Raw genomic sequence first — 204,105 nt, 5'->3', positions numbered from 1 at the left:
GAGGATCACGGGCATGGCCTTGGCGTGATGCGGTTTCACGACTGCATTCGGCTCCGTCGTCAAGAACCCGAAGACATCTGCCGTGACCTCGCCCTCTTTCACCTTCCGGACCGAGGTCCAGTTCGTCCAGATGCCGGCGAAGAACGCGATCGGCTGGTTGTCGTTGAGCGCGAACCACTTCAACGCCTTGCCGCCCTTCTCGTTCTTCTCGCTGTCGGAATATTCGGAGAAGGCGGTCATCGGCACCAGGCACCGGTTTTCTTGGCCCAGCCAGCGCCGCCAATGAGGCGAAGACACATTGCGGATATTGGTGACGCCGGCATCGCTCTTTTTTCCCTCGAGGAATTTCGGCGGCGTCGGCATTCCCCAGCGGGCCAACACGAGCTCACGGACGCCGTCCACTCCGTCTCGAATGATCGGTGACGGATAATCGGGATAGACGTCGACCGCGTCAGGCCAGTTGACCGTGTCTCGAATGACCGGCCCGAGGAGCCGTAGCTCCTCTTGCGTCATGCGTTGATTGAAGAGATTGCACACGACTGCCCCCTTAGCGATGCGGGAGCACGGTATCTCCTCGCATTTCACGGTTCTGCTCGCAGTCTGCTGCGAGCTTCTGGGCGCTGATGCCCAACGCGAAGCTTGCAAATTTGGCGGGCTCGCGCCAGCCCTCACAAATGGCCTTGGCGGCGATCTCTTGTGCCTCCTGCCAGACGTCAGCGATACGAACCTCGCGATCGGTCATCTCGACGTCAGGGTCGAATTCGATGCCTTCGAGCTTGAAGAACGCAGCGGCAGCCTGGGCGGGAAGACACATGTTCTCCTCGAAGAACGCCAGAGCTGCCTTGTGCCCTTTCTCCAACTCTTCCTCGGTCGCGCCAGGCACGTAAATGGCGAGCTTTTTGGTATCGCCAGGCCGTAAATTTCCTTTGAAATTCGCGTTCAGGTTCATTGGGCACTCCTGCTGATTGCCATCAATGGATGCGTGAGAAGGGGATACCATGCCGTGAACGAAATGAGAACAAAATTCTCGACTCGTCGAAAAAACGGGACTAGCCTTTACGCCATTCGACACGACAGACGGAGGCTCCAATGGAGGTCTGGGACTATCTTGAAAGGCCGAACCGAGCCGCGGCAACGCAGGATGAAGAGGATGCGTTGCAGAAGGTCATCGCAGAGTGCGCAAGCGCGAATACGGCGCTGCTCTGGCTCTATCGCGTGGCTCTGATCTCACATCAGGAGAACGAAGAATCTCTTGATCGGATAGAGCGGCTCGATCGCCTGCACCAGGCCGAGATTCGAGAATTGAAAGGTCTGCCGGCCAAAGAATGGCGCGACCCGCTTCGGGCGCCTCAATGACGCAGCCGGCCCCAGAGCCGGCTACCAATGATCTCGAAACCAGTGTGGACGGTGCAATCGCAGCCTGTGATGGCGACGCGAGAGAGGCCGTGCGCGTCCTGCTGGTGGCGCTGGATCATTGCCAGACCGAGCTTGAACAACGAAACGAAGAGATCGCGCGGCTCGCTAGGGACATCTCGCGAGGCTATTCGCGTGGACGTCATGGATGACTTTTCAAGGTGAGATCAAGGGGCTGAAGTTTCAGCAATACGGCCCTTTTCCTCAGACCGTCGCGGAAGCCATAGAGCATGGATGGACGGCCCTCATGGTGGGTGTCTGGAAGTGCGAATTCCGGTGTAAGCGAGAAGACAATCTTCTCTTCGCGGATCTGGCCAATCGGGGCGAGCGGGGCTGCCATCTGGCCTCGCTCTATGACAGCGCTCTCTGCAGGCGTTGCGGCAAGAAGCCGGAGTTTTCTCACCTCGGCCATAAGTTCCGCATGAACCAGATCGAAGTCTGGCATCGGCGGTCGGTCCATTTCATGGATGGGAAGGCTGTCAGTGTCGGCCGCGCCAAGGGAGCCGATATCCGCCGTGGCGCCGAAGCCTTGCCACCCGACAACAAGGTTCCAACGGTCGGCCAGCTGTTCGAGGAGCCTGGATGGCTCTGGATCGTTTGCGAGAAGTGCAACCACCGCAAACCCGTCCGGACCCAATCTCTCATTCAGCAATGGGGCCGAGACACCTCCAGCAACGCGATCCTTCGCTCCTTGCGCTGCAAAAGGTGCGAATGGAAGCGAGCCAAGTTTCAGAGCCCGAGTTGGGGCGGCTCACAAAACCAGTGGGCATCATTCCCAGGGAACGAATTCAGGGACGACGAGCTCTGAGTGCTTCAGCAATCTGGCGATCGGTCTCTTCGTTGGCTGCCTTTGCGAGCATGTGGTGATCGGCCAGGCTCTGCAGCGCGACGGCGATCTCGATCGTCTCCCACCCTGCCAGCTCCGCGCGCTCTACCAAATCTTGGAAGCTGCGCTCTAGCGCCTCCTCACAGTTCAGCAAGCGATCGGAAATGTCGCACCGCCGATCCGGTCCACGCAATGGAGCATGACGCCCTTTGGCCATTCGGCACTCCTAAACACATAGTTTAGTATTCCGACACGGGGAAAAACCATAACAGTTTCAAAGGTGCATTCTACCCCGATTTGTCGGAACGGGCGTTGAAACTTCTCAATAGACAAGCGACTTGTAAGCGGTAGGTCGCGAGTTCAAGTCCCGCAACCGGCACCATCTTATCACTTCCCTTGGGTTTCAATTGTTTGGGCCGTGCCGTCGCAGGCTGGTGGAGTGGTTTTGTTCTAAAGCTTGACGCTCTGGCATCGCTTTCATGGTGAGCGCCACGGGCCAGTCGCTCGTGACAGTTGCCTGGAAAGTCGCCAGGGTTTCAAAGCCAGCTATTGGGCACCGGCGATGACGGCGGATCGGGCCGCGTCACTCCTCGTCATTGTCGCCTTATTGTGCGGGGCCGAGTTCCTGGGCGAGTCCGATCAGAAGCCCCCCAGGCCCGCGGATGTAGCAGAGCCGATACGCGTCTTTATACTGGACGACCTCACCTACGAGTTGCGCGCCGCGATTGCGGAGCCGTTCGAGCGTCTCGTCGATGTCGTCGACGGTGAACATGGCGCGGAGGTAGCCTAGAGCGTTAACCGGCGCGTTGAGGTGATCGGCGATGACAGGCGGCGAGAGGAAGCGGGATAGCTCGATCCGGCTGTGACCGTCCGGCGTGCGCATCATGGCAATCTCGACGCGCTGATCGCCTAGCCCAGTGACACGTCCCGCCCATTCTCCTTCGATCGTGGCACGTCCTTCGAGCTCGAGGCCGAGCTCGCGAAAAAAATCGATCGTCCCTTCGAGGTCATCGACGACGATTCCTACGTTGTCCATCCGTTTGAGCGCCATGTCACAAATCTACAAGGTGTCGTCTGAGCCGTAAACTCCTAAAACTGCTTGCTAGGGCAGGGAAGCAAGTGGTGATTCAGGGCACTGGTTAGGAGCCTTATGATGCATCGCCGGCTTGATCTGAGGGATTTTGGCTGGTCGCTGGTCGAGCCAATGCCGCCGCAAAAGAGCCGAGGTGTTGCGCGGGTCGACGACTTGCCTCGATTGGCAGGCGAGGATCCTCGCCTGCTGTCCCCTGGTGCCGGTTCTTCCGCTATTTGCGGATGAGGCGGACAAGGCACTGCGGAACTTGGTTGCGAGCATAGCTGAAAAAGCGCTCTGCACCGCAGCGTATCGGATGCTCGGCAAGGTGTCCGTCTTTGGCGCGCAACCCATACGGAGTGGATTTTCATCGTCGCGAAGGCTGATGTAACACTGGCTCGACGGCGATACGGATGTCGCGAATGCCGAGCGTCTCTCCAATGAGATTTAGATCCGCGAGTCTCGTAACGGCGATCTCGACACGGGTCCATCCGGCCCCTCGGCTGCTCAAAGCAAGTCGAGATACAGCGGTTCAGGATCGCTCATACACCCCAGGATGCAACCAGCAACACCGGCATGGGCCTTCGGTTCGCCAGAATATGCCGTCCACGCGTCGGTGATTGCTCGGTCACGTGATGCATCCGGCCATATCGGTGGCGAGCGCCGCGGAGGCGTGCGTGGCATCCATCTCCTCTTAGGAAATAATAGTCCTGCTCGACCCCAGTATCATAGAAATGTGAACTCTAAGTACTTTGGCGATTTTTATGTAAGTGATCATCGGCGAGTTGAATTTCCCGGTCTCGATGTCGACAATTTCCTCGATAGATACATGTGCTTTGTGCGAAAGTTCCTCCTGGCTGAGATTATTTGCTTTTCGCCACGCTTCTACGATATTGATTTCATTGCCCTCAACGTGTCCATTGGGAAGCGCGCGCGAGGATTTCAGGTGTCGTTGTATATCAGCCCGCATGCGGTAGTAGGGACTGCAGGCGACGGTGATATCTCGGTGTTCAGGCGTGTCTGAGTGGCGTAATTTGGCCGGATGCCTTTGCATATGGACCTCCATATTTGAAAAGAATGGTGTTAATCGAATTTTTCCGATTTTTATTATATAGATAGATGTAATTACATTTTATTTTAGTTGAATATTATTCAAGTACGTGTAATTTTTATTTGCATTCTACAGTAGAGTTATCAATTTCTCTGTGAGGGGCGGCGCATTCTTTTGCTTTTGTGAGATTGTTGCTGGAAAGTCTCATTGTCGATGTGTCCGTAGGGTATTGAACTCTCTCCATCTTCAATCTGAGGCCATCTGCTGCAGCGTCTCGAAGAGAATTCGCTGCGTAACCACATCCAAAAATCGTCGCGACGATGGCTGTAACAGCGACGAAAGAGCGGGTGTTCATATTAACTCTCCGGTGATTGCCGCACGTCTGCCGTGGGAGATGGATTGAGAGAAACGACGGCATGCCATGACTGCGCGGAGGGACTAATTTATGCCTGCAACCACAAGATTTTCGTTTTGATGTCGCCAGAATATCGATCACTTAACGCATGAGTGCTGGATCAATTAAGCAGAGGGAATGATATCATCAAAAATTGCATCGACATCTTCGTCAATATTAGACAAGAAAAATGCAAATGCAGCGTCGAAACGCCAAAATATTCCCTGTTGACTTTTGTAGCACCCTTTTGGATTTGGACCTACCATTATATTTATTGGCGCGAATTCATTGAGTTTCGAAGGGCGCGCTCCGCGTCGTGCCGGCGGTCGCATTGCTGCCCGGGAATGGGTGGGCCCTTTGCGGGCTACCTTGTGATGTTCCGAAGCCCCGAATCTCGCCCTAAGTCCTTATGCGGCTAAATATGGCCCGGCGCGTTTTCTTTCAGGACAGGCGATGACGAGTTTTCAGGGGATGCGGCGGGGGCCGAAAGGGTGGCCGTACATAGTTACCGCCAGCGGCTCGATAATATTGTTCGTCATCACCGGGGCGATTGCCAGGTGACAAAAATAAAGCGCCGCACCTGTTGGGGAGGTGCGGCGCCCGAAAAGAAATCAAACTATGCAATATCGAAAAGCGCAAACACGCCTTCATCTACACTTACGTACTAACAATCGTTACTGAACTGACGATACGCTTGAACACTCAGTCTCAGAGGAGCCGCAATCCAGAAGAATGATTGCCATCCCTTCCATGGGGTTGTTTATAAGACGGATCGTCTCCTAATGCAAGAGATATAATACGGGGCGTATTGAAATTTTCGTGAGCGGTGAGCTGTCGCTTACCCCTCCTCAATGGGCGGCGGCTGGCGCTTAGTCTCGAGCTGCTGCTCTGGCGATTTCCGCCCGCCGCCACGGGAGATAGGGTGGCCATACAAGGTCTGGTTGATTGTAAACAAGCACAGAAGCGTATATATATGAGACATTACGTCTAGATTATATTCTTGACATTTGAAGGAGTTGTCGGTGGCCATTGCGCAGCAGGCGGCACGACCCGTCGGAAGACCGCGCTGCATGGAAACGCATCAGGCGATTTTGCATGCAGCGGCCGAATTGCTTGAACGCGCTCCCTATCGCGACATTTCGGTCGAACGCATCGCTGCCCTTGCCGGGGTAGGCAAGCAGACCATCTATCGCTGGTATGACAGCAAGGCCGATCTCCTGCTCGATGCCTATCTTGCCCGCTGCACCGAAGTGCTGCCACCCATGGTTGCAGGCGGCGAACCCATGGTGAATTTCCGCAACTATGTACGCCGTCTGGCTGAATATCTCAGCAACCCGATGATGGAGGGCGCCTCCAGGGCCCTCCTGGCCGAGGCGCAGTTCGAACGTCCGTTCCGAGAACGATTCAGCGAGATCGTCATGAAACGCCGCCAGGAGATTGCCAGGGCTTTCGTGATCTCAGCCATGCATAAGAAGCAGATCCGGGACGATGTCGATCCAGATATGGTACTGGATCTGATCATGTCTCCGATCTTCCAGCGGTTCCATACCACCGTGACACCGCCCGATGCGGCCTATGTCGACAAGATCTTCGATATGGTGCTGGCGGGGCTGGCTGTGCGGAACGAACCCGTGGCCAGGGTTGCCGCGGAGTAGGATAGAGGACTGACTGCAGAACGGCCTCCGCTGCCGTCCTTCAGACGTCAGGTGCCGAAAATCTGCTGACGCCCGGCCATCAGCGTGGCCACTTCCTCCGCTGCGAGGGGGGCGTAATCATGGCTGTCCACGCCGACATCGAGGCTGTAGCCGAAGGGCTCGTTGTCGAGGCGGCCATGCACATGCCCGAACAGATGCCAGGCTCCGCGCCAGGCTCCCGGCCATTCCCGCATCGGATAATGGCACATCACGATAGTTTGGCCCTTCCAGCGTAACTCCCTGATCTCGGCTATCGAACGCAAGCGCCCGGTCGATTCCAGCTTGGTCGGATCGTCGTGGTTGCCGAGGATGAGATGGATCTGGCCGTTGAGGCGTTCCAGATAGGTCTCGGCTGGTTTGCCCGCGCGAAAGCTGAAATCGCCGATGTGATAGATCACGTCGTTGGGCGCGACCTTGTCGTTCCAGCGTGCGATCAAGGCCTCATCCATCGCCTCGACGGTTTCAAAGGGGCGCTTGCACAGGCGGATGATCGATTCGTGGCCGAAATGAGTATCGGCGGTGAAGAAGAGCTTGCTCACGCCAGGGCCTGTTTCGAGGCGCCGGCCCGCAGGCCGACGCCCATTGCACAAGGGAGGGAGTGTCCCTCCGATTTAGCGCCGCAGATCCGGCGGGGTCGCTTCCTTGACCAGTTCAGTGATCGCTTCCTCGAGCGGCAGGACCGACTGGGCCTGAGAGCCGAGACGGCGGATCGAGACGGTGCGTTCAGCCCCTTCCTTCTTGCCGAGGGCGAAGATCACCGGGGTCTTGGCGAGGGAATGCTCGCGCACCTTGTAGTTGATCTTCTCGTTGCGCAGATCGATTTCCGCGCGTAGTCCCGCCGCCCGCAAGGCACCGACGACTTCCTGGGCATAGTCGTCGGCGTCCGAGGTGATGGTGCACACCATTACCTGTTCGGGAGCCAGCCAGAGCGGGAAATGCCCGGCATGGTTCTCGATCAGGATGCCGAGGAAGCGCTCCATCGAGCCGCAGATAGCGCGGTGGATCATCACCGGTGTCTTCTTCTCACCGTCCGAATCCACGAAGAAGGCGCCAAAGCGCTCCGGCAGGTTGAAATCGACCTGCGTGGTGCCGCACTGCCATTCGCGGCCGATGGCGTCCTTCAGGGTGTATTCGAATTTCGGCCCGTAGAAGGCGCCTTCGCCGGGATTGATGCCGGTCTTGATCTGGTTCGACTGCGCCTGGATGGTGTCGAGCACCTTCATCATCACGTCTTCGGCTCGGTCCCACAATTCGTCCGAACCGACGCGCTTCTCCGGCCGGGTGGAGAGCTTGATCGTAATCTCGCTGAAGCCGAAATCGGCATATGTCGACAGGATGAGATCATTGATCTTCAGGCATTCGGCAGCCATCTGCTCGTCGGTGCAGAAGATATGGGCATCGTCCTGGGTGAAGCCGCGCACGCGCATCAGGCCGTGCAGGGCACCCGAGGGCTCATAGCGGTGCACCGCGCCGAATTCGGCCAGGCGCATGGGCAGGTCGCGATAGGACTTCAGGCCGTGCTTGAAGATCAGCAGGTGCCCCGGGCAGTTCATCGGCTTGATGGCGAAGACGCGCTCGTCCTCGGTCTCGTCGCCGGCCGACTTCGCCATGAACATGTTTTCGCGATACCAGCCCCAATGGCCGGAGATTTCCCACAGATGCTTGTCGAGCAGCTGGGGGGCGTTGACTTCCTTGTAGTCGGCCTTCAGGCGCCGGCGCATATAGGCGATCAGCTCCTGGAATATTGTCCAGCCCTTGCCGTGCCAGAATACCACGCCAGGGCCTTCCTCCTGGAAATGGAACAGGTCCATCTCTCGGCCCAGGCGGCGATGGTCGCGCTTTTCGGCTTCCTCGATCTGCTTGAGATAGAGGTCGAGCTCCTCCTGGTTGCGCCAGGCGGTGGCATAGATGCGGGTCAGCATCGGATTGTTGCTGTCGCCGCGCCAATAGGCGCCGGCCACCTTCATCAGCTTGAAGGCGGTGCCGATCTGGCCGGTCGAGACCATATGCGGGCCGCGGCAAAGATCGAACCAGTTGTCCTGGTAGTAGATCTTCAAATCCTGGTCGGCGGGGATGGCCTCGACCAGCTCGACCTTGAACTTCTCGCCCTTGTCGGCGAAGACCTGCTTGGCCTTGTCACGGCTCCAGATTTCGCGGGTGAAGGGCGCGTTGCGCGCGATGATTTCGCGCATCTTCGCTTCGATCTTCGGGAAATCCTCCGAAGAGAAGGGCTCGGCGCGGTAGAAGTCGTAATAGAAGCCGTTCTCGATCACCGGGCCGATGGTGACCTGGGTGTCGGGCCAGAGCGACTGCACGGCCTCGGCCATGACATGCGCGGCATCGTGGCGGATCAGCTCCAGCGCTTCCGGGCTCTCGCGGGTGACGATCTCGATGCGGGCATCCGCGCCGATCTCCTCGGCGAGGTCGGTCAGTACCCCGTCGAGCTTCATGGCGATGGATTTCTTGGCCAGCGATTTGGAGATGCCCTCGGCAACGGCCTTGCCGGTCACGCCGGCATCGTAGGAACGCTGATTGCCATCGGGGAAAGTCAAAACAGGCATATGTGTCTCCGGGCTCACTCCTGCCAACCAAGCAGGTAAGCGATTTCAGGTGATAAAGAGGGCTTACTGGCCCTCGTCGCAGGTAAAAGGCCGCCGGCGGCCATAGCGCCACGGTCTATACCAGCTCGTGTCGGCGGGCAATCGTTCCGGCACGGGATCGAGGCCCGAGCTGCCCCAGGGATGGCAGCGGCAGATGCGGAACACCCCCATCCAGCCGCCCGCCCATACGCCGTGGCGCTCGATCGCCTCGTCCGCATATTCCGAGCAGCTCGGGAAATAGCGGCATTGCCGCCCGATCAGAGCCGACAGCGTGACCTGGTAGGTCCTGATGACGAGATGTGCGGCAGTGCGAGGCCAGGTCATGACGAGATGCGACAGGGGTGAGGGCCTCCAGCCGGAAGCGGAATCAAAGTTCGAGGGCGATATCGGTCTGGAAGGTCTCGACGATCTCGATCATGCGCCGGACCTGGTCGAAGGCCGATTGCAGCCTTTCCTCCAGTTCGATGAGCTCGTTGAGGGAAGTGACGGTAAACTTGGTCCCGCGCAGGAATTCGCTGCGCTTGAGCGACAGGCTGCGGTCGGCCCAGATCGACTTATAGGCGAGTACGAGTTCGTCGGGATAACCCTTGAACAAGGCGGTGAGATCCTTGTCCGTCTCGATGCGGCTATGAACCTCGAACTTCTTGCCGCCGATCAGCCCCGACTTGACGTTTCGCCGCAGGATTAGTTTCAACATGGGCGCCCCCGTCCTTACCTAAACGCGATGCTCATTTCCGGAAAAACCGGCAAGTTCAAGAGCAGAATGGGGCTTTTCTGTCACAATTCGCAAGGGGCAGGGTAAGCCCTGTGGCAGCGGGCATTCTCGCCTGCACCTTTCTTTTACGCAAACGCGGCGTTTCCAAGAGCAGGCCAGGACGCCTGCGATCCCGGGAAACTGCGCTATTCCGCCGCTTTGCTCTTGGCCTCGATACTGTCGAAGGCCGAGACGACGGCGTCGAAAGTGAGCAAGGTAGAGGCGTGGCGGGCCTTGAAATCACGCACCGGTTCCAGCACGGCGGCCTCGGCGAAACGGCCCTCCGGAGGCGGGCCATTCTCCTTGAGCATGCGGCGCATGGTCTCGCGCGCCTGCCGCAATTCATCGCCGCTCGCACCGATGATGTTGCGGGCCATGATGGAGGAGGAGGCCTGTCCGAGGGCGCAGGCCTTCACGATATGGGCGAAATCAGCGACCTTGCCGCCTTCTACCGCCAGCTCCACCGAGACGGTGGAACCGCATAATTTGGAATGGGCGGTGGCTGCGGCATCTGCGCGCGGCAGATGGCCGATACGCGGAATATTGGCTGCCAATTCGAGGATACGTTTATTATAGACATCGTCGAGCATGGGTGGACGCTTGATTGTATGCGCTTCGCTCTCACCTATATAGGCATGAATGGGTCGGTTGGGGAGGGGTGCTCTCCAGACCGGTATGATCTAAACCCGCAAGGCCGATTGTGAGCAATCTGCCTTGGCGGTGGGAGTAGCTGTTGATGGATGCACTGGTGGATAAGCCTGCGGCCAAACTGGAACGAGATGACGTCGCCCGCGCCCCTATGCCTCGCCCGTCACGCAAGGAGGCCGAAGCCGCCGTGCGGACGCTGATCCAGTGGGCCGGTGACGATCCGGACCGCGAAGGCCTGATCGACACGCCCAAGCGGGTGGTTAAGGCTTGGCGCGAGATGTTCAAGGGCTATGAGCACGATGCCGGCGAAGAACTCGACACCGTCTTCGAGGAAGTCGGCGGCTATGATGACATGGTGCTGGTACGGGACATCCCCTTCTATTCGCATTGCGAACACCATATCGTGCCGATCATGGGCCACGCCCATATCGCCTATTATCCCAGCGGCGGCGTGGTCGGCCTGTCCAAGCTCGCACGCGTGGTCGAGATTTATGCCCGCCGCCTGCAGACGCAGGAGCATCTGACCGCCAACGTCACCCAGGCCATCGAGGAACGCCTCAAGCCGCGGGGACTGGCCGTGATGCTGGAAGCCGAGCATATGTGCATGGCCATGCGCGGCATCCAGAAGCAGGGCGTTTCCACGGTGACAACTGGCTTCACCGGCGTCTTCAAGTCTGAGCCGCAGCAGCAGATGCACTTCCTGTCCCTGGTACAGCGCGCCTACAAGGCACGCTGAGCGACAACTGGCTGCCTGGGCTGCTCGTCACGGCGGCGCAGTTCTGCGGTCGAGCGTCTTATTCCCTTTATGAGTTGTGCTGCACGCTGGAACGCGTGTGGCATGGATCGTGCCGGGGATGGGGTAGCCATGTCTCGAAGGAGAAGCGATGATGCCGCAGTCGACTGAGCTCAAGACTCTGTTCCCGCAGGCCGGGGATATTACTGCCGAGTTCCGTCTTCCAGGCGAGATCCACCAGGATCGCGTGCTGGTGAACGGACAATTGCTGGCATGGACCGGCGAGAAGCAGAGCGTGATCTCGCCCATTCACCTGCGCGATGGGGAAGGACGGCTGCTGCCGGTCACCCTCGGCTCGATTCCGGTCGGCGGCGTCCCGGAAGCCGATGCCGCACTGGCCGCCGCGGTCGGCGCTTATGACAATGGCCGCGGCGCCTGGCCGACGATGCGGGTCGCCGATCGCATCACCTGCATGCTGGATTTCATCCGCCAGATGGTGGCGCGCCGCAGTGAGATCGTGCGCCTGATCATGTGGGAGATCGCCAAGTCACTGCCGGATGCCGAGAAGGAATTCGATCGCACCGTCGACTATATGCGCGCCACTGTCGATGCCGTGCGCAACCTCGATAATGAGAATTCACGTTTCCAGATCGTCGAAGGCACCATCGGCCAGATCCGCCGCACGCCCCTTGGCGTCGTCTTGTGCATGGGGCCCTACAATTACCCTCTGAACGAGACCTTTGCCACGCTGATCCCGGCCCTGATCATGGGCAACACGCTGGTGTTCAAGCCGCCGCGCTTCGGCGTCCTTCTGTTCGAGCCGTTGCTGGAGGCTTTCCGCAGTGCTTTCCCGCCCGGCGTGGTCAACTTCGTCTACGGCAAGGGCGCGGAAATCGTGCCGCATCTGCTGGAATCGGGGAAGGTGAATGCGCTTACCCTGATCGGCTCCAGCAAGGTTGCCGATCACCTCAAGAAGCTGCATCCCAAGGCCAACCGTTTGCGCGCAATTCTCGGCCTCGATGCCAAGAATGCCGCGATCGTCCTGGCCGATGCCGACCTGGAACTGGCAGTGAAGGAATGCCTTGCGGGTGCGCTGTCCTTCAACGGCCAGCGCTGCACGGCGCTGAAGATGCTGATCGTGCACCGTTCCATCGTCGATCGTTTCCTGGAACGCTTCACCGAGGAGCTTGCCAAGCTCAAGATCGGTATGCCCTGGGACAAGGGCGTCAGCATCACGCCACTGCCTGACAGGGCCAAAGCCGAGTACATGATGGCCTGCGTCGAGGACGCCGTGGCCAAGGGCGCCAGGGTGGTCAATGCCGGCGGCGGGGATGAGGTGGCAACGTTGTTCCGGCCGGCCGTGGTCTATCCTGTCGCCGAAGGCATGAAGCTCTATCGCGAGGAGCAGTTCGGGCCGATCGTGCCGGTGATGCCCTTTGACGACATCGAGACGGCGCTCGACTATGTCATCACCTCCGAGCATGGCCAGCAGGTCAGCATCTTTTCCACCAGCGCGGATGACATCGGCACCCTGGTGGATCCGCTGGTGAACCAGGTCTGCCGGGTCAACATCAACTGCCAGTGCCAGCGTGGGCCGGATGTCTTCCCGTTCACCGGCCGCAAGGATTCGGCCGAGGGGACGCTGTCGGTCACCGACGCGCTGCGTTCCTTTTCGATCCGCTCGATGATCGCCGCCAAGCAGACCGAGCCCAGCAAGAAATTGCTTGACGAGATCACGCGCAGCCACAAGTCGAAGTTCATCCATACGGACTTCATCTTTTAGGGCCCTGGATCGAGGGCCCAAGATCTTCCAGGATCCAAGCCTAGTCCACATCCGTCCCCAGAGTAGAACCATGAGCACCTCGTTTCCCCCGCCCCGCGACAAGGCCTCCCTTGAAGAGGGCCTCGTCTTCACGCCGAAATTCGACCGCGACGGCCTGATCACGGTGGTGACGCTCGGCGCCGAGCATGGCGAGGTGCTGATGGTCGCGCATATGAATGCGGAGTCTCTGGGCCGCACCCTGGAGACTGGCGAGGCCTGGTACTGGTCACGCTCGCGCCAGGCTCTCTGGCGCAAGGGCGAGACTTCCGGTCAGTTGCAGCGTGTGGTGGAGTTGCGTACCGATTGCGACCAGGACGCCCTGATCATGCGCGTGGAAGTCGGCGGTGATGGCGGCTGTTGCCACACCGGCCGCCATTCCTGCTTCTACCGCGTGGTGAAGAGCGAAGAGGGCGGGCCGGCGCGGCTGGTGATAGCGGAGTAGTGGCCATTGGCCGGGCAACCAGCGACCGTCACCTTTCCACCAGCGCCTTGAGGCGCCCGAGTGCGTCGTCCCACTGGACGGCAACTTCGTCGAGATAGGTTCGCACCGCCTGGATCGGTTCGGGCCGATAGGCGAACTGGGTCTCGCGCCCGATACGCAGGCTTGAAACAAGCCCGGCCGTTTCGAGCACATGCAGGTGCTTGGTGATGGCCTGGCGTGTCAGGCTGGTGTCTGTCGACAGCTTCGCGATCGACTGCGTCTGGCCGCTGCTCAATCTTCTGAGCAGCGACAGACGGGTCGGATCTCCCAATGCCGCGAAGATGGCGGCGGGGTTCGATGGGGTGGCAAGGTCAGCTGTCGACATGATCAGCCGCCGATATGGGCCTTGATGTTTTTCATCTGTTCGGCCCAGCCGCCGTCATTCATGCGGAAGGCTTCGGCACGGCGGTGGGCGGGAATGGCGCCGAAGCCGGATTCAGTCACGCTGAGATGGGTTCCCGTCCCCTCCGGGCGCAGATGAAATTCCACCAGTGTCGGCTTCTCGTTTGAATAGTCGACGTCCGGATCGACGGCATAGGGATGCCAGGTGAACGAGAACAGGCGGGGCTCATCCATGTTGACGACCTTGGCTTCCCAGACGACATGTTCATAGCCGGGATAGGTGATATGGCCGCGCGAGATCTGGCCGGGCACAAAAGGCCCGTCCAGCTTGACCCGGAACCATGTGCCGAATTCCTCGTGATTGGTCAGGGCCTGCCATACACGGTCGATGGGCGCGTTCAGCTCGATGGTCTTTTCAATACGATCTGACATAATTGCAACCTCCTGGTTGCGCATATATGTCAGATCGCGCCGTCTTGTGCAACCATTTGGTTGCTTATTCGCAAATTTTCAGCCGCCCCGCTTCATGCTGAACACGGCGAGGAAGCTGATGATCGCCGCAACGCTGACATAATAGCCGACCCAGGGCAGGCCGCCCTTCTGCAGCAGGATCTGAGCCAGATAGGGCGCGAGCGAGGCACCCAGGATGCCGCCGAGATTATAGGCACTGGAGGCGCCGGTGTAGCGCACCTTGGTGGGGAAGAGGTCGGGAAGCAGGGCTCCGAGCGGCGCAAAGGTCAGCCCCATCAGGGCGAGCGAAAGCGACAGGAAGGCGAGGACCTCGAAGCTATTGCCGCTGCCGAGCAGGACGGGCAGGCACAAGCCCGACAATGCCGCCAGGGCACTGGAGATCAACAGGACAGGACGTGCGCCGAAGCGGTCGGAAAGCGCGGCGGAGATCGGCGTGGCAATCGCCATGAAGATGACGGCGACGCAGAGCAGGCCGAGAAAGTCGCTGCGCGAAATATGCAGCGTGTTGACGCCATAGCCCAGGGCAAAGACGGTGGAGATGTAGAACAGGGCGTAGCACACCACGATGGCGAGAGAGCCCTGGATCAGCGGAACCCAATGGTCCCTGAGTACTTCGAGCAAGGGCACCTCGACGCGCTCGTTGCGGGCCATGGCTTCGCGGAATTCAGGCGTTTCGCTGATGGAGACGCGCAGATAGAGGCCGATGGCCACCAGCGCGGCGCTGATCAGGAAGGGGATGCGCCAGCCCCAGGATAGGAAGCTTGCTTCGTCGAGGAACATCAGCAGGACCAGGAACAGGCCATTGGCCATGAAGAAGCCGATCGGGGGCCCGAGCTGGGGGAACATGCCGAACCAGGAGCGTCGCCCCGGGGGAGCGTTCTCGGTCGCGAGCAGGGCCGCACCGCCCCATTCGCCGCCAAGACCGATGCCCTGGCCGAAACGCAGGATGCACAGCAGCAAGGGGGCCAGGAAGCCGGCCTGTTCATAGGTCGGCAGCGCGCCGATCAGCGTGGTCGACAGACCCATCACCAGCATGGACGCCACCAGCGTCGATTTGCGGCCGATGCGATCGCCGAAATGGCCGAACAGGATGGAGCCGATGGGGCGGGCCAGGAAGGCGATACCGAAGGTAAGGAAGGCGTTGAGTGCCTGCGAACCGGGCGCGGTCGACGGAAAGAAGGTCTGCCCGATCACCAGAGCGGCGGCCGTTCCGTAGATGTAGAAATCGTAGAACTCGATCGTGGTGCCCACCAGGCTCGCCAGAACGATGCGGCCGATTCCACCCGGCGCTGTCTGGGTGCTGGAGCCCCCAGCAGAGCTGGCTTCCGCGTTTCCTGCCATGTTATTTTCCGTCTATTAATTGTGAAATATCGCGAGGGACCTGATTCGGCAGAAGGGCCGAAGCATTCGCGTTATCGCGCCGGGCGCGAGGAAGTGAAACAGGAAACGTAGATGCCTGCCAAAGATGATGTGACGATCGCTTTCTATGCTGAACAGGCGAGTGCCTACACCACGCGGGGACAAGTGGCACAGAAACATCGCCTGGATCAGTTTCTGTCTCATGTCGCTCCGGGCGGATCCGTCTTGGAACTTGGCTGTGGCGCTGGACAGGACAGCGAATACATGCTGGCGCGCGGCTTCGACGTCACGCCGACTGATGGCACGCCGGAAATTGCGCATGCGGCAGCCGTGCGGCTTGGCCGGCTGGTCGATGTCCTGCTGTTCGAGGATATCGAGGCGCGTGAAGCCTATGACGGCGTCTGGGCCAATGCCTGCCTGCTCCATGTGCCGCGTGCGAACCTGTCCGCGATCATTGGCAGGATCCACCGGGCCTTGAAGCCCGGCGGGGTTTTCTACGCCAGCTTCAAGGCTGGCAAAGCGGAGGGCAGAGATCAGTTCGACCGCTATTACAATTATCCCTCGGCCGACTGGCTTGAGCAGACCTATCGGCCCGGCCCCTGGGAGAGCGTCGGGATCGAGGCCGCCAAGGGCGGCGGTTATGACAACAAGCCGACCGACTGGCTCTATGTCCTGGCGCGCAAGTCGATGCCCTGATCAGGCCGAAAAACCTTGCCGTTCGGGATGGTTCGGCAGCGGTCGCAGCAGCGATAGCCCAGGCTATACTATTTGCTCTGGCCTTACGGCAGCTCATCGGAGTAGGGAGCTGCCTTTAGCGGAGGCCTTTGCGAAGGCCGTGCGCATGAACCGGGAACCATCATGAACCGCGCCCAGAAAGCCGCCCTTGCCAGTGCCGGCGTCGGCCTTGTCGTCCTCGCGCTCAAATTCGGCGCCTATTGGCTGACGGGCTCGCTGGCGCTCTATTCGGATGCCCTGGAGAGCATCATCAACGTGGTTGCGGCTGGCGCAGCTTTCATCGCCCTGCGCGTGGCCTCCAAGCCTGCCGATGGCGGCCATCCCTATGGTCACCACAAGGCCGAATATTTCTCCGCCGTGATCGAGGGCGTGCTGATCGTGCTGGCGGCGATCCTGATCCTGGTCAAGGCCTATGACGGCATTCTCGCCCCCAAGCCGTTGGAAACACCGGTGCTGGGCCTGGCGGTGAATGCTGTGGCGACCGCGATCAATCTCGGCTGGGCGGTGACGCTGCTGCGCTGGGGCCGGGCGTGGCGCTCGCCCGCCCTCGTCGCCGATGGCCGGCATGTGATGACCGACGTCTGGTCGTCCGGCGGCGTCCTGATCGGCGTTGCCCTCGTCGCCGTGACGGGCTGGCTCATTCTCGACCCGATCCTGGCTGCGATCGTCGCCGTCAATATTCTGTGGTCGGGCTGGGTGATGATCCGCGATTCCGTATCCAGCCTGATGGATGCCTCCGCGCCCCCCGAGATCCTCGACCAGATCGCCAAGATCATCGCCACCCACAGCGAAGGCGCCCAGGAGGCGCATGATGTCAGGACCCGCCAGGTCGGCAGTGTCGTCTTCGTCGATTTCCACCTGGTTGTTCAGGGCTCGATGTCGGTGACGGAGTCGCACGCCATCTGCGATCGCATCGAACTCGCGCTCCGGCAGGAGATCGAAGGCGCTCGGGTGACCATCCATGTCGAGCCGGAGGAGAAGGCCAAGCATAAGGGCGTGCCCGTCCTGCTGGCTTCCTGAGGCAAGCGCCCCGCGATCAGGCCTCGCGTGCCTGCCGCAGCATGGCGCGCACGATCACCCAGTGGAAAGGCAGCACGGCGGCAAGATAGGCGCGCCCGAGACGATTATGGGTGAGGACGAGCGTGGTCAGTGTGACGCGCTGACGCTCCGAGATCCTGGATATGTCGACGACCACCCGAAAGTCGAGATGGCTGTCGTCGAAGCCGGCGACCAGTCGGTCCGGCGTCTGGCTGAGGACGGGAAAGATGCCGAGGACACCCAGGCCTGACGGTGAGGATGGCGGGCGGGTGTGCAGGCCGAAGGGAGCGACGACGAGGTTCCTGAGAGCCAGAAGCGTGGCGATCCAGCGCGGCGAGCGGGCCATGATACGCTCAGCGGCTCGCCTTGCGTCGAGTTTCGGCGGGGCCATGTCCAGCGCATAGGCGTCGGCGAATTGGGCACCGGGAAGAAGGCGGGCGAGGCCCGCATCGGGATCGACGGCGATGGTATCCATGGAAACGATGCTCCACGCGCTCCGGCAGGATCTCGGCAGAACGGAGCGATGAGGCGGAGTATAGAGCCGTTGAGGACTGCGGGCGCGTGCCGTGATGCCGCACGCACCCGCAAATCTCAGACCATGTCGGGCAGGGGGGCTTCTTCCGGAGCCGGCGCCGAAGGCAGCACGATAACCTTGGTGCCGGTAGGCACGCGGTTATAGAGGTCGATGATGTCCTGGTTCATCAGGCGGACGCAGCCCGAGGACACCTTGGTGCCGATGGTGGCCGGATTGGTGGTGCCGTGCAGGCGATAGAGCGTGTCGCGGCCGTCGCGGTAGAGATAGAGCGCGCGGGCACCGAGCGGGTTCTCGACCCCGCCGGGCATGCCGTTGCGATAGGGTTCGTTCAACTCGGGATCGCGGCGGATCATGTCGGGCGTCGGGGTCCAGCGTGGCCATTCGGCCTTGCGGGAGATGGTGGCCTCGCCCTGGAAATTGAACGCCTCGGTCTTGCCGACGCCGACGCCATAGCGGATCGCCCGGCCGTTTTCCTGGACGAGATAGAGGAAACGCTGGTTGGGATCGACGACGATGGTTCCGGGCTGCTCGGCGGTCTCATAGGGGACCTCACGGCGCCAATATTTCGGCGGCACCTTGGCTAGGTTCACAGGCTGGACGGGAAAACGATCATCCTCGATGCCTCCGTAGAGGGACACATAGTAAGGATCAGGTGTATAGGCGGCCTGCTGCAAATTGGCATTTCTCTGGCCGCTTCTCGTTGCGCAACTTGCAAGAAAAAGTGGTGCGCCCAGAAGAAGTATGCGTCGCGTCAGTATCATTTCAACCCCGAATATCCAGCGCCGTGTACCAATGGCAGCTATGAGCCAGCAAATCTGAGGAGCGGTTGCTCCAATGAATTGGGGCGATAGAGGCGCATTGCGGCAGGATTGCGCACCGAATTCGGGGTGAGGGCCGCGATTGGCAAAAGTGCACGCAACTGTGATCAAATGGCAACAGAATTGCTCGGCCAGGTTGCCGATCGGCCCTCCGGGCCACTATCGGTCCCAGTTTAGCGGGCGATCACCTCGACGTCGCCGTCATGGCCGGCCTTGACGTCGAACTCGCGCGTATAGACCCGGCCCTCATGGCGGGCGACGACGGTGTAGTTGCCTTCCGCCAGGATCAGGGAAGGAAAGGCGCCGATGGATTCGCGGATGACGTCGCCGCCTGGCGTCAGCACCGACCAGGCCGTGTTGGCGATCGCCTCGCCGCCGGCCTGGCTCACCAGCTTGAGCGTCAGCGTCGCCGCCATTTGGTGGAAGGTGGCCTGCGTCAGCTTGCCGGTACCGATCGATAGTTCGGCGGAGACGGTGGCGTTGGACTCGCCATAGGTGCATTCGACGAAATAGCGTCCCTCGGGCAGGCGCAGAATGCTGGTGGCCGGAACGCCCTCGGCGATGAGCCGGCGCTCGCCGGTCGGCTGGATCACCATGACGCGTGCGGTCAATTGCTCGGGCGGGATCGGCTTGTCGAGCACCGAGGCCTCGACCTGCAGGCCGCCCGCCTTGATCACCAGCCCCTGCCGCACGGACGCCTTGTCGACCTCGATCTCCTTGGTCGCGGCGGCAAGTCCATAGGCGGCATGAACGACATAGCGCCCGGGCGCCAACGAGAATTCGGGAGCCGGATCGTCGGATTCAGCCATCTTGGCCGCATCGGCCTCACCCTTGCCGAGGCGGTATACCCGCCATTTCAGGCCCGATGGAATCGGCGCCCCCTTCTCGGCGAAGCTGGCGGAGAGTTCGACCTTGCGCGTGACGGCGGGTTCCTCGGCCGCGGCCGGTGGCGCAGGCTGGGCAGGCGCCTGCGGCGCCGCCGCGGGAGCGGCTTCGGAACTCGGGGGCGTCTGCGCGGCCGCCGGCATGGCCACGAGCGCGCCTGCCAGCAGGAGGATCGAAGTCTTGAGGATTGAGGTCTTGGCAATCATGGCCGCCACGATTCACGGAAAGGCGGCGATTTCAAGCCCCATCTTCACGCCCGGCCTCCGGGGCTACTGCCTTGGCGGAGGATAAGGCACCGGACAAGCCTTCGGCCTGCCGCTGAAGGCGTTCAGCCCGTGCGGCAGCCAGGATTGGCGCGAGCAGGCCGGGGAAGCGCGATTCGATGTCGTCGGCGCGGAGCGTGATCAGGCGATACGTGCCCATCAAACGCGTGCGCGTCAGGCCCGCCTCGCGCAGGCGCACATAGTGATAGGTCAGATTGGTCTTGGAACTCAGGCCATTGAAGGCGGAGCAATTCTGCTCGCCCTCCTCGAAGAGGCCGAGAATGATGTCACGGCGAATGGGATCGCTGAGCGCTTCCAGAACCGTCGTCAACTCGATCTGATCGGTTTCCGGGTGAAAGATCGTCTTGGCCATGACTGGGACATATCGCCTGAGGTCCATTAGTTCAAGACTCATTGAATTCATTGACAGGCGTGGAGAAGAGTCCATAAGTTCAATAATTATTGAACTTATGGACTCGCCATGTATCGGACCCTGACCTGGCTTGCACTAGGTGCCTTCGCCATCGGCAGCGAAGGCTTGATGATTGCCGGCATCCTGCCGCGCATCGCCGAAGATCTCGGCATCCCCGTCGCCCATGCTGGTCACCTCGTCACCATTTTTGCGCTCGCCTATGCGATCGGCTCGCCGCTTATCGCAGTGATGACGGCGCGCTGGGAGCGTCGCACTCTCCTGATAACGGCCATGGCCGTGTTCAGCCTCGCCAATCTGGCGGCGGCCTTCGCCACCGGCTTTCTCACGCTGGCGGCGAGCCGTATCATCCTGGCGCTATCGGCCGGAACCTTCATGCCGGCCGCCTTTGCCTATGGGGCTGTGTCGGTCGAGCCGGCCAAACGCGGACGAGCCTTGTCCTTCATCTATACCGGCATGACCGTGGCGCTGGTGATCGGCGTGCCCCTGGGAACCGCCATTGCGGCGCATCTGGGCTGGCGGGCGACATTCGTCATGGTTGCCGCCATGAGCCTGCTGGTACTGGCCGGCATCGCCCTGAAGCTGCCGGCAGTGTCGGGGCCTCCGGCGCCCGGCCTCGCCGATCGTCTTGCCGTCGCGCGTCGTTCGGACGTGCTCGAGGTCATCGGCCTGACGGTCGTGGTCCTGGCCGGCGCATTCGGCGTCTACACCTTCATTGGGGCCTATCTCGAAGCCGTGTTGGGCGCCTCGCCGGAAGCGGTCGCCGGCTTCCTGATCCTGGCGGGCCTGGCGGGGGCTGCCGGCAATACAGTGGGTGGATATGCGGCCGATCGCTGGAACCATCGGCGCTTCCTCACCATCGTCCTGGCGGTGCTGGTCGTGAGTTTCGGTGCTCTTCCGCTGATCCCGGCGTTCCTGCCGGGACTGGCCGGCTGGATCGGGGCAGGGCTGGTGCTGGTGCTGTGGGGCGTTTTCGGCTGGGCTTTCCCGGCGGTGCAGCAGGTGCGCCTGCTTGCCATCGACCAGCGCCTGGCCTCGGTCCTGCTGGCCCTGAACGCATCGGCCATCTATCTCGGCACGGCGGCGGGCGCGGCCATCGGCGCCGTGGTGGTCGAGCGCTATTCGGTCCAGGCCGTCGGCTGGGTGGGAGCCGGCACCGAGGTACTGGCGCTCGCCATTCTGCTGGCGACAACCTATCGCCCGGCGCGGGTAACACCGGTGGAGGAGGCGGCCTGCGCCGTCGTCCACCAGGATGCGGCGGAATGACCTCACCGAGTCCGAGCCAAGGCGAATGAACGACAATCTCCTATTTATCAGAGAGATAGGCGAGTTTGTGTAACGGCATCCCGTGATCGCCCGGTCGCAAAGATGGGGAGGACTCAGGCTCATCGCGCCGGAAGTCCTACCCAAGACCTGCCGCAGGCCTTATGTGAGCGTTCGTCTCCTCGGGCAAAGCGCGTTTGAGCAAAACGCCGCCTTGCTCCAACGCCGCGCCCTGACGCGGCTTTGCGATTTTCGGCGAGTGCGCCAGATCGCAATGCATTGGGAATGTACGCCATGGATGCAATCGAGCTTCTGAAGACCCGCCGGTCGGTGCCCCCAGCCATGTTGTCGGCACCGGGGCCGGATGCCGCCCAGCTCGAGACGTTGCTGACCCTCGCAACGCGCGTGCCCGATCACGGCAAGCTCCATCCCTGGCGCTTCGTGATCTACCAGGGCGCCGCGCGCGAGAAGGCAGGGCAGGTCGTCTATGATGCCTTCATGGCTGCTTGTCCCGATGCGGACGAGGGGACCCGCAAGAAGGAATCGACGCGTTTCACCTTGGCGCCGCTGGTGATCGGCGTGGTATCGACGGCTGCCAACCATGTGAAGATCCCGCTCTGGGAGCAGGAGCTGTCGGCCGGGGCGGTCTGCGAGAATCTGGTCATCGCCGCCCATGCGCTGGGCTTCGGAGCGAGTTGGCTCACGGGCTGGATGGCTTATGACGAAAGAGTGCTGGCCAGGCTCGGTATCGGTTCGCACGAGAAGCTCGCCGGCTTCGTGCATATCGGTACACCCAGAGAAACCGTGCCGGATCGGCCGCGTCCCAAGCTCGAAGATCTCATAACTTACTATGGTCAAAATGCAGGTAATTAATTACCTCATATGTAAGTTATTGTTTTTAAAGATAAAAATTTGACACGTGCTTAAAATATCGCGTTGACGCCCATTCGGCTGTCGTGTAGAAGCACTCCAACTCGGCGGCCCCTCAGGCCGCCTTGTCGTTTTCAACCGTCGGATCGACAGCGCAACCATAGGCGACACCATGTCCACCTTTACGCTCAAGACCGCCGATATCGAGAAGAAGTGGGTCATCATCGACGCCAAGGGTCTGGTCGTCGGTCGTCTGGCTTCCGTGATTGCAATGCGCCTGCGCGGCAAGCACAAGCCGACCTACACGCCCCATCTCGATTGCGGCGACAACGTGATTGTCATCAATGCGGAGCAGGTGGTGTTCACCGGCCGCAAGTACAATCAGAAGGTCTATTACCACCACACCGGGCATCCCGGCGGCATCAAGGAGCGCAGCGCCAGGTTCATCCTGGAAGGCAAGTTCCCTGAGCGTATCGTCGAAAAGGCCGTGGAGCGCATGATTCCGCGTGGTCCGCTGGGCCGCAAGCAGATGCTCAACCTGCGCGTGTACAAGGGTACCGAACATCCGCACGAGGCTCAGCAGCCCGAAGCGCTCGATGTCGGCGCCATGAACGCCAAGAATGTGAAGGGCTGATCCGATGGCCGATACGCTCAATTCGCTGCAGGCTCTCGGCGAGGCTGCCGCCGCCGCCGAAGCGCCCAAGCATGTCCAGAAGCTGGACGCCCATGGCCGCGCCTATGCCACCGGCAAGCGCAAGAACGCCATTGCCCGCGTCTGGATCAAGCCGGGTGCCGGCAAGGTCACGGTCAACGGCCGTGAACTGGACGTCTACTTCGCCCGCCCGGTGCTGCGCCTGCTGATCCAGCAGCCGCTCACCGTCGCCAACCGCACCGGCCAGTATGACATCAACATCACCGTCGCCGGCGGCGGTCTGTCCGGCCAGGCCGGCGCCGTGCGCCACGGCGTCTCCAAGGCCCTGACCTATTTCGAGCCGGAACTGCGTCCGGCTCTGAAGAAGGAAGGCTTCCTCACCCGCGACAGCCGCGTGGTCGAGCGCAAGAAGTACGGCCGCGCCAAGGCTCGCCGTTCCTTCCAGTTCTCGAAGCGCTAAGCTTCCGGACAGGACTTACGAAAACCCCGCTTCGGCGGGGTTTTTTGTTGGCTGGCTTATGGCCGTGGCGAAGCGGTCGAGCCCCGGACCACAAGCTCGGTGGCAAACTGCCGTCGGCCTGTCTCGTCGGGCGTGTCGAGGATCATCTCGACGGCGAGCTGGCCCATCGCCGCGATCGGCTGGGCAATGGTGGTGAGCGGCGGTTCGGAAAAGGCGCTTTCCGGCACGCCGTCGAAGCCGATGACCGAGACATCCTCCGGCACCGACAGGCCCCGCTGGTGCAGCCATTCGAGGGCGGCGAAGGCGATCCTGTCTGACATCGCCAGCAGGGCTGTCGGTGGGGCAGGGGCTGCGAAGAGCTGAGCCATCGCGACGTTGACGTCCGTTTCCTCGTTCTGCGTTTCGAAAATCGGCACGATGCGGGTATCGATGCCATGCTCGGAGAGACCGGCGAAGTAGCCGAGTACACGGTCGCGCGAACTCGAATAGACCGCGGTCTCGACCTCCCGCATGGTGGCAGGCCCGGTCCGGTCGTCGCCGAAGGGCATGGACAGGATGGCGAAGCGCCGATGGCCGAGGCTTGCCATATGCGCCGCTGCTGCCTTGGCGCCGGCGAAATTGTCGACGCCGATAGCCGCGATGGCTTCGTCGCGCGTGCCCAGATGCAAAGCCACGAAAGGCAGGTGGCGTTCCCGCGTCAGCTCCACCAGCCGCGGGCCCTCGTCGATGCAGAACAGGATGAAGCCGTCCACCAGGGCGCTCTGCACATTCCAGGCCAGTTTCTGCTCGTTCATGGCCGAGACCAGGGCAATGCCGGCGCCGCGTTCGTCGCAGGCCTTGGAAATCGCCGCCATCATCAGGCGGGCGAAGGGATCTTCGAAGAAATAGGACAGGGGTTCGGCCGTAACGATGCCGAGGGCGTTGACCTTGCCGGCGCGCAGCAGGCGCCCCTTCGGATCGGGCCCGCGATAGCCGAGGGAGGCGGCGACCGCCTCGACGCGCTCGCGGACTTCCGGTCGCACCAGACGCGGGCGGTTGAAGACGTTCGAGGCGGTGCCCTGCGACACGCCCGCCGCCTTGGCCACATCCGCGAGCCGTATGACCTTATCCAAGGGCTTCTCCCATTGCGTTAGCGCCGTGTTCGGCATGGCAGGCGTGCCTAACCGACCTCGACGGACAGCGCGCCGCCGATAGTCGCGCCATCCCGCCTGCTCCCTTCGGCGGGAAGGCGATGCGACCGACTGTAGCATGTCGTTGGATCGATTCAATTTTGCTTGACCCAAAGCAGGTTTTCCGTTAATTTTTGAATCGATTCAATTGATCGTAAAAGAGTTCTTCGCCCGCAACTTGCGGGTTGTTTTTGCGCAAGATATTGAATCGATTCAATAAATTCGACCACGGAGCATCCGTCATGATTCCCTCGAGCTATTTCTTCAAGACGGCCTATCGGCGTCGCTGGGAGCAGCCGGTCTCGCCGGAAGCAACACCGGCCGTCCAGCCGAACCGGGCTTGGTACAGCACCCTGGCGACGGCGATCAGCCATTGGCGCGCACCCAAGCCTTCCGGGCGGGGCGGACGCAAGGGGCGGTGAAGGAGCCACGTTCCCCAGCCATCACCCGCCGTGATCCTGCCTGGGCCGGGTAGCGGCCGTCGATCTGTGATCGCTGATCGTCGAGTCGAACACCAGACTATCCGAAGAGAGCAAGGGACATCGCATCGAAACCTCCGAACCGCGTCTCTGGTCGGATTCCCCGCGCAATGGGTGCAGTGGAAGATGCCGCCCCGAACAACTTCTATGGCAAGCTCGGCCCCTGTCGATTCGGAACCGTGCCATGTCCTTCAGCGTCCGCGATATCTGGTTCAAGGGTTACCGTTCGCTGCGCTCCATCCATTTCGAGGTCGGCGACCTCAGTGTGTTCGTCGGTGCCAACGGCACCGGCAAGACCAACCTCTATCGCGGCTTGCAGTTGATACAGGCGGCGGCACAGGGCAGCTTCGCCCATGAGCTGGCTCGCGAAGGGGGATTGGCGGCCGCGCTGTGGGCTGGCATGCGCCCGAGAAACGAGCCGGCCCGCATCCATCTCGATGTCGGCTTGATCAGTGACGGTGCCCGCTATCGCTACCGGATAGAGGCCGGGCTGGTGCAGCAAGCCGGCGGCATCATTCTCGGCACGGGCTTTCTCGGCGAGCCGCAGGTCAAGGTCGAGACGCTCAAATTCAGCCATCGCGGCCGCGAACAGACGGTGCTGGAGCGCAAGGGGCCGGCCGTCAGCATCGCCGGCCCTGATGGTAAGCGGCGCCCGTTCGGCGTGCCGCTATTGGCGTCGGAAACCGCTTTGGCGACGTTGCACGACGCCGATCGCCTGGCCGACCTTGCCTCCGTGCGCCGCACTCTCTTGGAATGGCGTTTCTATCACGGGCTGCGCACGGACCGGGATTCGGCGCTGCGCCAGCCCTGCTATGCCGTCACCACGCCGACCCTGGCTTCCGACGGCCACGATCTGGCGGCTGTCTTCGCCACGCTCGTCCATATCCGCGCCGATGGCGAGGCGCTGTTCGACTCTGTCGACGAAGCCTTTCCCGGTGCCCGCCTGGTGGTGCCGATGCCCGATCGCATGGCCTCCTTCGGCATGATCTTTCCCGACAATCCCAGGCGCGTCTACGAGGCGAGCGAACTCTCCGACGGAACCTTGCGCTATCTCGCGCTGGCCGGGGCGCTGTTGTCCGCCCGCCTGCCGCCTTTCATTGCCTTGAACGAACCGGAAGCCAGCCTGCACCCCGATCTCCTGGCTCCGCTCGCCGGCATGATCGTGCGCGCCTCGCGCCGGACCCAAATCTGGCTGGTGACCCATTCGCAAGCCCTGGCCGACGCCATCGAAACCCTCTCCGGCGTGCCGGCGCACCGTGTGATCAAGCGCGGCGGCGAAACCTGGCTTGAAGGCCTGCGGCTATCGGGCGATTTCGCCGAGGATGACCAGGCAGATACCCCTTGATCGAGCCATGGGCGCGATCAAGGGGTATCTGCAAGATATCAAACAGCTGCAGAGTTCCCGGCGAAACCCATTCGCGGGCCTCGCCGGGAAACTCTGCTTGGAGAGGGAATTCGATATGGCGTGCTCAGCGAGCGCCATATTGCTCGTCGCTGACCTGTTCGAGCCAGTCGACGGCTTTGCCGTCCAACTGCTCCTGGATGGCGGTATGGGTCATTGCCGTGGTGGCAGCGGCGCCGTGCCAATGCTTCTCGCCGGGGGCGAACCAGATCACGTCGCCCGGCCTGATCTCCTCGATCGGGCCACCCTCGCGCTGAGCCAGGCCGCAGCCTGCAGTTACGATCAGGGTCTGACCGAGTGGATGGGTATGCCAGGCGGTGCGGGCACCAGGTTCGAAGGTGACGCTGGCGCCGATGACGCGGGCCGGTTGCGGTGCGCTGAACAGGGGATCGATCCGGACAGTGCCCGTGAACCAGTCCGCAGGTCCGCGCCCGGAAGGCTGCGAGCCGCTCCGCTTGATTTCCATGATGATCCTCGCCATCAATGGGAGAAGGCTGGATCTTAGCGGTGATGGCTGCGTCGTCATAGTCCATTCAGACCCGCCCCTCGCCGGAATGGCGAGAAGCGGGGCCAGCCGGGAACCGCGGTGGAATCAACCTGCAAGCCCGAGATCACGTCGAACCCGGCTAGCGTCGAAGGCGCGCCTATTGGGTGACGGCTTCCGAGGCGTATTTGAAGGCTGGCGCTGCTTCCAGCTGCTCCTTGGTCATCGCCAGCATGCCGCGGGCCGGATAGTCCCGTACCTGGTTGACGGGCTGGGTCTCAGGAGTCACGGGCGCTGCCGATGGCGTGCCTGCAGGTGCCGGAGCGCCAGCGGCGGGTTGGGCCGGGGCCGGAGCGGCGTCCGTCCAGGTTATGGCGGTGTAGGGCAGGGCGACATTCTTTTCCCCCATGCCCAGGAAGCCGCCGACGCCGATAACGACGCCGACGACCGTGCCTTTCTTGTCGACCAGCACGTCGTTGACATTGCCGACATTCTCATCCTTGGCATTGTAGATCTTGACGCCGACGAGCTGACTGGCCCGGTATTGGCCGGGCTCGGCCTTGGTGACGAAGGACACCGCGCCCACCGGGGCGGGGGTGGTCTGCTGCGCCAAAGCCGCGGTGGGCAAGCCCAGCAGGGTGACGAAGGCGACGGTGCAAGTGGCTTTTCTCAGGATCATGGAAACCTCCTTTGATGAGCCGTTCCACCCCATAAAACCAAGCTGGCGATGCGATGTTCCAACGAAACCGGCTCGACGGCTCCATGTGAGGCCGAAACCACGCCATCGGACATATTCCCTTTGTCACGCATTGCCCTTAAAGCCAGGGGCGATATTCGTAAGCAAAACGCTAAGCAGATTCCTCCTGATCGGGCCACGGGCGCAATCAGGAGGAATCTGCAAGATATCAACATTTGCAGAGTTTCCTGGTGAGGCCCATCCGTGGGCCTCACCAGGAAACTCTGCTTGGAGGAGAATCCCATGGCTGGTCCCACTGATGATCCCAAGCGCCCGCGCCCGACCGACAATGCCGTCTTTCGCAAGGAGGTGCTCGGTGGCGCCACCGAGCCGACCTATGGAGGCATCCTGTCCTTCATGCGCCGGCGTTATCAGCGTGACCTGACCGGTATCGACGTTGCCGTCTGGGGCATTCCCTTCGATGCGGCGGTGTCCAACCGGCCCGGCGCCCGCTTCGGACCCCAGGGGGTGAGGCGCGCTTCGGCGATCTTCGACGGCGACCCGCAATATCCCTTCCAGGCCGATCCGTTCGAGCAACTCGCCGTGGTCGACTATGGCGATTGCTCCTTCGACTATGCGCGCCACGGCGAGATCCCGGCCTGCATCGAGACGCAGGCGCGCGACATCATCGACACCGGCACCATGCTATGCTCGATCGGCGGCGATCACTACGTCACCTGGCCGTTGCTCAAGGCCCATGCCGCCAAGCATGGTCCGATGGCGCTGGTGCATTTCGACGCCCACCAGGACACCTGGTACGACGACGAAGGGCGCATCGACCACGGCTCCTTCGTGGCGCGCGCCGTGCGCGAGGGCATCATCCTGCCGGAGCGCTCCATCCAGATCGGCATCCGCACCCATGCGCCGGATGATTGCGGCATCGAGATCCTCTATGGCGAGGATCTGGAAACGCTCAGCGTCGCCCAGGTGGTCGAGCGTGTCCGCCAGCGGGTCGGCGATGCCAAAGCCTATATCACCTTCGACATCGACTGCCTCGATCCGGCCTATGCGCCCGGCACTGGCACGCCTGTCGCCGGCGGTCCCTCGTCGCGCCAGGCCCTGATGATCCTGCGCCGGCTCGGCTTTCTCGACATCGTCGGCTGCGACCTGGTGGAAGTCGCACCTGCCTATGACCATGCCGATATCACCTCGATTGCGGGCGCGACGGTGCTTCAGCATTATCTGGGCTTGATTGCCGAGCGGAAGCAGGGCAAAGCCGGGGCATGAGCAAGACGCCCAAGAACCCAACGGCCAAGAACCCGACGTCCATGAGCAACGAACGCAAGAACTCGCTGACCTACGCCGACGCCGGTGTCGATATCGATGCCGGCAATGCCATGGTCGATGCCATCAAGCCCCTGGTCCGCGCCACTCGCCGCGTCGGCGCCGATGCCGAGATCGGCGGCTTCGGCGGCCTGTTCGATCTCAAGGCCTGCGGCTTCAAGGATCCTGTCCTGGTCGCGGCCAATGACGGCGTCGGCACCAAGCTGAAAGTCGCGATCGAGACCGGCATCCACGACACTGTCGGCATCGACCTGGTGGCGATGTCGGTCAACGATCTGGTGGTGCAGGGCGCCGAGCCGCTGTTCTTCCTCGATTATTTCGCCACCGGCAAGCTGGCGCCGGGGCAGGGCGTTGCCATCGTCAAGGGCATCGCCGAAGGCTGCAAGGATGCCGGCTGCGCCCTGATCGGCGGCGAGACCGCCGAAATGCCGGGCATGTATGCCGATGGTGACTATGACCTCGCCGGTTTCGCGGTCGGCGCCGTGGAGCGCGATGCCATCCTGCCGCGCGGCAGCGTGGCCGAAGGTGATGTCATCCTCGGCCTGGCTTCCTCAGGCCCGCATTCCAACGGCTATTCGCTCATCCGCAAGATCGTCGAGCTCTCGGGTCTCGGCTGGGACGCTCTGGCGCCTTTCGCCGAGGGCAAGACTCTCGGCGAAGCGCTGCTGACGCCGACGCGCATCTATGTCAGGCCGTTGCTGGCGGCGCTGAAGGCGACGGGCTCTTCTGTCAAGGCGCTCGCCCACATCACCGGCGGCGGCTTCCCGGACAACATCCCGCGCGTGCTGCCGGATGGCATCGCCGCGTCCATCGACCTCTCGTCCTTCACCCCGCCGCCGGTATTCGGCTGGCTGTCGCGCACGGGTGGCGTCGAAGCGCATGAGATGCTGCGTACCTTCAATTGCGGCATCGGCATGATTGTCGTCACGGCCGCGGCCGATGCAGAGGCCGTCGAAGCTGCTCTCGCCGAAGCAGGCCTGCCGCCGGTCCGTCTCGGCACTGTGGTGACGCAGGACGGCGCCGAACGCGTCGGCTATCGCGGCACGCTGTCGCTATGAAGGGACGCAAGCGCGCCGCCATCCTGATCTCGGGGCGCGGTTCCAACATGGCCGCGCTCATCGAAGCTGCGAGGGATCCGGCATATCCAGTTGATATCGTTGCGGTTATTTCAAATCGCCCAGGAGCGCAAGGCCTGGCTCGGGCACGCGAGGCCGGCATCGCCGCCGAAGCTGTGGACCACAAGGCTTTTGCCAGCCGCTCCGATTTCGAGGCGGCGCTGGAAGCGCGGCTGGAAGCCCATGTCGTCGATCTTGTGGTGCTGGCAGGATTCATGCGGTTGATGACGGCGCCTTTCGTGCAAAGCTGGACCGGGCGCATGATCAACATCCATCCGGCCCTGCTGCCGGCCTTTCCGGGGCTTGCCACCCATGAGCGCGCGCTCGAGGCCGGGGTGCGCCTGCATGGCTGCACCGTCCACTATGTCACGCCCGGCATGGATGAGGGGCCGATCATTGCGCAGGCGGCAGTGCGCGTGCTGTCCGGCGACACGGCTTCGGATCTTGCTGCGCGCGTGCTGCTTGCCGAGCACAAACTGTATCCGGCAGCTCTCGCCCGTGTGGCGCGTGGTGAGGCACCGGTCATGGGCGAGCGCGTCGAGATCGCCCCCGGCGATCTGCTGTTCTGCGAGTGACATCGGCGACCGCGTCGCCACCCTATTGTCCGACCCGAACTGTCTTTGACCCAGTTTTTCTCATTTAGGATTTTCGAGGAGCCAGAATGTCGATCATGAACGGTGTCGCGCTTCGCATGAAGAGGGAAACGGCGCTGTCATCAGCCGCTGCGTGCTGCGCCGTCCTGTTGGCCCTCACCAGTGCTACATCTGCCTCGGCCGAACCGGCCACGGCGGAAGGCGCGCGCAAACTGACCGAGACCTTCCAGTCCTATATCGGCTCCGTGCCGTTCGAAAAGGGCTTCATCGCTATCGCGCCCAAAGACGACGGTTACGATGTGACCCTTTCCTTCGATGGCACCAAGCTCGACGCCGCCAAGGGCAAGGGCGTCGCCGAGGTCTTGCGCATCAATCCTTACGTGGTGCGCCTGACGCCGCAGGCTGACGGCAATTGGGCTGTGAAGAGCGGCCCGGCGCCCATTGCCGTGGCCTGGAGCCGGGTCTGGAAGGAAAGCCCGGAGACCGGCAGCCTGAATTTCACCGCCTGCGCCAGCCAGGGTGTGTTCGCTCCCAAGCTGATGAGCTTTGCGACCCTGACGGCCGGCTGCGACGGCAGCGCCGCGACGGTTCGCAATCATGATGCCGACATTGATCTGTCGACCGGCAAGTTCGGCTTTGCGACCAGCAGCAAGCCCGATGCGAACGACGGCGTCGACGTCAAGTTCGACAGCGAGTTGCAAGGGCTGAAGGGCAAGGTCCAGGACAAGAAGGATCAGCAATTCCCGGTATCGTTCGAACTGGCCGGCGGCCAGCAGACGTTTTCGGCCACCGGTATGCGCTTCGCGGCGATCTATGATCTCGTTGCCTTCCTGCGCGAGCACCCCTCCAAGGGGCAGATCGTCCTGGCGCAGGACGACCTCAAGACCAAGCTGCGAGCCGCCTTGCCGTTCTGGCAGGAGGTTTCGAGCACGTCCCACATCGAAGACCTCGTGGTCACCCTGCCGTTCGGCCAGGTCAAGCTGGGCAAGGCCCAGCAGGCCTACGGGCTCACCGGCCTGGTGAAGCAGGGCTACTATTCCGACGCACTGAACTATTCCGGCCTCGAGATTCCTGACGTCGTGGTGCCCGAATGGGCCCGCTCGCTGATCCCGGCCCAGGCGAACTACGCCACCAAGCTGTCCCTGAACGGCCTCGACGGCATGGCAGACGTGCTGATCCGGGGCCTCGATGCCACGCAGGATCCGCCCTTCAGCAAGATGATGGCGGTGGCGCTGATGACGCGGCTGCTCGACGGCGACCTCAATTACAAAGTCAATTTCGACATCACCGCTCCCGGCTACACCTTGAAGGGGGATGGCAGCGCGGCGGTCAATCCCGAGCCGACGGCCAGCCTTTCGGTATCCGCCACCGGCTTCGACGCGGTGATGGAGAATCTCGGCAAGGCCGATATCGAGGATGCGCGTAAAGTGGTGTTCTTCCTCTCCTTCGTGAAGGGACTCGCCAAGGAAGAGGCGAACGGGCAACTGGTCTGGAACGTCTCGTACGACATCGTCACGCATAGCGTGAAGGTCAACGACCAGGTCTTCCGCCTGCCACAGCCGGACTAAGTCAAGTCTTGTCGGCGGTGCGCCTGCGGCCGATGAAGGTCGTGAGGCCGCCCCCCAACAGAAAGGCCGTGCCGAGCAAGGCGGCAAGGCCTGTGAAGAACCAGCGCCCGAGCAGGCCGTCGAGCGTGGCGTCGGTCGGAATGGCCGGATTATAGGCGACGGTCACGCTGTCGCCTTCGCGCAGGAGGGAACTGCGCACGAGGTTGGTGAAGCGGATGACACTGCCTTGCGGTGTCGAAAAACTGACGACCGGATAGGGATTGACCGAGACGATGGTGCCGGCGGCCGAGGCCGTACGAGGGCTGCGCCATTCGCTCATGCCGAGCACCGGGGCGGCAAGCAGCCCGGCGAAGCCCAGGATGAGGAAGCTACGCCCCACGATCGACAGGGCTGCCGGGCCTCGGACACGTCGCACACTCACCATCATGTCATTCCAGTCACAATTCCGATGTCCGGGGTTTACGGCACTTGCCGCTCCGAGGGAACAGGCGGGTTGCGAGATCGGCCGGCAAGCGGCCCGGCGGGAATGCGTTTCGTTTTAGCAGTGCAGTCGCGCTTCCATGTTCACGCCGTGAAGCAGACGTCATTGCGAGCGCAGCGAAGCAATCCAGATTTGCCGCATACCCAAGACCGGATTGCTTCGCTGCGCTCGCAATGACGATATTCCGGGTTCGCAATCTGACGGCTGTCGCCCTAGAACAGGATCCGCCTCAAAGGACTGGGCAGCGAGGGCAGTTGCCGCAGCAACCGATCCAATGAAAAGCTGCCGGATCCTGCAATCGACAGGACGAACATGCCGCCGGCGATGGCGAGGTCCTTCTCGAAATGCAGCAATTCGTTCTGGCTTGAAAAGTCCATATGGAAAAGCGTCGCCGTGGCGAGGCAGAACAGGCCGAGCAGAATGGCGCCGATACGGGCAAGAATGCCGAGAGCGAGGGCCAGGCCCGCCCCCAATTGCAGTGCTATGACGCCGACGACCATAGGGGCGCTGATGCCGACCACGGCCATGGCCTGGACGGTGCCCGTGAAATGCATCGCCAGGGTTGTCCCTTCGTGAACGAAGATCAAGGCGAGCAGCAATCTGCCGGCGAGGAGCACGGCATTGGTGAGTCCTGCCTTGATCTTGCTGATTTGAGTCATCGCAGCCACCTCCGACCGAAAAAGGGCGGCAGGCGCGTCGACGCCTGCCGGCTCACACGTCATTTCGTCACCTTGGTGTCGATGGCTTTCTGCAGGTCCTCGAGTTCCTCGCAGCCCTGGGGACACAGCCTGCCGAGTTCCGACAATTGCATCTTGGCCTTGTCGACGTCGCCGGTCTCGACATAGAGCTCACCGAGATATTCTCGGGCGGCCTTATGACCAGGCTGCAGTTCCAGCGCCTTGGTATAATAGGTCAGCGCCGTTTTGTAGTCGCCGGTCTTGCGCAGTGTGAAGCCGAGCAGGTTGTAGACATCGGCCTGCTGGGTATCTTCGGCCAGGCCCCGCAGTTCCTCCAGGGCGCCGGTATAGTTCTTGGCTTCGATCTTGGCCTTGACGGATGTCAGGTCCGGCGCGTCGGTGGATTCGATATTGTCGACGGCATAGGCGGGTATCGAGAGCAGCGTGGTGGTGACCGCGGCCAGTGCCAGCGTGGCCACCGCTGTCGCGACTGCATATTTCAGCATGGTTTTTCTCCTGATGGCGGAATGTCGGTTTTCAGAGCTGTGCGGTCGGCGTGAAGCCGTAGGCATTGCCGTCCTTCACGAAGGTGCCGCTGCCGGGGAATGGGAAATGCGAGCCGCAGATCCTGATGTTGTCGGCGATCACCCGGTCGATGAGCTTGCGCCGTGTTCCGATGGCCATCGGACCATCCTGGTCATAGGCGCCTTGCCAGTCCGGGTGGGGGGCAAGCAGAGCGGGCACATACATGATGTCGGCCGAGACCATGAACTGCTCGTTGCCGGAACCCATGAGATAGACGGAGTGTCCTGGCGTGTGGCCGGGCGCCGACAGGATCTGGATGCCGGGCGCGACTTCGGCCCCGTCCTGCACCAGCTTCCAGTTCTTCCATTTCGGAAAGTTTTCGACGATGCGCTTGCCGGCGGGTCGCCGCCCTTCCGCCAGCTTCTCGACGCGCGACGGGTCCGTCCACCAATTGTATTCGGCGGCGCTGACGATCAGTTCCGCATTGGGGAAGACGGGCGCATTGGTGCCCTTTTCCATCAACCCCCACACATGATCGGGATGGAAATGCGAGATCATGATGGTGTCGATGGCCTTGTAGTCGATACCGGCTGCGGCCATGTTGGCCGGCAGATGCGTGGCATTGGCCTGCCATTGTCCGACACCCGAGCCGGCATCCATCATGATCAACTTGTCATTGACCTTGAGCACGACCACCGTGAGAGGGATCGGCATGAACTCGGTGGTCAGGCCGGCCTTGGACAAGGCCGCCTTGGTATCTTCCACCGATGCGTTCTTGATGAAGGTCGGGTCGTGGGGCTTGCGCCAAATGCCATCATAGATGGCCGTCACCTCGATGGATCCGACCTTGTATTTGTAGAAGCCCATGCTTGGCTCGACGGGCGTCTGGGCGAGGGCAGGGGCTATGAATTCAAGTTTTCCCGCCAGGCCGAACGCTGCGGCTGCCGCCGCAGAACCCAGCACCGAACGGCGCGTCATCTTCAGCATTCTGGTCACTCCTGTTCAACGGCTCATGCCGGACGGTTGCACTGCCTGTCAGTGCCTCCGCTGAGTGACCAGACCTGGGGACGCATGGAATTATTCCCGTCCGTCGCAAAGTTTTTTCGATCTCCGGGATTCGTGTTGTCGGCGCGCCAGGCCTTGGAGATCGAACTCGACCGTTTCATCCCTCGATGTAGGGCGCGGTCGCCGTGCCCTTCCGACGCCTCATGCGCTCCGTTCGCTGCCTGAAGCGGAAGAGCGGGCAAGATGGGCTTTCAGAAAGTCGATCCAACTGCGCACCTTGCGTGGCAGCTGTCCTGCGGCCGGGTAGAGCGCATAGACATTCTGGGCGGGAAAGCGATAGTCCGGCAATGCGTCGAGCAAACGCCCGGAAGCCAGATCGTCCTGGACGAGCCATTGCGGCAGCAGGGCAAAGCCAGCGCCCCGCAGGGCAAAGGCGCGCAGGATCGAAGCGTTGTCGGCGAGAAGGCATGGTTCGCCGGCCGGCCGATAGGCATGGCTGCCACCGGCACGATCCTTCAGGTCCCAGGCAGGCACCTGCTCCAAACGCCGATGCCCGAGCCGCGGATAGTCGTCGAGCGCCGCCAGCGTGTCGATGCGTTTTCGGCCCGATGCGGCAAGCAGGTCGGGTGCGATGACGGGACGCATCTCGAATGTGTCCAGGCGGACGGCCTTGTAGCCGAGATCGCGCAACCGGCTCAGCTCTCCCAGGCGGATGGCCACGTCGAAACGCTCGCGCACGAGATCGGTCTCGAGGGAATGCGTCTCGATCTGGACCCGGAGGGCCGGATGCAGGCGCATGAAGGCCTGCAATGCCGGCACGATCCGCGTCAAACCGTATTCCACCGTGGTGGTGAGGCGCAGGGTTCCGGTGAGATCCGCATGCTCGCCGCGCGCCTCCTCAATGGCGAGACGCGCGGTCTCCAGCATGTCGACGCAACGCGCGTAGAAACGCTCGCCTGCCGCCGTCGGCACTACGCGCCGCGTGGTGCGGCTGAACAGGGGAACGCCGAGATCCCCTTCAAGCTGCTTGACGTTGAAGCTTACCACCGCGCGGGCCTGGCCGATACGGGCGGCGGCAGCCGTAAAGGAACCAGTCTCCACCACGGCACGGAAGATTTCGAGACGGCCGAGGCTGATCAAACTCGTTCTCCATTGTCAAAAATAATACGCTAATATTGTCCAATTATTCGACTTATTTATCGTATTGGCAATCGCTAGGTCTGGGGCAGTTCATCAGCTCTCCATGTCGGTCATGTCGGTTCGTTCAAAAATTGCTATCGTCTACCTGCTGGGTTTCGGCCTCGACCTCGCCAACATGTTCGTCGTCAACGCGGCCTATCCGGCTCTCGGGCGGGAATTGCAGGCATCGCCGGCGCAATTGGCCTGGACCGGCAATGCCTATATGCTCGGCCTGACCGTGGTGATCCCGCTCGACGCCTGGATGGCTGCGCGCTGGGGCGAGCGTCGGGTCTTGCTGGTGTCCCTCGGTGTGTTTGCGCTCGGGGCAGGCGGTTCGGCTGTTGCAGGGTCCCTCGCTGCCTTGCTGGCCTGGCGCCTGGCGCAGGGACTGGGAGGCGGCGCGCTGATCCCGGTCGGGCAGGCGATGGCCTACCGCGCCTATCCGTCGAGTCAGCGCGCCGGGCTGACATCCCTGGTGATGATGGTTGCCCTGATCGTCCCCGCCCTGTCGCCGGCGATCGGAGGCGTCGCCGTCGATTTCCTGTCCTGGCGCTGGATCTTCATCGGCATGCTGCCCGTGGCCGGTCTCGCCATCTGCCTCGTGCAGCTCTGGCTGCCGAGAACGGAGCGCCAGGAGGATCCAGGTCCCCTCGACGTCTCCGGATTGGCGACCAGTATCACCGCCCTGGTCGCGCTTCTGCTCGGGCTGACCTGGCTCGGTGAAGGCGAGCAGGCCTGGCTCGCAAGCGTCGCCATCGGCATCGCCATTCTAGCCGGGACACTCCATGTCAGGCGCGCTTTGGGCAGGTCACGGCCCTTGCTGGAGCTCAGGCTGCTGTCGCGACCACTGCTGCGTGGCCCGGCCATCGTCTATCTGTGCGTACCCGGCGTTTTCGTTGGCGTGAACCTGGTCGCCTCCCTCCATCTCCAGGGCGAGCTCGGACTCACGGCTTCCCAGACGGGAGCCCTGATGATTCCCTGGTCGATCGCGGCTTTCGCAGCGATCTCCTGCACGCGTCTCGCGATTTCCCGATCAGGGCCGGTGCCCCTGCTCGTGGCCGGGATGCTGGTCCAAGCGGGGGGCATCCTGCTGCTCTGCGCCAGTGGTGACTGGCTGATCCCAGCCTATCTCGCGATGGGGTTCGGCGGCAGCCTGTGTTCGAGCGCGGCTCAGAGTGCGGCCTTTCTCGACGTGCCGCATCGGCAGATGGGCCAGGCCAGCGCGCTGTGGAACATCAATCGCCAGTTGAGCTTCTGCCTCGGCGTCGCGGTGATGAGCTGCCTCGTCGGCAGCTTCGCGGGGACACTGGGCCCGTCGGCGCCATCGCAGGCCTATCTCCATGCCTTTGTCGCGGCCGCGGCGCTTTCGCTCCTGCCCCTGCCGGCGATCCTCCGGCTACCGAACCTCCAGGCCCGGCGCCTGCTGGGCCATGTGGTCCGTTCCGAAACCGAATAAGGAGACCAAACATGCATACATGCTTTGCCCAGGAAGTCATCGACACCTGTGTCGAAATCCGTCTGTGGCTGTCGGGAGAGGGAAATGAAACGCACTTCTCCAGTTTGCTCGAGCGCTTCTCGCCTGCCTTCACCATGGTGACCCTCTCAGGAGCGCAGATCGACTATGAGGGCTTGCAAACCTTTTTCATTCAGGCTCGCGGCAGTCGGCCCGGATTGCGGATCGTGATCGACGAGCTGGAGACGCTGCTCGGCAACGAGGACGGGGCCGTCGTCTCCTATCGCGAGCGGCAGGAGAGCGCCTCGGGTGGGACCACCATGCGGCGATCGACCGCCGTCTTCACGCGTGACGCACGGGGCTCCGTGCAATGGCTGCGTCTGCAGGAAACGCCGTGCCTCTGAGGCGGTGGCGCGATCACGCTGGCCAAGCCTGTTCCGCCTGCAGGAGATCTTGCAGGGATTGGCGAATAGCCCGGGTACAGGCGAGGACCTTGTGGTCCTGCAGCAGGCCAGGTCCGCGCGGAAAATCGCTGGCCCAACCGCCAGATTCCTCGACCAGGAGCAGGCCGGCGAGCACGTCCCAGCTCTTGAGGGAGAGCTCGCAAAAGCCGTCGATACGGCCGCAGGCGACCTGGGCGAGCCCCATCGCCGCCGAGCCGTTCTGGACGAAGGCATAATCGTTTGCGAGGAGGCGGCCGATCAGCCCGAGATAGTAGGCGGTGGGGTGCCGAAGCGAATATCCCGCATCGACAACGGCATCGGAGGGACCACGTGTCGTGCGAACGCTGATGGGGCTCCCGTTGCAAAAGGCGCCCTGGCCGCGCCGGGCGCTGAAGATCTCGTCAGCGATCGGATCGTAAACGACGCCGCTCTCCGTCCTGCCGTCGACGCAAAAGGCGATCGACACGGCGAAGTGGGCGATGCCGCGGGCAAAGTTCAGCGTGCCGTCGATCGGATCGATGACCCACAGATGGCGTGCGGGCGAGCCGCCGGTTTCTTCGGTCAGTATGCCATCGGCCGGGAACGCACCGGCAAGTTGATCGATCAGGAAACGATCGATTTCCAAATCGGCCTGGGTCACCGGATCGTGCCGGCCTTTTTCGAAGCTGGACAGCGCCTCGTCGGAGCGGAAGTAGCGACGCGCGATCGCTCCGGCCTGCCGGGCGCAGTCCTGAGCGAAGCGATGCCGCCGGTCGATGTCGTCGCCGATCACGATTTCCGCTCGCGCCTTGCCACCAGGGAGCGTTTCACGTCCTCCTCCGCCTCGTCGAGCAAGGAGGTGATGGCCTTGGCGGTCGCGATCGGATCTCGCTTTGCAATGTTGTCGACGACCGCCTGGTGCAGGGCGAGCGAGTGGCTCTGGCCCTCGGGATTGTCGTCCGTCAGGCGAAAGCTGATGACCAAGGCGGTCTCGATCAGCGCGGCGAGGGAGCCGATCAGCTCATTGCCGGACATGCGCAGGATGGCTTGATGGAAGGCGAGATCGGGTATGGCGAAGCGTTCGCTGTCGTCGCCGGCCTGCTGCATTCGCGAGAGCAGGAGGCGCAACTGCGCGACCTGCTCATCGGTCGCCCTCTCGGCGGCCAAGGCGGCGGCCATCGGCTCGATGGCGCGCCGCAGCTCGAACAGGGAACGGGCCTCCTCGGCCGTGGTTCTCGGCCCGTAGCGCCAGACCAGCACGTCGGGGTCCAGGAAGTTCCAGTCCTCTCTGGCGCGCACGCGCGTGCCCACCTTGGGGCGCATCTCCACCATGCCTTTATTGGCGAGCACCTTGACGACCTCTCGCAGCACCGTGCGGCTCACGCCATGGGCGGCACTCCAGTCATCGGCATTCGGCAATTGATCGCCCGGGGCGAGGTCGCCCCGCACGATGCTCTGGCCGATGTCGTTGAGAAGGCGCGAATAGAGGCTGGTGCCGGTGGCGTTCCCTCCCAGAGAGCTCATGGGTGAAACCTTGGAAGGAAAGGCTGCATTCTTCATTCTATTCCCGTTAGCGGCGTATCACGCCGCGGATAAGCAGCTTGGGACGATGGCGGTGAGGTGGCATGGCAAACTAGCCTTGACCAAGCTGCCTCGTCCAATCCTCACCGCGCCGGTATCCTTCAGATCACAGCTTCATGTCGAGATTGACCTTGAAGGCATGGCCCTGGGTGTGGCTGGCAAGCTGGCCGGAATAGGAGGCTCCCAAAGTTGTGTTGGGCGCGAGCGCGATGTCGACGCCAGCCTCGACCGCCAGCGCATCCTTGGCGAGCGGCGCGCCCGCTATCGTGAAGGACGAACCATTGTTGAAGGCGAGCTTCGCATTCTGGGTCACGTCGTCGAAGGCGTGCTGCCAGCCGAGCGTGCCGCGCAGGGTCAGCGTGGTCCCGGCGACGTCGAAGCCGGTCGAGGCATGGAGCCCCAATGTGGTGTAAACGGTGTCCGCCGAACTCTTCTGGCTGGTCAGCGCCGCTGTGGTGCCGCCCTTCTCGGCAAAGCCTTGCGTGTCCAGATGGACATAAGCGAGATTGGCGAAAGGCTCAAAGGCGCTCCGACCGAGATCGAAGCGATAGCTGAGCTCACCGAAGGCCTGTGCCGTCGCAGCATTGTACTGCCCCGAAAGCCTTTCGCGGAAGGCCGGGAATACGACATCGCGCTTGGTGTCGACATTATGCCAGCCATAGATGGCGCCGGTACGAAAACCGAGCCGGCCCCATTGCGTGCCGCCATAGAGGCCGAGCTGATAGTTGTTGCTGGAGCCGTCGGAGGTCCGGGCGGAGACGTCGAAACTCGTATGGCTGTAGCCGGCGAGGACGCCCACGCGCCAGTCCCCGACCGGCGCGTCGATACCGCCGACGAAGCCGCCGCTGGTGCGGTCGAAGGAGGCGGCGTCGCCCGAACCCTTGGCCCGGCCGGTGGCGGCGAAGGGCGTGCCCCAGACGACGATGCCGTCGGTGTTGCCTATGGCCGCGCCGCCTGACGTTCCGGCGATACCGCCGAAGGCCGAGCGCAGGCGTCGGTTGGCGGCATCGCGTGGGTAGCGGCTATCCTCGAGGAAGGCGCCCTTGATATCGGCATGGATCTCGCCCGAGAGCGCATTTCCGTAGGGACGCACATAGCGGTAGAAGCCGATTGCGGTCTGGCCGGGATGGTTCGGATCTTCCTCGCGATTCAGGATGTGCATCGACCAGCCGTCGGGCGTGTTCTTGAAGACCAGGCCTTCGACTTCCTGCTCGCCATTGGTCTTGAGATTGCCGATGAGCTCGACCTGGCCGGTCACGAGATTGGCGCGATAGATCAGCTTCTGGTCATTATCGGTCGAAAAATACATCCAGCCGTTGAAGATCTTGCCACCCTGGGCCTGATCGATGGTCTGGGACAGGGGAATGTATTTCTGGAACGACCAGTCTGAAAGGTTGTAGACGGCGAGTTCCGTTGCATTTTCATAGGCCATGCCGTAGCCGACGCCGTTCTTGGCGTCGACGGCCACCCAACTGGCGATGTCATGCGTGCCATGCGGAGGATTGAGCGGAAAAGCCTGGCCGAGATAGGTCAGTGTTTTCGCGTCATAGATCGCGAAGACCGGCCTTTCATATTTGCCATTGGTGGTCGGCGAGCGGTTGCTCGTGTCCAAAGAGATGTAGAGCTTGCCGTCGGCATAGTCGATGTCGCCGATATGGTTGAGCCCGATATCGGAATATTGGGAGGGATTCTTCAGCGCATCTGGAATGGCTGAGGTAACCAGCAATTTCGGATCGAAGGAGCCGTTGGTCATTTCCAGGGCATTGGTGCCGGAAAAATACCAATTGGTGCCGTCGGTGGTGACGCCCTGGCCGCGTGAGGCATCGACGCCCGAGAACAGTGATTTCTCGACCATGATCCAGGGTTCCACCGCCAGCGCGGGCAGGCTGGTGGCACCGAGCATCGACAGACCGACGAGGCATGGCCAGGCGGTTCTGCTGAGCCAAGGGCGGAGTCCGGCACAGGCGATGGGAGCGAAGGTAGTCTTCTCAGGCGGTTTGCTCGACGTATCAAACGGTGTGGCAGGCATGGTTTCGATCTCTCGGGGCAGGTTTTTGTGAGTGCACAGCGGCGCCCGCCGGCCTTGCGGCCGGCGATGACGTGCGAAAATGCGACTATGACGAAACATCCCGGCCGGCGGCGGCACCAGCCCGGCCCTGGATATTGGCGAGGATTTGGAGGAGACGCGCCAGTACAGATGAAATCGGACCGGCGCGTGTCAGGTACAATCAAAGCATCGGCTTGAAGACATATACCGGCATCCGCTGTGCGGATGATGTGATCTCGGCGAAATAGCGGGCTGAGTAAGAATTCCTATCGGTGGTCACTAGGCGCGGTCACGAGCAGGCTGCCTCGATGCCATCCGTCCCGTCCGATGGGTAGGATGGCGGGGTGCTTGCTCGATGAGATGCTTCATAGGGACGGCGCGTGACAATAGTATGAATAATATGAAGAATGGAAAAGATGGTCGCGGTGACAAGCCAAGGCAGCCTTGTCGGCGAGTGGCGGCTTCAAAGCACCTGATTTGTAGTGCGAGGTTTTCTTATTCCGCAGCCGCGCGGTTGAGCGAGGCGATCAGATCGGTGAAACGTTCGCCCTGCACCGCGACGTGATCATAGAGGCGTGTGGAGGCGAGGGCACTATCGCCAGCCAGCAGGGCGTCGACGATGGCTTCGTGCTCGGCCAGCGAGGTGCGCATGCGGTTGCGTACACGGAGCTGTAGGCGGCGGAAGGGAGCGAGGCGTTTGTGCAGGGCGATGGCCTGCTCGGCGATGAAGTCATTGCCGCTGGCCACATAGATGGCGCGGTGGAAGCGTTCGTTCTCGTAGTAATAGACGTCCATGTCGCCGCTGTCGGCCGCCTTGCGGCAGGCTTCAAGCGTCTCTCCCAGCGCGGCCTCGTCGCTCGGTAGCAGGCGGCGGGCGGCCAGGCGCCCGCAGATCGCCTCAAATTCGGCCATCAGGCTGAACATGTCGATCAGGCGCTTGGGATCGGGGGCGCTGACGATGGCGCCACGGTGCGGGCGGATCTCGACCAGACCGGCAGCCGCCAATTGCTGGAGAGCCTCGCGGATCGGCGTCCGCGACACCCCGAATCTGGCCGCCAGCGAGACCTCGTCGAGCCTGTCGCCGGGCTTGGACACCCCTGTGGCGATTTCTTCTTCGATCTGGTTGCGCAGGCGGGTCGCGGGTTTTTCGCTCATGGCCGATATCCTCCGCAATTTCGTACGACTCCCAAGGTGATGGAGTCAATCTCGTAAAACTTGTATACAATTTTATTGTAACTGTTTCAAAACTGCAATAATGGTGAATGCAACCGCAGGCGGAACCAGCCAGCCTCGGATGGATGAGAGGAAATCGCCATGTCGCTTGCCTTGAGGCAGATGTCGCTTACCCGGAGGCAGATCCTGACTGCCGCACTTGCAACGCCATTGATCATCCGGTCGGCCGGGGAAGCCCGCGCCGCCACTACATTGAAGATGTCGCATCAGTTTCCCGGCGGCACCGTCGAGCAGGGGGATTTTCGCGATCGGCTTTGCCGCATCTTCGCCGCCGAGGTGGAAAAGCGCACCAGCGGCGCCTTGAAATTCGACGTCTACGCCAATGCCTCGCTGATGAAGACCAATGCGCAGTTCTCGGCCATGCGGCGCGGCGCCTTGGACATGTCGCTGTTTCCCGTCGCCTATGCCGGGGGCGAATTGCATGCCACCAATCTGGGCCTGATGCCCTGCCTGGTGACGAGCTATGAGCAGGGCGCCGCCTGGAAGAATGCCGAAATCGGCAAGGCGCTCTCCGGCATCCTGGAGGCCAAGGGCATCAAGATCATCGCCTGGGTCTGGCAGGGCGGCGGCGTGGCCTCGCGCGGCAAGCCGGTGCTGACGCCCGACAGCTCCAAGGGGCTGAAGATCCGTGGCGGCAGCCGGGAAATGGATCTGATGTTCACCGCCGCCGGGGCGCAGGTCTCTACCATGCCTTCGAACGAAATCTATATCGGCATGCAGACCAGTGCGCTCGACGCCGCCGTGACCTCGTCGACCAGCCTGATTTCGTTCCGCCTGGAGGAACTCGCCAAATCGCTGACCTCGGCGCGAAAAGGCTCCTTCTGGTTCATGCTCGAACCGCTGCTGATGTCCAAGACGATCTTCGACGCCCTGCCTGCCGATCAGCAGAAGACGCTCCTGGATGTCGGCGCCGAAATGGAAGGCTGGGCCACCAAGCAGGCGCAGCACGACGACGAGGAGGTCGCCAAGGTCTATGCCGCCAAAGGTGTCGAAGTCGCCGATTTCAGCGCGACCGACCTCGCCGAGTGGCGCAAGGTCGCCGAGGCCAGTTCCTGGAAGGATTATGCGGCGCGCTCGAGCGAGGCCGCGGAGTTGCTGAAGCTAGCACAGAAGGTGGCGTGAGATGGGCGGCTCGATCCAGCACGACGCCATTCTCGCCGCCGACGAAACCCGCCCGGCGGAACAGGCGGGAGCGGTGCGGCGGGTGTTCGGGGCTGTCAACGCCGTCGCCTTTCGGCTCTCGGCCGTGGCTCTGCTGGCGGCGGCTGTGGTCCTCACCTTCGGCGTCATCACCGGGCATGTGACGCGCCAGTCCGTGCTCTGGCAGGACGAAGTCACCATCTACCTGATCGCCGGTGCCATCTTCCTGTCGGCGGCCTCGGTGCAGGCGGTACGCGGCCATGTCGGGATCGACATCCTCGACCATTGGCTGCCGGCGACCGCCGGCACCAGGCGGCTGGTCGTCGATGCGCTGGTGCTGTTCTTCTGCGTGCTGTTCGCCTGGAAATCGGGCTCGCTCCTCCATGAAGCCTGGGTGGACGAGCAGACTTCGCACTCGGCCTGGGGCCCACCCTTGTGGATTCCCTATTCCCTGCTGACGGCAGGCATGGTGCTGCTGGCTGCGCAGGTCGCCCTGCAGGTGGCGGAACGATCGCTGCCGGTGTGCATCATCGTGCTGCTCGCCGTGCTCGCCTTCGCCCTGTGGTCGCGCCCACCCCTGCCGCTACTAACCGGCCTGCCGCAATGGGGCATCGGCGTTGCCTACTGTACTGCGACGCTGATCGTGCTGTTCTCGGGCATGCCGATCGCCTTCGCCCTCGGGGTGGTGGCGCTGACCTTCATGATCCTGTTCATGCCGGCCGCCTCGATCGACACGCTGGCGCAGAATTTCTACGAGGAACTGGCCAATGTTATCATCCTTGCCATCCCGCTCTTCATCCTGAAGGGGGCGGCGATCGGTCGTTCCAACGCCGGCAAGGATCTCTATTCGGCCTTGCATGCCTGGCTCCATCGCATTCCTGGTGGGCTCGGCGTGGCCAACACGGTCGCCTGCGGGCTGTTCGCTGCCATGGCCGGCTCCTCGCCCGCCACCTGTTCGGCCATCGGCGCCGCCGGCATCCCAGAGATGCGGGCCCGCGGCTATTCGGGCGGCTTTGCCGCCGGCATCATTGCGGCCGGTGGCACGCTCGGCATCCTCTTGCCGCCCTCGGTCACCATGCTGCTCTATGCGGTGGCGGCAGAGGTATCGCTCGGCAAGCTGTTTCTGGCCGGAATCGGCCCGGGCCTGCTCTTGATGACGATGTTTGCCATCTACGCGATGCTGCATTACCGCAAGGAGAAGCGGCAGGCCCTGGTCCAGGCCGAGCGCACCGGCGTTCGTTCGGCCATCCTGCACGAGGAGAGCTACACCTTCGCCCAAAAGCTTCGCATGGTCGGCTGGGTGGTGCCCTTCGTCTCCATCCTCGCCGGCGTGATGGTGGTTCTCTATGCCGGCTGGGCGACGCCCTCGGAGACCGCCGGCGTCGGCGCCGTGCTGGCCCTGGTCGTGATCTCGGCCATGTACGGCATCTGGCGGCCTTCCAAGGTGATGCCGATCCTTTCGGGCACGCTCAGGGAATCGACCATGCTCTTGATGATCATCGGCATGTCGCTGCTCTATTCCTATGTGATGAGCTATCTCCAGATCAGCCAGTCGGCGGCAGCCTGGATCATCAGCCTGAACCTGTCGAAATGGCTGCTGCTGACGGCGATCCTGCTCTTCGTGGTGGTCCTCGGCTTCTTCCTGCCGCCGGTCTCGATCATCCTGATGACGGCGCCGATCATCCTGCCGCCCTTGAAAGCGGCCGGCTTCGACCTGATCTGGTTCGGCGTGGTGATGACCATCGTCATGGAGATGGGCCTGATCCATCCACCGGTCGGGCTCAACATCTTCGTGATCAAGAATATCGCGCCGGATATCCCGCTCGGGGATATCATGCGCGGTACGCTGCCTTTCGTCGGATTGATGGCGGTGGCGGTGGTGCTGGCCTGTCTGATCCCCGGCCTCGCCACCTGGCTGCCCGATCTGATCATGGGGTGATCCATTGACAGGGTATGGTGAACAGCGATGAGCAGAAACTTCCTGCAGGAATTCCTGGAAGCGGTCGCAGAACGGGGGAGGGGCCTCATCGGCCTCGAACGCCCCTCATCCCAGGTGCGATCGGCCGATCTGCTGGCTCTCAGCAATGCGTTGCTGACCGGCCGGGGCGAGGTTTCCGGCGTCGCCTTGGCGCAGCAATGGCTCGATGCCTATGCTGCGGCCGATGACGAGCAGCGCCGCCGCCATCTGGCGGCGCTGGCCGAGAACTTCGGCGCCGACCAGCCGCGCCTGGATGCGGCGATAGAGGCCTATCTCGGTGACAAGTCTCCCCGGACCATGGCCGAACTCAGCGCCGCTGCCGAGCCGAGGCGCCAGGAGCTCTTCCGCCGGCTCAACCGCCCCGCCGGCGGCACGGCCGCCTTGGTGCGCCTGCGCGAGGACGTCCTCGCCGGCCTGCCTGACAATGAGGAGTTGGAGGCTCTCGATGCGGATCTCGCCCATCTGTTCTCGTCTTGGTTCAACCGGGGTTTCCTGATGCTGAAGCGGATCGACTGGACGACGCCGGCAAACATCCTGGCCAAGATCATCCAGTACGAAGCCGTGCACACCATCCATAGCTGGGAGGATTTGCGCAGCCGGCTGGAGCCTTCGGACCGGCGCTGCTTCGCCTTCTTCCATCCGCAGATGGCGGACGAGCCGCTGGTGTTCGTCGAGGTTGCCCTTATGCAGGACATACCGGCGACCATCGCGCCGCTGCTCGCCCTCGAGCGCAAGCCGATCCGGGCCGAGGATGCGACCACGGCGGTGTTCTACTCGATCTCCAACTGCCAGGTCGGCCTGCGTCGCGTTTCTTTCGGCAATCTCCTGATCAAGCAGGTAGTCGAGGAACTCCGGCGCGACCTGCCAAAGCTGAAGAGTTTCGTCACCCTGTCGCCGGTTCCCGGATTCATGGGCTGGCTGAAGCGGGAACTCGCCAAGGAGGAGCCGCATATTCCAGGCGTGGCCGACCTCACGGTGCTGGAGGGGCTGTTCCGTCCTGCGGAGCACGGGGGAACCGGGCCGGCAGAGGCCATGCGTGAAGCGCAACTCGCGGCTGCCGCCCATTATTTCCTGGTGGCCCGGACACCATCGGGTGCGCCGATCGATCCGGTGGCGCGGTTCCATCTGGGCAATGGCGCCCGCCTCGAACGCATCAACTGGCGGGGTGACGTCTCGTCGAACGGGTTGCGCCAGGCCGGCGGTCTCATGGTCAATTATCTCTATGATCTCGATGCCATCGAAGACAATCACGAGGCCTTCGCCAATCAGGGCGTGATCGCCGCGAGCCCGGCCGTGCGCAAGCTTCTGAAAGCCACGGAAACGAAGCCGATGCGTCGCAAGACAGCCGTACCGGCCCTGCCACCACCCACCCGCAGCGCCGATCCGGCCCCGCGGCCTCGTCCCAATCCCTGAGGAAATTTGCGTGTCGAACCATCTGTTCAGCCTGATCCGTTCCCGGATGCCCGAAGCGGGGAGACCCTTCCTGACCCTCTCCGACGGCAGCGGCTTCGACTATGGCGCCGTGCTTGCCTGGTCGGGACGCTATGCCAACGCCCTGCGCGGCTACGGGGTCGAGACCGGCGACCGCGTGGTCGTCCAGGTCGAGAAGAGCCCACAGGCGGTGTTTCTCTATCTTGCCTGCCTGCGCGCCGGCGCGGTGTTCGTGCCCCTCAATACCGCCTACACCAAGGCGGAGCTCGACTATTTCGTCGGCGATGCCGAACCGCGCCTGCTGGTTTGTGCGCCTGAGAAGGCGGATGAACTGGGCGAGATCGGCACCCGGCTCGGCGCTGCCGTTGCAACCCTGGGAAGCCGTGACGACGGCTCGCTCGCCGAGGCAGCCAGGAGCGCGCCGGAAGCCTTCGACGACGTTGCGCGCGGCGAGGACGATCTGGCGGCGCTGCTCTACACCTCTGGCACTACCGGGCGCTCCAAGGGTGCGATGTTGACGCATGGCAACTTGGCTTCCAACGCCGTTACCCTGGCCGCCTATTGGCGCTTCAGCCAGGCCGACGTGCTGCTGCATGCCCTGCCGATCTTCCACACGCATGGCCTGTTCGTGGCCATCAACACCACGTTGATGGCAGGCTCCTCGCTGATCTTCCTGACACGCTTCGATGCGGCGGAGGTGCTGCGCCACCTGCCCGAAGCAACCTGCATGATGGGGGTGCCGACCTTCTATGTCCGCCTCCTTCAGCAGGAGAGCCTCACGGCCGAGGCGACCGCCCATATGCGGCTGTTCGTGTCGGGATCGGCGCCCTTGCTGTCGGAGACCCATGAGCAATGGAGAGCGCGCACCGGCCATGCCATCCTCGAACGCTATGGCATGACCGAAACCAACATGATCACCTCCAACCCCTATGACGGGGCGCGCGTGGCCGGTGCCGTCGGCATGCCGCTGCCGGGCATCTCGCTGCGCATCGCCAGGCCCGAGACGGGCGAGGCCTTGCTGCAAGGCGAGATCGGCATGATCGAGGTGAAGGGCCCCAACGTGTTCAAGGGCTATTGGCGCATGCCGGAAAAGACCAAGTCGGAATTCCGGCCCGACGGCTTCTTCATCACCGGCGACCTCGGCAAGATCGATGCCCAGGGTTATGTCCACATCGTCGGACGTGGCAAGGACCTGGTGATCACCGGCGGCTACAACGTCTATCCCAAGGAAGTCGAGACGGAAATCGATGGCATTCCCGGCGTGTTCGAGAGCGCCGTCATCGGCGTGCCGCATGCCGATTTCGGCGAGGGCGTGACGGCCATCGTGGTGCGCAAGCCCGGCGCCACCGTGGAGGAACGAACGATCCTTCAGACCCTGGAAGGGCGCCTCGCCAAGTTCAAGCAGCCCAAGCGCGTGCTCTTCGTCGACGAATTGCCGCGCAACACCATGGGCAAGGTCCAGAAGAACGTGCTGCAGACGACCTATCGCGATCTTTACGCGCGGGGGTGATCGATATTGTCATCCCGGACGCGTTGCAGCACGAAGTGATGCAGCGCAGGTCCGGGATCGCAAGTCGGATGAGGCCATATCTCGATGCGGTCCCGCATCTGCGGCGCAGCATTGCATGCTGCACCGCGTGCGGGATGACACTCAGCCGAGCTTCGGCTCGAGCTGGGTCGACCAGAGCGAGGCATCGGCGGCGTCGCGCAAGGTGACGGTCATCACCCGCGTGTCGGCGGCGATGGCGACATGGCCGAAGAACTGCAGGCCGGCCGCGGGCGACAGGTTCTGCTGGCCGCCTTCCGGCGCCTTCACATATTTGAGCTCGGGCCCGAAGGTCATGTCGAGGTCGTTCGGGCCGAAGGTGCCCGAGTGGAGCGGGCCGGAGACGAACTCCCAGAAGGGATCGAAGTCCTGGAAAGCCGCCTTGTCCGGGTTGTAGTAATGGGCCGCGGTGTAGTGGACGTCGGCCGTCAGCCACACCGTGTTCTTCACGCCGGCCGCCTTGATGAAGCGCAGGAGATCGGCGAATTCGAGCTCGCGGCCGAGTGGCTTGCCATTGTCGTTGTTGGAGACGGCTTCGAAGCCCTTCTTCTGGTCGGCCTTGTCCCACACCACCAGAGCGAGCGGCATGTCGGCGGCGATCACCTTCCAGGTCGCCTTGGAGTTGGCGAGTTCGCGCTTGAGCCAGGCAAGCTGCTCGGCGCCGAGGAAGGCGGCTTCCCCACCTTCCGTGGTCTGCAGATTGTCGCCGTTGGGGCCGCGATAGGTGCGCATGTCGAGCATGAAGACGTCGAGCAGCGGGCCATAGGGGATCTTGCGATAGACCCGGCGCGGCTCGGCCAAAGTGGTGGCGATCGGCATATATTCGTGGAAGGCCTGTGCGGCGCGCGCCGCCAGGGCCGCAATCGACTTTTCCTTGTAGCGATCGTCGCTGAGCAGGTCCTTGGAGGACGACCAGTTGTTGGTCACCTCATGGTCGTCCCACTGGGTGATGACAGGAACCTGCTGATAGAGCGCGCGGAAATTCTTGTCCATGAGGTTGTATTTGTACTGTCCGCGATATTCGTCGAGGGTCTCGGCGACCTTGGACTTTTCCGGCGTGACGATGTTCTTCCAGATGGTGCCGTCAGGCAGCTTCACCTCGGGCTTGATCACGCCGTCGGCATAGATGTTGTCACCGGAATGGATGAAGAAATCCGGGTTGTGCTTGAGCATGGCCGAATAGATCTTCATGCCGCCACGGTCGGCATCGATGCCCCAGCCCTGGCCGGCGGTATCGCCGGACCAGACGAAGGAGACGTCACGCAGCCCGGCCGGAGCCGAGCGCAGATGTCCGGTGACGACCTCGCTCTCGACGCCGGTATGGGCGAGATCCTGGAAGCGCACGCGGTAGAAGATCTCCTGGTCCGCCGGCAGGCCTTCCGCCAGGATCTTCACGGTGTAGTCCGTCTCGGGGGAGGCCGTCACCATCGGCAGCCGGTTCACGGTCTTGAAACTCTCGGTGGTCGACCATTCGAAGATCGCATTGGCTGGGCGGTCGGTGCGCGACCACAGCACGGCTCTGTCGCCGGCTACGTCGCCCGACTGCAGGCCGGCCGTAACCTGGGGACGATCGGCGGCACGGGAGACCCCCGGCATCGCCAGCGAACCCGTTGCACCGAGAAGGCCGGTTGCGGCGGTTGCGGTCAGGAAGCGGCGGCGGGACAAAGGTCTTTCGATGAAGCGCATGGCGACTCTCCGGCTTGAATTGCGCTCCTTCTTGGCCACCGACATGACAGAGGCATGTCAAATAGTTGGAGGAATTGTAAACTGTGCTCGAGAGGGGCGATGAACGGGTCTCATGCGGGGGCCTGCAGCAAAAATTCACAGGCGGCGCGCATCGGGTTATGGCATAGGGAGACGGGGATCTTCCATGCAGCAGACCGGGTATTTTATGACTTTCTTGAAGAAATCTGAGCGTAAGCACCGTGTTGCGCGCAAGGCAATGCTGGTGAGCGTCGCACTGATCGGGTTGGTCTCGCCGCCGGCAATGGCAGAACCTGCCACCGAGCAGGGAGCCAAGGCGATCCGAGAAGAGATTGCTCGCTATCTTGGCCCGAAAGTGATCGAGAAGGGTATTGTCACGGTCAAGCCCAATGGCGACAGCTACGATCTCGTCTACGATCTCAGCAGCAGCAAGCTCGGCCTGCCTGCTGACGGTGCACAATTCAGCTTCGGTCCGCTTGCCACCCGCCTTACGCCGCAGGGAGGTGGCAAATACATCTTCGAGCAGACCACGCCTTCGCTCGATTTCACCTACAAATCAGGAAAGGCCGGCCCTCAGAGCGAACTGGTCCAGCGCCTGAAGAATTGCATCGGAAAGGGCGTTTTCGACCCCAAGGCCGTGCAATTCACCGATCAAACAATGAGCTGCGAGTCGGCCGTCTTCACCATGCGCTCGCCCATCGAGGACATCGACGCTAGCATCGGCAAGATCGATTTCACCATCACCGGAAAGGTGGGGGATGCCAGCAAGACGGACCTGAACATGACGGGCGACCTCCTGGACCTCGTCGAGACGGTCACCGTCAAAGATCCGGCCAACCCTGCCCCTCCCATGGTGCTGCGCGCCGATCGCGTGCACGAGACCTTCGCAGCCAGTGGCTTCAGCAGCCCGCAGTTCATGCAGGCCCTCGCCTATTTCGCGGCCCGCAAGGCTGGCGACAATGGCAAGGCGGCCCAGGAGCAGGCGCGGGCCAAGCTGAAGGCCGTATTGCCATTGTGGCAAACGCTGACGGCGCAGATCCGCTATGACAACATGACGGTGGGGACGCCCAAGGGCATCATCAAGATTGCCTCGGTGGATACCAATCTCGCCTCGAACGGCTTGGTGAAGACAAGCAATGTCGGCCTGAATCTGGCCATGAACGGTCTCGTCCTGCCGGACGGCATGATGCCAGACTGGGCCAAGTCCCTGGTGCCGGAAAAAGCTACCCTCGATTTCAACCTGACAGGGCTCGATCTCGAGACGATCGCCGGCAAGATGATCGAGGCTGGCACCGATGCAAAACCCGCCCAGGCCGACGCCTTAAAAGCGGTGCTGATGCCCTTGCTTCTGGCGAACCAGCCCAAGCTCACCTTCGGCCAGAGCCTGACGGCGCCCGCCTACGATGTGAAGGGGCAGGGGGAAACCTCACTGCTGCCCGCCCAGCAGGGCAAGGCGACGGTCTCTACCTCCAATCTGGATGGAATCGCCGCCGCTCTCGGAAAGGCCGGTGGCTCCGACCCCGGGCCGCAGCGCGCCGCCATGGGCATCGCCTTCCTGAAGGGCCTGGCGAAGACCGGGCCTGACGGCCGGCTGACCTGGGATATCGACTTCGACAGTCTCGCCCGCAAGGTCACTGTGAACGGTCAGTCCTTCGGGCCGGGTGCGCAGAAATAGGGCGCCTTCAACCTGCAAGCTGTGCTTTCGGCGGGCGGCCTTCCCTGAAAGGCCGCCTTCTTCGCGTCTAGAGCACCGAAGCGATCAGGCAAGCTCCTTGGACAGCAAATGGCGGACTTCCGTTACCAGGGCCGATTCGCCGGCCTGGGGCGGCAGGATGGAGAATTCGATGTCGGGCATGGCCGGAAGGCCGAAACCGGCGTCGAGAATGGCCATGCCGGCCGGTATGGCGGAACGGTTGAGGCAGGCCACGCCCAGGCCGGCGGCGAGCGCCAGATGCAGGCCGGCGACCCCGGCAGCCGAATGGGCGATCTCATAGTCGATATCGCCCTGGTTGAGCGTGCGGATGATCAGGCGCTGCAGCGCGCAGGCCTCGGGAAGCACCACCAGCGGCAGGCGCTGGCTGCCATCGAGCGCAAGGGTGGGAGAGGCCACCCACGACAGGGGTTCGCGGCCGAGCCGGATGCGGCCGTCCTCGCCCGGCGTGTCGTCGTCGAGAAGGCGCATGGACAGGCCGATGTCGAAGTCGCGGCGGCTCTCGATCATCAGGCTCTGGCGGGTGGCGACATGCAGCCTGAGTTGCGGATAGCGCTCGCGCAGGCGCTTGAGCAGGAGCGTGATCGTCGCCGGGCGGAAATAGTCGGTGATGGCCAGGCGCAGATCGCCGGCAAGTGGCATGCCCAGGACATCGCGAAAAGCTTCCTCGCTGAGCGCCAGCAGCCGGCGCGCATGCACGACCAGGCGCTCGCCCGCCGGCGTGAGGCTTGCACCGAATTTGCCGCGCACCAGCAAAGTCACGCCGCAATGCTGCTCGAGCTTGCGCATCTGTTCGCTGACGGCCGATTGCGAGCGGTGGACCCGTGGCGCCGCTGCCGACAGGCTGCCTGTTTCGGCGATGGCGACGAGCGTTTGCAGCAGGTCGAGGTCGAAGGGGCGCATTTATCCATCCTATTTTCCGATGGATAATATCATATCTTCCTGCTTTTCCGAATGAAAGCTTCGCTTCATACAGGCGCTGTCCCCCATGAAGGAGCTGACATGCCCGGTATCTTTCTCACCGTTTCCGCCCAGGCCGACGGCAGCCTCACCCGCCGCCTTGCCGACGAAGTCGCGCGTCTCACCTGCACCGTCCTGCGCAAGGAGCCCGATCGCACCCTGGTGACGGTCGACTATCTGCCGCATGAGCAATGGTTCATTGCGGGGCAGTCCCTGGCGGAGCTCGGCAAGAACTCGTTCCGCCTGGAAGTGACGGTCACCGACGAGACCAATACCCGGGAGGAGAAGGCCGCCTTCCTCGCCCAGGCCTTTGAGCTGCTGTCGGCGATAATTGGAAACGTTCATTCCCATTCCAATGTCCACATCGTGGATTGCCGGGCGACGACCTATGGCTATGGCGGCATCACCCAGGATCGCCACTATCATGAGAGCGCGAGAGGATGACCGCCTCGGCGGGCAGTCGGAGTTTCGAATGTCTAGTCTACGTTTGTATATGTTCCAGTCCGGCACCCAGCGCTGCAAGCCGCACCACATCAAGATGAACCAGGGCGAGGGGGAGGACTACGAGATCCCGGTTCCCTGGTTCCTGGTGATGCATCCGAAGGGAGCCGTGCTGATCGACGGAGGTCTGGCGACTGAAGGCCTTGCTGATCCCGGTGCCTATTGGGGTGGCAGCGTCGAAGTCTTCCGGCCGGTGATGACGCCCGAACAAGGCTGCCTCGCCCAGCTTCAGGCTCTCGGCGTCCAGCCCGGCAATATCCGCTTCGTGTTGCTCTCGCACCTGCATTCGGACCATAGCGGCGCCGTCGGTCGCTTTCCCAACGCCACGCACATCGTGCAGCGCCGGGAATATGAGTACGCCTTCACCCCCGACTGGTTCGCGGCGGCAGCCTATGTCCGCCGTGACTTCGACCGGCCGGGCCTCGCCTGGCATTTCCTCGAGGGGGAGGCGACCGACGATTTCGATCTCTATGGCGATGGCAGCATCCGGATCCTGTTCACCCCAGGGCATTCGCCCGGCCATCAATCCGTGCTGGTCAACCTTCCGAACAGCGGGCCGTTCCTGCTGGCGATCGATGCCGCCTATACCTGGGATCATTGGAGCGAGAAGGCGCTGCCGGGCCTGATGTGCTCGGCCAGCGACGTGGCGCGGTCGGTACGCAAGCTGCGTTTCCTCGCCGACCGGGTGGGGGCGATCGTGGTGCCGGGCCACGATCCCGAGGCCTGGACCGGTTTCAGGCAGGCCCCGCATTTCTACGACTGACGCGCCCGTTCCCCAGCATGTCTGCCCGCTCAGGCCTCCAGCGCCTGGGCGAGGTCGGCGATCAAGTCCTCGGCATTCTCGATGCCGACGCTGAGCCGGATGGTCGCGTCGGTCACGCCGAGCTGGGCCCTCAGTTCGGCCGGTACGCCCGAATGGGTGGTCGAGGCGGGATGGCTGGCGAGCGACTCGGTGCCGCCGAGGCTGACGGCGAGCTTGAACACCTTGAGTGCGTTGAGCAGCCGGAAGGCCTCGGCCTGGCCGCCCTTGATCTCGATCGAGAAGGTCGAGCCGGCGCCGGTGCATTGGCGCTCGAATACCCGTCGCGCCGGGCTGTCTTCCGGCAGTGCGTGCAAGGCATGCACGGCGGCGACGCCGGCATGAGCGGCCAGGAAGTCGGCAACGGCAATCGCATTGCGTGCGGCCGCCTGCATGCGCAGCGACAAGGTTTCGAGCGAACGGCCGAGCATCCAGCAGGTGTGGGGATCGAGCTGCGTGCCGATGGCACTGCGCAAGGTGCGCACGGGCTTCAGCACGGCCTTGCTGCCGATGGCCGCGCCGGCGATCAGGTCGCTGTGGCCGCCGATATATTTGGTAGCCGAATAGACCACGATGTCGACGCCATGGCCGAGGGGGCGCTGGAAGAGCGGACCCAGCAGTGTATTGTCGCAGACGATCACCGGCCGCGCACCCTGGAGCTCGGCGATGCGATCGGCCGCCTCGCTGATGAGGGAGAAATCGACCAGGGTGTTGACCGGATTGGACGGGGTCTCGATCAGGATGACGCTGACACGGCCCGCCGTCATCGCCTTGTCGGCCGCCTCACTGATTGTTGCGGCATGCAGACCGTCGATGAAACCCGTGTGCCCGATGCCGAAATCGGCAAGTGTACGGGCGAGCAACGTCTCGGTGCCGCCATAGAGGGGCTGGCTATGCAGCACGACATCGCCGGGACGGGCATAGGCCAGCACAGCCATGGAGATGGCCGCCATGCCCGAGGAGAACAGCAGGGCGGCTTCGCCGCCCTCATAGATGGCGAGGCGATCCTCGACGATCTCGGTGTTGGGATGGTTGAAGCGCGAATAGACCAGGCCCGCCGCACTGCCGGCGGGGGGCGAGCGTCGGCCGGAGGTATAGTCGAAGAAATCGCGACCATCCTCGGCCGATTGGAACACGAAGGTGGAGGTGAGGAATACCGGTGGCTTCACCGAGCCTTCCGACAGGGCCGGGTCATAGCCATAGCCCAGCATCAGGGTTTCGGGATGCAGGGGATGATTGCCCAATGTGCGCTTGTGGCTGCGATCGACGGCCATGACCGGCTCCTCTCACGGATTGCCTCGCTGGTGGTCCGTGGGATGGTGCTGCCGGCGAGGTCAGTTTGTCAAAAGGCGAGGCGATGGAGGGAAGGAAAAGGGGCGAGAAACGTGGCCGGGTGGATTGGCACACGTCGCTCTTCAGTCCCCTTGTGCGGCAAGCCTCGGCGTGCCGAGCTTGAACCAGGCCTTGGCGATCCTGCCGTCCTCGACCTCATAGATCGCCATCACGTCGACCTCGCCTCGGCCCTCTGGGAAATTGCGGGTGACGATTTCGCGGTCCACCACCAGGGTGCCGACCGAGAGCCGGCCGATCAGCTTGCCGTGCAAATCGGGTTCGCGAAAACGAACGAGGTGGCGGGCCCGGATTTCGGCGGCGCCCGCCGCCAGCAAGGTCGAAGGATGCTCGAAGACCAGCGCATCCTCATGCCAGAAGGTCATGAAGGCTTCGATGTCGCGGGCATTATAGGCGGCGAGCTGGCCGGCAATCACGGCTTCTGCTGCGGAGGCATCCATCTTGGTTGTCCCAAATAGGCAGGTGACACCGTTCGTCATTACGGGAGAAGGGGGCCACGTAAAGGTTAGCCCGGCAGGCCCAACGCGGCCCGCCTCTTCTTCGAGAGGCCCCGCGAGACGATCAGATGGGACTGGCGCAGATAATCGCGCAGATCCTCGTCGCTCAGGCCGGGTTCGGCGTAATGCTGGATCCATTTCATGCCGCGCGAGGCCAGATAGGGCGCCGGGCGCAGACCCGGCTGTTCTTTCAACACCTCATAGGAGATGTCGCTGACCTTGAAGGTGTAGCGCGGTTCGCCGTCCTGCTGGCCACCGATGGCGAAGACCTTGTCGCCGACCTTCCAGACATGGGCGCCGCCCCATTGCACCACATGGCTGGTGGCCGGGAGCGTGCCGCAGAAGGCGTTGTATTCGTCGCGGGTCATGACGCCAAAGCTGGAAGCTTGCGGATGGCGACCTTGTTGTCATGGAAAGCGCCGCCGCCGACGGGGGCGGGCGCGTCGGCCCCGGTCAAGGTGTTGATGCCCTTGCCGTCTTCATAGGCGCTGTTCGGCCAGATCGATTCCGCCACCAGCACGCCGCGGCGCAGGCCTTCGAAGAGCTTGGCATGCAGCCGCACCTTGCCGCGCGGGCTTTCCAGCTCGACCTTGTCACCATCCTCTATGCCGTGGGCGGCGGCATCGTCGGGATGGATCAGCACATCGGGCCGTTCTTCCTTGGCGAGCGAGGTCGGAGTTTCCGTGAAGCTCGAATTGAGGAAGTTCCGGGCCGGGCTGGTGGTCAGGCGGAAGGGGAAGATGTCGTCGGCCAGTTCGATCGCCGTCCAGTAATCGGGGAAGGCGGGCATGTCGTGCACGGGCCCGAACTTGGCGGGTGCCGCATAGGGGTTCTTCGGCCAGTCGGCCTTGAGGCGGAACTTGCCGTCCGGCCAGCCGAACCCCTTCAGGAAATGGGCGTCCTCGAAAGGCTGCTGCACGTCGAGCCAGCGCTTTTCCTCCAGCTCGGCCAGGGTGCCGCGCTTGGAGGCTTGAAGCGTGCGGTCGATCAGCTCACGCGGATCCATGGCAAAGGCAGGGTGCTCGGCGCCGACGCGGGCGGCGATGGCGCTGATCACCTCGTGATTGTTGCGGCATTCGCCCGGCGGCTCGATCAGCTTGGGACCGAGCAGGATGTGCTGCTGCCCGCCGCCCTGGTAGACGTCGTCATGTTCGACGAACATGGTAGCCGGCAGGATGAGGTCGGCCATGCGGGCGGTATCCGTCATCACCTGCTCATGCACCACGGTGAAGAGGTCCTCGCGGGCAAAGCCCTGCTTCACCAGGTCCTGGTCAGGCGCGACCGCCATCGGATTGGTGTTCTGGATCAGCAGCATCTTCACCGGGCCGCCGCCGCACAATGCCTCGGCATCGCCGGTGAGGATGGGGCCGATGCGGGATTGGTCGAGCTCGCGCACCTTGGGGTCGCGCACGTCCAGCCCCTCGATCAGGGTCTTGCGCCAGCCGAACATGCCCGAATTGGAATGCAGCGCGCCGCCGCCCTCATATTGCCAGGCGCCCATCACCACGGGAATGGCACTGACCGCATGCATCGAGGCCGCACCGTTGCGCGAACGGGCAAAGCCATAGCCAAGGCGGAAGAAGGTACGGGGGCGCTCGCCGAGCAGCCTGGCCAGCGCTTCGATCTCCGCTACCGGCACGCCGGTGATATCGGAAGCCCATTGCGGCGTGCGGCTGGCCAGATGGGCTTCGAACTCAGCCGGGTGATCGGCGAATTTGGCGAGATAGGCCCGGTCGGCATAGCCGTCACGGAACAGCACATGCATGAGGGCGCAGGCCAGCGCACCGTCCGTGCCCGGCTTGAGGATGATCTTGATGTCAGCCTGCTGCATGGTGGCGTTGTCATAGACGTCGACGGCCACGATCTTGGTGCCGCGCTTCTTGCGGGCAGAGGCGGCGTGGGTCATCACATTGATCTGCGTCACCACCGCATTGGTGCCCCACAGCACGATGCAGTCCGATTGAGCCATCTCGCGCGGATCGGTGCCGGTCATGCGGCCATGGCCGGCGAGATAGCCCGACCAGGACAGAGAGGTGCAGATGGTGGAATACTGGCCCGAATAGAGCTTGGCATTGCGCAGGCGGTTGATGCCGTCGCGCATGACCAGGCCCATGGTGCCGGCATAGTAATAGGGCCAGACGCTTTCGGCTCCGAAGTCGCGTTCTGCGGCCAGCATGGCCTCGGCGGTGCGGTCGAGCGCCTCGTCCCAGCCGATGCGCGTATATTGGCCCGATCCCTTTGGCCCGGTGCGCAACAGCGGATGGAGCAGGCGATCCTTGTGATGCACGCGCTCGGCATAGCGGGCGACCTTGGCGCAGATCACGCCCTTGGTGAAGCTGTTGTCGGCGGCGCCATAGACCCGGCCCATCGTGTTGCGATCGAGCACTTCGATCTCGAGGGCGCAGGTCGAGGGGCAATCATGCGGGCAGGCGGAGGCCCTGCGGATCGGGCCGAGCGGTTTGTTCATCGGGGTCTCGTCATGTCACGACGGCATCGTAAGGCGAGGGCGCTACAAGAACCAGCCCTGCCTGCGAGCATTGCGAGAATTCATCGATCCATTCACACGATGAATAGGCCGAGTGCGCCTTTGGCACCACGGCTGCGTTTGTTTTATGAAGGGGCGGGAGCCACGGAGTGTCAGCCTCTCAGCTCCATCAGGTGATGGAGTGGGGCTGACACTCCAAATCCCGCTTAAATGAAAACCAAGATTGCCATTACGCCAATGCGCGTGCTGCTTCGAGCACTTCGGCGACATGGTTGGCGACGCGCACCTTCGACCAGACGCGGGCGACGACGCCCTTGCCGTCGATCAGCAGCGTGGTGCGTTCGATGCCGAGATAGGTGCGACCATACATTTGCTTCTCACCCCACACACCGTAGGCATTGAGCATATCGAGGCTTTCGTCGGAGGCGATTGCCGTGGTCAATCCGTGCTTTGCCACGAATTTCTGCTGCTTGCGCACAGGGTCATGCGAGACGCCGAGCAGTTCCGTGCCGGCGGCGGCGAAATCCGCCTTGGCGGCTGAAAACTCCACGGCTTCACGGGTGCAGGCCTGTGTATCCGCTTTGGGATAGAAGAAGATCACCAGTTTGCGGCCTTGGAAATCCGCAAGCCGGATCGTGCCGCCATCGGCGAGTGGCAGAGAAAAGGCGGGAGCGGCCTCACCGGCCTGCAGGGGATGCATATGCCATCCTTTCGGCAAAATGGTACGTCAAGGCACAATCGTGTATGTTTCGGAGCAGGCACGGTCCAGGCCGTTTTGCATCCATGGCCCTCATCTATCGGGATGAGGAAGTCCGGTGTGTGTTTGCCCAGCGTATTCGTGAGAAAGACGATATTAAATTGTCGACTTATCTCAACAATTTGCATCTTCATCCTACTGCGTTTCCTTAACGGTGCGGCAACCTGGGTGAGGCCATGATCCCAGCGGCATGCCGTGGGGCATGAAGGATCGAGCGCAAGGGGCTGGCGAATCGTTGATGGCGAGGGACGCACACAACGCAGTGCATGAAACGACGGCTGCCGCCGATGAACCGGCGGCCCTGGAGAACGCTGCGGGCCAATTGCCATACGACCATCCCGTGGAGGCGTTGCCGGCAGATCCAGAAGCACCGCCCATGGCCTCCCCGGCCCGGCCGCGGCGCGGTAGCGGCCGGGTGCTGCTCCGAAGTGCCGTTTCCGTGGTCGTTACGGCTGCGGTGGTGGTCGGGGCTGCCATTGGCATCTTCTACTGGCGACTGGGCAATGGTCCTCTATCGCTGCCTTTCATCACCCAGACCGTGCATCAGGCCATCGCCGCCAAATTGCCGCCGGGCTATCGCCTCAGCCTGGACGATGTGGCGATCGAACGCCGCCCGGAGGGGCTGATTGCGATGATCCGCGGCGTGACCGTCAGGGAACATGACGTCGTGATCGCCTCGGCGCCGCGCGTTTATGCCGGTTTCGATCTGACGTCGCTGCTGCTTGGCGACGTCACGGCGCGCTCGATCGTGGTGGAGGGCGCGGCGGCTACCGTCAATGTCAGCATCGACGGCCGATTCACGCTCCAGGCCGGGGTCGATACCACGGCCCCACCCGCGGGCGGAGCCCTGTCGCTTGCGGCGGTTCTCAACGGCTTCGACACGATGATCGCCTCGATCGGCTCCATCGACAGGGTCGAGTTGCGCGATGCCGCGCTGGCCGTGCACGACCAGGCGATCGGTCATGACATCATTCATCGCGGCATCGATCTGACCGTTCGCCGGACCGCCGCTGCCGGTGGCCTGTCGGTGGCCCTGGCCGCCGCGGGCGGCTCCATCAATGCCACCACCGAAGGAGGAGACGGCGAACCGCGCTCGATCGATGTCAAGGCCAGCAATATTGGCGTCACCGAACTCGTGGCAGCGTTGGCGCCGGGTGTCGAACAGCCATCGGTCAAGGCCTCCTTCGATGTGCTGGCCCGTGCGACCATCAATCCCGACGGTTCGGTCGAGATGGCCGAGGTCAGCGTTACCAGCGCCGGGGGCAGTTGGAATGTCGAGCCGAAGGAACCGCCCTTCGTGTTCGATGGCGCTCAGATCAGCCTGAGCTGGAACAAGACGGCTGGCACCGTCCAGGTCGCCCAGGCCATGGTCAGATCGGGTGAGGGCATCCTGGATTTCAAGGGCAAGGTCGTTCCGCCTTCCGACGCGACGGGGCCGGTCTGGACCTACGATCTGCAGGCGCCGGACGTGTTGCTGGCAGGCCGCCGCGAGGAACGTCCGCCGCTGAAGCTCGACCGCATCGATCTTGCCGGACGCTATGATCCCGCCACCAATCGTCTCAGCCTGGACAAGGGCGAGGTGCTGGGGCCGACCGTCGCCATTGATTTCAGCGGCGCTGTCGGCTTCGGCGGCAAGACCCCCGCGATCGACCTGACGGCGAAGGCCAAGACCCTGTCGGCCGTGGCGCTGACCCGGATATGGCCCGTCTTCTCGATACCTGAGGCCAAGATCTGGCTGGAGGATCATATCAAGGGCGGTGTCGCCGATGGAGCGACGCTCAAGCTCGCTATTCCCCAGGGAGCGCTCGCTTCGGTCAATGGCAAGACTCCCCCCCTGCCGGACGAGGCGCTTTCCGGCTCGGTCCCGATGTCGAAAGGCATTGTTCAGATCGTCGATACGCTGCCGCCGATCAGCGATGCCGAGGGCAGGGTCGATTTCTCGGGCCGTCGTCTTACCGTCAGTATCGACAGCGCTTCGGTCGAGACCGGTGACACCGGTACGCTCGCCCTTGCCGACGGGACCTACAAGATCAACGATTTCGCCCAGAAGCCGCCGAGCCAGTCCGCGGTTTTCGGAGTGAAAGGTCCGGCACAGGCGGTAGCCAAGCTGATGACCATGCCGCCGTTGGCCGAGGCCGCCAAGGGCATGGATATCAAGCCCGATGAGGTCAATGGCATAGCCGATCTCAAGGTCAAGCTCGACCTGCCGCTGATCGACCATCCCCGTCCTGACGACATCAAATATGCCATCACGGGCGGCGTGCAGGAAATGCAGATCGATCACGTTGCCGGCAGTAGCTTGCAGAACGGCACGATGAAGCTCTCGCTAGAGCCGGGACTGATGCTGCTCACCGGCAAGGGCGTCTTCGATGGGCTGCCGGCCAATTTCGACCTGCGCAAGGCCGAAGGTCAGGAACCGCAGATGGCCCTCAGCGTCATCCTGGATGAGGCGACGAGAAAGCGTAAGGGCTTCGATTTCGGCGATGCGCTGACGGGGCCCGTTCAGGCCGACATTCACCCGGTCGCCGATCCGCGCGACCCGCGCTACGATGTGGACATCGATCTGGCCGCGGTGCGTATCAAGGACCTGTTGCCGGGCTGGCAGAAGCCGGCCGGCGCTCCGGGCAAGCTCAGCTTCAGTTGGGATCCCGCCGACAAGGGCGGCGGCACGCTCGACAAGCTGATGCTGGACAGCGGGCCGGTCTCGCTGCGCGGCACCGTGACGCTCGGCCCGGACAACAAGCTGCGCAAGGCGATGATGGATAGGATCAGCCTGTCGCCGGGCGATGATTTCCAGGGTGTTTTCGAGCCGCTCGGCAATGGTTGGAAGGTATTCGTGCGCGGCAACCGGCTCGATGCCCGCCCCTTGCTGTCGATGCTGCAGAAGCGGGCCAAGGGCGGCAGCGCCAGCACCAGCGTCAATGCCGACATCAGGCTGGGCCAGGTGGTCGGCTTCAACGACGAGACGCTCGCCGATCTCGGCCTGATGCTGGACAGCAAGGGCACGACGATCCGCAAGCTCGATCTCAGCAGCAGGCTGGTCAATGGCCAGCTCACCGCCTCGCTAGGCAATGAGGGGCGTGACGGCAATCTGGTCACGGTCCAGTCCACCAATGCCGGTGCCGTCATGCGTTTCCTGGATCTCTACACCCGTCTGCGCGGCGGTGCGCTCGGTGCCCGCTTCTCACCGGTGATCGACAATATGCGCGGCCGCCTGGTGATGCGCAGCTTCTCGGTGGAGAACGAGACGGCTCTGGGGCAATATCGCAGCACGTTGAAGAATGCGGGCAAACTCTCTTCATATGCGCCTGGCAGCGGCGACTCCGCCCAGTTCACCAGACTCGAACTCGCCTTCACCCGGACGGCCTCGCGTATCGGCATCCTGGATTCGGTCGTCTGGGGGCCGGATGTCGGCGTCAGCCTGTCGGGCGCCCTCGACTATGGCACGGATAGGGTCAACCTCACCGGCACCTTCGTGCCTGCCTATGCCCTGAACAACATCTTCTCCAAGATCCCGCTCATCGGCGGCCTGCTGAGCGGCGGCCAATATGGCGGCTTGTTCGCCATCAACTTCAAGGTATCGGGCCGGGTCAATGCACCGGTGCTCACGGTCAACCCGCTTTCGGCGATTGCGCCCGGCTTCCTGCGCAAGATCTTCGAGTTCCAGAAGCAGACCAATTGAGAGCTGTCCCGGTACCGCTCCGGCCCTGTACCCTCAGCCGCGCCGAAGGGCCAGCTGCACAAGCAGCGTCAGGAATGCGAAGACTAGGCTGACCACCACGCCGGAGGAAAGCATGGCCACCTCCGTCGCCGGCATGATGACCGCGGTGACCACGGCAAGGCCGCAGGCGCCGCCGACCTGCAGGGAACTGTTGAGAAGACCGGCGGCGAGGCCCTGTTCCTCGTCGGCGACGCCGCTGGTTCCGGCAACCATCAAGGCTGAGATGCTGAGGGCAAAGCCGAAACCCCAGAGCAGCGACACCGGCAGCAAGAGGGTCCACAGCTCCGGCTCCGGACCGAGGCGGAGCGCCAGCAGGTAGCAGGGCACGAAGGCGGCGAGGCCGAGGAGCAGAATGCGGGTAACCCCAAACCTGTCCATCAGCGCGCCGAGCTTGGGGCCGATCATCACCACCATCAACCCCGCGGGTAGCAGGACGAGCGCCATCTGCCAGGGCTGCCAGCCCAAGAGGTTCTGCAGATAGAGGCCGAGCAGGAACTGGAAGCCCATCGCGCCGCCATAGAGCAGGGCCGCGCTCGCATTCGCGGCCACCAGCCCGCGATTGCGGAACAGGCCGAGGCGGATCAGGGGTTCCTCGACACGGCTCTCGATGGCAGCAAAGCCGGCAAGCAGCAGGCCTGACAGAATGAGGCCACCGATGGTCCATGGCGACAGCCAGCCGGTTTCGGCGGCGGAGACGAGCGCGAGGACCAAGGTCAGCATGCCGCCGAGCAGGGTCAGCGCGCCGCCGAGGTCGAGCCGGATCCGCTTGGCGGTGGGCGGGTCTGCCGGCACGAAGCGCAGCGCCGCCCACAGGATCAGCAAGGCGACCGGTACCGGCAGGATGAACACGGCCCGCCAGTTCAGCGTGGCGAGCAGCCCGCCGATCAACAGGCCGGAAGAGTAGCCGGAGGCCTCGAAGACGTTGAAGATGCCGAACGCCTTGTTGCGCTGGGGGCCTTCGGGAAAGATGGTTGTCAGCAATGACATCGCCGCCGGTACGGTGAAGGCCGCCGCCATGCCCTTGACGAAACGCGAGGCGATCAGCAGCGAGGGATCGCTGGCGAAGGCACCGAACACCGAGACGAGGACGAATACGGCCATGGCCGAGACCAGCATGCGACGCCGGCCGAACAGATCGGCGCAGCGCCCGCCCAGGAGAAGGAAGCTGCCGAAGGCCAGGATATAAGCGCCGGCCAGCCATTGCGCGGTGGCGGCGCTCATGCCGAATTCCCGCTGGATCTGCGGTATCGCCACCACGATCATCGAGACGTCGAGGCCATCGAGCAGGATGACCCCGCTCGAGACGAGAAGGACGATCCACAGGCGGGCGGGCCAGCGAAAGGCCGTGCCTGGATCGGGCGGGGAGGGGTGGGCGAGATCGCCCGGATACGCCTCGCAAGGGGCGGTGCCGACAGACATGCAATCACTCCATATGGGGTGCCGAGAAGGCAGGTCGCCGCCTCCCGGCCCCTTGATTGTCAAGTCGTACTGTCATGGATGATTGATGAGGCCATGAAAAACGAGTAATTCTCGATGAAACATCAAAATTGGCTTGAAGATCGATGAAGCGCACCCTGCCGGGAACCCGGGCCCTGAAGACGTTCGAGGCGGCGGGCCGGCATCTGAATTTCACCCGCGCGGCCGAGGAGGTCGGCCTGACGCCGGCGGCGGTCAGCTATCAGGTCAAGGAGATCGAGGAACAACTCGGCCTGGTGTTGTTCGCGCGCACCAGCCGCAGAATCCAACTCACTCCGGCGGGTGTGGTTCTGTTCGAGGCGGTCGGCGAGGCACTTCACACTCTGCAGCGCGCTGTCAGCCGTGCCGGGCAACTGCAGCGCGGATCGGCGCAACTCAGCCTGTCTCTTGGCGCCCGCTTTGCCACCAATTGGTTTCTGCCGAGGCTCCCGGCCTTCCAGGCTGCCCATCCAGGCTTGAACCTGCGTTTCGACATCACCGATGAGGTCCGTGATTTCGAGGTCGACGATGTCGACCTCGCCATCCGTTTCGGCGACGGTCGGTATGACGGGCTTCGTTCAGTCCAGCTGTTCGACACCATCGTCGTCGCCGTCTGTAGTCCGAAACGGCTCGAAGCCGGCAGCAGCTTCCAGAGGCCGGCGGACCTCATGCGGCAGACGCTATGCTACCGGCAGTGGCGCCGGGGCGATCTGGTCTGGCCGAATTGGCGCATGTGGATGACCGCTGCCGGTGTCCGGGATTTCGACGATAGTGGCTGCGTCGCCTTTGCCGATACCAGCCATGTGGTGCAGGCCGTCATCGACAGCGGCGCCATCGGCCTCGCCGATCTCGCCATGATCGCCAACGACCTTGCCGAAGGGCGGCTGATCAGACTGTTCGATGTCGGTGTCAAAATGGCTGGCGACCACACCTATCACCTCGTCTACGCAGAAGGCCGCAGCGAGGACGCCGGGATCATGTCGTTCCGCGATTGGATGCTCGCCGAGGCTGACGATCAGCGTCAAAAGCTAAAGCGCGTTGCTCTGGAAGAAGACTGGAGCCAGCCTGCTCCCCGTCCGGACCGCATCTGAAAAGTGGCTCTGCGATCGCCAGTCGCTTCGTCGGTCAGAACCTGTAGCGCAGCAGCCGACCGACCCGGCCGAGGACGGGGATGGCCTTGAACAACCAGACGGCCAGGCGGGCAGGGCGGGACATTCGGGCGATCTGCGCGGGATCGTAACCCTGCCTGTCATAGGCGAGCAATTCCTGCATCAGCCTGAGACGCGGGATCTGGCGTTCAATGTCATGGGGATCGCCAAGGCTCCAATGCAGCTGTGCGCCGGTGGCGCGTATGGAGGGCTGCTTGCGGATCATGCGCAGGCCGAGGCTGTTATAGGCATCGAAGGCAATCTCGCCGCTGCGAAAATGCCCGGACAGCCTGTCGAGCAGGGGAACGGCCTGGTCGGCCTGCAGATAGGGAAACATGCCTTCGGCAAGGATCAGCGCCGGGCGACCTTCAGGCACAATGGTCTCGAGCCAGGCAGGATCGGTGACGGAGGATCCGATCAGGCTGTAGCCATCGCGCTCGGGATAGAGCCGGCGCCGGAGCGCGATCACATCGGGATAGTCGATGTCGAACCAGTGCACGCTGGTGGGTGGGTCGATACGGAAGACCCGGGAATCCAAGCCGCAGCCCAGATGCAGCACGATCGCGTCAGGGTGGAAGGCAAGGAAGGCGCGGGCCCAGTTGTCCAGGATGTAGGCGCGCATCGCCAGCCCGATCATCATGTCGCGGTTGATGCCGAGGCGCGAGAAATCGTAATCGATCCGGTCTATCGCCGATGCTGCGAAGCGGTCCTGCAAAAGCGAGTCGGGCAGGTGGCTTTCCTGGCCCTTGGCGTAGAGGGTGATGAGAAGGGTTTCCTTCTCCTGGCTCAGAGAAACCTTTTCCATGGCCCGGCTACGCTACAGGGGAACTGACAGGGCGCCCAGCGGGCTGTCTTGTCCATTGAATGGAACCAATCGCCGCGCTTGGCGCCGACGCCACACATCAATGGCGCGAGAGGCGTCGAGCATTGGCCCGCACCCGTTGCTCGGCTGGCTTGGCGGCAGCGACGGCAACGGAGATCAAGCCGGACGCCAGATCCTGTGCATCGGCCTTGCCGAAAGCGGCGCGCAGGCCGAGCGCGGCCATCTCGCCAGTCGCTGCAACCGCACCTTCGGCAAGAGCCTCGAACTTTTCAGTCACCATGAGGCTGGCTTCGATCAGATTGTCGGGGTGGGGCCAGAATGGCAGTGTCGCCAGGATGGGCATACGGTGACCAATGGTGACGGCGCTGGCTTGACTGGTTTCGAGAGCCGAAGACATGGCCCGAATGAACATTACCTGGAAAGAGAGCATGCAGCCTCCGATTCCCAGGCACTGTGGGCCGATATTTTGACAAGGGCAAGCTTGATGGTTGCAGGTCACCGTTGCGCGAGGTCATCGGCTTGCCTCGAGCGCCTTATGCTCGGGCTATCCCAGCCGGCGCCAGGGCTTGAGCTTGTCGGCCTTGGTTTCGTCGCTCCCGGTCGGCTGATAGCGCTTGTGCGAGATCGGCACCTTGCCGGCTTCCAGCGCGGCGATCGTCGGGCCATTGCTGATGTCCAGGGCATCGAAGCCACAGCGGATCATATAGGCGATACGATCGAACAGGATGTCGCCGACGGCGCGCAACTCACCGGCAAAGCCGTAGCGCTCGCGGGCGATACGCGCCAGGGAGAAGGCCCTGCCATCGCCGAATTTGGGGAAGGCGAGGGCCAGTAGCGGCAGGTTCGGCAGGGCCTCCGCCAGAAGGTCGATGTCGTCGGCCGGCTGCAGCACCACCCCGACCGGCGCGTTGCGGGAAGCGAGGCTGTCCTTTTCGACCAGGAAGCGCTTCAGCGAGACGATCACGGCCCCGTCCGGCAAGGCGTCCTCGTCGCCGGCGAGCGTATAGATGTCTGCCTCGAAACGGCCATTCTTCCAGAGGGGCACGCGCGTCTCCTAAATCCCCACGCAAAGCGCAGGCTTCTCAACAGTATGGAAGTCGTCTCTCATACCAAATTGCATGGAGCTCGACTCGTCGAGGGCCAGTGCGAGCGGAGCTAAACAGAAGCCCCAATTATGCGCCTTTCGGCGCCTGGACTGCTTCGCTCCGCTCGCAATGACGGTCAACTACAATGTCAATTGTTATCAGATACCACTTCCGGCCTTCTCAGGCGAAACATGAATGCCGCACTCGACCTTGGACTTGCCGCGCCAGCGTCCGGCACGGGTATCCTCGCCCTCGGCGACGCGGCTGGTGCAGGGCATGCAGCCGATCGAGGGATAGCCGTCGGCAACCAGGGGGTGGGGCGGCAGATCGTGGCGTTCGAGATAGTCCGACACGTCCTTGCCAGTCCAGTCCGCCAGCGGGTTGACCTTGATGCGCCCGGCATCCGCCTCGAAGGGCAGCAGGGCACTACGGGTCGAAGCCTGGTGGCGCTTGCGGCCGGTGATCCAGGCCGAGAAAGGCTCCAGGGCGGTGTCGAGCGGGTCGACCTTGCGGATCCAGCAGCACATGTCGGGATTGCTGTAGGCCAGCAGCCGATCGGGGTCTTCCTGTTGTACCAGCGCCTGGCGAGGCGAGGCCGTGCGCAGATCGGTGAGGCCGAGCCGGCGGGCGAGCTCGTTGCGGTAGAGCAGGGTCTGGCTGAACAGCCGGCCGGTGTCGAGGAAGATCACCGGCGTGGCGCGGTCGATCTCCGCCACCATGTGGAGGAGGGCGGCCGATTCGGCGCCGAAGCTCGAGACAAGCGCAATGCCGCCCTTGTAGAGCGACAGCGCCGCACGCAGCACGGTCTGCGCATCGGCGTCGTGATATTGCGCCGCCAGCGCGATGGCCTGCGCTTCCGGATCGATGGCGGGGCTGGCCAAACCGACGGTCACGGGAGCGACCGAAAGATCAAGCACGCTGTCCATAGAGTGCCTCCTTGAAGGGCGGCAGGCCGACACGGCGCACCGCCTCCAGGAATGTTTCCTGTGGGGAGAGACGCAGGCCAAGATAGGTGTCGACCACCTTCTCGACCGCGTCGACGATGGCCTCGCTGCCGAAGCCGGGGCCGACGAGTTCGCCGATCGAGCAGTCCTCGCGGGCCGAGCCGCCCAAGGTGATCTGATAGTTTTCCACGCCCTTGCGGTCGACGCCGAGAATGCCGATCGCCGCGACATGGTGATGGCCGCAGGCATTGATGCAGCCGGAAATCTTGATCGGCAGGCTGCCGATCTCCGCCTGGCGCTTGGCCGAACCGAAGCGCTCGGACAGTCCCTGCGCGATCGGAATGGCGCGGGCATTGGCAAGCGAGCAATAGTCCAGGCCTGGGCAGGCGATGATGTCGGTGATCAGCCCTTCATTGGCGGTGGCAAGGCCCGCGCCCTGCAGCACGGCAAACAGGGCCGGCAGGTCGTCGAGCTTCACATGCGGCAGCACGAGGTTCTGCAGATGGCTGATGCGGATCTCGCCCAGCGAATAACGATCGGCGAGATCGGCCACCAGATCCATCTGGTCGGAGGAGGCGTCGCCTGGGATGCCACCGATCGGCTTCAGCGAAATGGTGGCGATGCCATAACCCAACTGCTTGTGGGCGTGAACGTTCACCGACACCCAGTGGGCGAAGTCAGCGTCCGTGTCCCTGGCCTTGTCGAAGACCGGCGTCCCGGAGATCGTCTCGAACGGGCCGGCGACGAAATATTGCTGCATCGCCGCCACCGAATCCGGCGTCAGCTTGAGGGCGCCGTCGCGAATGCGGTCGAACTCGGCTTCGACTTCCTTGGCGATGGCGTCGAGGCCCTTTTCATGCACGAGGATCTTGATGCGTGCCTTGTACTTGTTGTCGCGGCGACCTTCGAGATTGTACACGCGCATGATCGCCTCGGTATAGGTGAGGAGATCCGCTTCGGGCAGGAAGTCGCGCAAGGCCTTGCCGACCATGGGGGTACGGCCCTGGCCGCCGCCGACGAAGACGCGGAAGCCGATTTCGCCGGCTTCGTTGCGCACGATCTGATAGCCGATGTCGTGGACCTTGACCGCGGCCCGGTCTTCCTCTGCGCCGGTGATGGCGACCTTGAACTTGCGCGGCAAATAGGACAGCTCCGGATGAGCCGTCGACCATTGACGCATGATTTCGGCATAGACGCGCGGATCGGCGACCTCATCGGCGGCGGCGCCGGCGAAATGATCGGCCGTGACGTTGCGCATGCAATTGCCCGAAGTCTGGATGGCGTGCATCTCGACATCGGCAAGCGCCTGCAGGACGTCGGGCACGTCCTTGAGGGCGATCCAGTTGAACTGCAGGTTCTGGCGGGTAGTGAAGTGGCCGTAGTGACGGTCCCAGCGGCGGCCGATGGTCGCGAGGGTACGCAGCTGCTTTGAGGACAGCGTGCCGTAGGGCACGGCAATCCGCAGCATATAGGCATGCAGCTGGAGATAGACGCCGTTCATCAGCCGAAGGGACTTGAACTCCTCCTCGGTGATGTCGCCCGCGATGCGGCGCTGCACCTGGTCGCGAAACTCGGTGACGCGCGCGTTCACAAAGGCGTGGTCGAACTCGTCATAACGGTAGAGGGCACCCATTTTATTCGGCAGCCTCGGCAAGTTCGGTCTTCGGCAGGTAAGCGATGGTCGGGCCGAGCGCCCGGATGGCCTCGCGCAGTTTGGCGGGACGGGGCTTCTCGCCGCTGACGTCCAGCTCGACGGCATAGATTTCGACGACATCCTGCTCATTGGCAGCGGCGGTAACGCCGGCGAGGATCACATCGGCGGTTGCCTGATCGGGCTCGATGGCGCTGTCCGCCACATCGAGCGACCAGTTTCCGCTGGGGGTGCGGAACACCACGCGCCCATCCTTGAGGCGGTTGGCTGTGATAGCGAGCGGCATGATGAAAAACCCCTGATTGGAATTCATCCACGATATCGGTTCTCGCGCGCAATTTGTCAAATAGATTTCAATACGTAAAAATAATGTTATTTATAGGTGTTTTAAAAATTCATTTTATTTATCAATGAGATGGCCCGAAAGTTATGCATCCTGAGCAACGCTGCTCGGCGACCATGCAACCTTGCGGCGATAAGAATAACGGCTGACTTCTGTAGAAAAGGCGAGCGAACGGTAGAGGGACCTGCCGATATCGTTGCCAGCCATCACCGGGAGACAGGCTCCTTTCGCGCCCTGTTCGTCTTGGGCCCAGGCAAGCAGGGCGTTGATGGCGCCGTAGGCATGACCCTGGCGCCGAAACTCGGGATCGGTCGCCACGGCGTTGAGGCAGACGATGCCGTCATACACCGCGCCGAAGGCGAGGGAGGCCGGGCGGCCGTCGCCGGCCAGCGAAACCGCATAACCGGTGGGCACGGCGACGGCGCCGAACAAGGCGCGAGCGTTGGCGGCGGCCGCTGCGGAGAATTTCTGGAGGCGGGCATGGGCCTCGAACCAGATGTCGTCGAGACCGGGCCGCACGAGCGCTGCGCTGCCGTTGCCTTGGGGCCGGGCGGTGGCAAAGTCGCGATAGAGTACGCAGGTTTCATCTTCGCCCGGGCCATATCCGGCCTCGTCCAAGGCGCCGCCGATATCCTGCGCCGAAACACTCGACAGGCGAAAGATGGTGGGCAAGCCGTGATGGGTATAGAATGCCTCGGCCGAGCGTATCTGCTCCCGTGGCTGGCGCGTGCCGGGCCAGAGCAGGCTGATGGAATTGGCCCGCTTGGTGTGCCCGTGCGAAAAGCGCAGCAGCCAGCCGTCGAGCCATATCGTCTTCAAGGCTGGCCAGCCGTTCAGGCATGCCTCTTCCACGCGCCGGGCGTCGGTTATGGATCGCAGCAAAGCCATAACCGACGACACGGCCCGACTGCACCTCGCGGTGCCCGAAGCGTCTTGCGATTGGACGGACTCGCCCGGAATTGCAAAGACGTGCGGAAACAACAGCTAGAGCAGGCAAGCGTTCAGCCATGAACGCGGCTTGCTCCAGCGCATCGACGTTTATCGGAGCTTGCCATGTTGCGTCTGGACCCCCGCCATACCGCCCTCGTGATGATCGATTTGCAGAATTGGATCGTCGGCCGGCCGGTGGCGCCGCATTCGGGCGAGAATGTCATCGAGCGGTCGCTGCGCATCGGCAAGGCGCTGCGCAAGGCGGGTGGCACGGTCATCCTGGTGCGCGTGGCTTTTTCCGACGGCTATGGGGATGTGGTGAAGGTTCCTGTGGATGCACCCCTGATCCTGCCCGAGGACAAAATGCCCCCCGAGGCTGTTGCCTTCGATGACAGGATCAACCCTTCGAAGGCCGATGTGGTGATCACCAAGCGCCAATGGAGCGCCTTTCACGGCACGGAACTGGATTTGCAATTGCGCCGGCGTGGCATCGACACGGTGATCTTCAGCGGCATTGCCACCAATTTCGGCGTCGAAGCCAGCGTCCGCGATGCTTTCGCCTACAACTATGCCGCCATCGTAGTCGAGGACGCCACCAGCAGCATGACGGCCGACATGCATCGCTTCTCGATCGATCATGTCCTGCCGCGCGTCGCCCGCATCCGCTCGAGTGCCGTGATCATCGATGCCATCAAGGAAGCCATGAAGGATTGAGCGGTCGTGTTGCCTCACCCCAGCGACGCTCCGGGCCGATTGATCGACCCGGAAGATGCCGACGGGGCAGCGATTCGTCCGCTCACGATTCTGATCGACCGGCAAGGCGGGAAATCAGATCCTTGGCCAGGCGATCGGCGCTGTTCGGATCGCTGACATTCATCAGGGGGATGTCGTGCCTGGTCGCGGCCTCGACGAAGGCTTCATTCTCGCGAACGGATCGTTCCGCGAACTTGTCGATGGCGATTTTCATCCGGTCGTCTTGCTGGGAATAACGGCTCCCTCTTTCGATGCGCTCCCGCAAGGCCCGAGGCTCGGCGTGGAGACAGATGACCAGTGCCGCGCCGATCGCCCAGTCGGGACAATATTCAGGCCGAAGGGCTGCCCCTTCCAAGACGAAGCCGTTGCCCTCTTGGCGTAGCGCCTGCAACTTGCTCTGGATGAGCGGGCGTATGTTCTCGTGATGGACTCGGAGAAACCAGTGAATGGCGTCGTCCGCCAGGCGGAGATAAAATTCCATGACGGGGTCTGGCACACCCGTCCAGGGACGCCCCGGATGGCGACCCAATTGATCGGTCGAAATCACGGGCCACCCGAGGGCGCTGCCGATGTGGTGGGCACAGGTCGATTTGCCGACATGCGAGGTGCCGAGCAGGAGCAGGGCGGACGGTTTTGTCATCATGGATCGACTATTGCTCTTGAGGGGAACCGATGTCCCATTCCGAGACATTCGCGATTCCGGCCCTAGATTTCGGGAAATGTCGAACGGGCAAACTGTTCGGCGGCAAAATCCAGGAACACCCGGACTTTCGGCACCAAGTGGCGTTTGGAAGGATAGATGGCGAAGATGGAGGTTTCCATGCTGTGCCAGTCCGTCAGGGCCGGCTGTAGCCGGCCGGTGCGCAGATCGTCCTCGACATAGATGCGCGGGATAAGGCTGAGGCCGAAGCCACCCAGCAAGGCCTGGCGGACGGCGAGGCTCGACGTCACCTTGAAGCGGCCTCTCACTGGCACGCCGACTGTTTCGCCATTCCTGTCGAAATGCCAGTGATCGGCATGGGAAGACAGGGTGAAGCGCACGCAATCGTGTTGCCTCAAATCTTCGGGCCGCGCCGGAAGGCCGGCGCGGGCGAAATAGGACGGAGCGCCGCAGACCACATGCGGCACGGCCATGAGCTTACGGGCCACCAGGCTTGAATCCTCCAGGAGATCGCTGCCGCGAATGGCAATGTCGTAGCCTTCCTGGATGATGTCGATGCGGCGGTCGTCCATGTTGAGGTCGAGGGATAGAGCGGGATTGGCGTGCAGGAAATCGGGCAAGGCCGGGGTCAGGCATTTGAGCGCCATGGTCATCGGCGAACAGACCCGCAGGAGCCCGTTGGGGGCTTGCCTCAATGCGCCGATCGAGGCACCGGCGTCGTCGATGTCGTCGAGAATCTGGCGAACGCGCTCGTAATAGAGGGCACCGGCTTCCGTCAGGCTCATGCGGCGGGTGGTGCGGTTGAACAGGCGCAGCGACAGAGTCGCCTCCAGTTCACCGATATTCTTGCTGATTGCCGCCGGCGACAGGCCGAGGGCGCGGGCAGCCTCGGCGAAGCTTCCGCGCTCGGCCGCCTGGCGAAAAGCCTTGAAGGCCGTGAGCTGATCCATTGATTGAACACCGCAGGTAATGAATATCGTAATCTTATCCCATATTATCGTTCTGTGGTGAATTCCTAGATTGATCTGCAGTGATCGCAATACGCGCTCCCCCGACATCAAGCAGGCAAGCCATGACCTATTTCGCCAAGATCCCCGTTGCCGACACCGCACTGGTCGAGGCCCAGTGGAAAGCCGCCATCGAAGGCCGGGTATCGGCCAATCATTTCGATCCTTCGCATCGGCTGTCCGACGCCGACATCGGCGAATTGGTGCGATTGGCGACATCGGCGCCCTCCGCCTACAATCTGCAGAACTGGCGTTTCATCGCGGTGCGCGAAGCGCAGGCCAAGGCGCGCCTGCGCCAGGCGGCGCATGGCCAGGCCAAGGTCGGCGATGCCGCCGTCACCTTCATCGTCTGCGGCATGCTGGCGGGCCGGGTCGACCTCGCCGCGCGGCTGCGTCCCGCGGTCGAGGCGGGCCTGATGCCGGAAGGCGTGGTGGATGGCTGGGTCGCGGCCGCCCGGCACCAATTCGAGGACAATGCCGAGGCGGAACGCGACGAGGCCATCCGTTCGGCGAGCCTGGCGGCGGCGACGCTGATCCTGGCCGCTTCCGCTTCGGGCCTGGCCTCAGGGCCGATGACGGGCTTCGATGCCGAGGCGGTCAGGGCCGTTTTTGGCCTCGGGCCGGACGAGATCCCGGTGATGCTGGTCGCGGTCGGCCGAGCGGCGGAGGGCAATGGCTCGCAAAAGCCGCGGCGGCCTCTGGAAGACGTGATGGTGCTGTCATGAGCAGTCTCAGTCAGGCTTCTTCAGGGAGCGCCATGGGGCACGGCCGGCCTCTCGACGTGTTGATCACCGCCATCGCCCCGGCGGTGTGGGGCAGCACCTATATCGTCACCACGCAGTTCCTGCCGCCCGGCTATCCGCTGACCGTGGCGATGCTGCGCGCTTTGCCGGCGGGATTGCTCCTCCTCCTGCTGGTGCGGCAATTGCCGAAGGGGCATTGGTGGTGGCGCATCGTGGTGCTTGGCACGCTCAACATCGCCTTCTTCCTGGCCATGCTGTTCATCGCCGCTTACCGGCTGCCGGGCGGTGTGGCGGCCACCATCGGCGCCATCCAGCCGCTGATCGTGATCTTCCTGACCCGGGCCGTGCTGGGCACGCCGGTGCGGCTGGCGGCGATTGCGGCCGCCCTGGTGGGTTTGGGCGGCGTGATGCTGCTCTTGATCGCACCGCGCAGTGTCGTGCTCGATCCGGTCGGCATTGCCGCTGGCTTTGCCGGGGCGCTGTCGCTGGCGTTGGGAACGGTGATGAGCCGGCGCTGGCAGCCTCCGGTGTCGACGCTCACCTTCACGGCCTGGCAGTTGACGGCCGGTGGCCTTCTCCTGGTGCCTGTCGCATTATGGGTGGAGCCGCCTTTGCCGGCGCTCAGCCTCGGAAATGTGGCTGGCCTCGCCTATCTCACCCTGATCGGTGCGGCGCTGACCTATATGCTCTGGTTCCGCGGCATTGCCCGTCTCGGCCCCTCTGCGGTGGCCTCGCTGCTCTTCCTGTCACCCCTGACCGCCGTGGTGCTGGGGTGGGGCCTGCTCGGCCAGTCGCTCACGGTTGTACAACTCATCGGCATGGTTCTGGTGATCGGCAGTGTCTGGGCGAGCCAGAAGCTGCAGGCTGGAGTGCGGGGACACTGACGGCTGTAGTGTCTGCGTATGTATACAAATAAAAATGGCGGCCAATGGCCGCCATTTTTGTCGTAGGTCGTGCGCGCCCTGGTCAGGCCGGTACTGGCGCATCCTCGCGCAGCAGGCCTTCGGCCTTGAGGTCGTCCCAGAGTGCCGCCGGGATCTTGGCGCCCATGATCTCGGCATTGCGCGTGACTTCCTGGGGCGATTGGCCGCCGGGAATGACGGAAACCACCTGGGGATGGCCGAGTGGAAATTTCAGCGCGGCCTCGACCAGCTTGACGTGGTGGGAGGCGCAGACCCGCTCGATCCGGGCAACCCGGTCAAGGATCGCAGGCGGCGCCGGATCGTAATTGTAGAAGGCGCCCGGGCGCGGCCCGGTCGCCAGGATGCCGGAATTGTAAGGGCCACCCAGCACGATGCCGATCTTCTTTTCCGCGCAATAGGGCAGGAAGCTGGTGAGGGCATCCTGTTCGAGCAAGGTGTAACGGCCGGCAAGCAGGAAGACGTCGAAATCACCGGCACGTGCCAGGGTTTCCGCCACCTGCCACTCGTTGATGCCGGCGCCGATCGCCTTGACCGTGCCCTCGCTGCGCAACTGTTCGAGCGCACGGTAGCCGCCCTCCATCAGTTCCTTGATGCGCTGGTCGGAGGCCTCTTTCGAGCCATGGGTGAAGATGTCGACGTCGTGGGCGAGCAGCAAGTCGATGGTATCGATGCCAAGGCGTTCGAGCGAGAACTCCACCGAGCGCATCACCCCGTCATAGGAATAGTCGTAGACCTGCTGGCGGGAGGGCGTGTCGAAGAACTTGCCGATGCCGGTGCGCTCTTCCGGCGGCACCGCCTTGAGCAGGCGTCCGATCTTGGTGGAGAGAACGTAGTCCTCGCGCTTGCGTCGGCGCAGCAGGGGATTGAGGCGCGTCTCGGCGAGGCCCAGGCCATAGAGCGGGGCGGTGTCGAAATAGCGGATGCCAGCATCCCAGGCCGCGTTGACGGTGAGGGCGGCGACATCCTCGTCGAGTGCCCGGTAGAGATTGCCGAGCGGAGCTGTACCAAAGCCGAGTTCGGTAAAGGGGATCACAGCGCCGGAACGGCTGGTGTGTTTGCGGATGGCGAATTTGCTGTCGGGCAATTTGTTGGTCATGGCCTCTCTCTTCACAGGTCTTCGAACAGTGTGGGATTTTCGGCGGCGAAGGCCACCAACTCCGTGATGACGGTATCGAGATGCGCTTCCATTGCCCTGGCGGCGGCATCGGCATCGCCGCCTCGCAGGGCTGAAACGATGGCCTGGTGGTCGACCAAAGTGAGGGCAATGTGCCGGGGCGAAGAAAGCAGGCGGCGCACGCGATCGAGATTGGCGCGGGCCGCCTCCACAGCCGCTTTGACGCGGGCAAAGCCGAGGGCATCGAGCAGAATGAGATGGAATTCGAGGTCGAGCAGGTGGAAGCCGCGCCGGTCGCCGGCCTCGGCAGCCGCCTGCTGGTAGCGCAGATTGCGCTCGAGTGCCGGCAGCAGCCTGTCGTCGTGATCGCGGGCCAGGCTGCGCACCGCCTGGGCCTCCAGGGCGCGGCGGATGAACATGCTCTGGCGCACTTCAGCCAGCCGGATTCGCGAGACGCGAGTGCCGCGCTGCGGCAGGATTTCCACCAGCCCCTCGGCCTGCAGGCGGGCCAGGGCCTCCGAGACCGGAAAACGCGACACGCCCAGCCTTTCGCAGATGGCAAGTTTGTCGATGTCCTCGCCCGGCGCGAGTTCGAAACCGATGATGGCTTCGCGCAAGACCGCCAGCACGCGCTCCGTCGTGCCGCCGCGGCCCGTCATGCCAAGCGGCTCGAGGAAGGCATAAGAGGCTTTGACGGTGACATCTGACATGCTAACATGTTAGCAATGGCTTTTGCCCTTGCCTAGAGCAAAGTGCGATTTGTCCAAAATCGCACTTTCTCTCCAACTCATTGTTCTGACGCGTTTTCTCAATCGGAAAGTCTATCAACTTTTCTGGAAAACGCTTTGGCACTTTTCACCTGGATTTCGTCATGCAGATCGTTGCCAAAACCGCCCGCACCTTGCGTCTCAATGCCAAGGACAATGTGCTTGTCGCCATCGACGTGATCGAGCCCGGGGCCGATGTCGAGGGCGTGGCGGCGCTGCAGCGCGTGCCCAAGGGCCACAAGATTGCCGTCGTGCCGATTGGCGAGGGCGAGCCGATCGTCAAGTTCGGCCAGATCATCGGGTTCGCCTCACAGGTGATCGTGCCGGGTTCCCACGTCCATTCGCACAATTGCGAGTTCCATGCCTTCGAGCGCGATTACGCCTTTGCACAGGACGCGCGTGAGGAATCGATCCTGCCGCTCGACCAGCAGGCAACCTTCCAGGGCTATCGCCGTCCCAACGGCAAGGCCGGCACGCGCAATTATGTCGCCATCCTGACCAGCGTGAACTGCTCGGCCTCGGTGGCCCGTTTCATGGCGGATGCCTTCAACCAGTCCGGCATCCTGGCCGATTATCCCAACATCGATGGCGTGGTGCCCTTCGTGCATGGCACCGGCTGCGGCATGGCCGACAGGGGCGAAGGCTTCGAGATCATGAAGCGCACGCAATGGGGCTACGCTTCCAATCCCAACATATCAGCCGTGCTGCTGGTGGGCCTGGGCTGCGAGGTGTTCCAGATCGGCCGTATGAAGACCGAGTATGGCATCGTCGAGGGCGACCATTTCCAGACGATGACGATCCAGGACACTGGCGGTACGCGCAAGACCATCGAGCAGGGCATGGAGCGCATCAAGGCGATGCTGCCGCTGGCCAACCAGGCCAAGCGCGAGACGATCCCAGCCTCCGAGCTGATCCTGGCGCTGCAATGCGGCGGCTCGGATGGCTATTCCGGCATCTCCGCCAATCCTGCCCTCGGTGCCGCCGCCGATATGCTGGTGCATCATGGCGGCACGGCCATCCTCTCCGAAACGCCGGAAATCTATGGCGCCGAGCACCTGCTCACCCGCCGCGCCGCGAGCCGCGAGGTCGGCGAGAAGCTGGTCGAGCGCATCAAGTGGTGGGAAGAGTATACAGCCAAGAACAACGGCTCGATGGACAACAACCCATCCCCCGGCAACAAGGCCGGCGGGTTGACCACCATTCTGGAAAAGTCTCTCGGCGCTGCGGCCAAGGGTGGTACGACCACGCTCACCGCCGTCTATGAATATGCCGAACCGGTGAAGGAGAAGGGCTTCGTCTTCATGGACACTCCCGGCTATGATCCCGTCTCGGCCACCGGGCAGGTCGCAGGCGGCGCCAACGTCCTTTGCTTCACCACCGGCCGCGGCTCGGCCTATGGCTGCAAGCCGACGCCCTCGATCAAGCTCGCCACCAATTCCGACATCTATCGCCGCATGCAGGACGACATGGACATCAATTGCGGCGATGTGCTGGAGGGCGTCTCGATCGAGGAGAAGGGCAAGGAGATCTTCGACAAGATCCTGGCTGTCGCCTCGGGCGAGAAGTCGAAGTCGGAAGAACTCGGCTACGGTTCCAACGAGTTCGTGCCCTGGCAGGTCGGCGCGACGATGTAACTTTCCGGATCGGGTCGGATTGTACATTGCTTGTCATTGCCGGGCTTGACCCGGCAATCCAGTGCCTCAGGCCGGCATCTGGCGGCCCCTGGATACCTGGGGCAAGCCCGGGTATGACAAATTCTGTGCCGTTCTCTCCTTAAAGACCATCTGCCATGCCCTTTATCTCCCATAACGGTCATCGTACCCACTATCAGACAGTCGGCGCGGGACCGCCCGTCATTCTGTTGCATGGGCATTTGCTGAGCTCGCAATGCTGGCTCGAAGGCGGCTTCGCTGAAGCGTTCCTGACTGATCACACGGTGGTGCTGGTGGATGCGCTCGGCCATGGCCAGAGCGACGGGCCGGCGGATCCGGCCGTTTATCGCCTGGAGGATCAGGCCGACAGGGTCGCGACCGTGATGGATGCCCTCGAAATCGAGAGCGCGGACGTCATCGGTCACTCGATGGGGGCGTGGACCGCGGCCGGCATGGCCAGGCACTGGCCCGATCGCCTGCAATCCCTGACGCTCGGCGGCTGGGACCCGGTGAAGGGCGTGTCGGCCGCCTTTCCTCCGGGCTTCGACGGACCATTGCATTTCGAACAGGCCCTCGAACTGGCGCGGGCCTTCGTGCCGCATCTGGTCTCGTGGGTGACGCCTGCGGATGAGCCGGGCCTGCGCGCGAGCTGGAATGCGCTCGCCGAAATGGACGGCCTAGCGGAGGCCTTGCTGTCCGGCCGAGCGCCGGTGCTGATGTGGTGCGGCCGCGACGATATTCGAGGGCGCCATATGAAGGTCTTCGCCGAGCGCCACGGCCTCGAGATGATCTGGACCGCGGGAAACCACAACAGCGTCGTCTACGAACACGCGCCGGAAGGGGCGCGAGCCATCAGGGCCTGGCTCAGGCCAGGTGGCTAGAACGCTTTGCTCTAGGACGCCCGCCGCTTCTCCGGCACGGCGAGAAAGGCCAGCAACGCGAGCGCCGCGATGATGGCGGCAGCAAAAAAGGGCGCGCCGGGCAATTCGATCACCGCCTGCTTGCCGGCAAACAGGCCGAAGAGCTGGGTCGCCATGGCCGGGCTCAGAATGGCGGTGATGCCCATCAGGCCGGAGATCGCGCCCTGCAATTCGCCCTGTGCATCGTCGTCGACCTGATGGGACATCATGGCGTTGATGGCGGGCATGGCGATGCCGGCAAGGCTCGAGAAGCCCAGCAGCGCGTAGATCATCCAGCCCTTGCTGGCCAGGCCGTAGGCGACCAGCACGACCGCCTCGAGCGCCAGACAGATCGCGGCGGTGCGCCATTCACCGAGGCGCCGGATGATGACGCCGACCAGACCACCCTGCACGATGCCGGTGATCACGCCGAAGGCCGCCAGCGACAGGCCGACATCGAACTCGCTCCAGCCATAGCGATAGATCGTGTAATAGGCCCAGATGGCCGGGTAGACGTTGTTGGCCAGGAAATGCAGGAACAGCACCAGGCCGGCGCCGAGCAGGAAGGGGTGGTGGCGAAAGGCGATCAGGGTGCCGAGCGGGTTGGCGCGGGAAAGCGCGAAGGGGCGGCGCTTTTCGGGTGCCAACGTCTCCGGCAGCACGAAATAGCCATAGACGAGGTTGGCGAGCGACAGGGCCGCCGCCGCGAAGAAGGGCGCGCGCGAGCCGAAACCGGCGAGCAGGCCGCCCAGTGCCGGGCCCAGCGCGAAGCCGACGCCGAAGGCGGCACCGACCATGCCGAAGGCCTTGGCGCGCTCCTCCGGCCTGGTGATGTCGGCGATGAAGGCATTCGCTGCGCTGTAGGAGGCGCCACAGATGCCGGCGATCAGCCGCCCGAGGAAGAGCCAGGCGATGGTCGGAGCGAAGGCGGTCAGCAGATAGTCGATGCCGAGGCCCCCGATGGAAAGCAGCAGCACCGGCCGCCGCCCATGCGCATCGGAGAGATTGCCGAGGATCGGGCCGAACAGGAACTGCATGGCCGAATAGGCCACGAACAACCAGCCGCCAATCACCGAAGCCTCCGCGATGTCGACATGCGCGACCCCCTCGATCAGGCGTGGCAGCACGGGAATGATGATGCCAAGGCCGATCATGTCGATCAGCACGGTGATAAGCACGAAGGTGAGGGCGTGGGGGCTGGTCTTCGATTCCGTCATGGGGCACCCTATCTGAAAAACCAGATCCTCCGCAGGTTGCTCTTCCAAGCAAATTCCTGCTGATCGAGCCACGGGAACTATCAGCAGGAATTCTGCTTAGCTGGCCGCAGCCGCGGCGTGCAATCCACGAGGCCGGAGACGGCGGGATTGGTTCTCACTTGGCGCAACCGCGCAACAATCGTAGAGAGGGCGCGATTGCGTCATTCTGCCCGCTGCGGCGGGGCCAGAGCGTTTTGTGATTTGGCGGAATCGCCAAGAATCGCAAAGACGCGTTGAAACAAAGATTTAGAGCAAAAAGACGTTTCCGTTTAAACGCGCTTTGCTCTTGGAATGAAGGAATAGAGGATGTCGACGGAATGGAGCGGAGATCTGACCACGGTGATCCCGCCGGATCACCCGCTGCGCGGACGCGTGGTGCCGCCGGGCTCCAAGTCGATCACCAACCGGGCCTTGCTGGTGGCGGCGCTGGCCAAGGGAACCAGCCGCCTGACCGGCGCGCTCAAGAGCGACGACACCCGTTACATGGCGCTGGCGCTACAGGCCATGGGCGTCACCGTCGAGGAGCCTGATGCGACCAGCTTCACCGTCACCAGTTCGGGCCGGCTGATGAAGCCGGCTGCGCCCCTCTTCCTCGGCAATGCCGGCACGGCCACCCGCTTCCTGGCCGCCGCGGCGGCCCTGGTCGAGGGCGATGTCGTGGTCGACGGCGATGCCCATATGCGCAAGCGCCCAATCGCGCCGTTGGTTGCTGCACTCGGCACCCTCGGTATCGCGGCCGAGGCGCCGACCGGCTGCCCGCCCGTCACCGTGCACGGCAAGGGCAGCTTCGGGGCAGGGCGGGTCGAGATCGATGCGGGGCTATCAAGCCAATATGTCTCCGCTTTGCTGATGGCGGCCGCCTGCGGCCAGGACCCTGTCGATATCGTGTTGGCAGGTGGGCGGGAAGGCGAGGAGATCGGTGCGCGCGGCTATATCGACCTGACCCTCGCCACCATGCGTGCTTTTGGTGCCGAGATCGATCGGCCCGACGCCCGGACCTGGCGGGTGTCGCCGACGGGCTATCGGGCTACCGACTATCTGATCGAGCCGGATGCCTCCGCCGCGACCTATCTATGGGCCGCCGAGGTGCTGACATCGGGCGCCATCGATCTTGGCGTGCCGGCTGAAGCCTTCACCCAGCCGGACGCCAAGGCCCATGCGCTGATCGCGGCCTTTCCGCATCTGCCGCCGGTGATCGATGGCTCTCAGATGCAGGACGCGGTGCCGACGCTTGCCGTGCTCGCCGCCTTCAACCAGACGCCCGTGCGCTTCACCGGCATCGCCAATCTGCGCGTCAAGGAATGCGACCGGGTGGCCGCGCTCGCCGACGGCCTGACCCGCATTCGTCCCGATCTCGCCAGAGAGGAGGGCGATGACCTCCTCGTTGCTTCCGATCCCGGGCTTATTGGCCAGACCCTGCCGGCTTCAATTGACAGCTACGCCGATCATCGCATCGCCATGAGTTTCGCGCTGGCAGGGCTGAAGATCCACGGCATCTCCATCCAGGATCCAGGTTGCGTCGCCAAGACCTATCCCGGCTACTGGCAGGCGTTGGCCTCGCTCGGGGTAAAGCTGGAGGAAAGCCACGCGTGAAGGCGCGCTGACCGGGGGCAGAGGCATGGCGACAACGGTTTCCCCCCCGGCCAAGCCCGGTATCGTCTGGTTTCGCGATGATTTGCGCCTGCGCGACAATCCCGCCTTGCATGCCGCCTGCCAGAGCGGGGCGCCGATCCTCTGCCTCTATATCCACGAACCCGCAGGGACGGGCCAGCGCCGGCCGGAGGGCGCGGCGCTCTGGTGGCTGCACGGGTCGCTCGTGGCGCTCGATGCGGCCCTGCGCGAAAAAGGCGGGCGATTGCATGTCCTCGCCGGCGCAGCCGAGGAGATCCTGAATACAATTGTAGACAAGGTCTCTGCCGGCGCCGTCTACTGGAACAGGCGCTATGATCCGGCTGGCCGGGATATCGATACGGGCATCAAGGCGGGGCTGCGGTCTCGCAGTGTCGAAGCCCACAGCTTCAACGGCTCCCTCTTGCGGGAGCCCTGGACGATCTCCTCCCAATCGGGTGGACCCTATCGCGTCTTCGGGGCCTTCTGGCGGGCCTTCCAACAGGGCACCGTCGAGCCGCCCTTGCCGGCACCGGCCGAGCCCACCTTTGCGCCGCTTGCCGAAGAAGTGGTTCAACGCTTCGGCTATCCAACCGCCCTCGAGCCCGATCCCCAGCGTCCCGATTGGGCCGTAGCGATGCGTGCGGACTGGACGCGCGGGGAAGCGGCAGGGCTCACCTGCCTGCAGGACTTTCTCGACGAGGATCTCGCCGGTTATGCCAACGATCGTGATCGTCTCGACGACAGGACGACGTCGCGGCTTTCGCCCTTTCTGCGCTTCGGCAATGTATCCGCGCGGCAACTTTGGCATGCGCTCTCGGCGCGCCAGCATGGCGGCATGACGGCCGGCGATCGCGACGTCGACAAGTTCAGGTCGGAACTCGGCTGGCGCGAGTTTTCCTATTCTCTGCTCTATCATTGCCCGTCCTTGCATGAGCGCAATCTTCAGCCGGATTTCGATGCGATGCCCTGGCGCCAGGACAGCGGAGATCTCGCCGCCTGGAAGCACGGCATGACCGGCTATCCCGTCGTTGACGCGGCCATGCGCCAGCTGTGGGCGACCGGGTGGATGCACAATCGCGCCCGCATGATCGTCGCCTCCTTCCTGGTCAAGCATCTGCTGATCGATTGGCGGGAAGGGGAGCGCTGGTTCTGGGAGACCTTGGTCGACGCCGATCCGGCCAATAATCCGGCGAGCTGGCAATGGGTGGCCGGATCGGGCGCTGACGCCGCACCCTATTTCCGTATCTTCAATCCGGTGACCCAGGGCGAGAAGTTCGATCCGGATGGAGTTTTCGTGAAGAGGTGGTTGCCGGAACTCGAGCGCCTGCCCGCTCCCTTCGTTCATCGGCCCTGGACCGCCTCGTCCGCGCAACTCGATGCGGCTGGCATCCGCCTCGGTAGGACCTATCCTCTTCCGATCGTCGATCACAAGGTTGCTCGCGAAAGGGCATTGGCGGCTTGGCGCTCGCTACGTGGATGATGTGCTGCGACGAAGAATAGGTGTTTTGTTTGATAGGCGGCACTGCCCCTCACCCTTACCCTCTTCCCGTAAAAACGGGGCGAGGGGGACTTCGATGGCACGTTTGAATGGAGATGGTCTTATCTCGCCCAGCCGAAGAGCCAGATGAGATCCTTGGTGATAAAATCGCAACGCTTGTGCCCCCCCTCGCCCCGTTTTTACGGGAAGAGGGTAAGGGTGAGGGGCTGCGCTGTGATATCGAAGGAATCATTCAATCCGCGGCCATCTTTGAGATGTCATGGCGAAGGCCGGAACCGCGGCCTGCAGTGACGTCGCAGCCCCTACCGCGATAGCGTTCTTGCCGCTAGGTTGAGGCCCGCTGAGTCTGAAGGGGGGATCCATGGCGGAGTTCAACAGCGCGGTCGCACTGGCCGAAGCGATCAGGAACGGCCGGGCATCCGCCCTCGAAGCGACCGAGGCCAGCCTTGCCCGATCGACTCTGGCGCAGCCAAGGATCAATTGCTTCACCGAGATCTATGCCGAAGAAGCACGCGAGCAGGCCGCCCGCATCGATGCCTTGCCTCTTGCCGAGCGCGCAGGCCAGGCCCTGTGCGGCGTGCCTGTTGGCATCAAGGATTTCACGCCTATCGCAGGCAAGCTGACGACCTTCGGCTCCAAGGTCTTCCGCGATCATGTCGCCGAGCATGATCCGGTGATCGTGCGTCGCCTGAAGGCGGCTGGTGCCGTCATCGTCGGTCACACCACCACACCCGAATTCGCCTATTCCGGCAACACCCAGAGCCACCTCTGGGGCATCACCCGCAATCCCTGGAATACCGAGCTCAGCGCGGGCGGCTCTTCCGGCGGCTCGGGGGCAGCGGTCGCGGCAGGCTGCGTGATGCTGGCCGAAGGCACCGACATGGGTGGTTCGGTGCGCATTCCCGCTTCGCTCTGCGGGGTAGTCGGATTGAAGCCGAGTTTCGGCCGCATCCCGATGGACATCCTGCGCACGCAATATGACACGCTCGCCCATTTCGGGCCGCTGGCGCGCTGCGTCGACGACGCGGCCCTGTTCCTGGCTGTCAGTGAGGGGCCTGACGATGCGGATGCCCTGTCGCTGCCGGCCTTGCCGCCGGCTTTTCCCGTCGCATCGTCGCCGACCCGGCCGCGCCTCGCCGTCTCGCTCGATCTCGACACCCATGCGATCTCGGACGAAGTCGCCGAGTTGTTCCATCGCCTGATCGACGATCTCGCTCGGTCCGGTGCCGAGATCACCTGGGTGAAGACACCGTTCAGCGTGCAGTCGGTGCTCGATTGGGAGGATCTGTGGGCCTACTGCTTTGCGGGCGATGTCGGCCATCTCCTGGAAGGGCATCGCGGCGATCTCGATCCGAACGTGGTCGCGCTGATCGAGGCGGGCCGCAAGCTCGATGCCGTCAAGCTGCGCGCCATCGAGCATCGGCGCACCGCTCTGTGGCGAGCCTTTGCCGAAGTGCTCAAGGGCTACGATGCCCTTCTGTGCCCGACGACCTGCACGACTGCGCCCTTCGCCGATCCTGCCCGGCGCGAGCGCGACGAGATCCTGCCCGACGGTCGCTTCAAATCGGTCGACATGACCGGCCATTTCAACCTGACCAGTTCCTGCCCCGTCATTTCCGTGCCGATGGGCCTCGGCGCCAGCGGCATGCCGGCCGGCGTGCAGATCGTTGGCCATCGGCATGATGATCGCGGCGTGCTGGCCTTGGCCAAATGGATCGAAGGCCTGCGGGCTCCCGCCTTCCCGCCGGCCGCCGTCTGACGCATCTCCGAAACGTTTTTCCCAAGAAAGCCCTTGAAGCCATCATGTGGACACCTCTGCCGGACCTTCCCACCCACAATCCGCCCAAGCCGCTGCATGGCGTGCGCGTGCTCGAACTCGCCCGCATCCTGGCGGGGCCCTGGGCCGGGCAGTTGCTTGCCGATCTTGGCGCCGAGGTCATCAAGGTGGAGCGGCCGGGGCAGGGCGACGACACCCGCACCTGGGGACCGCCCTTCATCACCACGGAGGATGGCGAGAATCTCGGTGCGGCCTATTTCCACTCCTGCAATCGTGGCAAGCGCTCGGTCGCCCTCAATTTCGAGACCGCCGAGGGGGCAGAGCAGGTCCGCGCCCTCGTGCGCGAGGCCGATGTCGTGCTCGAGAATTTCAAGGTCGGCGGGCTGAAGAAATATGGCCTCGACCATGAAAGCCTGAAGGCGATCAACCCACGCGTGATCACTTGCTCGGTCACGGGATTTGGACAAGATGGTCCATATGCCTCCAGGGCAGGTTACGACTTCATGATCCAGGGCATGGGTGGCATCATGGACCTGACCGGCGATCCAAACGGCGAGCCGCAGAAGATCGGCGTCGCCTTCGCGGATGTCTTCACCGGGGTCTATGCCGTGGTCGGTGTGCAGGCTGCCCTGCGCCGGCGCGAGATGACGGGTCTCGGAGGGCATGTCGACATGTCGCTGTTCGACGTCCAGCTCTCGGTACTCGCCAACCAGGCGATGAATTATCTGGCCTCCGGCAAGAGCCCCACCCGCATGGGTAATGCCCATCCCAACATCGTGCCCTATCAGGTGTTTCCGGCCAGCGACGGCCACCTCATCATCGCCTGTGGCAATGACAGCCAGTTCGTCAAGCTCTGCGGCGTGCTCAACATCCAGGATATCGCGGCCCATCCCGATTATCTCACCAACAAGGACCGGGTGCGTAACCGCGATACGCTGGCGGCCCTGATCGCCGGATTGACCGGGCGGCGGACGAGGGCGGACCTGTTGGCGTCTCTGGAAAAGGTCGGCGTGCCCGCCGGGCCGATCAATTCGGTTGCCGACGCTCTGCACGATGTGCAGGCCACCCATCGCGGCATGATCGTCGACCTGCCGCATGCCGGGGTGAAGGGGGGCTCCATTCCCTCCGTGCGCACGCCCATCCTGATCGACGGCGAGCCGATGGTGGCGCGGACCGCGAGCCCGGACCTACCGAAGGTGTAAGGGGCGCTTGCGGGGGGCAAAACACGGAGGGTCGATCTCCAGATCGACCCTCCGATTTCGCGCCTACCCCGTCACGATAGTACTCGCGAACGAGATGGCGGCTATCCCGAAAAAAGGCCGCCATGCGGCGGCCTCGTATGTCATCAACCGGAATTACCTCCGATACGCGCCGATGTCTTCAGGCGTAGACCTTGAAGCGGTCATTGTCGTTCATGAAGCTCTTCTCGGGCAGGGGCTGCTCGTTGGAGCCGAACGGCATCTGGGCGCGCAGCTTCCAGGACGTCGGCACATGCCATTCCTTCTGCACGGTCTCGTCGACCAGCGGTGCATAGTGCTGCAGGCTGGCGCCGATGCCATGCTCGGCCAGAGCCGTCCATACGGCGAACTGGGCCATGCCGCCCGACTGTTCGGACCAGACCGGGAAGTTGTCGGCGTAAAGCGGGAACTTCTCCTGCAGGCTCTTCACGACATCCTGGTCTTCGAAGAACAGCACGGTGCCGGCGCCGGCGCCGAAGGCATCCATCTTGCCCTCGGTCGAGGCGAAGCTGTCGGCGGGCACGATCTTGCGCAGGATCTCCTTGGTCAGGTGCCAGAACTTGTCGCTCTGCTTGCCGAACAGGATCACGGCGCGTGAGCTCTGCGAATTGAACGAGGAGGGCACATGCTTGATCACGTCCTGGATCAGCAGTGAAATCTCTTCCTGGCTCTTGGGCAATGTCTTGCCCAGGGCATATTGCGTGCGGCGGGTCTTGATATGGTCGATGAAGGTCTTGGACATGGGGAGTCTTCTCTATCTTCTCGACGGCGAGGAGGAGCCGTCATTTGCGGCAGGTTCTATCGCAGCTTTCCATGTCTCGAAAGAGACGCCGTGGAAATCACGATAATCTCGATGGTTAGATCCGAAAAAGTTGAGATGTCGTAGCGCTTGCATCGGAGAGCTGGTCGATTTTGCCAAAAGGCCAGACGGATCGCTTCGATCCGTCTGGCAGTTGGCGACGCAAGGCCGGGCTGGCCCGGCCTTCCTCCTCAGGCGGTCGCAACGGTTTTCCGGTTGTTGAGGACGGCGTCGACGCTGAGACTGCCGGCACCGAAGGCGACGACCTGCAGCAGGCCGCCAGCCATGGCGATGTTCTTGAAGAAGTGGATGAACTGGTTCATGTCGCCCAGATTGTTGTGGAAGAATGCGGCGGCGGCGACCGAGAACGCCGCCATGATGAGGGCGACAAGGCGGGTCTGGTAGCCGACGATCAGCAGCAGGCCGCCGATGAGCTCGACCACGATGGCGATAGCCACGCCGAGATAGGGCAGCGGCAGGCCGACGGTGGCGATGTAGCCGGCGGTGGCAGCAGGGGCCGTGAGTTTGCCGAAGCCGCTGAGAAGGAAGATGGCGGCGATCAGCACGCGGCCAAGGAGCGGGGTGTAACGAACGTCTGAGGACATGGGGGTTTCTCTTTTTTTAAGGAGGGGAGCGGAGGGGCCGCTCAGGCTTTGGTGTCGGTGAAGTGCGCGGTTTCCAGCGCCCTGGCCAGCGCATCCGTGGCACCCGAGGGGGCAAGGGACACGATATGGATCTTCGGCGGTGGCAGGACCTGCTCCTTGACTGGAGCGGAGAGACCGGCTTTGCGTCCGAACAGGCAATCCAACAGGCTGGTGATGAACATGGCGAGCACCTCATCTGAACTTGGCGCTGTTATCTCAGAGATTGATGTTCAAGAAAATCTGGATAATATAGACAATTAGGTTCGAGAAAATTGATATGTCTGATCCGCGCCCCACGCTTGACCAGCTTCAGGTCTTCCTTGCCATCGTCGAGGCCGGTAGCTTCGCCGGCGCGGCCCGCCAGCTCGGGCGTGCAACCTCGGTGGTCAGCTACACCATCGCCAATCTGGAAGCCCAGCTCGGTCTGGAGCTTTTCGATCGCGATTCCACCCGCAAGCCCCAATTGACCGAGGCGGGCAAGGCCATGCTGGCCGAAGCGCGCGTGGTGGCGCGGGGCGTGGGCAGCCTGATCGCCAAGGCCAAGGGCCTGACCTCGGGGTTGGAGGCGGAAGTCACGCTGACGGTCGACGTCATGCTGCCGCCCTGCGCCCTGGTGCGGGTACTGAACGCCTTCCAGGCGGAATTTCCCACCGTGTCACTGCGCCTGCATGTCGAGGCGCTCGGCGCCGTCACCCAGCATGTGCTCGACGGCATCGCCGATCTCGGCGTGGGCGGGCCCCTGTCGCGCGACATCATCGGCATCGAGAGGCGGGGCATCGGCTCGATCCGCCTGATCCCCGTGGCTGCTCCTTCCCATCCTCTGGCCAGCCTCGGTAGCGAGGAGGCCGATGTCCGGGCGCAGGAGCATGTACAACTCGTGCTGACGGACCGCTCCAAATTCACCGAAGGGCAGGAATTCGGCGTACTCAGCTCGAAGACGTGGCGCATCGCCGATCTCGGCGCCAAATTCATGCTGCTCCGCTCCGGCATCGGCTGGGGCAGCATGCCCGAGGACATGGTGAATGACGACATCGCCGCGGGTCGGCTCGTTCGTCTCGCCATGACGGGTTGGGATCGCAATCTCTATCCCCTGCAGAGCATCCGGCGCACGGATACGGCCCTCGGTCCTGCGGCGAGCTGGCTGCTTGCCAAGCTCAAGGCGGCGCTGGACGAGACCGGCCAGGCGCTTGCAGCTGCGCGTAGCGCGGCGTAGGCGCAAGGCACCGGACAGGCTTATGATGAGGCACCAGGTGCGCTGACGAAGCCAGCCTATCGCTGTGCCGTTCCCTTCATCGGCACCACGGTGACCTTGGTGCCGTAGCTATGAAGCGCTTCCAGATGTTCGGGCCTGATGCCGTCATCGGTGATCAATTCGTCGATGGCGGATAGCTCGCAGAAGGTCGAGAATGAAGGCGCCGAGAATTTCGAACTGTCGACCACCACGATGGTGCGCCGGGAGGACTGGATCATCTTGCGCTTGAGCGAAGCGACCTCGAGGGCGGCATCGGTGAGGACATTGCCGCTTACGGCATAGGCGCCGGTGACGCAGACATCGGCATGCACGGTGTTGAAAAAGCTCTCGCCCGGCTCGCCCCAGAGCGAGCGCCAGCCGCCCGGCCGGATGGTGCCGCCGGGCATGATCACGCGCCAGCTCGGCACGTCGGAACTCACCTGGGCAATCTCCAGGCTATTGGTGACGACGGTGAGGGAAAGGTCGCGCAGGGCGGCGGCCCGCACTACCTCCATCACGGTGGAACTGGCTTCGAAGATCACGCTCTCGCGGTTGTTGATGCGCAAGGCCGCTTCGACGCCGATGGCGATCTTCTGGGCGCGCTGCATATGCGCATTGATCTGCGATTCACGTTCGAAGGTCGCCTGCAGCGGCGGCACGAGCAGGGCGCCGCCGTGGGTGCGTTCGAGATAGCCGCCTTCCATCAGATGTTCGAGGTCGCGGCGAATGGTCGACTGCGAACCGCCGATCGAGTCGGCCAGTTCCTGGATGGAGGCGGCCCCATTGATGCGCAGATGCTCCAAGATGAGCGCCCGCCTTTTGGCGGGGATGATCTCGACGCGTTTGGTGGGGGCTTCCATATAAAGCGGACTCCTTGGGGCGGACTGACCATCGAAAGGACCGCGACAGGTACGGGCCGCCTCGACGCAGTCAGACGATAGTGCCCAGACTTACGCACAATCTTGCAGATTCTGCCATTAAAGTGCGCTCTTTCCCAGATGGACAAAAGGCGGATCACAGCGACCCGCCTTGCCTGGAGCAAGGTCTGTTCATGACTGAACGCCTGTTTGCCCGAGCTCCATGTTTTCAGCCAGTCCAATGGATTGGCTAGAGCAGCCTTGCTCCAGCCAAAGGGCTGGGACCGTTTCGGTCAGGCGACCTTCTTCAGGGCCGCCGGCTTGAGCACATCCTCGGTGATCGCCAGATCATCGTCCAGGCTGCGCTTGGCCTTGAGGCCATTCTTGGCAAGTTCGCCATGATAGGCCTTGACCGCCTCGTCCGGAGCGACGGTGCCGTCGGCGACCTGACGCATCAGCCCCAGTAGCGCGAGCGGATCCTCAGCTAGGTTGATCTTGCGGCCGAATAGAGCGACACGACCGCCATATTTTTCGGCTTGGTGCAGCAGCTCGAAGGTGTCGCGGGTGGTGCCGGCGCCGCCGCCGAGCACGCCGACCACCAGATCGGGATCGAAGCTCGCCAATTCCTCCAGCGCCTTGGGACCGTTATAGACGATCTTGAGGAATTGCGGCCGGTCCGCCTTGGTCACGCCGGCCAGGCAGCGCAGGATGCTGTCATTGATGTATTCGCCGATCTGGGCCCGATCGAGGCCGCAATCGACATTCGGATTGAAGACTTCGAAGAAGTACTTGAAATTGTTGTCGGCGGCCTCTTCGCGGAAAGCAGCGAAGGCATCGAGCGCCTCGTAATCGTGATCGATGTCGTTGAGGAAGGTCACCGAATAAAGGCCGAGATCGGTGCCGATCACGGGTGCACCGATCGCAGGCTCGTTGGTGCCGTACATGACGCGCGAAAGGTTGGCGGTCCGGAAATGGCGGGAGGGATGCTTGGTATAGGCCTGGTGACGCACGCCACCCCAGCAATCGGTGGTGTCATTGGCGCGAATGGAGGGTTTCACCGCCGAATTGCGGAAGACGCCGCGCTCGTGCAGCAGTTCGAGATTGGAGGCCGACACCAGCATGATGTCGACGATATCCTGTTCGACGATGGTCTGGATCTGATCGAGAAATTCGGCGCGCGTGCGTACACGGCCCTGGCCGCCATCATCGCTGCGGGCAAAGCCGGTCGCGGCAAGGCCAGAGCCCATGTCGCCATCCTTGGCATCGGCGATGATGAAATCGGATCGCTTGTAATTGCCCGCTCGGATATTGCGCAGTTTCTGGTCGAGACGGGTTTGGGGATAGGCCATCGCATAGGCTCCTTGGACTGGCGATGAATGCCGCCGCTTCCTCGCTGCGGCGAGTCGCATTCATTTCAATGACACTCATATACGATCAAAATCTTTCAAACCAGTGCAAAGTTTTCCTTTTGCTGGAATTGTCGCCACACCCGGCATGGACTGGAAACCTTGCGGATCGCGATGCAAATTTGCATGGATGAGATGTGTTGTTCGCTCCCGCATTGCGGGGCTAAGGCACCTGCCGATCGCGCCGGGTTGAAGGAGGGATGCCGTGCTGCCGAGTTTCGAAACGCAGCGCCTGCTGGTCCGGCCGCGTACCATGGTCGACTTCGAGGCCTGTCTCGTCATGGATCGCGATGTGGAAGTCACGAAGCATATTCCTGGCCCGTGGCACGATCCGGAGCAGCACGAAGCCTTCGTCAGGCGGCGCATGCAGGCCGATTACGGGCCGGGACTGGGCTATGGGACTGTTGTCGAAAAGCATCAGCCCAATCGCTTCCTGGGCTGGATCCTGCTCATTCCGGCGGACGGCATCGGGCCCGAGATCGAGATCGGCTGGCGGCTGGTGCGGGAGGCCTGGGGCAGGGGATATGCGACCGAGGCGGCGATGCCGGTGATTCGACACGCCTTTACCACGCTGAAGGCTGACAGGATCATGGCAGAGATCGCTCCCCGCAATACCGCTTCGCTGCGCGTCGCGCAGAAGCTGGGCCTGAGCGACGCCGGCGTGCGCGATGATCAAGGTGCGATCTGGAGACGCTACCAGATGACGCAAAGCGATTTCGCCTCGCTCGAAGAGACCGGGCGTTGAGGCATTCCGCTTCCGGACGCAGAACCCAGGCGAGGACATGCAGCGGCGTGCCGCTGGGTTGGCCGCTGCATGTGAGCAAAGGACTTAGCCGTTGGTCGTAGCGGGCGCTGCCGACAGGGCCTCCTGCAGCTTCTGCTCCTGTTCCGGCGACAGCGAGGTCTTGATCACCCGCCCCTTGAGGCCGCTGAATTCGGCAAGAACCTTCTCGGGCTGGACCTTGCGGACCAACACGAACAGGGCCGATGAATTGTTGGGAATGGTCTGGCCGAGCGACTTGATGAAGTCGTCGTCGATGCCGTAATCAGCCAAGGAGCCGGAGAGGGCGCCGACGCCCGCGCCGACGGCGCCGCCGATGGCGAAGCCGGCCAGCGGATTGAGGAAGAGCAGGCCGACAAGCCCGCCCCACAGCGCCCCGGAGAGCAGGCCCGAACTTGCGCCGATGCCGGTCAGGTTGATGCTCTGCTTGAGATGAACCTTGCCCTCGGCATTGCGGGTGACCACCACCGCATCTTCGAGATCGACCAGATATTCCTTCTTGAGCGCGTCCAGCTTGAGCAGAACCTTGTCTGCCTCATCGATGGAATCAAAGCCGACGACAATAAGATCGGACATCAAGAGCTCCTGTGTTCACCTGTCATGGCGCGCATTGCGCCATGAAGGAGGTTTATCCCGCAAGCCTATTGAATCCATGTGACCATTGTCGGGCACGGATCGGGCATTCTCCTCGGCGCACGAGGACACCCATTTGAATGTCCTTCCGAGTTGGGTTTCACGGCGATGCCGCGTCGATGGCATAATTGCCGGCGAATTCCTGCGTAGGAGGGATGGGCTTGATCACGTCGATCAGTACGCCATTGGGATCGGCCGTGATGAAATGGCGCTGCCCGAATGCCTCGTCGCGCAATTCGAGCAGGATCGGTAAACCTGCCTGCTTGAGCCTTGCATATTCGGCATCGACGTCGGTGACTTCGAAATTGAGCAGAAGGCCGCCGACCTGCCCGCCGCGCCCCTGTTCGGGAATGGTATGGTGATCGCTGTCGAGCACGGCGAGATTGATGGTCTCGTCGGCCGCCGATTGCAAATGCACATACCAGTCGGTCTCGAACAGGATCCGGAAGCCCAGATGCTCGACATAGAAGGCCGCGGTGGCGGCCACCTGCCTTGTCATGATCACGGGATAATAGCTGGTGATCTTCATGGACATTCCTGCGTCTCCCTTTTAAACATACAGTCTGAATGTTTTTCAGTAACATACAGGCTGTATGTATGCAAGAAGATAGCCGACGCTCCAATCAAGATCGGACGCTGAGAACCCGGGCGGCCTTGATCGCGGCTGCACGGCGCCTGTTCGTGTCCAAGGGCTATGCCGATACGGGAACGCCCGAATTGGTAGCGGAAGCGGGGGTGACCCGTGGTGCGCTCTATCATCATTTCGCCGACAAGCAGGCGCTGTTCCGGGCTGTCGTCGAGGCAGAGAATGCCGCGCTGGCCGACGAGATCGAGCGGGCGGCACCGGAAGAACCCGGCGCGATGGAGGCACTGATCGCCGGCGGCGAGGCTTTTCTGGTCGCCATGTCCGAACCCGGACGTACCCGGCTCTTGCTGATCGAGGCGCCGGCCGTGCTGGGCCGTGAGACGGTGGATGCCATCGATGCCGCCCATGGCGGACGCACGTTGCGCGAAGGCGTCGCCGCCGCTATCGCAAGGGGGCGGTTGCGGCCTGTGCCCGTCGAAGAGGCGGCGCTGCTCCTGTCGGCTGTCTATGACAGGGCGGCGCTGTCCATTGCAGCGGGGGCGAATGGGGAAGAATGGCGGACGCTCATCCGGGCCGTGCTCGACGGCCTTCGTCCTGCGGCCAGATGAGGATCCGATGGCGCAATCCGATCACCAATCCGATGATGCCTCGCTGACGCTCCCCGCCGCGTTGCGCCGGATGGGGCTGCTCGGGCAGAAAGAGACGGCGCGCTTTACAGCGTTGACGGGCGGGGTTTCCTCCGACATCCACCTGGTCGAAACCTCGAACCGGCGCTTTTGCGTCAAGCGGGCGCTGGCTCGCCTCAAGGTGGCAGCCGTCTGGGAGGCGCCGACGAACCGCAATGCGGCGGAGGCGGCCTGGATCCGCCAGGTCGGCCGTTGGTTGCCCGACGGCGTACCCACTTTGCTTGGCGAGGACGAGCAACTTGGCCTGTTTGCCATGGCCTTTTTGTCCCCCGAGCTTAATCCGGTCTGGAAGGCGCAGTTGCTGGACCAGCAGATCGATACGGCATTTGTGGGCCGCGTCGGCGCCGATCTCGGCCTCATTCATGCCGCCAGCGCGCAGGAAGCCGGGCTTGCGGTGCGCTTTGCCAATGACGCGACCTTCGGGCCGATCCGCATCGAGCCCTATCTCATCGCCACAGCCCGCGCCCATCCCGATCTGTCGGCCAAGATTAAGGCCGTCGCCGCCCGCACGCTCGCCACCAGGAAGGCTCTGATCCATGGCGATGTCAGCCCGAAGAACATCCTGTGCGGGCAGACGGGCCCCGTTTTCCTCGATGCCGAATGTGCTTGCTTTGGCGATCCGGCTTTCGATCTCGCCTTCTGCCTCAATCATCTCATGTTGAAGGGGGCTCGGCAGGGCGTGCCCCGCGCGGCCTATCGTGATGCCTTCGAGGCTTTGGTCAACGCTTATTTCGCCAGGATCGACTGGGAGGACCGCGCCGCTTTCGAGGCCAGGGCCGCCGCCCTACTGCCTGTGCTGTTTCTGGCGCGCGTGGATGGCAAGTCGCCCGTCGAATATCTGACGTTGGAGGAGGAACGGAAAGCCGTGCGCCGCTTCGCCAGGCCTCTGATCGCCGATCCCGTTGAAGACCTGATCGCCATCGCCAATGCCTGGACCCGCCAATGATCGATATAGCCATCCGTAGACTTGCTGCCCGCCGTATCTGGGACTCCCGTGGTCGCCCCACCGTCGAAGCCGAAGTCGAGCTCAGCGACGGCACGATCGCGCGGGGGATCGCGCCGGCCGGTGCGTCCCGCGGCAGCCGCGAGGCGCTCGAGCGCCGCGATGGCGGCGAAAAGCTGGGGGGCCTCGATGTCCAAGGGGCAATTGCCAGCGTGCGCGGAGAGATCGCGCCGCTACTGATCGGCCGCGACCCGTTCGACCAGGCGGGGTTGGACGAGGCGCTGATCGCGCTGGACGGCACGCCGACCAAGCAAAGACTCGGCGGCAATGCCACCGTCGCCGTCTCGCTCGCTGTGCTGCACGCCGCCGCCGCCAGCCGAGGCTTGCCGCTATGGCGATATCTGGCAGGGGAGGAGGCGGTCACGCTTCCCCTGCCGGAAATCCAGATCTTCGGCGGAGGGGCCCATGCCGGCCGCCGCACCGACATCCAGGATTTCATGGTGATGGCGCCGAAGGCGGCGAGCTTCGCCGAGGCGCTCGAAACCACGGCCGAGGTCTATCTTGCGGCCGGCAGGATCATGGCCGAGCGCGGCCTGCTGCAGGGCGTCGCGGATGAAGGAGGCTGGTGGCCGGCCTTCAGCTCCAATGAAGAGGCGCTTGATACCCTGGTCCTGGCCATCGAGCGCGCCGGTTTCACGCCGGGCGACGAGGTGGTGATCTCGCTCGATGTCGCCGCCTCCGAATTTGGCCGCGGCGGGCGCTATCGGCTCGGCCTGGAAGGGCGCGAGCTCGATCGGGACGGCATGGCGGATTATCTCCTCGGCTGGTGTGAGCGCTATCCCATTCTTTCGATCGAAGATCCCTTTGCCGAGGATGATGCCGAGGGGCTCGCACGCTTTACCGCGGCCGTGGGTCATCGCATTCAGGTGATCGGCGATGATTTCCTGGTTACCAATGCCGGGTTGGTCGAAGAGGCGGTGAGGAACCAAACCGTCAATGCCGTGCTGGTGAAGGTCAACCAGGCCGGCACGGTCAGCGAGGCGAGGGCTGCCTGCGAGGCGGGACGGCGTGCCGGTTTTGGCACGATCGTATCGGCACGCTCCGGCGAGACCGAGGATGTCGCCATCGTACACCTCGCCATTGGCTGGCACGCCGGCCAGCTCAAGGTCGGATCCTTCGCTCGCTCCGAACGCATGGCGAAATGGAACGAAGCCCTGCGCATCGAGGAGGCCCTGGGACCCAAGGCACGCTTTGCGGGTATCGAAGCCTTACCCTTCAACCGCCGGCAGGGCGCCGCCTGAGAGACTGCGCCAAGGTGTCTTGTCGGTCCGGTTTGACAGGGAGCTGAAAAGGCTGCTTGCCCGCTGGGGTGATGGGGCGCCGGGGCCGCAAGCAAAAAAAGCCGGAGGAGGGAGCGCCTGTCTTCCTCCTCCGGCTGGCATTTACTTGCATGACGTTAAGTTTTCGCAATCGAAATCTGCGCTTGAATGCTAAAGTTAAGCATCTCCTGGCAAATAAGGCGTCTGCAGCTCCATAACTTCATCACAAGCTTGCGCCATCCCGTAACAAAGCTGGCTACACTCGGCAATACAAAAAAGTGCCATGCACGGGGCCGTCATCGGATAAATCGATTAATTGCTTGAATGGTCGAAAATTGTCTGACATGAACTCCGGCGATATGTGGAAATCCTAAGACAATTCGTGATATTTGAGGCCTGGTCACATCCTCGAATCCCGTCATTGGCTTCTGAGAATAGAACCAGAGTATGACTGGACTGATACCAGAGAGGTACCAAAGCGGTGCCGTTTGGCTGCAGCAATACTCGGTAGCCCCTGTTTGCAGGCCGTGTCATTCGGACATCCTGAGGGCCGGGGAACGTGAACGATCTGAGAGCCCGCAGCCGGATCGAACGCGAGCTCAAGGTTGTGGCGGCGTGTGCATGGCCCTATCACAGCGCCGATACGCAGGAACGATGCGGAGTGGCGATGACGGCCAAGATCCTGGTGAGCGCCTGTCTCCTAGGGCGACCGGTACGCTATGACGGGGCGGCGAAGACGCTGGATCATCCGGCCCTCGCGCGCTGGCGCGACGAAGGACGCCTCGTCGTCGTCTGCCCCGAGCTTGCTGGAGGGTTCAGCGTGCCCCGGCCGCCGGCCGAGATCGCCGAGGGGCTGTCGGGCCGCGATGTCCTGGCGGGCACCGCGCGCGTGGTCGACCGTAACGGCGCCGATGTGACCGCGCTCTATCTCGATGGGGCGCGGAGCGCTCTGGCCTTGGCGCGGGCGGAGGGCTGTCGCTTCGCGCTCTTGATCGACGGTAGCCCGTCCTGCGGCAGTGCCTATATTTACGACGGCGCGTTCGCCGGGCGAAAACATGCCGGTGCCGGCGTCACGGCCGCACTCCTGCGGGCGGAAGGCCTGGAAGTTTTCACCCCGTCGGAAATCGCTGCTCTCGAGGCCAAGCTGGAAAGCGTCGACGCAGGCTGAAGGAGGGGCCGCCCGCATCAGGCCAGATCTTTCTCCATATAGACCCTGCGCAAGCCCTTTTCCTCGACGCGATGGGTTTCGACATAGCCGCTACGGGCGTAGAGCGCGATATTCTCCGTCATCGCCTCATTGGTGTAGAGCCTGATCCGCCGATAGGCCGCTTCGCGGGCGAGGTTTTCGGCAGCCTGGAGCAGGCGGCGGCCCAATCCTCGGCCCTGCGCTGCGGGAGCGACGGCGATATTGTCCAGAAGCATCACATCCTCTTGGGGGATCAGGACGAGGATGCCCAGGACATTGCCGTCGAGAGGGCTCACGCGCACACGCCCTGCGCGCACCAGCGCGGCATAATCATCGAGCATCGGTCCGGGCTTGCGACCGATGCGTGCGATATAGGGCGCGTATGCCGCCTCGACGATATGTTCGATGGCCGGAAGGTCGGCGGTGGTGGCCAGGCGCAGGGCTTGGACCATGATGTCCTCCTGAAGAACGGCGGGCGACATCCCCGCTCTCTCCGGTCGCCGGCCGGAGAGAGCGGCCGTCGTCAGGTTTGCACACGCTCCAAGAGGGCGCGCCGGATGGCAATCTCCACGGGTGAATAGTCGCCGTCCTCGCGCTGCAGCCGGAAAGGCTCCTTCGGCATCAGGGGAGGTTGGGCCAGAAAGCGCGGCGCCGAGCCCCGATGTTTCTGGGCAGCGTGTACCAGGAACGGATGGCAGAGATAGACCGTGCCGGCCTCACCCGTGGCCAGCGTCTGCTGCCGCCGGGCGCCCATCTGTTCCAGATCCATGTGCGAGCGGCCGGCCTCGCCTGCCGGTGCGAGATAACGAGCCATGTCCAGATGCGAGCCGACACGGATGCGGGTCGGTGCATCCTCGGGCCCGATATCGGAGAACAGGAACAGCATGAGCAGAGCCCGCCCGCGCGAGGTGATGTTCACGCGCCAGGCCGAGAAGTCGGTGCGCTCATTGGGATCGCAGTCCTCGCCTGGAAAGGAGAGGTCGACATGCCAGCCAGCGTCACCCGGATCGTCCGGATGGGGAAAGCGCACCGGGAAACTGCCGAGCCCGTCGCGCGGATACCAGCGCCCGCTGCCGACGAGCTGGTCGAAGGCGGATCTGAGGACGGGCGTATTGGCTGCCTCCTGGAACGGGCCGCCGCCATAGCCGCCGAGCCGGATCACGGGGCTCGTCCAGGTGGCGGGATCGTCGGGATCGCAGGGGATGTCCCGCCATAGGATGGCGCGGACCTGGTCTGCCAGTTCGCGGGAAAAGGCCCCGTCGATCCGGACGAAGCCGTCTTCGATGAATCGTTCGATCTGCGCAGCATCGAGCGCGCATCCTTCCGGGTGTTTGGGCATGACAATCTCAATCATCGCGCCGTTCTGCCGACAGGGGCGAACGACGACAGCCGTGTGGTTCACGGCGACAGGTCCAGCGGAGCGGACCGGCGTCCAGTCTTCGGTCAGCCGCTAGCCGACGAGGAAGAAGACGGTGGCGACGTTGAATGTTTGCGTCATCATGGCCGCTCCAGCATAGGCATGCACGTGCGTGGGTCAACCACATCGCCGCTGTTTCTTCATACCAATCAGTGGCGCGGGCGTCCGAGCTGTTCTAAGCAGGGGCGGGCTCGACGCCCCAATCCATGCCGTATCGAGGAGACTTCAGATGACGTCCGCCGCTTCCGCTTCTGCCACGCCGAAATGGGTGACGTTATCAAGCCACCGAGCCTGGCTCTTGCAGCAGGCGGATACGCTGTTCTCCGTATTCGAACAGAACAGTCTCAATCCCCTCGGTGGCTTTTACGACCTCGACATGGCCTGCAAGCCGTTCGCGCCGGGACAGCCGCCCGGCAGCCGGCCGACTCGCCAGATCCATGCGACCACGCGCATGGTGCATTGCTTTGCCATCGCCCATCTGATGGGGCGCCCCGGCGCTGACGTGATGATCGATCACGGCATGGACTTCATCTGGAACGGCCATCGCGACAAGGACAAGGGCGGCTATTTCTGGGGCGTCGGCTATGAAGGGCCGACCGATGATACCAAGCAGGCCTATGGCCATGCCTTCGTGCTGCTCGCAGCCTCCAGCGCCAAGGTCGCCGGACACCCCGACGCCGACCGGCTGCTGGCAGACATCTCCACCATACTGGATGAGCATTTCTGGGAGGCAGGCCCCGGCGCCACCGCGGAGGAGTTCACGCGGGACTGGCAGCCCTTCGACAATTATCGCGGCCAGAACTCGAACATGCACCTGACCGAAGCCCTGATGGCAGCCTTCGAGGCAACCGGCGACAACACCTATCTCAACAAGGCCGAGCGCATCGCCGACCTGATCGTGCGGCGCCACGCCGCCGAGAATGGCTGGCATCTGCCCGAGCATTTCAGCCAGGATTGGCAACTCAACAAGGACTATTCCGGCAGCCCGGTCTTCCGTCCCTACGGCACCACGCCAGGGCACTGGCTGGAATGGGCCCGCCTTTTGCTGCAGCTCTGGGAACTGGGCGGGCGCAAGCTGACCTGGCTGCCCGATGCCGCCACCAACCTGTTCCGGCAGGCCGTCAAGGACGGCTGGGATCACGAGAAGGGCGGCTTCTACTATACGCTCGACTGGACCGGCGCGGCGCGCATTCGCGATCGCTATTGGTGGCCCTGCTGCGAGGGTATCGGCGCGGCGGCTTTCCTCAACGCCACTGATGGCGACGGTTTCTACGAAGAATGGTACCGTACTATCTGGAACTTCAGCGCCGCCCGCTTCATCGATAAGGTAAATGGTGGCTGGTTCCCCCAGCTCGGCGACGACCTCAAGCCCAACACCGGACCATTCTACGGCAAGGTCGACATCTACCACGCTCTCCAGGCCTGCCTCATTCCGCTGCTGCCTACCACAGGCAGCATCACGCGCGGGCTGATCACCGAGGGGGTGAAGATCTAGGGCGCCGCGCCGCTCGTTTCCTCACCTCACTCGCTGTCGGACTGGTTCGCCGGATGTGCCTTGACGAAGGCGGGATGTCCTTCGGCCTCGGCCTCGACGCGGCGGATGCGAGGATAGGCGTCGAGCGGCACGCCGAAGCGGCGGGCGGCGTAGAGCTGCGGGATGAGATAGACGTCGGCCAGCCCCGGTGTTTCGCCGAAGCAATAGGGGCCGTCGCCGATCAACGCCTCGACTGCCTTCAGCCCCGAGCCGGCCCAGGTCGCGATCCAGGCGTCGACCTCCGGCTCGGCCTGGCCGAGCGTCCGGCGCAGATAGGTCAGCGGGCCGAGATTGTGCAAAGGCTGGATGTCGCAGCCAATGATGGCGGCGACGGCGCGCACCTTGGCTCTCCGCGTGGGGTCGGAAGGCAGCAGTGGCGGTACCGGATAGGTTTCTTCGAGATATTCGATGATGGCAGGGGATTGGGTCAAAGCATTGCCGTCATCGAGCACCAGCGTGGGCACGCGCTCCTGCGGATTGAGAGCCCGATAGGCCTCGCCATGCTGTTCGCCGCCATTGCGCACGAGATGAATGAAGGCCTGTTCCGTTTCCAGGCCCTTGAGGGCAAGGGCGATCCGGACCCGATAGGACGAGGTGGAACGCCAATAGGTGTAGAGTTTCATGGTCGCGTTGCCTTCCTGTCATGGCGATGCGCAGAGCCAATACGCAAGAAATCCGGTGTGCCAATCTCCTCAGTTCCATCACGTGATGAAGCGAGATCGGCACACCAAACCCGCGCCAGCCTCCATCCTTATGGCGAGACTATAGCGCTGGCCGGACCATCGCACGGCATTCCCCGAAGCCGATGGAGGCAAAGCCTTCGCGCCGGCAGCGGCCCTTGAGGATCACCTCGTCGCCATCCTCGATGAAGCGCCGCTCCTCGCCCGTTTCGAGGCGGATGGGGTTCTTGCCGCCCTGGCTGGCCTCGAGCAGGCTGCCGCAGGCGTCCTGTCCAGGCCCCGAAATGGTGCCCGTACCGATGAGATCGCCCGGGCGCAGATTGCAGCCATTGGAGGTGTGATGGGCTAGCATCTGCGCCACGGTCCAATACATGTGCCTCGCATTGGAGCGAGCCAGGCAATGGGCTGCGAGCCCCCGGCTGCGCAATTCGGCAGTCGTCAGCAGGACCTCCAATTCGATGTCGAAAGCGCCCAGGGCCTGGTCGCCTGCATCGTTGAGATAGTCAAGCGGCGCCGGATCGCCTGCCGGGCGGGGCGCCTGCGCGATGCGGAAGGGGGCGAGCGCTTCGGCCGTGACGATCCAGGGCGAGATGGTGGTGGCGAAACTTTTGGCGAGGAAGGGGCCGAGAGGCTGATATTCCCAGGCCTGGATGTCGCGGGCCGACCAGTCGTTGAGCAGGCAGAGGCCTGCGATCTGGTCGCCTGCGGCCGATATCTCGATCGGGGCGCCGAGGTCGTTGCCGAGTCCGACCCACACGCCGAGTTCGAGCTCATAGTCGAGCCGTGCACTCGGGCCGAAGACGGGAATCTCGGCCTCCGGCCGTTTCGACTGGCCGAGCGGGCGCTGGATCGCGATTCCCGAGGGAAGGACGGAAGAGGCGCGGCCATGATAGCCGATCGGCACATATTTGTAGTTGGGCAGGAGCGGATTGTCGGGGCGGAACAGCTTGCCCACGGCGGTGGCGTGGTGGATGCCGACATAGAAGTCGGTGTAGTCGCCGATCCGGGCCGGCAGCTGGAGCAAGCAGTCGGATGCCTTGTACAGCAAAGGCTCTACCCTGGGACGCAGCGAGCTGGCTTCGGCCAGGAGGCTGGAGAGCGCCTGCCGCAGGGCACGCCGTGGGCCAGGGCCTAGGGCCAGCAAGCCGTTGAGTTCGTTGCCCCGGCTCGCCTCGGCGGCCCGTTCGGCGGCGCCGCTGAGCAGGCCGCCATCGAGGACGGCGCGCAGGTCGAGGATGGCATCGCCGATGGCGACGCCAGCGCGCGGCGTCGCGCCTCCGGGGCTGAAGATGCCGAGCGGCAGGTTCTGGATCGGGAAATCGGCATGGCCGTTCGCGGAGGCGACCCAACTGGTCAAAGCGGGGTCATGGGTCTGATCGAGTTGTGACATCAGGGCCTGTTGGGGTCGAAATGCTTGGTCATCTTGTGGCCGTAGCCGCCATAGTCCTTCTGCAGGGAGTCGGAGCCGGCGGCATAGGCGGACACGCGCTGCGGAAAGCGGCATTCGAACATGAAGGCCAGCGTATTTTCCAGCCGGTGCGGCTTGAGTTCGACACGGCTCGCTTTCTCGAAGGCGTCCAGATCAGGGCCATGGGGTAGCATCATGTTGTGCAACGAGGCGCCGCCCGGCACGAAGCCGCCGCCAGTCTTGGCATCGTACTGGCCATAGACCAGGCCCATGAATTCGCTCATCACGTTCATATGATACCAGGGCGGCCGGAAGGTGTTCTCGGCCACCAGCCAGCGATCCGGGAAGATCACGAAATCGATATTGGCGGTGCCGGGCGTTTCCGAGGGCGAGGTCAGCACGGTGAAGATGGACGGGTCGGCGTGGTCGTAGAGCACCGGCCCGACCGGTGAATAGCGCCTGAGATCATATTTGTAGGGCGCATAATTGCCGTGCCAGGCCACCACGTCGAGCGGCGACTGGTTGATCGCGGCGGACCAGAGAATGCCGCCCCATTTGACATAGAGGCGAGAGGGCACCTCCCGGTCCTCATAGGCGGCGACAGGGGTGAGGAAGTCGCGCGGGTTGGCGAGGCAATTTGCCCCGATCGGGCCGCGTTCGGGCAGCGTGAGGGCGCCCCCGTAATTCTCGCACAGATAGCCGCGGGCCGGGCCATCCCGGAGCTCGACCCGGATCTTCACGCCACGCGGGATGACGGCGATCTCGCCCGGCTCGATATCGATGATGCCGAACTCCGTCGCGAGGCGCAGCGAACCCTGCTGCGGCACGAAGAGCAACTCGCCATCGGCATTGTAGAAATACTCGTCCACCATCGAGCGGGTGATCAGATAGACGTGAGCACCCATGCCGGCATGGGTGGCGGCGTCGCCGGCCGTGGTCAAGGTGTGCACGCCGTTGAGGAAGGAAACCGGTTCGGCCGGGATGGGGAGCGGATCCCAGCGTAGCGGCGCGATCGGAACCTCGACCTCGGGGGCGGGCGCGGTGCGCCAGAAACCGATATCGGCCTTGGTGAACGCGCCCCAATGGCTCACCGTTGGCCGGATGCGGTAGAGCCAGGAGCGCTCATTGGTGGTGCGCGGTGCCGTGAAAGGCGAGCCGCTGAGCTGCTCGGCATAAAGCCCATAGGCGCAGCGCTGGGGGGAGTTGCGGCCGAGGGGCAGGGCGCCCGGGAGTGCCTCGGTTTCGAAGCCGTTGCCGAAGCCCGACATGTAGCCGGCCTGGATAGCGCTGACGGCCTCGCCTTTTCGATCGCTGTCTGGTCGGGGAGACTGGAGATCCATGATCGCCTCCTGAATTCGAACGTTCCTGATATAATCGTTGCGTTTGTAACCATCAAAGGTGCGTCCGGTGCTGCAGATCCTCCTGCCCGAAGGGACTGGCGCTGGGCTGGTTGGAGGCGTCGCCATCTGCGGCTCTACCACGGGTCTCCGGCGTCAATATGAGCACCAGCAGGGCCGGCACGACCATCAAAGCCGCATAGATGGCGACTGACATCGGCGTACCCGTGCGCTCGATCAGGAGAGCACCAATCAGCGGCGCGACCGAACCGCCGAGCACGGATGCGGCCTGATAGGAGGCGGAGAGGGCCGTGTAGCGCACGCGCGTCGGGAACATCTCGGTGACATAGGGGGCAAGGCCGCCCAGCAGGAACCCGTGGGCGCACAGGGCCGGGATGGCGCGAAGGTAGAGAGCCGATGGCGCCTCACCCTTCGCGAGGGTGAACAGGGCAAAGGCGGCGGCCGTGGCCCCGATGAAGCCTGCGATCATCACGGGCCGGCGCCCGATGCGGTCGCTGAGCCAGCCCGAACCGAGGATGACGGGCAGGGAGGCGAGCGAAGCGACGAGGACGACATCGATGGCCTGGGCACGGCTGAGCCCGAGCCGGGTGGTCGCCAGCAGCAGGACGAAGGTCGAGAACAGATAGAGCAGGGTGTTCTCGGCTGCCTTGACGAAGAAGACCTTGGCCATCGACAGTTTCTGGGTGGCAAAGGCTTCGGCCAGCGGCGCATGGGCGATTTCGGTTTCCGACTTGATCTCGAGGAAGGCCGGCGATTCATCCACCTGCCGGCGGGCCCAGAACCCGAGGGCGATCAGCACGATCGAAAGCAGGAAGGGAATGCGCCAGCCCCAGGCCAGGAAGGTCTCCTCGCCGAGCCAGAGCTGCACGAGGCCGAGGATGCCGAGGGCGAGGACATTGGCGGCCGGGCCGCTCGCCATCGGAAAGCTGGTCCAGAAACCGCGATGCCGGGCCGGCATCGATTCGGCCACGATCGTCAGTGCGCCGGTTGCCTCGCCGCCGACCGCAACGCCCTGGAAGATGCGGATGAGCAGGAGCAGGAGGGGAGCGGCGACGCCGATGGTGTCATAGGTCGGCAGGAGGCCGATGGCGACGGTGGCGATACCCATCATCAACAGGCTGACGATCAGCATGTTCTTGCGGCCGAGCCGGTCACCGATCACGCCGAAGACGATGCCGCCGAAGGGGCGGGCGAGGAAGCCGGCCGCAAAGGTGCCGAGGCCGAGTAGGGTACCCACGAAAGGATCGTCGGCAGGAAAGAACACCTTGTTGAAGACGAGCACGGTGCTCGCGGCGAAGATGAAGAAATCATACCATTCCAGTGTCGAGCCCAATGTGGCGGCAAGCATCACCTTCAGGCGGGACGCCATCGAAGCCATCTTCATCCTCCCGGTCGCGGATCTTTGGTTATGCGACCTCCCGAAGAGAAGCGGCCGCTCGTTTATGAAGTTGCAGTTGTAACTGTCGATAATGTAACTATCAAAGCATGGCCAAGCTCACCCTCGAGAACTTTCTGCCCTATCGGCTCAACCGTATCGGAGCGGCGGTATCGCGCGACTTTCGGGCGGTCTATGGCCCGGAGCACGACCTGACGGTGCCCGAATGGCGGGTGCTGGCGACATTGGGCGAATTCGACGAGATGGGCGCGAAGGCGATCGGTGCCCATTCCTCCATGCACAAGACCAAGGTCAGCCGCGCCGTGCGAGCGCTGGAGGAACGCCGCTGGCTCAAACGCCGCGAGAGCATGGAAGACAGGCGCGAGGAGATCCTCAGCCTCACGCCGCTGGGGCGGCGGGTCTATGCCGAGATCGTGCCGCGGGCGCTGGCTTTCGAAGCCGCCTTGCTGGCGGCCCTTGGCCCGGAGGCCAAGGCGCTGTTGCGGGGCCTCGACAAGCTCGAAGCCAGCATGGACCTGCGCTGAGCCTGCCGGGTTTGGAGCGGATGGAATCTCATGCAGGCCGATGTTGGGCTGTCCGGGCTGGCATCCCTCCATCCGCCTCCTGCTGCCGATCGGCGGGAAGGCGCCATCCCTTGACGATGCCATAGATGGCGGGAATTACCACCAGGGTCAGCAGGGTCGAGGAAACCATGCCGCCGATCATGGGAACCGCGATGCGCTGCATCACCTCCGATCCGGCGCCCGTACTCCACAGGATGGGGATGAGCCCGGCCATGATGGCGATGACCGTCATCATCTTGGGGCGAACCCGTTCCACGGCACCCAGCATGATCGCCTCGCGAAGATCCGCCCTGGTAAAGGGCTGCTCCTTGCCGGATCGCTCCGCCTTCACCTCGGCCAGGGCCTGCTGCAGGTAGATCAGCATGACGACGCCGGTCTCCGCCGCGACGCCGGCCAGCGCGATGAAGCCGACGGCAACCGCAACGGACATGTTGAAGCCAAGCCACCACATCAGCCAGATGCCGCCGACCAGGGCAAAGGGCAGCGACAGCATGACGATCAGCGTCTCCGTCAGGCGGCGGAAGTTGAGATAGAGCAGCAGGAAGATGATGAGCAGCGTGACAGGCACGACGATCTTCATCCGGGCCTCGGCGCGCCGGAGATATTCATATTGGCCGCTCCAGCCGATTGAATAGCCCGGAGGCAGCACGATTTTCGCGGCCACGGCCTTCTGCGCCTCGGCGACATAGCCGCCGAGATCGCGCCCGTCGATATCCACGAAGATATAGGTTGCGAGCTGGCCGTTCTCCGTGCGGATGGAGGTCGCACCCCGCGTGAGTTCAACCTTCGCCACCTCGCCCAACGGGATCGTGCCGCCGCCTGGGAGGGGAACTTGCACGTCGGCGGCAATGGCCTGGCGGTTGGAGCGCAGATCGCGTGGATAGCGGATGTTCACGCCATAGCGTTCCCGCCCTTCCACCGTTGTCGTCACGGTCTCGCCGCCGAGGGCCGTGGCGATGACGTCCTGGACGTCGCCTACGGCGAGCCCGTAGCGGCCGAGTGCGTCCCGGTCGGGCACGATGTCGAGATAATAGCCGCCGATGACCCGCTCGGCATAGGCGCTGGAGGTGCCCGGCACGGTTTTGAGAATGGCCTCGATCTGGCGGGCGATCTTTTCCATCTCGGCAAGATCAGTGCCGAAGACCTTGACGCCGACGGGTGTTCGAATGCCGGTCGAGAGCATGTCGATACGGGCGCGAATCGGCATGGTCCAGGCGTTCGATACGCCCGGAAATTGCAGGGCCTTGTCCATCTCGGACTTGAGGCTGTCGAGGGTGATGCCCGGCCGCCATTGCTCCTTGGGCTTGAGATTGATGATGGTCTCGAACATTTCGGTGGGGGCGGGGTCGGTCGCCGTCGCGGCGCGTCCCGCCTTGCCGTAGACCGAAGCAACCTCGGGGAAAGACTTGATGATGCGGTCCTGCATCTGCAGCAATTCGCCGGCCTTGGTGATCGAGATGCCGGGCAGGGTGGTCGGCATATACATCAGGGTGCCCTCGTCCAGCGACGGCATGAATTCGGAGCCGAGCTGACGCGCGGGCCAGATGCTGAGGGCCAGCGCCGCCACGGCGAGAATGATGGTGAGGGTCTTGGCTTTAAGGACTCCGCGAATGACCGGCCGGTAGAGCCAGATCAGGAGGCGGTTGATCGGATTCCTGTGCTCGGGAATGATCCTGCCGCGCACGAAGATCACCATCAGTGCCGGTACCAGCGTGATCGACAGGAGGGCGGCGGCGGCCATCGCGAAGGTCTTGGTGAAGGCGAGCGGCCCGAACAGGCGTCCCTCCTGCGATTCCAGCGTGAAGATGGGCAGGAAGGAGACGGTGATGATCAGCAGGCTGAAGAACAGGGCCGGGCCGACTTCACTTGCCGCATTGACGAGGATCTGAATACGGGACTGGCCAGGCGCAGCGCGTTCGAGATGCTTATGCGCGTTCTCGATCATGACGATGGCGGCATCGATCATTGCGCCGACGGCAATGGCGATCCCGCCGAGACTCATGATGTTGGAGCCAAGGCCGATCAGCTTCATGGCACCGAACGCCATGAGGATGCCGACGGGGAGCATGAGGATGGCGACCAGGGCGCTACGCAGATGAAGAAGGAACACGACACAGACGAGGGCGACGATCACGCTCTCCTCGAACAGTGTTCTCTTGAGCGTTTCAATCGCCGCTTCGATCAGGTGGGAGCGATCATAGACCGGGACGATCTCGGTTCCCTTGGGCAGGCTTGCGGCGATGTCGGCGAGGCGTTGCTTGGCATTGTCGATGACGGTCAGGGCATTGGCGCCGAAGCGCTGCAAGACGATGCCGCCAGCCACTTCTCCCTCGCCGTTGAGTTCGGTGATGCCGCGGCGCTCGTCCGGCCCGATTTCGACGCGGGCGACGTCCTTGAGACGCAGCGGTACGCCGGCGCTGGTCCTGAGCACGATGTTCTCGAGGTCGGCCGGTGATTTGACGTAGCCGCGGCCGCGCACCATGAATTCGAATTCGGAAAGTTCCAGCGTGCGACCGCCCACGTCGCGATTGCTGGCCCGCACGGCGTCGCGCACCATCGACAGGGAGATGCCCTGGGCCTGCAGCCGCAGCGGATCCACCACGATGCTGTATTGCTTGACGAAGCCGCCGACGCTCGCGACCTCGGCCACGCCTTCCGCCTTCGAGGCGGCATAGCGCAGCTTCCAATCCTGCAGCGAGCGCAGTTCGGCGAGCGACATGACCTTGGAGGTGACGGCATATTGATAGACCCAGCCGACCCCGGTGGCATCAGGGCCGAGGCGCGGGGTGACACCGGCTGGCAGGCGCTGCGCCGCAGCGTTGAGATATTCGAGAACCCGGCTGCGAGCCCAGTAGGGATCGGTGCCATCTTCGAAGATCACATAGACGAAGGAGACGCCGAAGAAGGAGAAGCCGCGCACCACCTTCGACTTCGGGACCGTCAGCATCGCTGTCGTCAGCGGATAGGTGACCTGGTCTTCGACGACCTGTGGCGCCTGGCCGGCATAGTCGGTGTAGACGATGACCTGGACGTCGGAGAGATCGGGAATGGCATCGAGGGGCAGCGTCTTCAAAGCATAGAGCCCGGATGCGACGGCAAAGGCGGTGCCGACGAGGATCAGCACGAGGTTGCGTGCGGACCAGGCGATCAGCCGGGCGATCATGGCGTGGCCTCCGGACTGGTCATGCCGTTCAGCGCGGCCTTGAGGTTGCTTTCGGCGTCGATGAGGAAGGTTGCGGCCGTCACCACGCGGTCACCCGCCGCAACGCCGTCGCGGATTTCGACGAAGCCGCCGCCCTGGGCGCCGACTTTGACTACTCGCGGCTCGAAACGCCCGTCTCCCTTGGCAAGGATGACCGTTTGGCGCGTGCCGGTGTCGATCACGGCGCTGTCGGAGACGGTCACCGCCTCCTTCGCGTTACCGGTCGCGATCTCCACATCGGCATACATGTCGGGCAGCAGAAGGCCTCCCGGGTTCGCGAGCTCGATCCGCACCTTGGCGGTGCGGGTTTCCTTGGCCACTTCCGGATAGATCAACGCGATCCGTCCGTCGAAGACGCGGCTCGGCAGGCTGCGGATCCGAACGGTCACGAGGGCTCCGGGCCTGATGGCGCCGAGCTGATATTCGGGCACATCGGCCAGCACCCATACGGTCGAGATGTCGGCGAGGCGGAAGAGAATGTCGCCGGGCGCCGCTTTCATGCCTTCGGTGACGTTGCGCTGGAGCACGATGCCGTCTCGCTGGGCGCGCCATGTCATTGCTGGCGGCACCTTCCGGTTTCGTTCGAGTTCGGCGATGGCTTCGGGAGGGACACCGAGATTTTCCAGCCGCTGCCGTGCGCCGCCGCCCGTTCCTCCACGCCCGCCATTGCCAAGCTCGGTGAGGAACTGGGCGCCGGCAGCGGCGATTTCGGGCGAGTAGAGCTGAAGGAGCGGTTCGCCCCTGGCGATCCGATCGCCCGTCGTCACATCCGAGACCTTGGTGATGAAGGCATCCGAACGCGTGGCGACCACGCTGATGCGACGCTCGTCGAGCTGCACGCTACCCGGGACGCGCACGGGCCGGACGAGCGCGCGCATTGCCGCAATCTCCGTGCGGACGCCCGTCTGCTGCTGCCTGCCTGCTGCGACCCGGACGGTTCCCGTTTCCGGTTCTTCCCCGGCACGGACGGGGATGTAGTCCATGCCCATGGAATCCTTCTTCGGAACCGGCGACGTGTACGCGAGGCCCATGGGGTTGCGGTAATAAAGGATGGGACGGGGGGCTACGATGGCGGGTGCCGGGCGCGCGTCGGTAGGCTTCTCGTCGAAGCTTACCTCCTCGCTGGCGTGGACGGCAACGAAGTCGCGGCCATCCGCTGTCCTGGCCGGCGTTGCCGAATAGGCGGGAGATCCATCGGGCGCGCGATAATAGATTACCGGCCCGGTAGGCCCTGCTGCCGCACTCGCCATGGGCGACGAAGGCCCGCCGGTCAGTGCGAGCATTTGCTGCCAGGCCGTCGCGGAAAGGGCCGGGCCATGCCGGCCTGCCCAATAGCCGCCGGCTCCTGCCGCGATGATCGCGATGAGGACTAGGCTTGTTCGACCGACGCGGCTCATGGCACGGCCTTGAAGACGAGCTTGCTTTCGAGTGTTCCGGTTTCGCCCTGGAGCTTGGCGGCGAGCGACAGCCGCCATCCGCCCTCCATGCTCAGCCTTGCCTTGAATCGATAGATGCCGGGTTCATCGGATGTGATGGCTTCGATCGGGGCCTTCATCGCCGCCATGCCGTCCGGCGCCATGTCGACGCGCTGGGTGAAAATCACCGCGTTGGGGGCAGGCTTGCCAGAGCGCCTGTCGACGAGGCGTACGGCGATTTCCGATGTCTCGTTCAGCTTGACCTCGGGCTGGACGAGTTGAAATTCGTAGTCTGCGATATCGGCTCGCGCGGGGGAGGCGGTTGCGCAGGCAAGGCCGATCACTGCCGCAAGGGCGATGCGGTTGGTGCCAAATGACATCATGTCTGAAATATTCCGGGTTCACTCCTGGCCGACGAACGTCTCCCAAGCCTTTGCGATCCGCCGTAATCGACGAAAAACGCAAGAATGCGTCGGAGCGAAAGCCGGGATCGACAGGCGTTTACGCCAGGACCCGCTTTGCTCTGGAGGAGGTTCGATGGCCGCTACTGCTGTCCGGCCCCGAAGGCGCCGGACAGACTGCCCCAGTACGGGGCGCGGATGAATTCAGGCGCGGGGAGGACGGTCCGGCGGCGCCGTGATGAAGGGCGTCCTGTCCAGGTCGTTGCCGGGCGGGGCGAGGCGGCGGGTCTCGAAGAGAGGTGCCTGGGCCATTACCGCGATCGGATCACCGGGGGCGCATTTGGCCATGCAGACGATCGCCACCGGGCAGGACTTCTGCCCTCCGGGCAGCGAGGGGTTCTGTTCGGGGCAGCACGGCATGTCGGCAGCCATGGCAGCCTGGCTCGCCGCGTGCGACGGCACGGCCGCTATGGCAGCCGAGAAGGGCGCCATCGGAGCGCTCAGCAGGCTTGCGATCATGACGATCGAGAGCATGCGGGAAAGGAGATGCCAGCAGGTCACGGCAGAGTGATGTCACGTACTGGGGGAAATGAGAAGTCCTGCCGTATTCACATTCTCGTCGGTGCCCCAAGGCGGGAGAGCGGGCAGGGCGCCCGCTCTGCGCTTCTCAGCCGCCCACCATCAGCTTGACGATCTCGTCATGATTGGTCTCGGCGATCAGGCGCTCGCCCGCCAGGGTGCCGCGGCGTAGCACCACGATCCTGTCGGAGACCGCGAAGATGTCCTGCAGATTGTGCGAGATGAAGATGATGCCGCGCCCCTGGGCCTTGAGGGTCTTGATCAGGGAGACGACCTTGCGCTGCTCGGGCACGCCGAGAGCGGCGGTCGGTTCGTCCATGATCAGCACCTGCGCGTTCCAGTAGACGGCACGACCGATGGCGACCGCCTGCCGCTGGCCGCCGGAGAAATTGCCGACGGGGGCATCGAGGCGAGTCACGTGGAAATCAAGCTGCGCCATGGTCTCCTGCGCCGCCTTGGCCATCTTCTTGCGGTCGAGCACGGGCAGGAAGCCGAAGGCCTTCGTCATCGGCTCGCGTCCCAGGAAGATGTTGGCGCCGATGGAGAGATTGTCGGCGAGTGCGAGGTCCTGGTAGATCGTCTCGATGCCATGGCCACGCGCGGCCTCGGGGGTCGCGAATTTCACGACTTCGCCCTTCAGCCGGATCTCGCCACCATCGGCCTGGTAGACGCCGGAGATGGTCTTGATCAGGGTCGACTTGCCGGCGCCGTTGTCGCCAGCGAGAGCCACGACCTCGCCGGCATTGAGCTGGAGCGAGACGCCGTTGAGCGCGGTGACGCCGCCGAAATGCTTGGAGACGTCGCGTATGTCGAGGAGAGGCTGGGTGCTCATGAGCGGCGGCCTCCGGCAATGCTGCGCTGGGCCTGGTCGACCAGCACGGAAACGATGATGACGACGCCCACCGAGACGAATTGCCAGAAGGGCTCGACATTGATGTAGACGAGGCCGAACTGGATGACGGCGATGACGAGCGCTCCGGCCAGCGTGCCGGAGATCGAGCCCGAGCCGCCGAACAGGCTAGCGCCGCCGATCACCACGGCGGCGATCGAGTCGAGCAGGAGCGGTTCGCCGGCTTGGGCCGCACCAGCGGTGAAGCGGGCGGCATAGAGCACGCCGCCGATGCCGGCGCAGACAGCCGACAGCACGTAGAGCTTGCGGGTATGCCTGGAGACATTGATACCGGCCCGCAGCGCGGCCTGCTCGCTGGCGCCGATGGCATAGGTGTGCTGGCCGAAGCGCGTCTGCGAAAGCAGATAGTGCATCAGGATGAGGAAGAGGGCGGCCACGATCACCACGACGGGCACCCCGTAGAGGCGGCCATTGCCAAGCGCTGCGAACCAGGCATTCGAAACCGGGACGGTGGTGCCGCCGGCGAGCAGATAGGCGATGCCGCGAGCCACGCCATACATGCCGAGCGTGCCGATGAAGGGAGGGACCCTGAGTTTCGAAATCAGCAGGCCGTTGATATAGCCGGGGACGGTGGCCACGGCGACGCCGGCCACAATGCCGATCAGCATGGCCGGGAAGGGCGGCATGGAGGCGCCCGCGAGATTGGCGGTATGGGCCGCCACCACGGCCGACAGCCCCATGATGAAGCCGATCGAGAGGTCGATGCCGCCCGAAATGATCACGAAGGTCGAGCCGAGCGCCAGCAGAAGCGGGGCGACGGCATAGATCGAGATCGATTGCAGCGTGGGAACCGAGAATACGAAGGTCGAGCCATAGGCGATCCGGGCCCAGCACTCGAAGAAGACCAGGAGCAGGACCAGGAAAAGCCAGGCCCTGAGCTCCGCGATGCGCAGAAGGATGGGATGAGGTCCTGCCGCGGGCTGCGCCCGACTGAGGGAGGATTGGGCTGCCGACATCAGGCGCTCCGTTGAGAGGTCATGAAGAGGCCGCCGGGCCAGAGCGTTTTCCAGAAAAGTTGACAGACTTTTCGATTAAGAAAACGCGTCAAAACAAAAAGTTAGAGAAAAATGGCAATTCGGAGAAAAGTCATTTTCCTCTAGAGCGTCCTGCTCCAAAGGCTCCGGCGGCGCAGATGCGAGGAAGGCCTCATTCCTTGTAGATGAAGGCGGCAACTTCCGGCTTGTCGACGTTGGACTTGTCCATCACGGTGAAGCCCGTGCCGATCGAGGCAGGGATCGATTGGCCAGTCAGATGGGCATAGGCGGAAAGCACGCCGAAATAGCCGATCTCCGCCGGATGCTGGGCGATGGCGATGTCGACCAGGCCGGACTTGATGTTGTCGACGATCGTGGCCGGAGCGTCGAAGGCGGCGACACGGATCTTGCCACTCTGGCCAGCCTGCTGCACGCCATTGGCGGCACCCAGAGCGGAGAACAGATTGGCGCCGAACACACCGGCAAGATCGGGATTGCGGGCGAAGACCGACTGCATCTGCGAAGCGGCCTTGTTGGCATCATTGTCGTTGAATTGCGTTTCAAGAACAGAGATATTGGGATAATTCTTCATCTCGTCTTTGAAGCCTTCCTCGCGCTGATCCGTGGTCGAGATGCCCGGCTTCACATTGGATACATAGACCTTGCCCTTCTCGCCGATAGCCTTGGCGAGGGCACGGGCCGCGATGCGCCCGCCCAGAATATTGTCCGAGGCGACATAGGAGAGCGGGAAGTCGGCGTCACCCGCGCCGGTCTGATATTTGCCGGTGCCGATGAAGGTATCGACGGTGATCACCGGAATGCCGGCATCGATGGCCTTCTTCAGCGGCTGGACGAGCTGAACCTTGTCGGTCGGCGCAATCAGGATGGCGTCGGGCTTGCGCGCGATGACGGCATCGAGCACGGGCGTCTGCGTCACCGGGTTGAAGTCGGGCGCGCCCTGGAACACCAGTTCGGCTCCCACCACCTTGGCGGCGGCCTCTGCGCCCTTGCGCATGGAGATGTAGAAGGCGTCGGTGGTCAGGCCCGGGATGAGGGCGATGGTGTATTTCTTATCCTGGGCCTGCGCCGGAGCGGCGAGCACGCTGGCCCCGATGGCAAGAGCCGCGAGGGCCGTAAGCAGTTTCCTCATGTCGTTTCCTCGGTTTGACGTAAGTCGGATCGATCCCTCCGGCACGGATCCTCTTCTGACGGGAGGTAGCCGGCCGGTCATGGCGGGAAAGGCCGCCGATCAAGGTGAGGAAAGAGATTTTGATTGCGGCCAACGCGAGTAAATTCGCGTCGCGCGCTCTCGTCTTCTCCTTCCCTGAATTTGTTTTTGTCTTTTATTAATTGTCAGACTATGGTTTTGCGTGATGAGCGTCAATTAAAGATATTGCTCATGGAAAAATTGACAAAATGTGCCTTGTTCGGAGGAAGGGTTTTGGCATTATCGCATTGAACTAAAACATTATATTTTTTGAGAGCAATGATCGGATCAAATTTCCGGGTGGCCAATTTTATGGCATGTAAAAAATAAAATTGTTTGCCTGTGTAAAAATTCAAGGCGAGCTGAACACGACAGGGAGCGGCGGTTGGTGCGAAAGATCAGGAACATGGCCGAGTTCGCCGAGCTCAGTGGCATTTCGCGGCCAACCGTGTCGAAATATTTCAACGACCCTGGCAGTGTGCGCAAATCGATCCGCACTCGCATCGAGCGGGCCCTGGCCAAGTATGACTATCGGCCGAACCTGTTTGCAGTGAACCTCAACCGAAAGCGGCCCAAGATCATCGGCGTGATCGTGCCCGATACCTCGGACATGTTCTATTCGGAGATGGTGCGTCACATCGAGCGACGCTGCGCGCAGGATGGTTACTTCGTGCTGGTGCTCTCCTCGCGAGGAGATGCCCTGCATGAGGCGCGTTCGGTGGAGACGCTGCTGTCGCTCAAGATTGCCGGAGCGATCATCGCCCCCCTCGGCGCCTATACCGATGCGACACGGATGGAGACCCTGCGTGCCCATATTCCCGTGGTCTATCTTGATTCCTCCCTGCAGGACGGCTCGCCCTTCGTCGGCACCGACAATGAGCAGAGCATCGGTCTGATCACCGATTATCTCTGCCGCACGGGGACGCCTCCCTGCTTCTTTGAAATGCCTGCGGTCAATCACAATGCCGCCGAGCGCAGCAATGCCTATGTCCAGGCAATGGAGCGGCTCGGCTTCCGGCCGGAGATCATCACTGTTGCAGGCAAGCCGGACTGGCGTTTCGAGGAAATCGCCTATGCCGAGGCCCTGCAGGTGATCGACGGCGCGGGGTTTCCGACCTCGACGGTGCTGTGCGCCAATGACCGTATCGCCGTAGGGGTGATGGCCGCCGCCTTCCAGCGCGGCCTGAAGGTCGGACGTGAAGCCGATTGCCGATTGCGCGTCGCCGGCCATGACGACCAGCCCTATAGCCGTTTCGGCTGTCCGCCCTTGACCACGGTGGCGCAGGACTTTTTCCGCCTCGGCAATCTCGGCGTCGAGTTGCTGCTCGCCCAGGTCGAGGGCGAGGAACCTGCACAAGGACAGCAGCAATTGCGGCTCGAGGCACAATTGATGATGCGGGCTTCGGCCTGATTGCGATCCACATTTTACGGAGACCCTACATGACCAAGCTTCTCGACCTGGCCCTTGCGCGCCGTGCCGGAAGGCCGCGGGGCATCGCCTCGATCTGCTCGGCTCATCCGGACGTGATCGAGACGACGCTGGCACATGGCCGCGAGCGCGGGCGTGAGGTGCTGATCGAGGCGACCTGCAACCAGGTGAACCAGGAGGGAGGCTATACCGGCATGACGCCGGCCGATTTCAGGCGTTTCGTGCTCGGGAAGGCGAAGGCAGTCGGCTATGACACTGCCGGTCTGGTCCTTGGCGGCGATCATCTCGGTCCCAATCCCTGGCGCCATCTCGAGGCGGAAGAGGCGATGGCCAAGGCCGAGGCGATGATGGCGGCCTATGTCGCGGCGGGGTTCGGCAAGATCCATCTCGATGCCAGCATGGGCTGCAAGGGCGAACCCGAGGCGCTCGACGACGAAACCACGGCCAGGCGTGCCGCCCGCCTGACCTGGGTGGCGGAGCAGACAGCCCGCGACAATGGGTTGCCTCTGCCGGTCTACATCATCGGCACAGAGGTGCCGGTGCCGGGGGGCGCCTGGCATGCGCTCGACAGCCTGCAGCCGACCGCGGCGGGAGCGGCACGCCAGACCATCGAGACCCATCGGACCATCTTTCGCCAGCAAGGCGTCGAGGCGGCGCTGGAGCGCGTGATTGGTCTCGTGGTGCAGCCCGGCGTCGAATTTGGCCATGAGGATGTGGTGGTCTACCGACCCGAGAAGGCCCGGGATCTCATCGGCGTGCTGGGCAACGAGCCCTCCCTCGTGTTCGAGGCCCATTCCACCGACTACCAACCACGGGAAAAGCTGGCGCAACTGGTGGCCGATGGCTTTGCCATCCTGAAAGTCGGGCCCGGCCTGACCTTTGCCTGGCGCGAGGCGCTCTACGGCCTCGATCTCATCGCCGGGGAACTCGATGCCTCCTATGGCGAACGCTCGCTGGCCAGGGCGATGGAGGCCCTGATGCTGGCCGAACCCGGCTACTGGCAGCGCTATTATCAAGGCGATGCCGCCGGCCGGCACGTGCTGCGCCATTATAGCTACAGTGACCGCATCCGCTATTACTGGCCGCATCCGGTCGCAGCGCGCGCCGTGGCGCGCTTGTCGAAGGCGCTGGCGGGGCGCACCTTGCCACCCACTTTGGTGCATCAGTTCGTGCCTGCAGCGGCGGGGTATGACGGACCGCTGGATATGGCCGCCTGCCTCTCTCTGGCCATACGCGCGGTGCTGGACGATTATGCCGGGGCGACGGCGGTGCAGTGAGTCGGCGCCGGCATTTGGTAACAAAGCCGTGAGACCGGCCGTAGAGAGGAAGGCTCGTGCATAATCCCATGCGCGAAGAGGAGTGGGCGGCATGGTTGCGGCAGTCGATCGCTGGAGATGCGCCGGCTTATCGGCGGTTCCTGCAGTCGGTGACGCCCTATCTGCGCGGCACGGCGCGCCGCTATTGCGAGCGTTTCGGTGCCCCATCGGCGGAGGTCGAGGACGTCGTGCAGGAAGTGCTGCTCGCCATTCATCTCAAGCGTGGAACCTGGGACCAGTCGCGCCCGCTCGGTCCCTGGCTTTCGACGATCGTGCGCAACAAGATGATCGATACCATGCGCCGTCGGGGACGGCAGGTTATGGTGCCGATCGAGGACGTGATCGAGATTCTCGAAGCGCAGGAGCCGGCAACCGTGCTGTCCCAGCATGAGGCCGAGAAAATGCTGGCGCATCTCAAACCGCCGCAACGGCACATCGTGGAAGCCATCTCCTTAGGCGGCGTCAGCATCCGGGAGACGGCTGCAAAGTTGAAGATGACGGAAGTGGCCGTGCGCGTTGCTTTGCATCGGGGCCTCAAGAAGCTCGCAGCGCTCTATCGGAGTGACCAGTCGTGAAGACCGACGATCTCATCAATGCCATTTCGGAAGATGCGCCGGTCAGATGGTCCCTCGGCAGGGCTTTCGGACTGGCGGTGATCGTCGGGACGGCTTTTTCGGCCATGCTTTTCTTCGTCGGCTTCCGTCCTCGTCCCGATATCTCCGCGGCTGCCGAGACATGGCGCTTCCTGTTCAAGTTCGTGGTGACGGCATCACTGGCCGTTTCGGCCTGTGGCCTGATCCTGCGTCTGGTCAGGCCGGGTGCACAATCGGGGGGATGGCGCCTTGCTTTGGTCGTTGCACCCTTGCTCTTGATTGGCGCAGTCGCCGTGGAAATGATGGTCATGCCGCCCGCCAGTTGGGGAATACGCTGGATGGGTGTCAATGCCCGCTATTGCCTGATGCTGATACCCTTGCTGGCGCTCGGGCCGTTGGCCTGCATTCTCTATGCCCTGCGCCAGGGCGCTCCCGAGAACCCCGGCAGGGCCGGGGCGGTGGCAGGCTTGGCCGCCAGCGGCATCGCGGCAACCCTTTATGCCAGCCACTGTGTGGACGACAGCCCGCTTTTCGTCGCCACCTGGTATAGCCTGGCGACAGGTATCGTCACCGTCTTGGGATATATCGCCGGCCGTCGTTTGCTGCGCTGGTGAGCACGGCATGGCCTCGTGGCCATCGACATGCTCTGCAATGAAGCGGGTATTTTGAATATCCCTGCAATATGTTGTTATTGTTATTTGTTCTTTGAATTTAACTTCCAGGGCGGTGGCTATTCTCCGATAGCCATCACCAAGCCGCTTTGCTTTTTACGCGGAAACGAATGATTTGGTTTGGGTCTTATGGTTATCATTCTGTAAAGACTGGTTTTTTTGAGAGAGTCTAGCCGTTCGGTCGATGCCTCTGCAGCGCCTGGATATAGGTGAGGAAGAGTTCGCGCTCCGACGTGATGTCCAGCTTTTCATAGATGCGAAGCCGGTGGTTCTTCACCGTCCCACGCTGGAGCTTGAGGCGCTGGGCAATGGTGGCGGTAGGGTGGCCTTCGAGCACCAGCTTGACGATGTCGATCTCCCGGGGCGTGAGGGTCGGATTGAGCTTGGAGATGATCGTCTGGTCGTAATCCGTTGAAGAGGATGCCGATTTCTCCACCGTGAAAAGCCAGCCTTCCGACGCGGAGCCATGGGTTGGCGAGATACGGGTCCTGTGCAGAACGGTGGCTTCGTCCAGTATGGCTTCGCCGGCATTCTCGACCGTCAGCCGTTCGACGGCACGCGGCAGGCCGGCATCCCTGCTTTCAAATTCCCGCCAGGCCTCCGATGCGTGGATGACGCAGCCTTCGAGGTCGCGCAGCATGATGGCCAGCGGCAGGGAGACGCCGCCTGCGCCGCGCCCGATCGCCGCCGCCAGGACCGCATTGACATGCGCGCTCTCCAGCCCGGCAAACAGGGGATAGAAATCTTCCATGGCCGTGCGTTCACTGTCGAGGAAGCGGCCGATGCGACGTTCCAGGAACAAGGCAACGCTGGCCCGTCCCATGGCGGGAAGGAAGTAACCAAGTTCGTCGGTGATGCTGGATTCCTGCAGGAATTCGCGGACATAGCGGCTCTGCCGGGTGGCCGTGGCCGGAAACATGTCGAGGCTGACGACGCCGGGCCGTTCCGTCTGCGCCCAATAGCGATGGAACGGGTCGAAGACATGGAAGGTCGTCTCATATTGGCGGGCCAGGGCATCCGAGAAACCGTGATGCATGAGGAAGCTCGGCCGGCCGACCGCCGAATAGCGCACCATGGTGGCGATGTCGTGCGAGACCAGGGAACGGAAGGCCGCGAGCAGGGCGACATAGAAGTCGGATGTTCCTACCAGCCGGGCGGCCTCTCCGATGGCAGCATTGACGGTGGCGAGCGGAAGGCCGGAAGCGATCAGGGAAGATTTCATCCGTACATTCCACGCCGAAGTCGCATTCGGCCACAGGTGCTGTCTGACATAAGTGAGACGCTGCCTTTGTCATGCCCGGACCCTGGCCCAGGCATCCAGCGGCCCCGATAACCGGAAGGGAGCTGGATTTCCGGGTCAAGCCCGGCAATGACAAAGGTCGAGCTAATTTAATCCGTCTATTGACCCGCAAACCCTTGGCATAGAGGCAGGGTAGCGTTCCCTGAAGCTTTCTACCAGAGCGCCCCCCCGGTGATCTGGATGTTTTCGGCCGTGATGCCTTTGGCGGCCTGGCTGCAGAGAAAGACAGCGAGACCAGCCACTTCGTCGGGTTGGATGATGCGCTGCTGCGGATTCTGAGACGCAATCCGGGCCATGGCGCTTTCCAGGCTTTCCCCCTTGCCGTCGCGCTCGGCGACCTGGGCGACGTTGCGGCGCATCAACTCGGTCTCCACCCAGGTCGGTGAGATCATCACGGCCGTGACGCCATGCGGCGCTCCTTCCAACGCTACGCAGCGCGTCAAGCCCAGCAAGCCGGATTTGGAAGCGCAATAGGCCGGGTTGTCCTTCCAGCCGACACTGGCGGCCGTCGAGCCGATATTGATGACGCGGCCCCAGCCCCGCGCGATCATGCCGGGCAGGAGGCTGCGCGTGGTGCGAAAAGCCCCGGTGAGATTGGTGTCGAGGATCTTGTCCCAGAGTGCATCGGAATGGCCGCTGACCGGCTGTTCGGCCGTGGTACCGGCGGCGTTCACCAGGATGTCGATGGGGCCGCAGGCTGTTTCGGCCGCCTCGATGAAGGCCTCGATGATCTCGCTGGAGCGCACGTCGAGATGGCCGGCATGCACCTTGACGCCCTCAGCCTCGAGCATGGCGCGCACGCGCTGCAGTTCAGCCCGCTCGGGATAGGCGGCGGCATCGCCCAGGCGCGCGCCTTCGCCGATATAGGAGCCGACCGCGACATTGGCGCCGACGCTCGCCAGAGCCTGTGCGATGGCGAGGCCCTGGCCGGTGAGGCCGCCGGTGATGAGCGCGGTACGGCCTTTCAAGCTGGTCATGGTCTTCCCTTATGGCCGGATGAATTCACGGGCCTCGGCCTCGTGATACGACTTCGTCCCGCGATAATATTGCAACGAAGCATCGCTCCAGGGCTGATAATCCCAGGGCGTGATCTTGCCGGTGCTCAGCGCCTTGTAGACGAGGCGGCGCCGACGTTGGCTGGCGATGATTTCCCGCTTGAGCCTGGACATGTCCCACCGGCGCTCGACCTCGCCGAGCATGTCCCGCACCACGCCCGCATGGCCCCGATCTCCTGCGAGGTCATGCACCTCGTCCGGATCGGCTTCCATGTCGAAGAGCTGCGGCGGGTCGTGCTCGACATAGGTGAATTTGTAGCGGCCCTTGCGCAGCATCACATAAGGGGCCGCCACGCCCTCCGACATCAACTCGCTGACCGCGATACGATCGTCGGCGTCCTGTCTCAGGAGGGAGAGCAGGCTGCGCCCGTCGGGACCTTCGGGGTAATCGTTCCATTCCGGGCCAGCGGCGATCTCGACCAGGGTCGGCAGGATATCGACGAGGGAAGCATTCGCCTTGATGCGGGCGCCTGCCGGCACGTTGGGGCCGGCCATGAGCAGGGGCACGCGCGACGACCAGTCATAGAAGCTCATCTTGTACCAGAGGCCGCGCTCGCCAAGCATGTCGCCATGATCGGCGAGGAAGATCACGATGGTGTCCTTGCCATGCCCGGAGCGCTCAAGCGCATCGAAAACCTCTCCAACTCGCTCGTCGAGATAGGACACGCTGCCGTAATAGGCGTGGCGGGCAGCGCGCACATGCTCATCGCCGACCCCGAACTCTCCGCGATCATATTGTTCCCACAGTCGCCGTGAATGCGCGTCCCGTTCGGCTGGAGGAATGAAAGGCACGCGGGGCATGTCGATCTTGTCGTGATCGTAGAGATCCCAGAACCGTTGCGGCGTCACATAGGGATCGTGCGGATGGGTGAAGGAGGCAACGAGCAGGAAGGGGCGATCGTCGCTGTCGCGCGCCTGGTCGAACAGCCAGCGCCGGGCGTTGTGCGCGACCTCCTCATCATAGTCCTGCTGCAGGGCCCGTTCGGCTATGCCGGCGTCGCTGACGTTCTTCATGTTGTGGAACCAGTCCATGGTCCGCCACGGATCGTCCCAGTCGGCCGTCCAGTTGAAATCGGATGGACAGATGTCGGTCGTTACCCGTTCTTCGAAACCATGCAACTGATCGGGCCCGATGAAGTGCATCTTGCCCGACAGGCAGGTCCGGTAGCCGAGCACGCGCAGATAATGGGCGAAGGTGGGAACATCAGACGGGATCTGCGCGGCATTGTCCCAGGCCTGGATGTTCGAACACAGCCGCCCAGTCATCAACGCCAGCCGCGCGGGAGCGCAGAGGGGAAAGTTGGAGTAGAAATTGTCGAAGACCGCACCGGTTTTGGCGATGCGGTCGAGGTTGGGGGTCTTCACAACAGGATGGCCGTAGACGCCGAGCGCCGGGGCACCCAACTGATCGGCCATCAGAATGAGGATGTTGGGGGGACTCATCGAGCATCTCCCTCGGGTTCAAGAGGCCGCTTGAGCCATTCGCGATAGAAGCCCTCCAGATCCGGCTCGAAATCATGCACGATCGGATAACCGGGAGCGGCTGCCTCGACCTCATGAAGGGTGCCGCAAGACTGGCAGAGGAATTCCCGGATTTCCATCCATTCCGGATCGGGGATATCGGAATTGGGATAGATCTCGCGCAGGGCCTCCTTGGTCCGGCGCACGCGGATATGGGCACCGAGTTTCCAGTTCTTCCTGTAATGCCCGAACTCCTGGCCGCATTCGCATTTGGTAACGCGGCCATTCGGCGTGTCGGCGATGAAGAGATGATCGCCGACCGGCAGCAGGATCGGGTCCTTCCAGGCCATCCGCTCCTGCAGGACCTGGATATAGGTCTGGAAACGGTCGTCGTCCTTATAGGCGCTCATGATCTGCCGGGTCTGGTGCCAGGGCAGGCTGCCGGCAACGAGTTCGCGAATGGTTTCCTTGGGATAGCTGGACATGCTGACCTCAGTAGTGAACCGTGAAGGAGGCGTCGAGGCCCCAGAACTTGCGGAAGTCGGCGGCAAAGCGCGGCGAGAGCTTCATCGCATTGGCGTGCATCTTGGCGACCTCGGGCGCGAAGTCGCTGGCGGCGACGCGCTTGGCCTCCTCGGCGATCCAGGCCGAGACAGGCACGGACGTCGCGATGCGTTCAGCCCGCATCTTCTCGCGCAAGGCGGCGGTGGCTGCGAGATCGGCCTCCAGCCGATCCGTCTGCGGGACTTCTCGGATGACGATGCCGAACACCTGCTCGGATGCTTCCGGGGTGAGGTAGCCGTTTTCCACATCCTGCGCGGTCTTGATCGGATCGCGCTCCAGCACGTCGCCGTAACCGCCGCCGCCATTATAGGAATGGGTGAAGATGTCGCCGGACTTGTGCGGCGCGGTGATATAGGGGCCTTCCTCGGTGATGTGCCGGCCTTCGACCAGTTTCTCCAAGTCCGAATGAGCCGGGTCAGTGCCGATGGTGTGGGGGAGAGGCCGCCTGTCGGCGATGATCTCGGCAAGATTGGTATCGCGCACGGCCCGGTGCATCTGGCAGGTCGGCGCAGGATAGCCGCCGCACATCCCGCCATTGTCGAAGACTCGCGAGGAATGCTCCGAGGTCATCAGGCGTAGATGCCGCGTCTTGTTGATCAGCCAGGTCGAGATGAAGGCACAGCCGCCGCGATACTTGCCCGACCCGCCGGAGTTGGGCAGGATCGAGCGGCCGATATAGAGCATCGGCATGTTCTGTTCCCATATCTCGATATTGCCCATGTCGGATTCCGGGTTCCAGCCGACATAGGCGGTGTCGAGCCCGTCCTTGATGGCGAGGGCACCGGAGCCGGCAGCCGCGCATTCGAAATGGGCCATGCCGAACAGGGTGCCGTATTGGCTCTCGCCGCCCATCTCGATCATCGGCGAGTTGACTTGGCCGACGAAGACCTCCTCGACGAAGCCGCGGGCGAGAAAACCGCGGGAGAGCAGGCGCTGGAACACGCCATAGGCCGGCAGCAGCAGGGCCCAGGAGGTCGCCGTCGCGACCATCTCGTTGTCGGGGTTGGTCCAGGTGCCCTTGGGCAGTTTCAGTTCAGTGGCGAGCCAGGCGCCATCATTCACCAGGCCTTCGAAGTTCATGTGTTGGGTCAGGGTGACGAACATCCCGCCATCCATGCCGGCCGGTGTGCAGTTCATCGAATGATAGCCCCAGGGCTGGGTGCCCTCGAAGTCGAGTGTGATCTTGCCGTCGGTGGTGATCTCCATCTCGACGGGTATGTTGTAGAGCCAGTTCGGATCGCCCAGGGGCTGGAAGCCCGGCTTGCCCTCGGTGACATGGCCATAGAAGGTGTGGCCGCGATAAAGGCCGGGCACGGTAAGCTGGCGCGTGCGGGCGAGTTGGCTGATGCGGCCTTCCTCGATGAATTCCTTGGAGATCTGCTTCCAGTAATCCAGGCCGATCTCGTCGACGAGGGCGATCAGGTTTTCCCGGATGTCGATGCACGAGGCGACCTTGGCCTTTTCGTCGAGCACCCAGTAGATCGGCATGCGCAGATTGCGCTCGCAACGGATGACGTAATCGCGGCGGATCTCGTCATTCGTGCCGATCTTCTCGGCACAGACGAACAGGCCTTCGGTAAAGCGCTCCTGGGCCAGGCAGACGTCGCCACCTGGCGTGATGCCGCCGGCCTCGAGTTCGTGGCACACGGCGCCGGCCCAGCCGATCAGTTCACCCGAATGGAAGATCGGCACCACGTCCATCACGTCGGGCACCTGTACGGTGCCGATGAAGGCGTCGTTGTTGGCGAAGATGTCGCCGGGATTGATGCCCGGATCGGCTTCATAGCCTTCGCGGATCATCCATTTGATGAAGCGGCTCATGGTGTGGACATGCACCATGATGCCGTTGGAGAGCGCGATGGCGTCGCCCTCCGGGGTGTAGAGGGCGACCACCATCTCGCCGACCTCGCGCACGCCGGGTGAGGCGGAGATGCGGCGGGCCATTTCGCGCGCCGAGACGCAATAGGCGCGCAGCTTGGTATGTAGTGTCTCGAATTTCAGAGGATCCTGCTTGCGCAGCTTCAGCGAGGTGATGCCGTCATAGCAGCCGGTTTCTTCCATCAGCCGCTCGGATTCCAACATCCGTTCGCGAAGCGGCATGCGTGCTTTCACGTGGTCCAGCATGGGTTTAATCCTCTTCGCTCAAGCGTGGCGGTAATGCAGCAGCGTCCACTCGTCGATGAAGACGCTGTCGCCGGGATGGACCACCAGCGTGGTGGCGGGATGTTCGATGATGGCGGGACCCTTGACCTCGTGGCCGGGCTGAAGATCGTCCATCTCGTAGAGGTCGGCCTTGTGCCAGCGCCCGCCCATATATGCTTCACGCGTACCCTTATGGGCCGGGGCCGGATTGGTCGCGCCCAGCGGACGCCTGAGCAGGGTCGGCTTCACCTTGTCGGCCGTGGCGATCAGGCCGAGTTCCATCACCGAATAGCCGGCCGAACCGTAGCGTGAGACGCGGTGGTTGATCTTGCCATAGACCTCTTCGAAAGCAGTGATGATGGTGCGCATGTCATCCGCCGTTGCCGCCTGATGGAGCGGCGCGAGCACCTCCACGTCTTCGAGCTGGCCGGTGTAGCGCATCATCAGGAAGGGCTCGGTCCGGATCTTGTCGAGGGCGTGCCCGTCGGCGGCCATTTCCTTGATTGCGGCGTCGCGCAATTCTTCCCACACGCCCGAGATCCGGGCCGCTGTCGCTGCCAGGCTGTCATCGCCGGCCGAACTCGAAATGTCGATCTGCGTCGAGATCGAGTGGCGGCGCATATAGTCGGCCGTGGTACAGCCGAAGGCCGAGAAGGCTGCGGCGAACTGGAAGGTGATGATGTCGCGGAAGCCGATGCCGCGGCTACAGCCGGCCAGATGCAGTGGCCCGGAACCGCCATAGGAGAGCAAGGTGAATTCGGAAGGATGAATGCCCTGGCCCGAGATCACGCGTCGCAGAGCATTGTTGGCGTCGGCCTCCAGCATCTCGATCATGCCTTCGGCCGCCTCGTGCAGAGGCACGCCGAGGATGTCGGCGCATTGCTCCTTGAAGGCCCGTGTCGCCTTCTCCACGTCGAGCTTCACCTTGCCGCCGAGGAAATAGTTGGGGTTAAGACGTCCGAGAATGGCGTCGCAATCGGCGATGGTCGGCCGGGTGCCACCCCGGTTGAAGCAGATCGGTCCGGGATCGGAGCCGGCGCTCTCCGGGCCGAGGCTGATCTTCCGGGTCAACGGGTCGACCTTGAGGATCATGCCGGCGCCGGCACCGATGGTGTCGAGATGCAGCGTCGGCACGTTGAGTTTGAACCGGTCCATGATCGGTTCGTTCTCGATGCGGGTCTGGCCGCGGGTGATCACGCCCATGTCGAAGGAGGTGCCGCCCATGTCCGAGCAGATCAGCGAGTCGTTGCCGATCAGCTTGCCGACATAGGCTGCGCCGAGAATGCCGCCAATCGGACCGGAGATCATGGTTTCGTGCAGGCGGGGATGGTCGATCGAGGTGAGGCCGCCGAAGGAGAGCAGCGTCTGCACGCGATAGCGGTAACCGTGTTTTTTCGAAATGTCCTCGATGCCCTTGAGCTGCCTGCGACCGCGCGAGGTGGCATAGGCTTCGATCAGCACCGAGTTGAGGCGGGACTGCTCGCGGATGACGGGGCGGACCTCATGGCTGGTATAGACCAGGATCTCGGTGCCCGCCGCGGCGATCTCCTCCCGGGCGATCTCGGCGATCCGCTTCTCGTGCGCCGGATTGACATGGGAGAACACCGTCATGATGCAGATGGCGTCGACCTTGTCGGCAATCAGCTTGCGTACCGCCGCGACGACTTCATGCTCATAAAGCGGGATGATCACATCGCCGAACTGGTCGACGCGCTCGGTGACCCCATGCGTGCGGCGCCGCGGCACCAGGGGATCCGGATGGTGATGGGTGATGGCGTGCAGGCGATCGGCATAGGAATAGTCGGCCCAGGCCTGCAGGCCACGGCCCATCAGGATCATATCCTCCAGGCCCTTGGTGGTGATCAAGCCAAGCTTGCGTCCCGTACGCGAGAGCAGGGTGTTGAGCATGCCGGTGCCGGAGTAGAGCACCACGTCGATGCCGGAGAACAGATCGTCCAGCGAGATGCCCCAGGCATCGGCTGCATCGGCGGCCGAGATGATGAAGCCTTCCGATTCATCGCGCGGCGTGGTCGCTGCCTTGCCGATCTTGAAGTGGCCGTTGCCGTCGACCAGGATCGTGTCGGTCATGGTGCCGCCGGCATCGATGCCGATGACGATGGGGTTGCCGATTGTCTCTGCGCCTGCCGTTGTCATCGCGGTTCCCGTCCCAGATGAGGTTGTGACATGCAAGCATGTCGCGATGTCCACGCTCCAGATCATCTTGCCTGATAGATCGCCAGATTTGTGTAAGCCGCTGACAGCAGGGGTGTTTCCATTCCTGCCTCCTGAGCTCGCACCAGCAGGTCCCCGATGATCTGATCCGCCTCGATCGGCGCGCGTTTCTGCAGGTCCCGATACATCGAGGACGCCATGGCCGAATCCTTCTGGGTCAGCATCGAGAGCGCCATGTTCAGGATGGGCTCGCCCGGCAGCTTGCCCACGGCTTTCACCACGCCGACCACCTCGTCGAAGAAGCGTTGCACGAAGGCGCGGCCGCCTGGTGCCGCTTCGATCTCGCCAACCGAGCCGCGCATCAGGCAGCAGATGCCGCCAAGGCTGGCAAGCGTGATCCATTTGCCCCACATGTCGCGCTCGATGTCATCGGAAAGCTTGGCGTTGAAGCCAGCCCCCTGCATGGTCGCATCGACTGCCTCGACGCGCTCGGACCGCTCGCCACTCATCTCGCCATAGATGAGGTTATGCATGGGCGTGAGCTGCACGATGCGATCCTCGTCGTCGATGGTGGCGGCGATCAGGCAGACGCCGCCGAGCAGGGCCTTCTCGCCGAAGCGGGCCTTGATGAGATCGACATGGTGCATGCCGTTAAGCACAGGCAGGATCATCGTCTCGGAAGCGACGGCGGGTGCGATGTCATCAAGGGCAGCTTCGAGCCCATAGGCCTTCACGGTGAGCAGCACAAGGTCGTAGGGGGCGGAGATGCTGCCGGTGGTGACCAGCTTCGGAGCAAGGTCGGCATTGCCGAACGGGCTGACGATCCTGAGGCCTTCCGTCCGCAGCTTTTCCGCTCGCGCGGGCCGAACCAGGAAGGTGACGTCACGGCCCGCCTGCATCAGGCGGCCGCCAAAATAGCCGCCTGTCGCTCCAGCACCGACAACCAGGATGCGCATGGTCCCTCCGCCATTGGTTGGCTGTATTCGAGCCTGAGGTATAGGTCTCCGTGAATTCGCGGACAAGCAAGCCAGGCCTGCACTATCCGAATTGCGGCTTCATCAGCATCAGCCAGAGAATGGCGAGCACGGCGAAGAAAGCCGGAAAACCGCAGGCAAACCAGATGCGGAAAAGCCTGTAATAGTCTGAGGGAAGAGCCGAATTTTCTTGTACGGCCTTCCTGGCGAGATCACGCATTTTGACCTGGATGACGACGACGGGCAGCCAGAACAGGCCGGTGAAGACGTAGAGTCCCAGGGACAGCGCGATCCAGGGCGAGCTCAGCGGCCAGCCTATCTCCAGGGCCAGGAGGGCGCCGGTGAGAGGCTGCAGCACCACGGCGGTGGCGGTGAACAGAAGGTCCGCCGTAACCACGGTGCCGGCGACATGCGCGATCAGCCTGGCATCGTCGGTGCGGTGGGCGACGAGCATGAAGAAGGCGATGCCCGCCCCGGTGCCCAACAGCACGGTCGCCCCGATCACATGGAGCCAGAGCAGCAGGTCGGCATAGGTCATCGCGCATCCTTGATGGCGAGCGCCACCAAGGCGAGTACGGCCGCCGGTAGCGTCTTGAGGAAGGGACCGAGCGGATCGAGCCAGAGATCGGGCGTGAACGCGCTGCCGGCAAGCAAATAGACAAGGGTGATGCCGATCATGCCGATCGCCGCGGCCGGCATCGTCCGTCGCCAAAGCATGGCTGCGCCGAGCAGGATGTCGACGATCGCACCGCCATGGACGAAGAGGGCCGCGGTAATCGGCGCAAAGCCTCGCGCTGTCAGCACGGCCTCGGCTTGGTCCGCCGCGATGAGACCAATCAGTCCCGAGAGCAGCCAGAACAGGCCCAATGTCGTGACGATAATCGGCTTGAGCAGGAAGAGGCGCGCGAACCAGCGTTCGCGCACTGTGCCGCCAATGGCTTCGAGGATCTCCGGCAGGGCTTTGAGCGAGCGGCCGTTTGCGGCCCCGAGCGGCGCCGGATCGCCATCAATGCCGGCCAGTATCTGGTCGAGCGAGGTCGTGCGCATCGGCGGGCGCCAGCCGAGCAGGCCCGCCACATCGCCGAAGCGAAAGCCAAGCCGGAAGATCCACAGGGGCCAGCGGACGAAACGGGCGGGCGGCAGGCCGAGCCTTGCCCGCAGCGCGGCGACGATCTCCTGGAGGCTATGCGCTTTGTCCTCGACGAGATCATAGATGCGCCGATGCGGCAGCCGTCCTTCCACTACGGCCAGGGCGGTTGCGGCGACGTCGTCGAGTGCCACGCTGCGGATCGATGGCGCAGGCGGCAGCGGAATGAAGCCCGGCAGGCTGGCGAGGGCGTGCAGCAGGGCACTGCCGCCATAGGCCGAGGAGCCCAGCACCAGGCCGGGACGCAAGATGGTCCAGTCGAGCGACGAGCCCTCCAGCGCCTCGTCGGCATTGCCCTTGCTGCGCATGAACACGGTGGCGGCGTCAGCCGAGGCGCCGACGGCGGAGATCTGGACGACATGCCTGACTCCGGCCTGCTCGCAGGCCTCGAAAAGGGCGACGATGGCGAGGGACTGGGTCACCATCACATCGTCGCCAGGGCCGCTCTGCAGCACGCCGGCGGCATTGATCACGGCATCGATATCGTTCAGGAGCGGGCGCCACGCCTCGGCGCTTATGAGATCCTTGAGGTCGTGCTGAAGCCAGCGCGCACGGGGTTCGAGCAACCGCGCCTGGCCGACGGAACGACCGAGACCCGTGACCTCGTGGCCGGCCGCGAGCAAAGCCGTAACGATGGCCGAGCCGATCAAGCCGTAACCGCCGGGAACGAGAATATGCATGGAGGCCGTTTGCCCGGTTTACCATGGCGAGGCAAGCAAGAAGAAGAGCTGGTGCGCAGTAGGGGGCTAGCGCTTGGCGATTTCGTCCATCACGGCACGCCAGGTCTTCACCAGTTGGCTGCGCCGTCCGGGATAGCGCTCGCCGATCTCGCTGGCGGCCGCGATGCGATCGGTGCGGAAATGGCGGAAGTCTTCACGCAACTCGCACCAGGCGGCGAGCATGCGCGCCTCGTTCATGAAGCCGATGGCAATCGGCCAGATCACGCGGGTGGTCGCCTGGCCATTGAGGTCGCCATAGTCGATGCGCAATTTGGTTTGGGCACGGATGGCGCTGCGAAACACCTCGATCGCGACCCTGTTGTCAGGGAATCTCTTGTGGCTGGGTCCGGGCAGGGCGATCGGATTGCGGGCGATTTCCTGCGCTGCAGGCGGCAGCACCGCCTCGATCTTGGCGAGAGCCTCCCGGGCCGCGCCGCCCAGCGTGTCGTCGCCGCGCTGCTCGACATAGCGCAGGCCAAGCACGATGGCCTCGGTCTCGTCCTCCGAGAGCATCAGAGGGGGCAGGAACAAGCCGGGCCGCAGGATATAGCCGATGCCGGCTTCGCCCTGGATGGGAGCGCCCTGGGCGACCAGTTCGGCGATGTCGCGATAGAGCGTGCGTTCGGAGACGGCGAGTTCCTCAGCCAGGGCAGCCGCCGTCACCGGCCGGCGCTTGCCGCGCAGGATCTGCAGGAGCGAGAGGAGGCGGCTCGTTCGGGCCATGGCGTCTCATCCGACGTGGAACCATCATTCTATACGCCCGACTGACAGATGATGTCAGGAGGCTTTCTCTCGTTCGGCGCTATCGGGTGCAATAAATAATTTGCATGCTTTTAATTAGAATGCTAATTATTAGGCATGGAAAAGATTGACGCCTTGCGCTTTGCATTGACCGGGAAAACCCAGCAGATCGGCCGCCATTGGCGCCGTCTGGTGCATGACATCGTCGCGGCCCACGGCGTCTCCGACGCCGCCGCGGTGCCGCTCATCCAGATCGAGCGCATGGGCGGCGGCGTCAATCAGACCGAAGTCGCCGATGCGATCGGCATCGAAGGAGCCTCCCTGGTGCGGCTGCTCGACCAGCTTTGCGTCAGCGGCCTGATCGAGAGGCGCGAGGGCGCAGATCGCCGGGCCAAGACGCTCTGGCTGACGGCCGAGGGCGAAAGGGTGACAAGCGTGATCGAGCAGGAGCTCGTCGCCTTGCGCGCCCGCATTCTTGGCCATGTGTCGCAGGAGGACATCGAGGCAACGCTGCGGGTGTTCCGCGCCATCGAGGAGGCGTCGGCCCGCCAGCAGGCGGAGGCGGCGACATGACCGCCGGCTTTCCCCTGCCGACCGTTCGGGACTGGGTCTTCTCGCTCAAAGCTTTCTCGGCCTCGATGGTGGCGCTCTATATCGCGCTGGCTGCCGGGCTGGAGCGGCCCTATTGGGCGATGGCGGCTGTTTATGTCGTCGCCAATCCCCTGGCTGGGGCCACGACGTCGAAAGCGCTCTATCGGGCACTCGGCACCTTCATCGGCGCGGCCGGGTCGATCCTGCTACTGCCCATTTTCTCGTCCGCGCCCGAATTGTTCATCATCGTCGTCGGCCTGTGGACCGGCGTCTTCCTGTTCGTCTCCCTGCTGGACCGCACGCCGCGCAGCTATGTCTTCATGCTGGCGGGCTACACGCTCCCCCTTATTGCATTGCCCACCGTCAATGCGCCGGACACGATCTTTGACGTCGCCATTTCCCGCGCCGAAGAGATCACGCTCGGCATCGTCTGTGCCGCCTTGGTGAACTCCCTGTTCTTTCCGGCCCGGATCGGGCCCGTGCTTGCGCAGCAGATCAAGGGCTGGCTGCGTGATGCGGGAGCCTGGGCGAGCGCCGTACTCACGGATGGTGCCGGAACAGGCGCCACACCCGAACGCCAGCGCCTGGCCAGCGACATCCGGGCGATGGACATGTTGATCAGCCAGCTCAGCTATGACACGGCGAACCAGGCGACCGTGCGCGTCGCCAACGAGCTGCGAGGGCGCATGGCCTTGCTCCTGCCGCTGTTGTCGTCCCTGGACGACCGTCTGGCCGCCTTGCATGAGACGAGCGGGGAGGTCGCCGGAATCGAAGCCCTGCGTGCACGCCTGCTTGATTGGATGCGCTCGGGAGAGGGCAATGAGCGCGGCGCGGCCGACCGGCTGCTTGCCGATATTTCCGCGTTGGAGCCAAAAAGCGATCCAGGCAGCGACCAGCAGGCGCAATGGCCTGCCTTGGTGCTTTCGAGCACCTTGGAACGCATGAAGGAACTGGTCGATCTGTGGGAGGATTGCCGCCAACTGCAGCGGCAGATCGAACTCGGCGACCGCATCAGCCGCTGGCGTCCGACCTTCCGCATGCGCCGGACCGTCGGCAAGGTTAGCCACTACGACTATGCGCTTCTGACCTTCCAGGTCGGCTCGGTAGTGCTCGCCACCATCCTGTCCGGCCTGATGTGGATATGGACCGGCTGGAGCGAGGGATCGGGCTGTGTGATCATGACGGCGGTCGGCTGCTCCTTCTTTGCCGCCATCGACAACCCGGTCAACCAGATCCGCAGCTTCACGGTGTGGATGACCATCAGTGTCGGCTTGTCGGCGGTGTATCTCTTCGCCCTTCTGCCGCTTGCCCATGACTATGTCGGGCTGGTGGTGATGTTCGCCGTACCGTTCATTCTCGTCGGGACGCTGGTGTCGCGCCCGCAGTTCAACATGATCGCCATGCTGCTGGCGGTGAATACGGCATCCTTTGTAGGGCTGCAGGCCAATTACAGCGCCGAGTTCTCTGCTTTCATGAACTCCTCCGTTGCCTCGATCCTCGGCGGTGGCTTTGCCCTGGTCTGGACCCTGGCCACCAGGCCCTTCGGTGCAGCGCTGGTCGCCAAGCGCCTGGTCAGGGCCGGCTGGGCGGACATTGCCGCAACCTCTCGCGGCGGGCGCAACGCCGACGCCAATGCTTTCGCCGGTCGTGTCTTCGATCGGCTTGGCCAGTTGGTGCCGCGGCCGGCCCAGGGTGTCAGCGAGGATGTGGCGGCGGCCGATCTCCTGGTGGAACTGCGGGTCGGCATCAACGTGCTCGATCTGCAGAGGCTCCGGGGCAAGCTGTCGTCCACACAGGGCCGGCGCCTACAGCAATTGCTTGACACCATCGCCCGATTCTACGGCACGCGGGCGGCGACGGGCAGGGCGGTCGATCCTCCGGCTTCGCTGCTGGGCGCCATCGACGAGGCTCTGTCGGATTTTGCGCAAGGCGTGGAGCCGAGCGTGCGCCGGAATGCCGTACAGGCGCTCGTCGGCTTGCGGCGCGCCCTCTTTCCCGCTTCGCCGGCACCCGTGAACCTGGCCGCACCCGCAGCCATGCCCGCCCTTGCCGAACTGGGGCTCGCCAAAATGGAGTTGGCATCGTGAACGCCGACATCGATATCTTTGGCGTCTATGTGCCGAGCCTGATGATCCTCGCGCTCGTCGCCATCATCGCCAGTCTCCTGATCCGCTCTGCATTGGCCAGGGCTGGCGTCTATCGCCTGGTCTGGCACCGCTCCCTGTTCGATCTCGCATTGTTCGTCATCGTGCTGAGCGGCTTGTTTTCCATCTTTCAACGGTTCGTATCGTGAAACGCTTTTTTGCCTCGCTGGGGCGAGTCCTCATTACCCTCATCGTCGTCGTCATCGCTGCCGGTTTCGGCTGGCGGCTGTGGGACTATTATATGAACGACCCATGGACCCGGGATGGCCATGTCCGGGCCGATATCGTCGGCATCACGCCGGACGTGTCCGGGCTGGTCAGCGAGGTGCTGGTCCGCGACAACCAGGAAGTCCATCGCGGCGACGTTCTCATCCGCATCGATCCCAAGCGCTTCGAGCTCGCCTTGCAGCAGTCCGATGCGGCCGTCTCCGGCACCAAGGCCACGCTCGAGCAGGCGCGGCGCGACTATGTGCGCTACAGCGAACTGGGCAAGGACGTGGCATCCGCCCAGAAGATCGAGCAATCCTTGGCAAGCCAGGACGTTGCGAGCGCCAATTACCAGCAGGCTCTCGCCAACCAGGCGGTGGCCAGGCTCAATCTCGAACGCTCCGAGATCAAGGCGCCGGTCAATGGGGTGATCACCAACTTCCACCTCAATCCCGGCGACTATGTCGCGGCGGGCAAGGCGGTGACCGCGCTCATCGATACCGACTCCCTGCGCGTCGAGGGCTATTTCGAGGAAACCAAGCTGCCTCGGATCGCGGTGGGAGACCCCGTCGACATCCATCTGATGGGTCAGCCGGCCGTCATCAGCGGCCATGTCGAGAGCATCGCCGGTGGCATCGAGGATCGCGAGCGCAGCGACGGCTCGAATCTTCTGGCCAACATCAACCCGACCTTCTCCTGGGTGCGTCTGGCCCAGCGCGTGCCGATCCGCGTGGCGCTCGACAAGCTGCCGGAGGGCTTCCGCCTGGTGGCGGGCCAGACGGCGACCGTCACCGTCAAGTCGAAGCCGCCACAGGTCGGCACCGGTGGTTCGGGGGGGACGAGTAAATCCTGAGAAGAATATCGAGGCGCGTCTGCGGGCGTGCGGTGTCGCCTCGATTTTTCGAGCTCCCAAAGTTGGAGCAGATAAGCGTTCAATCGTGAACGCGCTTGGCTCCCGGTCTATAGAGTAGCGTTCCTTTGCCGCTGAGGACTCTTCATGACCGCGCTGATGACCGCCGAACTTGCCTGGTACGCCACCGGACGCTTCTACCGTGCCAATGACGGCTCGTTGGCGGATTACGGCTACTTCCTGCATTTGCCGTTCCCGGACGCGCTGCTGTTCGACGGCACTCCTGCCGAAACCAACGCTCACTTCACCTTTGCCGCCACGCCGTTCAAGGCGGATGGGATCGACAATGGCGCATTGTCGCTTGGGCTCGACCCGGTTGGTGAATTCTCCCTGTATCTGCAGCGGCGGCCAGGGGCGACCTTTGCCGATCCGGCCTCCTTCGCACAGGGCGAATGTATCGCCACCTTTCGCCGCACCAGCCTGGTGGTCGGCACCACGGTTGCAGCTTCGCTCACTGCGGCGAGCGTGGCCATCGTGGGTACCAATGTGTTTTCGGCCCGTCTGACCGCGAGTAATCCGTTCGACTTCGGTGGAAGGCGCTACGATCTCGCACAGGCCGTCGGGGCGGGTATCACTCAATTTGGTACCGCGGCAACCACGCCGATCGCGCCGCCGCCGACAGGTTACGATCTCGTCTTGCCTTTCACCGGATCGGCCATTGCCCTGGGCAGAGCCGGCTAGGGCGATTATTGCGCCGGAGACTCTCTACCTGAGGTGGGCGTGAGGCGCCGATCCGAGGCAGTCTTCAGCGCCTCAAGGCCGCCGCGAGATCATGAATGTGCCGGGCACCGATGCCGCAGCATCCGCCGATCAGGGTGGCGCCCGCATCGGCCCATTCGCAGGCAAAGCGCGAATAGGTGGTAGCCGTCAGGTCCTCGCGCGTGCCATGCAGGGTCTCGTTGGCGGCGCCATCTCCTTCCTGTTCTTCGAAGGCATTGGCATAGACACCGATTTCGAGGTCGGATCGCCGTTCGTCCAGCAAATGGCGGGCCACGCGTACGGCCTTGCCCATCACCTCGGGGCGGCTGCAATTGAAGAGCAGCGCTCCAGCCCCCGACCCGGCCGCCCAGGCAGCGGCATCGGCCACGCTTTCGCTGGAGCGCAGCCGTGGCTCATCGTCCTTGGCTCCCATCTCGTCGGCCAGGGTGAAGGAGACCCAGAAGGGTTTGCCGGTAGCGGCAACGGCCTGACGGACGGCTTCGCCCTCGGCGATCAGGCTGAGAGTTTCGCCAAGCCAGACATCGACATGAGGCGCGAGGCCAGCGACCAGAACGCTGAGATATTCCTGGGCACGGGAGGGATCGAAGCGCTGCGGTTCATAGGAGCCGAAGATCGGCGGCAGCGATCCCGCGACTAATACCTTGCGGCCGGAACTGTTCTCGGCGGCCTGCCTTGCGAGCCGGCCGGCGAGGTCGATCAGGGCAGGCCCTTGCTCGCGGAAGCGCTGCTCACCGATGTGGAAGGGGACCAGGGCATAGCTGTTGGTGGTGATCACCTCGGCGCCGGCTTCGATAAACTCGGCATGAACTCGGCGGACGGTATCGGGGGTTTCCATCAATGCGAGGGCCGACCATTCGGGCTGGCGCAATTCTGCTCCGAGGCGAAGCAGTTCCCGGCTCATGCCGCCATCGAGAATCCGGATCGTTCCAGGCATGTAGCGCACTCCATCCATGATGCAAAAGCCACTAGCTGTCCTCACGTCGGAGAACAAGGTGTTGCTGGAGGAGGCAAGGGCAGAAGAGGTGCGCTCGCGATGCCGGGTGGCGGGCATGACCGCGAACCGGCCTCCGCCATATAGTCCATTGCACATCGTCGATGAGGGCGCGCGCCTCAGTCGTTCGAGGTTTCGCTGGGAAGCAGCAGCTCATTGGTCAGGAACGCAACCTCGGTGCGGTTCTTGGCCTTGATCTTGCGCATGATATTGCGAATGTGAACCTTGACCGTGCTTTCGGTCATATTGAGCTTATGGGCGATGATCTTGTTCGGTTCGCCCTTGCGGACGCAGGCAATGATCGCCAATTGGCGCTCGGTGAAATGGGGGCGCCCTTCGATGGCCGGCAACTGGCCGTTGGTCGGTGCCGCGAAGCCCTGGCGTGCGGACAACAGGCCGCTGGCCGGAACGAAGGTACCACCGACATTCACGATACGGATTGCTTCGATGGCCACTTCCAGGCTCAGGCTCATGGTCACGAAGCCGCGTGCTCCACGCTCCAAGGAGGAGACCATCGTAGACGGATTGTCGATATCGGATAGGATGACCACGCGTGCGCCCGGTACGCTGGAGAGGATACGATCCAGCCCGGACTGAATGGCGCGGGCCGTACCTTCCTCACCGGTGGCACATAGCAGGATGATCGATGAAGGGGCGTGCGTGGAGGCTGTCAGCCAATCGTCGATGGTGTCATAGCCGACGGCAGCAAGATTTGCAGAAGAGGCCGTCAAGCACATCGTCAGACAATCGCGCCAGAAGGCACGCTTGTCGATTACACAAACGGGGATCTTCAAGTAACGCTCTCCCTCGTGTGTGAGGCCACTCTCACCGATCGATCTCACCTGCTTCCCCTCCCTCAGTTGCGAAATAGGCAAGGACTTTCAGCGAAATGTCAAACTTCCATGTTATCGCAACCCAGGAAGAAAATAGTTTCTTTTTTGGAGAAATATTGAACATGCCGTGACCGTGGGCCGAGAACTTGGCCCAGCGTAGCCTGGATTCGACGTCTTCCTTGATAACGCCTGTGGATGCCACCCTTGAGGTGAGAAACACCATGGCGCGGGACTGCGATGTGCGATTTTGCACAACGCGGTCTGGCCGTGCCGGCCAAGTGACGATCGGCAAGACGGCACCAGTCATGGAGGGAAGCGGCGGGCATCTCCGAGAGCCAGGCCATTTCTTAGACAGTGCGGGCATGCTGCTGCCATATCGCAATGGGGATGCCATGAGGCTTTATCACCTCTGATCACAGAATCGTACCTCGCGCAAATATGTGACAATGGCCGGGTGGGCACGATCGGAGAGGCGCGGCGCGGATCTGGACTCAGTGCCCAGTTCCAAGATGGGATAGGACACAGCGCAAAGGCGATATGATCGGATAGCGGCCATTGATATGTCGCCGCGGGGTGGTGGCAGCTTTCACGCGCCCGCGCAGGTGATCTTGCCATATGATCTGGCCATGTGATGTGGCTTGGGGCTGAAGAAGATGGAGCGCACGGAGCGTGCGTCATCGCGGCGGCTGGAAAATGGCCATGCAAATGAGGCCCGTGGCGGCATAACCACCCGGGCTTCATGTCATTCAGCGGATCTGGATCCGCCCGAGAACCAAGTGTCCGGCAACGATCGTCCAGTCCAACGATCGTCAGCTCCCTTGAATGTCAGGCTCGCTTCTGTGTCAGGCCCGCTTGGGGAACTCGTTGCCGAAACTCGTCCAGTGAGCCGTATTCAAGATACTACGACCCTCGACTTCGATATCGCCATCGGCCGTCATCACGATTCGCACCGGTCCATAAGCCACCAGATCGATGGTGATCGTGCCGGTGTCGTCATCGATGGTGACCATCGATTGACCTTGTTGAACTTCAGGCATTACGTCGTGACCCTTATTAATCATCGGTTCGACCCCACCGTTCGTGAGAATGGCGAAACATCGTCATATCGGAGGTTCAATCGATTGCTGTTTCTTGACGAATATTCAACCGATCAACCTTTGTTGGTTAGCTACTAATTGGCATCAGACTGGAATGAACTCAGATTTCTGCCATTTTTCTTTCGAGGTCTAAAGAGACATTGAAGTATATAATTCAAGTCTTCATCCCATCCCAGCAAGCGTCTGCGAAGTAATCTAGGAACTAGCATCCCGCTAGGTTTTGCATTATCATACCGCCCCGTGGTTTAGGGGGCGGCATATGAGAGCGCTCGACAAGATATATTATGATATTGTCGATGAAATTGGCAGTGTACCGACGTCCCGAGACGTAAAAGGGATGTTGAATCGAGTTGTTCAGAGTTACGGGCTGCGTACGGCTGCCTATTTTGCTGTAAATATTCCAAGCTCTACCAGCGACGATCCCTATCTAGCCGTTACCTACTCCGATGACTGGGTTGAGCACTATAAGAGCGAAAACTACGTTAGAATAGATCCCGTTCTAAGGGAGGGGTTCTCGGCTGTCCTGCCCATTGACTGGCGCAAATTCGACCTGAAAGGGTCAAAACTCCGTGCCTTTTTCGGCGAAGCTGCCGAATTTGGGCTGGGGCGCCAAGGCCTGACTTTTCCTATCCGCGGTCGCCATGGCGAGCGCGCTCTCTTCACCATCACCAGCGACGTCCCCGATCAGGAATGGGATCAGACGTTGGGGGCTTTCCAGCGCGACTTCCAGGTTTTGGCCTACCACATCCACAATGCCATCCTGCGAACAGAGGCGGTTGAAGAAGAGGAAGTCCATCTTTCTCCGCGTGAGATCGAATGCCTGAAGTGGGTTGCCCGCGGCAAGACGGTCTCGGAAACTGCGACGATACTCTCCCTTTCGGATCGAACGGTGCGGTTTTACCTCGACCTGGCTCGAGCAAAACTGAATGCAACCAATGTTACTCATGCCGTCGCCAAGGCAATGAATATGAGCATTTTTTTCGGAACGAGGTAACCCGTCAAATACGCCGTATTTCTAAGGGAATAAGTGACTAATAAATTCGAGCAGATTCCGACGGAGGGTCTGTTCGATGATTGAAGTCATTCAAAGTTACGAGCGTCATTTACATACTGAAACCCTTGATGCACTTTACGAGATGCGTGCGAGGGTCTTTAAAGACAGGCTGGATTGGGACGTTAATGTTTCCAACGGCCGCGAAATTGATTATTTCGACGATTGCGACCCTGTTTACTTGATATCGCGAAATCAATACACGGGGCGTGTGGAAGGTGGTCTGCGCTTGTTGCCGACGACTGGCCCGAATATGCTGCGCGATGTGTTCTCTGTACTGTTGCCGGACGGCGAAATTGTAGAAAGCCCGCTCATCTGGGAAAGCTCCCGGTTTGCGATCGATCCCGATCTTGCCACTGACGGCAACCGTCGCCTGCATTCGGTGACGACGGAGCTGCTGTGCGGCATTGTCGAGGTCGGCATGCTGGCCGGTATCGATTTCGTGGTGTCAGTCTACGATGCACGCATGGCCCGCATCTTCAAACTCGCCAATTGTCCGGCAGACGTGATCGGCGTGCCCACCAGAATCGGCCGCGTGATGACCTATGCTGGTCTTTTCGAGATCAGTGAGGAGATGCGTGCCGGGATTGCCGCTGCTGGCCAGATCACCGGTTCGGTTCTGCGTTCCGAGACGCAAGTCCACGCCGTTGCGGCTTAAGCCGCAACCGCGGTTGGACATTCGTTCAATCAGCTACTGCGCGGAAGGCTGTGGTGGCATCAATCCATGAGCCCGAGACCGGTTGAAGGTCCCGGGTTCATCTTGATCGTCTCCGTAGGTGCGGGCCGGAAGCCGTCGCCAGGATCCGGTATCGCCCTCTGAGGCGTTACATAGACGCCAGGGTTCGAAGAACTCTGTGCGTTGTCTGTTGCGCGTATCGGCAGCGCGGCCGATGCTGTCCGTCAGTTCATTTCGACGATCGACCAATCGAGGCGCCGTGCCGCCACCGAGCCGGCGCGGTTCAATTCGGATCGCAGAGCGCGAATGCGCCAACATTTCGCTTCTTCGGAGTCGCCGCCGACGAAGCGAGGTGCCGTGTCGCCTCCGATGGCAAGATCGAATTCGAAATGAGTTGGCGGATGAGCAAAGCCGGTGCCGAGCGCCTTCAGGCAGGCCTCTTTACGGGCCCAACTCTCGAAGAAAGCGCTTTGCTGCGCCCCGGACGGCAATGCGTTGAATTGCGCGCGTTCGCCAGGTGAGAACACCTGCAGTGCGACGCCGTCTTCGATCGGGCGGATATGCTCGATGTCGATGCCGATTTCGAAACCGTTTGCGACGGCAAGTGCGGCCGCGTTCTCGCTATGGCTCAGATTGAAGCAGATCCGCCATCCCACAGGCTGGGTCGTGCAGAAGGGTTTGCCTTCGGCGCCATAGCCGAATCCGACCTCCTGCGGCGGTGTCGCGAGATAATTGCCGAGAATCCGCCTGAGTTCTCCCCGCGCTGCCACGAAGCGGCGCCGATGCCGTTCGAAGCGGAATTTGTCAGCGCGACCGCGCTCCTCCCCCGATAGGACTTTCCAGTTCCGATCGAAGCCGCTCTCGCTGGCGTCGAGATCCCATTGCCAGACATGAACGTCCTGAGGGGCGGGCGGTGTGGGCGGAGGAAGCGGCATCGAAAGCTTGGATTCAACTGGCGTGGTGATTGACTGATTCTACAGGATCAGCATCGAGGCCGGCGCGCAAGCTCTCCCGGGGCGATCCGCGGCGGCGGGGCTTTGACCGGTACCTCCACTTTTAATCTCGCGCCGTAAGGCTATCGGAGTATGGGCGCTAGGCTCCGGGGGTGATGAAACCTACTCCTTTTGGTCCGACTTTGCCTATCGGGTGGGGGGAGGGCATTCAATTTCCCGAATTGAGACTGTGATCTTCGAACTCTACAATAATCGCAGTGTTTCGTTGGATGGGTTCTTTGAGTCTGCATCGAGCTTCGCCGGTTTTCTTGATTGCCGCAAAGGTCATTTTGTTTTGCTGGGGTCATGAAAGCGAAAGAAGCCTACCACTCTAATAATTCCTTCGTCGAATGTAATGTACCTCGTAAGTTTTTAGGTTTTCTTGCGAAGATTTTGCCATTTCACGGTAAATTCACGCATGGTTTCGAAACATAAGATCGCGTCGATATTAAAGTATTGCTCACGCATATCTGGAGTGAGGAAGGCAAAAGCTGGTCTAGGAATGTTCGACACGATTGTGGGGTTTGTTTGCTGGGGAGTGTGTGAAAGCACACACGAGGCATCCGAGAGCCGGGGTATTCCGGCTTGCGGTCAGCCGTGAGTTCAGCACCTCTCGCCGCCCCGATGGGTCGAAGGAAAGCAATGGGTATTACATCGGTGCTGGAGGGCGTCGGCAACGACGGCTCGGCGGCACGGCCTGCGGCAGAACGATCTTCCGGGGCGACTATCACACGATTTTGCATGGGGGCTGCGTGAGCACGTTTCAAACCAACTTGTCTGTCCATCAACTGATCAGCGAGCAGGCCGCGCTTCGCCCCGACAGCCTTGCCGTAACCTGCGACGGCGTTTCGATCACCTTCGGCGAATTGAACGCCCGCGCCAACCAGCTCGCCCATCGCCTGCTCAAGATGGGCGTGAAGCCCAATACATTGGTCGCCATCGGCCTGGAGCGATCGATCGATATGGTCGTGGGCATGCTGGGCATCATGAAATCGGGCGCCGCCTATCTGCCGCTCGATCCGAGCTATCCGCGCGAGCGACTGACCTTCACGCTGGAGGATGCCCGGCCTCTGGCATTCGTGACCACGACCAGTGGCCGCCCGACGCTGCCGCCGAGCGATCTGCCGATGATTTTGCTGGATCAGGACGCCAATAGCCTTAGCGCCGAACCGGTCACGAATCCGGATATTGCCATCGATCCGCAGTCGCTCATTTATGTCATCTATACCTCTGGTTCCACTGGCCGGCCGAAGGGATGCAAGCTGTCGCACCACAATGTCGTGCGGCTGTTCCACGCAACCGATCACTGGTTCGGTTTCGGGCCTGAGGATGTTTGGACCTTCTTCCATTCGCACGCCTTCGACTTCTCCGTGTGGGAGATCTGGGGAGCACTGGTCTATGGGGGCCGTGTGGTGGTGGTGCCTCATCGCATCAGCCGTTCGCCCGAGGATTTCCTGGACCTGCTCGTCCATGAAAAAGTGACCGTGCTCAACCAGACACCGTCCGCTTTCCGCACCTTGATCGAGGTCGACAGGCGCCGTGCGGAGGCTTCTGCCCTGGCCCTGCGCTACGTGATCCTAGGTGGCGAAGCCCTCGAGTTCCAGATGCTGCGGCCCTGGTTCAATCGTTATGGCGATGCCAAGCCACGCATCATCAATATGTACGGCATCACCGAAACCACCGTCTTCGTGACCTATCGCCCCGTGTCTGCGGCCGAACTCGACGGCAACCGGGCAAGCCTGATCGGCGTGCCCATCCCCGATCTGACCATCCATGTGCTCGACGAGAACCGCAAGCCTGTCCCGGTGGGCGAGGAAGGTGAAATCTATGTCGGCGGGCAGGGGGTCTGCCTCGGCTATCTGAACCGTCCCGAGCTGACGGCGGAGCGTTTCATCGACTGGCAGCCCTCGGAAGATCAGGTTGCCGAGAAGCTGTACAAGACCGGCGACCTCGTCCGGCGTACGGCGGATGGCGATCTCGAATATCTTGGGCGCAGCGATCACCAGGTGAAGATCCGCGGCTTCCGCATCGAGACGGGAGAAATCGAAAACCAGCTTATGCGCCATCCGGCTGTCACGGCTTGCGCCGTGATTGCTCGCACGGACGGGCCCGGTGAAGCGAAGCTGGTCGCCTACATCGTGCCTTCGGCAACTCCGGCCGATGCCGGCAACCTGAAGGCGCATCTGTCGCAGACCCTGCCGGACTACATGCTTCCCTTCGCCTTCGTCGATCTGAGCGAATTGCCGATGACGGAGAACGGCAAGCTCGACCGCAAGGCGCTGCCGATCCCGACTTTCACCGCCAGCCCGATCGTGCCGGAGGCGCGCGATGAGCTCGAACAGAAGATCGCGGCCATCTGGGCGCGTGTTCTGTCCGTGCCCGACGTCAGTACCAAGATCAATTTCTTCGATCAGGGCGGGAGTTCGCTGCAGATTCTCACCGTTCTCGGTGAAATCCAGGAAAGCATCCATCCTCAGCTTCGCCTGAGCGACGTGTTCGAGCGCCCCACCATCACGGCGCTGGCCAATTTCATCCGTTCGAGCGCCGCACCTGCTACGGCGCCCGCCGCTCGGCCCGAGAATCTCCGGGCCCGCCAGCAGGCCGAGGCGCTCCAGCGCCTGCGCCAGCGCCAGATGGGAGCGGGCAGGTGAGCTCCATCTCCGACCTTCCGCTCAACGCCATCGCGGTGATCGGCATGGCGGGCCGCTTTCCCGGCGCCCGCTCTGTCGGCGAGTTCTGGCAGAACCTGCGCAATGGCGTTGAATCGATCACGCGTTTCGAGGACAGCGAGCTCGAAGATACGTTTGGCCCCGAAGTCCGGCGCGCGCCCAATTTCGTACGGGCCCGGCCGATCCTGCCCGATGTCGAGTTTTTCGATGCTGAGTTCTTCGGCATGTATCCGCGCGAGGCGGAACTGACCGACCCGCAGCATCGCATCTTTCTCGAGTGTGCCTGGGAAGCCCTGGAAGACGGTGGCTATGATCCGGCCACGTTCCCAGGCAGCATCGGCGTCATCGCCGGCTGTAGCATGAACACCTATTTCCTCCACCACGTCGTCGGCAATCGTAACGTGTCGGAGGATTTCACCAATGCCTTCCAGGTCGCACAATACCCGATGCTGCTCGGCGCCAGCCGGGAATTCCTGGCGACGCGGGTGTCCTACAAGTTCAACCTGACCGGGCCGAGCTTCAGCGTGAACACGGCCTGCTCGACCTCGTTGATGGCGATCGCGCAGGCCTGCCAGCAATTGCTGCTGTTCCAATGCGACATGGTCGTTGCTGGCGGCGTTTCCATCACTTTCCCGCAGAAGCGAGGCTATCTGACCCAGGAAGGCGGCATGGTATCGGAGGATGGGCACTGCCGCAGCTTCGACGCCGATGCCAAGGGCACCGTGTTCGGTAGCGGCGCTGGTGCCGTGCTGCTGAAGCGACTGGAAGACGCGCTCGCCGACGGCGATCATATCTATGCCGTGGTTCGGGGTAGCGGCGTCAACAATGACGGTGCGGCCAAGGTCGGCTATACCGCGCCGAGCTCCGATGGCCAGGCGGCCGCCATCATGATGGCGCATGCCAATGCCGGCATCGATCCTACGTCGATCAGCTATGTCGAATGCCACGGCACCGCGACGCCGCTCGGCGACCCGATCGAGCTCGCGGGCCTGACCAAGGCATTCCGGGCGACCGGAGATGAGGGCCGCCAATATTGCGCCATCGGCTCGGTAAAGAGCAATGTCGGCCATCTCGATGCGGCGGCCGGCGTGGTCGGCTTCATCAAGACGGCGCTCAGCCTCGAGAACCGCCAACTGCCGGCGACGCTGCACTTCAAGAAACCCAATCCGCGTCTCGACATCGAGAACAGCCCGTTCTTCGTCAATGCGGCGCTGACGGAATGGCAGGAGGGGCCTGAGCCGCGCCGTGCGGGCGTCAGCGCCTTCGGCGTCGGTGGCACCAACGTGCACGTCGTGCTCGAAGAGGCCCCCTCGCTGGAGCCGCGTGCGGCCGGCAGGACTGTCGAAATCCTCACGCTGTCGGCGCGGAGCGAGACAGCTCTGGCCAAGGCTCGTGCCGCCCTGGCCGGCCGGTTGAGTGCCAATCCGACGCTGGAGCTTGCGGATGTCGCCCATACGCTGCAGGTGGGGCGCAAGGCATTCGACCATCGCTGGTCGGCGGCCTGCAATGATATCCCCGCCGCTGTCGCAGCCCTGAACGATCCGGCAGCACGCGCCTTCAAGGCCGCCGGTGATCCGGGCGTCGTGTTCATGTTCCCGGGGCAGGGGTCGCAATATCCCGACATGGGGCGCGGCCTCTATGAAGCCGAGGCAGGTTTCCGGGCCGACATCGACCGTTGCGCGGCGATCCTGCGCCCTCATCTGGAGCGCGATCTCAAGGAACTGCTTTATCCGGCCAAGCGCGAGGCCGATGATCACAAGCGCTTGGCCGCCACCTGCTATGCCCAGCCCGCGATCTTTGCGGTCGAATATGCATTGGCCCGATTGTGGATCAGCCGGGGAATCGTGCCACGCGCGATGATCGGGCATAGCGTTGGCGAATTCGTCGCAGCCTGCCTTGCCGGGGTCTTTACGCTCGAAGAGGTGTTGCCGCTCGTAGCCGCCCGCGGCCGCCTGATGCAGAACCTTCCGTCGGGGGGCATGCTGGCGGTAAGGCTTCCCGAGGCGGAGCTTGCGCCTTTGCTCGGCGCTAATCTTGCCATCGCAGCGATCAATGGTCCTGCACTGTGTGTCGCGTCCGGGCCGGACGCCGCCATCGATGCGCTGGAAGCGCAGTTGAAGGCGCGTGGCGTCGTCAGCCGCCGGCTTCACACCTCGCACGCCTTCCACTCTCCCATGATGGATCCAATCATCGCGCCCTTTACCGAGGAAGTGCGTAGGATCGGCCTGAAGCCGCCGACCATTCCCTACGTCTCCGGCGTCACGGGTCAATGGATCACGGGTGAAGCTGCGACATCGCCCGACTACTGGGCCCGCCATTTCCGTGAGCCGGTTCGCTTTGCCGACGGCTTGGGCCTCCTGCTCGGCGATGCGGCGACGGTCCTGCTCGAAGTCGGCGCCGGCAACACACTGACCACGCTGTCACTGCAAGGCGCAGCGAGGGGCAGGACCGTGGTTTCCTGCCTGCCCGACGCCGCGCGCGAGCGGCCTGACCAGTACACCATGGCCGAGGCCATGGGTCGCTTGTGGACTGCCGGCGTGGCCGTCGACTGGGCGTTGCAGCCGACCGAGGCGACGCGTCGCAGGGTGCCTTTGCCGACCTATCCTTTCGAACGCACGCGCCACTGGGTCGAGTCACCCATGCGGCAGAGCACTCCCGTGGCTGCGGCCAACCCGCACGCCGCCCCACGATCCGAACCGGCATCTGCGGAAATTGCACCGCCTGCCGAAATCCTCGCAATGCCGCTCCTCGAGCAAACCGTGATGTCCGACATGACCGCCCGCACAGATACCATCAAGGCCGCCATCATCTCGATCTTCGCCGACCTTTCCGGCGAGGACGTGGCTTCCGCCGAACCCGGCACGACCTTCCTGGAGATGGGCTTCGACTCCCTGTTCCTGACCCAGGCTGCTCAGGAGCTCCTGAACAAGTTCGGCCTCAAGATCACCTTCCGTGCGCTCCTGGGAGATCTCGGCAGCATCGAGGCCCTGACGGAGCATGTCGCAGCGGCGTTGCCGCCCGAAAAATTCGCACCTGCTCCAGCCGAACCAACGCCGGTCCCGATGGCCGCGGTATCTGCCGTCGCGACGGCTCCGGGGGGCGTTTCGACGATCAGCCAGCCCGCGCCGCTTCTTTCGGCGGTGTTGCCGCTTGCCGGCACAGGGGCCGGCGTCGAGGGCTTGATGCGTGACCAGTTGCAGGTCATGGGCCAGTTGATGCAGCAGCAGCTCGAGGTGCTGCGCGGCGGGGCGGTATTGCAGGCTCCTGCCGTCCAGGCCGTGATGGCTGCCCCTCCCGCCGTGCCGGCTACATCGCAGGGCCAGGCTCCCGTCGCCTCACAGCCTGCCGCGGCTGCCCCGGCCGATGGCGCGCCGGTGAGGGAATTGCCGTCGCGCTTCGCCGTCTCCAAGAACACCCAGAAGTCGCAGGATCAGGGGCTCGATGCCCGCCAGCGTGGTCATATCGAAGCGCTCGTGGCGCGTTGGAATGCCCATAGCCCCGGCTCCAAGCAGTTGACGCAGGATTATCGCAACGTCCTGGCCGATCCGCGCGCTGCCTCGGGCTTCAATCCCGATTGGAAGGAGATGGTCTATCCCGTGATCGCGGCCCGCTCGAAGGGCTCGCGGATCTGGGACGTCGACGGCAATGAATATATCGACCTAGTCAACGGCTACGGTCAGACCATGTTCGGCCATGCGCCTGATTTCGTGGTCGAGGCGGTCGACAGGCAGTTGCACGAAGGTTTCGCCATCGGCCCGCAATCTGCCAGGGCGGGCAAGGTTGCGGCTCTCTTCTGCGAGATGACCGGTAATGAGCGCGCCACCTTCTGCAACACCGGCTCGGAAGCCGTGATGGCGGCCATGCGAGTGGCGCGTACGGTCACCGGGCGCAAGCGCGTCGTCACCTTCGCCGGTGACTATCACGGCCAGTTCGACGAGGTGTTGGTCAAGGGGCAGGTCCGGCAGGGCGAGCATCGCACACTGCCGGTGGCGCCGGGAATTCCGCCGCAGTCGGTCGAGAACGTCACGGTGCTTGAATATGGCTCGGACGACGCGCTCGCTTGGATCCGCGAGCATGCCGGTGAGCTTGCCGCTGTCGTGGTCGAGCCTGTACAGAGCCGGCGCCCGGACCTGCGTCCCGTCGAGTTTCTCAAGCAGGTTCGCGCTGTTACCGAAACCTCCGGCACCGCGCTGGTGTTCGACGAAGTGGTGACCGGCTTCCGCATGCATCCAGGGGGCATGCAGCATCTGTTCGACATCAAGGCGGATCTGGCCTGCTACGGCAAGGTGGTTGGCGGTGGGCTGCCGGTGGGAGTTCTTGCCGGCAAGGCCAGCTTCATGGATGCGCTTGACGGCGGCGACTGGCGCTATGGCGACGATTCCTACCCGGAGGTCGGTGTCACCTTTTTTGCCGGCACCTTCGTTCGCCATCCGCTGGTCCTGGCCGCGCTCGAGGCTGTACTCGAGCATCTGAAATCCAGGGGGCCGGCCTTGCAGGAGGAGGTCTCGGCCCGCATGGCGCGCCTGGTCGAGCAGTTGTCGGCCTGTTTCGCCGAATGTGGCTTGTCACTGCCGGTCCCGACCTATGGCAGCCTGTTCTATATCAATCCGAGCCATGACTACCGCTTTGGCAGCCTGCTTTACTATCATCTGCGTGCCCGCGGCATCTATGTGCATGAGGGCTTCCCCTGCTTCCTGACCACGGAGCATACGGACGAGGACGTCACCCGCATCGTTCAGGCTTTCCGCGACAGCATCGAGGCGATGCAGGCCGACGGCATGCTGCCCGGTGGTCCTCCGGTTGCGGGCGGTGACAGCAAGACCGGGGCGGCGCCGAAAGCGGCCACTCCGACGGGGCCGATTGCGCCGACTGCCTCCCAGACCGAAGTTTGGCTCTCCGCGCAGCTTGGCGACGAGGCTTCCTGTGCCTTCAACGAGTCCATCAGCCTGAGTTTTGATGGCGCTCTCAATGCGGCGGCCCTGCGCGATTCCCTCAACGACGTGATCGCGCGTCACGATGCGCTGCGCATCCACTTCGACACGACCGGGACCCGCATGAGCTTCGCACCCGAGCTCCGCCTGGACCTGCCACTCGTGGATGTTTCAGGAGAAGCCTCGCCGCAACAGGCTCTGAAGGCGCGGATCGAGCTGGATGCCAGGACTGCCTTCGATCTCGTGGGTGGCCCGTTGGTGCGCGGCGAACTAGTCCGGCTGGCGCCGGATCGGCACGTCCTCGTCTTTACCGCTCATCACATCGTCTGCGACGGCTGGTCGGTCAATGTGCTGATTGGCGAACTCTCGGAGTTCTATCGGGCCAGGGTCGAGAACAGCAAGCCCGTGCTGGCCGATCCGCTCCCCTTCAGCCGCTATGCGCAGACCTTGCGGGAAGTGGCTGATGACGAAACCTATTGGGTCGGCCAGTTCCGTACAGCGCCACCGCCTCTCGAGCTGCCCTGCGACCGCGCGCGGCCGCCGATCAAGACTTTCAACGGCGGTTCGACCCAGTTTGCCATCGAAAGGCCGCTCTATGAAGCGGTCCGCAAGGCCGGGGCCAAACGCGGCAGCACCTTGTTCGCCACGCTGCTCGCTGCCTTCGAGATCCTGATGGGCCGCCTTGCTGGCCAGAACGAAGTGGTGGTCGGTATTCCAGCCGCCGGTCAATCCCTGGTCGAGGACGACAGGGCTCTGGTCGGCCATTGCGTCAACCTGCTGCCGCTGCATGCGTCCTGGCAGGACGGCATGAGCTTTGCTGATTTTCTGGCCGCCACCAAGCAGAGCGTGCTGGAGGCCTATGACCATCGCAGTTGCACGCTCGGCACCATCCTGCGCAAGCTGACTCTCCCGCGCGATGCCAGCCGGCTGCCGCTTGCCGAAGTCCAGTTCAATCTGGAGCGCCTGGGTGGGGATCTGGCCTTTCCCGGGCTGACGACCGAAGTCGTCCCCAACCCGAAGAGCTTCTCGACCTTCGATCTCTTTGCGAATGTGACGGAATCCGCCAACGGCTTGCGCATCGATTGCGACTATAATGCCGATCTCTTCGACGCGGAGACGATCCGCCGTTGGCTGGGGCATTACCGCACCTTGCTGCAGGCGATCGCCGACGACATCACGACGCCGATCGAGCGTTTGCCGTTACTGGCTGCCGGTGATTTGACTGCCACTCTGGCCGGACCGTCCATGCCCGCGCCTTCCGACCCGAGCCTGCTCACCATTCACGGACTGATCGAGGCCCAGGCCTCTGCCAATCCGCAGGCCGTGGCTGCACTCTTCGAGGATCAACAGCTCACCTACGGCGAGCTCGACCGTCGAGCTGGCCAGCTTGCAGCGCATTTGCGCGATCGGGGCCTCGGCAAGGGCGCGCGTGTTGCCGTGCTGGTCGATCGTTCGCTCGACATGCTCGTTTCCCTGCTGGCCGTGCTGAAGGCGGGCTGTGCCTATGTTCCTCTTGCCACCAATCACCCGGCATCCCGGCTCAATGGCATTCTGGCGGAGGCCGAGGTCGCGGCCGTGTTGAGCCAGGCGGCCTATGACGACATTGCTTCGGCTGCCGCCGTGACGATCCTGGTCGATCGCGACCGCGACGCAATCGCCGCATGTCAGCCCTTGCCGACGCCGGGCATCAAGGCGAGCAGCGAGGATCTTGCTTATGTCATCTTCACCTCTGGCTCGACGGGCAAGCCCAAAGGGGTCGAAGTGACCCATGGCTGCGTCGCCAATTTCCTCGCATCGATGCGTCAGGTACCGGGCTTCACCGCCGAGGACCGGCTGCTGGCTGTCACCACGATCTCCTTCGACATTGCGGCGCTCGAACTCTATCTGCCGCTGGCTTGTGGGGGCAGCGTGGTCATCGCGCCCCAAAGCGAGACGGCGGATGGCCATGCCTTGCTCAAGCGTCTGGAGAACTGCGGTGCCACCGTCATGCAGGCGACCCCGATCACCTGGGTGATCCTGCTCGAATCCGGTTTCAAGCCATCGCCGAAGCTGAAGATGCTCTGCGGCGGGGAAGCACTGCCGCGCAGCCTTGCGGATCAATTGGTCCAGAATGGCGGGCAGCTTTGGAACATGTATGGCCCGACCGAGACCACGATCTGGTCGTCGGTCGCCCATATCCGTCCAGGGCCGGAGCCGATCACGGTCGGCCACCCCATCGCCAATACCCAGTTCCACGTGCTCGACAAGTTCGATCGCGTGCAGCCGCTCGGCGTGGTGGGCGAGCTCCATATCGGTGGCGATGGCGTCGCCCGCGGTTATTTCCGCGGCCCGGATCTGACGGCCGAGAAGTTCATTGCGGACAGTGTTTCCGGCACGCCCGGTGCGCGGCTCTATCGTACGGGTGATCTTGCCCGCCTCATGCCGGGTGGCCGTCTCCAGCTCCTTGGGCGCAATGATCACCAGGTGAAGCTGCGTGGCTTCCGCATCGAGCTCGGCGAGATCGAGGCCGCGATCGCCAAGGCGGGCCTCGACGTCAATGCAGTGATCCTGCGCGAGGACATTCCGGGTGATCCCAGGCTCGTGGCCTATTACGAAGCTGCCGCTTCCACCGCGCCGAGCATAGAGGCTCTTCGCAATGCCCTCGGCCGGGACCTGCCCGACTATATGATACCCGGCCAGTGGGTCCGCTTGGACGCCATGCCGCGCGGTTCGAGCGGCAAGCTCGACCGCCGCTCCCTGCCCAAGCCGAGCGAGTCGGCCGCCAACGAGCTGTCGGCCACCTATGTCGCGCCGGGAAACCAGGCCGAGACGGTCCTGGCTGAAATCTGCGCCGAGGTTCTCGGCCAGCCGAGGATCAGCGTGGTGGACGACCTGCTCACGCTCGGTGCGGACTCGATCCATATCTTCCAGATCGTGGCACGGGCAAACCAGGCGGGGCTGAGCCTGTCGGCCAAAACCCTGCTGCAGCAACGCAGCATCACCAAGGCGGCGGCCACGCTTGCTGGGGTAGCACCCGTCACGGAACCTTCCGAGCTCCCGCAACTCGTTCGCGTTGCCAGGAGCAGCCGTCGAGTCGCCGCCAGCGCCCTGCAATCTCCGGAACGGTGAAAGTCGATGGCTGGCTCTGAAACAGACAACGATGTCGGCATCGGCTCGCAAGAAGCCGATACGGACCTTTATGCCTTTCCCTGTTCATTGGCCCAGGCCCGCTTCTGGATCCTGGACCGGATCACGCCGGAAGACCCCGCGCTGAACGTTGCGGTGCGGTGGCGCCTGCGCGGTCGGCTCGATGCCGGTGTGCTCCAGCAAGCGCTGAACGCGGTGATCGACCGTCACGAGATCCTGCGCACCAGCTATCGCGACGTCGATGGCGAGCCCGAGCAACTCGTTCATCCCGCGGCGCCGATCCAGCTCCCGGTCATCGACCTGACATTGCTGCCGGAAGCGGGGCGCCATGAGGAAAGGGACCGCATCAGCCAGATCGAGGCTCGCAAGCCTTTCGACCTGACGCAGGTGCCCAATCTCCGCGCGACCCTGCTCAAAGTCGAGGCCGAAGAGCACATCGTCCTGGTCACTGTTCACCACATCGCCAGCGACGGTTGGTCGATGGGGATCATCGCGCGTGACATGATGGAATTCTACCAGGCCCGGCTGCGCGCCCGGACGCCGAAACTGGCCGACCTTCCTTTGCAATATGCCGACTTTGCGGTGTGGCAGAGCGAATGGATGAAGGCGGACGCGCTGAAGAACGAACGGGTTTACTGGACTTCGCAATTGGCCGGGTTCAAGCGCTTCGATCTTCCTGCAGACAAGGTGCTTGAGGGGACTGGCACCGCGCCGGCCTTCATCCTGGGGCGTCAGTTGCCCCGTACGTTGACTGATACTGTGTCGGCGCTGGCCACGGCGGAAGGCTGCACCTTCTTCATGGTCGGAGCCGCGGCGCTGATGTGTCTCCTGCATCGCCGCAGCGGATGTGAGGATATTACGGTCGGTACGCAGATCGCCGGGCGGGATCGCGTCGAACTCAACGACATCGTCGGTCCCTTCATCAATACCGTGCCGTTGCGCGCCAGGATCACAGGCAATCCGAGCTTCCGGCAATTGCTTGCCCAAATGCATGACGTCATCGAGGGGGCGTTGCTCAATCAGCGTATGCCGATCGAGGACATTATCGCTATCGCCAAGCCCGTGCGCGAGCCCGGCCGCAATCCGCTGTTCTCCGTCAATCTGATCTGCCAGCGCTCGTTCATCTCCACCGATGAACGCCCGGAGCTCAGCCTGATCGACATGCCGTCCGTCTCGCCGGGGGCGCTCTACGACCTGAACTTTTTCTTCGTCGAGCGTCCCGACGGCTGGCGCATATCCTGCGAATACGACACCTCGCTCTACAACAAGGCGACGGTGGAAGGATATCTGGCGCAGCTGCAGGACTTGCTTGGCGGCTTCGTTGCCGATCTGGATCGACCGGTCGGTGAGGTCGGCAGCCACGCACCGCTTCCCGCACCTGCGCAGCAGTCCCCATCCGTGCGTGCATCCGAGGCCCTCGACAGTCGTGTTCGGGTGGAGGCCGAGCTTGCGGAGATCTGGGTCAATATCCTCAAGGTGCCGATCCTGAGCGTGAAGGACAATTTCTTCGCGCTCGGTGGGCATTCTCTCTCGGCGTTCCGGATGCTCTCACGCCTTGAGAAAGTCTTCGGCAAGCGCATTTCCTTTGACGATCTGCAGAGCCATCCTACTATCGGCGAGTTGGCAAAACTCCTGGGCGGACCGGTGGCCCCCGAGGCGAAGGCCGCGGTGGTCATGCAGCCGCACGGCGCGAGCACACCCATCTTCGCCTTGCACGACACCTTCATCTTTCAGGAGTTGGTCAATCATTTAGGGCAGGAACAGCCCTTCATTTCGGTCCCGTTGCCGACCTTCGTCGAGGGAGAGGCGGAAATCAGCCAGGCGGAGATGGTGGAGCACTGCGTGCGCATCATCGAGGAAGAGCGCCCGAACGGGCCCTACATCCTGCTCGGCTTTTGTGCTGCGGCCCGGCTCAATGTCGCGATCGCACGCCGTCTTATCGAGAGGGGACACGCAATCGAGCTGTTCGTGACGCTCGATGCCTGGGCTCCCGGTTACTCGAAGCGTCAGTCACGGCTGAAGGGGAGGCTGGGACGATTCTCCTATCAAATCCAATCGGGGCTCTATTATGCCCGCTGTCTTCTCGGCGGCGCGGAACAGCGCCGACATGCCCTCAGGCGCATCCGCCTCTTCCTGCAGGCTGTATTCGGCCGCACGTCGTTCGGAGGGGGACCGGACGAGGATGCGCGGATAGGTCATTGGGTGTCCGAAGCTGGTCGGAATGAAGACGGCAGGCCCTTGCCCATGCCAATCCTCACCTTCCACAACGAGAACATGCCGCTCGGCTACTTTCTCGACAGAACCATGGGCTGGAGCGCCCTTACCTCGAAGGGCGTCACTATGGTTTCAGTGGCCGCGACCCATGAGGAACTCATCCGCCGTAATGCCTCCAGGATGATCGGTGACGTCATCAGGGCAACACTTAAACAGCAATCCGGCCATTGAGGATCTTCATGTCAGCCTCTCAGATCCGATCGCCGATGTGGTCGAGCAAAAAAAAGGGGCTCGTGGGGGTGCTTTGCCTGGGAGCGGCATTGCTGGGGGCGGGTCTCGGTGTCGCCGGCCTGGCGCGGGCTGGAGATCCCGAGGTTGCAGTTACGGCTGTGCCGCTATCAGGGCTGTGCGGTGACAATTCGGCCACGCTGCCTCGCGATGTCGCTGGGCGCCTTGCGGTCAAGGCCTGGTATACCAAGCAGGCGGATGGCATCGGCGCCTTGGCTCGGTCGCCCGTCATATTCTTCAATGCCGGATGGGGCGGCAGCGTCGAAGGCCATATGAACCAGATCGATGCCCTGGTTCAGCGCGGCTATGTGGTGATCGGAATCGATCAGAAAGGTCCCGATGCCTACAGGGAGTTCGTCGACTTCTCGGGCGAGGCGGCGTTCGCGCGTACCCGGGCGGCCGTCGACCTCAAGGCAGGCGAGTTTGCCAAGGACAATATCGCTGTCTTCGATCTCCTACGGGCAGCCGTTCCCTGCGCTGACGATCGCGATGTTGCCTCAGTGCTGAAGAGGCTCGATTTCGAGCGGGTCGGAATCGTGGGTTATTCATTTGGTGGTGCGGTTGCCGCCGAAACCAGCAGGCAGGACCCGCGTTTCAAGGCTGCCGTCAACCTCGATGGCTGGTTGTTCGGAGATGTCGGCAGGCTTGGCTTGAAACGCCCATTTCTTGAGATCAGCGACGATAGCGAGCTGCCGACGACGGCCGACCTCAATTCGAACGACACAGTACATCGCCTGACGTCCAGATTGACGGAAGGAGATTACAAGCAGGTTCTGGTCAATATGGACCGATATGGCGGATATTTCCTAGTCATGGTCGGGAGCCGGCATCAGAGCTTCGTTGATATCTCCCAACGATCGCTCCTGGCGCGGATGGCCTCCCTGTTGCCAAGCAGCAGACGCACGATCGAGGCGGTGAACATCTATGCCGGCGCTTTTCTCGACCGATATGTTGCTGGCGGAAGTTCCGATCTCAGTAAGCTCATCGCTTCGCCCGATGATGGCGTCAGGGTGGTATTCGCCAAGTCGCCTTCGATGGAGGCGACTCAATGAGAGAGAGCTTCGCCGCGGGTTGCAGGGTTCACGATCGACGCGCGAACGTGATTCGCCATCAGTGTTCGGAAGTCACGAAATCGCCACGAAGCGACATGTTCCGATCCGAGAGCATCTTCTTTGTCGATGTCAAGCTCGCCGACGGCTGGGATGGAAGGCAAGCTTCTTCCAAAGATCTCCGGCCAATGTGTGCAATTAAACGAGCAAAGAAGGGAAGCTGTCGCAGCGCTTTCATGCGATGTTCTTTCTAAACTGTTGAAATGAAAGGGTGTTTCTCGAGAATTGGTGAGACTGGCCTGTAACTTCAGGTTGTTCCGGTACGAGTTCATATGCCTCGGATAAGTAAGAATCTTTTGTGACCGATGCGTGCAGCTTCATCCGTTCGATAGGTAACACAGTGCTTCCCCAACGGCATAAAGCGAGCTAATACGTCGGCGCCGTACTTTGGACCGATTGACCGCCTAAAAGTATCACGTCGGTGTCACGGGGGCTGGGGTCTAACGTAACGCATCATACAAAACTCCATGTGCTACTTCATATTCTTATGGAGTTTACAAAGAGGCTGATACGTAGTAATAAAGTAGCTTGATAAATTATGCTTGGCTGTTGCTGCATTTAGATGCGGTATATGGTTATTATAACCCAAGCATAGAATAAAAATGCTCGGAATTGAGCGTGTTGGTTGCCAGAATTTTGACTGCCACGGAGCTGCTGTCCCAAGCACGCGTGTGGTATTTGTCGGACGACTTGTTTGGAGATTGAGACTGTGACTGATTATTCCGCGAGTAGCCAAGCTTTGATGCCATTTGCGGTAGGTTCAGTGCTGCCGCTGAAGTCATCTTCCTCTGTCGTTGAGCTTAAGCGGGAGCGCCGCATGGATGACAGTCCTCAAGATGACTCCACTTCTGGCAAGCTCGACCAGGATTTGCAGACACGGATCGTTATCGTCGATGAGAATGCTCTTTCGCGTAGCTGCCTGATGCGTTGTCTTGCTGCGAGTGAAGGAAATTTCGTTGCGGAGGGCTATTCGCGTATCGCCGATTGGGAGGCCGCTGGGCCGACTACGACGATGCCTATCGTGCTTTTGTGTGCGACAGGGCGGAAGGCGACGGAAACCGCGATACGACGCGATTTGGATCTTGTTATCCAGGCGGCGCCGGACGCGAGGGTTATCCTCGTCTCCGATAATGAGGAGCCGGCGGAGATCGTTGCAGCTTTGGAACGGGGGGCAAGAGGCTACATCGCCATGAGCTCCAATCTCGACGTCGCGATTGCCGCTATTCGCCTAGTGCGTGCCGGCGGCACTTTTGTGCCGGCCAGTGGCCTGCTTTCGTCGCGTTCTCAAGGCGCCCAGGCGATCGAGGAAGGTGAAACCAACGGCAGGTCCCGGCAGACTGTCTTTACGCAGAGGCAGCTCGAGGTGATCGACCGCTTGCGCCAGGGCGAGTCGAACAAGCTCATCGCCTACAAGCTCAATATGGGCGAATGCACCGTCAAGGTGCATGTCCGTAACATTATGCGCAAGATCAAGGCGCGGAACCGCACCGAGATCGCTTTCCTGACCAATGAGCTGTTCTGAGACGCTACACCTAACCGCAAACGCCGATCCACCGCTCCGATACCACCTGGTATTGGGGCGGTTTTGTTTTAGCGGGCAGGTTGCCGGTTGTAATGGAACTATGAGCACGGGGCCCTACGGCGCCAAGCCCGATTCCAACATCGGGTCCGGTGCTCTGGAGCAAAACGCTTTCATGGCGGAACGCTTGTTTGCTCTAAGTCCTTGTTTCGACGCGTCTTTGCGCTTCTAAGTGACTTCGTCAAATCGCAAAACGCTCTCGCGATGATTGGGGGCGGAAGTTGCACATGACCGGGGGGCGGCGATCCTATCTGGATGCCTGAGTGCGCTGCTGGCTTTTCGTCGACTTGAAATTCCACCTCCCGGAGCGGAGATGGGTCAGGCAGTCAAAATCTCTGCCTTCATCTTTCGAGAAGCAGGCGAGCGGTTACCATCTTGCCTCTCCCGTAGCCAAAGTTCGAGATCGGCTGCATTCAAGGGGCGGCTCAGCAGATATCCCTGCACGATCTCGCAGCCCAGTTCCCGCAGCATTTGTTGCTGCGTTTCGGTTTCAACGCCTTCCGCGACGACCGCGATGTTGAGGCTCTGACCGATGCTGTTGATTGCCGTCACCACGGCAAGCGCGCTGGGGTCGGTTACCATCCCCTCGATGAAGCTGCGATCGATCTTCAGCTCCGAGAAAGGAACATGAGTCAGGCGGCTCAAGCTCGAATAACCGGTGCCGAAATCATCCATGGACAGTCCGACGCCGAGAGCCTGGATGGCGGCGATGGTGGCTAAGGTGGTCGGATGATCGTCCATCATCACGCCTTCGGTGATCTCCAGCATCAAGGTGTGCTTGGGAATGTCGTATTGGCGCAGCAGATGAGCCACGACATCGGGCAGATTGCGGTTACGGAAATGCAGGGGTGAAAGATTCACTGAAATCGCCGGAATGTGCTTGCCAGCCGCTCGCCAGACGGCCATCTGGCGGCAGGCCTCGCTGAGCGCCCAGATGCCGATTTCATCGATCAGGCCGATCTGCTCGGCGATCATGATGAAGCGGCTGGTGGAAATATCGCCCAAAACGGGATGAGCCCAACGGATGAGGGCCTCGACACCGTGCAGGGTACCATCCGCGAGGTTGACTTGCGGCTGATAGAGCAATCGCAACTGCCCCTGCGAGACGGCTTCACGCAGGGCTGCGCCCAAGATCACCCGCTCCTGCGCGCCGTCGACAACCTCATGTTCATACAGGCAAACGGCTTCCTGTCCGGCTGCCTTGGCTTTACAGGCGGCGGAATCGGCCCGTTTCAACAGGGTTTCGACATCGGTGCCATTATCTGGATAAAGGCTGATGCCGATGCTGATCGAGATCGGCAGCAACAGATCCGCGATCGCAAAAGGTTTGGCGACGGCGTCCACCAGCTTTCTGGCAACCATGCTGGCATAGGCACTGTCGGCCTCCGGCAGCATGATCACGAAGACATCGCCGCCGAAGCGCCCGACAATGTCGATGGGTCGAAGCTGGTTCTGCAAGCGGGTGGCGACCTGGCCGAGGATCTGATCGGCTGTGGAATGGCCGAATGTATCGTTGATGTCCTTGAAGCGTTTGACGTCGAGGCGCAGCAGCGCCATCGTGCCTTGCTTCTCACTGGCTTCCACGATCGCCTGGCCGGCCTTTTGATAAATCTGGCGGCGATTGGGCAGGCCGGTCAGCATATCGAAATAGGCAAGCCGGTTAATATGCTCCTTGGCCTCGTGCTGCTCGATCGCCAGAGCGCACAGATGAACGCAGGCTGTGACGATTTCCTCATGCAGATAGCTGGGGCCGCGTTTTTCGCGGAAATAGAAGGCGAAGGTGCCGGCAACCCGGCCATCCCGCAGCTTGATGGGGACGGACCAGCAGGCCCGCAGACCCAGCGGCAAGGCCAGCCCCTTGTAAGGTGTCCAAAGCGGATTGGTCTCGATATCGTCGACGAGCACAGGCTCACCGAAATAGGCTGCCGTCCCGCAGGAGCCGACGCTGGGACCGATCGCGATCCCATCCAGAGCGTCCGAATAATATTGCGGCAGGCTTGGGGCGGCGAGGGGGTGGAGGAGGCCGTTGTGGTCTACCCTCAGAATCGTCGAGATGACGTCTCGCGTGATGAACTCGGCCTTCTTGCAGATGAATTCCGATACGCTCTCCAGCGAGGCGCCGGATACCAACTCCTCCAGCACATTGTTCTGGAGCGTCTGAATCATTCGCGCAGGGGTATTGCTATGGATGGTGACAATCGTCTCAGTGACGTTCTCGTCAATGTCACGAATATGATCGGTATAGATCAGCAGCGTGATTTCATTGCCGAATTTGTCGCGGCCATTGATCTCTTCCAGGCCGCCGCGCTTGGCGTTGACGAGACGCTCGAGGCTGAGGCGGGCCGCCGAAGGGGTGGCCTTGCTGATGAGCACCGAAACGAGCGGGCGACCGATCACGTCCTCGGACTGATATCCGAGCATCTTGGTGAAGCTGGGGTTGATCCAGACTATTTCGCGCCGGGCGTTGAGGACCGCAACTGCCTTGTCGCTCTCCTGAACCGAACGGCCGAGGAGCTGAATGCCTCTGTCACGCGTAAGTGGCATGCTTCTTTCCAATGTATCCTTGTCGTGCCTGACGATCATTGGCGCGCCTCGGCGAAGCAGACATCGCAATTGAGATCGCCAACGATGCTACAGCACTCCAGTGGTCTTGTTAAGATTTCATCGGGGGCGACATTGGACGCATCAGAATCCGAGGTCGGAGCAACGTTTGTCAGGCTATTCGATACTTCTCGCACCGGTGGTCATTTGGTTTCAACAGCCTTTTGGTGCGCTATTGTGACTGAAAAAGCTCGCTGGTCATGCAGACGAGTTCGGTTCTGTTGCGAGCCTGAATCTTCTTCATCATGTTCCGCACGTGGACCTTCACGGTGCATTCGCTCATGTTGAGCTTGTGAGCGATGACCTTGTTCGGATCACCCTTGCGAAGATTTTCAAGCACGGTCAACTGCCGTTCAGTCAGCAAGGCGGAAGCGCGCCTCTGCGGCTTGACTTCGGCAGCAGGCGAACTGGCGCCGCGCACGGAAAGCAGGCTGCTGGCAGGAATGAACGTGCCGCCGACATTCACCAGATTGACGGCACCGATGGTCACGTCGAGATCCAGGCTCATCGGCACATAACCCTTGGCGCCGCGCTCCAGCGCGGCGACCATGCCGGCAGGGTCCTCGACGTCGGAGATTACGATGACCCTCGCGTCGGCCGTCGTCTGCAGAATGGCATCCAAACCCTGGTGGAGGGCGGTTTCGGTCGCTTGGCGCCCGGTTGCGCACAGGAGAATGATTGGCATGGCGGACTTCGTTGCCGCATCCTGCCATTCCCGGATGCTTTCATAAGCGCGGATTTCGAACTCGCTGACAGCGTCACCAAGGCAACGGCTCAGGCAGTCACGCGTGAAGGTGTTGTCGTTGATGATGCTGATCGTGGCTTTTTCTGCCACGCTGTCCTTGTCCTTGCGGATGGGCGAGGCCTCATCGCTGGCCTCGTCGAAGGCCCGTCTGTCGCGCTGGTACTGCAAGGGCCGCCGCCTGTCGAGGATGGTGGAAGCGTCTGGGAAGGCGATGTTCATGATCAATCCGCAACGTGTTGGTACTATGCTGACTAAGGGGCAAGTTATGCGAGATCGATGATTTGGTCGTTAGCTTGGAGTCCGCAGACATAGCAATGAGTACAAATTCCGAGGCAATCTGGTCCGGACGTGGTAGCAAAATGTCTCCAAGGGCGTATGGCCTCATACGCCTTGCCCTCGCGGGAGCTGTGCCAGGGGCGGGGATTTGAGCTCTTTTGCCGTATATATTGTTACTGCCTGAGTACGCACGCGTGAGGGGACGGCGGCGAAGGGCGGAATTTGCGACGGAGATATGCCTCTGTATAATTGGTAATAACCTCTACGATATATCCGTTGAACGGTATGATTTTATGAAATATCCCCTTGGGCATGGCGCAACCTTACCGTGCGATACGTTGGTTTGCGCAACAGGCAGGAATCGGCAATCCACTTGTGCATAAGGTAAAGGAGGAGGGGCTGGACGCGTTGAAAAGTCTCTTTTGAAGATTTCCTTTGTTGTTCATAATAACAGGTGCGGTCGCCACCTCGAGGTGCCGTCGGCAAGATATATGAGCTCCCGATTTGCGTGAGCCTGCCGCGAAAGCGAGGAAAACAGAATGGACGATGGCGCGTCCCGCAACGATCAGAAGCCGGTCTCCGGTGCCCCGGCCCAGCGCCCTGGCAAGGAGCGCCGCCGTTGGTCGCGACAATCCGGTTCTCAGCAAAACGACAATCCACCTCCACCTCCAGCTCTGGCGCCTCTGGTTTTTTCGACAGAAACATTCCCGCCGCGCGAGCAGTTCGAAGCCTGGCAAGCGCTCAATGCGCCGCTTGCCGATCTGACGCTTCCCGATGGCGTGACGGCGGAGCAAGGATTTGCAGCGCGTCAGATCGCGTGGAATCTCGGCGGCATGCTGGTCGTGCAGCAGAAGGCGTCTGCCCACAGTTATCATCGTTCCGCCGCTAAGCTTCGCTCCAGTCTCATCGATCATTGGGTGGTCATTCTCAGGCGCGAGGGAAAGGCATGGACAGAGGTTGGCGGACGTGTCGTCGAGAGCCAGCCGGGAACGGTCGAGATCCGCTCTCTCGGCCACGCTTTCCGCGGCAGAATGCTCGAATCGCAGAGCCTGACGCTTTATTTGCCGCGCGATCTCTTTGCCGATTCGACTGCGATTCTCGATGCCGACAACAATCGGATTCTGTCGCGTAACCTTGCCGGCCTGCTGGTCAGCCACGTCGACACCGTGGAGGCACGGCTGAGCGAGTTCAGCAAGGATGATCTACCCGGTGTGGTCAATGCCACCAGGGATATGGTCCTGGCCTGTGTGGCGTCCACCGAAGAGCGGGTGGTGGCGGCCAGCAAGCACGGAACGGTGGCGCCCATGGAACGTGCCCGGCGCTTCATCCGCAATAATCTACAAACAACCGCCATTACGCCCGACCTGTTATGCCGGGAACTCGGCATATCGCGGACTCATCTCTACCAGTTGTTCGAGCCGAGCGGCGGTGTGGTTCACTACATCCAGAAACAACGGCTGCTCGCCGCTCACGCCGCGCTCAGCGATCCGTCGGACCGCCGCTTGATCGCCGATATTGCCGAGAGTTTCGGCTTCGCATCGGCGGCCGATTTCAGCCGCGCTTTCAGCCGGGAGTTCGGCTACAGTCCACGGCAGGCGCGCAGCGCCCCCGCGCCGAGCCGTCTGGTGAAAGACAGCGCTCAGGATGCGGATGGCCTGCCCTCGTTCGAGCGCTGGCTCAGAGCTTTGGGAAGCTAAAGTGTTTTTGCGATTTGAAGGAGTGGCCTAGAATCGCAAGGGCCCTTTCCAGACAAGAAGCTAGAGCAAAGCGCGTTCAGGCTTGAACGCGCTTTGCTCTAGGTGACGATGGCACGGTGTCATGATCGCTTGGCAATGATACCGTTCCCGCATGATGGGCAGCTTTCTCTACGCCGTGCGTTTCAGAGGGAAGCAGGCATGTCTTCGAATGTGCGAAGTGGCGGTCAGCAAGAGGATGGCGCGGGCAACATCAAGCCCGTCATTCCCGCCGCTGTGCTCGATGGATGGGCCGCTGCGGCCGATACCTTGGCAGGGCTTTTGGAGAATGCAGTCGCACTTGTCACGCGAGGAGCCGGCCAAGACGGTGAGATCGTCGTCGTCAGCCAAGGGGCGGTCAATGCCTATCGTCCCGGCCCAATGCCAGGCCAGACCACCCTGCAGCACTTCAGCGAGGCGGTTATACGCGATGCCGGCAAACAAGCGCTCAGCATCTCCGGCGAGGGAGATCGGCAAGCAGGCATCACTATCGACACCGCGGCGGGGCAGGTCCTCCTCGGGACGCCGATCTATGGATCGAAGGGTGAAATCTTCGGCGTGCTGATGGTTCAAAAGGAGGGTGGGGCCGAGTTCTCGCCTGCCTACCAGAGCTTGGTCATCCGTTTTCGGAACGAGATCGAGCATGATGTGAGGCTGCTGTTCCTGAGTGGCAGCGACGTGCAGCGCGACGGCAAACGGATCGAAACCGAAAAGCGACTTGGAGACAATCGTTTCAGCTTGCTCCTGGAACATGTGGCCGACGATTTCTTCGTCCATGACGATCAGGGCAGATTCCTGGACGTCAACCATCACGTGACCCTCAGCACCGGTTTCACAAGGGAAGAACTCCTGCAGATGTCGGTGCCCGACATCGTCGAGGATTTTGACCTGGAATGGGCCAAGCAGGTGTGGGCGGCGGCCGAACCCGGCGTTACGAAGACGCTCTACGCCAAGCATCGCCGCAAGGATGGCTCGATCTTTCCGGTCGAGGTCCGCCTCTCCTGTCATCTCTATCAGGCCAGGAAGACGTTCTTTGCGACCGTGCGCAACATCAGCGAGCGCGTGGAGGCCGAGAATGCCATTCGCCGGCTCAACGCCGGGCTCGAGATCAGGGTCGCCGAGCGCACGGCCGAACTGCGCAAGACCACCAATTTGCTGCAGACGGTTTTCGATGGCACCACGGATGCCATTTTTCTGAAGGACCTCGACGGCCGCTTCGTAATGCTCAATCAGGCGACGGCCCGGTTCCTGGGCCGGCCCGCGCCCGAGATTCTGGATCGGGATCTAACGGCAGTGGTCGATCCGGAAAATGCGGCCCGAATCCTGCGGGCGGATCGGGAGATCATGGCGGGCGGCAAAGCCGTGACCATGGAGGAGACCTTCATCGTCAATGGCACCAGGCGCTATTTCTTCGTCACCAAGGTTCCAAGGCGCGATGAAAATGGCGACGTGATCGGCCTGATCGGCGTTTCACGCGACGTGACGGAGATCCGCGCCACGGAGGCAGCCTTGCGTCACAGCGAGGCGCGTTGGGAATTTGCGCTCAATGGCGCGGGCGATGGATTGTGGGACTGGGACCTGCGCACCGGGCATGTCTTCTACTCCCGGCAGTGGAAGGCGATGCTGGGGCATGCCGAGAACGAGATTGGGCCGACACTCCAAGAGTTCGTCGATCGCATCCATCCGGACGACCTGCAGGCGGGTTGGGAGGCGGTGGAACGGCATATACGCGGCGAGGCTCCGGATTTCGTCATTGAGCTGCGCATGCGGGCCAAGGACGGATCCTGGCGCATGATTCTCGATCGCGGTAAAGCCATCGAGCGCGATGAGGATGGTTCGCCCCTGCGCGTCATCGGAACCCATACTGACATCACCGCGCGCAAGCAGATCGAAATGGAATTGTCGGCGCGCGTTCGGTGGTTGTCCGAAATGATGGAAAACCTGCCGATTGGTGCGGTTTTCGTGACGGACGATGGCATCCTGGTCAACCGGGCAGCCGAGGAACTCACCGGCTACGGGCGGGAGGAGTTGTCGAAGCCCGATGCATGGTCCAGGCATTTTGGCGGCGATCTGTTTGACGCTCTCACCTCGGGTTCGTCCGGCGCTCAGGTGGATAGGACCTATCGCACTGGACAGCATAGTTTCTTTCGCAGGGACGGGGCGTTACGCCTCACCGAAGTGGCTGCAGCCCAAGTCGGAGATCACGCAATCTGGCTCATGCGTGACATCACCGAGAACAAGGAACTGGAAGCCCAACTCAGCTCGCTTGTCGACAACCTGCCCCATGGCGCTGTCTATCGCCTGGTGCAGACGCCGGACGGCAAATTGTCGTTGCCCTATGTGAGTGCCGGCATCCTGGCTCTGACCGGCGTACCAGCCAGCGAGATCATGGAACGGCGAGAGGCCTTCATTCAGACGATCCATGAAGACGATTTGCCCGGCTACAACGCGATGCTCGAAGATTCGCTCTCGCGTGGCAGCGTATTCGATTGCCAGTTCAGATCCCGCATGCGCGATGGCCGCATTCTCTGGCTCCATTGCCGCTCCGCTCCCCGCTATCAGGGCGATGGGACGGTGATCTGGGATGGTGTCATGCAGGACATCACCGCCCGCAAACAGGCGGAGGATCTCATCGTCGCCCTCAAGGAGCGCATGGAGCTTGCGATCAAAGTCGGTGGCGTCGGCATATGGGACATGAATGCTCGGGAGCAGAAATATATCTGGGACGAGCAGATGTATGCCCTCTACGGGTTGGAGCACGATGCTTTCGACGGCAGCCTCGAGCGCTGGCTTTCCTTGCTTCATCCCGACGACGTCGACCGCGTGCTGAAGCAATGGCAGGAAGCCATCGGCAAGACGGGGACATTCGAAAGCGAATTCAGAATTGTGCATCCTGATGGCGCTATCCGGCACATTCGAGGTCAGGCCGAAGTTTTTCGTGCCGAGAATGGGTCGGTCTTGCGCGCCCTGGGCATCAACCAGGACGTCACCGAGGAAAGGCGTACGGCCCAGGCCCTGATCCAGGCGCGCAAGGCCGCGGAAGCCGCGCAAGCAGCCAAGGGCGAATTCCTGGCCGTGATGAGTCATGAGATCCGCACGCCGATGAACACGGTACTCGGCATGACCCGGCTGGCGCTTCAGGCGGAGCGAAATCCCAGGCAGCGCAATTATCTCGACAAGATCAGTGCATCGGCACAGACGCTGACCTCCATCCTCAATGACATTCTCGACTATTCCAAGATCGAGGCCGGCAAGCTGGAAATGGAGGAAAGCGAATTCAGGCTGGAGGCGGTCCTGGAATCGGTCTCCGCCGTGACGGCCATGAAGGCCGAGGAGAAGGGTATCGAGATCATCTATGCCGTGGCGCCGCATGTGCCCTCGCGCCTTGTCGGCGACTCGCTCCGCCTCGGACAGGTGCTGATCAATCTGGTGAATAATGCCGTCAAGTTCACCCATAAGGGCGAGATCGTGGTGTCGGTCGACGCCAAGCAGGTCGGAGTTTCCAATGCCGTCCGGCTGCAGTTCGCCGTGCAGGATACGGGGATCGGCCTCGATGCCGATCAGGTCGCCGGCCTGTTCCAAGCCTTCGCCCAGGCCGAGAAGCATGTCTCGCGCAAATATGGCGGCACAGGCCTCGGTCTGGCCATCTGCAAACGACTCGTCGAGGGCATGAATGGGCAGATCTGGGTTTCGAGCACGCTGGGCAAGGGCAGCACCTTCTATTTCACCGTCGAACTCAGGTCACCCCAGCGCTCCGCTTCGCATGATGGAGCTCTGCGCAGCGGGGAGTTGAAGGGAAAAAGGGTCCTGATCGTCGATGACAATGCCAGCGCGCGTGAGACATTGGCGGGGATGGTGCGGGATTTCGGTATGGAGAGCCATGCCGTCGGTTCCGGCAAGGCTGCGCTGGTGGCACTGAATCAGGCCTGCGAGCAGGAGCGGCCCTTCGAAGTCGTTCTGATGGACTGGCGCATGCCCGGAATGGACGGCCTGGAAACCGCTGGGCGGATCAGAACGGATGCGAAGCTGAAGAGCACGCCGGCCGTGCTGATGGTGACGGCCTACGGCCGCGAGGAAGTGCTCCGGCGTGCGGAGCAGCTCGGTCTGCATGGCGTGCTCATCAAGCCAGTCACCGTGTCGGTGATGTTCAACACCATCGTCGGGGTCTTTCATGACGCGGCAAGCACGGCCTCTGCCGCAACGAGCGGGGGAACGCCCGAGATCGCGCTCCCCCAGGCCCAGGACGAGATCTTGGCAACACTCTCCGGCCGGCACATTCTGGTGGTTGATGACAATGCTTTAAATCGGGAAGTCGTTGGCGATTTCCTGCAGTTGGCAGGTATGCAGGTGGACACGGCAGTGAATGGCAGCGATGCCCTGGCCAAGCTGGAAACAGCCACCTACGACGCCGTCTTGATGGATGTCCACATGCCGGAGATGGACGGCCTGACCGCGACGCGCAGGATACGCGCGCAAGAGCGCTGGGCGTCGCTGCCCCTGATTGCGCTGACGGCACAGGCCCTTACCAAGGATCGCGAGGCCAGCCTTGCGGCGGGCATGAACGCGCATTTGACCAAGCCGATCGATGAGATCGCCCTGTATCAGACGTTGATGGAATTGCTCTCACCCGCATCCATAGCGCAAGGGGTTGACGAGGGGACGCCGACCAGGATTGCGGAGGGGGGCGATATAGAGGACGTTTTCGCTGGGTTGAGTGGTGTGGATCTATCCGCAGCCCAGAAACGTCTCGGTGGTAGCCGTGAGCGGTTGCAACGCCTCCTTCAGGGTTTCGTTCGCGACTTCAGACAAGCACCCGCACAGCTTGATCAATACATGTCGCGGCGGGACGCCGGAGCCATCGCGGCGCTCGCCCACGCCGTCAGAGGCGCGGCCTCTTATCTGGACGCTCATGATTTATGTGCGGCCGCAGCCGACATCGAGGAGATTTCCCGTCGCGGTGACCTCGACGAACTCCAGGTTCTCTTACCCCCGTTTCGTGACGGCTTGGCAATGCTGCTTAGTCAGCTCGACCGTCCTGCCGTAATATCCGTGGAGCAGAGGGGAGAGACGGGACGCGACGATCTGCATAAGGTTCTGGAACTCATCGCGGCAACCGAACCCCTGTTGCAAAGCGGCGACTATGCCGCTTATGCCATATTGGATCAGATCATCGCCGAGCTCTCCGGAACTGTCGAAGTCGAAAGAGCAAGAGCGATCCTGAGCCATTTCGAGGAACTTGAGCTGGCCGAAGCAACAACCCTATTGCAGCAGTTGAACGCCGATTTGGATCAACGGGTGTTTGAAAGATCTCCAGAGTGAGTGATGCTCTTCTGCAGACGGTGCTGATCGTCGACGATGACCGGATCAATCGGAGCGTGCTGGCTGAGCTGCTGCAACGAGAATGCAGGATTCTCCTGGCGAAGGATGGGGAAACTGCCCTCCAGCGTGCACGGGATGAAAGAAGCATCGACTTAATTCTGCTCGATGTCTCGATGCCGGGCATGGACGGCTACGAAGTGCTGCGTCGGCTGCGCTCCGACCCCCAGACTGCCAATATCGCCGTGATCTTCATCACCTCTCTCACGGATGAACAGGACGAGGAGCGTGGGCTGTCGCTGGGTGCTGCCGACTATGTCTTCAAGCCGATCAGCCCCGCGATCGTGAGGGCGCGCGTGCGCAACCATCTCAAATTGGTGGCGCAACGCAATGAGCTGGAGCGCCTGTCCGAAAGGGATGGCCTGACAGGAATCGCGAACCGGCGCTATTTCGACAAGGCATTCGAGCTGGCCTGGCGGCATGCCATTCGCTCCGGCGATCCGCTTAGCGTCGCCATGATCGATGTCGACCACTTCAAGGAATACAACGACCATTACGGTCATGGCGCTGGCGACGAGGCCCTGCGGCAAGTCGCCCAGGCCCTCACACTTGGGGCCGGGCGCCCCTACGATGTTTCAGCTCGTTATGGCGGCGAGGAATTCGTCCTGCTGTTGCCGGGCCTGTACGAGCTGGAGCCGCTGCTGGAGAGATTGAGGTTGGCCGTGCTCGACCTTAATCTACCGCACGCCCGTTCACGCACCGCCGAGGCGGTGACCATCAGCTGCGGCGGGGTGGTGGCTTTCATATCGCAGACGGATAAGCCTTCTGCCTTGCTGGGCTGGGCCGATAAATTGCTGTACCGGGCCAAGCAGCAGGGACGAAACCGGGTGCTGGTTTGGCAGGGGCAAAAGGAGGGACTGTTCCTTCCTGTCGGGCAGAACGGAGCCGGCAAGCCGCCGGTAAAGCCGGCGTGATCGCCGGGCTCGGCGAACGAAGCCACCTGTAAGACAGCCGGGAATGAAAGGGGGCAAGTACCTTCTTGTCAGGAGGTCCTGGCGATATCCAATGTGAGGCGCTGCATATCCGAGGCGCTATGAAGCTCATAGCCCTCGGCGCGCAGGATGTCGCGGGACTTATGGGCAATTGCCGTCCGGCTTTTCACCTTCAGTTTCTTCATGATGTTGCGAATATGGACCTTCACCGTGCTCTCGCGCAGGTTGAGTTCCGTCGCAATGGCGGCATTGGACTTGCCGCGGCTGACGGCCGCGATGATCGACAATTGTCGGGGAGAAATGCGCGGATAGTGTCGGTCAGTCTGCTCCTGGCGGCCAAGGGAAGGCTCGGCCGTGGCCCGGATCAAACTGGCAGCAGGCACAAAGACACCCCCGGCAATGACGAGCCGCGTCGCCTCGATTGCCACCTCGGCGCCGAGTGTGCTGGGAATATAGCCTTTCACGCCGAGGTCGAGAGCTCTGAAAATGCTGGCTGGATCCTCGGAGTCCGACAGGATGATGACCGCTGCGGAGGGGGTATGTGCGGCCGCCGCGGCCAGAGAGGTCAAATCACTCGGATCCTCGCCTTCACAGATGATGACGAGCGAAACATCCTCATGCACATCGGCAGCAGCATTCCATTCCTCCAGTCGAGCGAATGGCAAGATTTTTCGATCAGGAAACTCTACTTCCAGGACACGGCCGATGCAGTCTCTCTGTAATGTCCTGGGATTGACGAGGGCGATTTGTCCTGATGGACTGTTTACTACCATGGTGGTGCCATATGATTGACCAAGCTGCCTCAAGGGCATCGAGGAGGATATATCTGCAGGATTCAATTCAAACACTTCACATAACGTTAAACGGACAAGGTAAGACTGAATTCTGGTCAAGAGACAAACAGCTACTCTTGCGCGTGACAGAATGAACAATCTGTCCCCTGGATCATGAATTCGACCGATGTCCGTTGGTCATGCCTGGCAAGAGTAGGATGTTCCGCGAAGGAAAGACTTGTGAATTGCCGCCACCTCGACGATTCAGTCTGGTATTTCCTTGGTCTAGAGCACTGCAATGCCATCATGAGCCCCTGCAGAATGTTGCAAGGCCTGCTCTAATTCAATCTAGCAATGTTGATAGGAAGCAAGCGGAAGCCGGAACCGATTTAGGTACTATCTAACTCAAAGGCGGTACCCTAAATTGGACGAGAGAGAACGTTGGGTAGACAGAATGCCAATTGGCCTCGTTACGTGGCCAAACGGCACTACCGACGGCATCCGCGGGCTTTGCCCGGAGGTCGGCTACAGTCTTCACCGACCTCGTCGGACCGGGCACAGATTCCCTCCAAGGGGGTATTCGGCCCGAATCGAGGGAGGCACCGAGGCACGCGGCCATGCTCTGCGGAAGGTGCTATATTGAAGGGGGCGGCGCCGATAAGCGATGCGTGCCGGCTTAGTGGCGAGGGCGGCGCAGAAGTACCGGCCAGTCACGCCGGGGTACTTTGTTGAGCACGGCACCCAAGACCTTGCCATTGGCTTGCTGCAAGGTATCGAGCGCCTCGGTCACATCGTCACTGGTGGTTCGGCCTGCTTCGATGACAAAGATCATCGTATCGAGGAGTGGTGCCACCGCCTTGACATCGGAGGACAGGCTCATCGCTGGCAGATCGACGATGACGCAATCATAGGCGTTCAGCGCGTTGAATTGTTCTTGCATGGTGGACGAGCCGATGAAGAGATCGATATCGGCCGAACTCCCAGCCCTGTTCGCAGGAATGAAATCGAGACGAGGAGCCAGATTGATCGCGGAAGCGGTGATCTGCTTGCCGCGCTGTTGCAGGACCTCGCTCAGGCCGTAACGGGCGTCCGGGGCGTAGTGACGGCTTAGCGCGTCGTCGCGCAGGTCGCAGTCGATCAACATGGTGTGGTGGCCGCTCGCGGCAAACAGATGGGCCAGATTGGCGGCGATGGTGGACTTGCCTTCATGGGGCAGGCACGATGCGATGCCGATGACGCGCGCGCCGGAATTCTGTTCCTTGCCCATGATTGCCGTACGCACGGCCCTCAGGCTTTCGGCGAAGGGCGAGAGCATGCCCGCTTGAGAGGTGCTGTAGGCGAAGTAGCTCTCGCCCGACTTGGCTTGGCGCCGCTTGAACAGCCGTAGCGATTTGATCGCTTCCATCAGCGTTTTCGGCAGCTTGACCAGATCCCGGCGGAGATCGGCGAGGTTGTGTGGCAGGCCGGAGCCGCGCTCGTCGGTCGCAAAGGGGATGATGCCGATGCAATTGAGACCGAGCTCACGCTGCACATGCCGCTTGGCGCGCAGCGTGCGGTTGAGCGTGTGAAAAATACTGACCGCACCAAGGCCAGTCAGCAGGGAGAAGGAAGCAGCCAGCAGCAGAATCAGTTTCGTTTGCGGATAGCTTTTCGAAAGCGGCTCCGTCGCGGAACTGATGATGCGGGCGTCGGAGGCGGAGAACTGGCGGTCAGGCAGGACACCCCTGCGTACCGCGTCCTCAATGGCCAACTGCTGCCCCTTGATTTCGTCGATACGCCCTTGCAGCCATTCGTTGTTGCGCTGCATGGACAGCGATCTGGCATCGATCTGGTCGCGGATGAAGGCGGCGGTGACCGAGTTGGCAATCGAGGCGGCCTTGGTAGCGGATTTCGAGCGATAGCCGATCTCCAGCACCAGGGATTGCCCGATTCGGCGTACCGAGACGCGGTCGCTGAAGGTGGTGAAAGCGGCTGCGTCATGGCGTTTGACCAGGTCCGGCGTCACATTCTGCGAGGGCAGCGGGCCAACGAATTCGGGATCGTTCTGCAGATTCAGCGTCTGGAACACCAAACGCAGAACCCGCTCCGACTTCACGATCTGAATCTGACTCTCGATCTGCGAATTATCGAGATTGGTCTGCAGAAGGCCAGGGTCTACCCCCTGGGAACTCGAGAACGAACTTCTGGGCTCCAGAATTACGAAGGAGGCCGCATAATATTCCGGCGGTGTGCTGACGATATAGATGATCGCGGCGACGACGCAGAGGATGAACCACAGCACCAGGCCGCGGGCATAGCGCATGATCTCGACAAGAATGTCGCGCAAGCCGAAACTCGTGGGCTGATCATTCAGCGGCCTGAGATAAAGCATGTCAGCGGCCTCGAACCTTCAACAAAATCCATGAACAGGGCGACATTGGAAAGCCAGGAGACAAGGCGCTGCCACGCGGCCTGTTCCGCCCAGGCAATGCAGAATTCAGATCGAATATCGGGCTTATAGAGTTAGGGAAGGCAAGTCGCAATGCTTGGCTCGCAATACTATTGGCAATAATGGCGGAAGGTTTGGCTCATGTCGGTTCGCGACGCGCCAAGCTCAAATCAGGGGCTGAAAACAGGTTACGATGAAGGCATGACTTCCAAGAACGCGTCATGCATTTCCGGCGTGCCTCTCGCGAATGATGTCGAGATAGCCTTGGGCCGATTTCCGCCATGAATAGGCTCCGACGCGCTTGCGCCCTCGTTCGGCGAAGGTGGCGCGCAATGTGTCCGATGCAGCCAGGCTCTCGATATGGCGGAGCCAGAGGGTAGGCTGGTCGGGTGGGGCCAGCATCGCCGCATCGCCGCATACTTCCGGCATGCTGGCCTGATCGGACGAGATCACGGGACAGCCAAGTGCCATCGCCTCGATGATCGGCAGGCCGAAGCCTTCGGTGAGGGAAGGAAACAGCAGGCACAACGCGCCTTGCAGCAGGGCTGCCAGGTCGTCATCGTCGACAAAGCCCATGAAGCGCACGTTCGGGGCGGGCGTCCCGTGTTCTTCCGCGGCAAAAATGCTGGATTGGCCCCCGGTGACGACAATGTCGATGCCGCGTTCATCCAGGGCCTTGGCGAGACCGAGCACCATGGCGACGTTCTTATGGCGGGCGCGGCTGCCGATAATGAAGACGTAAGGCCGTTCCAAGCGATGCTTGGCGCGAATCGAGGAGCGGGACGCATTCCAGCGAAAGACGTGTTCATGGCCGTTGGGCAGAACGACGATGTCTTCGCGGGCGATCGGCAAATGGCGGGCAAGCTCTCCCGCCGAGAAATGCGAGACGGTGGTGATCGCGGCGGCGCGTCGGACCAGCAGGGGAATGAGCGTTCCGTAAACGGCGCGAAAGGCGAGGCTGTAGCTCGCCGGCATATTGGCGACATTGGCATCATGGATGCAGACGATCTGCCTGCTTCGAGCAACCGGTCCCAGATTACACAGATTCAAGAGGAAGCGCCGATCGAGGGTGGGCAGCGTCATCTGCTCCCAAAGATGCCCGCGCAGGCGTTGGGACCGCCTGGTCTGAATGGCGCGATATGCCGGAACGTCGCTGCTATCAGGCAAATAGAGGCTGGCCTGGCCTCCTTGCTCGTGCAGAAGCTCATCGAGATGGGCGGTGATCTCCCGTGCGTAGCGCTGCACGCCGGTGACTGGTTGAGTGAAGAAGCGCCCATTGATCGCAAAGGAAAGCGGCTCGGTCATCGTAGACGAAGGGGCTTGTGGGGCAGGAGCCAGGGCAATCGCGCTCGATTGCGGCAATGTGTCGACGTTCATCGCAGGCATTCCCTTTCGATGCAAGCGACCTGAGGGCCGGCGCGCGCGGTTCGCTGAGACAAGCCACCGCGGTCAAAAAAGAGCGCCCGAAGTCGGTGGTACTTCGGGCGCAAGGCTGACATTTGCTCGATCGCTTGAACTGCGACCGACTCTTGAACCGAACTCAATAAGACCCAGAGGGACGCAGCACAGCGGGGATCGTCTTCAGGATGATGACGATATCGCTCCACAGGCTCCATTCACGCACATAGCGGACATCGAGACTGACACGGTGCTGATAGGATACGTCGCTGCGGCCGCTGACCTGCCACAACCCGGTGAGACCGGGCCGCACCTTGAGATAGTCATCGATATGGGCGCCGTAGCGCACCATTTCGTCGCGGACGATCGGCCGGGGCCCGACGAGGCTCATGTCGCCGCGGATCACGTTGAGGAGCTGGGGCAGTTCATCGACGCTGGACTTGCGCAGGAATTGGCCGAGCGGCGTGATGCGCGGGTCGTTCTTGAGCTTGTGAGTTTCTTCCCATTCCTCACGAGCGACATTGTTGCTGGCCAGGTGCTCACGCAGCACCTCGTCCGAGTTCGTCACCATCGAGCGGAACTTCAGGCAGGGGAAGAGCGCGCCGCCACGTCCGACGCGGTTGTGCCGGATGAAGATCGGTCGGCCCTGAAGGACGAGCAGCGCGCCCAGCAGCAGCAGGAAAAGTGGGAGCAGGAAAACGAGTGCGGCCGAAGCCGTGACGATATCCAGCACGCGCTTGCTCCCCCTTGCCAATTCTAGGGACAAGCCGCTTCTTTGCTTATTCGATTTGAACAAGGAAGCATCGTCCTTGCCGGATATACGGCTAAGACTGTTCGAGCTAGCCAAGTTTTCCATCTCTCGCCTCGGTCAGAGTGCTATATTACGTTATGTCATTCATCTCGGGTGGAGCTGCCGTCCAGCATGTTGCGCTGCAGCAGCCAAAACAAACTCGGACTTGGTGCGGCGTTTAGAAGTTTTTGCCGACGTTCGTAAACACAAGCCGATACGTGTTTTGATTTGGATGAACTTATTGACCCTGAATTGCTGAATTTTGTGTTGGAAATCAAGGATTAGAGCTATTGGAATTTGGGGGGGTTGGTACCTACCGTTGCGTCGAGTTGGAGGCATACCCCTATCCAAAAAGGATAGAATTTGAATGGTTGCATACCGTTTAGGAGGTAGGGATGGGGTGCGCTGCATCATAGAAAGGCGTTGGATCTATCTCTTTGGAAGGCTGGATGAGGTAATGCTCTGCATCTTCGCCATATTTTCCCCTATCCCGGAGGGGGGCATCGATACTCTAACCTAGACTCTCGAATAGGAACGCCATGCTTTCGGCATCGCCGGGAGGCTGCCAATTAGCCCGTGGTGCGTCTTCAAAGGGAGGGAAGGGATAGTACCGAAAGCGGAATCCTGGCGGGACTCACTAGGAATTTGGCGGGTTTCAGGCCAAAAATGGCCGAATACCCCACCCTGGGGGGATGTGTGCTAGAACGCACATCGTGGCCAGCCGGCACCTGCTAATCTGCGAGGCTTGCGGTCATCCCGTCGCAGTTTGCCGGCGTTTCGTGCATTGGTGGGATGGGGCGAATTACCCCCTTCGTCGTACGCCCGAATGCTTCGGCGCGGGTGGCGAAAACTGTATGTGTGCTTTGAATTGGGCGATCGACTTGGGGCCCGCAGGAAGAATTGGTGCAATGCGAGTTGCAATCGTACATTACTGGTTCGTCGGCATGCGTGGCGGCGAAAAGGTTATCGAGGCGCTCTGCGAGCTTTTTCCGCAGGCCGACATCTTTACCCATGTCTATCGAGCCGACGCCGTGTCCCCGGTGATCCGCCGGCATAAGGTGTCGACCTCCTTTATCGACCGGCTGCCCGCCGCCCATCGTTTCTACAAGTCCTATTTGCCCTTGATGCCGATGGCCCTCGAGAACCTCGACCTTCGCGGTTACGACTTGGTGATCAGCAGCGAGTCCGGACCGGCCAAGGGAATCGTGCCACCCGCGGATGCGACCCATATCTGCTATTGCCACTCGCCGATGCGCTACATCTGGAACATGTTCCATGATTATCGGGAGCGTAGCGGCTTCGTGACTCGCATGATGATGCCCCCGATTGCGCATTATATTCGCAATTGGGATGCGGCCTCTGCGTCACGCGTCGATCATTTCGTGTCGAACTCAAAGACGGTGGCCCGACGCGTCCAGTCTTATTATCGACGCGATTCAGATGTCATATTCCCGCCCGTCGATACAACAGCATTTCGTCCTGTAGAGGCGTCCGAACTCGAGGATTACTATCTGATGGTGGGAGAGCTGGTCCGCTACAAGCGGCCAGATCTGGCGGTGGAGGCCTTCAACCGAACCGGCAAGAAACTCGTCATCATTGGCGGCGGAGAGATGTTCGCCAAAGTCAAAGCCATGGCTGGGCCGACCGTTTCGGTCCTGGGACCGCAACCTTTCAGCGTGTTGCAGCACAATTATGCCCGCTGCCGCGCTTTGGTGTTCCCTGGAGAGGAGGATTTCGGCATCGTACCGGTGGAAGCGATGGCCAGCGGACGTCCCGTGATCGCCTATGGGCGGGGAGGGGCAACGGAAACCGTGGTCGCTGACAGGACCGGGGTGTTCTTCCAGACCCAGAGCGTGGAAGCCATCATCGATGCTATCGAGCGTCTGGAGAAGATGGAGATCGACCCGTCGGCCATCTCGGCCCATGCGGCGGGCTTCGGCAAGGAAGTCTTCACCGAGAAAATGCGTGCCTATGTCGAACGGCGCGTGCATGAAAAGAGCGCTCAGGCATAGTCGATGAAGCGGCAGCGCTACGTTATTTCAAGCAGACCGGATCCGGCCTTCACGCAAGGCCCGTTCATTGAAGGACGGTATTGAGCCTCATGAGTTTCGAAGCATTTCACAGGGCCCCATTTTCCCGCAAACCACGGCGCGCAGGCCTTCGTCGCTTGATGACAGGCTTGCTGACCGCGGTTGTTGCCACGATGGGTGTTGCGACGACGGCGCTGGCCGAGCCCTACCTGCTCGGTCCGGAGGACAAGCTCAAGATCAGGGTCTATGACTGGCGTGCTTCCTCGAGCGAGGTGCATGAATGGGGTGCGCTGACCGGCGAATTCGTGGTGGGTGCATCCGGCAACGTATCCCTGCCGCTCATTGGCGAGGTGCCGGCGGCAGGCAGGAGCACGGGCGACCTGTCGGTCCTGATCGGCGAGAAGCTGCAGGCCAGCATCGGCCTTTCCAATCGGCCCGATGCCTCGGTGGAAGTGTCGACCTACCGGCCTTTCTATATATTGGGCATGGTGACCACGCCCGGCCAGTATCCCTACAAGCCCGGCCTTACCGTGCTCCAGGCCGTCAGTACAGCGGGCGGCGTGCTGAGGGTGTCCGATTTCGGGCTTCTCAGCTTCCAGCGCGAGAGCCTGGTCAATCGCGGCGATCTGCGGACCCTGGGGGTGGAACGGCTGGGGCTGTTGGCGCGCGAGGCACGCCTCGACGCCGAGTTGCAGGGCAACGACACCATTACCTTCCCCAAGGAGCTGATGAGCCAGGCTGACACGCCGCAGATCGCTCAGATGATGAAGGAGGAGCAACTCCTGTTCGAAGCGCGCAAGCAGGCATTGCGCTCGCAGGAGGATGCGATCAACCAGACCAAGAAGCTGCTTGGCTCGGAAATCGAATCCCTCAAGGCCAAGAGCCAATCCCTGCAGCGCCAGCTCGAATTGGCCAAGCAGGAATTGGACAATGTCAACAGCCTGGTATCCAAGGGGCTAGCCGTCGCCTCGCGCAAGTTGGCGCTTGACCAGAACGTCTCGCAGTTCGAAAGCAACCGCCTGGATATCGATCTGCTGAGCTTGCGTGCCCAACAGGATGTCTCCAAGGCGGAACGCGATATCGTTGACCTGCACAACAAGCGCCGCAACGACATTCTGACCGAGATCTCGGATGTCCGGGGCAAGATCTCCATGAATGCCGAGAAGACGACCACGACGCAGGGCCTCATCTACAACGCCGAAGTGCAGGCGCCGCAGGCGGTCGTCTCCCAGATCGGCAATATCAACAGCAAGCTCACCTTTGCCATTATCCGGCGGGTCGGTGACAAGACGCAGACCATCGAGGCGGCGGAAGCCGACCCGGTCTATCCCGGCGATGTCGTGAGAGTGGATCGAGTCGGGGCATCACCCAACGGCCAGGAAATCGTGCCGCGCTCTTCTGCTTCGGCACAGCCCTGACGGCGGTCTGCCGGAAGGCGTAGCAGTCCGCCTTTCCTTTGGTGCCCTATCGGGCGTCGTGGAAGATGAGACCCAATGTGTGCCTCTGTCCCGAGCGGACCCGGCTGACGCCGTGGCGCAGATTGACGCGATAGGATCCTCTGCTGCCCTGGACCGGCCGGTTGTGCACGGCGAAGGCGACGGCATCGCCCTGGCGCAGGGGCACGACCTCCACGCGGCTCTGCATGCGGGGCCGCTGTTCGGTAAGGACGAACTCGCCGCCGGCGAAATCGCGGCCAGGCTGCGAGAGGAGAATGGCCACCTGGATCGGAAAGGCCAGGTCGCCATAGAGATCCTGGTGGAGACAGTTGAAATCTCCCGGCCCATATTGCAGCAGCAACGGGGTTGGCCGGTTCTGGCCGGCTGCGTGGCATGCCTTTAGAAAATCGACATGGTTGGCCGGATAAGCCGCCTCGATTCCCATGCGCTGGTTCCAGGCATTGGCAGTGGCGGCAAGGCGGGGATAGAGCGCCGTTCTGAGATCGCCGATCAGCGCTGGCAGGGGATAGGCGAAGTAGCGATATTCACCGCGGCCGAAGCCGTGTCTCGCCATATGGATATGACTGCGGAAATGCCGTTCCTGGCCGTAGAGATCGGCAATGCCCCGGCATTCGTCCGGCGAGAGCAGGCCCTCCAATACGGCACAGCCATGTTCATCGAGTTCCTGCGTCAGCCCTTGCCAGGGATAGGCAGCGATCCGGTCCGCGCCGGAAGAGGCAGGAACAGGCAAGGAAACAGGTTGGGGGCGCGGCTGGCCGGGCATGGCTCGTCCTTTCGTCATCATGATTGGCTCACGATAAGTCTAGGCCCGCTCGGCCCTCCCGGCATTCCGATCTCTGCTGCCTGTCCTGCAGCACAGTCACGGATCATCAAACATGACAACACCGCGGGCGAGGCGCACGCGGTGCGTTCAGAGACGGATCTGCAACACTGCGATCAGTGCTTCGTCTGGGTCTTGGCGAAGCGGCACTCGGCGGCCATGGCGGCTGCATCCAGCCGCACCATGGCATCGGTGATGATCCGGCGAGCCTCGATCGGAATCTTGCCGCGCATGGCCAGGAAATCGCCGGCGCGGCGATGATCGGAATCGGGCAGGGCTTCAAGTTGCAGCAGGGCGTCGGCCCAGCGAAGGCAGGCCTGGACCTTCGCCGGGGATCTGCGGTCCCTGAGATTGGCTATCGCGTCATGCGTCGCGAACTCATATTCGAGTGCCGCTGCGATGGCCGGGTCTTTCGGCTCTTTCATGGATGCCTGACTCACTGGGGTCGTTCGAATGGAAGACAGTTTGTTCCCAGACAACTTAATGAAATCGATCTCAAAATGCAGACCGGCAAATTTGCGGGGTATTTTTGGGGTGGTGCGGCAAAAACGGTTTCCGCCTCGGCCGAAAGTAGCAATGCATTCCGCCATGCGGATAAAGGCGGCGCCTGTCATGCCGCTCATACACTCTCGGATGACGTAAGGAGAGGCATTGAGCGGCCTGGATGCTGCCGGCACCCGTCGGCTCCGGTTGCCGACATGGCCTTTCCTTAGACCTTTTTTCCTCCTCATCTACCGCAAAGAGGTAGGGGGAAAACAAGGCGAGAGCCGGAATTTGTCGCGTATTGCAGGGTAACCACCACGTTTCGCCTCGATTTCCTGTCTCCAGGTCGTTGGCAGCCTGTGATCTGCGGGCAAGGGTCGAACTTGGGCGAGACGGGCGATAGGATTGTTACAGCGTGCGGGCTTTGCTTTCCCTAACGCCGATTCGAGGGGTAGGCCATGACGACGATTTCCACCACCACGCTGCCTGACGGCTCGTCCATGCCCGTATTCGGGCTCGGCACCTGGGGCATGGGGGAGGCGAGGCAGGAGGCCGGAGCAGAGGTCGCCGCCTTGCGTACCGGACTCGATCTTGGCATCCGCTTGATCGATACGGCCGAGATGTATGGTAGCGGCGGTGCCGAACAGGTGGTCGAGCAGGCGATCTCGGGGCGGCGCGATCAGGTCTATCTCGTATCCAAGGTGCTGCCTTCGAATGCCGGCCGCCGTCAGGCAATGCGCTCCTGCGAAGAAAGCCTCAAGCGGTTGGGCACCAATCGCCTCGATCTCTATCTCCTGCATTGGCGAAGCTCGGTACCGCTCGAAGAGACGATTGCGGCCTTCGACGAATTAAAACGGGCCGGCAAGATCCTGCGCTGGGGCGTTTCCAATTTCGACGTGGACGACATGGAGGAGGTCGAGGCGATCAGTCCCGACTGCCAGACCAACCAGGTGCTCTATAATCTGACGCGCCGCGGGATCGAATACGATCTGGTCGGCCATTGTCGCGAACATTCCATGCCGATCATGGCCTATTCCCCCATCGAACAGGGGGCGCTGGCCAGGAACCGGGTGCTGGACGCGATGGCGCGGGACCATCGGGCGACGCCGGCGCAGATTGCGCTCGCCTGGGTCCTCGACAAGCCCGGCATCGTCGCCATTCCCAAGAGCCGCCATCCCGAACGCGTGAAGGAGAATCTGGGCTCGCTGGCGATCAGGCTCACCGATGCCGATCGTGCCGGCCTCGACGCCGCCTTCCAGCCGCCACGTCGCAAACAGGCTCTCGAGATGCTCTGAACGAGGGCGGGGAGCGCGGCTCTTGGAGCGTGCCGTGCCTGCTGCCCGGCGGATGCCAGCCTCGACCGTCGGCCGCGGTCAGGACCAGTCGCGCTTGCGCATCGGAACCAGCGGACCAAGGCTGTCGAGATAGGCCGAGCCGCCATTATCGGCATAGGTAGACAGCACGACATTCTTGTCGCGGAACGATTTCAGGACCTGTCCGAGGCCGTTTGCTCCTTCGGTACGGACCTGCCTGACCAGGCCGAGATCGATGTTGATCGGGAAGATCTCGGTGGCCTGGCCGCATTGATGCAGCACCACGCCGGTCGGATCGACGACGAGCGAACGGCCGACGCCGCCGCCGTCCAGGCCGTTCACGTCGAAAACATAGCAGGAGAACATCACCGCAGTGGCCTGGACGATGGCAAGCTCGGCCTGGCGATCGGTGGTGCCTGTGAGCACCGGGTGGATCAGCACCTCGACGCCCGCCGAGGTCAGGGTGCGGGTGGTTTCCGGGAACCAGATGTCGTAGCAGATCGACAGGCCGAAACGACCGACCTCCGGCACGTCGAAGATCAGGAACTCGCTGCCCCCCGTGACGCCCGCCTCGAACGGCATGAAGGGGAACATCTTGTCGTAGCGTCCGACGATTTCGCCGGCGGGATTGATCACCACGGCGTGGTTGTAGGTCTTGCCGTCGCGCTCGACGAAGACGCTGCCCGGAATGATCCAGATGCGATGCTTGGCCGCCAAGGCCTGGAAGACGGCCTCGTCGGCCGAGGGATCGGGGGAAGCGCAGGCGTGCAGCGGGCCGTGCGCGGCCAGTTCGCTGAACACCACCATGTCGACGCCGGGATAGAGCGCGACCGCTTTTTCCAACTGCGCCGCCATCGCCGCGATGTTCTGGCCGGTGACCGGCACGGGCATCTGGATACCGGCAATCAGGAAGCGGGAATTGTCCCGCCGTGGAGGCGGGGCCGATGTGTCGTTCACCTCGGGGTGAATGCCTGACATGTTTTTCCAGTTCTCACGGACTCACTCCACTTGCCGGGTAGCGGTTTTCGCGGTGGAATCCAAGCGGAGCATGGAGCGAGGTTGTGGAGCGACGAGATCGTCGAGGGCCACGCCTTTGAAAGGCTTGGTCGATTTCAACACGATATAGCTCGACAGATTGCCGATCTTGGGGCCGAGCTTCAGCAACTCGTCGGACAGCATCTGGTAGGAACCGATATCGGGGCAGACGAAGCGCACCAGATAGTCGATCGGGCCGCTCACCTTGGTGCACTCCACCACATAGCGCATGCCCATCACCATCTTCTCGAAAGTGAGGAAATCGTCGAGACCGTGGCTGTTCAAGGTCACCGCGGCGATGACGTCGACATGTCGGCAGACCTTGGCGATGTCGATACTGGCATGATAGCTCGAAATCACGCCGGCCTTCTCGAGACGTTTGACGCGCTGCAGGCAGGGGCTGGGCGACAGGCCCACGGCGTCGGCAAGTTCCTGGTTGGTGGCCCGGGCATCGGACTGCAGGCGTGCCAGGATACGCAGATCGACCTGATCGAGCCGGATCGAGCCATCATCGTCTTTCATTCGCTTCGCTCCCTGCCGCTCGACCTCCCGCTGCGACTCCAGTGGGGCCAGCCTTTTCAGGGCGGCATGAGGATACCTTGCGCGTGTTCTCGTCAAGACGGAGCCGCAATGGCCCGCGGCACAAACTTGCGTGCAGCCATGTTCCGGCAGCAGCAAGTGTTGGAATGTGACGGAAATTTGGCAGCACTTTTGCTAGGCCCGACGCTACACTGGCGCACAATAAGAAGGCACCCGAAAGGGCAATCCAGGGGAAGTGAAACCATGGCGTCATCCCTCATCGAGCGGCTCACCCGCAAGAAGCCGGTCAATCGACTGGTTGCCGATACCGCCGATAGTGGTGATGGCCACGGCCATCTTGGTCGCTCCATCACCTTGTTCCAGCTCACCATGTTCGGCGTTGGCGCCACCATCGGTACCGGTATCTTCTTCGTGCTCAGCGAGCAGGTGCCCGTGGCCGGCCCGGCCGTGGTGATCTCCTTCATCATCGCCGCCGTTGCGGCGGGGCTGGCGGCGCTATGCTACGCCGAGATGAGCTCGATGATCCCGGTCTCCGGCTCCTCCTATTCCTACGCCTACGCCACCCTGGGCGAGGGCGTCGCCTTCTTCGTGGCGGCCTGCCTGGTGCTTGAATATGGCATCTCCGCCGCCGCGGTGGCGGTCGGCTGGGCCGAATATGTCGAGAAACTCCTGAGCAACATGACGGGCATCGTGCTGCCCAGCTGGATGATCAAGGGACCGATTACGCTTCCCGATAGCGACAACCCTTTTGCCATGGCCTTCTTCGCGGAGGGCTCCGGCCTGATCAACCTGCCGGCCGTGATCCTGGTGGCGCTGTGCTGCATGCTGCTGCTGCGCGGTTCTAAGGAATCGGCACGCACCAATGCCATCATGGTGCTGATCAAGCTGGCGGTGCTGACGCTGTTCATCGTGATTGCCGGCAGTGCCTTCAACGCCACTAATTTCACGCCCTTCTTCGGCGAGAAGGGATTCAACGGCGTGCAGGCGGCGGCCGCCTCGATCTTCTTCACCTTCGTCGGCCTGGATGCGGTGTCGACGGCGGGTGAGGAAGTGGTCAATCCCAAGCGCAATCTGCCGCTCGCCATCATTTCAGCCCTGATCATCGTTACCACCTTCTATGTGCTGGTGGCCATCGCCGCCCTCGGCGTCCAGCCTGCCAACCAGTTCAACGGGCAGGAAGCGGGCCTCGCCACCATCCTGCAGAACATCACCGGTGCCGCCTGGCCCGCCAATCTCCTGGCCGCCGGCGCGGTGATTTCGATCTTCTCGGTGACGCTGATCGTGCTCTACGGCCAGTCGCGCATCCTGTTCGCGGTTTCCCGTGACGGCATGCTGCCGGCTATCTTCCACGACGTGAACCCGCGTACGATGACCCCGGTCGCCTGCACCATCATCGTTTCGGTCTTCGTGGCTGTCATCGCTGCCTTCGTGCCATCAGGCCTGCTGTGGGATCTCACCAGCATGGGCACGCTGGTGGCCTTTACCGTGGTCTCGGCCGGCGTGCTCATTCTGCGCTACACCCAGCCCGACATGGTGCGTGGCTATCGCGTCCCGTTCGGCCCGGTTCTGCCGGTGCTCTCCATTATCGCCTGCATCTATCTCATCCTGCGGCTGAGCGGCATCGTTTTCGCCATCACCGGCGTGTGGATCGCCATCGCGGCTCTGCTCTACTTCAGCTATTCTGCTCGCCATTCGCGGCTGGAAACCCCCGACAACGCTGTTGGCGAGGCGGCCCAATGAAATATCTCGTTGGTCTTTCCGCCGATCAAGGCGGGCGCGAGGCTCTCGCCCTTGGCGCGGTGCTGTCGCGCTCATGCAACGCCTCGCTCGTGGTCTGTACCGTCACGCCCGATACCTGGGGGCCGCCGTCGCCGGCCCGTGTCGACGGTGAATATGGTGATTTCCTGCGCCAGCATGCCATGAAGGCGCAGGAGAAAGCCAAGGCGAGCCTGCCTCCCGACGTCCAGGCCGAGTTCGTCATCGTCTCCGCCTCGTCCGCGCGTGAAGGGCTGTTGCAGGTCGCTTCCGATATCGGCGCCGATTGCCTGGTGCTGGGGTCGACCCGTGCCGCCCCGCTCGGGCGCTTCGGGGAGGGGCACGTCACCACGGATGTGCTGCGCTCGGCCCATCTGCCTGTCGCCGTGGCGCCGAGGGGCTATTCGGCCGATGCGAGGACGCAGGTGCGGCGGCTGAGCTGCGCCTTTGCCGGCAGCGCCACTTCGCCGGGGCTGGCCCGGCGCAGTTCTGATCTTGCCCAGTTGCTCGGTGTGCCGCTTCGGCTGGTGACATTGGTGGTGCGCGACAAGCAGATGTATCCGACCGGGGCGGGCTACGATGCCGAGAACATCGTCTCCAACACTTTGCGCGAACAGGCGAGCGCCGCACAGGCCGCCGTCCTCGATCATTGGGACGGGCCGGTCGCGATCTCGGCGGAGATCGGCGACGGCAAGAACTGGAAGGCCGCCTTCGATTCGCTGCTGTGGGCGAATGCCGAATTGCTGGTGGTGGGATCGAGCAATCTTGGACCGCTGATGCGGGTGTTCCTCGGCTCCAATTCCAGCAAGATCGCGCATAATTCGCCGGTACCCTGCCTCATCCTGCCGCGCGTGGACGAGTAGGGCATTACCGGCTACCAGAAACTGGGGCCTCGGGCTCCAGTTACTCGAAGTTCAGGAAGCGGGCGATCGCAGGAGTGGCGGCCGCCGGCTCCATCGGAGGAAGTCATGACAGCCAGATTCTTCAACCAGCCGCTCGGTGGAAACGAGATGCCGCGTTTCGGCGGCCCCGCCACCATGATGCGGCTGCCGACGCAGCCGACCACGGATGGGCTGGACGCCTGTTTCGTCGGCATTCCCATGGATATCGGCACCTCGAATCGGCCGGGCACGCGTTTCGGGCCGCGGCAGATCCGCACCGAATCCTGCATGATCCGCCCCTATAACATGGCGACCCGTGCCGCCCCGTTCGACAGCCTGCAGGTCGCCGATATCGGCGACGTCGCCATCGACACCTTCAACCTGCCCAAATGCGTCGACATCATCACCAACGCCTATCGCGAGATCATCAAGAATGGCTGCCGTCCGCTGACGCTGGGCGGTGACCATACGCTGAGCTACCCGATCCTGCGAGCCATGGCCGAGAAATACGGCCCCGTCGGCCTGATCCATATCGATGCCCATGCCGACATCAACGAGCACATGTTCGGCGAGCCGATCGCCCACGGCACGCCCTTCCGCCGCGCTGTGGAAGCAGGTGTGCTCGATACCAAGCGCTGTGTGCAGATTGGCGTGCGCGGAACCGGCTATGCTGCCGACGACTTCGACTGGCCGCGCGAACAGGGTTTCCGTGTGGTGCAGGCCGAGGAGTGCTGGCACAAGTCGCTGACGCCGTTGATGGAGGAAGTCCGCGCCCAGGTCGGAAACGGGCCTGTTTATCTGACCTACGATATCGACAGCCTCGATCCCAGCATCGCCCCCGGCACCGGCACGCCGGAAATCGGCGGGCTCACCACCATCCAGGCGCTCGAAATCATCCGTGGCTGCTGGGGACTGAACCTGGTCGGCTGCGATCTCGTCGAAGTGTCGCCGCCCTATGATCCGGCCGGCAATACCGCGATCACGGCGGCCAATCTCCTGTTCGAAATGCTCTGCGTGCTTCCCGGCGTGCAGAGGCGATAATCCCAACAATCGGTGCATCACATGTCAGGCCCGTCCCTCACCACCGGCGAATATCTTGTTAGGCTGCTGGAGTCCTATGGCGTCGATCTGATCTTCGGCATACCCGGCGTGCACACGGTGGAGCTCTATCGCGGCCTGCCGGCCACGAAGATCCGCCATGTCACCCCGCGCCACGAACAGGGCGCCGGCTTCATGGCGGATGGTTATGCCCGGGTGACGGGCAAGCCTGGCGTGTGTTTCATCGTGACAGGTCCTGGCATGACCAATATCGCCACCGCCATGGGCCAGGCCTATGCGGATTCGGTGCCGATGCTGGTCATCTCCGCGGTGAACGCCCGGGATCAGTTGGCAATGGGGCAGGGGCGGCTGCATGAGCTGCCCTCCCAACGCAATCTGGTAGCCGGCGTAAGCGCCTTCAGCCATACGCTACTCGATCCCAACCAGCTTCCTGAGGTGATGGCGCGCGCCTTCACCGTGTTCAACTCGCAGCGTCCCCGGCCCGTGCATATCGAGATCCCTCTCGACATCATCGTCGCGCCGGCCGACCATCTGTCGACGCAGGCTTGGCCCTTGCCGGCCAAGGCCTCCGCCGGTGTGGCTGATATCGAGAAGGCCGCAGCAATTCTCAAGGGCGCCAGGCGTCCGCTCATCGTGGCAGGCGGCGGCGCCGCCGATGCGGCGGCTGAGATCACCGCCATAGCCGGCAAGCTCGATGCGCCTGTTTTTACCACCATCAATGGCCGGGGTATTCTTGAGCCCGGTCATCCGCTCGCCCTCAACGGCAATCTCGGCATGGCACCCCTGCTGGCGGAACTGGCGGCGAGCGATGCGATCCTCGCTATCGGTACCGAGTTCGGCGAGACGGAAATGTATCCCGAACCCCAGACGCTCAAATTCGGCGGGCCGCTGATCCGGATCGACATCGATCCGCTCCAGCTAGCGGCCGGCCTGCGCTGCGACCTGCCGATCGCCGCCGATGCCAAATTGGCCGCCGCAGCGCTTTTGGCAGCTCTTGGCGAAGGACGCCCGATAGGCGATGGCGAGGCGCGCGCCAAAGCGGTGCGCGCCAAGGTCGAGGAAGGACTGTGGCCGGCCTGTCGTACGCATGCCAGGCTGATGGAGATCGTAACCAAGGCGCTGCCGGAGGCGGTGGTCGCCGGCGATCAGACTGAACCGGTCTATGCCGTCAACCAGTTCTACCAGGCGCCCCAGCCCCGGTCCTATTTCAATTCCTCCACCGGATACGGCACGCTTGGCTATGGCCTTCCGGCGGCCTTCGGGGCCAAGCTGGGTGCACCCAACCGGCCCTCCGTCTGCCTGATCGGCGATGGCGGCCTGCAATTCTCCCTGCAGGAACTGGCCAGCGCGGTCGAAGCCAAGATCGCGGCGGTGGTGATCATCTGGAACAATACCTCCTATGGTGAGATCAAGGCCTTCATGGCCGAACGCGACATTCCGCAGATCGGCGTCGACATCTTCACACCGGATTTCGTTGGCCTGTCGCGCGCGCTGGGATGCGCGGCGGCGTTGCCCGCCTCCATCGAGGAGCTGACGCAGGAACTTGCTGCCTCCACGACACGCGACGTGCCCACCGTGATCGAGATCCGGGCGGGCTCGGCGCTGGCTTCGGCACTGGCGCAGTGAGGCTGGGCATGCAGCACCAGCTCTTCATCGACGGTCGCTGGCAGGATCCGGTCGAGCCCGGGCAGATCCCGGTCTTCGATCCCTATCGGGGCATTGCCTATCATCAGGTCGCGGCGGCCGGTCCGGCCGACGTCGCCAAGGCCGTCGAGGCGGCCAAGGCGGCTTTCCCGGCCTGGCGCGCCGCCGGCGGGCGCGAGCGCGGGCGCCATCTCAAGGCCATCGCCGACAGACTGACCGAGCGGGCGGAAGAACTGGCCCGCATCTCCTCGCGCAATAATGGCAAGCCGCTCGGTGAGGCGCGCATCGATATGGCGGATGCGGCCGCGTCCTTTGCCTATTATGCCGAGCTGGCCGCCGACCTCGAAGCCAATCAGAACCGCAACGTCCCCGTGCCGGATGCGACCTTCGGCGCGCGCCTGCGCCGCGAGCCTGCTGGGATCGCCAGCCTGATCGTGCCCTGGAATTTCCCGCTGGTGACGACCTCCTGGAAGGTGGCGCCCGCGCTGGCCGCCGGCTGTACCGTAGTGCTGAAGCCGTCCGAGATCACGCCGGTGGTCGAGCTTGAGCTGGGCCTGATCGCCGGCGAAATCGGCCTGCCGCCCGGCGTGCTCAACATCGTCACCGGCACCGGCGAGCGGGTGGGCGCGCCGATGACGGTGCATCCCGATGTTGCGAAGATTTCTTTCACCGGTTCCAACGCCGTGGGTGCCCGGGTGATGGCAGCCGGGGCGCCCGGTACCAAATCGGTCAGCCTGGAACTCGGCGGCAAGTCGCCGATCGTCGTCTTCGACGATGCCGATTTCGACCAGGCGGTGGAATGCGTGCTGGGCGGTATCTTCTTCAATGCCGGCCAGATGTGCTCGGCGACCTCGCGCCTTCTGGTCGAACGCTCGATCGCCCCCAGGCTGATCGAAGCAGTCGTGGCGGCCGCGCGTGCTCTCAAGCCCGGCGATCCGCTCGACGAGGGAACTGAGATAGGCCCGATCACCATGAAGGCCCAGCACGACAAGGTGCTGTCCTATATCGAGCGCGGCAGGGCGGACGGATTGAAGCTGTTGACCGGCGGCGGCAAGCCGGCAGGATTGGATCAGGGCTGGTTCGTCGAGCCGACCATCTTTGGCGACGTTCCCGTCGACAGCCCGCTCTGGCGGGAGGAGATCTTCGGCCCGGTCTTGTGCATGCGCAGCTTCGACAGCGAGGTCGAAGCCGTGCAACTCGCCAATGACAGCGATTTTGGCTTGGTGGCCACCGTCGTCAGCTCCGATGAGGACAAGGCCAATCGCGTCGCCGATGCGCTGGAATCAGGCCATGTCTGGATCAACAGCCCGCAGGCGATCTTCGTCCAGACGTCATGGGGCGGCTTCAAGGCCAGCGGCATCGGGCGCGAGCTCGGTCCCTGGGGGATGTCGTCCTATCTGGACGTGAAGCACGTCACGACGCGCTTGACACGCTAGAGCATCGTGCCGAAAAGTGGATGCCGGTTTTCGGGAAAAAACGATGCAACAACAAAGACCTACGGCACCATACCCGATTTCGGAATCGGATATGGTGTTGTAGCGAGCGAGTTTGCTAGGTTCTGACCGTATGCCAAAGAAAAAGCATAAGAAAAAGCACAAGATAAGATCAGGAAAGCATAAGGGGTTCGCAATGAAGACCATTCGTAATGTTGCCGATCTGCGCGTTGTCATGCATCGCAACGAGCAGCCGATCTATTTCATATCGGCGACGAATTTCAACCTGATCGGTATTGATGAATGGGTCAGGAATTTCAAGTTCATCAGCTATATCGATTGCTTTGATGGGCGCCACCCCAACGTCTTCGTTCCCAGCGAGATCCCTCATGCTGAATTCGAGAGCATCGAGGACATCAACAACTATCTTCTCCAGCACAAGGAAGTGATCGACTACATCAAGCGCCGCGGCGGCCGCGCCGTTGCGACCTTCCTGATGTTCGACGAGACGACCGAGGAGATCTGCAACGATCTCGGCATCGAGGTCTGGTTCCCCAAGGCGTCGCTGCGCCAGCGCTGCGACAACAAGATGGAAACGGTGCGCATCGGCAACAAGGCCAATGTGCCTTCCGTGCCGAACACGCTGGCCGGCGCCAAGAGCTATGAAGAATTGCTGGCTGCCGCCAAGAAGGCCGGCATCGGCACCGACCTGGTGATCCAGACCGCCTTCGGCGACAGCGGCCACACCACCTTCTTCATTTCCAATGAGGAAGAATACAACAAGCATGCCAAGGAGATCTCGGCCGAGGACGAGGTCAAGATCATGAAGCGGATCAAGTGCCGTGGCGCGACCATGGAGGCTTGCGCCACCAAGTCTGGCACGCTGGTCGGCCCGCTGCTCACGGAAGTCGTCGGCCAGCCCGAGCTGACGCCCTATAAGGGCGGCTGGTGCGGCAACGAGATCTTCCCCGGCGCCTTCTCCGAGACCATCCGCGCCAAGGCGCGCGACATGGCCTATCGCTTCGGCAACCAGCTGGTGAAGGAAGGCTATCGCGGTTATTTCGACCTCGACTTCCTGATCGACGTCAAGGACAACGAGGTCTATCTGGGCGAGCTCAATCCGCGCATCTGCGGCGCCAGTTCGATGACCAACCACGCCGCCTTCGCCTATGCCGACGCGCCGCTGTTCATGTTCCATCTGATGGAGTTCTCCGGCATCAAATACAAGATCGATGTCGAAGAGCTGAACAATCGCTGGGCGCAAAAGGAGTTCATCGATAGCTGGTCGCAGGTGGTGATCAAGGCGACCGACAATATCGTCGACATCGTCACCCATGCGCCCTCGTCGGGCATTTATCGCATGGCGCCCGATGGGAGCGTGTCCTACGACCGCTTCGACTATCACCGCCAGGCCATCGAGAACGAGCAGGAGGCCTTCTTCCTGCGTATCACGGGTCCCGGTGACTATCGCTATGAAGGCGCTGATCTCGGCATCCTGATCACGCGAGGCCGGGTGATGAACGATGAGTTCGACCTGAACGAGCGGGCGCTGAACTGGATCAAGGGCATCAAGCGGCTCTACGCCACCAAGCCTCTGACGGAGGTCCAGCGTGACGACACGCCGTCGGCCGGCTCCTTCAAGATCCTGTAAGTGCCATCATGGATCTCCTGTTCGAAGCCGTGGAAGAGGACCAGCCCGGCGCCAAGTGGCGCCAGCTGTTCGACCGGCACTGGCATGCCTATAGCCGCTGGTTCATGCGCGACGGCATCAGGGCTCGCCCGACCTACCTGGCAAGCCTGAAGGCGCTGCGCGCCCATATGCCGGAACTGCTTCCGGCCTATGAGGCGATCGTCTCAGCGGCGGGCGACGGCGACCTGGAGGCGCGCTTCCTGTCGATGTGGTGCCCGCCGGTCTATGTCGGCGGCTGCTCCCAGGCGATCATTACCGATCCCGAGCCGGCGCTCATCCGCAATTACGACTATAGCCCGCGCCTCCTGGAGGGCTCGTGGCTCGCCACCCGCCTCAACGGCAAGCGGGTGGTGGCAGTGGTCGATTGCCTGTGGGGCGTGCTCGACGGCATCAACGAGGATGGCCTTGCCGTCTCGCTCTCGTTCGGCGGGCGGACCGCGGCGGGGGCCGGCTTCGGCATTCCGATCGTGCTGCGCTATGTGCTGGAATTCGCCTCCAACACGGCCGAGGCGATCGAGATGCTGCGGCGCATCCCCGTGCACATGTCCTATTCGGTGGCGCTGATCGATCGCGAGGGCCACCACGCCACCGTCTATGTCAATCCCGACCGTCCAGCCGAGGTGGTGGCAAAGCTCGTCAGCACCAACCACCAGCATGGCGTGGAATGGGCTCGCCATGCCCAGACCACCAAATCGGTGGAACGGGAGGCGGCGCTCGAGAAGGCGCTGGCGGTACGTCAGAGCACCGAGAACGTTCTGGCGGGCTTCCTGCGCCCGCCCGTCTACCAGACCTCGTATGGCAGGGGGTATGGAACGCTCTATACGGCGCTCTATCGGCCGCAGGATGCCTCGGTCGAACTGGTCTGGCCCGGCGTGATCTGGCACCAATCCTGCGCGGAGTTCCGGGAGGAGGCGCGCTTCATCCGGTTCAACGACGGCGATTCCGGTGGGTTTGCACCGACCTTCAAGCAGGGGACGGTAAGCTGACCGGCCCGCGTCGCTACAGATAAGAAGAAAGACGAACCTGGCGCGATAATAGATTGATAATACGGAATAAAGCTCCGTTGGGAGGGCGCGATGAGGGTTGTCGTTCTGGGAGGGGGTGTCGTGGGCACCGCTGCGGCCTGGTATCTGGCCAGGGATGGCCATGAGGTCACGCTGATCGAGCGGCATGACGACGTCGCCTGCGGTACCAGCCAGAGCAATGCCGGGCTGGTCTCGCCCGGCGATTCCACCGCCTGGGCGTCGCCGGCGGCGCTGGCGACCTTCATCAAGTCCCTCTACAAGCCCGACATGGGCATCAAGGTTCGCTTCAGCCTCGATCCGAATTTCCTGGCCTGGACCTGGCGCTTCCTGCTGCAATGCACGCAGGCTCGCGCCAATGCCAATACCGAGGTGAAGCTCAGGCTGGCCTTCTATGCGCGCGAATGCATCAATGCGCTGCAGGAAGAGACGGGCCTCAGCTACGACGACAAGCGCAAGGGCATCCTCTATTTCTACCGCTCCCAGCAGAGCCTGGAGGCCGGCGCCAAGCATATGGGCTATATCGCCGAGCGTGGACTGAAGATCGAGGTGGTCGACCGCGAGCGCCTGGTCGCGCTGGAGCCGGGGCTCGCCGCCGTCAAGCATCAGATCGCCGGCGGTGTCTATTCGCCGATGGACCAGACAGGCGATTCCTGCCTGTTCACCCGCCGCCTTGCCGAGCTCGCCCGCGAGCGCCACGGCGCGCAATTCCGCTTCAAGACCACTGTGACTGGCCTCGATGTCGAAGGCGACAGGGTGAAGGCCGTGCTGACCGATCAGGGACCGGTCGCCTGCGATGCCGTGGTGGTGTCGCTCGGGCCCGAGAGCTCGCTGCTCGCCCGCAAGATCGGCATCGACGTGCCCGTCTATCCGGTGAAGGGCTATACCGCCACCATCCCGGTCGACGACGACAAGGGCCCGACCATGGGTGGAGTCGACGAGGACAGGCTGATCGCCTATTCGCGCCTCGGCAGCCGGCTGCGCATCGCCTCCACGGCCGAATTCGCCGGCTATGACCGCACCTATAAGCCGGCTGATTTCGCCACCATGTTCAGGACGGCGCATGACCTCTTCCCCGGCGCGGTCGACGAGAGCAAGGCCGTACTCTGGGCCGGGCTGCGTCCGATGATGCCGGGCTCGGTGCCGGTGCATGGCCGGGCACGCTACGCCAATCTCTATCTCGACACCGGCCATGGCCATGTCGGCTGGACCATGGCCTGCGGCTCGGGAAAACTCACCGCCGACCTCGTCGCCGGGCGCCGCCCGGAGATCGACACGACAGGCCTGCTTTACCGGAACTGACACCATGCCGGATCCTCAGATTTCGATCGATCTCGCCCGGATCGAACATAATGCCCGTACCATCGTGGAGACTTGCGCCGGATCGGGCATCACGCCTTTCGGCGTGACCAAGGGCACCTGCGGCATGCCCCAGGTGGCGCGGGCGATGCTGCGTGGCGGCGTTGCCGGTATCGCCGAGTCGCGTTTCGAGAACATCCGCCGGCTGCGCGATGCCGGCATCGATTGCCCGATCATGCTGCTGCGCAGCCCGCCATCCTCGCGGGTCGAGGAACTGGTGCGGACGGTCGACATCAGCCTGCAGTCCGAGCTTCAGTTGATGCGCGAGATTTCGCGCGTGGCCGAGCGGCTGGGGCGCGTGCATGACGTCATCCTGATGGTGGACCTCGGCGATCTCCGGGAAGGGATCTGGCCGAGCGACCTGATTCCGACCGTGGAGGCGGTGATGGAACTGCCCGGCGTGCGGATTGCCGGCGTCGGCACCAATCTCACCTGTTTCGGCGCCATCATTCCCACCAAGGAGAATCTCGATCAACTGGTTGCCCATGCCTACAAGGTGGAAAGCGTCACCGGCCGCCATCTCGACTGGGTCTCGGGCGGCAATTCCTCCTCGCTGCCTTTGCTGCTGGCGGGCGGCATGCCGGCGGGCGTCAACAATCTCAGGATCGGCGAGGCCATTCTGCAAGGTGGCCGTGACACCTTCCTGGAGCAGCCTTGGGAGGCACTGGACCGCGACGCCTTCCAACTCACCGGCGAACTGCTCGAGGTGAAGGTGAAGCCCTCCATGCCGATCGGCAAATCCGGCATCGACGCCTTCGGCAATGTGCCTATCTTCATCGACGAGGGCGACCGCCTCCGGGGTATCGCCAATATCGGGCGGGAGGATGTCATCGCCGAGGGCCTGATGCCGACCCGTCCGGGCGTGCGCGTGCTGGGTGCTTCCAGCGACCATCTGGTGCTCGACCTCACCGACGCCGATCCACCGCTTGCGGTAGGGGAGGATGTCAGTTTCCGGCTGAACTATGGGGCGCTGCTGACGGTGATGACGTCGGAATATGTGGAGAAGGTTCCGATGCGGGACGTGATGGAAAAGGGCCTGAGCCGGAGCTATGCGATCGAGACGGATGAGGTCGGGCGTGCGCTGCTGGCCAGCCATCATGTCGCAGAACGCATCGAACGTCTGGGCTTCGAGCCGGCGGGGGCGGAGGCGTCGGTTGTGCTGTCTACCGGCGCCCGGCGCGCCGATATCATGTCCTTCATCGAGACGGCGGGGCGACGCCACGATGCGCTGGGACTGATCTGGATCGACTCCGAAGCAGCGATGATGCCCGATGACGGCGAGGGAGCACCCGCGGAGAATGCCGTGCTCGGCTGCCTGCTCGCTCGCCTGCCACCCCATATCGCAGCGGAGAATGTTGTTCTGCTCGGCTTGCGCGATGCCGATCCAGTTGAGGTCGAAGCCCTGAAGGCCTCGCGCATGCGTGTTTATACCATGGCCGAGATCGACGCGGTGGGACTGCGCCATGCCATGCGCGAGGCAATCGCCATCGCCTGCGCCGGCACGCGCGGCTTCCATCTTTGCTATTCGCCGACCGCCACCGACATGTCGGATTGGAGCGGCGGCATCGGCGGCATCACCGTGCGCGAGACCCATTCGGCCATGGAGATGGCGGCGCTGAGCGGCAGGCTGCGCTCCCTCAGCGTTGCCGGCATCGATGCGCAATTGCCGGCCACTATCGGCACCGAATGCGCCAATTTCATCCTCTCCGCCTTCGGCAAGACCATCTTGTGAGATCGGCGGAGGAGATTCGCACCTATCCTTCATCCCAACAGGAGTGTTCCATGATCAAGCGTCTGCATCCCGGCAAGCGGTTCTGCGAAGCCGTCATCGTCAATGGCATCATCACCACTGCCGGCATCACCGGCCGCGACGAGGCGGCCGATACCGTCGGACAGACCCGCGACATCCTCGCCCAGATCGACGCGTTGCTGGCCGAGGCCGGCACCTCCAAGTCCAAGCTGATCAGCGCCAGCATCTGGCTGCGTGACATCGCCCATTTCGACCAGATGAACGAGGTCTGGGACCAGTGGGTCGACAAGGACAATCTGCCGGTGCGCGCCACGGTGGAGGCGCGCCTGGCCGCTCCGGAACTGCTGGTCGAGATCCAGGTCAGCGCTGTGGTTTGAGACGAATTCGATGCTTGGGTGAGGGAGGCTTTCTCCCCTCACCATAGCGGCCTTGTCGGTATGCGATCGGTCACAGCCCGACCGGCAGGGAACGGAACGCCTTGATTTCCTTGAGCACGAAGGTCGTCTGCATTTCCTTGATGCGGGGCAGGCGGCGCACGGTGGCCATGGCGAATTGGGCATAGGCGTCGAGGTCCGCTGCTACGACCTGCAGCAGGAAGTCGGCATCGCCGGCGATCGAATAGCAGGCTACGACCTCCTCAAGCCGCAGGACCTCGTCGGAGAACGCTTCGGCTTCCGCCTCGCTGTGACTGTCGATCTTCACGCGGATGAAGGCGAGCACGCCGAGCCCTAGCCTGCGGCGGTCCAGTACGGCCTTGTAGCCCTGGATGATGCCATCCTCCTCCAGTTTTCGCACGCGCCGCCAGCAGGGCGAGGTCGAAAGCCCGACCTTGTCGGCCAGGTCCTGATTGGTGAGACGCCCGTCCTCCTGCAAGGCGGTCAGGATTCGCGTATCGGCGGGTTCGAAGCCAGGACGAGGCATGTTCTACCTTCTGAAGTGATAAATTGGGTATGACCTACCAAATTTATCGCAAATAGAGAATAAAAAGGCAAAATTGACCGGTGAGACTGCGCTATCCCTGCCTCTTCGACATCAGCGAGGAGACATCCGTGAGCGACGACATCCGCCTGGCCATCATCGTCAACCCCGCTCTGCCGATTGGCTTGGTTGCCAATACGGTCGGCGCCGTCTGCGTCGGGCTCGGTGCCCGGATGCCGGCGCTGGGGGCGACCCAGCTTGCCGATCGACAGGCACGGCGCATCGACGTCAGCGCCAACCGGCCCGTTCCGGTGCTGCAGGCAGACGGCGAAACCATCCGTGCGATCATGCTCAAGGCTCTGCCGGCGATCGAAGAACGGGCGGTGGTACCGTTTCCGGCCTTTGCCCGCAGCCTCCATGTTTTTGCCGATTATGGTACGTCCATGCCGGAGCGCGATCTCGCCGAGGAGGAGGTCGACGGCCTCGGGCTTGCCGGCCCTTCGAAATGGATCCGCTCGCTTACCGGATCGTTGAAACTCCTGCGCTGAACCGGAATATCGTCCTATGCCGTCCGATCGATGGCGGGAACCGGGGGTGACTCCGCGCGTTTTCCCTGTAACCTGCCTGCCTGCGACACCACATCTGGGATGTGAGCATTCGAATCCTTGACTCTTTGCGTCATAGTTTGAAAAGAAAGAGGCGTAAATAGACTAGGCGCCATGTCGTTGGGCAGGAGGCGCCGTTCGGATGCCTCGAAAATCGGCATTCGGCTCGGGAGGCGGGCGCCGGACCGAAACCGGCCATCATCCACAAAAGCGTTTTGCGATTTGGCTGAAGTGCCAAGGCGTCGAAACAAAGGGCGAGAGCAAGGCGGCGTTTCCGCTTAGACGTACTTTGCTCCAGGGGTCATGATTGCCTTTCGGCTGAACCGGATGGCGCCATGATCGGCAAGGTGAAAGGGCTTTTCCGATGGAATGGGCTGGGAGAGAAAGCAACACGGCTGCGGAGCCGTCATACGCGCGCACCTATTATCGCTGGGCTCGGTTCTACGATCTGTTTTTTGATTGGCCGTTCCATCCCGGGCGGCTGGCCGCGGCGCGGGCAGTCGCCCAAGCTGCAGGCAACAATGGTGAGGTGCTGGTAGCGGGGGTCGGAACCGGGCTCGAGCTTGTCCTGATGCCAAGCAATCTACGTATCGTGGGCATCGATCTCGCCCGGCCGATGCTCGACATTGCCCGCGAACGGGTCAAGCGCAAGAGCCTCGACCAGGTCAAGGCTCTGCGGGTGATGGATGCGCAAGCCCTGGAATTCCAGGAAGGGCGCTTCGACGTGGTGCTGGCCCCCTATCTTCTCAGCGTCGCTCCTTCACCTCACGCGGTACTTGACGAGATGTGGCGCGTGACCAGGCCGGGTGGCGAAATGATCATCCTCAACCATTTCTCCGCCGAGGATGGCTGGCGTGTGCGGGGAGAGAAGGCGCTTATCGGTGCAGGCGGCTGGCTCGGCTGGCGGCCCTATTTTCCCTATGCCGTGATGGCGGAGTGGCTGGCGGGAAAACCCCAGGCCGAACTGATCGAGCGGCGTGAGGTGGCGCCTGCGCGCTTGTTCACGGTGCTGCGCATCCGCAAGCCGGGCTGAGTAAAGTCGGGCTGGCCAAGCCAGCCTGATATTGCGATCGTGGCGGCCGGGCGCGTAGACTGGCCGTCCTGCTGCGGAGTGTTGCCATGACCGTCGCCGTTTCGATCCAGAACACGCAATTGGAGCGCCCCTGCGAACCGATCCTGCTGCGTGAAGACAAAGCGGGGGTGACGACGCTCACTCTCAACCGGCCGCAGCAATTCAACGCCCTCTCCGATGGCATGCTGGAGGCGTTGCAGCAGGCTCTCGACGCGATTGCCGGGGACAGGACAGTGCGCTGCGTGGTGCTGGCGGCGAATGGCAAGGCCTTCTGTGCCGGACACGATCTGCGTCAGATGCACGCCAATCGCCGGCTCGATTATTATCAGGCGTTGTTCGCCCAATGCAGCCGGGTGATGCAGGCGATCCAGGCGCTGCCCGTGCCGGTGATCGCGCGGGTGCATGGCATCGCCACAGCGGCAGGGTGTCAATTGGTGGCGAGTTGCGACCTCGCTATCGCCTCGCAGGCAGCGCGATTTGCAGTTTCGGGCATCAATGTAGGGCTGTTCTGTTCCACGCCGGCGGTGGCATTGTCGCGCAACATCTCGACCAAGCGCGCCTTCGACATGCTGGTCACAGGCCGCTTCATCGATGCCGAGACGGCAGCGGATTGGGGCCTGATTAACCAGGCGGTGCCGGACGCCGAGCTCGATGCCGCTATAGCAGCCAAGACGGTCGAGATCCTGGCCAAGAGCCCGGTGGCGGTGCGCTACGGCAAGCAGATGTTCTACCGCCAGCGTCAGATGGCGCTCGGTGAGGCCTACGCCTTTGCTGGCGAGGTGATGGCACAAAACATGATGGAAGAGGATGCCGGCGAGGGTGTCGAGGCCTTCCTGGAGAAGCGCCCTGCGCGTTGGGGTGTCTAAGCTGGCTGGGTCGGCTCAGTGGCTGACCGACTTCGACATCAGGTTGATGATCAACACGCCGGCGAGGATCAGGCCGATGCCGACGATGGCCGGCAGGTCGAGCGATTGGTGGAAGACGACGAGGCCGACAAGCGAGATCAGGACGATGCCGATTCCGCTCCACAGCGCATACGCGATGCCGACCGGCATGGTGCGCAGCGTGTAGGAGAGAAAATAGAAGGCCGCCATGTAGCACAGCCCCATCATCACCGTCGGCCACAGCCGGGTGAACTGCTCCGAGGCCTTGAGGAACGAGGTGGCGATGATCTCGAAGACCACGGCGATCACCAGGGCGGCATAGGTCGTGACGGCTGGGCTCAACGGAAGGTCCTCGGAAAGGCGCTTTGCCGCCGCTGCGTTGGAGAGCGCGGGGCAGGGCGCGCGAACCTGCGATAGCCAAGACCTCATCTTGTGTAAAGGATATGCCTCGTCGGCGAGGCGCACTGCGACCATGCGCCCGAGGGCGATGCGCGTCTTCCGTTCCAACGCGCCCGATCCTCGGGCAGCGGAGCAGGAAACCTTTAAAACAGCAACGGCGCGCGAATTGCTTCGCGCGCCGGCCGGTTCTTGGCGGATGCCGGGAGCACCGAAGCGCTCACCTCTCATCCGGGGATGATCCAGGCTTTAGCAGCCGGAACGTCAAGCGGCGGACGCCGCCTTGGCTGAACCAGTGCAAATTCCCAGGACCTTCGTAAAGTTAGACACTGGATCACCTCCTTTCGTTGGTTGCGAACATCTCCAAGATGGCGGTGGAGGGGGCAGTTGTAAAGTCCTTGGGAGCAAAGTCAGAAAAATCGGCCTGAAATGCCCCTAATCGGGCTCAAAACGCAAAATATCGCCTGGTTGGCAGTCGAGATACTCGCAAATCCTCTCCAGCGTATCGAATCGGATGCCCTTGACCTTGCCCTGTTTGAGCAAGGAGAGATTCGCTTCCGTGATACCGACATGTTCGGCGAGATCCTTCGATTTCACGTTGCGCTCTGCCAGCATGACATTGAGACGGACGCGGATGGGCATGGGTGGGTACTCAGACGAACTGGACGTTTTCATCCGCAATCGCGGCCGCCTCCGACAAGATCCAGGCGATCACCATCACCAGCGCAGCGAAGACGATCTCGATCAGCATGCTCGAATCGAGGCTGATCGCCAGAGTGCGTGTGCCCGGCAAACCGTTCCAGCTCAAGATGACCGACAAGGCCGCACCACAAAAGGGTCTTGCAGCCGCAGAAACCAGGAGTGCGAGCGCCAGGCCGCGCAGGCCCCGGATCGCATCGGCTTCGAAGAGGGAACCGGTCGAAAAGGACCTGAAGGTGCGGCGTGCCTGCATCAGGCCCCAGACCAGTGCGCCGAGCGGCGCCATCGAAACCATGCAGGCGAGGATACGCGTAGCAAGGCTGAGATCGCCGTATCCCGGCGCGGCGAGGCGCGCATCGGCGAGCAGCCGTTCCGAGGGCATGACCGCCCAATAGAGCAGCATGAGGCCGACGAGGACGATCGCAAGGATCGCGCAGAATGGAGCCATGTAGCGGCCGGTCACCCGAATGCGCCTGGTTCGCTCCATCCTTGAAATGGCATGGGTGGTAGACATCTTGATCTCCTAAAACATACTGCATAATAGAAATAAATTATCGTTTTACAATAATATTTTTTTATGAAATGAAATCCCTGACTTCACTGTTCATGGGAAATCGGATCATGTCCACCATTCGAATTCGCGGCGTCGGCCTGACTATCGCTTGCCTCTGCTCGCATCTGTCCTCGCCTGCCCAGGCGGCTCCCTCGACCACGCGAGGGCAAATTTCGGTCGCGCAGGTGGTGCAGATGCTCGAGGAGGCTCCGCGCAATGCCATCGCCCATCAAGTGCTGACCGCCTATCTTGCCGGCGTGGGCGAGAGCGCCGGCGTCCTTGTCGGTCTTGCGGCTGGGAAGGCGGCCTGCAAGACAGGCCTGAAGCTTGATGACCGAACTGTCAGGCAGGCGCTTGCCCCGGTTGCGGCCGATGCGGCAAATGCGGCGCAGATACCCGCGACGCCGGTGATCTTGCGCGACATGCTGACCCGGGCGGGTTGCCGGCTGGAATGATCCCGTCACGCCTGAAGTGACCACATCAGGAAAATCGCCGGTTTTGGGTGACCTGGCCTTAAAAGGGCTCACACTTCCAAGCGTGTTCGATAGATGAATTACTACTTGCAGAATCCTGAAATTGCGTCGTTTTTTGAAAGATAGTGGAGATATTCCGGTGCCGCCTGATGCCAAGTTCGAAGAAGGATGGGGCGGGTTGGATCGCTAGCCTTGGCCGCGTGTTACGGAGGAGAGAAGGGGTGACCGGGACATTTGTTGTCTATGGAGCGGCAGGCTCAGGATCGGTTCCGATCGAGGCGGCCCTTAGCCTTCTTGAATTGCCTTATCGCGTGGAGGAATGCGCTCCATGGGAGGGGGGACAGGAAGCGAGCAAGCTCGTTGGCATCAATCCCATGTTGCAGGTTCCGGCATTGGCACTGCCTACGGGTGACGTGATCAGCGAGAGCGCTGCGATCCTGATCTGGTTGGCCGATACCTATCCTCACGGACGGCTCGCGCCGGCGTTGACCGAGGCTGCGCGCCCGGCATTCCTGCGCTGGATGACCTATGTATCTTCGGCCATTTACGCCCTTTATTGGATTACCGATAATCCTTCTCGTATCATCGAAGGAGCGGAGCATCACGCGGCCGTCAAAACCCGCTTGTTCGATCGTATCGCTCGCTGCTGGGAATTGATGGAGATGCAATTGCGGCCGGGGCGCTATCTCCTCGGCGAGGATTTGTCGGTTCTCGATCTCTATGTGGCCACGGCCTCGCGGTGGTCGCCCGGGCGACGGCGCTTCTATGAGGTTGCGCCCGGTCTGGCGGAGACGATACGCCGGGTGGATGCCGATCCTCGGCTGACGGCCATCTGGGCCGAACGCTTCCCATTTACGCAAGGCTGGGAGCGTTAGGGCGCAAAGCGAGTTCAAGATGACCAGATCGGCTTTGCCGGTTTCGCGATTGCGACTGCCTATAGCTCGTCCTATGGCAAAACGCGGGCATCAAGGACGATCTTCTCGATGAAGGGCCATTTGCCGTCACGGGCTTCGAGCCGATCGTCCAGTTCAGGGGGCCTGCCGGAATGTAACTTCACTCCCTATATCTGAAGCGCGCCGGCACGGTTTCCCGCTGCGGGGCGCATTTGGGAATTCAGCAGGCAGACATTTCGCATGAAGAAGATCGGTTTTCTTTCGTTCGGGCACTGGACACCATCAACTCAATCGCAAACGCGATCTGCCGGCGATACGCTGCTGCAGTCGATCGATCTGGCCGTTGCGGCGGAGGAGCTGGGTGCGGATGGCGCCTATTTTCGCGTCCATCACTTCGCGCGTCAGCTTGCCTCGCCTTTTCCCTTGCTGGCGGCCGTGGGAGCCAGGACCAGTCGCATCGAGATCGGCACCGCCGTGATCGATATGCGGTACGAGAATCCGCTCTACATGGTCGAGGATGCGGGTTCCGCCGATCTCATCTCGAAGGGCCGCCTGCAGCTCGGCATCAGCCGTGGCTCGCCCGAGCAGGTGATCGATGGCTGGCGCCACTTCGGCTATCAGCCGGCGGAAGGCAAGAGCGATGCCGATATGGGGCGCCAGCACGCGGAGGTTTTCCTGAACCTGCTGCGCGGCGAAGGGTTCGCCCAGCCCAATCCGCGGCCGATGTTTCCCAATCCGCCGGGCTTGCTGCGCCTCGAGCCGCATGCCGAGGGCTTGCGAGAACGGATCTGGTGGGGGGCCTCATCGGATGCAACCGCGATCTGGGCCGCCAGGCTCGGCATGAACCTGCAAAGTTCGACCCTGAAGAACGACGAGACCGGCGAGGCCTTCCATATTCAGCAGGCCAAGCAGATCCGCGCCTATCGTGCGGCGTGGAAGGATGCCGGCCATGCGCGTGAGCCCCGGGTCTCCGTCAGCCGCAGCATCTTCGCGCTGATGAATGATGAGGACCGCATGTATTTCGGGCGGGGAGGCGATGGGGAGGACCAGATCGGCTTCATCGACGAGCGCACGCGCGCGATCTTCGGACGCAGCTATGCCGCCGAGCCCGAAGCGCTCATCGAGCAGCTCAGGCAGGATGAGGCGATCTCCGAGGCCGATACCTTGCTCCTCACCGTCCCCAATCAGCTCGGCGTCGCCTACAACGCCCATGTCATCGAGACGATCTTGACCGAGATCGCGCCCGCGCTCGGTTGGCGGTGAGCAGGGCAATCTGCAGCTACAGGCACCGCAATCGGGGCGATGGCCTCAAAAAAGATGCACCCGCCAAACATGTTTGGCGGGTGCATCATTCGAATTTTCCAAGGCTTTGAAATCACGCCATTTTCGTCAACGGCGGTGGATGTTCAATGGCATCCATCGCACCTTGGAGTACTCTCCATCCACCGTTAGCTGCAGCCGGTGGTGCCGCCGCATGTGTCGCATTTCAGGCACGTGCCGTTGCGCACCAGCGTGAAGTTGGCGCATTCGGGGCAAGCTTCGCCTTCATAGCCGCGCAGCCTGGCTTCCTTGCGGCGCTCGGAGGCCGGCTTGACCGCGGGAGCGGCCGGGGCTTCCCAGGCGAGAGCGTCGAGGGCGGGCTCCTCCTTCAGCGCCGTGGCGCCGACGGTGTGCGCACCAAGACCGTGCGCACCCGGGCCGGCGACCACGCCGCGGCTGAGGCCGGTATTCACGGCACTGGACAGGGCCGTGATGGCGCCGCGAGCATCGTTTGATACCGGGGCGAGCGTGTTCGACGCCGCGGTGGCACCGCCGGGCATCACCACGAAGCGCTCGGTCTTGGAGCGCACCAGGCCGCGCGA

Annotated in this window: 184 protein-coding genes and 1 pseudogene (1 of these 185 only partly in view); 84 read left to right on the top strand and 101 right to left on the bottom strand. The window is 62.6% G+C overall.

Annotation, left to right across the window (positions count from 1 at the left end):
- Positions 1-537 (bottom strand): SOS response-associated peptidase (locus tag AB4037_RS19550; RefSeq protein WP_441772641.1); only part of this gene is annotated, 537 nt, incomplete at its 3' end.
- A 10-nt stretch (positions 538-547) separates the two neighbouring features.
- A complete protein-coding gene (locus AB4037_RS19545) occupies positions 548-949 on the bottom strand; it encodes a hypothetical protein (protein WP_441772640.1) in 402 nt (133 codons plus the stop codon).
- Positions 950-1,089: 140 nt separating this feature from the next.
- On the opposite strand from AB4037_RS19545, the gene AB4037_RS19540 reads away from it, so the two are divergent.
- Complete coding sequence (locus tag AB4037_RS19540) at positions 1,090-1,356, top strand: hypothetical protein (RefSeq protein ID WP_441772639.1); 267 nt, start codon at positions 1,090-1,092, stop codon at positions 1,354-1,356.
- A gap of 199 nt (positions 1,357-1,555) precedes the next feature.
- Here AB4037_RS19540 and AB4037_RS19535 read toward each other — a convergent pair whose 3' ends face one another.
- From AB4037_RS19535 to AB4037_RS19520, 4 genes are all read right to left on the bottom strand, one after another.
- Positions 1,556-2,029 carry a hypothetical protein gene (locus AB4037_RS19535; RefSeq protein ID WP_441772638.1) on the bottom strand — a complete coding sequence of 158 codons (474 nt, stop codon included), beginning with the start codon at positions 2,027-2,029 and terminating at the stop codon, positions 1,556-1,558.
- A 172-nt stretch (positions 2,030-2,201) separates the two neighbouring features.
- Entirely contained in the window at positions 2,202-2,456 is a 255-nt protein-coding gene (locus AB4037_RS19530; RefSeq protein WP_441772637.1) for a hypothetical protein, read from the bottom strand.
- Between the two features lie 387 nt (positions 2,457-2,843).
- Entirely contained in the window at positions 2,844-3,290 is a 447-nt protein-coding gene (locus AB4037_RS19525; protein WP_434955853.1) for a VOC family protein, read from the bottom strand.
- A gap of 715 nt (positions 3,291-4,005) precedes the next feature.
- Positions 4,006-4,365 (bottom strand): helix-turn-helix transcriptional regulator, encoded by a 360-nt coding sequence (locus tag AB4037_RS19520; protein WP_441772636.1) that lies wholly within the window; start codon positions 4,363-4,365, stop codon positions 4,006-4,008.
- Positions 4,366-5,826: 1,461 nt separating this feature from the next.
- Between AB4037_RS19520 and AB4037_RS19515 the strand changes: the two genes are divergently transcribed.
- Complete coding sequence (locus AB4037_RS19515) at positions 5,827-6,411, top strand: TetR/AcrR family transcriptional regulator (protein WP_434955855.1); 585 nt, start codon at positions 5,827-5,829, stop codon at positions 6,409-6,411.
- A 47-nt stretch (positions 6,412-6,458) separates the two neighbouring features.
- On the opposite strand, the gene AB4037_RS19510 is transcribed toward AB4037_RS19515, so the two are convergent.
- The 5 genes from AB4037_RS19510 to AB4037_RS19490 form a co-directional block, all read right to left on the bottom strand.
- Positions 6,459-6,989, bottom strand: a complete 531-nt coding sequence (locus AB4037_RS19510; protein WP_441772635.1) for a metallophosphoesterase — start codon at positions 6,987-6,989, stop codon at positions 6,459-6,461.
- A 72-nt stretch (positions 6,990-7,061) separates the two neighbouring features.
- A complete protein-coding gene (thrS, locus tag AB4037_RS19505; RefSeq protein WP_441772634.1) occupies positions 7,062-9,011 on the bottom strand; it encodes a threonine--tRNA ligase in 1,950 nt (649 codons plus the stop codon).
- A gap of 63 nt (positions 9,012-9,074) precedes the next feature.
- The gene (gene yidD / locus AB4037_RS19500; protein ID WP_441772633.1) at positions 9,075-9,374 is read right to left on the bottom strand and encodes a membrane protein insertion efficiency factor YidD; all 300 of its coding nucleotides are present in this window, start codon (positions 9,372-9,374) and stop codon (positions 9,075-9,077) included.
- Between the two features lie 43 nt (positions 9,375-9,417).
- Positions 9,418-9,747: a hypothetical protein gene (locus tag AB4037_RS19495; protein ID WP_441772632.1), complete on the bottom strand. Its 330-nt coding sequence runs from the start codon at positions 9,745-9,747 to the stop codon at positions 9,418-9,420.
- Between the two features lie 203 nt (positions 9,748-9,950).
- Positions 9,951-10,394 (bottom strand): iron-sulfur cluster assembly scaffold protein, encoded by a 444-nt coding sequence (locus AB4037_RS19490; protein WP_441772631.1) that lies wholly within the window; start codon positions 10,392-10,394, stop codon positions 9,951-9,953.
- Between the two features lie 146 nt (positions 10,395-10,540).
- On the opposite strand from AB4037_RS19490, the gene folE reads away from it, so the two are divergent.
- From folE to hisI, 3 genes are all read left to right on the top strand, one after another.
- A complete protein-coding gene (gene folE / locus AB4037_RS19485; protein ID WP_434955860.1) occupies positions 10,541-11,188 on the top strand; it encodes a GTP cyclohydrolase I FolE in 648 nt (215 codons plus the stop codon).
- A gap of 151 nt (positions 11,189-11,339) precedes the next feature.
- Positions 11,340-12,968 carry an NADP-dependent glyceraldehyde-3-phosphate dehydrogenase gene (locus AB4037_RS19480; RefSeq protein WP_441772630.1) on the top strand — a complete coding sequence of 543 codons (1,629 nt, stop codon included), beginning with the start codon at positions 11,340-11,342 and terminating at the stop codon, positions 12,966-12,968.
- Positions 12,969-13,038: 70 nt separating this feature from the next.
- On the top strand, positions 13,039-13,449 hold the full coding sequence (gene hisI, locus AB4037_RS19475; RefSeq protein ID WP_441772629.1) for a phosphoribosyl-AMP cyclohydrolase: 411 nt from the start codon (positions 13,039-13,041) through the stop codon (positions 13,447-13,449).
- Between the two features lie 28 nt (positions 13,450-13,477).
- Here hisI and AB4037_RS19470 read toward each other — a convergent pair whose 3' ends face one another.
- The 3 genes from AB4037_RS19470 to AB4037_RS19460 all read right to left on the bottom strand — a co-directional run bounded on the left by AB4037_RS19470 (position 13,478) and on the right by AB4037_RS19460 (position 15,642).
- The gene (locus tag AB4037_RS19470; RefSeq protein WP_441772628.1) at positions 13,478-13,813 is read right to left on the bottom strand and encodes an ArsR/SmtB family transcription factor; all 336 of its coding nucleotides are present in this window, start codon (positions 13,811-13,813) and stop codon (positions 13,478-13,480) included.
- A gap of 2 nt (positions 13,814-13,815) precedes the next feature.
- Positions 13,816-14,262: an SRPBCC family protein gene (locus AB4037_RS19465; protein WP_441772627.1), complete on the bottom strand. Its 447-nt coding sequence runs from the start codon at positions 14,260-14,262 to the stop codon at positions 13,816-13,818.
- A 78-nt stretch (positions 14,263-14,340) separates the two neighbouring features.
- Positions 14,341-15,642 carry an MFS transporter gene (locus AB4037_RS19460; RefSeq protein WP_434955865.1) on the bottom strand — a complete coding sequence of 434 codons (1,302 nt, stop codon included), beginning with the start codon at positions 15,640-15,642 and terminating at the stop codon, positions 14,341-14,343.
- 111 nt (positions 15,643-15,753) lie between these two features.
- Between AB4037_RS19460 and AB4037_RS19455 the strand changes: the two genes are divergently transcribed.
- Positions 15,754-16,356, top strand: coding sequence for a class I SAM-dependent methyltransferase (locus AB4037_RS19455; protein WP_434955866.1), 603 nt, complete (start codon positions 15,754-15,756; stop codon positions 16,354-16,356).
- A 162-nt stretch (positions 16,357-16,518) separates the two neighbouring features.
- A complete protein-coding gene (locus AB4037_RS19450) occupies positions 16,519-17,415 on the top strand; it encodes a cation diffusion facilitator family transporter (RefSeq protein WP_434955867.1) in 897 nt (298 codons plus the stop codon).
- 16 nt (positions 17,416-17,431) lie between these two features.
- On the opposite strand, the gene AB4037_RS19445 is transcribed toward AB4037_RS19450, so the two are convergent.
- The 4 genes from AB4037_RS19445 to AB4037_RS19430 form a co-directional block, all read right to left on the bottom strand.
- Positions 17,432-17,908 carry a DUF2867 domain-containing protein gene (locus AB4037_RS19445; RefSeq protein ID WP_441772626.1) on the bottom strand — a complete coding sequence of 159 codons (477 nt, stop codon included), beginning with the start codon at positions 17,906-17,908 and terminating at the stop codon, positions 17,432-17,434.
- 116 nt (positions 17,909-18,024) lie between these two features.
- On the bottom strand, positions 18,025-18,729 hold the full coding sequence (locus AB4037_RS19440) for a L,D-transpeptidase (RefSeq protein ID WP_441772625.1): 705 nt from the start codon (positions 18,727-18,729) through the stop codon (positions 18,025-18,027).
- Positions 18,730-18,959: 230 nt separating this feature from the next.
- The gene (locus tag AB4037_RS19435; RefSeq protein WP_441772624.1) at positions 18,960-19,877 is read right to left on the bottom strand and encodes a hypothetical protein; all 918 of its coding nucleotides are present in this window, start codon (positions 19,875-19,877) and stop codon (positions 18,960-18,962) included.
- Between the two features lie 31 nt (positions 19,878-19,908).
- A complete protein-coding gene (locus AB4037_RS19430) occupies positions 19,909-20,307 on the bottom strand; it encodes a transcriptional regulator (RefSeq protein ID WP_434955871.1) in 399 nt (132 codons plus the stop codon).
- 108 nt (positions 20,308-20,415) lie between these two features.
- Between AB4037_RS19430 and AB4037_RS19425 the strand changes: the two genes are divergently transcribed.
- The 4 genes from AB4037_RS19425 to rpsI all read left to right on the top strand — a co-directional run bounded on the left by AB4037_RS19425 (position 20,416) and on the right by rpsI (position 23,609).
- Positions 20,416-21,630: an MFS transporter gene (locus AB4037_RS19425; protein ID WP_434955872.1), complete on the top strand. Its 1,215-nt coding sequence runs from the start codon at positions 20,416-20,418 to the stop codon at positions 21,628-21,630.
- Between the two features lie 291 nt (positions 21,631-21,921).
- Positions 21,922-22,500 (top strand): nitroreductase family protein, encoded by a 579-nt coding sequence (locus AB4037_RS19420; protein WP_434955873.1) that lies wholly within the window; start codon positions 21,922-21,924, stop codon positions 22,498-22,500.
- A 169-nt stretch (positions 22,501-22,669) separates the two neighbouring features.
- On the top strand, positions 22,670-23,131 hold the full coding sequence (rplM, locus tag AB4037_RS19415; protein WP_068289828.1) for a 50S ribosomal protein L13: 462 nt from the start codon (positions 22,670-22,672) through the stop codon (positions 23,129-23,131).
- Positions 23,132-23,135: 4 nt separating this feature from the next.
- A complete protein-coding gene (rpsI, locus tag AB4037_RS19410; protein ID WP_434955874.1) occupies positions 23,136-23,609 on the top strand; it encodes a 30S ribosomal protein S9 in 474 nt (157 codons plus the stop codon).
- A 56-nt stretch (positions 23,610-23,665) separates the two neighbouring features.
- Here rpsI and AB4037_RS19405 read toward each other — a convergent pair whose 3' ends face one another.
- Positions 23,666-24,721 (bottom strand): LacI family DNA-binding transcriptional regulator, encoded by a 1,056-nt coding sequence (locus AB4037_RS19405; protein ID WP_441772623.1) that lies wholly within the window; start codon positions 24,719-24,721, stop codon positions 23,666-23,668.
- Between the two features lie 299 nt (positions 24,722-25,020).
- On the opposite strand from AB4037_RS19405, the gene AB4037_RS19400 reads away from it, so the two are divergent.
- Both AB4037_RS19400 and AB4037_RS19395 read left to right on the top strand, forming a co-directional pair.
- Positions 25,021-25,200, top strand: a complete 180-nt coding sequence (locus AB4037_RS19400; protein WP_434955876.1) for a hypothetical protein — start codon at positions 25,021-25,023, stop codon at positions 25,198-25,200.
- 241 nt (positions 25,201-25,441) lie between these two features.
- Positions 25,442-26,602 carry an AAA family ATPase gene (locus AB4037_RS19395; RefSeq protein ID WP_441772622.1) on the top strand — a complete coding sequence of 387 codons (1,161 nt, stop codon included), beginning with the start codon at positions 25,442-25,444 and terminating at the stop codon, positions 26,600-26,602.
- 124 nt (positions 26,603-26,726) lie between these two features.
- Here AB4037_RS19395 and AB4037_RS19390 read toward each other — a convergent pair whose 3' ends face one another.
- Positions 26,727-27,125: a (R)-mandelonitrile lyase gene (locus AB4037_RS19390; RefSeq protein WP_441772621.1), complete on the bottom strand. Its 399-nt coding sequence runs from the start codon at positions 27,123-27,125 to the stop codon at positions 26,727-26,729.
- A gap of 178 nt (positions 27,126-27,303) precedes the next feature.
- Positions 27,304-27,822, bottom strand: coding sequence for a PRC-barrel domain-containing protein (locus tag AB4037_RS19385; RefSeq protein WP_441772620.1), 519 nt, complete (start codon positions 27,820-27,822; stop codon positions 27,304-27,306).
- A 300-nt stretch (positions 27,823-28,122) separates the two neighbouring features.
- Here AB4037_RS19385 and speB (AB4037_RS19380) point away from each other — a divergent pair, with 300 nt between their 5' ends.
- From speB (AB4037_RS19380) to AB4037_RS19365, 4 genes are all read left to right on the top strand, one after another.
- Complete coding sequence (gene speB, locus AB4037_RS19380; RefSeq protein ID WP_441772619.1) at positions 28,123-29,106, top strand: agmatinase; 984 nt, start codon at positions 28,123-28,125, stop codon at positions 29,104-29,106.
- A 41-nt stretch (positions 29,107-29,147) separates the two neighbouring features.
- The gene (purM, locus tag AB4037_RS19375) at positions 29,148-30,221 is read left to right on the top strand and encodes a phosphoribosylformylglycinamidine cyclo-ligase (protein WP_441772651.1); all 1,074 of its coding nucleotides are present in this window, start codon (positions 29,148-29,150) and stop codon (positions 30,219-30,221) included.
- Positions 30,218-30,853: a phosphoribosylglycinamide formyltransferase gene (purN, locus tag AB4037_RS19370; protein WP_441772618.1), complete on the top strand. Its 636-nt coding sequence runs from the start codon at positions 30,218-30,220 to the stop codon at positions 30,851-30,853. Before purM ends, purN begins: the two co-directional genes overlap by 4 nt.
- A gap of 86 nt (positions 30,854-30,939) precedes the next feature.
- A complete protein-coding gene (locus AB4037_RS19365; protein ID WP_441772617.1) occupies positions 30,940-32,439 on the top strand; it encodes a hypothetical protein in 1,500 nt (499 codons plus the stop codon).
- 1 nt (position 32,440) lies between these two features.
- Here the strand turns inward: AB4037_RS19365 and AB4037_RS19360 are convergent, their stop codons facing one another.
- The 5 genes from AB4037_RS19360 to AB4037_RS19340 form a co-directional block, all read right to left on the bottom strand.
- Positions 32,441-32,866 carry a DUF3592 domain-containing protein gene (locus AB4037_RS19360; protein WP_441772616.1) on the bottom strand — a complete coding sequence of 142 codons (426 nt, stop codon included), beginning with the start codon at positions 32,864-32,866 and terminating at the stop codon, positions 32,441-32,443.
- Between the two features lie 266 nt (positions 32,867-33,132).
- Positions 33,133-33,579: a DoxX family protein gene (locus AB4037_RS19355; protein ID WP_434955884.1), complete on the bottom strand. Its 447-nt coding sequence runs from the start codon at positions 33,577-33,579 to the stop codon at positions 33,133-33,135.
- A 59-nt stretch (positions 33,580-33,638) separates the two neighbouring features.
- Positions 33,639-34,103: a tetratricopeptide repeat protein gene (locus AB4037_RS19350; RefSeq protein ID WP_441772615.1), complete on the bottom strand. Its 465-nt coding sequence runs from the start codon at positions 34,101-34,103 to the stop codon at positions 33,639-33,641.
- Between the two features lie 31 nt (positions 34,104-34,134).
- Positions 34,135-35,109, bottom strand: coding sequence for an MBL fold metallo-hydrolase (locus AB4037_RS19345; protein WP_441772614.1), 975 nt, complete (start codon positions 35,107-35,109; stop codon positions 34,135-34,137).
- Positions 35,110-35,328: 219 nt separating this feature from the next.
- The gene (locus AB4037_RS19340) at positions 35,329-36,267 is read right to left on the bottom strand and encodes a LysR family transcriptional regulator (RefSeq protein ID WP_441772613.1); all 939 of its coding nucleotides are present in this window, start codon (positions 36,265-36,267) and stop codon (positions 35,329-35,331) included.
- 112 nt (positions 36,268-36,379) lie between these two features.
- Between AB4037_RS19340 and AB4037_RS19335 the strand changes: the two genes are divergently transcribed.
- On the top strand, positions 36,380-37,762 hold the full coding sequence (locus AB4037_RS19335) for an MFS transporter (RefSeq protein WP_441772612.1): 1,383 nt from the start codon (positions 36,380-36,382) through the stop codon (positions 37,760-37,762).
- A gap of 11 nt (positions 37,763-37,773) precedes the next feature.
- Positions 37,774-38,163, top strand: a complete 390-nt coding sequence (locus tag AB4037_RS19330) for a hypothetical protein (RefSeq protein ID WP_441772611.1) — start codon at positions 37,774-37,776, stop codon at positions 38,161-38,163.
- 13 nt (positions 38,164-38,176) lie between these two features.
- Here the strand turns inward: AB4037_RS19330 and AB4037_RS19325 are convergent, their stop codons facing one another.
- From AB4037_RS19325 to AB4037_RS19310, 4 genes are all read right to left on the bottom strand, one after another.
- Positions 38,177-38,974 (bottom strand): inositol monophosphatase family protein, encoded by a 798-nt coding sequence (locus AB4037_RS19325; protein ID WP_441772610.1) that lies wholly within the window; start codon positions 38,972-38,974, stop codon positions 38,177-38,179.
- On the bottom strand, positions 38,971-39,705 hold the full coding sequence (locus AB4037_RS19320) for a FadR/GntR family transcriptional regulator (protein WP_441772609.1): 735 nt from the start codon (positions 39,703-39,705) through the stop codon (positions 38,971-38,973). The genes AB4037_RS19325 and AB4037_RS19320 overlap by 4 nt, the downstream gene beginning before the upstream one ends.
- 163 nt (positions 39,706-39,868) lie before the next feature.
- Positions 39,869-41,665, bottom strand: a complete 1,797-nt coding sequence (locus AB4037_RS19315; RefSeq protein WP_441772608.1) for an autotransporter outer membrane beta-barrel domain-containing protein — start codon at positions 41,663-41,665, stop codon at positions 39,869-39,871.
- 639 nt (positions 41,666-42,304) lie between these two features.
- Positions 42,305-42,964: a GntR family transcriptional regulator gene (locus AB4037_RS19310; RefSeq protein ID WP_434955893.1), complete on the bottom strand. Its 660-nt coding sequence runs from the start codon at positions 42,962-42,964 to the stop codon at positions 42,305-42,307.
- Between the two features lie 159 nt (positions 42,965-43,123).
- Between AB4037_RS19310 and dctP the strand changes: the two genes are divergently transcribed.
- From dctP to AB4037_RS19285, 5 genes and pseudogenes are all read left to right on the top strand, one after another.
- A complete protein-coding gene (gene dctP / locus AB4037_RS19305) occupies positions 43,124-44,164 on the top strand; it encodes a TRAP transporter substrate-binding protein DctP (protein ID WP_441772607.1) in 1,041 nt (346 codons plus the stop codon).
- Between the two features lies 1 nt (position 44,165).
- Positions 44,166-44,681 (top strand): annotated as a pseudogene (locus tag AB4037_RS19300) (TRAP transporter small permease); the annotation flags it as partial.
- Positions 44,682-44,777: 96 nt separating this feature from the next.
- Positions 44,778-46,121, top strand: a complete 1,344-nt coding sequence (locus AB4037_RS19295; protein WP_441772650.1) for a TRAP transporter large permease — start codon at positions 44,778-44,780, stop codon at positions 46,119-46,121.
- A gap of 27 nt (positions 46,122-46,148) precedes the next feature.
- Positions 46,149-47,573: a malonyl-CoA decarboxylase gene (locus tag AB4037_RS19290; protein ID WP_441772606.1), complete on the top strand. Its 1,425-nt coding sequence runs from the start codon at positions 46,149-46,151 to the stop codon at positions 47,571-47,573.
- Between the two features lie 10 nt (positions 47,574-47,583).
- Complete coding sequence (locus tag AB4037_RS19285) at positions 47,584-49,101, top strand: malonate--CoA ligase (RefSeq protein WP_441772605.1); 1,518 nt, start codon at positions 47,584-47,586, stop codon at positions 49,099-49,101.
- Between the two features lie 141 nt (positions 49,102-49,242).
- On the opposite strand, the gene AB4037_RS19280 is transcribed toward AB4037_RS19285, so the two are convergent.
- Positions 49,243-50,823, bottom strand: a complete 1,581-nt coding sequence (locus tag AB4037_RS19280; RefSeq protein WP_441772604.1) for an alkaline phosphatase D family protein — start codon at positions 50,821-50,823, stop codon at positions 49,243-49,245.
- Positions 50,824-51,085: 262 nt separating this feature from the next.
- Between AB4037_RS19280 and AB4037_RS19275 the strand changes: the two genes are divergently transcribed.
- Positions 51,086-52,516: a hypothetical protein gene (locus tag AB4037_RS19275; protein ID WP_441772603.1), complete on the top strand. Its 1,431-nt coding sequence runs from the start codon at positions 51,086-51,088 to the stop codon at positions 52,514-52,516.
- An 84-nt stretch (positions 52,517-52,600) separates the two neighbouring features.
- Here AB4037_RS19275 and AB4037_RS19270 read toward each other — a convergent pair whose 3' ends face one another.
- Positions 52,601-53,455 (bottom strand): LysR family transcriptional regulator, encoded by an 855-nt coding sequence (locus AB4037_RS19270; RefSeq protein WP_441772602.1) that lies wholly within the window; start codon positions 53,453-53,455, stop codon positions 52,601-52,603.
- A 99-nt stretch (positions 53,456-53,554) separates the two neighbouring features.
- On the opposite strand from AB4037_RS19270, the gene AB4037_RS19265 reads away from it, so the two are divergent.
- Together AB4037_RS19265 and attM are read left to right on the top strand one after the other, a co-directional pair.
- The gene (locus AB4037_RS19265; protein WP_441772601.1) at positions 53,555-53,956 is read left to right on the top strand and encodes a tautomerase family protein; all 402 of its coding nucleotides are present in this window, start codon (positions 53,555-53,557) and stop codon (positions 53,954-53,956) included.
- 28 nt (positions 53,957-53,984) lie between these two features.
- Positions 53,985-54,776, top strand: coding sequence for an AttM family quorum-quenching N-acyl homoserine lactonase (gene attM, locus AB4037_RS19260; RefSeq protein ID WP_441772600.1), 792 nt, complete (start codon positions 53,985-53,987; stop codon positions 54,774-54,776).
- A gap of 29 nt (positions 54,777-54,805) precedes the next feature.
- Here the strand turns inward: attM and AB4037_RS19255 are convergent, their stop codons facing one another.
- From AB4037_RS19255 to AB4037_RS19235, 5 genes are all read right to left on the bottom strand, one after another.
- The gene (locus AB4037_RS19255; RefSeq protein ID WP_441772599.1) at positions 54,806-56,086 is read right to left on the bottom strand and encodes a cystathionine gamma-synthase family protein; all 1,281 of its coding nucleotides are present in this window, start codon (positions 56,084-56,086) and stop codon (positions 54,806-54,808) included.
- Positions 56,087-56,227: 141 nt separating this feature from the next.
- Entirely contained in the window at positions 56,228-56,602 is a 375-nt protein-coding gene (locus AB4037_RS19250) for a nuclear transport factor 2 family protein (protein WP_441772598.1), read from the bottom strand.
- A gap of 65 nt (positions 56,603-56,667) precedes the next feature.
- On the bottom strand, positions 56,668-57,027 hold the full coding sequence (locus AB4037_RS19245; RefSeq protein ID WP_434955904.1) for an MmcQ/YjbR family DNA-binding protein: 360 nt from the start codon (positions 57,025-57,027) through the stop codon (positions 56,668-56,670).
- Positions 57,024-59,126: a molybdopterin-containing oxidoreductase family protein gene (locus tag AB4037_RS19240; protein WP_434955905.1), complete on the bottom strand. Its 2,103-nt coding sequence runs from the start codon at positions 59,124-59,126 to the stop codon at positions 57,024-57,026. The genes AB4037_RS19245 and AB4037_RS19240 overlap by 4 nt, the downstream gene beginning before the upstream one ends.
- A gap of 247 nt (positions 59,127-59,373) precedes the next feature.
- A complete protein-coding gene (locus AB4037_RS19235) occupies positions 59,374-59,844 on the bottom strand; it encodes a peroxiredoxin (RefSeq protein WP_441772597.1) in 471 nt (156 codons plus the stop codon).
- Positions 59,845-60,139: 295 nt separating this feature from the next.
- Between AB4037_RS19235 and AB4037_RS19230 the strand changes: the two genes are divergently transcribed.
- Complete coding sequence (locus AB4037_RS19230) at positions 60,140-63,583, top strand: YhdP family protein (RefSeq protein WP_441772596.1); 3,444 nt, start codon at positions 60,140-60,142, stop codon at positions 63,581-63,583.
- A gap of 33 nt (positions 63,584-63,616) precedes the next feature.
- Here AB4037_RS19230 and AB4037_RS19225 read toward each other — a convergent pair whose 3' ends face one another.
- Entirely contained in the window at positions 63,617-65,041 is a 1,425-nt protein-coding gene (locus AB4037_RS19225; RefSeq protein ID WP_441772595.1) for an MFS transporter, read from the bottom strand.
- A 143-nt stretch (positions 65,042-65,184) separates the two neighbouring features.
- Between AB4037_RS19225 and AB4037_RS19220 the strand changes: the two genes are divergently transcribed.
- Entirely contained in the window at positions 65,185-66,168 is a 984-nt protein-coding gene (locus AB4037_RS19220) for a LysR substrate-binding domain-containing protein (protein ID WP_441772594.1), read from the top strand.
- A gap of 34 nt (positions 66,169-66,202) precedes the next feature.
- Here the strand turns inward: AB4037_RS19220 and AB4037_RS19215 are convergent, their stop codons facing one another.
- The 7 genes from AB4037_RS19215 to AB4037_RS19185 form a co-directional block, all read right to left on the bottom strand.
- Positions 66,203-67,030, bottom strand: a complete 828-nt coding sequence (locus tag AB4037_RS19215) for a class I SAM-dependent methyltransferase (protein WP_441772593.1) — start codon at positions 67,028-67,030, stop codon at positions 66,203-66,205.
- A gap of 97 nt (positions 67,031-67,127) precedes the next feature.
- Positions 67,128-67,478, bottom strand: a complete 351-nt coding sequence (locus tag AB4037_RS19210) for a hypothetical protein (protein WP_434955911.1) — start codon at positions 67,476-67,478, stop codon at positions 67,128-67,130.
- A 114-nt stretch (positions 67,479-67,592) separates the two neighbouring features.
- On the bottom strand, positions 67,593-68,093 hold the full coding sequence (locus AB4037_RS19205; RefSeq protein WP_441772592.1) for a DUF934 domain-containing protein: 501 nt from the start codon (positions 68,091-68,093) through the stop codon (positions 67,593-67,595).
- A 198-nt stretch (positions 68,094-68,291) separates the two neighbouring features.
- Complete coding sequence (locus AB4037_RS19200) at positions 68,292-69,059, bottom strand: phosphoadenylyl-sulfate reductase (protein WP_441772591.1); 768 nt, start codon at positions 69,057-69,059, stop codon at positions 68,292-68,294.
- A complete protein-coding gene (locus tag AB4037_RS19195) occupies positions 69,043-70,710 on the bottom strand; it encodes a nitrite/sulfite reductase (protein ID WP_434955914.1) in 1,668 nt (555 codons plus the stop codon). Before AB4037_RS19195 ends, AB4037_RS19200 begins: the two co-directional genes overlap by 17 nt.
- Before the next feature lies 1 nt (position 70,711).
- Positions 70,712-71,014 (bottom strand): DUF2849 domain-containing protein, encoded by a 303-nt coding sequence (locus AB4037_RS19190; protein ID WP_434955915.1) that lies wholly within the window; start codon positions 71,012-71,014, stop codon positions 70,712-70,714.
- A 141-nt stretch (positions 71,015-71,155) separates the two neighbouring features.
- Entirely contained in the window at positions 71,156-71,971 is an 816-nt protein-coding gene (locus AB4037_RS19185; RefSeq protein ID WP_441772590.1) for a GNAT family N-acetyltransferase, read from the bottom strand.
- 153 nt (positions 71,972-72,124) lie between these two features.
- On the opposite strand from AB4037_RS19185, the gene AB4037_RS19180 reads away from it, so the two are divergent.
- Positions 72,125-72,715 (top strand): isochorismatase family protein, encoded by a 591-nt coding sequence (locus AB4037_RS19180; RefSeq protein WP_441772589.1) that lies wholly within the window; start codon positions 72,125-72,127, stop codon positions 72,713-72,715.
- 82 nt (positions 72,716-72,797) lie between these two features.
- On the opposite strand, the gene AB4037_RS19175 is transcribed toward AB4037_RS19180, so the two are convergent.
- Together AB4037_RS19175 and AB4037_RS19170 are read right to left on the bottom strand one after the other, a co-directional pair.
- Entirely contained in the window at positions 72,798-73,397 is a 600-nt protein-coding gene (locus AB4037_RS19175; RefSeq protein ID WP_434955918.1) for a hypothetical protein, read from the bottom strand.
- A gap of 62 nt (positions 73,398-73,459) precedes the next feature.
- Positions 73,460-74,365 (bottom strand): LysR family transcriptional regulator, encoded by a 906-nt coding sequence (locus AB4037_RS19170; protein WP_441772588.1) that lies wholly within the window; start codon positions 74,363-74,365, stop codon positions 73,460-73,462.
- Positions 74,366-74,487: 122 nt separating this feature from the next.
- On the opposite strand from AB4037_RS19170, the gene AB4037_RS19165 reads away from it, so the two are divergent.
- Positions 74,488-75,147 carry a nitroreductase family protein gene (locus AB4037_RS19165; protein WP_441772587.1) on the top strand — a complete coding sequence of 220 codons (660 nt, stop codon included), beginning with the start codon at positions 74,488-74,490 and terminating at the stop codon, positions 75,145-75,147.
- Positions 75,144-76,049 carry an EamA family transporter gene (locus AB4037_RS19160; protein ID WP_441772586.1) on the top strand — a complete coding sequence of 302 codons (906 nt, stop codon included), beginning with the start codon at positions 75,144-75,146 and terminating at the stop codon, positions 76,047-76,049. The genes AB4037_RS19165 and AB4037_RS19160 overlap by 4 nt, the downstream gene beginning before the upstream one ends.
- A gap of 82 nt (positions 76,050-76,131) precedes the next feature.
- Here the strand turns inward: AB4037_RS19160 and AB4037_RS19155 are convergent, their stop codons facing one another.
- Together AB4037_RS19155 and AB4037_RS19150 are read right to left on the bottom strand one after the other, a co-directional pair.
- Positions 76,132-77,184 (bottom strand): aldo/keto reductase, encoded by a 1,053-nt coding sequence (locus AB4037_RS19155; RefSeq protein ID WP_441772585.1) that lies wholly within the window; start codon positions 77,182-77,184, stop codon positions 76,132-76,134.
- A gap of 11 nt (positions 77,185-77,195) precedes the next feature.
- Positions 77,196-77,912 carry a GntR family transcriptional regulator gene (locus AB4037_RS19150; RefSeq protein WP_441772584.1) on the bottom strand — a complete coding sequence of 239 codons (717 nt, stop codon included), beginning with the start codon at positions 77,910-77,912 and terminating at the stop codon, positions 77,196-77,198.
- A gap of 161 nt (positions 77,913-78,073) precedes the next feature.
- On the opposite strand from AB4037_RS19150, the gene AB4037_RS19145 reads away from it, so the two are divergent.
- Positions 78,074-79,603 (top strand): UxaA family hydrolase, encoded by a 1,530-nt coding sequence (locus AB4037_RS19145; RefSeq protein ID WP_441772583.1) that lies wholly within the window; start codon positions 78,074-78,076, stop codon positions 79,601-79,603.
- Between the two features lie 155 nt (positions 79,604-79,758).
- Positions 79,759-80,502: an alpha/beta fold hydrolase gene (locus AB4037_RS19140; protein ID WP_441772582.1), complete on the top strand. Its 744-nt coding sequence runs from the start codon at positions 79,759-79,761 to the stop codon at positions 80,500-80,502.
- 11 nt (positions 80,503-80,513) lie between these two features.
- Here the strand turns inward: AB4037_RS19140 and AB4037_RS19135 are convergent, their stop codons facing one another.
- On the bottom strand, positions 80,514-81,737 hold the full coding sequence (locus AB4037_RS19135; protein WP_441772581.1) for a TCR/Tet family MFS transporter: 1,224 nt from the start codon (positions 81,735-81,737) through the stop codon (positions 80,514-80,516).
- A gap of 345 nt (positions 81,738-82,082) precedes the next feature.
- On the opposite strand from AB4037_RS19135, the gene AB4037_RS19130 reads away from it, so the two are divergent.
- The 4 genes from AB4037_RS19130 to AB4037_RS19115 all read left to right on the top strand — a co-directional run bounded on the left by AB4037_RS19130 (position 82,083) and on the right by AB4037_RS19115 (position 87,864).
- Positions 82,083-83,369, top strand: a complete 1,287-nt coding sequence (locus AB4037_RS19130) for a 3-phosphoshikimate 1-carboxyvinyltransferase (RefSeq protein WP_441772580.1) — start codon at positions 82,083-82,085, stop codon at positions 83,367-83,369.
- 25 nt (positions 83,370-83,394) lie between these two features.
- Positions 83,395-84,867, top strand: coding sequence for a cryptochrome/photolyase family protein (locus AB4037_RS19125; protein WP_441772579.1), 1,473 nt, complete (start codon positions 83,395-83,397; stop codon positions 84,865-84,867).
- Positions 84,868-85,246: 379 nt separating this feature from the next.
- The gene (locus AB4037_RS19120; RefSeq protein WP_441772578.1) at positions 85,247-86,644 is read left to right on the top strand and encodes an amidase; all 1,398 of its coding nucleotides are present in this window, start codon (positions 85,247-85,249) and stop codon (positions 86,642-86,644) included.
- A gap of 44 nt (positions 86,645-86,688) precedes the next feature.
- Complete coding sequence (locus tag AB4037_RS19115) at positions 86,689-87,864, top strand: CaiB/BaiF CoA transferase family protein (RefSeq protein ID WP_441772577.1); 1,176 nt, start codon at positions 86,689-86,691, stop codon at positions 87,862-87,864.
- 178 nt (positions 87,865-88,042) lie between these two features.
- On the opposite strand, the gene AB4037_RS19110 is transcribed toward AB4037_RS19115, so the two are convergent.
- The 3 genes from AB4037_RS19110 to AB4037_RS19100 form a co-directional block, all read right to left on the bottom strand.
- Positions 88,043-88,642, bottom strand: a complete 600-nt coding sequence (locus AB4037_RS19110; RefSeq protein WP_441772576.1) for a nitroreductase family protein — start codon at positions 88,640-88,642, stop codon at positions 88,043-88,045.
- A gap of 248 nt (positions 88,643-88,890) precedes the next feature.
- Positions 88,891-89,304 (bottom strand): DoxX family protein, encoded by a 414-nt coding sequence (locus AB4037_RS19105; RefSeq protein ID WP_441772575.1) that lies wholly within the window; start codon positions 89,302-89,304, stop codon positions 88,891-88,893.
- Positions 89,305-89,345: 41 nt separating this feature from the next.
- Positions 89,346-89,525 carry a hypothetical protein gene (locus AB4037_RS19100; RefSeq protein ID WP_434955933.1) on the bottom strand — a complete coding sequence of 60 codons (180 nt, stop codon included), beginning with the start codon at positions 89,523-89,525 and terminating at the stop codon, positions 89,346-89,348.
- 95 nt (positions 89,526-89,620) lie between these two features.
- On the opposite strand from AB4037_RS19100, the gene AB4037_RS19095 reads away from it, so the two are divergent.
- Positions 89,621-90,556 (top strand): LysR family transcriptional regulator, encoded by a 936-nt coding sequence (locus AB4037_RS19095; protein ID WP_441772574.1) that lies wholly within the window; start codon positions 89,621-89,623, stop codon positions 90,554-90,556.
- Between the two features lie 56 nt (positions 90,557-90,612).
- Here the strand turns inward: AB4037_RS19095 and AB4037_RS19090 are convergent, their stop codons facing one another.
- A complete protein-coding gene (locus AB4037_RS19090; RefSeq protein ID WP_434955935.1) occupies positions 90,613-91,434 on the bottom strand; it encodes a DeoR/GlpR family DNA-binding transcription regulator in 822 nt (273 codons plus the stop codon).
- 290 nt (positions 91,435-91,724) lie between these two features.
- The gene (locus AB4037_RS19085) at positions 91,725-92,780 is read right to left on the bottom strand and encodes a hypothetical protein (RefSeq protein ID WP_434955936.1); all 1,056 of its coding nucleotides are present in this window, start codon (positions 92,778-92,780) and stop codon (positions 91,725-91,727) included.
- Between the two features lie 262 nt (positions 92,781-93,042).
- Between AB4037_RS19085 and AB4037_RS19080 the strand changes: the two genes are divergently transcribed.
- A complete protein-coding gene (locus AB4037_RS19080) occupies positions 93,043-93,582 on the top strand; it encodes a GNAT family N-acetyltransferase (protein ID WP_441772573.1) in 540 nt (179 codons plus the stop codon).
- Positions 93,583-93,666: 84 nt separating this feature from the next.
- Here the strand turns inward: AB4037_RS19080 and AB4037_RS19075 are convergent, their stop codons facing one another.
- Together AB4037_RS19075 and AB4037_RS19070 are read right to left on the bottom strand one after the other, a co-directional pair.
- A complete protein-coding gene (locus tag AB4037_RS19075) occupies positions 93,667-94,194 on the bottom strand; it encodes a DUF1269 domain-containing protein (protein ID WP_434955938.1) in 528 nt (175 codons plus the stop codon).
- A 157-nt stretch (positions 94,195-94,351) separates the two neighbouring features.
- Positions 94,352-94,780, bottom strand: a complete 429-nt coding sequence (locus AB4037_RS19070) for a VOC family protein (RefSeq protein WP_434959620.1) — start codon at positions 94,778-94,780, stop codon at positions 94,352-94,354.
- Positions 94,781-94,848: 68 nt separating this feature from the next.
- On the opposite strand from AB4037_RS19070, the gene AB4037_RS19065 reads away from it, so the two are divergent.
- From AB4037_RS19065 to AB4037_RS19050, 4 genes are all read left to right on the top strand, one after another.
- A complete protein-coding gene (locus AB4037_RS19065) occupies positions 94,849-95,445 on the top strand; it encodes a TetR/AcrR family transcriptional regulator (protein ID WP_434955939.1) in 597 nt (198 codons plus the stop codon).
- Positions 95,446-95,452: 7 nt separating this feature from the next.
- Complete coding sequence (locus AB4037_RS19060) at positions 95,453-96,469, top strand: phosphotransferase family protein (RefSeq protein ID WP_434955940.1); 1,017 nt, start codon at positions 95,453-95,455, stop codon at positions 96,467-96,469.
- Positions 96,466-97,767, top strand: a complete 1,302-nt coding sequence (gene eno, locus AB4037_RS19055; RefSeq protein ID WP_441772572.1) for a phosphopyruvate hydratase — start codon at positions 96,466-96,468, stop codon at positions 97,765-97,767. The genes AB4037_RS19060 and eno overlap by 4 nt, the downstream gene beginning before the upstream one ends.
- 685 nt (positions 97,768-98,452) lie before the next feature.
- Positions 98,453-98,953, top strand: coding sequence for a DUF523 domain-containing protein (locus AB4037_RS19050; protein WP_441772649.1), 501 nt, complete (start codon positions 98,453-98,455; stop codon positions 98,951-98,953).
- Positions 98,954-98,970: 17 nt separating this feature from the next.
- Here the strand turns inward: AB4037_RS19050 and AB4037_RS19045 are convergent, their stop codons facing one another.
- Both AB4037_RS19045 and AB4037_RS19040 read right to left on the bottom strand, forming a co-directional pair.
- A complete protein-coding gene (locus tag AB4037_RS19045) occupies positions 98,971-99,423 on the bottom strand; it encodes a GNAT family N-acetyltransferase (protein WP_441772571.1) in 453 nt (150 codons plus the stop codon).
- A gap of 71 nt (positions 99,424-99,494) precedes the next feature.
- Complete coding sequence (locus tag AB4037_RS19040; protein ID WP_441772570.1) at positions 99,495-100,310, bottom strand: phytanoyl-CoA dioxygenase family protein; 816 nt, start codon at positions 100,308-100,310, stop codon at positions 99,495-99,497.
- A gap of 307 nt (positions 100,311-100,617) precedes the next feature.
- Here AB4037_RS19040 and AB4037_RS19035 point away from each other — a divergent pair, with 307 nt between their 5' ends.
- Positions 100,618-101,883: an AGE family epimerase/isomerase gene (locus tag AB4037_RS19035; RefSeq protein ID WP_441772569.1), complete on the top strand. Its 1,266-nt coding sequence runs from the start codon at positions 100,618-100,620 to the stop codon at positions 101,881-101,883.
- A 26-nt stretch (positions 101,884-101,909) separates the two neighbouring features.
- On the opposite strand, the gene maiA is transcribed toward AB4037_RS19035, so the two are convergent.
- The 4 genes from maiA to AB4037_RS19015 all read right to left on the bottom strand — a co-directional run bounded on the left by maiA (position 101,910) and on the right by AB4037_RS19015 (position 106,746).
- Entirely contained in the window at positions 101,910-102,545 is a 636-nt protein-coding gene (gene maiA / locus AB4037_RS19030; RefSeq protein ID WP_441772568.1) for a maleylacetoacetate isomerase, read from the bottom strand.
- Positions 102,546-102,684: 139 nt separating this feature from the next.
- Positions 102,685-103,992 carry a fumarylacetoacetase gene (fahA, locus tag AB4037_RS19025; protein ID WP_441772567.1) on the bottom strand — a complete coding sequence of 436 codons (1,308 nt, stop codon included), beginning with the start codon at positions 103,990-103,992 and terminating at the stop codon, positions 102,685-102,687.
- Positions 103,992-105,350, bottom strand: coding sequence for a homogentisate 1,2-dioxygenase (hmgA, locus tag AB4037_RS19020; RefSeq protein ID WP_441772566.1), 1,359 nt, complete (start codon positions 105,348-105,350; stop codon positions 103,992-103,994). The genes fahA and hmgA overlap by 1 nt, the downstream gene beginning before the upstream one ends.
- A gap of 52 nt (positions 105,351-105,402) precedes the next feature.
- Positions 105,403-106,746: an MFS transporter gene (locus tag AB4037_RS19015; protein WP_441772565.1), complete on the bottom strand. Its 1,344-nt coding sequence runs from the start codon at positions 106,744-106,746 to the stop codon at positions 105,403-105,405.
- Between the two features lie 107 nt (positions 106,747-106,853).
- Between AB4037_RS19015 and AB4037_RS19010 the strand changes: the two genes are divergently transcribed.
- The gene (locus AB4037_RS19010) at positions 106,854-107,288 is read left to right on the top strand and encodes a MarR family winged helix-turn-helix transcriptional regulator (RefSeq protein WP_434955950.1); all 435 of its coding nucleotides are present in this window, start codon (positions 106,854-106,856) and stop codon (positions 107,286-107,288) included.
- A 28-nt stretch (positions 107,289-107,316) separates the two neighbouring features.
- Here the strand turns inward: AB4037_RS19010 and AB4037_RS19005 are convergent, their stop codons facing one another.
- From AB4037_RS19005 to AB4037_RS18975, 7 genes are all read right to left on the bottom strand, one after another.
- Positions 107,317-110,490, bottom strand: a complete 3,174-nt coding sequence (locus AB4037_RS19005; protein WP_441772564.1) for an efflux RND transporter permease subunit — start codon at positions 110,488-110,490, stop codon at positions 107,317-107,319.
- Positions 110,487-111,926, bottom strand: coding sequence for an efflux RND transporter periplasmic adaptor subunit (locus AB4037_RS19000; RefSeq protein ID WP_441772563.1), 1,440 nt, complete (start codon positions 111,924-111,926; stop codon positions 110,487-110,489). Before AB4037_RS19000 ends, AB4037_RS19005 begins: the two co-directional genes overlap by 4 nt.
- The gene (locus AB4037_RS18995; RefSeq protein WP_434955953.1) at positions 111,923-112,327 is read right to left on the bottom strand and encodes a FixH family protein; all 405 of its coding nucleotides are present in this window, start codon (positions 112,325-112,327) and stop codon (positions 111,923-111,925) included. The genes AB4037_RS19000 and AB4037_RS18995 overlap by 4 nt, the downstream gene beginning before the upstream one ends.
- A 222-nt stretch (positions 112,328-112,549) precedes the next feature.
- The gene (locus tag AB4037_RS18990) at positions 112,550-112,879 is read right to left on the bottom strand and encodes a hypothetical protein (protein WP_434955954.1); all 330 of its coding nucleotides are present in this window, start codon (positions 112,877-112,879) and stop codon (positions 112,550-112,552) included.
- Positions 112,880-113,012: 133 nt separating this feature from the next.
- Entirely contained in the window at positions 113,013-113,756 is a 744-nt protein-coding gene (locus tag AB4037_RS18985) for an ATP-binding cassette domain-containing protein (RefSeq protein ID WP_434955955.1), read from the bottom strand.
- A complete protein-coding gene (locus tag AB4037_RS18980) occupies positions 113,753-114,790 on the bottom strand; it encodes an ABC transporter permease subunit (protein ID WP_434955956.1) in 1,038 nt (345 codons plus the stop codon). The genes AB4037_RS18985 and AB4037_RS18980 overlap by 4 nt, the downstream gene beginning before the upstream one ends.
- Positions 114,791-114,980: 190 nt before the next feature.
- Complete coding sequence (locus AB4037_RS18975; protein WP_434955957.1) at positions 114,981-115,958, bottom strand: ABC transporter substrate-binding protein; 978 nt, start codon at positions 115,956-115,958, stop codon at positions 114,981-114,983.
- Positions 115,959-116,421: 463 nt separating this feature from the next.
- Between AB4037_RS18975 and AB4037_RS18970 the strand changes: the two genes are divergently transcribed.
- From AB4037_RS18970 to AB4037_RS18955, 4 genes are all read left to right on the top strand, one after another.
- Positions 116,422-117,426 (top strand): LacI family DNA-binding transcriptional regulator, encoded by a 1,005-nt coding sequence (locus AB4037_RS18970; protein ID WP_441772648.1) that lies wholly within the window; start codon positions 116,422-116,424, stop codon positions 117,424-117,426.
- 29 nt (positions 117,427-117,455) lie between these two features.
- A complete protein-coding gene (locus AB4037_RS18965; protein WP_441772562.1) occupies positions 117,456-118,721 on the top strand; it encodes a D-tagatose-bisphosphate aldolase, class II, non-catalytic subunit in 1,266 nt (421 codons plus the stop codon).
- A gap of 68 nt (positions 118,722-118,789) precedes the next feature.
- Positions 118,790-119,335 (top strand): sigma-70 family RNA polymerase sigma factor, encoded by a 546-nt coding sequence (locus tag AB4037_RS18960; RefSeq protein ID WP_441772647.1) that lies wholly within the window; start codon positions 118,790-118,792, stop codon positions 119,333-119,335.
- Positions 119,332-119,967, top strand: a complete 636-nt coding sequence (locus tag AB4037_RS18955) for an NrsF family protein (RefSeq protein WP_441772561.1) — start codon at positions 119,332-119,334, stop codon at positions 119,965-119,967. Before AB4037_RS18960 ends, AB4037_RS18955 begins: the two co-directional genes overlap by 4 nt.
- Before the next feature lie 226 nt (positions 119,968-120,193).
- On the opposite strand, the gene AB4037_RS18950 is transcribed toward AB4037_RS18955, so the two are convergent.
- From AB4037_RS18950 to AB4037_RS18905, 10 genes are all read right to left on the bottom strand, one after another.
- On the bottom strand, positions 120,194-121,246 hold the full coding sequence (locus AB4037_RS18950) for a response regulator transcription factor (RefSeq protein WP_441772560.1): 1,053 nt from the start codon (positions 121,244-121,246) through the stop codon (positions 120,194-120,196).
- Positions 121,247-121,476: 230 nt separating this feature from the next.
- Positions 121,477-122,301, bottom strand: a complete 825-nt coding sequence (locus tag AB4037_RS18945) for an SDR family NAD(P)-dependent oxidoreductase (RefSeq protein ID WP_434955961.1) — start codon at positions 122,299-122,301, stop codon at positions 121,477-121,479.
- A gap of 9 nt (positions 122,302-122,310) precedes the next feature.
- On the bottom strand, positions 122,311-123,822 hold the full coding sequence (gene betC / locus AB4037_RS18940) for a choline-sulfatase (RefSeq protein ID WP_441772559.1): 1,512 nt from the start codon (positions 123,820-123,822) through the stop codon (positions 122,311-122,313).
- Positions 123,819-124,325, bottom strand: a complete 507-nt coding sequence (locus tag AB4037_RS18935; RefSeq protein ID WP_441772558.1) for an acetone carboxylase subunit gamma — start codon at positions 124,323-124,325, stop codon at positions 123,819-123,821. Before AB4037_RS18935 ends, betC begins: the two co-directional genes overlap by 4 nt.
- Before the next feature lie 7 nt (positions 124,326-124,332).
- The gene (locus AB4037_RS18930) at positions 124,333-126,528 is read right to left on the bottom strand and encodes a hydantoinase B/oxoprolinase family protein (protein WP_441772557.1); all 2,196 of its coding nucleotides are present in this window, start codon (positions 126,526-126,528) and stop codon (positions 124,333-124,335) included.
- 18 nt (positions 126,529-126,546) lie between these two features.
- Positions 126,547-128,700, bottom strand: coding sequence for a hydantoinase/oxoprolinase family protein (locus AB4037_RS18925; protein ID WP_441772556.1), 2,154 nt, complete (start codon positions 128,698-128,700; stop codon positions 126,547-126,549).
- Between the two features lie 62 nt (positions 128,701-128,762).
- Positions 128,763-129,674, bottom strand: coding sequence for a 2-dehydropantoate 2-reductase (panE, locus tag AB4037_RS18920; protein WP_441772555.1), 912 nt, complete (start codon positions 129,672-129,674; stop codon positions 128,763-128,765).
- A gap of 82 nt (positions 129,675-129,756) precedes the next feature.
- Positions 129,757-130,230 carry a DUF2269 family protein gene (locus AB4037_RS18915; protein WP_434955967.1) on the bottom strand — a complete coding sequence of 158 codons (474 nt, stop codon included), beginning with the start codon at positions 130,228-130,230 and terminating at the stop codon, positions 129,757-129,759.
- The gene (locus AB4037_RS18910; RefSeq protein ID WP_441772554.1) at positions 130,227-131,519 is read right to left on the bottom strand and encodes an SDR family oxidoreductase; all 1,293 of its coding nucleotides are present in this window, start codon (positions 131,517-131,519) and stop codon (positions 130,227-130,229) included. The genes AB4037_RS18915 and AB4037_RS18910 overlap by 4 nt, the downstream gene beginning before the upstream one ends.
- A gap of 66 nt (positions 131,520-131,585) precedes the next feature.
- Complete coding sequence (locus AB4037_RS18905) at positions 131,586-132,281, bottom strand: helix-turn-helix transcriptional regulator (RefSeq protein WP_441772553.1); 696 nt, start codon at positions 132,279-132,281, stop codon at positions 131,586-131,588.
- A 135-nt stretch (positions 132,282-132,416) separates the two neighbouring features.
- Here AB4037_RS18905 and AB4037_RS18900 point away from each other — a divergent pair, with 135 nt between their 5' ends.
- From AB4037_RS18900 to AB4037_RS18880, 5 genes are all read left to right on the top strand, one after another.
- Entirely contained in the window at positions 132,417-132,872 is a 456-nt protein-coding gene (locus AB4037_RS18900; protein WP_434955970.1) for a MarR family winged helix-turn-helix transcriptional regulator, read from the top strand.
- Positions 132,869-134,977, top strand: a complete 2,109-nt coding sequence (locus AB4037_RS18895; protein ID WP_441772552.1) for an FUSC family protein — start codon at positions 132,869-132,871, stop codon at positions 134,975-134,977. The genes AB4037_RS18900 and AB4037_RS18895 overlap by 4 nt, the downstream gene beginning before the upstream one ends.
- Positions 134,974-135,183 (top strand): DUF1656 domain-containing protein, encoded by a 210-nt coding sequence (locus AB4037_RS18890; RefSeq protein ID WP_441772551.1) that lies wholly within the window; start codon positions 134,974-134,976, stop codon positions 135,181-135,183. Before AB4037_RS18895 ends, AB4037_RS18890 begins: the two co-directional genes overlap by 4 nt.
- Entirely contained in the window at positions 135,180-136,094 is a 915-nt protein-coding gene (locus tag AB4037_RS18885; RefSeq protein WP_434955972.1) for an efflux RND transporter periplasmic adaptor subunit, read from the top strand. The genes AB4037_RS18890 and AB4037_RS18885 overlap by 4 nt, the downstream gene beginning before the upstream one ends.
- A gap of 144 nt (positions 136,095-136,238) precedes the next feature.
- A complete protein-coding gene (locus AB4037_RS18880) occupies positions 136,239-136,832 on the top strand; it encodes a hypothetical protein (RefSeq protein ID WP_441772550.1) in 594 nt (197 codons plus the stop codon).
- A 64-nt stretch (positions 136,833-136,896) separates the two neighbouring features.
- Here the strand turns inward: AB4037_RS18880 and AB4037_RS18875 are convergent, their stop codons facing one another.
- The 4 genes from AB4037_RS18875 to AB4037_RS18860 all read right to left on the bottom strand — a co-directional run bounded on the left by AB4037_RS18875 (position 136,897) and on the right by AB4037_RS18860 (position 139,732).
- Positions 136,897-137,805: a homocysteine S-methyltransferase family protein gene (locus AB4037_RS18875; RefSeq protein ID WP_441772549.1), complete on the bottom strand. Its 909-nt coding sequence runs from the start codon at positions 137,803-137,805 to the stop codon at positions 136,897-136,899.
- Between the two features lie 176 nt (positions 137,806-137,981).
- Complete coding sequence (locus AB4037_RS18870; RefSeq protein ID WP_434955974.1) at positions 137,982-138,656, bottom strand: LuxR C-terminal-related transcriptional regulator; 675 nt, start codon at positions 138,654-138,656, stop codon at positions 137,982-137,984.
- 31 nt (positions 138,657-138,687) lie between these two features.
- Entirely contained in the window at positions 138,688-139,002 is a 315-nt protein-coding gene (locus tag AB4037_RS18865; protein ID WP_441772548.1) for a hypothetical protein, read from the bottom strand.
- Positions 139,003-139,537: 535 nt separating this feature from the next.
- Positions 139,538-139,732, bottom strand: a complete 195-nt coding sequence (locus AB4037_RS18860; protein WP_441772547.1) for a hypothetical protein — start codon at positions 139,730-139,732, stop codon at positions 139,538-139,540.
- Positions 139,733-140,051: 319 nt separating this feature from the next.
- Here AB4037_RS18860 and AB4037_RS18855 point away from each other — a divergent pair, with 319 nt between their 5' ends.
- The gene (locus tag AB4037_RS18855; protein WP_434955976.1) at positions 140,052-140,786 is read left to right on the top strand and encodes a LuxR family transcriptional regulator; all 735 of its coding nucleotides are present in this window, start codon (positions 140,052-140,054) and stop codon (positions 140,784-140,786) included.
- Between the two features lie 76 nt (positions 140,787-140,862).
- Positions 140,863-141,501, top strand: coding sequence for an acyl-homoserine-lactone synthase (locus AB4037_RS18850; RefSeq protein WP_434955977.1), 639 nt, complete (start codon positions 140,863-140,865; stop codon positions 141,499-141,501).
- A 242-nt stretch (positions 141,502-141,743) separates the two neighbouring features.
- On the opposite strand, the gene AB4037_RS18845 is transcribed toward AB4037_RS18850, so the two are convergent.
- A complete protein-coding gene (locus AB4037_RS18845) occupies positions 141,744-142,454 on the bottom strand; it encodes a 4'-phosphopantetheinyl transferase family protein (RefSeq protein WP_441772546.1) in 711 nt (236 codons plus the stop codon).
- Between the two features lie 809 nt (positions 142,455-143,263).
- On the opposite strand from AB4037_RS18845, the gene AB4037_RS18840 reads away from it, so the two are divergent.
- From AB4037_RS18840 to AB4037_RS18820, 5 genes are all read left to right on the top strand, one after another.
- The gene (locus AB4037_RS18840) at positions 143,264-145,162 is read left to right on the top strand and encodes an amino acid adenylation domain-containing protein (protein ID WP_441772545.1); all 1,899 of its coding nucleotides are present in this window, start codon (positions 143,264-143,266) and stop codon (positions 145,160-145,162) included.
- Entirely contained in the window at positions 145,159-153,219 is an 8,061-nt protein-coding gene (locus AB4037_RS18835) for an amino acid adenylation domain-containing protein (RefSeq protein WP_441772544.1), read from the top strand. Before AB4037_RS18840 ends, AB4037_RS18835 begins: the two co-directional genes overlap by 4 nt.
- A 6-nt stretch (positions 153,220-153,225) precedes the next feature.
- A complete protein-coding gene (locus AB4037_RS18830) occupies positions 153,226-155,682 on the top strand; it encodes a condensation domain-containing protein (protein WP_441772543.1) in 2,457 nt (818 codons plus the stop codon).
- 8 nt (positions 155,683-155,690) lie between these two features.
- Positions 155,691-156,791 (top strand): alpha/beta hydrolase, encoded by a 1,101-nt coding sequence (locus AB4037_RS18825; protein WP_441772542.1) that lies wholly within the window; start codon positions 155,691-155,693, stop codon positions 156,789-156,791.
- A gap of 766 nt (positions 156,792-157,557) precedes the next feature.
- Positions 157,558-158,370, top strand: a complete 813-nt coding sequence (locus AB4037_RS18820; RefSeq protein WP_441772541.1) for a LuxR C-terminal-related transcriptional regulator — start codon at positions 157,558-157,560, stop codon at positions 158,368-158,370.
- A gap of 375 nt (positions 158,371-158,745) precedes the next feature.
- Here the strand turns inward: AB4037_RS18820 and AB4037_RS18815 are convergent, their stop codons facing one another.
- Together AB4037_RS18815 and AB4037_RS18810 are read right to left on the bottom strand one after the other, a co-directional pair.
- Positions 158,746-160,971, bottom strand: coding sequence for an EAL domain-containing protein (locus tag AB4037_RS18815; RefSeq protein WP_441772540.1), 2,226 nt, complete (start codon positions 160,969-160,971; stop codon positions 158,746-158,748).
- A gap of 229 nt (positions 160,972-161,200) precedes the next feature.
- Positions 161,201-161,992 carry a LuxR C-terminal-related transcriptional regulator gene (locus AB4037_RS18810; RefSeq protein WP_434955985.1) on the bottom strand — a complete coding sequence of 264 codons (792 nt, stop codon included), beginning with the start codon at positions 161,990-161,992 and terminating at the stop codon, positions 161,201-161,203.
- 596 nt (positions 161,993-162,588) lie between these two features.
- Between AB4037_RS18810 and AB4037_RS18805 the strand changes: the two genes are divergently transcribed.
- Positions 162,589-163,746 carry a helix-turn-helix domain-containing protein gene (locus AB4037_RS18805; protein WP_441772539.1) on the top strand — a complete coding sequence of 386 codons (1,158 nt, stop codon included), beginning with the start codon at positions 162,589-162,591 and terminating at the stop codon, positions 163,744-163,746.
- Positions 163,747-163,914: 168 nt separating this feature from the next.
- On the opposite strand, the gene AB4037_RS18800 is transcribed toward AB4037_RS18805, so the two are convergent.
- Positions 163,915-164,592 carry a hypothetical protein gene (locus tag AB4037_RS18800; RefSeq protein WP_441772538.1) on the bottom strand — a complete coding sequence of 226 codons (678 nt, stop codon included), beginning with the start codon at positions 164,590-164,592 and terminating at the stop codon, positions 163,915-163,917.
- Between AB4037_RS18800 and AB4037_RS18795 the strand changes: the two genes are divergently transcribed.
- Positions 164,536-169,101, top strand: a complete 4,566-nt coding sequence (locus AB4037_RS18795; RefSeq protein WP_441772537.1) for a PAS domain S-box protein — start codon at positions 164,536-164,538, stop codon at positions 169,099-169,101. The genes AB4037_RS18800 and AB4037_RS18795 overlap by 57 nt on opposite strands.
- 20 nt (positions 169,102-169,121) lie before the next feature.
- Positions 169,122-170,072: a diguanylate cyclase domain-containing protein gene (locus AB4037_RS18790; RefSeq protein WP_441772536.1), complete on the top strand. Its 951-nt coding sequence runs from the start codon at positions 169,122-169,124 to the stop codon at positions 170,070-170,072.
- Positions 170,073-170,140: 68 nt separating this feature from the next.
- On the opposite strand, the gene AB4037_RS18785 is transcribed toward AB4037_RS18790, so the two are convergent.
- From AB4037_RS18785 to AB4037_RS18770, 4 genes are all read right to left on the bottom strand, one after another.
- On the bottom strand, positions 170,141-170,929 hold the full coding sequence (locus AB4037_RS18785) for a LuxR C-terminal-related transcriptional regulator (RefSeq protein WP_441772535.1): 789 nt from the start codon (positions 170,927-170,929) through the stop codon (positions 170,141-170,143).
- A 610-nt stretch (positions 170,930-171,539) separates the two neighbouring features.
- Positions 171,540-173,234, bottom strand: coding sequence for a nucleotide-binding protein (locus tag AB4037_RS18780; protein WP_441772534.1), 1,695 nt, complete (start codon positions 173,232-173,234; stop codon positions 171,540-171,542).
- Between the two features lie 276 nt (positions 173,235-173,510).
- Positions 173,511-174,668, bottom strand: a complete 1,158-nt coding sequence (locus AB4037_RS18775) for a glycosyltransferase family 4 protein (protein WP_441772533.1) — start codon at positions 174,666-174,668, stop codon at positions 173,511-173,513.
- Between the two features lie 163 nt (positions 174,669-174,831).
- Positions 174,832-175,545, bottom strand: coding sequence for a sugar transferase (locus AB4037_RS18770; RefSeq protein WP_434955993.1), 714 nt, complete (start codon positions 175,543-175,545; stop codon positions 174,832-174,834).
- Positions 175,546-176,387: 842 nt separating this feature from the next.
- On the opposite strand from AB4037_RS18770, the gene AB4037_RS18765 reads away from it, so the two are divergent.
- Positions 176,388-177,491, top strand: coding sequence for a glycosyltransferase (locus AB4037_RS18765; RefSeq protein WP_434959624.1), 1,104 nt, complete (start codon positions 176,388-176,390; stop codon positions 177,489-177,491).
- A 167-nt stretch (positions 177,492-177,658) separates the two neighbouring features.
- The gene (locus AB4037_RS18760; protein ID WP_434955994.1) at positions 177,659-178,927 is read left to right on the top strand and encodes a polysaccharide biosynthesis/export family protein; all 1,269 of its coding nucleotides are present in this window, start codon (positions 177,659-177,661) and stop codon (positions 178,925-178,927) included.
- Positions 178,928-178,973: 46 nt separating this feature from the next.
- Here AB4037_RS18760 and AB4037_RS18755 read toward each other — a convergent pair whose 3' ends face one another.
- Together AB4037_RS18755 and AB4037_RS18750 are read right to left on the bottom strand one after the other, a co-directional pair.
- Entirely contained in the window at positions 178,974-179,729 is a 756-nt protein-coding gene (locus AB4037_RS18755; RefSeq protein WP_441772646.1) for a 2OG-Fe(II) oxygenase, read from the bottom strand.
- A gap of 173 nt (positions 179,730-179,902) precedes the next feature.
- Positions 179,903-180,409, bottom strand: coding sequence for a hypothetical protein (locus AB4037_RS18750; RefSeq protein WP_441772532.1), 507 nt, complete (start codon positions 180,407-180,409; stop codon positions 179,903-179,905).
- A 318-nt stretch (positions 180,410-180,727) separates the two neighbouring features.
- On the opposite strand from AB4037_RS18750, the gene AB4037_RS18745 reads away from it, so the two are divergent.
- Complete coding sequence (locus AB4037_RS18745) at positions 180,728-181,564, top strand: aldo/keto reductase (protein ID WP_441772531.1); 837 nt, start codon at positions 180,728-180,730, stop codon at positions 181,562-181,564.
- A 78-nt stretch (positions 181,565-181,642) separates the two neighbouring features.
- Here AB4037_RS18745 and AB4037_RS18740 read toward each other — a convergent pair whose 3' ends face one another.
- Both AB4037_RS18740 and AB4037_RS18735 read right to left on the bottom strand, forming a co-directional pair.
- Positions 181,643-182,560: a carbon-nitrogen hydrolase family protein gene (locus tag AB4037_RS18740; RefSeq protein WP_441772530.1), complete on the bottom strand. Its 918-nt coding sequence runs from the start codon at positions 182,558-182,560 to the stop codon at positions 181,643-181,645.
- Between the two features lie 21 nt (positions 182,561-182,581).
- Positions 182,582-183,139: an Lrp/AsnC family transcriptional regulator gene (locus tag AB4037_RS18735; RefSeq protein ID WP_434955999.1), complete on the bottom strand. Its 558-nt coding sequence runs from the start codon at positions 183,137-183,139 to the stop codon at positions 182,582-182,584.
- Positions 183,140-183,400: 261 nt separating this feature from the next.
- On the opposite strand from AB4037_RS18735, the gene AB4037_RS18730 reads away from it, so the two are divergent.
- From AB4037_RS18730 to AB4037_RS18685, 10 genes are all read left to right on the top strand, one after another.
- Complete coding sequence (locus AB4037_RS18730) at positions 183,401-184,897, top strand: APC family permease (protein ID WP_434956000.1); 1,497 nt, start codon at positions 183,401-183,403, stop codon at positions 184,895-184,897.
- Positions 184,894-185,775 carry a universal stress protein gene (locus AB4037_RS18725; RefSeq protein WP_441772529.1) on the top strand — a complete coding sequence of 294 codons (882 nt, stop codon included), beginning with the start codon at positions 184,894-184,896 and terminating at the stop codon, positions 185,773-185,775. Before AB4037_RS18730 ends, AB4037_RS18725 begins: the two co-directional genes overlap by 4 nt.
- 105 nt (positions 185,776-185,880) lie before the next feature.
- The gene (gene speB / locus AB4037_RS18720; RefSeq protein WP_441772528.1) at positions 185,881-186,834 is read left to right on the top strand and encodes an agmatinase; all 954 of its coding nucleotides are present in this window, start codon (positions 185,881-185,883) and stop codon (positions 186,832-186,834) included.
- Positions 186,835-186,855: 21 nt separating this feature from the next.
- On the top strand, positions 186,856-188,478 hold the full coding sequence (locus AB4037_RS18715; protein WP_441772527.1) for a 5-guanidino-2-oxopentanoate decarboxylase: 1,623 nt from the start codon (positions 186,856-186,858) through the stop codon (positions 188,476-188,478).
- A gap of 8 nt (positions 188,479-188,486) precedes the next feature.
- The gene (locus tag AB4037_RS18710) at positions 188,487-189,932 is read left to right on the top strand and encodes an aldehyde dehydrogenase family protein (protein ID WP_434956004.1); all 1,446 of its coding nucleotides are present in this window, start codon (positions 188,487-188,489) and stop codon (positions 189,930-189,932) included.
- Positions 189,933-190,125: 193 nt separating this feature from the next.
- Positions 190,126-191,580 carry a biotin carboxylase gene (locus tag AB4037_RS18705; RefSeq protein ID WP_434956005.1) on the top strand — a complete coding sequence of 485 codons (1,455 nt, stop codon included), beginning with the start codon at positions 190,126-190,128 and terminating at the stop codon, positions 191,578-191,580.
- Positions 191,581-191,588: 8 nt separating this feature from the next.
- Positions 191,589-192,605 carry a C45 family autoproteolytic acyltransferase/hydolase gene (locus tag AB4037_RS18700; RefSeq protein WP_441772526.1) on the top strand — a complete coding sequence of 339 codons (1,017 nt, stop codon included), beginning with the start codon at positions 191,589-191,591 and terminating at the stop codon, positions 192,603-192,605.
- 90 nt (positions 192,606-192,695) lie between these two features.
- Positions 192,696-193,943 (top strand): D-amino acid dehydrogenase, encoded by a 1,248-nt coding sequence (locus AB4037_RS18695; protein WP_441772525.1) that lies wholly within the window; start codon positions 192,696-192,698, stop codon positions 193,941-193,943.
- 4 nt (positions 193,944-193,947) lie between these two features.
- Complete coding sequence (locus tag AB4037_RS18690) at positions 193,948-195,732, top strand: alanine racemase (RefSeq protein WP_441772524.1); 1,785 nt, start codon at positions 193,948-193,950, stop codon at positions 195,730-195,732.
- Between the two features lie 50 nt (positions 195,733-195,782).
- The gene (locus tag AB4037_RS18685) at positions 195,783-196,127 is read left to right on the top strand and encodes a RidA family protein (RefSeq protein ID WP_149251187.1); all 345 of its coding nucleotides are present in this window, start codon (positions 195,783-195,785) and stop codon (positions 196,125-196,127) included.
- 70 nt (positions 196,128-196,197) lie between these two features.
- Here the strand turns inward: AB4037_RS18685 and AB4037_RS18680 are convergent, their stop codons facing one another.
- Positions 196,198-196,671, bottom strand: a complete 474-nt coding sequence (locus AB4037_RS18680; protein WP_434956009.1) for an Lrp/AsnC family transcriptional regulator — start codon at positions 196,669-196,671, stop codon at positions 196,198-196,200.
- A 128-nt stretch (positions 196,672-196,799) separates the two neighbouring features.
- On the opposite strand from AB4037_RS18680, the gene AB4037_RS18675 reads away from it, so the two are divergent.
- The 3 genes from AB4037_RS18675 (at position 196,800) to AB4037_RS18665 (ending at position 199,211) form a co-directional block, all read left to right on the top strand.
- A complete protein-coding gene (locus AB4037_RS18675; protein ID WP_441772523.1) occupies positions 196,800-197,216 on the top strand; it encodes a DUF2000 domain-containing protein in 417 nt (138 codons plus the stop codon).
- Positions 197,217-197,637: 421 nt separating this feature from the next.
- Positions 197,638-198,306, top strand: a complete 669-nt coding sequence (locus AB4037_RS18670) for a class I SAM-dependent methyltransferase (protein WP_434956011.1) — start codon at positions 197,638-197,640, stop codon at positions 198,304-198,306.
- A gap of 86 nt (positions 198,307-198,392) precedes the next feature.
- A complete protein-coding gene (locus AB4037_RS18665; protein ID WP_441772522.1) occupies positions 198,393-199,211 on the top strand; it encodes an enoyl-CoA hydratase in 819 nt (272 codons plus the stop codon).
- Between the two features lie 15 nt (positions 199,212-199,226).
- Here AB4037_RS18665 and AB4037_RS18660 read toward each other — a convergent pair whose 3' ends face one another.
- The 3 genes from AB4037_RS18660 to AB4037_RS18650 form a co-directional block, all read right to left on the bottom strand.
- Positions 199,227-199,658: a DMT family transporter gene (locus AB4037_RS18660; RefSeq protein WP_441772645.1), complete on the bottom strand. Its 432-nt coding sequence runs from the start codon at positions 199,656-199,658 to the stop codon at positions 199,227-199,229.
- A 402-nt stretch (positions 199,659-200,060) separates the two neighbouring features.
- On the bottom strand, positions 200,061-200,267 hold the full coding sequence (locus AB4037_RS18655; RefSeq protein WP_434956014.1) for a helix-turn-helix domain-containing protein: 207 nt from the start codon (positions 200,265-200,267) through the stop codon (positions 200,061-200,063).
- 10 nt (positions 200,268-200,277) lie between these two features.
- The gene (locus tag AB4037_RS18650) at positions 200,278-200,838 is read right to left on the bottom strand and encodes a DUF2975 domain-containing protein (protein ID WP_441772521.1); all 561 of its coding nucleotides are present in this window, start codon (positions 200,836-200,838) and stop codon (positions 200,278-200,280) included.
- A 107-nt stretch (positions 200,839-200,945) separates the two neighbouring features.
- On the opposite strand from AB4037_RS18650, the gene AB4037_RS18645 reads away from it, so the two are divergent.
- The 3 genes from AB4037_RS18645 (at position 200,946) to AB4037_RS18635 (ending at position 203,506) form a co-directional block, all read left to right on the top strand.
- Positions 200,946-201,332 (top strand): chlorophyllide reductase, encoded by a 387-nt coding sequence (locus AB4037_RS18645; protein ID WP_441772520.1) that lies wholly within the window; start codon positions 200,946-200,948, stop codon positions 201,330-201,332.
- Positions 201,333-201,571: 239 nt separating this feature from the next.
- Positions 201,572-202,225, top strand: coding sequence for a glutathione S-transferase family protein (locus tag AB4037_RS18640; RefSeq protein WP_441772519.1), 654 nt, complete (start codon positions 201,572-201,574; stop codon positions 202,223-202,225).
- Between the two features lie 258 nt (positions 202,226-202,483).
- Positions 202,484-203,506 carry an LLM class flavin-dependent oxidoreductase gene (locus tag AB4037_RS18635; protein WP_441772518.1) on the top strand — a complete coding sequence of 341 codons (1,023 nt, stop codon included), beginning with the start codon at positions 202,484-202,486 and terminating at the stop codon, positions 203,504-203,506.
- Between the two features lie 185 nt (positions 203,507-203,691).
- On the opposite strand, the gene AB4037_RS18630 is transcribed toward AB4037_RS18635, so the two are convergent.
- A protein-coding gene (locus tag AB4037_RS18630) for a vitamin B12-dependent ribonucleotide reductase (RefSeq protein ID WP_441772517.1) crosses the window boundary here: on the bottom strand, positions 203,692-204,105 show its final stretch. 3,363 nt of this gene lie beyond the right edge of the window; only the last 414 of its 3,777 coding nucleotides appear in the window; its start codon lies off the right edge, out of view; its stop codon occupies positions 203,692-203,694.

The sequence above is a fragment of the Labrys sp. KB_33_2 genome (assembly GCF_052114505.1).
GTDB lineage: Bacteria > Pseudomonadota > Alphaproteobacteria > Rhizobiales > Labraceae > Labrys.
The sequence above is the reverse complement of the archived record's forward strand: the minus strand, read 5'-3'. Positions and strand labels throughout refer to the sequence as shown.

Bases quoted from the DNA above. Each gene is read 5' to 3' on its own strand.
- AB4037_RS19545 (WP_441772640.1), bottom strand. From the start codon at position 949: ATGAACCTGAACGCGAATTTCAAAGGAAATTTACGGCCTGGCGATACC.
- AB4037_RS19540 (WP_441772639.1), top strand. From the start codon at position 1,090: ATGGAGGTCTGGGACTATCTTGAAAGGCCGAACCGAGCCGCGGCAACG.
- AB4037_RS19530 (WP_441772637.1), bottom strand. From the start codon at position 2,456: ATGGCCAAAGGGCGTCATGCTCCATTGCGTGGACCGGATCGGCGGTGC.
- AB4037_RS19525 (WP_434955853.1), bottom strand. From the start codon at position 3,290: ATGGCGCTCAAACGGATGGACAACGTAGGAATCGTCGTCGATGACCTC.
- AB4037_RS19520 (WP_441772636.1), bottom strand. From the start codon at position 4,365: ATGCAAAGGCATCCGGCCAAATTACGCCACTCAGACACGCCTGAACAC.
- AB4037_RS19515 (WP_434955855.1), top strand. From the start codon at position 5,827: ATGGAAACGCATCAGGCGATTTTGCATGCAGCGGCCGAATTGCTTGAA.
- thrS (WP_441772634.1), bottom strand. From the start codon at position 9,011: ATGCCTGTTTTGACTTTCCCCGATGGCAATCAGCGTTCCTACGATGCC.
- yidD (WP_441772633.1), bottom strand. From the start codon at position 9,374: ATGACCTGGCCTCGCACTGCCGCACATCTCGTCATCAGGACCTACCAG.
- AB4037_RS19495 (WP_441772632.1), bottom strand. From the start codon at position 9,747: ATGTTGAAACTAATCCTGCGGCGAAACGTCAAGTCGGGGCTGATCGGC.
- AB4037_RS19490 (WP_441772631.1), bottom strand. From the start codon at position 10,394: ATGCTCGACGATGTCTATAATAAACGTATCCTCGAATTGGCAGCCAAT.
- folE (WP_434955860.1), top strand. From the start codon at position 10,541: ATGGATGCACTGGTGGATAAGCCTGCGGCCAAACTGGAACGAGATGAC.
- AB4037_RS19480 (WP_441772630.1), top strand. From the start codon at position 11,340: ATGCCGCAGTCGACTGAGCTCAAGACTCTGTTCCCGCAGGCCGGGGAT.
- hisI (WP_441772629.1), top strand. From the start codon at position 13,039: ATGAGCACCTCGTTTCCCCCGCCCCGCGACAAGGCCTCCCTTGAAGAG.
- AB4037_RS19470 (WP_441772628.1), bottom strand. From the start codon at position 13,813: ATGTCGACAGCTGACCTTGCCACCCCATCGAACCCCGCCGCCATCTTC.
- AB4037_RS19465 (WP_441772627.1), bottom strand. From the start codon at position 14,262: ATGTCAGATCGTATTGAAAAGACCATCGAGCTGAACGCGCCCATCGAC.
- AB4037_RS19460 (WP_434955865.1), bottom strand. From the start codon at position 15,642: ATGGCAGGAAACGCGGAAGCCAGCTCTGCTGGGGGCTCCAGCACCCAG.
- AB4037_RS19455 (WP_434955866.1), top strand. From the start codon at position 15,754: ATGCCTGCCAAAGATGATGTGACGATCGCTTTCTATGCTGAACAGGCG.
- AB4037_RS19450 (WP_434955867.1), top strand. From the start codon at position 16,519: ATGAACCGCGCCCAGAAAGCCGCCCTTGCCAGTGCCGGCGTCGGCCTT.
- AB4037_RS19445 (WP_441772626.1), bottom strand. From the start codon at position 17,908: ATGGATACCATCGCCGTCGATCCCGATGCGGGCCTCGCCCGCCTTCTT.
- AB4037_RS19440 (WP_441772625.1), bottom strand. From the start codon at position 18,729: ATGATACTGACGCGACGCATACTTCTTCTGGGCGCACCACTTTTTCTT.
- AB4037_RS19435 (WP_441772624.1), bottom strand. From the start codon at position 19,877: ATGATTGCCAAGACCTCAATCCTCAAGACTTCGATCCTCCTGCTGGCA.
- AB4037_RS19430 (WP_434955871.1), bottom strand. From the start codon at position 20,307: ATGGCCAAGACGATCTTTCACCCGGAAACCGATCAGATCGAGTTGACG.
- AB4037_RS19425 (WP_434955872.1), top strand. From the start codon at position 20,416: ATGTATCGGACCCTGACCTGGCTTGCACTAGGTGCCTTCGCCATCGGC.
- AB4037_RS19420 (WP_434955873.1), top strand. From the start codon at position 21,922: ATGGATGCAATCGAGCTTCTGAAGACCCGCCGGTCGGTGCCCCCAGCC.
- rplM (WP_068289828.1), top strand. From the start codon at position 22,670: ATGTCCACCTTTACGCTCAAGACCGCCGATATCGAGAAGAAGTGGGTC.
- rpsI (WP_434955874.1), top strand. From the start codon at position 23,136: ATGGCCGATACGCTCAATTCGCTGCAGGCTCTCGGCGAGGCTGCCGCC.
- AB4037_RS19400 (WP_434955876.1), top strand. From the start codon at position 25,021: ATGATTCCCTCGAGCTATTTCTTCAAGACGGCCTATCGGCGTCGCTGG.
- AB4037_RS19395 (WP_441772622.1), top strand. From the start codon at position 25,442: ATGTCCTTCAGCGTCCGCGATATCTGGTTCAAGGGTTACCGTTCGCTG.
- AB4037_RS19390 (WP_441772621.1), bottom strand. From the start codon at position 27,125: ATGGAAATCAAGCGGAGCGGCTCGCAGCCTTCCGGGCGCGGACCTGCG.
- AB4037_RS19385 (WP_441772620.1), bottom strand. From the start codon at position 27,822: ATGATCCTGAGAAAAGCCACTTGCACCGTCGCCTTCGTCACCCTGCTG.
- speB (WP_441772619.1), top strand. From the start codon at position 28,123: ATGGCTGGTCCCACTGATGATCCCAAGCGCCCGCGCCCGACCGACAAT.
- purM (WP_441772651.1), top strand. From the start codon at position 29,148: ATGAGCAACGAACGCAAGAACTCGCTGACCTACGCCGACGCCGGTGTC.
- purN (WP_441772618.1), top strand. From the start codon at position 30,218: ATGAAGGGACGCAAGCGCGCCGCCATCCTGATCTCGGGGCGCGGTTCC.
- AB4037_RS19365 (WP_441772617.1), top strand. From the start codon at position 30,940: ATGTCGATCATGAACGGTGTCGCGCTTCGCATGAAGAGGGAAACGGCG.
- AB4037_RS19360 (WP_441772616.1), bottom strand. From the start codon at position 32,866: ATGATGGTGAGTGTGCGACGTGTCCGAGGCCCGGCAGCCCTGTCGATC.
- AB4037_RS19355 (WP_434955884.1), bottom strand. From the start codon at position 33,579: ATGACTCAAATCAGCAAGATCAAGGCAGGACTCACCAATGCCGTGCTC.
- AB4037_RS19350 (WP_441772615.1), bottom strand. From the start codon at position 34,103: ATGCTGAAATATGCAGTCGCGACAGCGGTGGCCACGCTGGCACTGGCC.
- AB4037_RS19345 (WP_441772614.1), bottom strand. From the start codon at position 35,109: ATGCTGAAGATGACGCGCCGTTCGGTGCTGGGTTCTGCGGCGGCAGCC.
- AB4037_RS19335 (WP_441772612.1), top strand. From the start codon at position 36,380: ATGTCGGTTCGTTCAAAAATTGCTATCGTCTACCTGCTGGGTTTCGGC.
- AB4037_RS19330 (WP_441772611.1), top strand. From the start codon at position 37,774: ATGCATACATGCTTTGCCCAGGAAGTCATCGACACCTGTGTCGAAATC.
- AB4037_RS19320 (WP_441772609.1), bottom strand. From the start codon at position 39,705: ATGAGCTCTCTGGGAGGGAACGCCACCGGCACCAGCCTCTATTCGCGC.
- AB4037_RS19315 (WP_441772608.1), bottom strand. From the start codon at position 41,665: ATGCTCGGTGCCACCAGCCTGCCCGCGCTGGCGGTGGAACCCTGGATC.
- AB4037_RS19310 (WP_434955893.1), bottom strand. From the start codon at position 42,964: ATGAGCGAAAAACCCGCGACCCGCCTGCGCAACCAGATCGAAGAAGAA.
- dctP (WP_441772607.1), top strand. From the start codon at position 43,124: ATGTCGCTTGCCTTGAGGCAGATGTCGCTTACCCGGAGGCAGATCCTG.
- AB4037_RS19290 (WP_441772606.1), top strand. From the start codon at position 46,149: ATGAGCAGAAACTTCCTGCAGGAATTCCTGGAAGCGGTCGCAGAACGG.
- AB4037_RS19280 (WP_441772604.1), bottom strand. From the start codon at position 50,823: ATGCGCTTCATCGAAAGACCTTTGTCCCGCCGCCGCTTCCTGACCGCA.
- AB4037_RS19270 (WP_441772602.1), bottom strand. From the start codon at position 53,455: ATGCGCCCCTTCGACCTCGACCTGCTGCAAACGCTCGTCGCCATCGCC.
- AB4037_RS19265 (WP_441772601.1), top strand. From the start codon at position 53,555: ATGCCCGGTATCTTTCTCACCGTTTCCGCCCAGGCCGACGGCAGCCTC.
- attM (WP_441772600.1), top strand. From the start codon at position 53,985: ATGTCTAGTCTACGTTTGTATATGTTCCAGTCCGGCACCCAGCGCTGC.
- AB4037_RS19255 (WP_441772599.1), bottom strand. From the start codon at position 56,086: ATGGCCGTCGATCGCAGCCACAAGCGCACATTGGGCAATCATCCCCTG.
- AB4037_RS19250 (WP_441772598.1), bottom strand. From the start codon at position 56,602: ATGGATGCCTCCGCAGCAGAAGCCGTGATTGCCGGCCAGCTCGCCGCC.
- AB4037_RS19245 (WP_434955904.1), bottom strand. From the start codon at position 57,027: ATGACCCGCGACGAATACAACGCCTTCTGCGGCACGCTCCCGGCCACC.
- AB4037_RS19240 (WP_434955905.1), bottom strand. From the start codon at position 59,126: ATGAACAAACCGCTCGGCCCGATCCGCAGGGCCTCCGCCTGCCCGCAT.
- AB4037_RS19235 (WP_441772597.1), bottom strand. From the start codon at position 59,844: ATGCATCCCCTGCAGGCCGGTGAGGCCGCTCCCGCCTTTTCTCTGCCA.
- AB4037_RS19230 (WP_441772596.1), top strand. From the start codon at position 60,140: ATGGCGAGGGACGCACACAACGCAGTGCATGAAACGACGGCTGCCGCC.
- AB4037_RS19225 (WP_441772595.1), bottom strand. From the start codon at position 65,041: ATGTCTGTCGGCACCGCCCCTTGCGAGGCGTATCCGGGCGATCTCGCC.
- AB4037_RS19220 (WP_441772594.1), top strand. From the start codon at position 65,185: ATGAAGCGCACCCTGCCGGGAACCCGGGCCCTGAAGACGTTCGAGGCG.
- AB4037_RS19215 (WP_441772593.1), bottom strand. From the start codon at position 67,030: ATGGAAAAGGTTTCTCTGAGCCAGGAGAAGGAAACCCTTCTCATCACC.
- AB4037_RS19210 (WP_434955911.1), bottom strand. From the start codon at position 67,478: ATGCTCTCTTTCCAGGTAATGTTCATTCGGGCCATGTCTTCGGCTCTC.
- AB4037_RS19200 (WP_441772591.1), bottom strand. From the start codon at position 69,059: ATGGACAGCGTGCTTGATCTTTCGGTCGCTCCCGTGACCGTCGGTTTG.
- AB4037_RS19195 (WP_434955914.1), bottom strand. From the start codon at position 70,710: ATGGGTGCCCTCTACCGTTATGACGAGTTCGACCACGCCTTTGTGAAC.
- AB4037_RS19190 (WP_434955915.1), bottom strand. From the start codon at position 71,014: ATGCCGCTCGCTATCACAGCCAACCGCCTCAAGGATGGGCGCGTGGTG.
- AB4037_RS19180 (WP_441772589.1), top strand. From the start codon at position 72,125: ATGTTGCGTCTGGACCCCCGCCATACCGCCCTCGTGATGATCGATTTG.
- AB4037_RS19175 (WP_434955918.1), bottom strand. From the start codon at position 73,397: ATGATGACAAAACCGTCCGCCCTGCTCCTGCTCGGCACCTCGCATGTC.
- AB4037_RS19170 (WP_441772588.1), bottom strand. From the start codon at position 74,365: ATGGATCAGCTCACGGCCTTCAAGGCTTTTCGCCAGGCGGCCGAGCGC.
- AB4037_RS19165 (WP_441772587.1), top strand. From the start codon at position 74,488: ATGACCTATTTCGCCAAGATCCCCGTTGCCGACACCGCACTGGTCGAG.
- AB4037_RS19160 (WP_441772586.1), top strand. From the start codon at position 75,144: ATGAGCAGTCTCAGTCAGGCTTCTTCAGGGAGCGCCATGGGGCACGGC.
- AB4037_RS19155 (WP_441772585.1), bottom strand. From the start codon at position 77,184: ATGACCAACAAATTGCCCGACAGCAAATTCGCCATCCGCAAACACACC.
- AB4037_RS19150 (WP_441772584.1), bottom strand. From the start codon at position 77,912: ATGTCAGATGTCACCGTCAAAGCCTCTTATGCCTTCCTCGAGCCGCTT.
- AB4037_RS19145 (WP_441772583.1), top strand. From the start codon at position 78,074: ATGCAGATCGTTGCCAAAACCGCCCGCACCTTGCGTCTCAATGCCAAG.
- AB4037_RS19140 (WP_441772582.1), top strand. From the start codon at position 79,759: ATGCCCTTTATCTCCCATAACGGTCATCGTACCCACTATCAGACAGTC.
- AB4037_RS19135 (WP_441772581.1), bottom strand. From the start codon at position 81,737: ATGACGGAATCGAAGACCAGCCCCCACGCCCTCACCTTCGTGCTTATC.
- AB4037_RS19130 (WP_441772580.1), top strand. From the start codon at position 82,083: ATGTCGACGGAATGGAGCGGAGATCTGACCACGGTGATCCCGCCGGAT.
- AB4037_RS19125 (WP_441772579.1), top strand. From the start codon at position 83,395: ATGGCGACAACGGTTTCCCCCCCGGCCAAGCCCGGTATCGTCTGGTTT.
- AB4037_RS19120 (WP_441772578.1), top strand. From the start codon at position 85,247: ATGGCGGAGTTCAACAGCGCGGTCGCACTGGCCGAAGCGATCAGGAAC.
- AB4037_RS19115 (WP_441772577.1), top strand. From the start codon at position 86,689: ATGTGGACACCTCTGCCGGACCTTCCCACCCACAATCCGCCCAAGCCG.
- AB4037_RS19110 (WP_441772576.1), bottom strand. From the start codon at position 88,642: ATGTCCAAGACCTTCATCGACCATATCAAGACCCGCCGCACGCAATAT.
- AB4037_RS19105 (WP_441772575.1), bottom strand. From the start codon at position 89,304: ATGTCCTCAGACGTTCGTTACACCCCGCTCCTTGGCCGCGTGCTGATC.
- AB4037_RS19100 (WP_434955933.1), bottom strand. From the start codon at position 89,525: ATGTTCATCACCAGCCTGTTGGATTGCCTGTTCGGACGCAAAGCCGGT.
- AB4037_RS19095 (WP_441772574.1), top strand. From the start codon at position 89,621: ATGTCTGATCCGCGCCCCACGCTTGACCAGCTTCAGGTCTTCCTTGCC.
- AB4037_RS19090 (WP_434955935.1), bottom strand. From the start codon at position 91,434: ATGGAAGCCCCCACCAAACGCGTCGAGATCATCCCCGCCAAAAGGCGG.
- AB4037_RS19085 (WP_434955936.1), bottom strand. From the start codon at position 92,780: ATGGCCTATCCCCAAACCCGTCTCGACCAGAAACTGCGCAATATCCGA.
- AB4037_RS19075 (WP_434955938.1), bottom strand. From the start codon at position 94,194: ATGTCCGATCTTATTGTCGTCGGCTTTGATTCCATCGATGAGGCAGAC.
- AB4037_RS19070 (WP_434959620.1), bottom strand. From the start codon at position 94,780: ATGAAGATCACCAGCTATTATCCCGTGATCATGACAAGGCAGGTGGCC.
- AB4037_RS19065 (WP_434955939.1), top strand. From the start codon at position 94,849: ATGCAAGAAGATAGCCGACGCTCCAATCAAGATCGGACGCTGAGAACC.
- AB4037_RS19060 (WP_434955940.1), top strand. From the start codon at position 95,453: ATGGCGCAATCCGATCACCAATCCGATGATGCCTCGCTGACGCTCCCC.
- eno (WP_441772572.1), top strand. From the start codon at position 96,466: ATGATCGATATAGCCATCCGTAGACTTGCTGCCCGCCGTATCTGGGAC.
- AB4037_RS19050 (WP_441772649.1), top strand. From the start codon at position 98,453: ATGACGGCCAAGATCCTGGTGAGCGCCTGTCTCCTAGGGCGACCGGTA.
- AB4037_RS19045 (WP_441772571.1), bottom strand. From the start codon at position 99,423: ATGGTCCAAGCCCTGCGCCTGGCCACCACCGCCGACCTTCCGGCCATC.
- AB4037_RS19040 (WP_441772570.1), bottom strand. From the start codon at position 100,310: ATGCCCAAACACCCGGAAGGATGCGCGCTCGATGCTGCGCAGATCGAA.
- AB4037_RS19035 (WP_441772569.1), top strand. From the start codon at position 100,618: ATGACGTCCGCCGCTTCCGCTTCTGCCACGCCGAAATGGGTGACGTTA.
- maiA (WP_441772568.1), bottom strand. From the start codon at position 102,545: ATGAAACTCTACACCTATTGGCGTTCCACCTCGTCCTATCGGGTCCGG.
- fahA (WP_441772567.1), bottom strand. From the start codon at position 103,992: ATGTCACAACTCGATCAGACCCATGACCCCGCTTTGACCAGTTGGGTC.
- hmgA (WP_441772566.1), bottom strand. From the start codon at position 105,350: ATGGATCTCCAGTCTCCCCGACCAGACAGCGATCGAAAAGGCGAGGCC.
- AB4037_RS19015 (WP_441772565.1), bottom strand. From the start codon at position 106,746: ATGGCTTCGATGGCGTCCCGCCTGAAGGTGATGCTTGCCGCCACATTG.
- AB4037_RS19010 (WP_434955950.1), top strand. From the start codon at position 106,854: ATGGCCAAGCTCACCCTCGAGAACTTTCTGCCCTATCGGCTCAACCGT.
- AB4037_RS19005 (WP_441772564.1), bottom strand. From the start codon at position 110,490: ATGATCGCCCGGCTGATCGCCTGGTCCGCACGCAACCTCGTGCTGATC.
- AB4037_RS19000 (WP_441772563.1), bottom strand. From the start codon at position 111,926: ATGAGCCGCGTCGGTCGAACAAGCCTAGTCCTCATCGCGATCATCGCG.
- AB4037_RS18995 (WP_434955953.1), bottom strand. From the start codon at position 112,327: ATGATGTCATTTGGCACCAACCGCATCGCCCTTGCGGCAGTGATCGGC.
- AB4037_RS18990 (WP_434955954.1), bottom strand. From the start codon at position 112,879: ATGCTCTCGATCGTCATGATCGCAAGCCTGCTGAGCGCTCCGATGGCG.
- AB4037_RS18985 (WP_434955955.1), bottom strand. From the start codon at position 113,756: ATGAGCACCCAGCCTCTCCTCGACATACGCGACGTCTCCAAGCATTTC.
- AB4037_RS18980 (WP_434955956.1), bottom strand. From the start codon at position 114,790: ATGTCGGCAGCCCAATCCTCCCTCAGTCGGGCGCAGCCCGCGGCAGGA.
- AB4037_RS18975 (WP_434955957.1), bottom strand. From the start codon at position 115,958: ATGAGGAAACTGCTTACGGCCCTCGCGGCTCTTGCCATCGGGGCCAGC.
- AB4037_RS18970 (WP_441772648.1), top strand. From the start codon at position 116,422: ATGGCCGAGTTCGCCGAGCTCAGTGGCATTTCGCGGCCAACCGTGTCG.
- AB4037_RS18965 (WP_441772562.1), top strand. From the start codon at position 117,456: ATGACCAAGCTTCTCGACCTGGCCCTTGCGCGCCGTGCCGGAAGGCCG.
- AB4037_RS18960 (WP_441772647.1), top strand. From the start codon at position 118,790: ATGCGCGAAGAGGAGTGGGCGGCATGGTTGCGGCAGTCGATCGCTGGA.
- AB4037_RS18950 (WP_441772560.1), bottom strand. From the start codon at position 121,246: ATGAAATCTTCCCTGATCGCTTCCGGCCTTCCGCTCGCCACCGTCAAT.
- AB4037_RS18945 (WP_434955961.1), bottom strand. From the start codon at position 122,301: ATGACCAGCTTGAAAGGCCGTACCGCGCTCATCACCGGCGGCCTCACC.
- betC (WP_441772559.1), bottom strand. From the start codon at position 123,822: ATGAGTCCCCCCAACATCCTCATTCTGATGGCCGATCAGTTGGGTGCC.
- AB4037_RS18935 (WP_441772558.1), bottom strand. From the start codon at position 124,325: ATGTCCAGCTATCCCAAGGAAACCATTCGCGAACTCGTTGCCGGCAGC.
- AB4037_RS18930 (WP_441772557.1), bottom strand. From the start codon at position 126,528: ATGCTGGACCACGTGAAAGCACGCATGCCGCTTCGCGAACGGATGTTG.
- AB4037_RS18925 (WP_441772556.1), bottom strand. From the start codon at position 128,700: ATGACAACGGCAGGCGCAGAGACAATCGGCAACCCCATCGTCATCGGC.
- panE (WP_441772555.1), bottom strand. From the start codon at position 129,674: ATGCGCATCCTGGTTGTCGGTGCTGGAGCGACAGGCGGCTATTTTGGC.
- AB4037_RS18915 (WP_434955967.1), bottom strand. From the start codon at position 130,230: ATGACCTATGCCGACCTGCTGCTCTGGCTCCATGTGATCGGGGCGACC.
- AB4037_RS18910 (WP_441772554.1), bottom strand. From the start codon at position 131,519: ATGCATATTCTCGTTCCCGGCGGTTACGGCTTGATCGGCTCGGCCATC.
- AB4037_RS18905 (WP_441772553.1), bottom strand. From the start codon at position 132,281: ATGGCCCGAACGAGCCGCCTCCTCTCGCTCCTGCAGATCCTGCGCGGC.
- AB4037_RS18900 (WP_434955970.1), top strand. From the start codon at position 132,417: ATGGAAAAGATTGACGCCTTGCGCTTTGCATTGACCGGGAAAACCCAG.
- AB4037_RS18895 (WP_441772552.1), top strand. From the start codon at position 132,869: ATGACCGCCGGCTTTCCCCTGCCGACCGTTCGGGACTGGGTCTTCTCG.
- AB4037_RS18880 (WP_441772550.1), top strand. From the start codon at position 136,239: ATGACCGCGCTGATGACCGCCGAACTTGCCTGGTACGCCACCGGACGC.
- AB4037_RS18875 (WP_441772549.1), bottom strand. From the start codon at position 137,805: ATGCCTGGAACGATCCGGATTCTCGATGGCGGCATGAGCCGGGAACTG.
- AB4037_RS18865 (WP_441772548.1), bottom strand. From the start codon at position 139,002: ATGACTGGTGCCGTCTTGCCGATCGTCACTTGGCCGGCACGGCCAGAC.
- AB4037_RS18860 (WP_441772547.1), bottom strand. From the start codon at position 139,732: ATGCCTGAAGTTCAACAAGGTCAATCGATGGTCACCATCGATGACGAC.
- AB4037_RS18855 (WP_434955976.1), top strand. From the start codon at position 140,052: ATGAGAGCGCTCGACAAGATATATTATGATATTGTCGATGAAATTGGC.
- AB4037_RS18850 (WP_434955977.1), top strand. From the start codon at position 140,863: ATGATTGAAGTCATTCAAAGTTACGAGCGTCATTTACATACTGAAACC.
- AB4037_RS18845 (WP_441772546.1), bottom strand. From the start codon at position 142,454: ATGCCGCTTCCTCCGCCCACACCGCCCGCCCCTCAGGACGTTCATGTC.
- AB4037_RS18830 (WP_441772543.1), top strand. From the start codon at position 153,226: ATGGCTGGCTCTGAAACAGACAACGATGTCGGCATCGGCTCGCAAGAA.
- AB4037_RS18825 (WP_441772542.1), top strand. From the start codon at position 155,691: ATGTCAGCCTCTCAGATCCGATCGCCGATGTGGTCGAGCAAAAAAAAG.
- AB4037_RS18815 (WP_441772540.1), bottom strand. From the start codon at position 160,971: ATGCCACTTACGCGTGACAGAGGCATTCAGCTCCTCGGCCGTTCGGTT.
- AB4037_RS18810 (WP_434955985.1), bottom strand. From the start codon at position 161,992: ATGAACATCGCCTTCCCAGACGCTTCCACCATCCTCGACAGGCGGCGG.
- AB4037_RS18805 (WP_441772539.1), top strand. From the start codon at position 162,589: ATGGACGATGGCGCGTCCCGCAACGATCAGAAGCCGGTCTCCGGTGCC.
- AB4037_RS18800 (WP_441772538.1), bottom strand. From the start codon at position 164,592: ATGGTTGACGTCCAGGAATCTGCCCTGATCGTCATGGACGAAGAAATC.
- AB4037_RS18780 (WP_441772534.1), bottom strand. From the start codon at position 173,234: ATGCTTTATCTCAGGCCGCTGAATGATCAGCCCACGAGTTTCGGCTTG.
- AB4037_RS18775 (WP_441772533.1), bottom strand. From the start codon at position 174,668: ATGAACGTCGACACATTGCCGCAATCGAGCGCGATTGCCCTGGCTCCT.
- AB4037_RS18770 (WP_434955993.1), bottom strand. From the start codon at position 175,545: ATGGAAAACTTGGCTAGCTCGAACAGTCTTAGCCGTATATCCGGCAAG.
- AB4037_RS18765 (WP_434959624.1), top strand. From the start codon at position 176,388: ATGCGAGTTGCAATCGTACATTACTGGTTCGTCGGCATGCGTGGCGGC.
- AB4037_RS18755 (WP_441772646.1), bottom strand. From the start codon at position 179,729: ATGCCCGGCCAGCCGCGCCCCCAACCTGTTTCCTTGCCTGTTCCTGCC.
- AB4037_RS18750 (WP_441772532.1), bottom strand. From the start codon at position 180,409: ATGAGCGGCATGACAGGCGCCGCCTTTATCCGCATGGCGGAATGCATT.
- AB4037_RS18745 (WP_441772531.1), top strand. From the start codon at position 180,728: ATGACGACGATTTCCACCACCACGCTGCCTGACGGCTCGTCCATGCCC.
- AB4037_RS18740 (WP_441772530.1), bottom strand. From the start codon at position 182,560: ATGTCAGGCATTCACCCCGAGGTGAACGACACATCGGCCCCGCCTCCA.
- AB4037_RS18735 (WP_434955999.1), bottom strand. From the start codon at position 183,139: ATGAAAGACGATGATGGCTCGATCCGGCTCGATCAGGTCGATCTGCGT.
- AB4037_RS18730 (WP_434956000.1), top strand. From the start codon at position 183,401: ATGGCGTCATCCCTCATCGAGCGGCTCACCCGCAAGAAGCCGGTCAAT.
- AB4037_RS18725 (WP_441772529.1), top strand. From the start codon at position 184,894: ATGAAATATCTCGTTGGTCTTTCCGCCGATCAAGGCGGGCGCGAGGCT.
- speB (WP_441772528.1), top strand. From the start codon at position 185,881: ATGACAGCCAGATTCTTCAACCAGCCGCTCGGTGGAAACGAGATGCCG.
- AB4037_RS18715 (WP_441772527.1), top strand. From the start codon at position 186,856: ATGTCAGGCCCGTCCCTCACCACCGGCGAATATCTTGTTAGGCTGCTG.
- AB4037_RS18710 (WP_434956004.1), top strand. From the start codon at position 188,487: ATGCAGCACCAGCTCTTCATCGACGGTCGCTGGCAGGATCCGGTCGAG.
- AB4037_RS18705 (WP_434956005.1), top strand. From the start codon at position 190,126: ATGAAGACCATTCGTAATGTTGCCGATCTGCGCGTTGTCATGCATCGC.
- AB4037_RS18700 (WP_441772526.1), top strand. From the start codon at position 191,589: ATGGATCTCCTGTTCGAAGCCGTGGAAGAGGACCAGCCCGGCGCCAAG.
- AB4037_RS18695 (WP_441772525.1), top strand. From the start codon at position 192,696: ATGAGGGTTGTCGTTCTGGGAGGGGGTGTCGTGGGCACCGCTGCGGCC.
- AB4037_RS18690 (WP_441772524.1), top strand. From the start codon at position 193,948: ATGCCGGATCCTCAGATTTCGATCGATCTCGCCCGGATCGAACATAAT.
- AB4037_RS18685 (WP_149251187.1), top strand. From the start codon at position 195,783: ATGATCAAGCGTCTGCATCCCGGCAAGCGGTTCTGCGAAGCCGTCATC.
- AB4037_RS18680 (WP_434956009.1), bottom strand. From the start codon at position 196,671: ATGCCTCGTCCTGGCTTCGAACCCGCCGATACGCGAATCCTGACCGCC.
- AB4037_RS18670 (WP_434956011.1), top strand. From the start codon at position 197,638: ATGGAATGGGCTGGGAGAGAAAGCAACACGGCTGCGGAGCCGTCATAC.
- AB4037_RS18665 (WP_441772522.1), top strand. From the start codon at position 198,393: ATGACCGTCGCCGTTTCGATCCAGAACACGCAATTGGAGCGCCCCTGC.
- AB4037_RS18660 (WP_441772645.1), bottom strand. From the start codon at position 199,658: ATGAGGTCTTGGCTATCGCAGGTTCGCGCGCCCTGCCCCGCGCTCTCC.
- AB4037_RS18655 (WP_434956014.1), bottom strand. From the start codon at position 200,267: ATGCCCATCCGCGTCCGTCTCAATGTCATGCTGGCAGAGCGCAACGTG.
- AB4037_RS18650 (WP_441772521.1), bottom strand. From the start codon at position 200,838: ATGTCTACCACCCATGCCATTTCAAGGATGGAGCGAACCAGGCGCATT.
- AB4037_RS18645 (WP_441772520.1), top strand. From the start codon at position 200,946: ATGTCCACCATTCGAATTCGCGGCGTCGGCCTGACTATCGCTTGCCTC.
- AB4037_RS18635 (WP_441772518.1), top strand. From the start codon at position 202,484: ATGAAGAAGATCGGTTTTCTTTCGTTCGGGCACTGGACACCATCAACT.